The sequence below is a fragment of the Staphylococcus sp. MB377 genome (assembly GCF_001922505.1).
In the GTDB taxonomy this organism is placed as follows: domain Bacteria; phylum Bacillota; class Bacilli; order Staphylococcales; family Staphylococcaceae; genus Staphylococcus; species Staphylococcus haemolyticus.
Window position 1 is genome coordinate 115,344 of record NZ_MAON01000011.1, and the last position, 230,686, is coordinate 346,029.

At 33.7% G+C, this 230,686-nt stretch carries 207 protein-coding genes and 21 pseudogenes (2 of these 228 only partly in view); 89 read left to right on the forward strand and 139 right to left on the reverse strand.

Going from position 1 to position 230,686, the window contains the following annotated elements; genetic code table 11:
* From BB045_RS02570 to isaB (BB045_RS02615), 9 genes are all read right to left on the reverse strand, one after another.
* Nucleotides 1-822, reverse strand: the 5' portion of a protein-coding gene (locus tag BB045_RS02570; RefSeq protein ID WP_070581017.1) for a zinc-dependent alcohol dehydrogenase family protein. It extends 306 nt beyond the left edge of the window; the window shows 822 of its 1,128 coding nt (coding positions 1-822); its start codon is at nt 820-822; its stop codon lies beyond the left edge, outside the window.
* A gap of 24 nt (nt 823-846) precedes the next feature.
* Nucleotides 847-1,695 carry an AhlS family quorum-quenching N-acyl homoserine lactonase gene (gene ahlS / locus BB045_RS02575; protein WP_037551477.1) on the reverse strand — a complete coding sequence of 283 codons (849 nt, stop codon included), beginning with the start codon at nt 1,693-1,695 and terminating at the stop codon, nt 847-849.
* A gap of 160 nt (nt 1,696-1,855) precedes the next feature.
* Nucleotides 1,856-2,851, reverse strand: a complete 996-nt coding sequence (locus BB045_RS02580; protein ID WP_037551475.1) for a LacI family DNA-binding transcriptional regulator — start codon at nt 2,849-2,851, stop codon at nt 1,856-1,858.
* A 430-nt stretch (nt 2,852-3,281) separates the two neighbouring features.
* On the reverse strand, nt 3,282-4,043 hold the full coding sequence (locus BB045_RS02590; RefSeq protein WP_037552600.1) for an alpha/beta hydrolase: 762 nt from the start codon (nt 4,041-4,043) through the stop codon (nt 3,282-3,284).
* A 194-nt stretch (nt 4,044-4,237) separates the two neighbouring features.
* On the reverse strand, nt 4,238-4,921 hold the full coding sequence (locus BB045_RS02595; protein ID WP_037552602.1) for a Crp/Fnr family transcriptional regulator: 684 nt from the start codon (nt 4,919-4,921) through the stop codon (nt 4,238-4,240).
* A 34-nt stretch (nt 4,922-4,955) separates the two neighbouring features.
* On the reverse strand, nt 4,956-6,386 hold the full coding sequence (gene arcD / locus BB045_RS02600) for an arginine-ornithine antiporter (protein WP_011274694.1): 1,431 nt from the start codon (nt 6,384-6,386) through the stop codon (nt 4,956-4,958).
* Between the two features lie 168 nt (nt 6,387-6,554).
* Nucleotides 6,555-7,790, reverse strand: a complete 1,236-nt coding sequence (gene arcA, locus BB045_RS02605) for an arginine deiminase (RefSeq protein WP_075140451.1) — start codon at nt 7,788-7,790, stop codon at nt 6,555-6,557.
* Between the two features lie 356 nt (nt 7,791-8,146).
* Entirely contained in the window at nt 8,147-8,611 is a 465-nt protein-coding gene (locus BB045_RS02610; RefSeq protein WP_011274692.1) for an arginine repressor, read from the reverse strand.
* 186 nt (nt 8,612-8,797) lie between these two features.
* On the reverse strand, nt 8,798-9,373 hold the full coding sequence (isaB, locus tag BB045_RS02615) for an immunodominant staphylococcal antigen IsaB family protein (RefSeq protein WP_070440563.1): 576 nt from the start codon (nt 9,371-9,373) through the stop codon (nt 8,798-8,800).
* A gap of 385 nt (nt 9,374-9,758) precedes the next feature.
* On the opposite strand from isaB (BB045_RS02615), the gene BB045_RS02620 reads away from it, so the two are divergent.
* Nucleotides 9,759-10,172, forward strand: coding sequence for a YolD-like family protein (locus BB045_RS02620; protein ID WP_070581021.1), 414 nt, complete (start codon nt 9,759-9,761; stop codon nt 10,170-10,172).
* Between the two features lie 110 nt (nt 10,173-10,282).
* On the opposite strand, the gene isaB (BB045_RS02625) is transcribed toward BB045_RS02620, so the two are convergent.
* Nucleotides 10,283-10,813, reverse strand: coding sequence for an immunodominant staphylococcal antigen IsaB family protein (isaB, locus tag BB045_RS02625; RefSeq protein ID WP_011274688.1), 531 nt, complete (start codon nt 10,811-10,813; stop codon nt 10,283-10,285).
* A 201-nt stretch (nt 10,814-11,014) separates the two neighbouring features.
* Here isaB (BB045_RS02625) and BB045_RS02630 point away from each other — a divergent pair, with 201 nt between their 5' ends.
* Nucleotides 11,015-11,539 carry a hypothetical protein gene (locus tag BB045_RS02630; protein ID WP_075140452.1) on the forward strand — a complete coding sequence of 175 codons (525 nt, stop codon included), beginning with the start codon at nt 11,015-11,017 and terminating at the stop codon, nt 11,537-11,539.
* A 93-nt stretch (nt 11,540-11,632) separates the two neighbouring features.
* Here the strand turns inward: BB045_RS02630 and BB045_RS02635 are convergent, their stop codons facing one another.
* Nucleotides 11,633-14,449, reverse strand: coding sequence for a YhgE/Pip domain-containing protein (locus tag BB045_RS02635; protein ID WP_070632481.1), 2,817 nt, complete (start codon nt 14,447-14,449; stop codon nt 11,633-11,635).
* 209 nt (nt 14,450-14,658) lie between these two features.
* Here BB045_RS02635 and BB045_RS02640 point away from each other — a divergent pair, with 209 nt between their 5' ends.
* Complete coding sequence (locus tag BB045_RS02640) at nt 14,659-16,821, forward strand: amidase domain-containing protein (RefSeq protein ID WP_070581027.1); 2,163 nt, start codon at nt 14,659-14,661, stop codon at nt 16,819-16,821.
* 80 nt (nt 16,822-16,901) lie between these two features.
* On the opposite strand, the gene BB045_RS02645 is transcribed toward BB045_RS02640, so the two are convergent.
* From BB045_RS02645 to BB045_RS02655, 3 genes are all read right to left on the reverse strand, one after another.
* On the reverse strand, nt 16,902-18,476 hold the full coding sequence (locus BB045_RS02645; protein WP_016930623.1) for a YfcC family protein: 1,575 nt from the start codon (nt 18,474-18,476) through the stop codon (nt 16,902-16,904).
* Between the two features lie 363 nt (nt 18,477-18,839).
* Nucleotides 18,840-20,933 (reverse strand): hypothetical protein, encoded by a 2,094-nt coding sequence (locus BB045_RS02650; protein WP_080497793.1) that lies wholly within the window; start codon nt 20,931-20,933, stop codon nt 18,840-18,842.
* A 116-nt stretch (nt 20,934-21,049) separates the two neighbouring features.
* On the reverse strand, nt 21,050-21,661 hold the full coding sequence (locus BB045_RS02655) for a metallophosphoesterase (protein WP_016930621.1): 612 nt from the start codon (nt 21,659-21,661) through the stop codon (nt 21,050-21,052).
* A 151-nt stretch (nt 21,662-21,812) separates the two neighbouring features.
* Here BB045_RS02655 and BB045_RS02660 point away from each other — a divergent pair, with 151 nt between their 5' ends.
* The 5 genes from BB045_RS02660 (at nt 21,813) to BB045_RS02675 (ending at nt 28,055) form a co-directional block, all read left to right on the forward strand.
* Nucleotides 21,813-22,685: a LysR family transcriptional regulator gene (locus BB045_RS02660; RefSeq protein ID WP_070440538.1), complete on the forward strand. Its 873-nt coding sequence runs from the start codon at nt 21,813-21,815 to the stop codon at nt 22,683-22,685.
* A gap of 330 nt (nt 22,686-23,015) precedes the next feature.
* Nucleotides 23,016-23,183, forward strand: a complete 168-nt coding sequence (locus tag BB045_RS12110; RefSeq protein WP_174165701.1) for a hypothetical protein — start codon at nt 23,016-23,018, stop codon at nt 23,181-23,183.
* Between the two features lie 303 nt (nt 23,184-23,486).
* Nucleotides 23,487-26,168, forward strand: a complete 2,682-nt coding sequence (locus BB045_RS02665; protein WP_070632476.1) for an MMPL family transporter — start codon at nt 23,487-23,489, stop codon at nt 26,166-26,168.
* Nucleotides 26,169-26,191: 23 nt separating this feature from the next.
* Nucleotides 26,192-27,136: a glycine betaine ABC transporter substrate-binding protein gene (locus BB045_RS02670; protein WP_053036055.1), complete on the forward strand. Its 945-nt coding sequence runs from the start codon at nt 26,192-26,194 to the stop codon at nt 27,134-27,136.
* Between the two features lie 349 nt (nt 27,137-27,485).
* The gene (locus BB045_RS02675; protein ID WP_075140453.1) at nt 27,486-28,055 is read left to right on the forward strand and encodes a TetR/AcrR family transcriptional regulator; all 570 of its coding nucleotides are present in this window, start codon (nt 27,486-27,488) and stop codon (nt 28,053-28,055) included.
* A gap of 40 nt (nt 28,056-28,095) precedes the next feature.
* On the opposite strand, the gene BB045_RS12115 is transcribed toward BB045_RS02675, so the two are convergent.
* Together BB045_RS12115 and BB045_RS02680 are read right to left on the reverse strand one after the other, a co-directional pair.
* The gene (locus BB045_RS12115) at nt 28,096-28,269 is read right to left on the reverse strand and encodes a hypothetical protein (RefSeq protein ID WP_174165700.1); all 174 of its coding nucleotides are present in this window, start codon (nt 28,267-28,269) and stop codon (nt 28,096-28,098) included.
* 65 nt (nt 28,270-28,334) lie between these two features.
* Entirely contained in the window at nt 28,335-29,504 is a 1,170-nt protein-coding gene (locus BB045_RS02680; RefSeq protein WP_176743863.1) for an MFS transporter, read from the reverse strand.
* 234 nt (nt 29,505-29,738) lie between these two features.
* On the opposite strand from BB045_RS02680, the gene BB045_RS02685 reads away from it, so the two are divergent.
* Nucleotides 29,739-30,791: an LLM class flavin-dependent oxidoreductase gene (locus tag BB045_RS02685; protein WP_070581034.1), complete on the forward strand. Its 1,053-nt coding sequence runs from the start codon at nt 29,739-29,741 to the stop codon at nt 30,789-30,791.
* An 18-nt stretch (nt 30,792-30,809) separates the two neighbouring features.
* The gene (locus BB045_RS02690; protein WP_037538195.1) at nt 30,810-31,169 is read left to right on the forward strand and encodes a DoxX family protein; all 360 of its coding nucleotides are present in this window, start codon (nt 30,810-30,812) and stop codon (nt 31,167-31,169) included.
* Between the two features lie 69 nt (nt 31,170-31,238).
* On the opposite strand, the gene BB045_RS02695 is transcribed toward BB045_RS02690, so the two are convergent.
* The 4 genes and pseudogenes from BB045_RS02695 to BB045_RS02710 all read right to left on the reverse strand — a co-directional run bounded on the left by BB045_RS02695 (nt 31,239) and on the right by BB045_RS02710 (nt 34,135).
* Entirely contained in the window at nt 31,239-32,078 is an 840-nt protein-coding gene (locus BB045_RS02695) for an SDR family oxidoreductase (protein WP_070581036.1), read from the reverse strand.
* A gap of 141 nt (nt 32,079-32,219) precedes the next feature.
* Entirely contained in the window at nt 32,220-32,696 is a 477-nt protein-coding gene (locus tag BB045_RS02700) for a peptide-methionine (S)-S-oxide reductase (RefSeq protein WP_070581038.1), read from the reverse strand.
* Between the two features lie 74 nt (nt 32,697-32,770).
* Nucleotides 32,771-33,123, reverse strand: a pseudogene (locus BB045_RS02705) (hypothetical protein).
* 67 nt (nt 33,124-33,190) lie between these two features.
* Nucleotides 33,191-34,135: a DUF4352 domain-containing protein gene (locus tag BB045_RS02710; protein ID WP_240565814.1), complete on the reverse strand. Its 945-nt coding sequence runs from the start codon at nt 34,133-34,135 to the stop codon at nt 33,191-33,193.
* Between the two features lie 216 nt (nt 34,136-34,351).
* Between BB045_RS02710 and BB045_RS02715 the strand changes: the two genes are divergently transcribed.
* Genes BB045_RS02715 through BB045_RS02725 form a run of 3 tightly spaced genes read left to right on the forward strand, consistent with a single transcriptional unit; the run spans nt 34,352 to nt 36,223 of the window.
* Nucleotides 34,352-34,543, forward strand: a complete 192-nt coding sequence (locus BB045_RS02715; protein ID WP_037538190.1) for a hypothetical protein — start codon at nt 34,352-34,354, stop codon at nt 34,541-34,543.
* Nucleotides 34,544-34,564: 21 nt separating this feature from the next.
* The gene (locus tag BB045_RS02720) at nt 34,565-35,221 is read left to right on the forward strand and encodes a response regulator transcription factor (RefSeq protein ID WP_053036069.1); all 657 of its coding nucleotides are present in this window, start codon (nt 34,565-34,567) and stop codon (nt 35,219-35,221) included.
* 3 nt (nt 35,222-35,224) lie between these two features.
* The gene (locus BB045_RS02725) at nt 35,225-36,223 is read left to right on the forward strand and encodes a sensor histidine kinase (protein WP_037552131.1); all 999 of its coding nucleotides are present in this window, start codon (nt 35,225-35,227) and stop codon (nt 36,221-36,223) included.
* Between the two features lie 327 nt (nt 36,224-36,550).
* Here BB045_RS02725 and gtfB read toward each other — a convergent pair whose 3' ends face one another.
* Together gtfB and BB045_RS02735 are read right to left on the reverse strand one after the other, a co-directional pair.
* The gene (gene gtfB / locus BB045_RS02730) at nt 36,551-37,690 is read right to left on the reverse strand and encodes an accessory Sec system glycosylation chaperone GtfB (protein WP_240570485.1); all 1,140 of its coding nucleotides are present in this window, start codon (nt 37,688-37,690) and stop codon (nt 36,551-36,553) included.
* Nucleotides 37,691-38,517: 827 nt separating this feature from the next.
* Nucleotides 38,518-39,000, reverse strand: coding sequence for a GNAT family N-acetyltransferase (locus tag BB045_RS02735; protein ID WP_053036071.1), 483 nt, complete (start codon nt 38,998-39,000; stop codon nt 38,518-38,520).
* A 208-nt stretch (nt 39,001-39,208) separates the two neighbouring features.
* On the opposite strand from BB045_RS02735, the gene BB045_RS02740 reads away from it, so the two are divergent.
* Nucleotides 39,209-39,946: an LPXTG cell wall anchor domain-containing protein gene (locus tag BB045_RS02740; protein ID WP_256323921.1), complete on the forward strand. Its 738-nt coding sequence runs from the start codon at nt 39,209-39,211 to the stop codon at nt 39,944-39,946.
* Between the two features lie 129 nt (nt 39,947-40,075).
* Here the strand turns inward: BB045_RS02740 and BB045_RS02745 are convergent, their stop codons facing one another.
* The 5 genes from BB045_RS02745 to BB045_RS02765 form a co-directional block, all read right to left on the reverse strand.
* A complete protein-coding gene (locus BB045_RS02745) occupies nt 40,076-40,453 on the reverse strand; it encodes a magnetosome magnetite crystal formation protein family (RefSeq protein WP_070440521.1) in 378 nt (125 codons plus the stop codon).
* A 458-nt stretch (nt 40,454-40,911) separates the two neighbouring features.
* Nucleotides 40,912-41,739, reverse strand: coding sequence for a phosphonate ABC transporter, permease protein PhnE (gene phnE / locus BB045_RS02750; protein ID WP_048667839.1), 828 nt, complete (start codon nt 41,737-41,739; stop codon nt 40,912-40,914).
* Nucleotides 41,736-42,536 (reverse strand): phosphonate ABC transporter, permease protein PhnE, encoded by an 801-nt coding sequence (phnE, locus tag BB045_RS02755; RefSeq protein WP_011274649.1) that lies wholly within the window; start codon nt 42,534-42,536, stop codon nt 41,736-41,738. The genes phnE (BB045_RS02750) and phnE (BB045_RS02755) overlap by 4 nt, the downstream gene beginning before the upstream one ends.
* Nucleotide 42,537: 1 nt before the next feature.
* Complete coding sequence (gene phnC, locus BB045_RS02760; RefSeq protein ID WP_011274648.1) at nt 42,538-43,311, reverse strand: phosphonate ABC transporter ATP-binding protein; 774 nt, start codon at nt 43,309-43,311, stop codon at nt 42,538-42,540.
* Nucleotides 43,312-43,587: 276 nt separating this feature from the next.
* A complete protein-coding gene (locus BB045_RS02765) occupies nt 43,588-44,547 on the reverse strand; it encodes a phosphate/phosphite/phosphonate ABC transporter substrate-binding protein (protein ID WP_070581044.1) in 960 nt (319 codons plus the stop codon).
* Nucleotides 44,548-44,856: 309 nt separating this feature from the next.
* Between BB045_RS02765 and BB045_RS02770 the strand changes: the two genes are divergently transcribed.
* Together BB045_RS02770 and BB045_RS02775 are read left to right on the forward strand one after the other, a co-directional pair.
* Entirely contained in the window at nt 44,857-46,398 is a 1,542-nt protein-coding gene (locus BB045_RS02770; protein WP_048667838.1) for a bifunctional metallophosphatase/5'-nucleotidase, read from the forward strand.
* A 73-nt stretch (nt 46,399-46,471) separates the two neighbouring features.
* On the forward strand, nt 46,472-47,035 hold the full coding sequence (locus BB045_RS02775; RefSeq protein ID WP_016930610.1) for a hypothetical protein: 564 nt from the start codon (nt 46,472-46,474) through the stop codon (nt 47,033-47,035).
* Nucleotides 47,036-47,103: 68 nt separating this feature from the next.
* On the opposite strand, the gene BB045_RS02780 is transcribed toward BB045_RS02775, so the two are convergent.
* Nucleotides 47,104-48,273, reverse strand: a complete 1,170-nt coding sequence (locus tag BB045_RS02780) for an MFS transporter (RefSeq protein WP_016930609.1) — start codon at nt 48,271-48,273, stop codon at nt 47,104-47,106.
* A gap of 362 nt (nt 48,274-48,635) precedes the next feature.
* Nucleotides 48,636-49,556: a DMT family transporter gene (locus tag BB045_RS02785; protein ID WP_016930608.1), complete on the reverse strand. Its 921-nt coding sequence runs from the start codon at nt 49,554-49,556 to the stop codon at nt 48,636-48,638.
* A gap of 155 nt (nt 49,557-49,711) precedes the next feature.
* Here BB045_RS02785 and BB045_RS02790 point away from each other — a divergent pair, with 155 nt between their 5' ends.
* The 7 genes from BB045_RS02790 to BB045_RS02820 all read left to right on the forward strand — a co-directional run bounded on the left by BB045_RS02790 (nt 49,712) and on the right by BB045_RS02820 (nt 56,086).
* Nucleotides 49,712-50,194, forward strand: coding sequence for an RrF2 family transcriptional regulator (locus BB045_RS02790; RefSeq protein WP_070581048.1), 483 nt, complete (start codon nt 49,712-49,714; stop codon nt 50,192-50,194).
* A 144-nt stretch (nt 50,195-50,338) separates the two neighbouring features.
* Complete coding sequence (locus tag BB045_RS02795; protein WP_053030654.1) at nt 50,339-50,542, forward strand: helix-turn-helix transcriptional regulator; 204 nt, start codon at nt 50,339-50,341, stop codon at nt 50,540-50,542.
* Nucleotides 50,539-51,258, forward strand: a complete 720-nt coding sequence (locus BB045_RS02800; RefSeq protein WP_070440511.1) for a DUF3169 family protein — start codon at nt 50,539-50,541, stop codon at nt 51,256-51,258. The genes BB045_RS02795 and BB045_RS02800 overlap by 4 nt, the downstream gene beginning before the upstream one ends.
* Before the next feature lie 90 nt (nt 51,259-51,348).
* Nucleotides 51,349-52,194: an ABC transporter ATP-binding protein gene (locus tag BB045_RS02805; protein ID WP_037537568.1), complete on the forward strand. Its 846-nt coding sequence runs from the start codon at nt 51,349-51,351 to the stop codon at nt 52,192-52,194.
* The gene (locus BB045_RS02810; protein ID WP_075140454.1) at nt 52,194-52,829 is read left to right on the forward strand and encodes an ABC-2 transporter permease; all 636 of its coding nucleotides are present in this window, start codon (nt 52,194-52,196) and stop codon (nt 52,827-52,829) included. Before BB045_RS02805 ends, BB045_RS02810 begins: the two co-directional genes overlap by 1 nt.
* A 164-nt stretch (nt 52,830-52,993) precedes the next feature.
* Nucleotides 52,994-53,779, forward strand: a complete 786-nt coding sequence (locus tag BB045_RS02815) for an arylamine N-acetyltransferase family protein (protein ID WP_070440509.1) — start codon at nt 52,994-52,996, stop codon at nt 53,777-53,779.
* Between the two features lie 48 nt (nt 53,780-53,827).
* The gene (locus BB045_RS02820) at nt 53,828-56,086 is read left to right on the forward strand and encodes an ATP-binding cassette domain-containing protein (RefSeq protein WP_075140455.1); all 2,259 of its coding nucleotides are present in this window, start codon (nt 53,828-53,830) and stop codon (nt 56,084-56,086) included.
* Nucleotides 56,087-56,147: 61 nt separating this feature from the next.
* Here the strand turns inward: BB045_RS02820 and BB045_RS02825 are convergent, their stop codons facing one another.
* On the reverse strand, nt 56,148-57,923 hold the full coding sequence (locus tag BB045_RS02825; protein ID WP_070581052.1) for an oleate hydratase: 1,776 nt from the start codon (nt 57,921-57,923) through the stop codon (nt 56,148-56,150).
* Between the two features lie 196 nt (nt 57,924-58,119).
* Here BB045_RS02825 and BB045_RS02830 point away from each other — a divergent pair, with 196 nt between their 5' ends.
* Nucleotides 58,120-58,707, forward strand: coding sequence for a TetR/AcrR family transcriptional regulator (locus tag BB045_RS02830; RefSeq protein ID WP_011274633.1), 588 nt, complete (start codon nt 58,120-58,122; stop codon nt 58,705-58,707).
* Between the two features lie 86 nt (nt 58,708-58,793).
* On the opposite strand, the gene pbp4 is transcribed toward BB045_RS02830, so the two are convergent.
* From pbp4 to BB045_RS02850, 4 genes and pseudogenes are all read right to left on the reverse strand, one after another.
* Entirely contained in the window at nt 58,794-59,945 is a 1,152-nt protein-coding gene (gene pbp4, locus BB045_RS02835) for a penicillin-binding protein PBP4 (RefSeq protein ID WP_070581053.1), read from the reverse strand.
* 213 nt (nt 59,946-60,158) lie between these two features.
* Nucleotides 60,159-61,297 (reverse strand): annotated as a pseudogene (locus BB045_RS02840) (polysaccharide deacetylase family protein).
* Between the two features lie 404 nt (nt 61,298-61,701).
* Complete coding sequence (locus tag BB045_RS02845; protein WP_075140456.1) at nt 61,702-63,348, reverse strand: phospho-sugar mutase; 1,647 nt, start codon at nt 63,346-63,348, stop codon at nt 61,702-61,704.
* A 259-nt stretch (nt 63,349-63,607) separates the two neighbouring features.
* Complete coding sequence (locus BB045_RS02850; RefSeq protein ID WP_070581057.1) at nt 63,608-64,585, reverse strand: SMP-30/gluconolactonase/LRE family protein; 978 nt, start codon at nt 64,583-64,585, stop codon at nt 63,608-63,610.
* Nucleotides 64,586-64,861: 276 nt separating this feature from the next.
* Here BB045_RS02850 and trhO point away from each other — a divergent pair, with 276 nt between their 5' ends.
* Nucleotides 64,862-65,824 carry an oxygen-dependent tRNA uridine(34) hydroxylase TrhO gene (gene trhO / locus BB045_RS02855; RefSeq protein WP_011274628.1) on the forward strand — a complete coding sequence of 321 codons (963 nt, stop codon included), beginning with the start codon at nt 64,862-64,864 and terminating at the stop codon, nt 65,822-65,824.
* A 401-nt stretch (nt 65,825-66,225) separates the two neighbouring features.
* Entirely contained in the window at nt 66,226-67,200 is a 975-nt protein-coding gene (locus tag BB045_RS02865) for a choloylglycine hydrolase family protein (protein ID WP_070581059.1), read from the forward strand.
* 51 nt (nt 67,201-67,251) lie between these two features.
* Here the strand turns inward: BB045_RS02865 and BB045_RS02870 are convergent, their stop codons facing one another.
* Nucleotides 67,252-68,628, reverse strand: coding sequence for an MFS transporter (locus tag BB045_RS02870; protein WP_070581062.1), 1,377 nt, complete (start codon nt 68,626-68,628; stop codon nt 67,252-67,254).
* 569 nt (nt 68,629-69,197) lie between these two features.
* On the opposite strand from BB045_RS02870, the gene BB045_RS02875 reads away from it, so the two are divergent.
* The 4 genes from BB045_RS02875 (at nt 69,198) to BB045_RS02890 (ending at nt 72,060) form a co-directional block, all read left to right on the forward strand.
* Entirely contained in the window at nt 69,198-69,902 is a 705-nt protein-coding gene (locus BB045_RS02875) for a DUF969 domain-containing protein (RefSeq protein ID WP_016930593.1), read from the forward strand.
* Nucleotides 69,895-70,821 (forward strand): DUF979 domain-containing protein, encoded by a 927-nt coding sequence (locus BB045_RS02880; RefSeq protein WP_070581064.1) that lies wholly within the window; start codon nt 69,895-69,897, stop codon nt 70,819-70,821. The genes BB045_RS02875 and BB045_RS02880 overlap by 8 nt, the downstream gene beginning before the upstream one ends.
* A gap of 24 nt (nt 70,822-70,845) precedes the next feature.
* On the forward strand, nt 70,846-71,484 hold the full coding sequence (pcp, locus tag BB045_RS02885; RefSeq protein ID WP_075140457.1) for a pyroglutamyl-peptidase I: 639 nt from the start codon (nt 70,846-70,848) through the stop codon (nt 71,482-71,484).
* A gap of 192 nt (nt 71,485-71,676) precedes the next feature.
* Complete coding sequence (locus BB045_RS02890; RefSeq protein ID WP_053036103.1) at nt 71,677-72,060, forward strand: ABC transporter substrate-binding protein; 384 nt, start codon at nt 71,677-71,679, stop codon at nt 72,058-72,060.
* Nucleotides 72,061-72,147: 87 nt separating this feature from the next.
* Here BB045_RS02890 and BB045_RS02895 read toward each other — a convergent pair whose 3' ends face one another.
* Nucleotides 72,148-72,810, reverse strand: coding sequence for a CPBP family intramembrane glutamic endopeptidase (locus BB045_RS02895; protein ID WP_075140458.1), 663 nt, complete (start codon nt 72,808-72,810; stop codon nt 72,148-72,150).
* Nucleotides 72,811-72,967: 157 nt separating this feature from the next.
* Between BB045_RS02895 and BB045_RS02900 the strand changes: the two genes are divergently transcribed.
* On the forward strand, nt 72,968-73,786 hold the full coding sequence (locus tag BB045_RS02900) for a CPBP family intramembrane glutamic endopeptidase (RefSeq protein WP_070581070.1): 819 nt from the start codon (nt 72,968-72,970) through the stop codon (nt 73,784-73,786).
* A 134-nt stretch (nt 73,787-73,920) separates the two neighbouring features.
* Here BB045_RS02900 and BB045_RS02905 read toward each other — a convergent pair whose 3' ends face one another.
* The 4 genes from BB045_RS02905 to BB045_RS02920 all read right to left on the reverse strand — a co-directional run bounded on the left by BB045_RS02905 (nt 73,921) and on the right by BB045_RS02920 (nt 78,081).
* Nucleotides 73,921-74,529, reverse strand: a complete 609-nt coding sequence (locus BB045_RS02905; RefSeq protein WP_070581072.1) for an NDxxF motif lipoprotein — start codon at nt 74,527-74,529, stop codon at nt 73,921-73,923.
* Between the two features lie 164 nt (nt 74,530-74,693).
* Nucleotides 74,694-75,512 (reverse strand): CPBP family intramembrane glutamic endopeptidase, encoded by an 819-nt coding sequence (locus BB045_RS02910; RefSeq protein WP_070581074.1) that lies wholly within the window; start codon nt 75,510-75,512, stop codon nt 74,694-74,696.
* A gap of 103 nt (nt 75,513-75,615) precedes the next feature.
* The gene (locus tag BB045_RS02915) at nt 75,616-77,148 is read right to left on the reverse strand and encodes a sodium:solute symporter family protein (RefSeq protein ID WP_053036111.1); all 1,533 of its coding nucleotides are present in this window, start codon (nt 77,146-77,148) and stop codon (nt 75,616-75,618) included.
* 51 nt (nt 77,149-77,199) lie between these two features.
* A complete protein-coding gene (locus BB045_RS02920) occupies nt 77,200-78,081 on the reverse strand; it encodes an N-acetylneuraminate lyase (RefSeq protein WP_053036113.1) in 882 nt (293 codons plus the stop codon).
* 242 nt (nt 78,082-78,323) lie between these two features.
* Here BB045_RS02920 and BB045_RS02925 point away from each other — a divergent pair, with 242 nt between their 5' ends.
* Nucleotides 78,324-79,187 carry an ROK family protein gene (locus BB045_RS02925; protein WP_075140459.1) on the forward strand — a complete coding sequence of 288 codons (864 nt, stop codon included), beginning with the start codon at nt 78,324-78,326 and terminating at the stop codon, nt 79,185-79,187.
* Nucleotides 79,188-79,248: 61 nt separating this feature from the next.
* Here the strand turns inward: BB045_RS02925 and BB045_RS02930 are convergent, their stop codons facing one another.
* Complete coding sequence (locus BB045_RS02930) at nt 79,249-80,055, reverse strand: MurR/RpiR family transcriptional regulator (RefSeq protein WP_070581078.1); 807 nt, start codon at nt 80,053-80,055, stop codon at nt 79,249-79,251.
* Between the two features lie 173 nt (nt 80,056-80,228).
* Here BB045_RS02930 and BB045_RS02935 point away from each other — a divergent pair, with 173 nt between their 5' ends.
* A complete protein-coding gene (locus tag BB045_RS02935) occupies nt 80,229-80,900 on the forward strand; it encodes an N-acetylmannosamine-6-phosphate 2-epimerase (protein WP_070581080.1) in 672 nt (223 codons plus the stop codon).
* A 24-nt stretch (nt 80,901-80,924) separates the two neighbouring features.
* A complete protein-coding gene (gene nagB / locus BB045_RS02940; RefSeq protein ID WP_070581082.1) occupies nt 80,925-81,653 on the forward strand; it encodes a glucosamine-6-phosphate deaminase in 729 nt (242 codons plus the stop codon).
* 68 nt (nt 81,654-81,721) lie between these two features.
* Here the strand turns inward: nagB and BB045_RS02945 are convergent, their stop codons facing one another.
* Entirely contained in the window at nt 81,722-81,970 is a 249-nt protein-coding gene (locus BB045_RS02945; protein ID WP_070581083.1) for a hypothetical protein, read from the reverse strand.
* A gap of 130 nt (nt 81,971-82,100) precedes the next feature.
* Entirely contained in the window at nt 82,101-83,258 is a 1,158-nt protein-coding gene (nagA, locus tag BB045_RS02950; protein WP_070581085.1) for an N-acetylglucosamine-6-phosphate deacetylase, read from the reverse strand.
* Between the two features lie 218 nt (nt 83,259-83,476).
* Here nagA and BB045_RS02955 point away from each other — a divergent pair, with 218 nt between their 5' ends.
* Nucleotides 83,477-85,099: a BCCT family transporter gene (locus tag BB045_RS02955; protein WP_075140460.1), complete on the forward strand. Its 1,623-nt coding sequence runs from the start codon at nt 83,477-83,479 to the stop codon at nt 85,097-85,099.
* Nucleotides 85,100-85,372: 273 nt separating this feature from the next.
* Entirely contained in the window at nt 85,373-86,158 is a 786-nt protein-coding gene (locus tag BB045_RS02965; protein WP_070581089.1) for a putative hydro-lyase, read from the forward strand.
* Between the two features lie 65 nt (nt 86,159-86,223).
* On the opposite strand, the gene BB045_RS02970 is transcribed toward BB045_RS02965, so the two are convergent.
* Nucleotides 86,224-87,423 carry a DUF819 family protein gene (locus tag BB045_RS02970; protein WP_033079793.1) on the reverse strand — a complete coding sequence of 400 codons (1,200 nt, stop codon included), beginning with the start codon at nt 87,421-87,423 and terminating at the stop codon, nt 86,224-86,226.
* Nucleotides 87,424-87,614: 191 nt separating this feature from the next.
* Here BB045_RS02970 and BB045_RS02975 point away from each other — a divergent pair.
* Together BB045_RS02975 and BB045_RS02980 are read left to right on the forward strand one after the other, a co-directional pair.
* Nucleotides 87,615-89,033 (forward strand): annotated as a pseudogene (locus BB045_RS02975) (anion permease).
* A gap of 136 nt (nt 89,034-89,169) precedes the next feature.
* On the forward strand, nt 89,170-89,598 hold the full coding sequence (locus BB045_RS02980) for a hypothetical protein (protein WP_070581094.1): 429 nt from the start codon (nt 89,170-89,172) through the stop codon (nt 89,596-89,598).
* Nucleotides 89,599-90,160: 562 nt separating this feature from the next.
* Here BB045_RS02980 and BB045_RS02990 read toward each other — a convergent pair.
* The 4 genes from BB045_RS02990 to BB045_RS03005 form a co-directional block, all read right to left on the reverse strand.
* Nucleotides 90,161-90,364 carry a hypothetical protein gene (locus BB045_RS02990; RefSeq protein ID WP_053036127.1) on the reverse strand — a complete coding sequence of 68 codons (204 nt, stop codon included), beginning with the start codon at nt 90,362-90,364 and terminating at the stop codon, nt 90,161-90,163.
* A gap of 791 nt (nt 90,365-91,155) precedes the next feature.
* On the reverse strand, nt 91,156-91,362 hold the full coding sequence (locus tag BB045_RS02995) for a hypothetical protein (RefSeq protein WP_070581097.1): 207 nt from the start codon (nt 91,360-91,362) through the stop codon (nt 91,156-91,158).
* A 395-nt stretch (nt 91,363-91,757) separates the two neighbouring features.
* Nucleotides 91,758-92,723: a biotin synthase BioB gene (gene bioB, locus BB045_RS03000; protein WP_053036131.1), complete on the reverse strand. Its 966-nt coding sequence runs from the start codon at nt 92,721-92,723 to the stop codon at nt 91,758-91,760.
* A gap of 230 nt (nt 92,724-92,953) precedes the next feature.
* Nucleotides 92,954-94,147: an NADH-dependent flavin oxidoreductase gene (locus BB045_RS03005; RefSeq protein WP_053036132.1), complete on the reverse strand. Its 1,194-nt coding sequence runs from the start codon at nt 94,145-94,147 to the stop codon at nt 92,954-92,956.
* 239 nt (nt 94,148-94,386) lie between these two features.
* Here BB045_RS03005 and BB045_RS03010 point away from each other — a divergent pair, with 239 nt between their 5' ends.
* From BB045_RS03010 to lplA, 5 genes are read left to right on the forward strand one after another with little or no spacing between them, the layout of a single operon-like run.
* Nucleotides 94,387-95,388, forward strand: a complete 1,002-nt coding sequence (locus BB045_RS03010; RefSeq protein ID WP_075140461.1) for an LLM class flavin-dependent oxidoreductase — start codon at nt 94,387-94,389, stop codon at nt 95,386-95,388.
* Between the two features lie 21 nt (nt 95,389-95,409).
* Entirely contained in the window at nt 95,410-95,751 is a 342-nt protein-coding gene (locus tag BB045_RS03015) for a glycine cleavage system H family protein (RefSeq protein WP_011274595.1), read from the forward strand.
* The gene (locus BB045_RS03020) at nt 95,752-96,549 is read left to right on the forward strand and encodes a protein-ADP-ribose hydrolase (RefSeq protein WP_070581098.1); all 798 of its coding nucleotides are present in this window, start codon (nt 95,752-95,754) and stop codon (nt 96,547-96,549) included.
* Nucleotides 96,533-97,447, forward strand: a complete 915-nt coding sequence (locus BB045_RS03025; protein WP_070581099.1) for an SIR2 family NAD-dependent protein deacylase — start codon at nt 96,533-96,535, stop codon at nt 97,445-97,447. Before BB045_RS03020 ends, BB045_RS03025 begins: the two co-directional genes overlap by 17 nt.
* Nucleotides 97,448-97,458: 11 nt before the next feature.
* Nucleotides 97,459-98,481, forward strand: coding sequence for a lipoate--protein ligase (gene lplA, locus BB045_RS03030; protein ID WP_053036139.1), 1,023 nt, complete (start codon nt 97,459-97,461; stop codon nt 98,479-98,481).
* A 260-nt stretch (nt 98,482-98,741) separates the two neighbouring features.
* On the opposite strand, the gene arcC is transcribed toward lplA, so the two are convergent.
* From arcC to BB045_RS03045, 3 genes are all read right to left on the reverse strand, one after another.
* Complete coding sequence (gene arcC / locus BB045_RS03035; RefSeq protein ID WP_016930574.1) at nt 98,742-99,671, reverse strand: carbamate kinase; 930 nt, start codon at nt 99,669-99,671, stop codon at nt 98,742-98,744.
* Between the two features lie 18 nt (nt 99,672-99,689).
* On the reverse strand, nt 99,690-100,688 hold the full coding sequence (argF, locus tag BB045_RS03040; RefSeq protein WP_011274587.1) for an ornithine carbamoyltransferase: 999 nt from the start codon (nt 100,686-100,688) through the stop codon (nt 99,690-99,692).
* 305 nt (nt 100,689-100,993) lie between these two features.
* A complete protein-coding gene (locus BB045_RS03045; protein WP_371091978.1) occupies nt 100,994-101,995 on the reverse strand; it encodes a PTS sugar transporter subunit IIC in 1,002 nt (333 codons plus the stop codon).
* On the opposite strand from BB045_RS03045, the gene BB045_RS12520 reads away from it, so the two are divergent.
* Nucleotides 101,934-102,071, forward strand: coding sequence for a hypothetical protein (locus BB045_RS12520; RefSeq protein ID WP_370591667.1), 138 nt, complete (start codon nt 101,934-101,936; stop codon nt 102,069-102,071). The two genes, BB045_RS03045 and BB045_RS12520, sit on opposite strands and share 62 nt — an antisense overlap.
* A gap of 673 nt (nt 102,072-102,744) precedes the next feature.
* Here BB045_RS12520 and BB045_RS12280 read toward each other — a convergent pair.
* The 3 genes from BB045_RS12280 to BB045_RS12290 are packed head-to-tail and all read right to left on the reverse strand — an operon-like array spanning nt 102,745 to nt 104,040.
* The gene (locus BB045_RS12280; RefSeq protein WP_256722950.1) at nt 102,745-103,107 is read right to left on the reverse strand and encodes a CDP-glycerol glycerophosphotransferase family protein; all 363 of its coding nucleotides are present in this window, start codon (nt 103,105-103,107) and stop codon (nt 102,745-102,747) included.
* Entirely contained in the window at nt 103,079-103,858 is a 780-nt protein-coding gene (locus tag BB045_RS12285; protein ID WP_305954602.1) for a CDP-glycerol glycerophosphotransferase family protein, read from the reverse strand. Before BB045_RS12285 ends, BB045_RS12280 begins: the two co-directional genes overlap by 29 nt.
* A complete protein-coding gene (locus BB045_RS12290; RefSeq protein ID WP_053036148.1) occupies nt 103,840-104,040 on the reverse strand; it encodes a hypothetical protein in 201 nt (66 codons plus the stop codon). The genes BB045_RS12285 and BB045_RS12290 overlap by 19 nt, the downstream gene beginning before the upstream one ends.
* A 247-nt stretch (nt 104,041-104,287) precedes the next feature.
* On the opposite strand from BB045_RS12290, the gene BB045_RS03065 reads away from it, so the two are divergent.
* Complete coding sequence (locus BB045_RS03065; RefSeq protein WP_037550807.1) at nt 104,288-104,476, forward strand: hypothetical protein; 189 nt, start codon at nt 104,288-104,290, stop codon at nt 104,474-104,476.
* A 232-nt stretch (nt 104,477-104,708) separates the two neighbouring features.
* On the opposite strand, the gene rarD is transcribed toward BB045_RS03065, so the two are convergent.
* Together rarD and BB045_RS03075 are read right to left on the reverse strand one after the other, a co-directional pair.
* The gene (rarD, locus tag BB045_RS03070; protein WP_053036150.1) at nt 104,709-105,614 is read right to left on the reverse strand and encodes an EamA family transporter RarD; all 906 of its coding nucleotides are present in this window, start codon (nt 105,612-105,614) and stop codon (nt 104,709-104,711) included.
* Between the two features lie 248 nt (nt 105,615-105,862).
* Nucleotides 105,863-106,075: pseudogene (locus BB045_RS03075) on the reverse strand (zinc ribbon domain-containing protein).
* 325 nt (nt 106,076-106,400) lie between these two features.
* Here BB045_RS03075 and BB045_RS03080 point away from each other — a divergent pair.
* The 4 genes from BB045_RS03080 to BB045_RS03095 all read left to right on the forward strand — a co-directional run bounded on the left by BB045_RS03080 (nt 106,401) and on the right by BB045_RS03095 (nt 111,619).
* On the forward strand, nt 106,401-107,960 hold the full coding sequence (locus BB045_RS03080; protein ID WP_070581102.1) for a PTS mannitol transporter subunit IIBC: 1,560 nt from the start codon (nt 106,401-106,403) through the stop codon (nt 107,958-107,960).
* A 73-nt stretch (nt 107,961-108,033) separates the two neighbouring features.
* The gene (locus BB045_RS03085; protein ID WP_070581103.1) at nt 108,034-110,070 is read left to right on the forward strand and encodes a BglG family transcription antiterminator; all 2,037 of its coding nucleotides are present in this window, start codon (nt 108,034-108,036) and stop codon (nt 110,068-110,070) included.
* Nucleotides 110,071-110,081: 11 nt separating this feature from the next.
* Nucleotides 110,082-110,516, forward strand: coding sequence for a PTS mannitol transporter subunit IIA (locus BB045_RS03090; RefSeq protein WP_070581104.1), 435 nt, complete (start codon nt 110,082-110,084; stop codon nt 110,514-110,516).
* Nucleotides 110,516-111,619, forward strand: a complete 1,104-nt coding sequence (locus tag BB045_RS03095; protein ID WP_070581105.1) for a mannitol-1-phosphate 5-dehydrogenase — start codon at nt 110,516-110,518, stop codon at nt 111,617-111,619. Before BB045_RS03090 ends, BB045_RS03095 begins: the two co-directional genes overlap by 1 nt.
* A 347-nt stretch (nt 111,620-111,966) precedes the next feature.
* On the opposite strand, the gene BB045_RS12295 is transcribed toward BB045_RS03095, so the two are convergent.
* The 11 genes from BB045_RS12295 to BB045_RS03145 all read right to left on the reverse strand — a co-directional run bounded on the left by BB045_RS12295 (nt 111,967) and on the right by BB045_RS03145 (nt 122,570).
* Nucleotides 111,967-112,290: a hypothetical protein gene (locus BB045_RS12295; protein WP_256268154.1), complete on the reverse strand. Its 324-nt coding sequence runs from the start codon at nt 112,288-112,290 to the stop codon at nt 111,967-111,969.
* A 23-nt stretch (nt 112,291-112,313) separates the two neighbouring features.
* Nucleotides 112,314-112,739: a hypothetical protein gene (locus BB045_RS12300; protein WP_256268156.1), complete on the reverse strand. Its 426-nt coding sequence runs from the start codon at nt 112,737-112,739 to the stop codon at nt 112,314-112,316.
* Nucleotides 112,729-113,067, reverse strand: coding sequence for a PadR family transcriptional regulator (locus BB045_RS03105; protein WP_053036160.1), 339 nt, complete (start codon nt 113,065-113,067; stop codon nt 112,729-112,731). The genes BB045_RS12300 and BB045_RS03105 overlap by 11 nt, the downstream gene beginning before the upstream one ends.
* A 590-nt stretch (nt 113,068-113,657) precedes the next feature.
* Nucleotides 113,658-115,019, reverse strand: coding sequence for a dihydrolipoyl dehydrogenase (gene lpdA, locus BB045_RS03110; protein ID WP_070581106.1), 1,362 nt, complete (start codon nt 115,017-115,019; stop codon nt 113,658-113,660).
* A 280-nt stretch (nt 115,020-115,299) separates the two neighbouring features.
* Entirely contained in the window at nt 115,300-116,598 is a 1,299-nt protein-coding gene (locus BB045_RS03115; protein ID WP_070581107.1) for a dihydrolipoamide acetyltransferase family protein, read from the reverse strand.
* 18 nt (nt 116,599-116,616) lie between these two features.
* On the reverse strand, nt 116,617-117,657 hold the full coding sequence (locus BB045_RS03120) for an alpha-ketoacid dehydrogenase subunit beta (protein WP_070581108.1): 1,041 nt from the start codon (nt 117,655-117,657) through the stop codon (nt 116,617-116,619).
* A 15-nt stretch (nt 117,658-117,672) separates the two neighbouring features.
* Nucleotides 117,673-118,620: a thiamine pyrophosphate-dependent dehydrogenase E1 component subunit alpha gene (locus tag BB045_RS03125; protein WP_070581109.1), complete on the reverse strand. Its 948-nt coding sequence runs from the start codon at nt 118,618-118,620 to the stop codon at nt 117,673-117,675.
* 38 nt (nt 118,621-118,658) lie between these two features.
* On the reverse strand, nt 118,659-120,011 hold the full coding sequence (gene lpdA, locus BB045_RS03130; protein ID WP_070581110.1) for a dihydrolipoyl dehydrogenase: 1,353 nt from the start codon (nt 120,009-120,011) through the stop codon (nt 118,659-118,661).
* A gap of 274 nt (nt 120,012-120,285) precedes the next feature.
* The gene (locus tag BB045_RS03135) at nt 120,286-120,693 is read right to left on the reverse strand and encodes a carboxymuconolactone decarboxylase family protein (protein ID WP_053036170.1); all 408 of its coding nucleotides are present in this window, start codon (nt 120,691-120,693) and stop codon (nt 120,286-120,288) included.
* 14 nt (nt 120,694-120,707) lie between these two features.
* A complete protein-coding gene (locus tag BB045_RS03140) occupies nt 120,708-121,904 on the reverse strand; it encodes a 3M3SH-releasing C-S lyase (RefSeq protein ID WP_070837742.1) in 1,197 nt (398 codons plus the stop codon).
* Nucleotides 121,905-122,057: 153 nt separating this feature from the next.
* The gene (locus tag BB045_RS03145) at nt 122,058-122,570 is read right to left on the reverse strand and encodes a DUF308 domain-containing protein (RefSeq protein ID WP_070581112.1); all 513 of its coding nucleotides are present in this window, start codon (nt 122,568-122,570) and stop codon (nt 122,058-122,060) included.
* 186 nt (nt 122,571-122,756) lie between these two features.
* Between BB045_RS03145 and BB045_RS03150 the strand changes: the two genes are divergently transcribed.
* A complete protein-coding gene (locus BB045_RS03150; RefSeq protein WP_053036173.1) occupies nt 122,757-123,443 on the forward strand; it encodes a type 1 glutamine amidotransferase domain-containing protein in 687 nt (228 codons plus the stop codon).
* Between the two features lie 105 nt (nt 123,444-123,548).
* On the opposite strand, the pseudogene BB045_RS03155 reads toward BB045_RS03150, so the two are convergent.
* Nucleotides 123,549-123,859 (reverse strand): annotated as a pseudogene (locus BB045_RS03155) (NAD(P)/FAD-dependent oxidoreductase); the annotation flags it as partial.
* Nucleotides 123,860-123,861: 2 nt separating this feature from the next.
* Between BB045_RS03155 and BB045_RS03160 the strand changes: the two are divergent.
* A pseudogene (locus BB045_RS03160) lies at nt 123,862-124,284 on the forward strand (FAD-binding protein); the annotation flags it as partial.
* A 148-nt stretch (nt 124,285-124,432) separates the two neighbouring features.
* Entirely contained in the window at nt 124,433-124,831 is a 399-nt protein-coding gene (locus tag BB045_RS03165) for a hypothetical protein (RefSeq protein WP_053036177.1), read from the forward strand.
* 52 nt (nt 124,832-124,883) lie between these two features.
* Here the strand turns inward: BB045_RS03165 and BB045_RS03170 are convergent, their stop codons facing one another.
* From BB045_RS03170 to BB045_RS03215, 10 genes and pseudogenes are all read right to left on the reverse strand, one after another.
* On the reverse strand, nt 124,884-126,587 hold the full coding sequence (locus BB045_RS03170; RefSeq protein WP_070581114.1) for an ABC-ATPase domain-containing protein: 1,704 nt from the start codon (nt 126,585-126,587) through the stop codon (nt 124,884-124,886).
* 163 nt (nt 126,588-126,750) lie between these two features.
* The gene (locus BB045_RS03175) at nt 126,751-127,551 is read right to left on the reverse strand and encodes a glucose 1-dehydrogenase (RefSeq protein WP_075140463.1); all 801 of its coding nucleotides are present in this window, start codon (nt 127,549-127,551) and stop codon (nt 126,751-126,753) included.
* 14 nt (nt 127,552-127,565) lie between these two features.
* Nucleotides 127,566-128,843, reverse strand: a pseudogene (locus tag BB045_RS03180) (MFS transporter).
* 32 nt (nt 128,844-128,875) lie between these two features.
* Entirely contained in the window at nt 128,876-130,486 is a 1,611-nt protein-coding gene (locus tag BB045_RS03185) for a xylulokinase (protein ID WP_070581116.1), read from the reverse strand.
* A 179-nt stretch (nt 130,487-130,665) separates the two neighbouring features.
* Nucleotides 130,666-131,691: pseudogene (locus BB045_RS03190) on the reverse strand (NAD-dependent epimerase/dehydratase family protein); the annotation flags it as partial.
* 143 nt (nt 131,692-131,834) lie between these two features.
* Nucleotides 131,835-132,362 carry a YfiT family bacillithiol transferase gene (locus BB045_RS03195; RefSeq protein ID WP_053036184.1) on the reverse strand — a complete coding sequence of 176 codons (528 nt, stop codon included), beginning with the start codon at nt 132,360-132,362 and terminating at the stop codon, nt 131,835-131,837.
* Between the two features lie 151 nt (nt 132,363-132,513).
* On the reverse strand, nt 132,514-132,753 hold the full coding sequence (locus tag BB045_RS03200) for a hypothetical protein (RefSeq protein WP_070581117.1): 240 nt from the start codon (nt 132,751-132,753) through the stop codon (nt 132,514-132,516).
* A gap of 298 nt (nt 132,754-133,051) precedes the next feature.
* Nucleotides 133,052-134,446, reverse strand: a complete 1,395-nt coding sequence (locus tag BB045_RS03205) for a YfcC family protein (RefSeq protein ID WP_070581118.1) — start codon at nt 134,444-134,446, stop codon at nt 133,052-133,054.
* A 660-nt stretch (nt 134,447-135,106) separates the two neighbouring features.
* Nucleotides 135,107-136,396 carry an arsenite efflux transporter membrane subunit ArsB gene (arsB, locus tag BB045_RS03210; RefSeq protein WP_070581125.1) on the reverse strand — a complete coding sequence of 430 codons (1,290 nt, stop codon included), beginning with the start codon at nt 136,394-136,396 and terminating at the stop codon, nt 135,107-135,109.
* Nucleotides 136,397-136,615: 219 nt separating this feature from the next.
* Nucleotides 136,616-137,020: a YjdF family protein gene (locus tag BB045_RS03215; RefSeq protein ID WP_037550847.1), complete on the reverse strand. Its 405-nt coding sequence runs from the start codon at nt 137,018-137,020 to the stop codon at nt 136,616-136,618.
* A 296-nt stretch (nt 137,021-137,316) separates the two neighbouring features.
* Here BB045_RS03215 and BB045_RS03220 point away from each other — a divergent pair, with 296 nt between their 5' ends.
* Entirely contained in the window at nt 137,317-138,924 is a 1,608-nt protein-coding gene (locus BB045_RS03220) for a MutS-related protein (protein WP_070581119.1), read from the forward strand.
* A 165-nt stretch (nt 138,925-139,089) separates the two neighbouring features.
* Nucleotides 139,090-140,271 carry a DUF418 domain-containing protein gene (locus BB045_RS03225; protein WP_070581120.1) on the forward strand — a complete coding sequence of 394 codons (1,182 nt, stop codon included), beginning with the start codon at nt 139,090-139,092 and terminating at the stop codon, nt 140,269-140,271.
* Between the two features lie 89 nt (nt 140,272-140,360).
* Here BB045_RS03225 and BB045_RS03230 read toward each other — a convergent pair whose 3' ends face one another.
* The gene (locus tag BB045_RS03230; protein ID WP_075140464.1) at nt 140,361-140,912 is read right to left on the reverse strand and encodes a DUF805 domain-containing protein; all 552 of its coding nucleotides are present in this window, start codon (nt 140,910-140,912) and stop codon (nt 140,361-140,363) included.
* 137 nt (nt 140,913-141,049) lie between these two features.
* Nucleotides 141,050-141,916 (reverse strand): hypothetical protein, encoded by an 867-nt coding sequence (locus tag BB045_RS03235; protein WP_070581122.1) that lies wholly within the window; start codon nt 141,914-141,916, stop codon nt 141,050-141,052.
* A 441-nt stretch (nt 141,917-142,357) separates the two neighbouring features.
* Between BB045_RS03235 and BB045_RS03245 the strand changes: the two are divergent.
* Nucleotides 142,358-143,031 (forward strand): annotated as a pseudogene (locus BB045_RS03245) (IS6 family transposase).
* 41 nt (nt 143,032-143,072) lie between these two features.
* On the opposite strand, the gene BB045_RS12120 reads toward BB045_RS03245, so the two are convergent.
* The 4 genes from BB045_RS12120 to panB all read right to left on the reverse strand — a co-directional run bounded on the left by BB045_RS12120 (nt 143,073) and on the right by panB (nt 145,444).
* Nucleotides 143,073-143,219: a hypothetical protein gene (locus BB045_RS12120; RefSeq protein WP_154392795.1), complete on the reverse strand. Its 147-nt coding sequence runs from the start codon at nt 143,217-143,219 to the stop codon at nt 143,073-143,075.
* A 172-nt stretch (nt 143,220-143,391) separates the two neighbouring features.
* The gene (panD, locus tag BB045_RS03250) at nt 143,392-143,775 is read right to left on the reverse strand and encodes an aspartate 1-decarboxylase (protein WP_011274512.1); all 384 of its coding nucleotides are present in this window, start codon (nt 143,773-143,775) and stop codon (nt 143,392-143,394) included.
* A gap of 6 nt (nt 143,776-143,781) precedes the next feature.
* Nucleotides 143,782-144,633 (reverse strand): pantoate--beta-alanine ligase, encoded by an 852-nt coding sequence (gene panC / locus BB045_RS03255; protein ID WP_037550861.1) that lies wholly within the window; start codon nt 144,631-144,633, stop codon nt 143,782-143,784.
* Nucleotides 144,626-145,444 (reverse strand): 3-methyl-2-oxobutanoate hydroxymethyltransferase, encoded by an 819-nt coding sequence (panB, locus tag BB045_RS03260; protein WP_037550862.1) that lies wholly within the window; start codon nt 145,442-145,444, stop codon nt 144,626-144,628. The genes panC and panB overlap by 8 nt, the downstream gene beginning before the upstream one ends.
* A gap of 269 nt (nt 145,445-145,713) precedes the next feature.
* Here panB and BB045_RS03265 point away from each other — a divergent pair, with 269 nt between their 5' ends.
* A complete protein-coding gene (locus tag BB045_RS03265) occupies nt 145,714-146,562 on the forward strand; it encodes an oxidoreductase (RefSeq protein ID WP_053036199.1) in 849 nt (282 codons plus the stop codon).
* Nucleotides 146,563-146,615: 53 nt separating this feature from the next.
* On the opposite strand, the gene BB045_RS03270 is transcribed toward BB045_RS03265, so the two are convergent.
* The 6 genes from BB045_RS03270 to BB045_RS03295 are packed head-to-tail and all read right to left on the reverse strand — an operon-like array spanning nt 146,616 to nt 152,212.
* A complete protein-coding gene (locus BB045_RS03270; protein WP_053036252.1) occupies nt 146,616-147,533 on the reverse strand; it encodes a D-ribose ABC transporter substrate-binding protein in 918 nt (305 codons plus the stop codon).
* A 19-nt stretch (nt 147,534-147,552) separates the two neighbouring features.
* The gene (locus tag BB045_RS03275; protein WP_011274507.1) at nt 147,553-148,491 is read right to left on the reverse strand and encodes an ABC transporter permease subunit; all 939 of its coding nucleotides are present in this window, start codon (nt 148,489-148,491) and stop codon (nt 147,553-147,555) included.
* A complete protein-coding gene (locus BB045_RS03280; protein WP_070581178.1) occupies nt 148,472-149,968 on the reverse strand; it encodes a sugar ABC transporter ATP-binding protein in 1,497 nt (498 codons plus the stop codon). The genes BB045_RS03275 and BB045_RS03280 overlap by 20 nt, the downstream gene beginning before the upstream one ends.
* A gap of 12 nt (nt 149,969-149,980) precedes the next feature.
* Nucleotides 149,981-150,370: a D-ribose pyranase gene (gene rbsD / locus BB045_RS03285; RefSeq protein WP_053026248.1), complete on the reverse strand. Its 390-nt coding sequence runs from the start codon at nt 150,368-150,370 to the stop codon at nt 149,981-149,983.
* Nucleotides 150,363-151,244: a ribokinase gene (rbsK, locus tag BB045_RS03290; protein WP_033079878.1), complete on the reverse strand. Its 882-nt coding sequence runs from the start codon at nt 151,242-151,244 to the stop codon at nt 150,363-150,365. Before rbsK ends, rbsD begins: the two co-directional genes overlap by 8 nt.
* Nucleotides 151,241-152,212, reverse strand: coding sequence for a LacI family DNA-binding transcriptional regulator (locus tag BB045_RS03295; RefSeq protein ID WP_070581179.1), 972 nt, complete (start codon nt 152,210-152,212; stop codon nt 151,241-151,243). The genes rbsK and BB045_RS03295 overlap by 4 nt, the downstream gene beginning before the upstream one ends.
* A 376-nt stretch (nt 152,213-152,588) precedes the next feature.
* On the opposite strand from BB045_RS03295, the pseudogene lip reads away from it, so the two are divergent.
* Nucleotides 152,589-154,349 (forward strand): annotated as a pseudogene (gene lip / locus BB045_RS03300) (YSIRK-targeted triacylglycerol lipase); the annotation flags it as partial.
* A gap of 233 nt (nt 154,350-154,582) precedes the next feature.
* On the opposite strand, the gene BB045_RS03305 reads toward lip, so the two are convergent.
* The 5 genes from BB045_RS03305 to BB045_RS03320 form a co-directional block, all read right to left on the reverse strand.
* A complete protein-coding gene (locus BB045_RS03305) occupies nt 154,583-154,870 on the reverse strand; it encodes a hypothetical protein (protein ID WP_070581180.1) in 288 nt (95 codons plus the stop codon).
* Between the two features lie 250 nt (nt 154,871-155,120).
* Nucleotides 155,121-155,657 carry a VOC family protein gene (locus BB045_RS03310; protein ID WP_075140467.1) on the reverse strand — a complete coding sequence of 179 codons (537 nt, stop codon included), beginning with the start codon at nt 155,655-155,657 and terminating at the stop codon, nt 155,121-155,123.
* Nucleotides 155,658-155,695: 38 nt separating this feature from the next.
* Nucleotides 155,696-155,842: a hypothetical protein gene (locus tag BB045_RS12525; protein ID WP_371091980.1), complete on the reverse strand. Its 147-nt coding sequence runs from the start codon at nt 155,840-155,842 to the stop codon at nt 155,696-155,698.
* Nucleotides 155,843-155,896: 54 nt separating this feature from the next.
* Nucleotides 155,897-156,361, reverse strand: coding sequence for an MBL fold metallo-hydrolase (locus BB045_RS12125; RefSeq protein ID WP_371913840.1), 465 nt, complete (start codon nt 156,359-156,361; stop codon nt 155,897-155,899).
* 228 nt (nt 156,362-156,589) lie between these two features.
* Complete coding sequence (locus BB045_RS03320; protein ID WP_053036205.1) at nt 156,590-157,213, reverse strand: nitroreductase family protein; 624 nt, start codon at nt 157,211-157,213, stop codon at nt 156,590-156,592.
* Between the two features lie 365 nt (nt 157,214-157,578).
* On the opposite strand from BB045_RS03320, the gene BB045_RS03325 reads away from it, so the two are divergent.
* Nucleotides 157,579-158,988, forward strand: a complete 1,410-nt coding sequence (locus BB045_RS03325) for an amino acid permease (RefSeq protein WP_053036206.1) — start codon at nt 157,579-157,581, stop codon at nt 158,986-158,988.
* A 98-nt stretch (nt 158,989-159,086) separates the two neighbouring features.
* Here BB045_RS03325 and BB045_RS03330 read toward each other — a convergent pair whose 3' ends face one another.
* Together BB045_RS03330 and BB045_RS03335 are read right to left on the reverse strand one after the other, a co-directional pair.
* A complete protein-coding gene (locus BB045_RS03330; RefSeq protein WP_070581183.1) occupies nt 159,087-159,749 on the reverse strand; it encodes an ABC transporter ATP-binding protein in 663 nt (220 codons plus the stop codon).
* A 12-nt stretch (nt 159,750-159,761) separates the two neighbouring features.
* A complete protein-coding gene (locus tag BB045_RS03335) occupies nt 159,762-160,811 on the reverse strand; it encodes an ABC transporter permease (RefSeq protein ID WP_070581184.1) in 1,050 nt (349 codons plus the stop codon).
* Nucleotides 160,812-161,009: 198 nt separating this feature from the next.
* On the opposite strand from BB045_RS03335, the gene BB045_RS12305 reads away from it, so the two are divergent.
* Both BB045_RS12305 and BB045_RS12310 read left to right on the forward strand, forming a co-directional pair.
* Nucleotides 161,010-161,297 (forward strand): LysR family transcriptional regulator, encoded by a 288-nt coding sequence (locus BB045_RS12305; RefSeq protein ID WP_075140468.1) that lies wholly within the window; start codon nt 161,010-161,012, stop codon nt 161,295-161,297.
* 38 nt (nt 161,298-161,335) lie between these two features.
* On the forward strand, nt 161,336-161,533 hold the full coding sequence (locus BB045_RS12310; RefSeq protein WP_371091982.1) for a LysR family transcriptional regulator substrate-binding protein: 198 nt from the start codon (nt 161,336-161,338) through the stop codon (nt 161,531-161,533).
* A gap of 59 nt (nt 161,534-161,592) precedes the next feature.
* On the opposite strand, the pseudogene BB045_RS11920 reads toward BB045_RS12310, so the two are convergent.
* The 16 genes and pseudogenes from BB045_RS11920 to BB045_RS03415 form a co-directional block, all read right to left on the reverse strand.
* Nucleotides 161,593-161,682, reverse strand: a pseudogene (locus tag BB045_RS11920) (NAD(P)-dependent oxidoreductase); the annotation flags it as partial.
* Nucleotides 161,683-161,820: 138 nt separating this feature from the next.
* Nucleotides 161,821-162,249, reverse strand: a complete 429-nt coding sequence (locus BB045_RS03350; RefSeq protein WP_016930511.1) for an Rrf2 family transcriptional regulator — start codon at nt 162,247-162,249, stop codon at nt 161,821-161,823.
* A gap of 179 nt (nt 162,250-162,428) precedes the next feature.
* Nucleotides 162,429-163,445, reverse strand: coding sequence for a hemolysin family protein (locus BB045_RS03355; protein ID WP_070581185.1), 1,017 nt, complete (start codon nt 163,443-163,445; stop codon nt 162,429-162,431).
* A 157-nt stretch (nt 163,446-163,602) separates the two neighbouring features.
* A complete protein-coding gene (locus tag BB045_RS03360) occupies nt 163,603-164,034 on the reverse strand; it encodes a 6-pyruvoyl trahydropterin synthase family protein (RefSeq protein WP_070581186.1) in 432 nt (143 codons plus the stop codon).
* A 208-nt stretch (nt 164,035-164,242) separates the two neighbouring features.
* The gene (locus BB045_RS12315; protein WP_256268231.1) at nt 164,243-164,482 is read right to left on the reverse strand and encodes a hypothetical protein; all 240 of its coding nucleotides are present in this window, start codon (nt 164,480-164,482) and stop codon (nt 164,243-164,245) included.
* The gene (locus BB045_RS12320; RefSeq protein WP_371913841.1) at nt 164,464-165,036 is read right to left on the reverse strand and encodes a patatin-like phospholipase family protein; all 573 of its coding nucleotides are present in this window, start codon (nt 165,034-165,036) and stop codon (nt 164,464-164,466) included. The genes BB045_RS12315 and BB045_RS12320 overlap by 19 nt, the downstream gene beginning before the upstream one ends.
* Nucleotides 165,037-165,499: 463 nt before the next feature.
* Nucleotides 165,500-165,724: a hypothetical protein gene (locus tag BB045_RS03370; protein ID WP_011274482.1), complete on the reverse strand. Its 225-nt coding sequence runs from the start codon at nt 165,722-165,724 to the stop codon at nt 165,500-165,502.
* 154 nt (nt 165,725-165,878) lie between these two features.
* The gene (locus tag BB045_RS03375; RefSeq protein WP_070581187.1) at nt 165,879-167,051 is read right to left on the reverse strand and encodes a YbfB/YjiJ family MFS transporter; all 1,173 of its coding nucleotides are present in this window, start codon (nt 167,049-167,051) and stop codon (nt 165,879-165,881) included.
* Between the two features lie 58 nt (nt 167,052-167,109).
* Nucleotides 167,110-167,745 (reverse strand): ABC transporter ATP-binding protein, encoded by a 636-nt coding sequence (locus BB045_RS03380; protein ID WP_053036214.1) that lies wholly within the window; start codon nt 167,743-167,745, stop codon nt 167,110-167,112.
* A complete protein-coding gene (locus BB045_RS03385) occupies nt 167,738-168,505 on the reverse strand; it encodes an ATP-binding cassette domain-containing protein (protein WP_070581188.1) in 768 nt (255 codons plus the stop codon). Before BB045_RS03385 ends, BB045_RS03380 begins: the two co-directional genes overlap by 8 nt.
* On the reverse strand, nt 168,472-169,239 hold the full coding sequence (locus BB045_RS03390) for an ABC transporter permease (protein WP_070440383.1): 768 nt from the start codon (nt 169,237-169,239) through the stop codon (nt 168,472-168,474). The genes BB045_RS03385 and BB045_RS03390 overlap by 34 nt, the downstream gene beginning before the upstream one ends.
* Nucleotides 169,239-170,195, reverse strand: coding sequence for an ABC transporter permease (locus BB045_RS03395; RefSeq protein WP_070581189.1), 957 nt, complete (start codon nt 170,193-170,195; stop codon nt 169,239-169,241). The genes BB045_RS03390 and BB045_RS03395 overlap by 1 nt, the downstream gene beginning before the upstream one ends.
* A 2-nt stretch (nt 170,196-170,197) precedes the next feature.
* Nucleotides 170,198-171,751 (reverse strand): ABC transporter substrate-binding protein, encoded by a 1,554-nt coding sequence (locus tag BB045_RS03400; protein ID WP_070581190.1) that lies wholly within the window; start codon nt 171,749-171,751, stop codon nt 170,198-170,200.
* Nucleotides 171,748-172,440: a class I SAM-dependent methyltransferase gene (locus BB045_RS03405; protein WP_070581191.1), complete on the reverse strand. Its 693-nt coding sequence runs from the start codon at nt 172,438-172,440 to the stop codon at nt 171,748-171,750. The genes BB045_RS03400 and BB045_RS03405 overlap by 4 nt, the downstream gene beginning before the upstream one ends.
* Before the next feature lie 299 nt (nt 172,441-172,739).
* Nucleotides 172,740-174,101, reverse strand: a complete 1,362-nt coding sequence (gene brnQ, locus BB045_RS03410) for a branched-chain amino acid transport system II carrier protein (protein WP_070581192.1) — start codon at nt 174,099-174,101, stop codon at nt 172,740-172,742.
* Nucleotides 174,102-174,325: 224 nt separating this feature from the next.
* Nucleotides 174,326-175,525: a GTP-binding protein gene (locus BB045_RS03415; RefSeq protein ID WP_075140470.1), complete on the reverse strand. Its 1,200-nt coding sequence runs from the start codon at nt 175,523-175,525 to the stop codon at nt 174,326-174,328.
* A 258-nt stretch (nt 175,526-175,783) separates the two neighbouring features.
* Here BB045_RS03415 and BB045_RS03420 point away from each other — a divergent pair, with 258 nt between their 5' ends.
* The 3 genes from BB045_RS03420 to mntC are packed head-to-tail and all read left to right on the forward strand — an operon-like array spanning nt 175,784 to nt 178,282.
* Nucleotides 175,784-176,527: a metal ABC transporter ATP-binding protein gene (locus tag BB045_RS03420; RefSeq protein ID WP_070581194.1), complete on the forward strand. Its 744-nt coding sequence runs from the start codon at nt 175,784-175,786 to the stop codon at nt 176,525-176,527.
* Nucleotides 176,520-177,356, forward strand: coding sequence for a metal ABC transporter permease (locus tag BB045_RS03425; RefSeq protein ID WP_070581195.1), 837 nt, complete (start codon nt 176,520-176,522; stop codon nt 177,354-177,356). Before BB045_RS03420 ends, BB045_RS03425 begins: the two co-directional genes overlap by 8 nt.
* Nucleotides 177,353-178,282: a manganese ABC transporter substrate-binding lipoprotein MntC gene (gene mntC, locus BB045_RS03430; RefSeq protein WP_053036223.1), complete on the forward strand. Its 930-nt coding sequence runs from the start codon at nt 177,353-177,355 to the stop codon at nt 178,280-178,282. The genes BB045_RS03425 and mntC overlap by 4 nt, the downstream gene beginning before the upstream one ends.
* Nucleotides 178,283-178,640: 358 nt before the next feature.
* On the opposite strand, the gene BB045_RS03435 is transcribed toward mntC, so the two are convergent.
* From BB045_RS03435 to BB045_RS03480, 7 genes and pseudogenes are all read right to left on the reverse strand, one after another.
* Entirely contained in the window at nt 178,641-180,536 is a 1,896-nt protein-coding gene (locus BB045_RS03435) for a DUF5776 domain-containing protein (protein WP_070581196.1), read from the reverse strand.
* Nucleotides 180,537-180,550: 14 nt separating this feature from the next.
* Complete coding sequence (locus tag BB045_RS03440; protein ID WP_075140471.1) at nt 180,551-181,618, reverse strand: acyltransferase family protein; 1,068 nt, start codon at nt 181,616-181,618, stop codon at nt 180,551-180,553.
* A 562-nt stretch (nt 181,619-182,180) separates the two neighbouring features.
* Nucleotides 182,181-182,639, reverse strand: coding sequence for a MepB family protein (locus BB045_RS03450; protein WP_070581198.1), 459 nt, complete (start codon nt 182,637-182,639; stop codon nt 182,181-182,183).
* Nucleotides 182,640-182,690: 51 nt separating this feature from the next.
* Entirely contained in the window at nt 182,691-183,395 is a 705-nt protein-coding gene (locus BB045_RS03455; protein WP_070581199.1) for a hypothetical protein, read from the reverse strand.
* Nucleotides 183,382-184,203 carry an ATP-binding cassette domain-containing protein gene (locus tag BB045_RS03460; RefSeq protein WP_070581200.1) on the reverse strand — a complete coding sequence of 274 codons (822 nt, stop codon included), beginning with the start codon at nt 184,201-184,203 and terminating at the stop codon, nt 183,382-183,384. The genes BB045_RS03455 and BB045_RS03460 overlap by 14 nt, the downstream gene beginning before the upstream one ends.
* A gap of 190 nt (nt 184,204-184,393) precedes the next feature.
* A pseudogene (gene thrS / locus BB045_RS11835) lies at nt 184,394-185,578 on the reverse strand (threonine--tRNA ligase); the annotation flags it as partial.
* Between the two features lie 505 nt (nt 185,579-186,083).
* A complete protein-coding gene (locus BB045_RS03480; RefSeq protein ID WP_070581201.1) occupies nt 186,084-187,136 on the reverse strand; it encodes a PTS sugar transporter subunit IIC in 1,053 nt (350 codons plus the stop codon).
* A gap of 303 nt (nt 187,137-187,439) precedes the next feature.
* Between BB045_RS03480 and BB045_RS03485 the strand changes: the two genes are divergently transcribed.
* A complete protein-coding gene (locus BB045_RS03485; protein WP_070581202.1) occupies nt 187,440-188,663 on the forward strand; it encodes an ArgE/DapE family deacylase in 1,224 nt (407 codons plus the stop codon).
* Nucleotides 188,664-188,876: 213 nt separating this feature from the next.
* On the opposite strand, the gene BB045_RS12325 is transcribed toward BB045_RS03485, so the two are convergent.
* On the reverse strand, nt 188,877-189,158 hold the full coding sequence (locus BB045_RS12325) for a transcriptional regulator (RefSeq protein WP_053036226.1): 282 nt from the start codon (nt 189,156-189,158) through the stop codon (nt 188,877-188,879).
* A gap of 130 nt (nt 189,159-189,288) precedes the next feature.
* On the opposite strand from BB045_RS12325, the pseudogene BB045_RS03495 reads away from it, so the two are divergent.
* Nucleotides 189,289-189,932, forward strand: a pseudogene (locus BB045_RS03495) (FMN-dependent NADH-azoreductase).
* 150 nt (nt 189,933-190,082) lie between these two features.
* On the opposite strand, the gene BB045_RS03500 reads toward BB045_RS03495, so the two are convergent.
* Nucleotides 190,083-191,462: a trypsin-like peptidase domain-containing protein gene (locus BB045_RS03500; protein ID WP_256722952.1), complete on the reverse strand. Its 1,380-nt coding sequence runs from the start codon at nt 191,460-191,462 to the stop codon at nt 190,083-190,085.
* Nucleotides 191,463-192,010: 548 nt separating this feature from the next.
* Nucleotides 192,011-192,994 carry a metal ABC transporter solute-binding protein, Zn/Mn family gene (locus tag BB045_RS03505; RefSeq protein WP_070440378.1) on the reverse strand — a complete coding sequence of 328 codons (984 nt, stop codon included), beginning with the start codon at nt 192,992-192,994 and terminating at the stop codon, nt 192,011-192,013.
* A 265-nt stretch (nt 192,995-193,259) separates the two neighbouring features.
* On the opposite strand from BB045_RS03505, the gene BB045_RS03510 reads away from it, so the two are divergent.
* A complete protein-coding gene (locus tag BB045_RS03510; RefSeq protein WP_075140473.1) occupies nt 193,260-194,138 on the forward strand; it encodes a CobW family GTP-binding protein in 879 nt (292 codons plus the stop codon).
* A 73-nt stretch (nt 194,139-194,211) separates the two neighbouring features.
* Here BB045_RS03510 and BB045_RS03515 read toward each other — a convergent pair whose 3' ends face one another.
* From BB045_RS03515 to BB045_RS03545, 7 genes and pseudogenes are all read right to left on the reverse strand, one after another.
* Nucleotides 194,212-194,736, reverse strand: coding sequence for a DUF3267 domain-containing protein (locus tag BB045_RS03515; protein ID WP_053036229.1), 525 nt, complete (start codon nt 194,734-194,736; stop codon nt 194,212-194,214).
* Nucleotides 194,737-194,822: 86 nt separating this feature from the next.
* Nucleotides 194,823-195,011: a hypothetical protein gene (locus BB045_RS03520; protein WP_053036230.1), complete on the reverse strand. Its 189-nt coding sequence runs from the start codon at nt 195,009-195,011 to the stop codon at nt 194,823-194,825.
* A gap of 233 nt (nt 195,012-195,244) precedes the next feature.
* On the reverse strand, nt 195,245-196,132 hold the full coding sequence (locus BB045_RS03525) for a mechanosensitive ion channel family protein (RefSeq protein ID WP_053036231.1): 888 nt from the start codon (nt 196,130-196,132) through the stop codon (nt 195,245-195,247).
* 190 nt (nt 196,133-196,322) lie between these two features.
* A complete protein-coding gene (locus tag BB045_RS12130) occupies nt 196,323-196,490 on the reverse strand; it encodes a hypothetical protein (RefSeq protein WP_154392796.1) in 168 nt (55 codons plus the stop codon).
* Nucleotides 196,487-197,107, reverse strand: a pseudogene (locus BB045_RS03530) (tandem-type lipoprotein); the annotation flags it as partial. The gene BB045_RS12130 and the pseudogene BB045_RS03530, both read right to left, overlap by 4 nt.
* Nucleotides 197,108-197,410: 303 nt before the next feature.
* Nucleotides 197,411-197,896 (reverse strand): immunodominant staphylococcal antigen IsaB family protein, encoded by a 486-nt coding sequence (gene isaB, locus BB045_RS03535; protein ID WP_075140474.1) that lies wholly within the window; start codon nt 197,894-197,896, stop codon nt 197,411-197,413.
* Between the two features lie 551 nt (nt 197,897-198,447).
* The gene (locus BB045_RS03545) at nt 198,448-199,809 is read right to left on the reverse strand and encodes an SLC45 family MFS transporter (RefSeq protein WP_075140475.1); all 1,362 of its coding nucleotides are present in this window, start codon (nt 199,807-199,809) and stop codon (nt 198,448-198,450) included.
* A gap of 229 nt (nt 199,810-200,038) precedes the next feature.
* On the opposite strand from BB045_RS03545, the gene BB045_RS03550 reads away from it, so the two are divergent.
* From BB045_RS03550 to BB045_RS03560, 3 genes and pseudogenes are all read left to right on the forward strand, one after another.
* Nucleotides 200,039-200,260: a hypothetical protein gene (locus BB045_RS03550; RefSeq protein ID WP_075140476.1), complete on the forward strand. Its 222-nt coding sequence runs from the start codon at nt 200,039-200,041 to the stop codon at nt 200,258-200,260.
* A 198-nt stretch (nt 200,261-200,458) separates the two neighbouring features.
* On the forward strand, nt 200,459-201,541 hold the full coding sequence (locus tag BB045_RS03555) for a YkvI family membrane protein (RefSeq protein ID WP_142236923.1): 1,083 nt from the start codon (nt 200,459-200,461) through the stop codon (nt 201,539-201,541).
* 288 nt (nt 201,542-201,829) lie between these two features.
* Nucleotides 201,830-202,585: pseudogene (locus tag BB045_RS03560) on the forward strand (ABC transporter permease); the annotation flags it as partial.
* Between the two features lie 275 nt (nt 202,586-202,860).
* On the opposite strand, the gene BB045_RS03565 reads toward BB045_RS03560, so the two are convergent.
* The gene (locus tag BB045_RS03565; protein ID WP_070581204.1) at nt 202,861-203,115 is read right to left on the reverse strand and encodes a hypothetical protein; all 255 of its coding nucleotides are present in this window, start codon (nt 203,113-203,115) and stop codon (nt 202,861-202,863) included.
* A 189-nt stretch (nt 203,116-203,304) separates the two neighbouring features.
* Between BB045_RS03565 and BB045_RS11840 the strand changes: the two are divergent.
* From BB045_RS11840 to BB045_RS03585, 3 genes and pseudogenes are all read left to right on the forward strand, one after another.
* Nucleotides 203,305-204,577, forward strand: a pseudogene (locus BB045_RS11840) (IS3 family transposase).
* Nucleotides 204,578-204,677: 100 nt separating this feature from the next.
* Nucleotides 204,678-206,257, forward strand: a pseudogene (locus tag BB045_RS03580) (solute:sodium symporter family transporter).
* A 156-nt stretch (nt 206,258-206,413) separates the two neighbouring features.
* Nucleotides 206,414-208,501 (forward strand): YheC/YheD family protein, encoded by a 2,088-nt coding sequence (locus BB045_RS03585; RefSeq protein ID WP_070581205.1) that lies wholly within the window; start codon nt 206,414-206,416, stop codon nt 208,499-208,501.
* Nucleotides 208,502-208,635: 134 nt separating this feature from the next.
* Here the strand turns inward: BB045_RS03585 and BB045_RS03590 are convergent.
* Nucleotides 208,636-209,783 (reverse strand): annotated as a pseudogene (locus BB045_RS03590) (IS3 family transposase).
* A gap of 403 nt (nt 209,784-210,186) precedes the next feature.
* On the opposite strand from BB045_RS03590, the pseudogene BB045_RS11935 reads away from it, so the two are divergent.
* The 3 genes and pseudogenes from BB045_RS11935 to BB045_RS03610 form a co-directional block, all read left to right on the forward strand.
* Nucleotides 210,187-210,507 (forward strand): annotated as a pseudogene (locus BB045_RS11935) (transposase); the annotation flags it as partial.
* A complete protein-coding gene (locus BB045_RS12530) occupies nt 210,468-210,617 on the forward strand; it encodes an IS3 family transposase (RefSeq protein ID WP_141751061.1) in 150 nt (49 codons plus the stop codon). The pseudogene BB045_RS11935 and the gene BB045_RS12530, both read left to right, overlap by 40 nt.
* 618 nt (nt 210,618-211,235) lie before the next feature.
* The gene (locus BB045_RS03610; protein WP_070581207.1) at nt 211,236-212,537 is read left to right on the forward strand and encodes an NtaA/DmoA family FMN-dependent monooxygenase; all 1,302 of its coding nucleotides are present in this window, start codon (nt 211,236-211,238) and stop codon (nt 212,535-212,537) included.
* A 230-nt stretch (nt 212,538-212,767) separates the two neighbouring features.
* On the opposite strand, the gene BB045_RS03615 is transcribed toward BB045_RS03610, so the two are convergent.
* The 4 genes from BB045_RS03615 to BB045_RS03630 form a co-directional block, all read right to left on the reverse strand.
* Nucleotides 212,768-213,402 (reverse strand): IS6 family transposase gene (locus tag BB045_RS03615; protein WP_256722960.1). Its coding sequence is split into 2 segments (ribosomal slippage): nt 212,768-213,279 and nt 213,279-213,402, totalling 636 coding nucleotides; the frame shifts between segments, so codons are not numbered across the junction.
* A gap of 103 nt (nt 213,403-213,505) precedes the next feature.
* Entirely contained in the window at nt 213,506-213,916 is a 411-nt protein-coding gene (locus BB045_RS03620; RefSeq protein WP_053036234.1) for a cupin domain-containing protein, read from the reverse strand.
* Nucleotides 213,917-213,938: 22 nt separating this feature from the next.
* The gene (locus tag BB045_RS03625) at nt 213,939-214,259 is read right to left on the reverse strand and encodes a carboxymuconolactone decarboxylase family protein (RefSeq protein ID WP_070581208.1); all 321 of its coding nucleotides are present in this window, start codon (nt 214,257-214,259) and stop codon (nt 213,939-213,941) included.
* A 147-nt stretch (nt 214,260-214,406) separates the two neighbouring features.
* On the reverse strand, nt 214,407-215,258 hold the full coding sequence (locus BB045_RS03630) for an aldo/keto reductase (RefSeq protein ID WP_053036236.1): 852 nt from the start codon (nt 215,256-215,258) through the stop codon (nt 214,407-214,409).
* Nucleotides 215,259-215,389: 131 nt separating this feature from the next.
* Between BB045_RS03630 and BB045_RS03635 the strand changes: the two genes are divergently transcribed.
* Complete coding sequence (locus BB045_RS03635) at nt 215,390-216,283, forward strand: LysR family transcriptional regulator (RefSeq protein ID WP_070581209.1); 894 nt, start codon at nt 215,390-215,392, stop codon at nt 216,281-216,283.
* A gap of 332 nt (nt 216,284-216,615) precedes the next feature.
* On the opposite strand, the gene BB045_RS12330 is transcribed toward BB045_RS03635, so the two are convergent.
* The 3 genes from BB045_RS12330 to BB045_RS03645 all read right to left on the reverse strand — a co-directional run bounded on the left by BB045_RS12330 (nt 216,616) and on the right by BB045_RS03645 (nt 218,050).
* Complete coding sequence (locus BB045_RS12330; protein WP_141751062.1) at nt 216,616-216,744, reverse strand: hypothetical protein; 129 nt, start codon at nt 216,742-216,744, stop codon at nt 216,616-216,618.
* 13 nt (nt 216,745-216,757) lie between these two features.
* Nucleotides 216,758-217,642: a permease gene (locus BB045_RS03640; RefSeq protein WP_070581210.1), complete on the reverse strand. Its 885-nt coding sequence runs from the start codon at nt 217,640-217,642 to the stop codon at nt 216,758-216,760.
* A gap of 87 nt (nt 217,643-217,729) precedes the next feature.
* A complete protein-coding gene (locus BB045_RS03645; RefSeq protein WP_070581216.1) occupies nt 217,730-218,050 on the reverse strand; it encodes an ArsR/SmtB family transcription factor in 321 nt (106 codons plus the stop codon).
* A gap of 229 nt (nt 218,051-218,279) precedes the next feature.
* On the opposite strand from BB045_RS03645, the gene BB045_RS03650 reads away from it, so the two are divergent.
* From BB045_RS03650 to BB045_RS03710, 13 genes and pseudogenes are all read left to right on the forward strand, one after another.
* The gene (locus BB045_RS03650) at nt 218,280-218,597 is read left to right on the forward strand and encodes an ArsR/SmtB family transcription factor (protein WP_053036239.1); all 318 of its coding nucleotides are present in this window, start codon (nt 218,280-218,282) and stop codon (nt 218,595-218,597) included.
* Nucleotides 218,594-219,886 (forward strand): arsenite efflux transporter membrane subunit ArsB, encoded by a 1,293-nt coding sequence (gene arsB / locus BB045_RS03655; protein ID WP_176744740.1) that lies wholly within the window; start codon nt 218,594-218,596, stop codon nt 219,884-219,886. The genes BB045_RS03650 and arsB (BB045_RS03655) overlap by 4 nt, the downstream gene beginning before the upstream one ends.
* 17 nt (nt 219,887-219,903) lie before the next feature.
* Nucleotides 219,904-220,296: an arsenate reductase (thioredoxin) gene (gene arsC, locus BB045_RS03660; RefSeq protein WP_070581212.1), complete on the forward strand. Its 393-nt coding sequence runs from the start codon at nt 219,904-219,906 to the stop codon at nt 220,294-220,296.
* 36 nt (nt 220,297-220,332) lie between these two features.
* Nucleotides 220,333-221,496, forward strand: a complete 1,164-nt coding sequence (chrA, locus tag BB045_RS03665) for a chromate efflux transporter (RefSeq protein WP_070581213.1) — start codon at nt 220,333-220,335, stop codon at nt 221,494-221,496.
* A gap of 116 nt (nt 221,497-221,612) precedes the next feature.
* A pseudogene (locus tag BB045_RS03670) lies at nt 221,613-222,008 on the forward strand (transposase); the annotation flags it as partial.
* Nucleotides 222,009-222,767: 759 nt separating this feature from the next.
* Nucleotides 222,768-224,306, forward strand: a complete 1,539-nt coding sequence (gene putP / locus BB045_RS03675) for a sodium/proline symporter PutP (protein ID WP_070581815.1) — start codon at nt 222,768-222,770, stop codon at nt 224,304-224,306.
* A 533-nt stretch (nt 224,307-224,839) separates the two neighbouring features.
* The gene (locus tag BB045_RS03680; protein WP_049426587.1) at nt 224,840-225,190 is read left to right on the forward strand and encodes an SAUGI family uracil-DNA glycosylase inhibitor; all 351 of its coding nucleotides are present in this window, start codon (nt 224,840-224,842) and stop codon (nt 225,188-225,190) included.
* An 86-nt stretch (nt 225,191-225,276) separates the two neighbouring features.
* Nucleotides 225,277-225,583, forward strand: a pseudogene (locus tag BB045_RS03685) (DUF960 family protein).
* A 15-nt stretch (nt 225,584-225,598) separates the two neighbouring features.
* Entirely contained in the window at nt 225,599-226,108 is a 510-nt protein-coding gene (locus tag BB045_RS03690; protein WP_070837706.1) for a DUF1643 domain-containing protein, read from the forward strand.
* Between the two features lie 14 nt (nt 226,109-226,122).
* Nucleotides 226,123-226,344, forward strand: coding sequence for a hypothetical protein (locus BB045_RS03695; RefSeq protein WP_070581811.1), 222 nt, complete (start codon nt 226,123-226,125; stop codon nt 226,342-226,344).
* A 193-nt stretch (nt 226,345-226,537) separates the two neighbouring features.
* Nucleotides 226,538-228,325, forward strand: a complete 1,788-nt coding sequence (locus BB045_RS03700) for a type I restriction-modification system subunit M (RefSeq protein ID WP_070581810.1) — start codon at nt 226,538-226,540, stop codon at nt 228,323-228,325.
* The gene (locus BB045_RS03705; protein ID WP_070581808.1) at nt 228,318-229,622 is read left to right on the forward strand and encodes a restriction endonuclease subunit S; all 1,305 of its coding nucleotides are present in this window, start codon (nt 228,318-228,320) and stop codon (nt 229,620-229,622) included. Before BB045_RS03700 ends, BB045_RS03705 begins: the two co-directional genes overlap by 8 nt.
* Nucleotides 229,623-229,634: 12 nt before the next feature.
* Nucleotides 229,635-230,686: the beginning of a DEAD/DEAH box helicase family protein gene (locus BB045_RS03710; protein ID WP_070581806.1), read on the forward strand. Its footprint extends 1,978 nt past the window's final position; the window shows 1,052 of its 3,030 coding nt (coding positions 1-1,052); its start codon is at nt 229,635-229,637; its stop codon lies off the right edge, out of view.

Sequence of the window (230,686 nt, forward strand, 5' to 3'; positions counted from 1 at the left end):
TGCTGGAACAACCCCTGCTGTTTCAAATGCATATTCTACTCCGCCAGGCACATATTCTTTAATTTGTTCATCTATATCATCATCACTAGAGTTAAATGTCGCGGTAGCTCCAAACTGCTTAGCTAAATCAAATTTGTCTTCATTAATATCTAATGCAATAATTTCATTTGCACCTGCTAACTTAGCACCAATAATGGCATTTAATCCTATACCACCTAGTCCAACTACAGCAACATTACTACCTGGACGAATTTGAGCTGTATTCATCACAGCACCAATACCTGTAATGACAGCACAACCAAATACTGCTGCACGTTCAAATGGTATTTCATCACTGATTTTTACAATAGAATTTTCAGAGACAACTGCGTGTTCTGCAAATCCAGAGACACCTAAATGATGATATACTTGTCCATCTTCATTAGATAATCGAATACCTCCTTCTAACATTTCGCCTTTTTCATTTGCTTTAGCTCCATTTTCACACAAAGCTGGACGTCCTTCTTTACATGATATACATTTACCACAGCTTGGAATGAAGGTACAAACTACATGGTCACCTTCTTTCACCCTTGTGACACTACTTCCAACTTTTAATACTTCGCCAGTTGCCTCATGACCAAGTACCATTGGTAAAGATCGAGGTCTACTGCCGTTAATTACTGATAAGTCTGAATGGCATAGCCCTGCTGCATGTATTTTTAGCAATACTTCATGCTCATGAGGATCTTCTAACTCTAAGCTCTCAATTTTTAAAGGTTTCGATTCTTTATAAGGTTGAGATGCTTCCATTTCATATAATACTGCTGCTCTTGTTTTCATAATTAAACACTCCCTTGAAAGTCCCTATTCATAATATCCGTCTGTTGATTTTCGAAATTTTGCAAATTGTTCTCCATCGTGGCCAAACCAAATTTGTGCGTTTTTCTCTGCTGCTAATTTTTTTATCTTTTCTACAGAATTTGTCCAACCAACCGAATCATACAAGATACCTGGAGGTTTAAGTGTTGGTTCCATACTTTCTTTCGTATAAATAGCATCTGAGGCGAGAATAATTGTTCCAAGTTCTTCAGTTTCAATTTCTAAGCCAATCATGCCCCATGCATGACCACTGCCAAAATTCAAGACCTTAACGCCATCTACGAGTTTTAAATAATCTTCATCTCGTTTCATAGTCTTCCAAGTTAAATCGTTTTTAATCCATGCGTCTATATCCGCCCATATATACGCACCTTCTTTTTGGTTACGTGCATAAGATTGCATTGTTCCGTTGAGTTCATCGTTATGCACTATGACAGTCGCATTTGTAAAGTATTCAAGACATCCTGCATGATCTAAGTGCAAGTGAGAGGCCACAACAATATCAACATCTTTAGGGTCTATGCCAATTTGTTCAAGTCGATTAGGTAAATGACATGCTTCGTCAGCAAAGTATGGAAACGCTTTTTGTGTTACTGTAATCCAACGCCCATTATCTCCCATAGCATTTGGATTACATGCTGTATCGAATAAAATCTTTGCTTCAGGATGATCAATGAATACAGTATAAATAGGAAATTCATGCATTTCATTAGGCTGATTTGGATTATCCATCGTCGCTTGGTTTGAATTAGCAATCATCAAGTTTTTATCCATCTTCATGCGTCCATTGTCTAGTACGTAAATTTTCATTCTTTGTTTTTTTACATTTACCATGCTACTCATCCCCTTATTAACTTTTGCATGTATTATACATAGATGTTATTTACATTTTACACATAAAAATAATTACTTACAATATTTAAGTATCCTTGTTTGATTTATAAATCAAAACAAGCCTTCCACTTCGTTTGAAATTCGAAATGGAAAGCTCTATTTATGTGCTTTGTCGTTCTACGTTATTTAATTTTAATACATTATTGTTGATTTCAAATTCTGTCTCTTCAAGTAATGCCAATAAATAGTTAATCAATTGCATACCAATGTCATTGACTGGTTGATTGACTGTCGATAATGGAATCTTCAATAAACTAGAAATGGGTTGATTATCATATCCCAAAATGGCGATTTGGTTAGGAATATCTATTTGATGGGCAGTCATAAAGTGCATTAACCCTAATGCCACTTCATCGCTACCTGTAAATATAGCATCTGGTAACTGTTCTTGTCGCAACAATATTTTCCCTATCTGCTCACCATCTTCAATTGTATGAACATTATTAAAAATCCATTCATTTCTAATATCTAGACCATTATCTTTCATCGCTACTCTAAATCCGACATTTCTAGGTTTATTGAAGCAATGATCATAGTAATTATTGTCCGTGCAATAAGCTATGTTTCGATATCCTTTATTAATTAAGTATTGAATGGCATCATACGTCGTTTGACGTTGGGTGGTATGTATAATCTTCACTTTATCAGACTGCATTGACTGATCTGCCGATAAAATAATAGGTCCATATTTCGTATACGTCTCTAAAACCTCTATGTCATTTTCAAGTGCGCCCATTATCACACCAGCAATTTGTCTTTGCTTAAACATATTTAATAATCTTAATTCCTCTTCTTTATCATTATATGTTTGCATAATTAACATATGGTATGGTGTGCCTTTAATTTTTTTATCAATTGCATCAATCAAATACGCGAAATATGGATTCGTAATTCTAGGTACAATGATACCAATCGTATACGACTTGTTAGAACGCAATTGCATAGCGACTGAATTTGGCACATAATCAAGTTCATCCATCGCTTGTTGGATTTTAATTTTCTTATCCTCAGAAATATAAGGATGATGATTTAAATATCTTGAAACCGTCGATATAGATAACCCTGCTCTCTGAGCTACATCTTTTATTGTTGCCATAGTACCACCTTTAATGAAAACGTTTTCATTATTGATGATAGGTTGTTCCCTAGTTTTTGTCAATCACTCAAGTTAGATATTTATCAGTTTAAAAAATATTAAAAGCACGGGAGTGGGACAGAAATAATAATTTCTCAAAATTTATTTTGTCGTATCCCCAGCTTGCTTAGCTTGTAGAATTTCTTTAGGAAATTCTCTTTGCTGGGGCCCCGAACCCCAACTTGCTTAGCTTGTAGAATTTCTTTAAGAAATTCTCTTTGTTGGGGCCCCGCCTACCAGGCAAGGATGACTAGGTTTGAAAAAAGCTTGATTCAAGCGCATTTTCAAATCAGTCAGCTACTGACAAAATGATAAAGTAGGCTGAGACATTTTATTTTGTCCCAGACTCCTGCTATTATTCATCATTTGGATTCCAAATTCTTTTTCATTCCTATTCTTCTACTAACCATTCAATTGTGCGTTTGATGGCTTTATCCCAGAACGCATAATCATGTTCACCTGGACCTTCTTCATATTGATAGTCAATTCCTTTATCATCCAAATATGTCATAAATTGTTGATTATCTTCATATAAGAAATCTTCTGTACCACATTGAATCAACAACTTAGGTATGGTCAATCCTTTTTCGATTGCTTCATCAACTAAATGATATGTATCGAGTTCAGTACCCTTGATAGTTGTATCTTCCCCAGTAATTGCTTTTGGTGCGAAATCAGGATAATCAAGTTCCATTAACCCTTGCGCTTGAAAGACAGAAGACAATGGCGATGCTTTAGAGAAGAGTCTTCCTTGTGTTAATGCAAATTTCATCGTGCCGTAACCACCCATCGAATGACCTGCAATAAAATTATCTTCACGTTTTGGTGATAATGGAAGTAGCTTATGTGCGTAGTGATACACTTCCAATATATGGTCATAATAACTATGACCGTACGTCATATTTGCATAGCCACTATGATCTGCATTCGGCATAATAATGGCTAATTGATGTTCATTTGCATATCGCTCAACACTGGTAAAGCGTGTATACGACGTTGCATCACTTGATAATCCATGCAATAGCATAAGTGATTTATAAGATTTAGGTGATTGTGTTTCGTCGAAGAAACTGGCGTCTTCTGGAATAATTGCTACAAATGATTGTTGCATACCTAAAGATGGTGATAAGTAATTGATTGTCATGAGTGCCATGTTGATTGTCGCCCCTTCTAATAATAAATGATTATATCTATTTTACACTTTTTCTGAAAAAGGTGTTACCCAAACATACAAAAAGACGTTAGTAATGTCACCAACGTCTTAAGTAGCAATTATTGTGTTTATATCGGTTTGGTAGTTTAATATAAACGCTTTTTGTATATAAAGGGGGCTTTGTGTCTTATTTATTACTTTATAACCATCCAGTTTTTGCCATTTTTTATTAATTTTTTCTCTTCTTTTAATTCATGTACAATATGGCCAGTTGTTTCACGTGAAATACCTGCTAAATCACTCAGTAATTGAATGGTCATGATATGTTTAATTTCGTAGAATTCATCATGATCGTATCCTATTGCATGACATAAATAATATAGTACTTTCTCAATACGTTCTCTCGCCAACTTTGTGGTTAATGCCATATTGTATTCCCTTAGCAGTTCAAGTTCGTTATTTAACTTTTCGAACAGTGTAACAAATATGTCGTCATGATTTTTACAAAGATATTCCAACATATCTTTAGGTATTCCTATTACATTACATGGTGTTATAGCTGTGCACATCTCGTTTAATTCAATTTTACGAAAGAGATGATTTAACGGAAATAATAGTTGCTCTTTATTAAGCTTACGATAAGCGTCCCCATCTTCATTAATTGTTTCACGCAAAACAATACCGTCTAGTAATAAATACACATAGGTGGGCTGATCAGATGAATAATATATGATTTGTCCTTTATTGTAACGTCGCACGAAACATTCACTCTTGAATGCTTGAATGACACCCGTTGGAATATTTAAGTAAGACGCTAATTGTTTGAGCCCTTCACTTAAATCATTGTCTCTGTTGTTGATATATGTCTTTCCGGCCATTGAGATACACTCCTAAATCTTTTAAAACTTTTTATTAGAATACTGAAACGCTTCCCATCGCTAAGCGAATGATACCTATTATTGCAAGTATGATAATGACTGCAAACAAGATATAGTCACCTTTCGTTAATGGTTTATGGTTATTACGTTGTACGAAACGATAAACAAATAGACCAGGGATGTAGAGCAACATGGTTAATAACAAGTAATCAATACCTGCAGCGTACACAAGCCATATCGCATAGATTGATGCAATAATACCGATTGCCCATTGTTTCACTGTAGCGTGTCCTTTATGCTCAATTGTGTATTTCAATTGATAAAAGGCACTAAACATATACGGAATTAAAATCGCGCTTGATGCAAGTGAAAACGCAAATTGATATGCACTGTCTGTAAATAACATGCTAATTAAGAATATTTGTACTAGAATGTTTGTAATTAATAATGCATTGATTGGTGCTTTATTTTTATTTTCTTTAGCAAACCATTTCGGGAACAAGCCATCTTTAGCCACTATAAATGGTAGCTCACCAGCTAGTAATGTCCAACCAAGCCATGCACCTAAAACAGAAATAATTAATCCAATGTTAACGAGTACTGAACCCCAATGACCAACGATATGTTCTAACACTTGTGCCATTGATGGGCTTGCAAGATCAGCAATTTGATTTTGTTGAATGACGCCTTGTGCCAATACAGTCATTAAGAAGTAAATAACAAGTACTGAAACAAGTCCAATTACTGTAGCAGTGCCTACGTCTTTTTTCGATTTAGCACGACCTGAGAATACCACTGCACCTTCAATACCAGTGAATACCCATACGGTTACAAGCATTGTACTCTTAACTTGAGACATTGTATCGCCCCAACTAAATATACCTGTACCACCGCTTGTCATTCCGTAGAACCCTGCTTTAAATGTATCGAAATTAAATACTACAATCATACAAATGATGACTAAGAATATAGGAATTAACTTTGCAACAGTTACAATACTATTGATAAAAGCTGCGGTTTCAACACCTCTAAGTATTAAGAAGTGCACACCCCATAATAAGAAAGAAGCGACGATAATACTTGGTAGCGTATTACCACCTTTGAAGATTGGGAAGAAGTTACCTACTGCTGACATCAATAATGTTGCATAGGCTACGTTACCTAGAAACGCAGCAAACCAGTAGCCCCAAGCACTTGAGAAACCAATAAAGTCGCCAAATCCAGCCTGTGCATAACTGTAAATTCCACCTTCTAAGTCCGGTCTTACATTAGTGAGATTTTGGAAGACAAATGCGAGTGAAATCATTCCGATTGCGGTGATAATCCATCCAATCATAATTGCTAAACCACCGGCTTGACCACCCATATCAGAAATGATATTAAATGCACCGCCACCAATCATAGAACCAATGACTAAGCCAATAAGTGACGTTTTACCAAGTTTGTTTGTGTCTGATTCATTCATAATTCATTTCCCCTTCTAAGGAGGATTACTTTTAAATTAAGGGCTTGAAGCATCATTATTCAATTGTCTGGTAACCCTGCTTCAAACCCTTCTCCTTGTGTTATATTTCTACATCACTTTCCCTGCGATGTATTTTTCAAAAAAGTCCTTACGTTTGCTCGAAATACTTTAAATATCTTCTCTAAATAATGGTTGGCTCATACATCTTGGGCCCCCACGTCCACGAACAAGTTCACTACCAGTAATTTCAAGCACTTTAATGCCTTTATCACGAAGTAATTGGTTTGATACGTAGTTTCGGTCATAAGTAACGACCACACCTGGGCGTATACATAGCGTGTTTGAACCGTCATTCCATTGTTCACGTGCGCCGTCTATCACGTCACCATTACCAGTTGGGATAAACTCGATTTTTTCAACGCCAAGTACGTCTGCTAGCGTTTCACGTAGTTTATTAGAATGTGTAATTTTGATATCATCTTTTGCTTCATCGTATTCAATCGTAAATAAATTCATGTTATTTTCTTCTTTGAAAATAGCTGAATGCACTGTGAATTTATCGTAGTCAATCATTGTGAATACTGTATCTAAATGCATGAACGTACGACTATTTGGAATTTCAATCGCAATTACTTTCTTGAATGTCGTAGATTCATCTTTAAATATATTACGTGCTAAGCGTTCAATTGCTTGTGCTGATGTACGTTCAGATATACCAATGGCTAAAGCTTCTTTAGATAGAATTAATTCATCTCCACCTTCGATATTAAATGGTGAGTTTCGGTCTAACCATACTGGTACATCTGCATCTTTAAATCTTGGATGATATTTTAAAATGTATGTCATAAATAGTGATTCTCTGCGACGTGCTCTCCAATACATTCTGTTAATTGTCATACCTCTACCTACTGATGCTTGAGGATCACGTGTAAAGTAAAGGTTAGGCATTGGGTCTAAATAGAATGGATATCTATCATCCATGTATTCAACGAGATGTGTTGTTTTTAGTTCAATTTCTTCTTTTCTCACACCAGCCATAATTTTATCGATTAATTCTTGATCTGATAACTTCGCAAAAAACATTTTAATTTCAGCTTCATGTCCTAATACTGTTTTTTGAGATTCTGCAAGAATATCGTCAATGAACTGTTCTCGCACATCTTTATCTGCAATTGCTTCAGCTGCTAGTTTTTCTAAATAAACAACTTCCACACCTTCATCACGAAGTGTTTGTGCAAATTTGTCGTGCTCTTCTTGCGCCACTTTTAAATAAGGAATATCATCGAATAGCAAGCCACTTAAGTGATCTGGTACTAAATTTTCTAATTCTTTACCAGGTCGTTTGAGTAATACTGTTTTTAATCTACCGATTTCACTGTTTACTTGAATAGGTCCTTGTGTCATATTCATTTCCTCCTTTATTTATCTACAATTAGAGTATAAAGCGCTTTCAAAAAAGTTTATGTGATTGTTTTCACAATATGAACGTGTGCTAGTTCATGCTTTCTGGTTATTCAATGCATATTTGTGATTGAATATACAAAATCATTGGGCATTTGGTGCTTTTTATGTATATTCCATTTATTTTCGTATGATAATATTTTTAAGAAAAGTTTTTTATGCATTATTCTGTATTTATAAACACCCGTGATTTGTATCTACAATTATATAACTACTTAGGTTATGAACATTATAAATTAGGTGTGTTACACTCTATTATAGATAATATAAAAAAGTAAATCCACATTATATTTTATACATTAATTTGAATATTTATGATTAAATAATTTATAATGCACATATTTAGCCATTTCTTCAGAATTAGTTAGTACCATCAATGTGTCATTGCCACCTACTGTCCCTAATATTTCATTAATATTCATTCGATCAATGAAATAATTAATGCATTGCGCAAATCCTGGAGATGTTTTGATAAGTATGTAGCTATCTTTTATTATGATACTTTTAATTTCACTGTCATAATAATGTAGCAGTTTCGTTTTAGCATCCATTTGTTGCGTATTATCTAACTTCTTATAATAGGATTGATTACTTACAGCTGGAACTTTAAAAATCTTTAATTCTTTCAAATCTCTTGAAATCGTAGTTACGCTATAGCGCACCCCGAAATGCGTATCAATGTAATCTGCAATCTCTTCCTTTTTGTTAAATCGGTTATTCTTAACTACCGTTGCGATGAGATCTAGACGTTTATTCTTTTTCATATTATAAACTCCCTCTATCCCTATACAGCCTACTGCTATATTTATGTTTTACTTTTAACGTATCATTTTTTTGTCTTTCTTTGTGTGGGGTATTTCATAAAATCTGTTATAAATTTAATTATTTACATAAAAACGCCCCAAAAGTAAGATTTATCATCCAACTATTGAGGTGTCTTTCAAGTTATGCTATTTTGATTCTTTCATAGCTTGTTTTACAGTGCTATAGCCCATTACCACGCGATCAACTTTACCGTTATCTACATCAAACCATACCGTCATTCCTTTTGAATTTGGTTGGTAGAAATAGATACCTGTTGTATTATGCTTTTGGTTATTTACCTTTTGTAAATCTTTACCGTAAGTTTTATTTAATTGATCCAATGTCATTTTACCCGTTACGTTTAAATCAAGTAATGATGCTGTTTTACCATCTTTCGAAACGTTTCTAAAATATTGATCATATTTTTTCACATTTTTAGATGATGTTGTTGCTTTCAATTTAATACCGTTGAATGTGACATTTTCAGCTTTTACCGCATTTTTAAAATGTTTATCTAATACAAAAGATACGTCTTGACCTGCATATCCTTTATAATTGTAATATGCAGATGTCGCATTCGCTTTAGAATGAGTTGTGTTTGTTGTAGCTTTAGATTCAGCATGTGCAATAGATGTTTCCGTCAATGCACTCGTAACACCTACACCAAATAATGTGCTTAGTGCTAATGTCGTTGCGACTAATGTTTTTGTAGTTTTTCTCAAATTAGAAGCCTTCTTTCTTTATAACTAAACATATCATACGCCATTCTTGATTGTTATACAATTTTGGTTAACTAATTAGAAGTGTTTAATATTTGATGTAATGTTGTTTATAATTACACAAAATTAAATTTCACAAATAGTTAAATATTTTTTTATATAAATTATGTTATACTAAATATAGGAGTAACATCCCCATTAACTCCTTCACAAAAAGTTATATTATGTAATAACTATAGCCATAAGTTTACTTCCCCTTTGTTAAACTTATGGCTCTTTTATATAGTCTTTTTTACTTTTCCAAAATAAATATAAAATTACTTTATATTGTAGAAAACCACTTCCAAAACGCGAACATATGTTCTATAATGAATTTGAGGTGGTTAACATGATTCCAAATCCTAATGCGCCAGATGAGTATAAATATGAAACAGATTATCGTAAAATACCAAGACAATATCTAGACGCTAACATTCCTCAAGGACGTGGCATGGTGAAGTGGGCTCCCTTTGCGACAATGCCAGAACAATATCAACGATTGAATGATTTTATTGAGGAACAGAATAAAATTGCCATGCCTTCATTGTCAGATGATCAATTCGAAGATATCAATCGACAGCTCACTTGTAAATTCACACAGCACCAACTGGCAATGATTAGTTATTGGAGAAATGGCTATATCCAATCAATTGCAGCGTATATACGTCGTATCGACTCGCTAAATCGCTGTATCACAATTAGTAACGAGAACGGTTCACAAACGATGAAACTCGATTTTGAGGTTATTTGTAATGTAGAGTAAGTGTGCTGCGTAATTAGTGACTCATATCATTGAAACATGAGTTTTATTTTAACTAGAGATAAATTAAAGCGCATAGATGAGGAAGTCCCATTTATGCGCTCTTCTAAATATTATTTACTTGTTGTAAAGCCTACGTAACTAATATCTACTTCTACAACTTTATTGTTATTAAGAACAAATGATGTTGCTAAACCATCTTTATTTGGTTTATAAACGTAAATACCGCTACCTTTAACATTATTGTTGCCTTTTACTTTTTTCAAATCTTTACCATAAGCTTTTTTAAGTTGACTGTACGTTAAATCGCCTTTAACTATAAATTGTAATTTATTCGCTTTTTTGCCATTGCTTGTTACGCCAGTAAATTTCTGATTATACTTTTCTTTTACAGTTGTGCTATTTGTTTTAGCAAGTTTGATACCATTAAATTTAATGTTGTCGTGTTTGATTGCGTTAATAAAGTTCTTGTCTGTTAAGAATTTAGCGTCTTTATCAACGTAACCATTATAAGAGTAGTAATACCCTTTAGTTTGCGTTGCTGCATGGGCAGTATCTTGTACTGGTAATACAGCGCTACTCACTCCTAAAAGTGTTCCAAATGCTAATGTTGTTGAGGCAATAGTTTTAACTACTTTATTCATGTTAGTCCTTCTTTCTATATTAGAATTACACTTCATTTATATTATCGCACAATACATACAAACATTCACTGTACTTAAGACCTATTTATCAAAAATTTTAGTAAACAAAATTTAATATTATAAAATTGTGTAAATACTATCTATTTTATGAAGTTTTATTATAATAAGATAAAGAAATGAATTAAGGACGGAGGATACACCTTGAAAAAAGTATTGGCAGGTAGCGTCATTTTATTACTTGTTGTTGCTTTAGGTTTTTCAATATTCTTTGCAGCAACTGGTACTAAACAATCAAATTCAAGTGATGATCATAAAACTGAGAAGCATGATAAAAAAGAGAAGAAAGATAAAGCGAAAGAAGAACAAACTGATGAGCAATCTACTACATCTGATAATGGAGAAAATGCACAATCAGACCCAACGTCAAACAACACTGTAAACACGCAACAAAGTTATTCTACACAACAAAATAACTCGACGACAACTCGAACACAAGAATCTAAAACAAAAGAAAGCAGTTCAAGACAAAAGAGTTCAGAAAGTGCTACTTCAGAAAAAAATACTAAAGAAACTCAAACAACACAACAACCAAGTACACAACAACCTTCTACGCAACAGCCATCAACATCACAACCTAGCACACAGAATAAAACGACAACTAATAATAGTTCAACACAAAGTTCAAGTAGTTCTGGTAGTTCAAGTGATTCTAAAGATAAAAATTAAACATAGTAACAATAAATATATAGCACATAAAAAGCATTCTAGCCCATTTATAAGGTTAGAATGCTTTTTATAGTACAAATATCGTTTCCGTAACTACTCAGTTACTTTACTTTCAGCCACGCGCTTAGAAATTTTACGCATAATTGGATCTAAGACTGGTTTGACTAAGATACCTAAAATAAAGAATCCTAGTCCAAATAGTATTAAGATAATCATTTTCGTAATTAAAATTTCTGGTACAATGCCACCTACCGTTTCACGTAAAGAATCTATCACATACGTGAATGGTAAATATGGTGAAATCGTTTGGAAGAACTTAGGTGCAGTTACAACTGGGAATGTTCCTCCACCACCAGCAATTTGTAATACTAGTAAAATGATTGCAATAGCTTTACCTGGGTTTCCAAGTAATGACACGCATGTATACACAATCGTATTAAAGACAATAGCACCACACAGTGCGACTAAGATAAACAATGTCGGCGATTCAACCTGCGCTTTCAAAATAACCAAGTCACCAATCGTTACAATCAATGCTTGAATGATACCCATCATTATAAAGAAAGCACCTTTACCTAAATAAATTTGACGTTTCGTTAACTCATCTTCCAAGGCTTCATGTTTATTATCTACAGACAATAAACTTACTAGTAATAATGCCCCTACCCATATAGATAATGACGTATAGAATGGTGTCATACCTGAACCATAATCTTTAACTGGGAAGACATCTACTTGTTTCTTATGAATAGGATTCGCAACCACATCGGCTTGTTTCTTCAAGTCATTCTTCAACGCATCAATCACTTTATCTACCGCATCATCTTCATCTAATTTTTTAAATATTTTATTCGCTTTGTTTAAATCTTTTTCAATATCTGGCAAACGGTTTTCAGAGAAATTAGCTAAGTTTGCTAACGCTTCTTTCGCACGTGGTTGATTTTGATTTAATAAATCAACGGCATTGTCATACTTATTGAACAATGTCGGTAAGTTCGTATTTACTGTTGCTGTAGCATTCGCAAGTTGTTGCTCTAAATCTGGCAAATCATTACGAACAAAGTCAGCTGCATTCGCTACGTCTTTTTTCACTGTAGGGAAATATTTCTGAGCAGTTTGCATAGCATTAATATAGGTTTGTTCTAAAGCAGGTAATTCGCTTTGAATGTTAGCTATACGATTCTGTCCATCTGTAACTATATCCTGACCAGCAATGATAACACGATTAATCGTATTTAATTTAGATTGAACGTCTGATAACGTATTCTGACCTCTGCTTAATTCTTGTGTAATTTGATTAGATACAACTAACAAACGATTGTTTAAGTCGTTTTTAATGAAATCACGATAGTTACCTAACGCTTTATTTAAATCTGGTAACGAACGCAATACGTTAACTGCTTCTGCTTTACCTGAACTACCATTTTTTAGTGCATCAATGAGTTGATTCGTTGAACGTAATGAATCGCTGATACGATTATTGGCACTCTCAACTTGTTTAATTTGAGACGATAAATCGACATGTTCTCTTTTTTCTAATTCTTTTAACACGTCTATCAATTGTTGATTACTTTTCGAGCTATTTTCAAGACGTGTTTTTAAGTTACGTAACATATCATTAAATTCAGTCGGTCGATTAGAACCAATAACACCATAAGATATATCTTTCAAGGCTTTAATGTCTGACTGTGTTGCTTTCGCTTGATTATCAGAATTACTTGAAAGTGTTAATAATGCTTCTGCAAGCGCACTATTCATAGACTTCACGTCATTGTTTGAGACAATTTGATTATCATTCACAGTGTCCTGGCTACTATCTGTGCTCAACTTCTGAATTTGATATTGAGGAAGTCCCGACGTACTTTGTTGACGCAATGCACTATTGGCTTGGTTATTTACTTCTTGAGCACGCCCTGCCGCTTCTTGATAATCACCTACACGTTGCTGAGCAGATGTAAGATAACCTTGTGCATCATTTAAACGCGTATTCGCTAAATCAAGCCCCTCACTAGCAATATCCACGCCTCTATTAATCTTAGGAAATTGTGACGGTATATCATTAGAAGCTACATCTAATAGTTTCTCAATGTTCGGCATATATTCATTAAGTGCTAAGATGAGTTTTGCCTTTTCGTTAAGTGACGGAATGGCTGCATTCACATCATTAAGCTTTTGTTGGGCGTCTAAAATATCGCCTTTGTAATTACCTAATTCACGGAATTGATTTGCATATTTATCAAGATCATCCTGATGATCATTCAAATATTCAATACGATCCGCAATTTTATTGATTTGTGGTAATGAGTCATGTGCCGCATAAACTGCATTTTTTATTTTATTAATTGTAGGTACTTCATCTTCAAGTTGAATACCCACTTTATTCGCTTCTTGTAGTAACGCTTTCGTGACGGTTTCATTGAACTGTTTATTTGCTTCGTCAACGATGACCGTTGAACCTGTATCGGTCATTTTCGGTGCGACGGCATTGATTTTTTGATTAACTTTATATTCGATATCGGCTTTTTGTGGTTTATTTCTTAATGTGCCAGTAATTTGATGCGAGAATTCTTTAGGTATGTATATGCCAGCATAATATTTACCCATTTTAATTTCATGGTCTGCCTTTTCCCGGCTAACGAATTGCCAATCAAATTTATCGTTTTTCTTAAGATTGTCTTCTAATGTATTACCAACATTAATTTTCTTGCCACGAACTTTGTCACCCTTGTCCTCGTTCACAACGGCAACCTTGATATGACCTGTATGACTATAAGGATCCCACATAGCCCATAAGTTGAACCAAGCATAGAAAGACGGTAATATCGCAAGTCCTGCTAGTATAACCCAAACTGCTGGCGTCTTAGCAATTCGCTTCAAGTCCGTTATAAATAATTTTAGTGCGTTTTTCATTTTCACACTCCTAAAAATGAAATATTAAGATTTTATCTCAAAATGATGTTAAGTATTGTTTTTTTCTTTATAGAGTTAGTATAATACTTTTATTAAGCAAAGTAATAATTAGTTGATACTTATCAACTAAAAATCATAATAAATATTATATCAAATTCTGATATATTCGCATACCACCATAATTAATTTGATAGGAGGAAAAGAGCGTAATGTCGAAGCATAAATTCATGATTTACTTTTTAACAACAACGCTAGTATTACCAACATTTACGACTAGCATTGCACATGCTGAAGACACAAACGAAGATGCTAAGATGAAATCATCTAGCACACAAGAGGAACAGACTGATCATAATGAAGATGTAAATGACAATAATATTAATGAAGCATCTCAACCAGACGATACTCAGTCCGATAACACATCTTCTGAAGCACCTACTAAAGAAGATTCGAAGAACAAGATAAAACGAGAAAAGTCTAAGTCATCAAATACGTCATCAGAGGAGAAAGATGATGACAACACAAGCGTATCTCGCAGTCATCAAAAGCGTGATAAAAATACAAATAACACTTACCGTACACCCCTTTCTCCAATCTTTGACGCAACTCATTCTAGTGGTTTACCTGCTTCTAACTTTTTAAATCCTGATTTATATCAAAATGGATTTAGCCTAACTCATTTAATTGCATCATTATTTAATTTCGATAGTGATATTTCAGATTATGAGCAACCCGCAAGCACTAATGAAGCAGATGATGACACGCATTCTACAAATGAGCAAGATACTGATTCACAAGACCAAGATCAAACAGAACATAGCGCTTCATCTTCTGACACAACGGATCGCGAACATGATGACATACAGCAAAGTAGTGAGCAAGCTAACCAATCAGATAAGACTTCACGACAAGATGATATAGATACAAATCAACAATCAACTGCCAATCAAGATAAGGACGATGCAAGTGTTAGTAAAGCGTTAGATGCCATTGATGATTTCGTCTCAGATGAAACAGATGATGATAAAGATAATCAAGGAAGTAATAATACAGATACCACTAATCATCAATCAGATAATGACGATACAAGCACTGACTCAAAAAATGATTCTAGTAAAACATCATCTTCTGATAGTAATAGTCTATCTGAATCTGCCTTAGACACTGTGCTCGATAAGTATAGTGAAGATGCTAAAAAGACGCATCAAGATTTCGAATCATCTAAAAAGGATAACGAAACAAACACATCTAAGGGTGAAAAAACAAAAAACAACACGACTAAAGCAAGTAACCCTCAGTTGCCAACTAAGAAGGAGCTTGAACATAAAACTACACCTTCACAGTCATTTGAAGATGACTTTAAGCAAAGTAATACGCGTTCAACTAGTCTGTTCCAAACATTACCTCAACTTAATGGTAGTGATATAACGGATGGCGATATAACAGTTGTTGAAAATAAAGGTACGCGTGACTTTATTAAGTCTATCGCTAAAGATGCACATAAGATTGGTCAAGATAAAGATCTTTATGCCTCAGTTATGATTGCTCAAGCTATTCTTGAATCTAGTTCAGGAAACAGTACCTTAGCACAAGCACCTAATTATAATTTATTTGGTATTAAAGGTAGTTATAAAGGACAATCTGTAAACTTTAATACGCTAGAAGCTGGTAATGACAACAGTATGTTTAGTATTAATGCTGGGTTCCGTAAATATCCAAGTACTAAAGCATCATTGGAAGATTATGCTGATTTAATTAAAAATGGTATCGACGGTAATCCAACAATTTATAAACCTACTTGGAAGCATGAAGCTATAGATTATCGTGATGCGACACGACATTTAAGCCGTACGTATGCTACAGACCCTAACTATGCTACTAAATTAAATAGCTTAATCAAACACTATCACTTAACTGATTTTGATAAGAAAAAAATGCCAGATTTAGATCAATATACTAAACAAACATCTAGTGGAGAAGATACTTCAGGTAGTGAGTTTAAATCATTTGAAATCACAGATTCGTCATCACCTTATCCTCAAGGTCAATGTACATGGTATGTATACGAACGTGTTCAACAATTTGGTAAGAAAGTAGGTAGCGACTGGGGAGATGCCCATAACTGGGATAATCGTGCAGAACGTGACAACTATGATGTCAGTCAAACACCTTCTACACATAGCGCAGTCGTCTTTGAAGCAGGACAAGCTGGTGCGCATGATGTATATGGTCATGTTGCCTTTGTTGAAAAGGTAAATAAAGATGGCTCTATCGTCATCTCAGAATCTAATGTCAAAGGTTTAGGCATCGTGTCATATCGCACAATTGATGCTAGCACAGCTGAAGCCTTACACTATATTCAGCCTAAATAATGCTGATGTGAGTTAAATAAGATAACATATAAAAAAGGTGGTGCACCCGATTTGGGTGAACCACCTTTTTAATTCATCTATTATGAATAAATTAATACTTGAGTGATAAGCATGCCACCACCGAAGATGAATACGAAGGCAACGACTGGCCATACGAATTTCAACCAGTGAGAGTACTTCATGTCTAACATTTGTAATGTTGCCATTATCAATCCTGTTGGTGCTAAGAATAACATTGCATATTGACCAAATTGATATGCTGTTACGATAACAAATCTAGGAATACCTACTGTATCAGCAAGTGGTGCAAAGATTGGCATTGCAAGCACTGCTAAACCAGAAGATGATGGAATAATGAAACCTAGGAAGAAGAAGATAATCAACAATATTACAATGAAGATTGGTCCACTTACACCTTGTACAAGTGATGAACTGAAGTTCAAGATTGTATCTGAGATTAATCCATCATTCATAATCATATTGATACCACGTGCCAAACCAATGATTAGTGATACCCCTACCAAACTTGATGCACCTTCTACAAATGCATCGACGACCACTTTCTCGCCAAGTCCATCTTTACCTAATGCTACCATTAACATGATTACAATTGTAAATGCTAAGAACATTGAGGCCATGATTGGGAACCACCAACCTTGTGTCATAACGCCCCATACCATGATTGGGAATGGTAAGATGAATAAAATTAAAATGATTTTTTTGCGTAGTGTAAATGGTTTTTCTCCGCCATCATCGTTAATAACTGACCATTGATTTTCAAATTTAGTTTTATCTTCATATGTGTAAGATGCTTTAGGATCTTTTTTAATTTTTTTAGCGTACCAGTATAAATAACCTACTGTAAATATTGTTGCCACAATTAAGCCAACAATTCTCCAATATAAACCATCTACGAATGTTGTACCTGCTGCATTTGATGCGATAACAACTGAGAATGGGTTAACTGTTGAGAATGTACTACCTACAGAACTTGCTAGGAAGATTGCCCCAACACAGATAATTGAGTCATATCCCATGGCAATAAAGATGGGTACGAGTATTGGATAAAATGCTACCGCTTCTTCTTCAATACCACAAAGCGTACCACCTAGTACCATTAATACTGACACCATGAATACAAGTAAAAATTCATGACCTTTAGTTTTTTTAGTAAGTGCTAAAAGTCCTGATTCAAATGAACCACTCTTTTGTACAACACCAATGAGTCCACCTAATACTAAAATAAATACCATTACATCGACTGCTTCAATTGTACCGTTAACCATGCTTGATGTAATTTGATCTGGTCCAGCAGGTTTTTGTTCTAATCGTTCGTATGTTCCAGGAATTGAGATAGGTTTATTGATGGCACCTGATTTAAATTGGTCTACATCAATTTTTACACCTAATTTATCTAATTGTTCTTGTGTTCCAGGGACTGTTTTTGATTTATTATGAGCATCGACAATTTTAAATTCATGAGCACCGCCATCATAGGATAACTTAGAGTATGCACCAGCTGGTATCATCCACGTTGCCATAACAGCGATTACAGTTAAAATAAATAAAATTGTAAATGCGCCAGGCATCTTAAGCGAGAATCGTTTTTTCCGTCCTTTGCTAGTACTATTAGTAACTTCGTTAGTGTGTGTCATGCTTTTCAACCCCTTTAAGTATTTTTTATCTATGAAAATGCTATACACATTTAAAACGTATACTTTGTGAAAATTTGTTAATTAAGCAACTTTGTGAAAAATTTCTCAATTTCTTTTTCCACTATTAGTGTATGTCTAATGCACTTTACAATCAATATGAATATTAAATAAAATGTAAATATTTTAGATTATTCCATAATTATTTCACATAACTTTACCAATAATTTCTCAAAATTCACTTGCTATTTTCTAGGAATTGTGCAAGCGCTTTCCTAACCGATGTTGAGCCTCTTTTTCAAAAAATAGGCGTAGATAACATAAGTAAGTAATGATTACTCAGTTATCCACGCTTTAAGTTTGTATTTAATGTTTAGTGTTTTGTTGTTTACGACGACCTAACCCTATTAAAGTACCCCCAGCAATCACTAATAACACTGTTACTGGTAGCCAAGACTTTTTAACTACTTCTCCAGTATTTGGTAAAGATAGATTCCCTTCATCATCAAATAAGCCACTTAAAAATCCATCATCATCGCCTAATTGTCCCAATGATAATCCTTGTACAGGATTAGGAATATCTTCAATATTGTCTAACAGACTTCCTCCTGAATTAAGACCATCTAATAGACCACCACCAGTTAGTCCATCTAGTAAATGAGACCCTTGATTAAGAAGATTAGAACTTGATGTACTACCATTAATGCGATCAAATAGTGAAGGTCTATTGGTAATAGGATCTAAGATATAATTCAAATTATTTTTTGCAGTGTCGAGTTTATTTTGCAACTGTAATAAATCTCCACCTGTACCGTTTAATGCATTTTTCACTAAATCTAACGCATCAGCTTTATCCGTTTGAACTCTAGCGATAAGATCTGCCAACGCCTTCGCTTGTGTTTGATTTAACTTTGTAGCTAATAACGTTTCAATGGTTTGTTTAGGGGCTGACGATTTATCTAGTACGTCTTTAAGAATATCATCAGCTGTTACTGACTGATTTGCATTAATTTTTTGCTTCACTTGATTTACTAATTCTGAACTAGATAAATTCTCTTTAGCAAGCTGTTTAGCTATTTGTGATGCTTCATTATTTCCTAAACGTGTTGAAAGCAATGTTTTGATTAAAGCCTCTTTATCAGGTGTTTGATCAAACATGGATGCCAAAATATCATCACTTGTTGTCGTTTTGAGGTTGTCGATATGTTTCATCATTTGATCTGCTATTTGCTTATCTGACTGACCGTTAGTTTTAATCTGCTTGGCTATCTTTTGAGCTTCGTTTTTACTAAAGACACTTCTTAAGATTTGTTCGACTGTTGCTTGCTTATTTGAAGACTGTTCTAAGCGGCCACTTATTTGATCTCGGTTCGCTTTAACATTTTGTCGAACATTTCTAATATCTTTTTCAACATTTTGCTTTTGCTCATTAGTCAAATTGTTGTTTTGCTTTACTTGTTGTTCTAACTGTCTCAATTGCTCAAGTTTATGGTCACTGTAACGTTTCGATGTGTTATTTTGTTTATTTTCAACTTTTGTAATGGCTTGATCAATTTTTTGATTAGCAGATAATTCGTCAGTTAATGCATCAATATGACCCTCTTTTGAATCAATCTTGTTTGACTTATGGCTGATATCATCTTTATCTATCTGTTTGATACCACTTAGAATACTTTTATCTGATGCAGTATTAGTATTATCTTTTGAATGCGATTCTGTTGAATTGTCATCTTGAATGGATGAGTCAGTTTGATCTCGAATATCTTCTACAGATGAATGTGCACTTTCTTTAGTTGATTCTATGTCATTTTTAACATTATCCATTTCATCCAATATTGAGGTATCATCATTTTCTTCATTCATGTGATTCGTAATGTCTTGAGAAGATGCTGATTGTCCACTACTTATTTGGCTATTTTCACTATTATTTGTGGAACCTTGTTCCGACTTCATATCTTCACTTTGTTGATGGGTATCAACCTTTTCAGATAGAGAATCTAAATCGGCTATTATTTTATCTAATTCATCTAGCTTATCTCCTTCATTCGTTGATGATTGCTCAGCAGTTGAGAGTGAAGATTCATTAGAAGTGCTTGCTTTTTCACCAGTTTCTCTAGTACTTTCCTCATTTGATATACGGTCTTCTTCCTGTGCATCCCTTAAAATTTGATCAATTTCAGACTGATTACGTGCATCTTCAATATCTTCTTTATAACTTTTAATATCAGTGGCTTGTAGGTACTTCAAACGGTCAATTTTTGTTTTCGCTTTATCTATCGCTTTATCAAGTTTATTTTGAACAGATGTCATTTCACTTGAAACGTTGTCGATGCGGTCATTTGATTGTGCAACTCCATCTTTGGTAAATCCATAACCCACTAATGTTCCACTCATTAACAACACTGAACATGACACTTTTAAATACGAATTAAATTTAGAATGTTGTCTAAGCTTCTTCACGCATATCACCCTTTTTATTAATATTCCACTTCATTATATAACATTTAATTTAAAACTTATACTTCTGTTTTTTGAAAATTAATTAAAGGTTCCAAACATTGACCAGTCATAGATTTTTATAATTTTATACGTTTAGTGTTGATTTTTTTAGTATCTGTAACCTTAACAGAGTATTGGTACGCATTAGTTAAATCAATAAGAGATAAGAATTTATTATGACCAGCACCTGTATCAATATCTAGTATATTTTTCTTTTTATATAATTCATCGTTTTTTAACCCATAGCGATAATTAGGAATATGTCCATGTATCAAATATTTATTTTTAGGGATGTTTCTATTTAAATTATGGTTATAATGACCAGTAGTATATTCCTTAATCTGTTTATTTAAAGGTTTAGACGTATCTATACCAGCATGCGCAAATATGTAATTATCTATGACCTCGATTGTCGACAATTCTCTTAAAAATTTGTGCCAGCGTTTGATTTTTTTATCTTTACTTTCTAACCAACGCATCTCATGATTGCCAGCCAAGGCAAGTGCACCTCGACGTTTTAAGCGTTTCACTAACTTCAAAGTCCCAAATGAATCGGGTCCATTATTAACATAATCTCCCATTAAAACGAGTTGATCTTTTCTCACATTAAAATTAACTGCCTTTAAAAGAGTGACGAGTGCCTTCCGATGACCGTGTATATCAGAAACCACAAGTATCCTTTCTTTCATACTTCCTTCTCTCCTAACCTACGACTTATTGCATATTAATATAAAATCACTGTTTAACTAACTTTAAACAAATTATTAACGTGTCCTCAAAATTCTTTATTTATTATAGAAAATAGTATAAACAAAATATATATTTTGGGGAAATCAATTTATGAATACAAAGCAATTACTCATCTTTAAACATTTCGTTGAGGCACAAAACGAAAACGCCGTCGCTGAAAAACTTGGTATCACACAACCAACGGTAACTTTTCATTTGAAAAACTTAAGCAAAGAATGTGGGTTACCTCTATATTTCAAAAAAGGTAAACATTTCAACCTCACTGAAGCTGGTGAATTACTCTATCGGAATGCGAATAAAATGCTTAATTTAATAGAAGAAACAACAGATATGATGGAAGATTTCAAACAATCTAAACGAGGAACTTTAAGAATTGGTGCGAGTCACGCTCCAATCTATAGCATTTTACCGTCAACATTTAAAAACTATATGCATGAACATCCAAATATAGATATTAACTTAACAGTAGATACTGCGCCAATTATTATCGAGAAAGTTAAAGACCGTAAGATTGATATTGCTGTCATAGCTGAAAAAGGTTTTAACGAGGGTGAACTACAAGTCAAACGTCTTCATGAAAATCCATTAGTGCTTGCTATGGACAAACGTCACCCACTTGCTCAAAAAGATCATCTTACTTTAGAAGATATTAGTAGTTACCGTTTTATCATTCATAATAGCGGAGCAACTCGAGACAGTATAGACGAATGGCGTAACAAGAACTTTATCAACTTAGACGTTCACATGGAAACCAATAGTATTAGCAGTATCCTTACAACAATAAAAGATTCAAATTACTTAAGTTTAGTCAGTGAAAATGCTATAAGTCATCATCCAAGCATTATTAGTAAGACTTTGCCTAATGCCCCAACCACAAGTTACATCTCACTCATATACCGTAATGATAGACATCTCACTTCTATTATCCAAGATTTCATCACATTAATATATAACACTAAATAGTTCCTGCAAATTTGAGCAATCACGTTGATTAAATATTTATTAACATGATTGCTCTTTAATACTATCCGTCCTTCTACAGTTGCTTTCTGTTTCTTTTCTCAAAATAATTCAAATACGTATAGTTTGAAAAGTCAGTTTATTATTACCTTTATAAAATATTAAGAATGTATAAATTTTGTTAATAAACTTTCCAAAAAGTTATAACAATTTTACAATATATTAATAAATCGCTATAAAAAAATACGCTTACATAATATAATAGATTTGAAAGAAAGATATACATATTAATCAATTTGCTATTTGTACTTTTTTGATTAGGAGGTACGGTTAATGCTCGTTCTTTCCATCATTTTATTACTTTTAGGTCTAATTTTAATCGGTATTAGTAGATTTGTTGCATACCAACATGACATTGACCTCAGAGAAAAAATTTATATTCCTGGCGTAATTTTTGTCTTAATAGGTGCATTACTTCTCCTGTTTTATTTAATGAACTAACTACATCGCAAGTCTACATACCAAATTATTTTCAGGTATACCATCATCACGAGGTTACCTGTTTTCTTATATATATCCCCTTAATACACGCTATTTTCACCAACAATTTTTCCAAAGTGTTGCATTTTCCAACGACGTAAAACTTTTAATGGTACCGAACGTGGGTATAACTTGTTACATTATCAAATGTAACATTTTAAATATGCTTAATTTGAGGTATCGATTTAATGTAATTGCTCACAAATCATCAACACATTACCCATACTTTAAGCGATATAAATTAATGAAATAGGGGGAAATGTCTTGGCAAAGCTATTATACAAACTAGGAAAATTTATAGCTAAGAACAAATGGCTAAGTGTTATAGGATGGCTTGTTATACTAGGTGTCATTATCATGCCATTAATGATAAACTCACCGAAGTTTGACAGTGACATCACTATGAACGGCCTTAAGTCATTAGACACAAACGATAAAATTAGTAAAGAATTTCATCAGGACAGTGAGAAAGCCTCGATGAAAATAGTCTTCCATTCTAATAAGAATGATGGACTCAATAATAAAGATACGAAGAAAGATATTGAAGATGCTTTAGACAATATCAGACAAAATGATGATTATATCCAAAATATCTCTAATCCATATGACAGTGGACAAGTTAACGATGAAGGCGATACCGCTATCGCTAACGTAAGTTATGTAGTTCCACAAACTGGATTAAAAGATTCTTCTAAACATATCATCGACAAAGAATTAAAAGATGTAACTGACAACCACAATGTGCAAATTGAAAAAACTCAAGGTGGCGCTATGAATGCTGAACCTGGTGGTACATCAGAAATTGTCGGTATTGTCGTAGCATTCGTAATCTTACTTATTACCTTTGGTTCACTTATCGCAGCTGGTATGCCAATTATTAGTGCAATCATCGGTTTAGGTTCAAGTGTTGGTATCATCGCATTATTAACATATATCTTTGATATTCCAAACTTCACTCTTACACTAGCTGTAATGATAGGTTTAGCTGTTGGTATTGACTACTCACTCTTTATTCTATTTAGATTTAAAGAACTTAAGAAAAAAGGTGTCGATACTGTAGAAGCTATCGCAACAGCAGTGGGTACAGCAGGTAGTGCTGTAATATTCGCTGGTCTTACAGTTATGATTGCTGTTTGTGGTTTATCACTTGTAGGAATCGACTTCTTAGCGGTTATGGGATTCGCTTCAGCGATTAGTGTGTTATTTGCAGTATTAGTAGCATTAACACTATTACCTGCCCTAATCAGTATCTTCCATAAAAGTATTAAAATTAAAGATAAACCATCTAAAAGTAAAGACCCTAAAGATCATCCTTGGGCAAAATTTATTGTTGGTAAGCCAGTTATCGCTGTTATTGTAAGTTTAATTATTTTAATTTTAGCTGCTATACCAGTCAGTGACATGCGTTTAGGTATTCCAGATGATAGTTTAAAACCAACTGACTCATCAGAATACAAAGCCTATAAATTAATCTCAGATAATTTTGGCGAAGGTTATAACGGACAAATTGTCATGTTAGTAAATACAAAAGATGGTGGAAGTAAAAGCACTATCGAACGTGACTTAAATAATATGCGTAGTGATTTAGAAGACATTGATAATGTTGATACAGTTTCAAAAGCACAACTAACTGACAACAACAATTACGCATTATTCACAATCATTCCTGAAAAAGGACCGAACTCACAGTCAACAGAAAATCTAGTATATGATTTACGTGATTATCATAGCCAAGCGCAAGAAAAATATGACTATGACACTGAAATTTCAGGACAAAGTGTTATTAACATCGATATGTCAGAAAAACTAAACAACGCTATTCCAGTATTTGCAGGCGTTATCGTTGTATTAGCATTCTTCTTATTAATGATTGTGTTCCGTTCAATCTTAGTTCCATTAAAAGCAGTACTAGGCTTTATCCTTTCATTAATGGCTACATTAGGTTTCACAACATTAGTCATTCAACATGGCTTTATGGGTAGTTTATTTGGTATTGAAAACACAGGACCATTACTTGCATTCCTTCCAGTAATCACAATTGGATTGTTATTCGGACTTGCCATCGACTACGAGCTCTTCTTAATGACACGTGTACATGAAGAATACAGTAAGACTGGCGACAATGATCATTCAATCCGTGTAGGTATCAAAGAAAGTGGACCTGTTATCGTAGCTGCTGCACTTATTATGTTCAGTGTATTCATCGCATTCGTCTTCCAAGATGACAGTGCAATTAAGTCAATGGGTATCGCATTAGGTTTCGGTGTGTTATTCGACGCATTCGTCGTACGTATGACATTAATTCCAGCATTGACGAAACTCTTTGGTAAAGCTTCATGGTACCTTCCTAAATGGTTAGGTGCAGTATTGCCAAACGTTGACGTTGAAGGTAAAGCTTTAGAAGAAGATAATCATCACGACACATATTCTGAAAAAGGTCATGTCAACGATAAAAATAATGAATACGCTAGACAAGACAAAGATAACTATGTTTATCAAAATGACAAACGTAACCACAATCGCAATTATAATGACGAAGATTATAACCGTTCTGTGCATTTAGATAATCATCATGACCAGCATCATCGCCAACATCATTATGATAATCAACCTGATGATATCGACTATGAATCACTTTATACTCAAGATGGCGACCATACTCATCATGATGAACGTAATTATAATGATCGACACTATCAAGACATTTACGATAGAAACGATGATTATCGTCATAACAATCATGATCAACAAAATGATAACCATGATTATCATGATTCAAATTTCGATAAAACAACAAACTTATACAAAGAATTAACTGATAGCAATATTGATCAAGATGTATTATTCAAAGCATTAATGTTATACGCTCGTGAAAACAACAAAGGTGTTTACGATAGATATAACCGATCATCTCAACATCGTCATGATGACGAACTTAGAGACTAATATTAAAAAGGAGGAAACACGTTATGTTAAAACGACGTAGTTCGAAATTCTTAGGACTGCTAGCCACACTAGCCTTAGCCATAGTGTTAAGTGCTTGTGGTAATAGTGGTAGCGGTAGTGGTTCATCAGACGATAGTCAAACATCACTTGGTAATAAAGAAATCGAAATACCTTATATCGCGAGTGATAATTCAACACCACGTTCACTAGTTATAGCAGAGGTTTTGAAAAAAGCAGGTTATGATGTAACAACTACACCAGTAACAGCAAGTGGCCCGTTATATGCTACTGTATCAGAGAACTCTGATTCATTCCATGCATCAGGTATCTTCCCTACTACTGATAAAAGTTACTACGATAAGTTCAAAAGTAAATTAACAATTTATGATGATAAACATTTAATTGATAACGCAAAAGTAGGTTTAGCCGTACCTAAGTACGTGCAAGATGTCGACTCAATTAGTGACTTAAAAAACAGTGACTTCGGAAAATCTGTAGATTGGACAATTCAAGGCACAGACGCACGTAATGGCGTTATGCAAGAAACTAAAGATGAACTTGATAGTGACAACTTGGATAAATATAGCTTGAAAGAAAGTTCTGACCAAGACCAATTCAAGAAAATTCAATCTGCTTTTAAACAACAAGAACCTATCGTCTTCACATCAATGGAACCTAGCTGGTTCTCTAAAGAATTAGACGTTAAAATGTTGAAAGATCCAGACAACATTTATGGTAATAATAATCAACATATTGACTTAGTATTTAACAAAGACTTTAAAGAAGCACATCCAGCTGCATACACAATTGCAACACGTATGGCAGATGATTGGAGTAAATCTGAAGAAGACAAATTAGCTAAAAAAATCTTTGTTGATAACAAAAATCCAGAACAAGTAGCTAAAGACTATGTGGATGATAATGATAATAAAGTAGATGAATGGTTAGAAGGTATTGAGACTAACTAATTACAAAGTTAAGAAAGATAAATAAAGAATATGCTCGTTTGGTGTAGCATATTTAAAACTCATAATGCAAATTTACAGTAGCAAACCGAGTTGAGAAGGCACTTAAGACAAACTCTTCTCAATCGTAGCTATTATTGCGAGGGAGTGAAACTAAACTCAGTTTCGCTCCCACTTTTTTATATCGCTCTTATAGTATTAAACGTTTCAAATAACTTATTTACTCTTTTTTTATAAACAAATTTAAACGTAGTATCAGTTGTTATGTTTGGAAAAATCAACTTTATTGTGATAAATTACTCTTATTACGTCAAGCTATCTGACTAGATTAAATAAATAGGAGAATCAGATAATGCCGTCAGCAAATCAAAAGCGTATGATTAAACATATTCATGAAACTGTATTTATACTTTTACATGATTATCATTTTGATGAAATCACCGTACAAAAAATATGTGATATTGCAGAAATCAACCGCAGTACGTTCTACAGATACTTCCAAGATAAATATGAATTACTCTACACTTTAACTGACTTTATTACACAACAAATTATAGCTAAAGGTGACACATCAGCAGACATTACAACCCCTGAATCATTTGAAGACTTTATCTATTACATTGGTAATAATAAAAAGATTTTCAAACATCTATTAGTTTCGTCTCGACAGGCAGATGTATTTAGAAGTTTAACGAATGTGAGTCGCGAAATGATGTTAAATAACTCAACTCGTAAGCGTAACCCCTTAGCGCAAAAGATTAGAGAAAGTAAACATCCTGAAATTGTAGCTGATTTTTACAGTAGTGGCGTAATAGAAGTACTACGACGTTGGGTAGAAAATGACTATAACTATACAGTTGAAGAAGTGTTTGAAACATTAAATAAAGTGCTTGAAACATCATTATATTGTTATGATAAATAAAAGCAATCTCACATAAATTAAGAGTGAGATTGCTTTTTTGTCATTTGCGTTTTTTAACGTCTACTGTCTTGTAAACCATAAAAATACTATTAGCTATGATTAATAATGCTAGAATGACCATTGGCCAAATACCTATATTAATCATATTAAATATAATGAGTACTATCATCAAAATAAGATTTAATGCGTTTGAAATCATTAATGATTTATCCACTGAAACCACCTCTTATTACGTTATAACCTAATTCACTAAATTTAATTAGAAATTGGTTACCTCAATTAATATTTCCTACGTGGCATGCATAGTGCAATCATAATAGCGATAATACCAATCATAGCTATAATATTAAATTGTACTGTGAAACTTGAAATCGTATTTAAGACAATGCTTAGAATAGGTGCAATCGCAGTACCTAAGAATAAAATAAATGTGTTTACTGATAAGAAGAACCCTTGGTTACCTCGAACAGTTAAGCCTACTTTAGAAATTGTTGATGGAATTGCGAAGGCGATACCACTTACAAACAGCACACTCCAAATAATTAGTAACACGATGTTTGTTGTTACAGACATTAAGATAAGTGCTACTGTACTCACAACTAATGAACTTAAAATAAGATTTTTAACACCTATGCGATCACTGATTCGTCCTGCAATTAGGGACAACAACATACCAATAATACCAAACAGTTTAGCATTAATCGCAGTTGTTTCATCCCCACCAATTGTATCGGAAGTGACGTAATGATTAAACACTGTATACATACTAATAAACATCGTCAACAATGTTAACGACACCCCATAGCATAAGAGCACGGATTTATTCGTTTTAAAATCACTAAAATTATTAAAGAATTTAAGTAATTGGATGTTGGGGTTCTTCACAGGACTTTCAGGAATTTGTCTATGAATAACAAAAGCTAAGATGATATATAGCACCGTTAAAGTGAAATAAACCATATGCCAATTTGAAAAACCTACTATGATCTCACTTAAATTTTGACCAATAATCCCTGATAACATGAAACTCGTACTAATGAAACTAATCGCAGTCATACGTTTGACCGATGAATAAGTTTCTGTCACGTATGTGATAGATACTGGTGAAAAGGCAGCAGCAAATATACCTTGTATCGCTCTTAAAACGACCAGTATTGCGAAAGAATGTACAAAACCTATGACCATACAAATCATTACAAGCCCACAAATTCCAAATAATATGGTGCGAATTCTCCCATATTTTTCTGAAATAGTCCCATAAAACAAACAACTTACTGAATATGTAACGGAAAATGCAACACCATTTAAAGTTGCAACTGATTGTGGAATTTTAAAGTCTTTAGCAAACTCTGCAGTTAATGGAATAGCCGTATATAAACTGCTCATTACTATAATTCCCGCAATAAAGAATATGGTTGTTATTTTGTTGTAATTCATTGTTTTTTGGATAGACATTTGCTTCTCCCTTCTTTCTATTTTCTACAACATTCCTATTATGACACTTTCACTTATTTTTCAAAAGACTATTTGAAATTGACAAAATACTTTTAAAGTTCTTTCATTTAAAAATCACATATTCGCTTTTTAAAATAAAAAATCTCTAATTCGAAACATTTCTATTGACTAATCTTAAAATAAGGACTACAATTCTAGTATAAAATTTATACCAATGGAGGTGACGTGTTGAAAATAGAATTAGGATTGACTTCATTTGCAGATAATGGGGATATGGTTATGCCTGATGGTACACAAGCTGCTGTTTCAAATGCTCAGAGAATTCGCGATATTGTAGAAGAAATTGAACTAGCTGATCAATTAGGATTAGATATATATGGATTGGGTGAACATCATCGTCCTGATTATGCTGTATCAGATCCAGTGACCGTACTTGCTGCTGCAGCATCAAGTACTAAGCATATTAAATTGTCATCTGCAGTAACTGTGTTATCATCAGATGACCCAGTACGTGTGTATCAACGATATGCGACATTAGACGCCGTATCTAATGGACGTGCTGAAATTATGATTGGACGAGGGTCATTCATCGAATCTTTCCCATTATTCGGTTATAATTTAAATGACTACGAAGACCTATTTAATGAAAAGTTGCAATTATTACTAAAAATCAACGAACATGAAGTTGTAAGTTGGGATGGTAAATTACGTCCAAGTTTCGACCCAACAGGTATATATCCACGTGTCGAACATGGTAAGTTACCTATTTCCATTGCAACTGGTGGTACACCTGAATCATCATTAAGAGCTGGTGCCTTTGGGTTAACAATAACGTATGCGATTATTGGTGGTAATCCTAGACGATTTACACGCAATATTGAGATTTATAAATCTGTCCCAGAATCTTACGGTCATAATCCAGACGAATTATCCGTATCGGTACACTCATGGGGGTACATCGCTGAAACAGACGAGAACGCTAAGAAAGAATTCTTCCCTTCTTTAAAAGCACACCATGATATTTTAGGTCGTGAACGTGGATGGCCTAGCTTTGACGAGAATATGTTTGAAAGAGAAGTAGGAAGTCAAGGCGCAATCTATCTGGGTAGTCCTGAGACGGTTGCTCAAAAAATTATTGAAACTGTTGAAACGTTAGGTCTTAACCGTTTTATGATTCATACACCTGTAGGTTCAATGCCTCATGAGTATGTAATGAAATCAATCCGTCTATTTGGCGAACGCGTTAAACCTATTGTTGATAAATACTTTGAAAACAAATAAAAAGGAGTTTTTTAAATTATGATTTTACGTTATGCTGCAAACTTAAAACTTGCTAAAGAATTATACACTGCTTCAAAACCTAAATTAAAAGGTGACCAAGAAATGAAAGATACATTCCAAAATGTATTCGGCTTACCAGAAAGCTCAGTTAAATTAGCTGGTACTGTAGAAGCTGCTGCCGCTGCTTTTTATGCTGCTAGTTTCTTAAACAAAAACTTATCACGTTTAGGTTCAATTGCTACTTTCGGTGTATTAGGCGTTGCTGCTTACAAACACTTTGAAGCTGGACATGGTAAAGAAGGTGCTCAACACGCTTTAGACTTATTAGGTTTAGCTGCATTAAGCTTTGCTGATACTTTCGATTGCGATAACAAATAGTATCGTTAAACTTTATAATGTAAAAGTAGGACGTGCGATGACTATCATCACACGTCCTATTTTTAATGTTCACTTTTTTAAAAATTCTGGGAAAGTTTTTGGTTTATCATGCACTAGTTGTTCAAAATCATTTGAATGTTGATCAAGTAACCCTCTTGCACCTGCTTCGTACATTGATGCAAGCAATGCACCAAACCCTTTAGGTTCATCATACATTTCTGAGAACTTTTCCAAAGAAACAGGACTATATTCAATCTTAGAACCTGCTGCTTCAGACAAAATTGCTGCTAATTCTGTCATAGAATAACTATAGCCAGAAAGTAAATATCTGTGTCCAAATTTATCTGGTTGTTGTAATAATGCTACGATACCTCTAGCAATATCATCTCTAGAAATATAATTAATACGGCCATCACCCGCTGGATAAATGAGTTTCCGCATATCTGCAAGTTCTGGTAAATAAGGTTTCAATGGATCCATATACATCGCCATTCTGACATAAGTATATTTAAGACCACTAGATGCAAGTAAACGTTCAGCGTAGCCAAAGTATGGACTCATATGGAAAGGATTATTATGTTGATCTGCATAGTATCCAATAAACATAATATGTGAGACATGTGCTTTATGAGCTGCACTAACTAAATTCTCCACTTCTGGGAGTCGCTTAAATGACGGATGAATAATACTCGGAATAAATATAACCGTATCAATACCTTTGAATGCACGAACCATACTTTCCTCATTAAAATAATCTAATTCTCTAACGCCTACTTTATCTTTCCAGTGTGATGGCATTTTATCTGGATTACGTATCCCAATATTAAAATCAGACACCTGTTCTTTAACTGCATGTTCAGTGATATGTGACCCAAGATGCCCGGTTGCGCCTGTAAGTAAAATTGTCATTACTATCGCTTCTTTCTTTTATAATTTAATTACTTTCTATAGTACTGTATTGCCCAAATTTGTCTGGATATACGTATTCTTAATGACATTGTTTCGAACTAACCTACACAAAATAGTGATTATTGTAACAGCTCATATTTTTCAAAGATATTTTTTCAACATGTCAGGCGTAACATGACAGTATGAGATATCCTCTGGATGTTTATCGAGTCTGTCTTGATGTTCCTCAGCACTTGCAACGTAATTATTTAAAGGTAACACTTCTACGGCAATTCGCTCTTTATCAGGTCGTTTTGAGATGAAGTCGCGTGCTTCTTCAAGATGCTTCTGTTCATCACTATAAATACCTGTACGATATTTGGGGCCTTCATCAACACCTTGTTTGTTAATACTATATGGATCTATAATCTCAAAAAGATAATTCATTAAGTCAGTAATTGATGTCTGCATAGGGTCGAATGTCGTTTTGGCACATTCTGCATAGCCGTCATATTTGTCACTAAGTGTTTCAGATATCCCATTTGCACGTCCCGCTTCAGTCGATAAGACACCTGGCAATGTTTTTATAAACGCTTGAACTCCCCATAAACATCCACCTGCAATGTACACAATTTCCATCTTTAACACCTCATTTCGAATCATAATTAAAAAAATAAAAGGAACTTTGTCATAGTTCCTTCTATTCTATCAAATTATTTCCTAACTAATGCGATAATTCCAGCAACGAGGATTAGAATACCTGATAAATAACCAAAAAATCCTAATATATATGAATTATTGCAGCAACAATAAGTATAATACTAATTAAAACACGTCTTTTATTAATTAAACAGCTTAATGTTAAAGTTATTGCTGATAAAATAATAGAGCTGGTTGCCACAATAGTCATTAATCCAACTAGTTCTGAACCATAACTTTTATCATAGTTTGTTAGAATTAGTGCAATCAATCCACCAATAATTCCAAATATATTTCCTGTTATTCCAAGAATCATTTCAATAATTCTGTTAGTTGGCTTAGGTTCATTCATATAATTATGTTCCATTGTTGTCTCCTTTTCTATGCTGCGTCATCTTCAGAAGAAGTATCTTCTGTATCTTCTGTTCCACTGTCTAATGATGAATCATCAGAACCAGGACCATTTGAAATGTCATCAGATTCAGATGCTTCATTTTCAGCTTATTCTGCTTGTTGTTGTTCATATTCTTCTTGAGCCAATTGGTCTTCATAATCTTGCATTGCTTTTTCGTATTCTTTTTCGCTTTAGCATTTTCTTTCTCATACAATGCTTCTACACGATCTTCTAATTGATTATACTCAATTTCTAACACATCTTTAGATACATGGTTCATCTTTTCACCATCAGTGAGTGAATTATATTCATCTACTAAAGCATTATACATATAAGCAGGATATGTCACGCCCAAGCCCGCTTGATCAGAATCATCATTTTCTTTTTTACTAGAAGATGTTGTATCTGATTCGTCCTCAACATCTGTAGTTGAGCTAGCCGAAGTATCTTTAGTGACATTTAAATTCTTAATTTCTGATTTATTAATAATCCATTGTGCCCTAACTTTGTTGAAATTAGGTACGGTATCTAATTCTAAAGTATAATGATCACTATCCGGTACATCATAAGTAATGTAGCCTGATGCAGTGTTATGCTGATTTAATTGGTGGCTAAATCCTTCATGCATATCTTCACTACCATACCATTCTTCATAATTCTCGTTATTTACTTTCATACTGAAATCAGTATTATCCATTAAAACTTGATCATCGTTATTATTTCTAAACTTTATGTATACTCTCAAGGCTTTGCCATTTACAGGCGCACTATACTCATCATGGTTATCTACGAATTCTACTTTAACTACTTTAATATCTACACCGTCATCATCCACGACTTGACCTATTTTAAATTTTTTCATTTTGTCTGTAGCTTTAGCCTTGTTATTGGCTTTTTCACCTTCTGCTTTATCTTTGTTGTCACTGAAGGAACATCTTCCTAAAAATACTAAAAATATAATACTTATAAAAAATAATCTTTTCATATTAGCCTCCTCATCTTTTTGTAAATTGAAAAGATACTATTTACATATATTTTTTATACTTGATTTAAATTTTTTAGTGACATAAATAATTAATTGTTATCCCAACCTTTCATACTCTTTTATATGAATTTAAGAAGATAATACGAATTATTCATAACTTTTTCAGAATTAGTTTTTAAACTGGAATTACAAATTCAGATAAAGGAGTGCATATGAATGACTGGTATCATATCATCAGTATTATTACTCATTTCAATGGGGAGTTTAGCAGTAGCTTTTTTAACAGGAATATACGAAATACTTTCATGGTTAAGAGATAAAGATTATTCTCCTACATTTAAAATTCCCGTATTATTCTTTGGTTTATACGTGCTATTCTATATACCAACATTTATATTAATTAATTAATAAAACATGGAGGTGAAATATATGGAGGGGTTTCATATTTTATTAGTAGAAGACGATGAAACCATCGCTAAAAATTTAAAACAAATATTACAACAAAAAGGTGCACAGGTGACATTAGATAGAACTGGAGATAGCGTTTTTAACGTATTGAATGACGTTCATATCATTATTATGGATATTATGTTACCCAATAATGATGGTTTGTCTATCACTGATGGGATAAGAAGCATTTCTACTATACCTATTATTTATTTATCAGCAAGAGTTGATATCGATTCTAAAGTTAAAGGTTTGAATAATGGCGATGATTACCTTACCAAACCTTTCAATCCGAGAGAACTTATTTCTAGGATTAATAATCTTTTAACTATCCATTATGCTGATAAAGAGGCTCAATTTTATGAGTTTAAAGTTAATGCTAAAGACAAGATAATCAAATCTAATGATGGAAAGCAATTATCTTTAACTAAAACGGAACGTCGATTATTTTTCTATATGTATGAAAACAGAGATTTGATTTTAACTAAGGATCAAATTATTGATTACGTTTGGCAATTTGAATCCGCTTCTGAAAATACTTTGAACGCTTATGTAAAAAAATTAAGAACTAAGTTATTAGATTCTGGAACAATTATTGAGACAATTTATGGTATTGGTTATAGATTAAATGGGGGCTAATTTATGAGACTATTAAAAAAATACTATATGTTCATGGGATTGGGTTTATTATCGATACCTCTAGTTTTTTTAGCTATCAATAGTATGATACTACTATGTATTCTATTTATTGAAAAAGTCTTGGGTTATCCAATCGGTTTAAATTTTAAATCCAGTGGTCTTACAATAATTTTTTATATCTTTTTCTTCTTAATTCTAATTACTTTAGTTATTATTGCTTCACGCTATGTATATAAAATTGTGGATCGTTTACGTTTACTTAATGATAAATTATTAGACATTGCTAATAGTGACAAATTACCTAATAAATTAGACATACCTACTCATATAAATGACGAAATTGATGAAGTTGGCCAATCTATAAATATCTTAATAGACAGACTAAGATATAGAGAGTTAGAAATCATCGAAAACAAAAAGCAAGAACAAAATTACATTAATCAACTTGCCCATGATATTAATACGCCTCTAACTGCATTAAATTTAGAGTTATACCAACTCGGATTTCAATACCAAATTAATGATAATGATATAGAGTTATCTTATGAAAAGATAAACTATATTTCTAATTTAATTAAAGCATTACCTAACAAAGATGATATTTCTAGATTTTATACGTTTAACCACCAAGTTGATATACAAGCATGTATAAACACAACAATTGATAAATGGCACTATCTATTAGATTCAAAGAACATTCTAACCATTCTAAATGTTGAAGGTAACCCTATTTATTGGCTTGGTGACCAATTATGGTATGAGCGCTTATTTGATAACATTATTTCTAATATTTATAAACATTCTGATTCATCGCGTATTACCATTTTTCTAAACGAGGATTATATTACTATTCAGGATAATGGTATTGGCTTTAATGATATGTCTACTAAATCTAAAGGTTTAACTATTATTAAAGATATTTGCGAAAGATTCTCTTTAAAATTAAATATTAAATCTGATTCTAACGGTACTATAATCACTATTGAAAACAACAGAGAGTAATTATTTATATAAATCATTTATTTGTTAAAACTAGATATACTTTCTTAAAAATTGTTTTAAATTAAAACTACATAAGAAACATAAGCGTTCACATTCTTTCGTGTGTAGTTCTAAGATAGATTACGAAACATAGTTGCGAAGACTCCTAGGGGAGCATCCCAACTAAAGTGGAATGATGAACCTAAGTGCTATGACACACCAGGAACGCGTATCAACTTATTTGAGTAATCATCTATCTAAGAATACCTTTACAAAACAAAAAAGCTTTTGAGTAAAAGTAGACTTTTTGTAAGTCTTCATTTATCTCAAAAGCTTTATTATCCTCATTTAATGATTTAACGCATTCGTAATGACATTTTTAAACGTAGTTTCTTCAATACGATTATTCTGTTCTTGTTGTGCATTGACTCGCTCTTTAAATACACTTGGTTCCTTAACAATTTCATTTAATATATCAATTAATTGTTGAGGTTCGTCTTGCTTTGCAATATTCTTTTTAGCAATAAATGAACGACTATGCGCAGTTTCATCATAAGCCAAAATTAATTGATTATGGAGCATTGCACGTTCAATAGCATTAACGATTTCTCCACCTTTATTGATATCTAAATAAACATCACATGTTTGGAATAATTGATCAATCTTCGCTTGGGTGATTGTTGGATAAAGTTTAACGTTATCATATTTACCCAAGCCCATTAATTTAGCTGACATTTCGGTAATAGCACCAATATGAAATTCATAATCTTCACACTGTCGTATAATTTCTTCTAAATTGGGAAGATCATCAGAATTCGTTAAATTAAGTACTTGCTTGTTATAATTATTAGACTTCTGATAATCATACAAGTAGCCCAATTGACTGATGAAAGGACGATACTGCGCCTCAACATTTGATGTAATAGCCTCAAATTCTGCACTATCTGGGATAATTACTTTTGAATTCAGCGTCTCTTTATCTAACAATAACTTCATATTTCCCGGGACATTACTATGACTTTGTTCTTGCCAGAATAACACTGCATTCGACATATGATTCGATTGATATAACACGAAAAATGGTGTTGCCAATGAATTGATGAAGACAGTTGAAGTATCAACATCTATTTGGTCTAAATAGAAGCTAATGAAGTCTTGTTTTGACGCAAAGAAATGCGATTGACCTTGCCAATCTAATATAATATCTTTTGTGACAAAGTTTTCATATAATACTTCTTTCCCTTGACGATCGACGTAAGTCTTCAAGATGGGCTTTTTATTTAAATCATATACCGTTTCCGCAAATTTAAATCCATCTTTGTTATAAAAATCGACCGAACGCAAACGGTCCTTTGTATCAAACCACTCCACAAAACTCACAATTCGATTTTTAAAATGCTCGCGATAAAATATTCGCCCTCTTACATTACCATTATCTATAATTTCTGCATGATTATAATTACCTTTAATTTCCCATAATGGTGGCACTTGAACCTCATTAAAAAAGCTGGTTTATCGTCATCGTTTCGTTTATAATTTGCAAAAAATTGATACGGCGTCATGACGTTATCGGGTAAAAAACCGTCATCATCCATTACAATGGTCTCATGTTTAAATCCTGCAAATTGAAGTGATTGTTGAAGTTTTTGTGATGCTTCATCAAATATTTCAAATAAATTACACTTACTTCCCAATTGACTAATTGACCACAATTAATTTGAATGTACATCATTATAATTCACTTTACATGTAAATTGCAACAGAATTAGAACATCTATATATATAGTTTTTCTAGGTTTCATTGCACAAAACTCAATAACATTCAATCATCTATTCAAAATTGATTTTAGTGTTAATCTTGCAATACGTATATGAAGCTTGATTTAATAAGATATAATGGCAAAAATAACCTCAACCAATAAACATAACCACTTCAATGATTAGGGTTAAAATTCATTAAACTGCATGTAAATACATAGAATTAAACTATATAACAATTTTGTAACTATCCTAATTTTATTCATCGTATTTAAAATAAGAATGTATTGAAGAATTATTATTGAATACAGAATATTTAAGTTGAAATAGAACTAGTTTCCTCTTATTAAAATATAGTTTTCTTATACTTTTAAAATTGAAATTTAAAAATTAATCAAAAAGCTTTAAGAAGAAAGTATTATTTAATTACTGGAGTGAATGTCCAAAGAGGGAAATATCTATTTAAAATGTGAGAATAAAAAATGTTAGAACACTCAAGAAATAAATTAAACATAATATAGATTTAAGGTTGAAACGTATTCGTCTCAACCTTATCCTTACACTTCTTTAACCATGTTATACCACTTTATACCAGCATGTTGTGAGGTTGACTCTCCCTCATTGTTGTAGCCATAACGTTCATACAATGACACTAAAGCTTCTCGACATGTGAGTGTCACACCGCATCTTAATTGTTGCTTCGCCAGTTTCTCAAATTGCTCTAACAGTTTGCCCGCAATCCCTTGTCCTTGATAATCTTTGTTAACGACTAGACCTAATACACTAAGATAACCACCACTGTTAGGGTTGGATTGAATCTCTTCAAATAAGTCGTCGGTTATATATCGTTGATTAATTACAGGTCCATTAATATATCCGATTATGCGTCCTTCCTTTTCAGCGATAATGAATGTATCAGGTATTTTATTGATTCTCTGTTTCAAAGTTTTTGGCGTTGCCGCTTCATCTGGCGTAAAGCTCTCATTTTCAAGTTTAATAAGTGAGAACAAGTCTTCTTCTGTAACTTTGCGTAATTGCATTAAAACACCCTCTCTTAGTTTCAAAAAGTTGATTATATAATAGCTTACGCTTGTCTTAAATAAATGTATGACAAAACTGTCATTCAGTTGATAGAAGATATTAAGGTTTAAATTAAATTATTATGTTAAGTTATAAATATACATATTTATGATATTTTTAATTATTAAATAATCATCTTTATGTATGAAGAATGCTTTTTACTAAGGAGTGAATAAATTGATTAAAAGACGTTTTAAATATGCTTTTGGAACAACATTGGTAACATCATCACTATTACTTATGTCACACGGCCATGCTTTTGCAGCAACAAATAACATTGACCAAGCGTTCAACCATGATAACAATGGTCAACCAATTACATCCCAAGATAATAACAACAATGTAGATCCTGGATTTAACCACGATGTTGATGACAATAACGATACTGATCCTGGGTTCAATCATGATGTAATTAACAATAATGACGCTACTAAACACCAAGCTGAAGATAACGACATGGGATTCAATGGCTATGCTGAGCAAAATGGTCTAGTTAAACAAACATCTAAGTCTAATTCTCAACAAGACCCTGCTAAACACCAAGCTGAAGATAATGACATGGGATTCAATGGTTATGTCGAGCAAAACGGTCTAGTTAAACAAACATCTAAGTCTAACTCTCAACAAGATCCTACTAAACACCAAGCTGAAGATAATGACATGGGATTCAATGGCTATGCTGAAAAGCATCATTTAGTTAAACAACAAGATCAATCACCAAAATCACAAATGAATTCGACACTTAGTAAACAAGCAACTCGTTCTCAAGAAACGAGTCAAACTTCATTACATCACGAATTACCTATGACAGGTGAACGCGCCTCAACGACAACGTTTGTTTACAGTTTTATAGCTTTCATATTAGGCGTAGGTGTCATTAGCCTCAGACGTAAATTTTCGAAATAAGCAATAACTATATTTTTCTAATTATCTGTTACTTTTATTACTAGAGCATTTCTTTTATGCATATGAAAATGAAGAGGCTATCATTAAAGGTGTATTAACCTATAAGCGATAGCCTCTTTTTTATAACTTCTAAACTAATAATAATTTAATGCCTCTAATAATATTTTTAATGAACAAATAAACGCCTACTACCACCAATACAACTGCAATTGTCCATGAGCCAAATACAATCCAGCTTTCTGTATTAGTTGATGCATTGCCCATAACACTAGCAGATAGCATCAATGCTAATGGCGCTAATGTAAAGCAAACCCAAGTAAGTATATGGTTAAATAAAGCTTTACGTGCATGAGTTGATACAGATTTGTCAGCGATAATCCACATTACAATAGGTAATAGTATCGGTGCAAAAAACACACTTAAATAACTTATAGATGATGCAATATTTTCATTTCTACTACCATAGAATTCATCGTTTCTATATTTATTACTATTTACATTTTCCATATTTACTCACCTCACTTATATATAAACATATAAAATAGGAGACTTTTAGGAAAAGCGTCCAAAATTACAACTCTGTAAGTTTCGGATAGTTTATAATTTTGTAGAAATGTGAGACATAACTATGGCAAATAAATTAGTGAATGAATGCTTAAAATTTATATCTTAATGCAATAACATTTCAAAGCAGTTAGAACACAATGCTGTAATTCATCGACAAGGTTATAATGCTGACAAACGTGATGCTTATGCTGCGATGTCAAAAAGGTTCGTCATTCCTACAATGAAGTCAAAATCATTTTTGAAAACACTTTACATAGGGTTTTTAAAACATAAAAAATAAACCATGGTAATGGGACGCCACTCATATCAAATGCATTGTCCTATCCCCATGGTATATTTTAAACATTTAGAGTATCGAGCCGATTAAATATACTTTAATATTTACTCGACTCTCTCATCTATACAATTCGCTTACGTATTGCTCCTGAAATTAAGTCAACAATTGCTACCATAATAACTAATCCGATTAATATGATACCTACCCTGTCCCAAGAACGTGTTTGAAGTGCAAAAATTAATGGTGTACCGATACCTCCAGCACCGATAAGTCCTAGAATCGAGGCAGAACGTAAATTCAATTCAAAGCGATATAACACAAGCGATAAAAATGATGGTAATATCTGTGGTATAACTGCAAAGATCAAAGTTTTCGTCTTGTTAGCACCACTTGCTTTCAATGCTTCGACTGACGTGAAATCTAACCTTTCAATATCTTCAACGAATAATTTTCCTAGCATCCCTACTGAATGTATACCTAAAGCTAGTACACCTGAAAATGACCCCGGACCAACCGCTTTAATGAAAATTAGAGCCATAACAATCTCTGGAAATACACGTATCACACTTAATATAAATTTAGTGATACCGGTTACTGGACGAATTTTGATTAAATTCTGTGCACCTAGAAAGGCAAATGGAATACAGATAATAGCTGCAATAAACGTACCAATCACCGCAATCGCAAACGTTTCAAGTAATCCACGTAATAAATCTTCACCAGCAGGAATATATACATAACCCCAATCCGGATGAAAAAGTCCGTGAAAAATAGATTTTAAAATTTCAATGGATTTGGATTTTAATTCTAATGCGGGCATTCCTACAAAACCCCATGCAATAATAGCCAAAACAACAATTGCAATCATCCAATTTTTAATTATTTTTTGCTTATGCTTTTTTGATTTAATAGGAAACTTTTGTTCTAAATTATCTTTATTTTGTGTCATGCGAGTTGTTCCCTCACTTTCGAGCTTACATAGTCAATTATGACAACAATAACTAATGTAAATAGAATAATCATCGCAGTTTTAGGATATTGGAATAAGCCTAAAGTAGAATCATAGAACAATCCAATACCGCCAGCGCCTACAAGACCAAGTACCGCTGAAGCACGAATGTTAATTTCAAAAGCGAACAACACATATGAGAAGAAAGTTGATAATATTTGTGGCACAACGCCGAAGACAATCCATTTCGTTTTATTTGCCCCAACTGCCGTCATGGCTTCCATTGGTCCTGGATCTATGGTTTCAAGTGCTTCATATAATAACTTTGCAATAACACAAATAGTTAAGATAAATAGTGCTAATACACCTGGAATTTGACCAATACCAAAGACAGCTACAAATATAGCTGCTAGTAATAAATCTGGTATCGTACGCACAATATTTAAAATAAAACGAGCGGGAATTGAAATCCATTTCGTTTTAACAATATTACTTGCACAGATTAAAGCAATTGGGATAGATACAATCGCGCCTAGAAATGTCCCAACAATAGCCATGCGAATGGTATCTAACATAGGTTTCAATATTGTATGTATATATGCCCAGTCTGGCGGTACCATTTGTCCAAAGAATGAACCAATTTGAGGTAAACCTACCATTAAATCGGCAAAACTAAAGCCAGTATATAAGAAACTCCATATTATTAAAGCTAATACTAGAAAAATAGTAAAACTCGTTTTAAGCGAAAACTTTTTATTCAAATATTCATCATATTTACTCGTTGTAGGTGTCGTCATATTATTCAACCCCTAGCTTCTCATCATCTTTAAGTTTACGACCGTAAATATCATTAAACACTTCTTCAGTTGCTTCACTTGCAGGGCCATCGAATACAAGTTCACCAGCACGAAGCCCTATAATACGCGTACCGTATTCAAGTGCTAAATCTACAAAATGCAAGTTAATAAGAATCGTAATACCTAATTCTTCATTTATCTTCTTTAAATCATCCATCACTTGTTTTGTTGTTAGAGGATCCAAAGATGCTACAGGTTCATCAGCTAAAATAATTGCTGGTTCTTGTGCTAATGCACGAGCAATTGAAATACGTTGTTGTTGACCACCAGACAATTCATCAGAACGTTGGTCGTATTTATCCAGAATATTCACTCGCTCTAAAGCATCCATGGCTTTTACTTTATCTTCTTTTGGAAAAAGACCTAACACCATCTTCCAAGTTGGATGATAGCCTACTCGTCCACTTAACACATTGCGTAATACAGATGATCGTTTTACAAGATTAAAATGTTGGAAGATCATCCCAATATTACGGCGCATCATTAGTAGATCATTACCTTTAGCTTTCGTAATCGATTTACCTTCAATAAGAATATCACCAGATGTTATATCATGAAGTCGATTAACTGATCTTAATAGCGTTGATTTCCCTGCACCTGACAAGCCTACGATAACTGCGAAATCTCCCTTTTCAATATTCAAATTGATGTCTTTTAGTCCTACATGCCCATTTGGATAAACTTTATTGACATCTTTAAATTCAATTTGACTCATTTAAATAGCACCCTTTATTTTTGCAAAGAAAGACGTGAGACAGAATTGTTAACGAATTCGTTTTCTTACCCCCGCAAGGAACACAAGAACTGAGAAAGCTAGATTTAAGAGCTATCTCAGTTCAGTCAGCTACTGCGAATTTGTTGAGTAGCCTCAAAAATATTATTTTCGACCTTGCTCCTCTTTGCTTTTATTAATCTACAATGTTCATTAGTCTAAGTTTAGATATATTGTGATAATATTAAAACTTCAATTTCGTTTAATGATGTTCTAATATTATTTCATATCTTGAACTTGTTTTTCATATTTTCTTACAATATCAAAGTCTGAATCTTTGGCATCTGTGTATCCTTCATGAGAATATACTTCACTGATGATTTTGTGACCTTCTTTTGTTTTTGCGATATCTTTAAATGCTTTTTTAAGTTTATCTTGGAATTCTTTATCCATATCTGGACGAACTGAGATTGTGTCATTTGGAATAGGTTCTGTTAACTTAATAATCTTAGTGTCTTTAAATACGTTAGGTTGATCTTTTTTAACAATGTTACGTGCATCTTGGAATACTGCTGCCGCGTCAACATCACCATTGAGTAATGAAATAACCGCTTGGTCATGCCCTTTCACATTTACAATCTTCATATCTTTAGTAGCGTTAATGCCAGTCGCTTCTTTAAGTGTCGCAATTGGGAACGTGTAACCTGCTGTAGACGTTACATCTTGTAATGCGATTTTTTTACCTTTTAAGTCTTTTAAATCTTTAATTCCAGAATCTTTTTTGACCAAAATTTCTGATTTATAATCTTTAACTAATTTGTCTGAGTTAGACCCATCTTTGTTAACGCCATAACGTTGAGCTTGTAACAATAAATCTGCTGCTTTTTGATCATGTGCTAAAGTGTAAGCTGTTGGAGGTAAGAAACCTACATCTACTTTTTTAGACTTCATCGCTTCTACGATTGTATTGTAGTTAGTTGATACAGATACTTTTACTGGGATATCTAATTTTTTAGATAATAATTTTTCAAGTGGCTTTGCTTTCGCTTCAAGTGTGTCCGCGTTTTGAGATGGCACGAATTGCACTGTTAATTCTTTAGGTTTGTAACCATCTTTACCAGAATCAGAACCGCTGTCAGAACTTTTGTTGTTGCTATCTAATGAGCTATTATTTCCACATGCTGCCGCAAAAATAATAACTGTTAAAGCTAGCACTAAAAGATACTTCATTTGCTTCATAACTGTATTGCCCCCGTTCGATATGTATAAAATCGTGTAATTTGTCAATTTATATGACAATATAAGATTATCACAATATTAATTCAAATAATATTTAATTAATGTGAAATTTATATAAAATCTATTTATATCATTAAGATATTGTAAATAATTCCTAAAAATTCTTTTTAAATCTATTCTGTGTAGCTTTTATACTATAATTTTGCTATATAAAGATATAATTATTTTGAAAACGAATAATGATTGATTAACATGCATACCTTATAATTATAAATATTAATCACTGTCATTAATGAAAGGATGGTACTTATGACTCAACTTAGCTTTTATATCGTTAGTGATGTTCACGGCTACATATTCCCAACTGATTTTTCAAAGACGAATCAACAGTTACCTATGGGTTTATTATATGCTAATCAACTTATCGAACAATCAAGCAAAAACGACGATATTTACTTCAAAATAGATAACGGGGATTTCTTACAAGGGTCACCTTTATGCAATTATTTAGTATCTGAGTTACGCTCTAGCAAACCGTTAACAACGATATATAACCGCTTAAATTTTGATTTGGGAACGATTGGTAATCATGAATTTAACTATGGCTTACCATACCTTATAGACACACTACAAAACCTTAACCATCCAGTGCTTTGTGCTAATATTTTAGACTCAAAACAACAACCCTTTACAGGTGAAGGCGTGCATTATTTTGAAAAGGAAGGACTAACAGTAGGCGTCATCGGTTTAACTACGCAATACATTCCCAACTGGGAACAACCACATCATATCGAAGGCTTAACTTTCAAGAGTGCGATTGAAACACTTACCCAACTATTACCTAATGTCCGTGAAAAAGCTGACATCGTCGTCGTTTCATATCACGGCGGATTCGAACGTGATATAGATACAGAGGAACCAACTGAAGATTTAACTGGTGAGAATGAGGCTTCCGAAATTCTACATCGTTTCCATGAAAGCATCGATGTATTGATTACAGGTCACCAACATCGAGATATCGCGACAGTTAAATATGAAACTGCCGTTATTCAACCTGGTACACGTGCAACACAAATAGGTAAAGTAACGCTAACGATTGGCGACAATAATCAGATTATTGATACGCAAAGCGAATTGTTACCTGTAGTGGGAGACTCAGAATACAGTCTATTATCGGAAGATTCTAAGCTATTAACACATCTAGAAGACTGGCTAGATACTGAAATCACGACCTTACCTGAACCGATGTTAGTAGAAGATCAATTTGAGGCACGAATGAAACCTCATCCACTTATTAATTTAATAAATGTTATGTTATTGGAGAAAAGTGGTGCTGATATTACAAGTACGGCACTCTTCGACTCAGCAGCAGGATTTAATAAACGTATTACTATGCGTGATATTATTAATAATTATCCTTTTCCCAATACATTCCAAGTTTTAAAACTTACTGGTGCAGGCATTAAAGACGCTTTAGAAAAATCAGCAAGCTACTTCACGCTTAACGATAAAAATGAAATAACAATCAACGATGCATTTTTATATCCGAAACCACAGCATTTTAACTATGACATGTATGGCGGTATCACTTATACCATTCATGTAAGAGAACCTATTGGTCAACGCGTAACTGATATTAAGGTTGGCAATGAACCACTTATCAGTGATAAAACTTATACCATTTGTGTCAACAACTATCGTGCTGTAGGCGGTGGTAATTATGACATGTTCGCTGAAGCACCTGTAGTTAAAGATATACAAGAAGAAGGTGCACAACTTTTAATTGATTTCATTACCAATAACGATATATCTAACATACCTCAAGTTCTTAACTTCAAAGTCGAACTATAATTTTCCTCTTACATTATTTAAATAGTGTACAATATAAATGTAAATATTCTCACTAGAAAAGGAGTTCATTATTATGAGTGAATTTTTAGCTGCCATTGTCGGAGGTATCTTTGCGCTAATTGGGACATTTTGGGGGATTAAATATCAAATCACTAAAGAGAAAGAAGAAAAACGTGAAGATTATAAAAATGATATTTTGAGTATGATAGATTTAACTGCTTATAAAGCATCTAAAATAAGTAAAATTCATTTAAGTGAAACCAATGCTCTAATAAACAAGCCGCAAACGTTAGAAAAATGCGATGACGTGGAGGAACTTTTTGTAAAATTAGACGATCAAATTCAAGAATTATTGGGTACTATGAGTCACCATGAAGAAGAATCTAATAAGCCTATTCGTGATTTGCTAAATTGCTATGAATCACTGGAGAATTATATCTCTAAATTTTCTATAGCTGCAAGAATCTATAATGATAAATACGAAACAAACTCTGACGATAAGCGCGTTATCATCGTGAGAACCAAAGAGAAATTAGATCGTAACATAAATACGTTCATAAATGATTTACGTCAATTTTCTAAACATCACTTCAATCACGATATGTACGAACCAACATTAAAATTCGAATCTGAATAACTATAATAGAACACCTCCAACATCGGTATAAAGATATACTGACATTAGAGGTGTTTTCAATTTAACTATTATTCTTCAAATTGAATGTGTTTCTTTTCATAAAAATAATTAATTGCATTAATTAAAATACCTAAAATAATTATTCCCCCTGACACAAAGGTAATCATTAAATAAGGTAAACCGATTGATAATAAAATTGAACCGATAATGGCACCTAAAAAATTTGCCACATTAAAGATAGACGCCGCTAATGTACTCGCAAGTAATGGTGCTTCTTTGGCACTTAATATAATCTTACTATTTAATAACGGTGTCGTACCAAATGTTCCAAATCCAAATAAGAAACATATAATAATGGCTAAAATCGCATTATGCACGAAAGTGACAAATAATATGATAGTTAAAAATAGTAATAAAAACGTATAAAATAGATATTTTGTCAGTTTAGGTTCTGGCACATTCCCTGTGATTAAATTGCCTAACACACCGCCTAACCCAAACATAAATAGACAAATTGTTAAGCCTACTATTTTAAAAGGTGCGAAGTCATGTATCATTGGTTCCATAAAAGTATATGTTGTGAATACGCCAGAATAACCAAAGACGATAATAGACATCACGATTAAAATGTGTGGATTTTTAAATACTTTTAATTCATTTTTTAAATTAGATTCTGTACTTAGAGATACATCTGGTACAAACTTCAACATACCTAGCATTGTAATAATCGCTAAACCAATCATAACGCCAAATACAGCTCTCCAATTCGCAAAGCCACCTAAGAATGAGCCGAATGGCACACCAATCATAACCGCAATTGTTAATCCTGCTTGGACTAATGCGATGGCTTGCGGTTGTTTACCACGAGGTGCAACGGCTGCAGCCACACTCATACACACGCCAAAGAATGGTGCGTGCATTGAAGCTGACAACAATCTTGATAACAGCAATACTTGAAAATTGGGTGCCAACATCCCTACCACATTACTACCTATAAATATGGCAACTAAAATGGGTAATAAGCGTTTGGCACGAACATTCATTGTGAATATACGCATAAATGGTCCAATTAACGCAACACTCACAGCATATACACTGATTAATAAACCTGCACTTGAAATAGACACTTTCATATCACTTGCGATTTGAGTTAATAATCCCATTACAACATACTCTGCCATTCCTACTGTAAATGTACCTAACATGAATATGAAGAACATCATTCTGTTACCTTTCATCATTGCTACCTCCTTTTTTTATCGCTCTCAAAAATAATACGAGTGCTATATTACAAAAAATTAGATACCATGTGAAGAGGTTTGTTCAGACTCTTTTATTTTCTTACGTCAGTGTTCGCAAGTTTTCATATATTTTCATTGTATTAAAATTAAGACAATTTCAAGTATGTAGTATTTCGAAAACCTTCCATATATGTAACATTTTCAATCAAAATGTCGCTATGTTAATCTAACTAGCATAGGAGTGAAATGATGTCTGAATCTAAAAAAGATAAATCCAAACAGCCACTTTGGGAACTCATAATTAATATTATCCTAGAACTATTTAGTGCGATCATTCGATTTTCCAAACATTTAATACCTTAATTACTTAAGTGATGTGGTGAATAATTAATTGCAATCAATGCGACCACAACACATAATCCACCTATCATAATGTGCACTGTGAAAGGTTCACCTAACCCTATAATTGAAAAAATAGTCGAAAATAAGGGCACTAAAAATAGAAAACTGCTCGAAATCGTAGCACCTCGTAAATTTAAACTGGTAAACCATAATCCAAATGATCCAATAGACGCAGGAAATACAAGCCACCAAAACCATAACCATCCCCAACCATTCAATTGTCCAATGTGATAGCGCTCTCCTAACAATTGGCTAATCAAGAACATGATGATGCCACCAAATAATAGCTGCCATCCCGTTAATACCCAGGCACCTTTATCAAACTTAAATTGCTTAGTCACGACAGTATTACATGACCAACATAGTGAACCAAGTAATGCGACACACGCACCCCACCCTAGCAATGAACGGTCTAACCCTAGACATATCGTAACCCCAATCACACCAATCACGAGTGCAACCACTTTAATCATTGTTAAACGCTCTTTCAGTATAAAATGCGCAAGAACAGCTAACCATAATGGATTGGTAAACAGTAAAACGGCAGACATTGAAGAGGATACACCCAATGACATTGCTATATTTAACAATCCCATTGTTCCTGCCGTTTGTAATAATCCGATGGTAGCGACAAATATAAAGCCTTTATAACTATTATGATCAATTGATGGTAATACATATTTAACGCCCCTTTTCAAAAATAAAACCAATAAGATAATGAATCCCGCGATGGTAAAACGCCATCCGCCTAGTAACATAGGTGGCACGTGTTCAATTGAGATGAGGTACTTCCCAGTTGGAAAAGAAGAGCTCATACATATGGTCGTTAAAATAATACATATATAGAAGTATAAATGCGAACGTTGATGTAAATTCATAGATGTCATCTCCTAGTCATTTATTAAAGATAATTAAGATATTCGTTGTCTTTAAATAGTATTATAATGCACCCTTTCTATTTTTCAATCTTAATATATAAAATTTTTATATTATATTTTATAATAAAAGAAACGTCTATCATTGGAGGAGTATTATGAAATTATCTAAAGGATGGGAGCAAGCTGTCTATGTTCTATTAATGCTGAATCTACTACCAGAACATAGCGTGATGACCTCTACTGCTTTAAGTGATCGTTTAAATGTTTCTGATTCTTATTTAAAGAAGATTATTAAAGCACTTGTTAAAGAAGGACTTGTCAATTCTACTACGGGCAAGCATGGTGGTTTCTCGTTAAGCAAACCTTTAAATCAGATCACGTTTTATGATATTTTTCTAGCAATAGAAGGTCGCGATACGATTTTTGCAAGTCAGCAATTATTGAAACCCTTCTTAGGTGAAAATGAAGGCCAAAAAGCTGAAATGTGTGTAGTTAGTCATGCATTAAATACAATTCAACATACACTTATCTCCACTTTATCTTCGATTACATTGGATGAAGTAAATCAAACCATCGTCACAAAATATCATCTTAACGATCTTAATCAATGGGTCTTAACAAATAGCAAAACACTGTAATACAAGCCTTCAGGATGTCTTACTTCAGACAACCCGAAGGCTACTTTTTATATCTAATTTGACAAAAATACAAGTCTTTTTGACTAATATACTAGTCAAAATGACAAAGATAATGTAACATAAAAGCCAAGGAGTTGATGAATATTGCGAAATCGTCTTAAAGAATTACGTGCTCGCGATGGCTTCAATCAAACACAACTCGCTAAACAAGCCGGTATCTCACGGCAAACAGTTTCTTTGATTGAACGGAATGATTTTATGCCGTCCATTTTAACAGCCGTTAAAATTGCACGTATATTCAATGAACCAGTTGAAAATGTCTTTATATTTGAGGAGGAAGATTTATGAAAGTGGGCAGATATTTACTCTATTTATTGATAGGGGGTATTATTGGTGGAATGATAGGAGCCTCAATAGGAATGCTAAGTGATGGGAACATCTTTGATATCTTACATTTCGCTTCATACAATTTCACGATTATCGTTACCATTATCGCTTCATTAATTAATATTGGACTTATCTTAGCGATTTGGAAGACCTCTCAGACATCTTTAAAATACAAACATAAAACTGAAAATGCCAATGATGCCAACCTCGATCAACATGAACAAAAAGCTAATTTAACTTTCATGAGAACTGGCACATTATATTACATTACAGTATTAGTCGCTTTATTAAACATATTTATTATTGCCTTAGGTAATGGCCCATCGTCTATTTTATTTTTAGTCATTGTGCCTTTTATATTGACATTAATTCCGTCAACCATGCTTGGTTTCTTTTATAGAAAATTTGATACCCGTATGCCTAAACAAGGCGAAGCCAATTATACAGAACGTATTTTACAAAATATGGATGAAGGTGAGCGTCATATTGCACTTGAATCAATGTTTAAAGTATATCACGTCAATATTTCCTTAATAATGGTAGGCGCTATATTCTTAGGTATCTTTTCAATCATTACAGGTATTAACCAAGCAGTTGGCATTGGCATCTTAATCATTTTATTCGCTTACAACACATTTGGTTATATGTTAAAAGTACGTAAATTTTACAAATCTTAGTTATTTATTAATTAATCTATATTATGATAAAAGTAACTAATCTTTAATTGAATTAAATCTAATACTAATCAACAGAAAGAGAGGATTACTATGGAACATCTATTGCAAGTGCAACATCTCAACAAGTCTTATAAGAAATCGAATTTCCATTTGAAAGATATTTCTTTAACACTTCAACCTGGCGAAGTTATTGGTTTAATTGGTAAGAATGGTTCAGGTAAATCAACATTGATTAATACATTAGTTGGTAACCGTTTTAAAGATTCTGGAGATATTTCATTTTTTGATCAAGTTGTCTCAGATAAGGATTATGCATACAAAGAGCATATTGGCGTTGTATTTGATGACTTACGTGTGCCTGATAAACTCGAAATTAAAGATATGGATAAAGTTTTTGCGAATATTTTCAAAACATGGAACAGTGATCGTTTCTTTGAAGTCATTCAGCGTTTCGAATTACCAACTAACGCACAAATTAAGACGTTCTCAAGAGGAATGCGTATGAAAGCAGCCTTAGCCATGGCTCTAGCGCATGATACAAAATTACTCATACTGGACGAAGCAACTGCTGGTATGGACGTATCAGGACGTGAAGAAGTCATTGAAATGTTGGAAGACTATATTTCTGAGGGGAATGGCATACTCATTTCATCTCATATTTCCGAAGATATAGAACATTTAGCTACAAAATTAATCTTTATGCGTGATGGTGAAATTGTACTTCAAGAAAGCAAGGAAGAATTGTTAAATCAATATGGTATTGTCGAAGTTGATGAGCATGTTGATTTAGACATTCCACAAGACATCATCATTGCATCAAGAGTGAGACAAGGTCAACGCCAAATCTTAATCAAGGATTGGTCTAGTGTAACGAACGCTCACCCACTTAGCACTATTGATGACGCAACAAAATTAATTATGAGAGGTGATAAATAATGAAAGGTCTAATTTTAAGTAGTTTCTATGCATCTAAAAAGTCACTTATCACATATTTAATTGTAGCCATTGTAGCAAGTTTCTTATTCGCTTTTATAAATCCAGCAATGGCATGTTTCTTACCAATGATTTTCTTATTGTCACCAGTGACGGATAACTTAAAGCGTGAAAAAGATTCTAAGTGGATGTATTATATTTCAACATTGCCAACACATCGTAGTGCTTATATTAAAAGCTATTTCGCATTTTATGGCATACTCATCTTTATCGGATTAATTATTGGTTTAATTGCAGTATTAGCGATATATCAGAATTTAATGTTAACACTTATTTCAGGTTTAGTAGGTATTGGTGCTGCAGGCACATACGCTATCATGTTCCCGTTAACATTTAAATTTGGTCCTGAAAATTCAAATGTCATCATGATTTCAACATCGGTTATCGTTCTTATTTTATTCTTTATTACTTACTTTGGTGTTATTATGTCTGCCATTGTACGTTCAGGTTCATTCTCTGATTTAGGAACAAATCCTACAGATATCCTCTTCATCGGATTATATGCAATACTCGGTTTAATTTGTTTAGTGGCTTCTTATTTCATTTCAATAGCCATTTTCAACAAACAAGAACTGTAATTTTGAATCATAACATAGTTTAATATATTAATACTGGTTCTAAACACGAGGCATCAACTGCTATCAAGTGTTTAGAACCTTTTTCGTCTCTATTCTTACATGCGTCATTTCATCATTATAGGGTATGGATTACTAAAAGCTTTTAACAAAGGAGACCTCATCTTATGGATATTCAAGCTATCGAACACTATTTAAATATAGATGCATCAAAATATAATGAACCTTCACTTGAAGCGCTCAATTATTACATTAAACGCTATATGTTGACGGTTCCTTTTGAAAATATCAATGTCCAAAATGGCGTACCTATATCTGTAGAAATTAATGATTTGTATGATAAATTGATCAATCAGCAACGAGGTGGTTTCTGTTACGAAATGAATCATTTCTTTGGGACTTACCTTGAAGAAAAAGGCTTTACCGTATATCGTATGTCTGCGACTGTTGAACAGCCTAATGGCAATCGCAGTCCAGAAGGTTCACACATGTCACTTGTTGTTCCAATTAATGATGTAAATTATGTTGCAGATGTAGGCTTCGGTGACTTACCTTTACAGGCCTTACCTATTACAAATATAGATCCAACTCATCCAGTTACAGATATTACAGGTGAATTCCGAGTAATTTCAGAGCATGAAGGAACTTATAGCATTCAGAAACTCGAAGACGATAGTTGGAGCACACGTTACGAGGCTCGCTTCCAACCTAAGCAAATAGAAGATTTTGAAGATATGATTCAATATAATTCACAACATCCAGATTCTATTTTTGTACAACAACTTATCGTTACTCAACCACAATCATACGGACGTGCTACGATGTCCTTACAACATCTAACGCTAAGTAAACAGGATGGTAAAGATAAATATGATGTAACTTCAGATAACTACCGAAATATTTTAAAAGAATACTTTAATCTTGATGTTAAAATCAAACCACTCGAAGCATAATTTAATATGACCAACATGTGAGTTAATCTAGGTTTAAGAGGTGTAATTATGACTAATATAGAAATTATCGGTGCCAAACAAAATAACTTAAAAAATATAAATGTAACGATTCCAAAGCATCAATTAACAGTATTTACAGGTCGTTCAGGCTCGGGGAAGTCTTCCCTCGTCTTCAATACTGTAGCTGCAGAATCTGAAAGATTGTTAAATGAAACATATTCAAGTTATGTGCAACATCAACTGACACAATATGAAAAACCAGACGTCGATCAAATTAAACATCTTCCTGTCGCAATGATTATTAATCAGAAACGTCTTGGCGGTAACTCTCGTTCAACTGTAGGTACAATTTCTGACATTTACGCGTCTGTCCGACTGCTATGGTCACGTATTGGCGAACCATTTGTCGGTTATTCAGATATCTTTTCTTTCAATAATCCTAAAGGTATGTGTCAAACATGTTCAGGACTAGGCTATGTTGAAGATATTGATTTAAATGAATTGCTTGATTATGATAAATCACTTAATGAGGATGCAATTAAATTCCCTTCATTTAGACCTGATAGTTGGCGAGGTAAACGTTATTTATATACAGGTTTATTTGATAATGATAAGAAATTAAAAGATTATACGAATGAAGAAATGGATACGTTTTTATACACCGAACCAACTAAATTAAAGAATCCACCGTCAAATTGGCCTAGAACTGCCAAATTTGAAGGATTAATTCATCGATTCCGCCGTTCATTTTTACTTAATGATAATTTCGAAAAGAAACGTTTTAAAGAAGATATTGACCGAGTGGTATCGAAACATGATTGTCCTGATTGTCATGGTCAACGTCTTAATGACACTGTATTAAGCTGTAAAATCAATGGCTTAAATATTGCAGAATTCACAAACCTACAAATTGATGAGGCGTTAGCCTTTTTAAGAAAAATAAAATCAGGCAAAGCACGTGTGATTATAGAGCCACTTAAGAAACAACTAGAAGCATTAAGTTATATTGGGTTGAATTATTTAACACTAGCGCGAGAAACAACTTCGCTATCTGGTGGTGAGTCACAACGTATTAAGCTCATTCGTCACCTTAATAGTCCTTTAAGCGACTTAATCTATATTATTGATGAACCAAGTGTCGGACTACATCCAGAGGATATTCAGCGTATCAACGATATCATTCAATCCTTAAAAGATAAGGGCAACACAGTCCTCGTTGTAGAACATGATCCAGATGTTATAAAGACCGCTGATCATATTATTGATTTAGGACCTTTAGCAGGCAAAAATGGTGGTGAAATTACATTTACTGGCTCTTATAATGAATTACTCAGTTCGAACACAAGTACTGGTCAAGCGTTGAACCGACAGCATCAACTTAAAAAAACGCCACGTAAATCGAAAGACATGCTTCAAATTGCTAATATTAGTCGCAATAACTTACAAAATGTCTCAACTAAACTACCTAAGCATGCAATGACTGTTGTTACAGGTGTTGCAGGTTCAGGTAAAAGTTCACTCATCACTGCAGGATTTGAACGTGAACAAGAGGCTATCTTTATTGACCAGAAACCTGTCCATGCATCAAATCGTTCTAATCTACTTACTTATTTAGATATCTTTGATGATGTACGTAGTTTCTTTAGTCAACATACTGGTCTTAAGAAGAGTATGTTCAGCTATAATTCAGAAGGTGCCTGTCCGGAATGTCATGGTAAAGGTGTTTTAAAAACGGAACTTGCATTTATGCCAGACTTTTCACAAGTATGTGAATTATGTGGTGGTACAAGATATCGTCCAGAAGTGTTAGAAGCTAAAGTAGAAGGTTATTCTATTGCGGATATTTTAGCATTAACCGTGGATGAAGCCATTGAGAAATTTAGCGACAGTCCAGGTATTATACGACCGCTTCAAGCATTAGCGGATACAGGATTAAACTATATGACTCTCGGACAATCATTAGATACCCTTTCAGGTGGTGAAATTCAACGTGTGAAACTAAGCCGTTACCTGACACAAGATGTGACCGATAAGATCTTTATCTTTGATGAGCCAACAACTGGGCTACATGAAGATGATTTGCCAATTCTAATCGATTGCTTTAACCATCTTATTGAAGAAGGCAATACGGTTATCTTGATTGAACATAATTTAACGATGATGACTCAGGCGGATTGGTTAATTGATATTGGGCCTTATGCTGGAGATAAAGGTGGCCAATTACTTTACGCGGGTGAACCTGAAAGCATCTTTGACATCGACAATTCCATAACCGCTAAACATTTAAAACGATATATTGGCCAATAAATAAACTAAACAAATATCCCCACATGCTAATTCGTCATGTGGGGGTGAATTTTATCTACACTTATAGTAACTTGTGTTGGTGCAACAATTCTTCGATATAGGTACCTTTTATTTTCTTCAAGAAAGCGTTAAGAGCGAGTTTCTGTATTTTGTTATGTTCTGAGAGTTCTGATAGATTTTTACCATCATTAAGTTCATATAAGGCATCCATCAATATACGAAGGTCGAATTCTGTTGCAACCACTTCAGGGACACCTCTATCTATGTCCAATAATTGGTATACTGCTTCCATAGCAGTCCTTACCGAATATTCAGTGGTAAATACAGTATCTCTTTCTGTTTCTGCAAAATTACCAATAAAGGCTATGTTGCGAGCATTTTCAGGCACGACAAGTGGTCTGTCTCCAATGGATCTAGGCATAAAATAAGAACAGATATATGGCATATAGACTGGTATCGTATTACATTGCGTTTTAGCGAGGTCTTCAATTTGATTGATAGGAACGCCCATATGATATAACCATTCTTGGCAAATTTCATTTCCACTGCACTCAGTGATAGGTTTATGGATGTAATCCCCGTTTACGTTTGAGTATAATGCATAGATCCAAACGCTCACCTCGTCTTCGGGTTGGCTTTTAAATTGTTGTTGACGATTAACAGTAAAACTCATTTGCCATTTAGAATCATTAACAGTAACAATACCACCTGTCACTGTCTTGCCGGCTAGAGGGTCTCGTTTACAAATTTGCTCGATTGTATTAATAATTGTCATGTTATTTGTCGTCGCGGTTGCTGATACAAACCAACTTTTGTCTGGTAAACGATGATAGAACTTTTCGGGACAACCAAACTCAGGGCTCTGTTTGGCAAGATTACGCCATAACGTCCAACTACCACCGATTTCTTTTGTAGGGGGTGCGGGTGTGTTGTTATCTCCATAAGTTGAACTTTCAGTGATACTACCATTTGTAACAAATACTAAATCATCTGGCGTTAGAGGAATGATATCATCTTTACCTGAACGCTTAAGTTGTATTTCACGCGCAACCTTCTCTTTTGTTGTGATATCTACTTTTATATTCAACACTTGAACATCATATTGAAATTGCACACCGTGGGACTCTAAGTAAGCAATCATCGGAAGAACTAGTGATTCATATTGATTATATTTGGTGAACTTAAGGGCACTGAAATCTGCTAATCCTCCAATATGATGTACAAAGCGCATTAAATATCGACGCATCTCCATTGCAGAATGCCATGGCTCAAATGCGAACATCGTTTTCCAATAGATCCAGAAATTCGAATGCAAAAAGTCATTTGAGAAGACATCCGTAATCTTCACGTCGTTTAATGTCTCTTCTTTCATTAAACATAAATGAATGATTTCTTTAATGGCTTGTGGCGTCAAAGTAAAATCACCATCAGTAGATAACTGATGCCCCCTTTTCTCAATAACACGACAACGTGAGTAATTAGGATCTTCTTTATTTAACCAATAAAACTCATCTAGAACGGAAGCATTATCCATTTCAAGTGACGGGATGGAGCGAAATAAATCCCACAAACATTCGAAATGGTTCTCCATTTCTCTTCCACCTCTCACAACATAGCCTTTCAAAGAAAGTTCATCTCCATCTAAACTTCCACCAGGTTTAGATAATTCTTCTAAAACATGGATTTTTGACCCATCCATTTGTCCGTCTCTAATCAAGAAACATGCAGCAGCTAGAGATGCTAATCCGGAACCAATAAGATAAGCTGATTTAAGCTCTACATTTTCTGGTTTTTTAGGACGTGCAAATGCTTCATAATTTCCATTACTATAGTACATACGTATCACTTCCCAAGTTTTCATAGTTTTTAATTTTTAGATTGAAAAGTAGTAAACTATAAGTAATCTTAAAGAAATTAATCTACCCTTCGATAGTATTATAAAATGACGAGGGGCAAGAATTGTGTGTCACTTATGTGTGTTTGTAACATAAGCGACATTTTATTCAAACTGTCCGATATGAGGAGTGATTAAGTTGAACAAACAAGATTTACGCGTCCAAAAAACACATCAAGCCCTAATTACTTCATTTTCTGATTTACTACAAACTAAATCTTTTGAACAAATAACGGTTCAAGACTTATGTGCAAAAGCAAATGTACGACGATCAACCTTTTATCGTCATTTTAATGATAAGTATGACTTGTTAAATCATGTTGTCGGCACGTTGATTGATCATTTTAGAGAGCTATATTTACCCGACATTAATCCCGACAACCCACGACAATTTTTTGAGAAATTGATGAGAGATGTTTTGACATTTATTCACGATAATAAAGACATTGTCCGTAGCGTTATAACACTCAATTTTTACGGCGAAGTTTATACTATTTTTTATGAACAAATCTATAAAGCAGTTCAAAAGCAAATTGAATTTGATCGACAGAGTGGTCAATTTTATGTAGATGTAACAATATATGGAGAATTTTTAACTGGAGGTATTTTGAGCGTCATCACGAATTGGATTCAACATGGACAACAGCAATCGATTGATAAAGTGACGAAAGAAATTGTTAATATGATATGTGGCGCAAGAGAAGTACATTTGAAGAAACTGAGCTAAAACGCCTTTATTAAAGATATTCATTATTTGAAAAATGTCGCCAAGATGAAAACTTAGCGACATTTTTTCTAATTTAATTTATTGATTTAGAACCATTTCCATTTTTTATCAACAGCTACACGTGGATACTGACTGCCTGGTAAGAAGTCCCTATAATAATGAACATAAACTTTGCCTTTACTATTGATAGCCAGATGCCATTTGGATTTGTCTTTAGGGACAACATCATATAAATCTTTTTTTACATGATATTTCTTGCCATCTATCTCATGGTCTCCTTCAGTTAACACTTTCTTATATTCATATTTTTGACGATATTGTTTAATGATTTGATTACCTATTCTATTTCTATTGTACTTCGCATTTACATCACCAAAGGGTTTCACATTCATTATTGTTTCATTTAGATGTAATTGATCTTGCTTATTTGTTAGTGCAATGTTATAACCCTTATTACTTGTACCTGTCTTTAAGCCATCTGTACCAGGTAAATATAGTGGTTGTCCTTTTAAAGATAGATTCGTACTTTTAAAAGTATTTCCTCTTTGAGTATCCCGTGGCAACTTAGATATTTGTAATATCTGAGGATACTTCTTAATTAACGCTTGCATTAAAAGGTTCATATCTTTAGCGGTACTTTTAGGGAAATCTTGTTTTTTAAATTTTGAAGGTGCATATTGATCTAACAAACTATTTTGCGCACCTGCCGGATTGACAAAGTTTGTATTAGTCATATTAAACGATTTAGCTTGTTGATTCATTTTATTAGTAAATGTATTATTATCGCCACTTACTTTCTCACCTAATATCATTGCTGCGGCATTACTTGATGCTAAAGTGGTTTGTTTAATTAATTCTTCAATAGTATACGTTTGACCTTGTTTCAATGATACTGATGATAGGTTTGGTAGGTTGGACATGGTAGCATACTTATTTGTAATTTTCACTTTGTCATTGAGCTTTAACTTCCCATTCTCAATCGCTTCATAAGTTAAATATAAGGTCATCATTTTAGACATAGAAGCAGGGTCAACCTGATTATTTCCCCGGTAATTATATAGAATTTGCCCTTGATCAGTAGTAAGCATGACACCACTAGGCTGATATTTCGTACTAATACTACTATTCTTTTCTTTATTAGCAATAGTTACTGGCGATTCACTCGCATCACTTATCGAAGTATGTAATAACGAAATCGTAGTGATAATACCTATTCCTTTTACAAATTTACCAAACAAAATATCCCCTACTTTTTTTAATATTAATAATGTTGCACAATACCTTTTATAACAATATTATAGGAATAATACAACTATATTCAAAATCATAATCCCTTAACTATATTGTTGTTACTTACTATACATTTTGATATCCATTAAACTTTACTTGCTTTTTAATGAAAAATTGAAACTCTGAGAACTACCATAATGCAATTCTCAGAGTTCGACTAATTATTTATAACCTTTCTCACCTTTAAAATAACTACGATCTTCTTTGCTATAAACTTTGTCTGGATCTACAAATGGTTTCAACTTGTATTTAAAGTCATATAGATTCAAACCATCGATAGCAACACGGTCTTGATAAACGCTATCTTCACCAATATCAGTAAAATTATTCGGACCTACCCCAGCTAAGAATTTAAATCCTGCTTTATTCTCTAGGTACTGATAGCCTGCTGAACCTCTTCTTGCGCACCATGAGGGAAAATAAATAAATCCGTTTTGCCAATAATTGGCGTTACTTCTTTCTTCCAACGTTCTGTATCCTTCACAATACGATCATATGAACTATTTGCAAAATCAATGTGCCCCCAAGAATGACTTGCGAATGTCCAACCATCGCGTTTCATTGCATTTGCAACTTTTATCGCTTGTTCTTTACGCTTAGAGTAGTCTTTACTATCCAACTCATTCGTGCGATATCCGAGTACCCCATTGTATCCAGTTAAACCAACTACACCTTTTTGTCCATTCAATGAAAAATCTGGATGTTCTTTTACGAAACGATTTAGAATCGGAACAATATCATTCGATTCACTTTGAGTAAACTTACCATCTTTGCCTTTCGTTTGAGATACAACATGATTATATTTGTCTAATACTAAACGATCTGCATAACCATTTCCTCTCATATATTCATAATAATTCATATCATCTATTGATAAGATTAACGGTTTCTTTCCTTTAGGCAACTTAAGTGATTTCTTTTTAATAGGTTTAGAATTGAAATCATATGCATCATGTGGATCAATCAATATGTAATGATGCTTATATAATTCATCAAGTGAGCGTTTAAATTCTTCAACGGTAATCATCCAATCATTATTGCCTTTGGCTTGATTCGCTTCACCAGTAAACGCCACTTTAGGATCCGTAATTAAAGGATGGAAGAAGATATGTGCTACATCACCCTTATATTCAACCCAATCATTTTGACCAGAACTACGCTTTTTCGCATAAATATTCTCTTCTTTATTATGCGTTTCTTCTTTAGCTTTTTTCTCATGCGTTTGCGATGTCGATTGACAAGCACATAAAACAATGGCTATTAAAACAGTGAATACACTCAACAAATATTTTTTAATCATGTATTGGCTCCTTTATGTAAGAAAGTGATTTTATGCCGATCACTAAATATTATATAACATTTTTATACTATGCATAACATATCATTTCTAACTTAACGGAATTTTTACATGAAATTAATTTTATTCAGTATTAAATTATTTGTTTCTTCTTTTCGCGAGAAATTTCATACTTACATTAACTACAATCGCTAAAACGAATAAGCTTTTCAATATTAATTCATAATAAGTTATATAATCGACAAATAGACTTTTTAAGAAAATATTAATTAAGAAAACAGCTTATGGTGCACTTTGTGATATGTACCATAAGCTGTTTTATATTATTTTTTAATTTTGAAAATGAACGATTGAGGTGGAATGATATTTAATACTGCTTACTTGCATATAAATGGTTTTTTGTCACGCTATTCGCTATCACTAAATATATAATCGTATATGTCTTGTGAGACTTGTTCGAAGTTATCGACGTTAAGTGATAGGTAGAATTTGAGTTTAGGTTCTGTACCTGATGGTCTCAAAGCAATAAATCCTTCTTCTAAGAGAATTCTAATTACATTCGCTTTTGGTAATGATATTGCTTCTTCCGTGTTGTCTTCTTTATAAATGCGTTTCAATGTCTCATAATCTTCTACTGCAACAACTTTTAATCCTGCAATGACATCAGGAATATTACGTCTTAATTGATCCATTAAAGCGTTAATTTGTTGTTGCCCTTCTCTACCTTCAAAGACTTTAGACATCGGTTTATCACGATAATAGCCTACTTCTTTATGGATTTCTTTTAATTCATCGTGCAGTGTTTTGCCTTCATTTTTCAAAATAGAAGCATACTTAATAATCAATGGCACAATTTGAATGGCATCTTTGTCTCGCACGAAGTCGTCAGCTAAGTAACCATAGCTTTCTTCATAGGCAAATAAAAATGATTCTGTATCATCTAACTCACGAATGGCTTTAGCAATGTGTTTAAAGCCGATTAAGACTTCCTTCACAGTCACACCATATTGTTGTGCAAGTCGTTCACCTAACTCGCCACTTACAATAGATTGAATGACAACCGAATGATTCGGCACATTCGTGTATTCGAGCAGATATTTAATGAGTAATGCGCCGATTTCACTGCCACCAAAGTAGTATATTTGACCATTTTCATTTCGTTCTACAAATCCCATGCGATCGACGTCAGGATCTGTTGCAATAATTAAATTAGCGTCGATATCGTGAGCTTGTTGAATTGCTAAATCAAAGGCTTCTCGCTCTTCGGGGTTCGCACTTTTAACGGAACTGAAATTTGGATCTAGCTCACTTTGCGATTTGACTAAACTTACATTCTGAAAATTAAGATGCTTTAAAACGTCAGGAATAATCGGCACACCAGTACCATGCAAACTCGTATATACGACCTTCAAATCAGATTGTGGAATATCACCTATAAGATTTGTAAGTTCGTTTATGTAACTATCATAAACCGCTTCTGGTAAATCAAAGGTGTTCTTCTCAATAAGTTCTTGATTTAAGTCAATATTCAACTCAAGTGGATTACCTAAGTTATTGATATATTGAGCAACTTCTAATGAAGTATCCTCATCTAATTGCGCACCATCTGCACCATAAACTTTGATGCCGTTATAATCTTTAGGGTTATGACTTGCTGTAATCATGATACCGGCAGATGTTTGCAAGTATCGGACAGCAAAAGATAGTTGTGGCGTTGTTTTATATACATCTGCCAGATAAACTTTAATGCCTTTCGAAGTCAAAATTTGCGTAATAATATGTGCGAATTCTGAAGATAAATGACGAATATCATAGTGAATGACAATTGAAGGATTATCTTCTTTATCTTTTAAGTAATTAGCAATTCCTAATGCCAGACGTTGTATGGTATAGCGATTTAAACGGCCAGGACCAAGTCCAAACTGGCCACGAATACCTGCAGTTCCAAAAGCTAATTCAGTTTCAAATCCTTGTTCTTGAAACGTTGTGGTCTGACTATCATAGAATGATGCTACAAGACTGTCATCTTTATATTTCATCCAATTGTCTTTCATTATATACTCCTTTCATACTTATACGGATGTCTTATTATTCTATTTCAGTATACTGGATATTTAAAAAAGTTTCATTTGATTAGGAGATAAGCATTATTTAGTTATCGTTGATGCTCAACGAATCAAACTCGCAATAAGTAACCCATAATGATAAAATACATTTATAAATTAATTCCATTGGCAACACCAACCCCCTCACTATTGCGCTAGTGAGGGGGTTTTATGGTGTGTTAGACGATGTCGCTTATTTCTCTATTACTTACTGAAATTGATAGCTTTCATGACCTTTCGCAAAAGCTTCAACGGTATAAATCATTGAACCACCCTCTGAGTCGTTCTCAATGTCATTGGTACAAATAAGCAATTGGTTTGTTCCTGGAATAAATTGTGGATGTGTTGAACGTAACATTTTACCTTCATCACGCCCTGGCATTAAGATTTGACCAATAGGATATCCACGTCTGTTGAAGACTAGAACACGCCCTTGTCCATACATTGCTACGTATAAATTATCATCGCTATCAATACAAACTGAGTCTGGTCCTTCATGGCCAGTAAAGTAATATGGAATCGTTGCACCAAACGGTGCAATTGTCACGCCATCGTCCTCTAATTGAATACGATGTAGTCGGTTAGTCGTTGTTTCTGTAACCCATAATATTTTTTCATCCGTACTTAAAGCTACACCATTCGCTACTGAAATGTTCTGAATGACTGGTGTCACTGTCTTGAAGTCTGGTGAAACATAGTAAACGCCACCTTTAGGGTTGGTAGAATAACCTCTAAAATCAGTGAAATAGAAACCACCTTTACTATCAAAGACCATGTCATCAATACAATATTCAGTATTGAGTTCCGAAATGATTTCTTCAAATTGTTCACCATGTTCATCTGTGGCGAAGATACCACCTGTTGACTCGAAATCGCCTAAATAACAAGTGAATAAACGTCCATCTTTATGTATTTTGACTGCAGCTGGATTTTGTTTTGTTGATTGAAACGCTGTTGAAACCTCTTTTGTGTCTATGTCGACTTTAAAGATTTTACCGCCAAACACTTCACATAAAAATAAATTATGATCTCTATCAAAGACAAGACCTTCAAGTTGAAGTCCTTCATCTGAAATTTTTAACCAAGGTTCTGCCGTTACCGTTTGTAATTCACTTTCAGAAATAATAGGTACCGCACTTTTTGATACCCCAGTATATGTTAATTTTGGTAAAGATTGATTTGTCATAATTAACAATTCCTCCCTTTTCGAAAAGTATAATCTTAATTCATTATAATCCTTTACTTCACTTTCTACTTATCGTACTACATGTAATCGTTTTCAAAAAGTAATTGTACTTCTAACATAGGTCTGTTGCCCTATTTTCAAAACCGAAATATTGAAAGTTATTGTAAATTTGGTAAAATAATATAATGTTGATTTTTATAAAAAGATAAATTATTGAATAACTAAATGATATGGCTTGCCTTTACGATAAATAAATTTTTAGAGGAGAATTAGAAAATGGATTATAGAGTGTTATTATATTACAAATACACAACAATTGATGACCCTGAAACATTTGCAGCTGAGCACTTAGAATTCTGCAAATCAAATAATTTAAAAGGTAGAATTTTAGTTTCTACAGAAGGTATCAATGGTACATTATCAGGTACGAAAGAAGATACTGATAAATATATCGAACATATGCATTCAGATGAGCGTTTCGCAGATATGACGTTCAAAATTGATGAAGCTGAAGGACATGCCTTCAAAAAAATGCACGTGCGTCCAAGAAATGAAATCGTTGCTTTAGGTTTAGAAGACGATGTTGATCCACGTGTTACAACTGGTAAATATTATTCACCTAGCGAATTTAAAGAAGCACTTGAAGATGAAGATACTGTCATCTTAGATGCTCGTAATGACTATGAATTTGACTTAGGTCACTTCCGCGGTGCCATTCGCCCTGATATCACACGCTTCAGAGACTTACCAGACTGGATTCGTGAGAACAAAGATCAATTAGATGGTAAAAACATCGTAACTTATTGTACAGGTGGTATTCGTTGCGAAAAATTCTCTGGTTGGTTAGTTAAAGAAGGCTTCGAAAATGTAGGACAACTACACGGTGGTATCGCAACTTACGGTAAAGATCCTGAAACTAAAGGTCAATATTGGGACGGTAAAATGTACGTCTTCGATGAACGTATTAGTGTTGACGTTAACCAAGTTGAGAAGACAGTTATCGGTAAAGAACACTTTGACGGTACACCTTGCGAACGTTATATTAACTGTTCAAATCCTGAATGTAACAAGCAAATTCTTGTTTCAGAAGAAAATGAAGACAAATATCTCGGTGCTTGTTCATATGACTGTGCCAAACATGAACGTAACCGTTATGTAGCTAAAAACAACATTAGCGATGAAGAATGGAATCGTCGTTTAGAAAACTTCAAAGACGTTCCAGAACATGCACATGCTTAATATCTAAATCATATCCCTTATGAGATTTAATTAGCTCATAAGGGATATTTTTTGAAGTGGCTTAGAATTCTTCATGAAGTCATTGTCCACCGCAACTTACTTTGCTTATATGATTTCTTTTTTGAGATTTTCAATGTTGGAATATAACTAGAATTGAAATATCTTTATACAAGCGTCTAAGCAATTATTTAACAGCATTTTCTTCGCTATTGGCACTTTTATTATTTCTATGATAGTTGACTATTACGGTATAATTTGGGCCTATATTATTTGTTTTAGTATGTATATAGCAACTTTTATTTTAGGACTCTTTTTCCGAAAAACTTTAAAAATTGAAATGAGTAATGAGAAATCTTATAATTGATAATAATTCTCACTTTAAATACTGGAGGTTTCTACATATGTGTACAGGTTTTACGTTTCAAGCTAAAAACGGTGACGTTATTTTAGGACGCACGATGGACTATGACTATCCATTAAGTGGACATCCTGCTGTGCAACCACGTCACTACTATTGGGAATCTCGTGTAGATTATAAAGGTACAACGTCGTATGGTTTTACTGGTGCCGGTTCTGATATGGAAGGCTTTATTTTCGGTGACGGTGTAAATGAGCATGGCCTCGCAATATCTAATCAATATGACCGTGGTTATGCCTCATACGCTAATAAAATACGAGATGGATACATCAATATTTCACAAACTGAAGTATTAACATGGGTACTTGGTTACAACAAAACGATTGAGGAACTTGTTGAACAAGCAGACCAAGTTAATGTCGTTGCACATACATTGAATGATATTAATGAAGCGCCACCATTACATTATCATGTATCGGATGCGACAGGCCGAACTGTAGAGATTACGTTTGTAGAAGGTCGCATTGTCGTTCATGATAATCCAGTCGGTGTACTAACAAATAGCCCTGATTTAAATTGGCATTACGAGAACTTGAAGAATTATGCGAATGTGACACCTTACAAACCACAATATAAACGCTATAAAAATTTATATATCGGCAATGAAAGTGGTACCTCTGGACTACCAGGTGGTTATACGTCAGCAGAACGTTATGTAAGAGCAGCTTATCTTGTAAGTAATATGTTGCCTGACGATGGTGATGATGCAGTATTAGATGCGTTTAGAATTCTTGATAGTGTAAGCATTCCTAAAGGTGCAGTTCGCCCTTCTGAAGATGAATTCCACTATACGCTCTACCAAACTGTATTTAACTTAACATCGCGTACATTGTATGTGAAATACTATAATTCTAATCGTATTGCTGAATTACAATTAACTGAGGATTTATTAAATAGCGACGAATTAGTTATATTTGATCCGATTCCGCAAGGATTGTCTACCGATAAAGTAAATTAATTATCTATAAACAAACAAGCGTGGCTGATTAAAAAGCCACGCTTGTTTTTATTATGCTTTAACATTTTTAGGAATCAGAATAAATGCTGATATAAGTCCAAGTATCATAATAATTGCCCCGACTAAGAATGAAATCATTGCTGACATTTCTACTGAATAGAATTGTTGGCATACTGTAAATACGGTCGTATTTAACGCGATACCAAAAGCTCCTCCAAGTGTAGCGCCCATCTTATATAAACCTGTCGCAAAGCTCACTTTCTCTTCTGGCATATTTAATACTGCAATCGTTAAGCCTGGTGTAGCAACTAACCCATTACCAATCGCACATACAACAAATGCGAAAGTTACAATACCTACATACCAACTTGGCGATAAGAAAGTGAAACTAATTAGAATGATACCAATTGCTGGAAATAGCGGCCCTGCAATTAACATACTTTTACCACCATATTTTTGAATTGCTTTTTCACCTAAGCGTATCATCGCTATCGCCATGAAGACATACGGCACTGTAACCAAGCCAGTTTGTGCTTCGCTCATACCAAATTGTTTTTGAGCGTAACCATTGAAGACTACTGTGGTACCTACCCCAGTGTTAAGCACAAAATTATTGATTGTTGAGCCCAAAAATGCTCGATTTTTTACAATTGAAAAATCAATAAATGGTGTGGGTCTGCCTTTTTCAAAAATATAAAATACAACTAAAGCAATGAGACCAACGATTGCAACAATTAACGTGAATCGACTTGCCCAACCGTATGTAAAACCTTGAGTCATCAATAGCATTAAGCAAGCGATAATTACGCCAAAAATCACCATTCCTACATAATCGAAGGGCTGGTAATCACGTTCTTGACGTGGCACTTCTTTTCTACGACTTAAAATAAAAATCGCAATAATTGATAAAACGATAGAAAACACAAAGATAAATTGCCAACTTAAAAAGCTAGAAATAAGACCACCGACATAGGAAGAAAATCCTATTCCACCAACTGTCGCAATCATCATAAAACTATAAGCTTTACGGAGTGATTGACCTTTAAAGTTATCTGATACTAAGCCAATTGTAGAAGGTAGTAATATGGCAGCTGATAGGCCTTGAAAAATGCGCCCAATAACTAAGAATGGCGTAGCAGGAACAATAATAAGACTAAGGCAACCAATAATACTAAAGACGAGACCTATTATTGTCATCTTGAGGTTTCCCACTTTATCTGCAATATCTCCTGCACCCACCATGAAAATACCTGTAACGAATGATACAAGGCTGATAGATAGGTTAAGTGTAGAATCTGTAGCACCAAACGTCTTTTGTACACTAGAACCAATATTTATAAATGATTGTGCAAACAACCAATATGTTAACACTGCAAAACTAGCTGCAATGATTAATTTACCGTCGAACCTACTTTGATGTGAACTCACATCTGACACTTCCTTTACTGATATAATAAAATAGTTATTGAGAATCATTCTCATATAACCCAAGATATTATATCATGCCCTTGAAGAAAATATATAATTTAAAATTTTAATGAAGGCAACTAATAATCAGTTTATTTTAGAAACTTATCATAAATATCGTAGTTTTATATATTTATTTAGCCGAACTGTAATAAATAAACACAGACCTAACTTAATTGAAGAACATAAAGAAATAGTCTCGGAACTCGCAAAAGGTAATGTTCAAATGCTACTAATTTACTTGAAAATCATTTAAAAAAAGACTTAGAATTTAGTCTCTATTATCTTGAATTTTTAAACCTATTTATCATCTAACATTCCAAACAATATCTAAATATAAAATATTATTCAATTTATTTTAAATTCACTTTAATAGCAATTTTAGTTGTGCTAATATTAAGAAAATTACATCTATTATTCACTTATCTTTTACATATTAATTAGATAGGGTTACAGAGATTAATTGTAACTCTGAATCTCATCAATTAAATATTAAAAGTTAATTTGAATAACTGTTAAGGAGTGTTTCTATGGAATGGATTAAATTGATTGGTATTTTAATCATAATCATCGGCTTCATTCTTAAGTTTGACACTATAGCAATTATTTTAATTGCAGCAGTAGTCACTGGTTTAGTTGCTGGTATGGATATCGTTGAAGTACTTTCAACACTTGGAAAAGCCTTTGTAGATCAACGTCTTGTAACTTTATTTATGCTTACACTTCCTATGGTCGGTTTAATTGAACGTTTTGGTTTGAAGCAACAAGCTTCTAAACTAATTAGTAACGTTAAGAAAATAACAACCGGTCGCCTTCTTACTTTATATTTAATTATTCGTGAAATCGCCGGCGTAGCTTCAATACGTATCGGTGGCCATCCTCAATTTGTTCGACCTTTAATTAACCCTATGGTTCAAGGTGCACTTCGAACACGTTACAATCTTACTGATAAAGACATCGATGAGAAAGATATTGAAAAACTAAAAGCCGAAGCATCTGCCATGGAAAATTATGGTAATTTCTTTGGACAAAACTTATTTGTTGGTGCTGCTGGTGTGTTATTGATGGTTGGGACTTTCCAATCTTTAAACATTAAAGTGAATGCGATGAGTTTAGTGCTCGCTTCAATTCCTGTTGCTATCATCACACTTATTTTAGTTTGGATTAAAAATATTTTACTCGATCGTTACTTCAATAAAAAATATGGAAATAATGAGGTGAAAAGTCATGAGTGAAGCAACTTTAAACCATATTTTAGAAATATTTTACATACTGATTGGACTTCAATTTTTATATACAGCTTATCGCGCTTTACGTTCACAAGATAAATCTAAAAGTTTAGGTACAGCAGCATTTTGGACCATTTTAGCTATTTTATTTATAGGTGGTCCTTATATACCAAATGCAATTAATGGTCTGCTAGTTTTAGCAATGGGTGCTTTAACACTTTTCAGACAAGTGAAAATCAAAAACATTATCGATGTTAATGATGAGGAAGTTGAAAGAGGTTCTGCTAAATATGAAAATAAGCTTTTCATTCCTGCAATTGTCTTAGCTGTGGTGGCAGTAGTTGTTTCAAACTGGACTCCACTTGGCGGTGCCATCGGTTTAGGTATTTCATCTATTGTAGGATTAATCGCAGCACTACTCATTATCAAACCAAAATTATCTTACACATTGTATGACAGTGACCGATTAACGCAACAAGTTGGAACGACAGGTATATTACCACAATTCTTAGCTGCACTTGGCGTACTCTTTACTGCAAGTGGTGTGGGTCAAGTCATTTCAAAAGGTATCTCTTCATTTTTACCTGAGGGCAACCATTTAATTGGTGCAATTGCTTATATATTAGGTATGGTTCTTTTTACAATGCTTATGGGAAATGCTTTCGCAGCATTTACTGTTATAACAGCAAGTATTGGTATTCCATTCGTTATTGCCCAAGGTGGCGATCCAATCGTTGCAGGTGCGCTTGCCATGACTGGTGGTTTCTGCGGAACATTACTTACACCTATGGCGGCAAATTTCAACACATTACCAGTTGCACTACTTGAAATGAAACAAGAATTTGGCGTTATTAAAGCACAGGCGCCTATAGCATTAGCACTTATAGTAATTCACATTGCTCTAATGTATTTCTGGGCATTTTAAATAATTCTAAGGAGGAAATGAATAATGAAAATTTTAGTTACAGCATTTGATCCATTTGGCGGTGAAAAGATTAATCCTGCACTAGAGGCAGTAAAGCAATTGGAGAATACGATTGGCGAACATACCATTTCAAAGTTAGAAGTTCCAACCGTCTTTCATGAATCTAAAGACGTCATTGATAAAGAACTGTCTAAAGGCGATTACGAAGTGGTCTTGTCTATTGGTCAAGCTGGTGGCCGTTATGACCTTACTCCAGAGCGTGTAGGTATCAATATCGACGATGCACGTATTCCTGACAACAAAGGAAATCAGCCTATTGATGTGGCCATTCAAGAAGATGGCGCACCTGCCTACTTCTCAAACTTACCTATTAAAACAATGACTGAAGCGATTAAAGCAGCAGGCGTCCCTGCAAGCTTATCGAATACAGCGGGCACATTTGTTTGTAACCATGTCCTATACCAATTAGGTTATCTCGCTGACAAGTCTTATCCGGGGCTACTATTTGGATTTATTCATGTACCATTTATCCCTGAACAAGTGACAGATAAACCTGAGAAACCGTCGATGTCTATTGAAACAATTGCGAAAGGTTTAACAGCGGCTATTAAAGCCATTTCTAAAGAAGACGACTCCAAAGTTGCACTAGGAGAAACACATTAAAAAGAGGGTCCCCACCCTCTTTTTTTAATTTCAAAATTGGAAAACTTCTACGTACCTATTCACAAATTTATCATTTCAAATAATTTGTATAGGGTGTATCATATAATAATGTTTATTGATGGAAAAATATTTTCAATAACTAAACTCTATTATAAAAAATAATGATGAATACAATAGAAAGAAGGTAAAACATTGAAAAAGCGCATATTCTATTCACTTTCTATATGCGCGATGCTTATGTTAAGTGGTTGTGCTCAGTATCATAATGATGACAAAGAGGTTAAAGTCTCATTACCTCGTGAATTTAATACAAATCAACTAGATGCACAAGGCTTTGATGCGCCTATGCCTGTGTACAATGCTATCTATCAACCGCTTGTAACTTATGGTAAAAATGGCAAGATTGAACCAGGTCTTGCTACATCTTGGGAAGCTTCAGAAGACGGTAAACACTACCTATTTCATTTAAAGAAGAATGTAAAATTCAATGATGGTTCTGATTTTGATGCATCGGCAGTTAAATTCTCAATTGAACGTGCGAAGGCAACGGATACAACCGACCCTATAAACATTTAAGAATTGAGCATATTTAAGTTAAAAACAATGCCTATCAAAACTTAGGCATTGTTTTTATTGCGTATATACTATGTAATTAGAGCATTTCTACCAAAAATAATTTTGAAATGTAGCTAATATATTACCAAACATGTGTATGATGATAGGTATTTCGAGCCGTTTTGTTTTTAAATATGCAACAACGAAAATGAAACCTGAAAAGCCGTAAATAAACCATTCACCTATGTTGCTTGGGCCATGAGCGCCAGCGAATAAAATAACAGATACTATGCCACCAACTATAGGTGCACCTCTAAAGATACCTTTAATTAACAATCCTCTAAATATAATTTCTTCTAAGATAGGACCTAAAATACCTACCGCAATGAGTTGTAAATACAGTGGTACATTGCGGTAACTTTCCTCTAACTCCTTCTCATTCCCTGTCGTAGGCATGAATTCAAAATAAATATAATCTGTACCATTTGCAAGAATGAATCCAATGATAATGATTAGCCATTGCTTTTTAGTTATTCGACTAAATTGAAATAGCTTCAGCTTACTTAATTTTAAAATTAGAAATGCAATAATGACCCCTACAATAGCAATCCAAAAGTATCTTGGCTTCTCTACTAAGAGTATAACCATTGATTCGGCAACAAATAAAATACAAATTAAAAATAGAGATTGTAATATCAACTTCCAATAAGGTTTTTGAGAAATTTGAAAATCTCCTGTTATATGGTCATGTGATATTTCATCTTTAGACATAGTTAACCTCCTAAACATATAATTCGAAATTTTAATTTTTAGTTAAGATAACGCATTTTTATGAAGTGACCTACAATAAATGTCAAATATATGTTACATTCATATAGAAGTATTCATTTTTCAAAATCTTATATTTCTAGACAAAGGTGGGTTTATTATGATGAATCATCAGAATATGGATACAATTTCTAATACTACATCTTCTTCAAATGAAGATAATTCAACTAAAGACCACATACATACCGAAGAACGTCGTCCAACTGGTAATAAGTTTGTACGTGCCCTTATTTTCATTGGCTGGATGTTACTAATTCAAATTCCTATTGTGAGTAGTATGTTTATCTATAGTTTTTCTATTTATATGGATACATTAACTTGCACATTAGTGACCATCATTTATTTCATACTAGCTGCTGTAGTAATATGGCTAGTTAGAAGTTATTACAAACGTCATACCTATGAAAAGTCTAAAAAATTTACAGGTAAGGATATTGCAGTTAATGTTGGTTGGGCCGTACTTCTTAGATTAATCGTTATTGGTATGTCATATTTAATGCTATTTGCGACAGGTTCAATGCAAACACAAAACGACAAAATGTTATTAGGTGATATGAACACTGCCAAACCAACGCCTGATCAATTGGGCCAAGTCTTCCCGCTAATTGTCTTCGTACTGACGATTACATTTGTAGCACCTTATTTAGAAGAACTTGTTTATCGTGGCATTTTTAAAGAAACATTATTTAAACGTACACGATTCTGGTTACCGTTCATCCTATCATCACTTATCTTTGCTTCTCAGCATGGTATTTCAAATTGGGTAGCAATTCTAATGTATACCATGATGGGAATGATATTCTACCTTGCTTACCATCGTCGTAGAAATGTTCGTGACAGCATGATGGTTCATATGATTCATAATGGTGTGAGTGGCATCATGGTTCTAGTAAGTTACTTTATGGTATTTTTTAGTTAAACATTGAACTCTTAAAATAGTTCCAACATAACAAATATTGTCGCAATTTAATCTTAAATATTTCTTAATTTAGAATATAGCACTTATTAACACTATAAAAGCAGGACTTCATTACGTCGAAGTCCTGCTTATTTTTATTTATCAAATGCAATGGTCTTTATATTTTTCTCTTTCAAGAAATTCTCAATTTTGGCTTGTTCTCGACCATTCGCAATATTTTTATCTTTATTGATATCGAGAATATCTTTTAATGATGCATCTTCATCTAAATTTAACGCACGTTGATTTGTTTGATATGTTGCTATCATATAATTACTTATCTTTTTAGTGTATTGTTCATATTCTTTGTTAGGCATCTGATTATTTTTTATGTACTTGGCAAAGTTATTTAAATTTTGTTCTTGTAAGTCTACAATATGATTGAATTTTTGTTCTTTTTTCTTAGATAACTTTTCGTCAGAATCTAACTTTTCTTCATAAGGCTCTCTTGCATCCGTTAGTTTTCTATCGGTATCTAAATATGTTTTAATATCTTTTTTTATCGTACTCTCAGAGATCTTCTGACCTTTGATTGTTTTATCAAAAATATGTTTAGGAATCTTGTCATTATGTTTAGAACTATTTTGTGACTGCTTGTTATCATTTGATGTATCTTTAGAATCATTTTCTTCTGACGATGACGAACAGCCAACTAATGTAAAAGTAAGAATAATTACAGGAATAACTAATAAGTATTTCTTCATATTGATGCTCCTTTATAATGTAAGTAATTCTTTCCTTATTTTAGTATAAGCAAATACATAAATAATTTAAATAAACCATGTAAAATAACAACTACTTTTAAAGTAACTTGTTTACTATGCCTAATTTCATGAGAGAATATCACTCTTTAGAAATCTGAACCCTTCTATTGAATACCTCTATGTTTAATCATTAGTAAAATAAAAATAACGCCTATGTATCCTGCGATAGATATAATGGATGCTTCATAACCAAATTGATTGCCTGTGATGGCTATGTTGTTCGTATGTACGACATATTGCCAAATACTATACTGACTTTCCTTTTCCGTGATAAGTAAAAGTTGGGATAAATTCCAACAAAAATGTAGTGTAATGCTTGCCCAAATCGTATTGAATTTATAAGTTGCCAAACCGAACATGATGCCTACTAGTGAACCGCTAATTAATAATAAGAAGAAACTACTTACATTTAACCCACCATTTAATAAATGGATTGCTCCAAAAAATATTGCCGTGGAAATAATGGCAATCTTAATGTTCGTCTTCTTCTCAATGTACCCCATCAATAAACCTCTGCATACCATTTCTTCAACGACCGCGCCACCTAAGGCTGTTACAAAGATAGACCAGAAAAATGAATGCAACATATCATTTAAATTACCAAAGTGGTGCACAGTAAAATCACCTGGAACAAAAATGAAACAAATGCCATAAACTACTATTGGTAAGCTTAAGCCTAATATCACATAGAGTTTATTAAACTTAGGTGTTGTTATACGATATGCGCTCAAGCGATCTTTTAATACACGTTTAATGAATAATCGAACGACTAAAAAAGCAAAAATGATATATAAAATCCCTTGTAAAATAGCGCCTATACCTAGAAATGGAATTAAATCACTAAAGATGGATGCAATGCCTTGTGTAACGACCATGATAAGTAGTGCTAATAAGAATATACCTGCAATTTTCAATATTTTCATGATAATACCCCTATCTTTTTATAATTATTATTATATTAGCACAATGTTAAAGATATAAAATACGAGTCGAACAATCAATGATGTCCAACTCGTATACTAAATATTATTTTTTCTCTATTACTTTAGAAATATATGTTGATGGTTTATCTTTATCAAATATAGTTAGCCCAGTAATATCTTTTGCATTTTTAGATGGTACGACAAGACTTACTAAATATCCGAAGACGAAAGCAACGACGAATGAAATGATTGATACGTAGAATGGTGAGTTACCTCCACCAACGCCATTTAGTAGGTATGCAATGATTACACCTGCAATTAATCCTACTAAGACACCAAATGTATTCGCACGTTTCGTAAAGATACCTAATGCAAAGATACCAGCTAATGGTACACCAAATAATCCAGTGATCAATAAGAATAAATCCCATAAATTGTTTGAATCAGCAGCAATTAAGTAAATTGAAATACCATAGCTTAATAAGCCTGCCACAACAATGACTAATCGTGCAAAGTTAACTTCTGATTTATCTGCCCCTTTTCCAAAGAAGCGATGTTTAATATCTTCAGAAATACAAGCAGAGATAGAGTTCAAGCTTGATGAAATCGTCGACTGTGCAGCCGCAAATATAGCTGCAATCAGTAATCCGCCCACGAATGGTGGCATTTCAGTTAGAATGAAGTAAGGCACGATAGATGATGTATTGAATCCTTTAGGCAATACCTGTTCATGTTGATAGAAAGAATACATCATAGTTCCCATTCCATAGAAAATAGGTGCAGAGATTAACGCTAAAACACCATTTGTCCATAACGATTTCTTCGTTTCATCCATAGAGTCAGATGCTTGATAACGTTGAACAACATCTTGACTCGCAGTATATTGGTGTAAATTGTTAAAGATATTTCCAAGGAAGATAATCGGAATCGCTGCCGCTGCGCTATTTAATTTCCAGTTATCTACACTAATAATCTTCTTATTGGCAATTGCATCACTGACAATTGTGCCGAAACCACCTTTGATTTCAAAAGCACCGATGATAATTATCATTAATGCGCCACCAAGTAAAATAACACCCTGGATAAAATCGCTCCATACAACGCCTTCGAATCCACCTAAGAAAGTATAAAGAATACATAAAATACCCACTAAACTAGCTACGATGAATGGATTCATATCAGATACAGCTGTGATTGCTAATGTTGGTAAATAAATAACAATCGCTATGCGTCCTAAATGGAAAATGACAAATAATAATGAACCGATGACACGTATACTTGGTCCAAAACGCGCTTCTAAATATTCGTACGCTGATGTTACGCGTAACTTTTTAAAGAATGGTACATAAAATGCGATTAAAATTGGAATAATTGCGACAATCGCAATATTACCAGCGATGTATGCCCAATCTGTTAAAAATGCCTTTTCCGGTGTAGACATAAAGGTAATGGCACTTAAAGTCGTCGCATAAATCGAGAACCCAATGGCCCACGAAGGCAAACGACCACTTGCCGTGAAGAAACTATCCGTATCTTTACCAGCCCTTTTAGTAAAGTACGCTCCAATTAATAACATAATGACAAGATAACCAATAACAGCTACCCAATTCCATGCCCCAAAACCGACTTGATGCATAATCAACACCCCTTGTGTTACATATTCTGTTGTTAAATATTCTCAGTTTGTCTATAAATCGTATTTCTTAATTAATGTGTCCAATGCATCACGATGTCTTTCATCAAATGGTCGGAATGGACGTTTAGGCAATCCGCCATCGATACCACGCGCTTTTAATATTTCTTTTAATGTAGGGTAAATGCCCATACTTAATACCGTTTCGATGATGTCATTCGTATCATGTTGTATTTGATATGCTTCAGCAATTTTGCCTTCTCGTGCTAAATCAAATATTTGTCGTGCACGGCGACCATTCACATTGTATGTTGAACCAATTGCTCCATCGACACCTGAAATTATCGCTTGCACTAGCATTTCATCAAATCCAGATAATATGAGTTTATTAGGAAATGCCTTACGGATACGTTCTAATAAGAAGAAGTTCGGTGCAGTGTATTTCACGCCTACAACTTTTTCATGATTAAATAACTCGCCAAATTGTTCGATGCTAATATTGACACCTGTTAAGTCAGGAATCGCATAAATAATCATATTGTTTTGTGTTGCTTCGATAATGTCGAAATAATATTGCTTAATTTCTTCAAAAGAGAATGGATAATAGAATGGTGTCACTGCTGATAGCGCATCATAACCTAGTTCTGTTGCGTATTTCCCAAGTTCAATCGCTTCATTTAAATCTAATGATCCAATTTGCGCAATTAAGTTCACATCGTCTCCAACAGTTTCTTTCACTACTCTAAAAATTTGTTTCTTTTGTTCTTTACTAATTAAGAAGTTCTCCCCAGAACTACCATTCACATATAAGCCATCAAGTTTCTCAGTCTCAATCGCATTTTTAGCAATTTGCTTTAATCCTTCTTCTTTTATTTGTCCATGTTCATCAAACGGTACAAGTAATGCGGCGTATAATCCTTTTAATTTATCTTCCATGTCATGTTCCTCCAAATCAATTTTTATTCAAATTCATTTTTATAAACTTTGAGATAAATTCAATTACAATAAATTTCTATTTACACCTCGAATTGTAAACGTTATCATTTTCTTAAACAACTATTTTTGAAAATATTTAACAAAATATTGCGAATTTGATGAAAATATTTTTCAAAAAGAATGATGACGATTACTTTAATTTGAAGTGTCGTTATAATAAAAACGACTAAGGAGGTACCTCAATGTATAAAATAGCTATAGATATAGGTGGAACAAATATTAAAGTGGCAGTCATTAATGATGACCTAGAAATGATTGATTATAAAAAGATTAAAACGCCAGATAATATTAATGTGCAAATTGTAGATGAAACATATCAATTAGTAGCAGCATTTATGAAACAATATCAACTTAAAAATCCATTTATTGGTATTTCAAGTGCTGGTGTCGTCGATTCAGATTTAGGTCAAATTATTTATACGGGGCCAACCATTCCTAATTATGACGGTACACAATTCTTCGAAGTCTTCAAAGATTTATCGTCTGATATCGCTGTTTATAATGATGTGGATGCGGCATTGTTAGGGGAACTTAAACTCCATCATTATGAAGAAGATAATATATTCTGTTTAACTTTGGGGACAGGTATTGGTGGTGCATTTTACAGTGAAGCTTCTGGCATTTATCAAGGTTCGCGTCACCGTGCCAATGAAATTGGTTACTTACTTTATCGTGAAGAAGATGGTAAAACATTTGAACAACGTGCCTCAACATCAGCTCTTAAAGATTTAATGACTAAACATCAATTTGAACATGGTACGGATGTACCTAGATTATTTAATCTAGCAGAAGATGGTAATGAAGAAGCACTTAATATTCTCAATGAATGGAGTAATTATATTGCAGAAGGTATTGCTCAAATTCAAATTATTTATGATCCAAGCTTGATTCTTATTGGCGGCGGTATTTCATCTCAAGGTGAAACACTTCTCAAATATATAGAACCTAAAATTCATCATTATTTACCCTCAGACTATGGCATTGCTAAGATTCAAACAACTCAAACAGAGAATCATGCTGCTTTATTCGGCGCAATCACTAAATAACGGCTGGATCTAGATAGGCGTGGGACACTGAATTCATAACGAATTCTGTCCCACTCCTCACTCATTCCTTCTCATTTCCTAAAATGACGTCTCGTGTTTGTTGATATACTTGGTGCATATGTGTGTCATTCAATAATAAATAACTCACGATATCTAATAAAAATAGTGTTGCGATTTGTGAGTTGATGAATTTTGAATCATTGTTACTTGATTGAGCCGTCGTAATTAATACTAAATCTGCATTCTTAGTAAGCGCACTACCTTCGAAATTTGTTATGACTACGACATACGCCCTTTGATTGCGAGCAATCTTCGCAGCTTCAATTAATTCTAAGGTTTCCCCACTATTTGAAATAGCGACAAACATATCCCGTGATGAAAGTAGCGACGCCGATATCTTCATTTGGTGCGCATCTGTTGATACAGAACCTTTGATACCCATACGCATTGTGCGATAGTAAAATTCACTTGCCGTTAATCCTGAACTTCCTAATCCTGCGAAATTGACTTGTCTACACGTTTTTAAATTGTGTGCTAGACGTTTAATCTTTTCCTCGGAAATAAATTCACCCGTTTGTTGGATAATGTTTTGATGATAACGATGAATAAGCTGAACAAGCGGTGCATTTTCTACTACCTTTTCTGATTTTTCGTGTTGCAAATTAAACTTCATATCTTGAAAGTTGGCATAATTTAATTTCCCACTAAATCTTGTAATGGTAGCTGGTGATGTCCCGATAGCATAAGCTAAGGAATTAATTGTAGAGAAATTTTCATCAAGTTCATGTGTTTGTATATATTCAATAATTTTTTTATCCATTTTCGTTAATAAATGACGACTTCTTTGAATACGATTTTCAAATTTCATGACAACACCTCGTAATTAAGTTAGTTAAACTGTATTATATTTGAAAATATTTTTCAATTACCAATTATAAATTGATAAATATTTTCTTAATGTTATGATATGAATGAATAAACGAATCAATTATAAATACTATTTCTATTTACAATTTTGAAAAAGACGGAGCGTGTTTAAAAATGTTACCAAATGGATTAATCGTGTCATGTCAGGCGTTACCTGACGAACCATTACACTCATCATTTATTATGTCAAAGATGGCTCTAGCAGCTTTTCAAGGTGGAGCGGTTGGTATACGTGCGAATACTAAAGAAGATGTTTTAGCGATTCGAGAAGAAGTATCACTACCGGTTATCGGAATTGTAAAACGAGATTATGAAGGTTCTAATGTATTTATTACAGCAACTTCTAAAGAGGTGGATGAACTAATTGAAAGTGGATGTGAAGTAATTGCTTTAGACGCGACAACGCAAACACGTCCTAAGGAGTCCCTTGAAGAATTAGTTCATTACATTCGAGAGAAAGCACCCCACGTTGAAATTATGGCGGATATTTCAACTGTTGAAGAAGCCATCAATGCAGATCATTTAAACTTTGATTACATTGGCACAACATTACGTGGGTATACGTCTTATACAAAGGGACACATTCTCTTTGAAAATGATTTTGAATTTTTAAAAGAAGTATTAGAAAAGGTCAACGCGAAAGTTATTGCAGAAGGTAATGTCATTACACCTGAAATGTATAAAAAGGTAAGTGACTTAGGCGTACATTGTACAGTTGTCGGTGGCGCAATTACACGTCCTAAACAAATCACTGAACGTTTTATAGAAGCTGTCCAACAAAAATAATTGCTTAATTTGGAGGCGTAAATCATGAAGATAACGAACTTAGTAGATAAAAAATTAGGGAGTGATTATGTTGCAATTGAACTATTGAAGTTAATTAAAGATAAGCCTGATGCTATATTAGGGCTTGCTACTGGTGGCACGATGACAGATGTTTACCCACGCTTCTCAGAATTAGCATTGGCTAATCGAGTAAATTTAGCAAAAGTTCAAACATTTAATTTAGATGAATATGTAGGGTTAGCACCTGAACATGCTCAAAGTTATCATACGTATATGCATCAATTATTATTTGATCACAATGCTAGTTGGAATGCCGATAACATTCATATTCCTCAAGGCCATGTTGATGATTTAGAGCGTGAGGCACGTCGTTATGAGAATCAATTGAAACAAATTGATCAACCGGACATTCAGTTATTAGGTATTGGTGAAAATGGACATATCGGCTTCAATGAGCCTGGCACATCTTTTGAAAGTGAAACGCGTGTGGTTGATTTAACTGAATCAACGATTAATGCTAACAGTGTTCATTTTGATCATATTGATGATGTGCCTAAACAAGCCGTTTCTATGGGATTGAACTCTATTATGCGTGCGAAACGAATCATCTTATTAGCATTTGGAGAACGTAAACGTGATGCAATTCATCAACTCTTGAATGGTGAAACAACTGAGTCATTACCTGCATCTATCTTGCACCAACATCCTAATGTAGAAATCATTGTTGATGACACTATTTTCAAACATTTATAGTTGACTACCCAAATAAAATAGAAAACAGAAAGTGGATTGATAGCCAATCCACTTTCTGTTTTTTCATTTTATGAATGTTTAAATAGTTTTAAAATTAAATACATAATAATACTAATAACCGCAATTACTGAGAAAGTAATTAAGAATATTAATTCTGTTTGGTGAAATTCAAATGCTAAAGTAAAATTATTAAAACTTTTGAATGTGCTATAAACGATTAAATTAAGTAGGATTAATGCGGTTAAAGCAATAATAGATAACCATGCTAACCAACTAAAGAAATGCTTAGCGTTAGGGAATCTGAAATCATTATTCATGAATGGACACCTCTCTTCCGTCGCTCGAGTTTCGTATCAAACATTTACTACATATATACACTAGAATGTATATCTTTAAACGCGAATAGAGGTTAGAGAGAATTTATAATAACTACATCAACCACTTTTTTTAATATTGATGTACAACTCCTGATTTAATTGTTTTATCAATACGAATCGTATCATGTACCACAACGATATCAGCATCTTTACCGATTGCTAAACTACCTTTATGGTCATCAATTTTCAATGCAATGGCTTGATTCAAACTCGTTACTCGCCATAAATTCTCTAATGAATCATGTGTATATTCAATTAAATTATACAAACCGTCATTCATTTTCAAGATGCTACCTGCTAAAGCGCCACTTGCTAAGCGAGCCTCTTTTCCTTTAACGATGACATTCTGTCCGCCTAAATCATATTCACCGTCTTCCATCCCTTTCGCACGCATTGCATCTGTGATGAGATACATGTGTTCATTTCCCTTTTGCTTATAAGCAATATGTACAGAAGCAGGATGTGAATGAATACCATCAACTATAATTTCCGTATTTAATTGTTCATTCGTCCACGCCGCACCAAAGACACCTGGATCGCGATGTTCAAATGGTGTAGCAGCATTATATAGATGTGTTACGTGTTTAGCACCATGGTCGACCGCTTCATTCGCTTGATCAAATGTTGCCACAGTATGCCCCATTGAAAAAATAATATCTTCATGTAATTGATTTAGTGTATCATGTGCACCCTCAACTTCAGGCGCAAAGGTAATAATTTTGATTTGCTGATTCGCAATTTCTTGGAAATGTTGAATCTTAGACGCTGACGGACGTTGCACATATTTAGGATTTTGAGCGCCAACTTTATGCTCTGAAATAAATGGACCTTCTAAATGAACACCACCTACTTCAGCCGCTTCTCCTCGTTGTTGATCAGCTTGATATGCCACAATATTTTTCAATGCCTTTTCAATATTAACATCAGATTGTGTCATCGTCGTTGCTAAAAATGTTGTCGTTCCCTCTGATAATAACTGTTCAGCCAAATGTTTCAAACCTTCATAAGAAGCATCCATTGCATCCTCGCCATAACCACCATGAATATGAATATCTATGAAACCTGGTAATACATTTTGACCTTTCACGTCGACTTGTTCTAATTCTCCAGTATACGTTCCTTGTTGAATATCACTTATTTTGCCATCTTCTACTACAAGATATCCATTTTCAATAACTTGCTTTTCCGTATAAATTTTACCATTTGTAATGACATAGTTTGTTGACATGATATACCTTCTTTTCTATTTAATTCTTCAAATTTTCATCTCAATTATAGCATTTCATTAGGTCGTATTTAGCCAATTTTCTCTTTTGGAAAAAGTTTTCAAAACAGAACACTATTACTTAGAAATCAAGATATTTCAAAAAAATTGAATTTTGAAAATATTTTATATTATAGGTATACTCAAACTAAATAAAATATAAAGGATGACTTAATTGAACAATGAATGACAAGCGAAAGAAAAACAATTATTTAGTATATGTGATATCCGTAACCATCATTGTACTTATTACTGCTATGGCCGGATTCTTTCCTAAAGCATTTGGCGTCTATGCACAGCATATTTATAATTTTATTTCTAATTCATTTGGTTGGCTGTTCTTACTTATTATATTTATTTTAGATATCTTTTTAATCTCGTTAGCAATTTCTCGTTACGGTCGTTTCAAATTAGGCAGTGATGATGAAGAACCTGAATTTTCATTTTTATCATGGTTAGGTATGTTATTTTCTGCGGGACTTGGTGTCGGTATTGTATTCTGGGGTGTTGCTGAACCACTCACACATTACCTTCACTCACCGTTTCCAAAAGATGTTCCGAATCAATCAGCAGAGTCAGCGCGTGTAGCTATGGGCTATACCTTCTTCCATTGGGGTATTTCACAATGGTCTATCTTCGCCATGGCTGGACTTATCGTGGCATATTTTCAATTTAGAAAGAAGCGAGATGGTTTAATTTCTACAGCAATGGAACCTGTCTTTGGTCAAGCTTACAAACGTCCATTTCGAAATGTGATTGATATTTTAGCAATTATAGCTACAGTTATGGGGATTGCCACTTCTATAGGTCTTGGTATCATGCAAATTAGTGGTGGATTGAATCATGTCTTCCATGTACCAAATAATAACGTTACAAAAATTGCAATTACGGTACTCATGGTTTGTATTTTCTTAGGTTCTGCGATAACTGGATTAAATCGAGGCGTTAAATGGCTAAGTAACATCAATATTACTTTAGGCGCTGTTTTACTACTTTTCATGCTTATCTTTGGAGACTTAAAATTCATCTTTGAATCTTATACTCTAGCAATCGGAGACTATATCAGACACTTTGTTGAATATAGCTTACGTATCAATCCATATTCTGGCAATAATGCTTGGATACAACAATGGACTGTCTTTTACTGGGCATGGGTAATCTCATGGTCACCATTCATAGGAGGATTCGTCGCTCGTGTATCTCGTGGACGTACAATTCGTGAATTTATCATGTGTGTTTTAATCGTACCTCCACTCATTTCATTCGTATGGATTGCAGGATTTGGCGGTATGGCCGTTAAGGTTGCTATGGGTGGCGATAACATCGCTAAATTAGTAGATAAAGATTACACAGTTGCTTTATTTGAATTACTATCAAAGTTTCCATTAGCTGATATTATGAGCATACTAGCAGTCGTCTTAATATTCTTACTCATAGTGACAAGTGCAGACTCAACAACACATATTGTTGCTGGCATGGCAACAGGAGGTAGCGAGAATCCAAAGGTGAAACATAAAGTGATTTGGGGATTGCTCATCGGCGCTATTTCAGTTGCAATGACGATTGCAGGTGGTTTGACGAGTTTACAAACTGCATCCGTTGTAACAGGATTACCATTCTCTATCATTCTATTACTAATGACACTTTCTATTATGCGTGCGCTTCGCAGAGAACATACGAAGTACTTCCAAATGTCTTATATTGATGATGACAAAGATTATTCTATTCCATTAGAACAACGAGAAGATCATAATAAATCTAATGAAAAGGAACAAGGCAAGGAACAAAACAATGAAGAAAAATAACAATATGGATCTGTACTTTAATTTACTGCCTTTAATTGGACTAATCATAAGTACATTTTTATTCATACTATAATTTGTCATTTATCGCGTAGATGATAATTGGGTTATTGTAAGTTTATATTGTTTATTACCAATATTTGTGAATAGTTCGATCACTTTAGCATACAAACTTTTTAATAAATAGCGCATAGACTGCTCTTGTCATATATGTAATTTTAAAATATTGTAGTAATAAGCACTTTCTATCATTAAGAGGAAACAAGGGGGATTATAATGAATTACAAACAGGCATCACCTGAAGTCTTACGTCAATTAATTCGAGATGGAGAACTTGTCGGTCACACAAGCGGTATGGCAGAGGGTTATATACAAGCTAATGTGGTTATATTGCCATCGAAATATGCTTATGATTTTTTAAAGTTTTGTTTTAGAAATCCAAAGACTTGCCCACTCTTAGATGTGTCAGAAATTGGCGCACATTCCTTTCCATATTATGGGCCTAATGCAGATATACGCACTGAAGTTCCGAAATATCGTATTTATGAACATGGTCAATTGATTAAAGAAGTTGATGATATCACTGACCTTTATACAGAAGATATGGTTAGCTTTCTAATTGGTTGTAGTTTCACTTTTGAGCATGCCATGTTGGAAGCTGGCTTACCTGTACGTCATATTGAAGAGGGTCATAATGTACCGATGTATCGTACAAATATACCAGCACATTCAAGCGGATACTTTAAAGGTAATATCACAGTTAGTATGCGTCCTATGACTATGAATCAAGCGATTAAGGCAACAGAAATCACTTCACATTTTAAGAATGTTCATGGCACGCCAATCCATATTGGCACAGCAGAAGAACTAGGAATCACTGATATCGATAAGCCTGATTATGGAGAAGCTGTCACAATCAAACCTAACGAAGTTCCAGTCTTTTGGGGATGTGGCGTGACACCGCAATCTGTTGCACTTGATGCCAAACCTAAGTTAATGATTACACACTCACCCGGACACATGTTTATTACAGATATTAAAGATAGCGAATTAAATGATTAATTTTTTAAAAAAGGGAGATACGCAGCTAAAAATTATGCTGAGATATCTCCCTTTATGTATTTATATTATCCAATGTGTATTAAAAGTTGATAAATAAGTGTGCCCGCATAGTTCCCTATGACATAACCCAATGTACCTATAATTAGTATCGGTCCAACAAGACCTTGCCATCCTTTACTGATAGCTAAAGCTGCTGCCGTTGTAGGACCACCAGCAGTAGCATTACTTGCCAACAGTATTTCTTCAATCTTAAAGTTAAATAACTTTCCTAGTATTAAACTTAAACCTAGATTGAAAATTAATATAATCATCACAAAGACAAATAATAGTGGTGCTGTTTTTATAATCGTCATAAATGAAGCAGGTGTTCCTATCACTACAAAGAATATGTAAATAATAAATGTTCCAATTTCTGAAGAACCGGCTAATTTATCAAAGAAATCTCCCCAAATAGCCACTGCCAATAATGTAAGTGTTGTAAGTAACAGGTATTGATCGCCAAAGAAAGAAACCAGTATCGTAAGTAGGACATTAGACTGCGGTATCACATGTTGAATGACCTCAGATAATTTAAAACTGATTGCTACTAATGCCACTGCAATCGCTATCGAAAGTGCAATATCTAATAATTGAATTTGCTTCGGTTGCCAATAAGATTGTTGCGTTTCTGGTGTTGACTCAGTTTGATAATCTGTCTTAAACCATCTTTTTATAATAGGTAAAGACGGTATTGCAATCAACAACATAAAGTACAATGCCATGACACTATTATCTGCAACGACTGTTGATGAAATCATGTCACTCGGCGTTTTAAACTTCGTGCTTAAAGCTGCAAAGTTCACGCCACCTCCTATATAACTTCCTGTCATCATCGCGCCAATTTTTGCTAAATATGGAATCCATTGATGAAGTAAAATAAATCCTACCGTTGTCCCCATCAATGTTCCAACTGATGCAATTAAGAAGATATATAATAATCGACGACTTTCCTTCCAAATCTTTAAAATATTAGAACTGAACAATAATAAAGGAATTGATATTGGTACCGCGTAATCCCATACTGTATCATAAACCGGCGATTCAGTCGGGATAATCTTAAAATTGGATAATAACATAGCCCCTACTAAAGCAATGATGGCACCTGAAATGGTGCTTGCCCATTGATATTTCTGTTCTAAGAAGATACTGACTGTCGCCCAAACTATAATTATGGCCCATAATATCCACGTATCATCTTTTGCGATTAATGTCCCTATTGTAAACATCATCCCATCCCCCTTCTTTAGTAATATTTTATACTATTCATAATTTAATTTCGATATTCTATGCCATTTTTATAACGTTATAATCTACTGATAATAATTCTCAATTAAACGTAAAAATGCTCTGTACATTGCTAAAAAATAGGACTATTCTATGTATGAAAATGTTCGAAATTTGGAAAGGAGGTTTCTAGATGAATAACTCTGTTAAATATATAAAATTTATATTACCTCTAGTCATAGGCATACTTATAGCTGTGCTAGCCCCTTTCAGACCTGAATCATTAAGTCTGGATGCATAGCTAATGTTTGCTATATTCGTAGGTACCATTATCGGCTGTATCACACAACCTATGCCTATTGGTGCCGTATCGATCATAGGGTTCACACTAACCGTTTTAGTTGGTGTTATCGATACAAAGACTGCCGTTCAAGGTTTCGGTAATCCAAGTATTTGGTTGATTGCAATGGCATTCTTTATCTCTAGAGGATTCGTTAAAACTGGACTCGGCCGTCGTATCGCACTTCAGTTCGTAAGATTATTTGGAAAGAAGACACTCGGTCTAGCATACTCACTTGTCGGTGTGGATTTGATTTTAGCACCAGCAACACCTAGTAATACTGCTCGCGCAGGTGGGATTATGTTTCCAATCATTCAGTCGCTTTCTAAATCATTTGATTCTGATCCGAAACAAGGTACTGAGCGTAAGGTGGGGTCATTTTTAATATTCACTGAATTTCATGGCAACCTTATTACTGCCGCGATGTTCTTAACTGCAATGGCCGGTAACCCACTTGCTCAGAACTTAGCTGAGAAGACTGCACATGTTCACGTTACTTGGATGAACTGGTTCTTAGCAGCCATCGTTCCTGGCATTGTGTCACTTATCGTCATACCATTTATTATTTATAAAATGTATCCGCCAACAGTCAAAGAAACACCTGATGCGAAAGATTGGGCCGAAAATGAATTAGCTGATATGGGTTCAATTGCTAAAGCCGAAAAATTCATGATTGGTGTATTTATTATCGCATTACTACTTTGGTTAGTAGGTAGCTTTATTGGTGTAGACGCAACATTAACTGCGTTTATCGCATTATCTTTATTACTTATTACAGGCGTATTAGATTGGAAAGATATTTTAAATGAAACTGGCGCTTGGAATACATTAGTGTGGTTCTCAGTGTTAGTGATGATGGCAGATCAACTGAATCAATTAGGCTTTATTCCATGGTTAAGCCATACTATCGCAAACAGTATAGGCGGTCTAAGTTGGCCAGTCGTCCTTGTTATTCTAATAATCTTCTATTTCTATTCACATTATTTATTTGCCAGCTCAACCGCTCACGTCAGTGCAATGTACGCAGCATTACTTGGCGTAGCCGTTGCTGCAGGTGTACCACCGTTATTTAGTGCATTAATGCTTGGTTTCTTTGGTAACTTAATGGCCTCTACAACACACTACAGTAGTGGCCCTGCGCCTATTCTTTATGCAGCTGGTTACGTTAGTCAGAAACGTTGGTGGCTCATGAACCTAGCCTTAGGCATTGTGTACTTTGTAATCTGGCTCGGTTTAGGTTCATTATGGATGAAACTGATAGGATTGATGTAACTATATTAAGGGAGAGAAACTTGTACAAGTAAGAGTTTTTCTTTACGAAATTTTTCAGAATTTTCTATTTATTTTATAAACATTAACGATATAATGAATTTATCTAAATACTTATTACAGAATAAAAGTGATAACTATGAATGAACCTCAAGAAAGCACTCTAAAAGCCTTAGCGTTATGTATTAAGGCTAGTCAAATGGTAAATGAACATAATAATATAATTGATGAAGAAAATATCTATATTAGAGATAAAGTAATTAAAATTATACGTAGATATGCATTAATATATCGATTAGTTATTTTTATATTATTTTTCTTATTATTATCATCTATTTATTTAAAATTGAGATATGTACTACTTGGTTTAATAGTGTATATAATATATTTCATCAGAATTAAAAAATATTCTAAAAATAATCCTGCTTTTCTCAACTCTATGAAATACTCGTTTACACGTAATAGATTAATTCATAAAAATCATTTTACTTCTTCAATTAATAGAATTAATGAAGCCAATAAAGTTAAAAATGAAGTAGCAACTGTTTTAAATGAAATAGATATATAAACGTATTCCAGAGAAATATTGTAATACTTATACTACATCTAAAATGTATGATTATTTTCTTACATATCGTGCTGACAACATAAAAGAGGCAATTAACCTATTTGAGCTTGAAGAACATCAATCAAGATTAGAAGCCAAACAAGACTATATTATAAAGCCAAATGACCAAATACAAATTCAGATGTTTTAGCTTCTAGATACGCTGCTGAACTTGCTGCACGTGAATCTAGAAAAGCCAAAATCAGTGCTTCAAATGCAAGTTTAAACTCGTTCTTAAATTTATTAAAAAATAAGAAAATACAATTTTGTGGTGTGCAAATATGCACCTTACAATTATTAGCGCCGTCATTACCTTAATCGGTAATGGCGTTTTTTTGCGCACTCTTCATTTTCTTTCTTCCCAATCACATACCGTTCTTTTGAAAGACAGAGAGGTCTCTGAAGCAAATCGTAAAGTACGTTATGCAGCATCTGATGCTCACAAAGTACGTGAAAACATAGAACGTTTATAAAATAATAGAAGCCACTTATCTAGTTACATTGATAGATAAGTGGTTTTGTTTTATTCTTCATTATTTTCCAAAATAAGCGTGTCATGGTTACTTTTTAAATTTAAAAATTCTTCTTCTGTCAAATTTCTCTGACGTTTACTTACGCTATTATCGCTTTTTTTCAAATTACCTTTTGATATTTTTCCACTTGAAACCTTATTATTATGTCTACTTTTAAAGAAATAAAAATATTCATCTTCAATTTCTTTTAACATTTCTTTAGTATCCTCATCATTAACTCTACAATCATTTTTTAATACCGTCTCAATAAGATTTTTCCATACTAAATCATATCTTCTAAAGATGAATATAGGTTAGACTTTATTGCTTAAATCACCTTGAAGATATAATGCTATTCTTCTTAAAATAATACGAGCACCTAATAGTACCGTATTTACTTCTGTTTCAACTAGCTCTCTACCGAAGTTATTTTTTCCAAAACCTAATTTGGGTTCTTTCGAACGAAATGGAAAAATTTCAAGATTACACGTCTTTAATTTTTCAGCATTCTCTTTTACTGTATAATAATTCTCTTCTTTATCTAACTCTTTTTTTAGCTTTCGAAAAACTTTAGTATTCTCGTTATCACTTGTTAACAGAGGATAAAAATACTCGCCTAAATAATAAAACCTATTCGTTAATTTTTTTACACCCTCATTAATTCTTTGAAATTGGATTCATCTAATTTTATTAAGTTCAATAGCTTTTTACTTAACATTGAGCTTTCAGTATCCACAATATGCTCTTTAATTCTTTCGTCATTTGAATAGTTTGAGAATTTTGCACTTAAATCCCCAGTATCTGTGATTTCAAATTCATAAAAAAAATCTTCTAGATTTTCAGGTTCATTTTTATTATCCAAAATAGCAATATTAGGATTAAGTAAGCATTGAAAAATTGTTGATTTATCAATATCTCCATGTATTTGGTTTGGTAAATCATAATGTATATTTTTAGGAAATTGATTTCTATTATTTGTTTTTAAATATTTATTTTCTAACTCTTCTTATATAGCTAACCACGAAAAGTTTTCACTGTTGTAATTGAAATCACCAGTAAAATAACTAGATTCATTCTCTTTATCCATTATCTTTAAATAATTATTAATAAGATGTGTACCTCTCTCTTGTTCCCATGGATTGTATTTTTCCATAAATTCTTTTTTATTAAATATTGTATTATCTAATAAGATCTTTTCAAATTTCTTTTCCATTTGTCCTCGCCCCATTCCTAATAAGTGAGAATTCTACGATAACGTTTATGTTTAGTGATAGTCGTCTCATCACTTACATTTAATCATTTAACAAGGACAATATATGGGGTTATATTATTAATTCGTAATTCAGTGATTTCTGTCGTCTTTTTCTCTAAGTTTGCCTAAATTAACTATGCCTATAGTAAGTGGCGCATATAAAAACATTAATGCATATGACACATTAACACCCATTACAAAATAAAATATACAGAATGCCAATATACCCACTACTATTAATAAAATTTTATGCCAACGTTTATCTCCAAATTATGATTGTTTAGATGACATGTTATTTTTATCCTTTTCCAAATATTATTCTCTTTTATCTTATCAAATATCAAAGTCTTCCTAAATTACCCATCAATCTCAAATCCTAGATCTTCAATCATTTGATAATCGAGTTCATTCGGTTGTCCCCCTGTAATCAGATAATCACCTACAAAGATGGAATTGGCTGCTTTTAATGAGATGGCTTGTAAAGAACGTAAATGGACTTCACGCCCACCTGCAATACGTATTTCTTTAGATGGATTGATGAGTCGAAACATCGTGATAATTCTCAAACATTTCATCGGTGATAACAAATCGAGTCCGCCAAATTTTGTCCCTTTGATTGGATGTAAGAAATTAATCGGAATACTATCAGCGTCAATTTCCTTCAACGCAAATGCCATATCAATAATATCCTCATTCGTTTCCCCCATCCCACATATCACACCAGAACATGGTGAGATGTGATTCGCTTTCATGATTTCAACCGTACGTACACGATCTTCATATGTATGTGTCGTCACGACTTCGCTATGGTAACGTTCACTCGTATTTAAATTATGATTATAGCGATCTACACCCGCTTCTTTTAACTTCTCAGCTTGTGCTTCATTCGTTAACCCTAGACATGCACAAATTTTAAGTTGAGGATGCAACGCCTTAATATCATGAACCGTCTCACAGATATGATCAACCTCTCTATTTGTAGGCCCACGTCCACTCATAACAATACAATATGTGCCAATGTGATTCTCCGTCGCTACCTGTGCACCAGCTTTAATTTTGTCAGGTTCAACTAACGCATAGCGCTGTTTTTCTTTCATTTTCACCGATTGACCACAATAACCACAGTCTTCTGAACAAATTCCACTCTTCGCATTTAATATCATATTGAGTTTCACTTTTTTCCCGAAAAAGTGTTTCCGAATGATATATGCTTCATTTAATAATTCAAATGTATCAATCGTTTCATCTTCAAATAATGCTAAAGCTTCTTCTTTACTTAGTACGTCTTGATTTAAGATACGTTCTGCTAAATTTAATCTCATGTTGTTAAACTCCTTACTTTAAAAAATCCCGTAAAAACCTAAATGTAAACTTTATATATAAGTAAGTTTACATTAACAACGTGAAAAATTAAATATTTAGCTAGAAATTAACCAAAACAAAAGGCTGGAATGTATTAAAACATCCCAACCTGTATCAACATATTCTCCGTACTAGTCATCATTGCAAGGCAACCAAATCTTTTTAACACATTCGATTTATGCCTTGTGCCCTACTCTTCATCGTAATTTTTCTCTAATTTACGCAATTCATCGCGTGTTTTCTTCTGCAGACCTTCTCCGTAATCCATCATTTGAACGATGTCCTTAAACGCCGCATGTGGAATGGCAAGTTCATCTAATTCATCTGGATGTACATGTAAATCAATGTCATCTTCACGTCCTTCTGCCAATTTATGAACGAAGTCAGGTTCTGTGACAAATGGTGATGACATGCCAACCATATCAGCGTTATTTAAAGCATCTAGTGCTGTTTCAGGTGTATTAATACCACCACTCGCAATCAACGGCACACGTCCATTTAAATACTCATATACGACCTGATTGACGCGACGTCCATAATTATCGCCTGGTGTACGCGTCTTATTCTGATAAATATTGCGTCCCCAACTTGCGATAGCCAAATAATGAATATTTGCGACTTCCATGACCCAATCTAAATGTTGATTAAATTCATCAACTGTATAGCCTAAATCACTACCTCTTGTCTCTTCAGGTGTCGCTCTGTAACCGAATATGAAATCACTTGGTGCCTCTTCATCGATGACTTTTTGTACTGCCTGCATGACTTCTAAGCCAAAGCGTGCTCGATTCTCTAACGAATCTACACCATATTGATCATGTCGTTGATTGGAGAACTTAGAGAAGAAAGTTTGAATGAGTAAACGTTGTGCAACGGAGATTTCAACGCCATCAAATCCCGCTTGAATTGCTCGAGATGTTGCATCGGCATATTGTTGTATGACGTCATGAATTTTCTCCACCGACATTTCTAAAACGTCATGTTTAATTGGAGAGTGTAACGTCATTGGACTTGGGCCATAGACTTCCCCATAATTCTTAATCGCAGTATTTGAGAATCTTCCAGCATGTGCAAGTTGAATTATCGCTTTATGGCCATCTTGTTTCATAGCTTGAGCCACTTTTCTTAAACCGGGAATGCAGGCATCATCAGATATATTAAATCCATATTCAAACAACTGACCATATGGCTCAATATATGCTGCGCCAGTCACTTGCAATCCTGCTGAATCAGCACGACGTTTCGCATAACGTATATCTTCCTCTGTAATATGGCCTTCTTTAGTAGAAGAATTCGTCGTCATGGGCGAAAGGACAAATCGATTAGCTAATGTAATGCCATTAGGTAATGTTATAGGTTCTAGCAGTGGTGCGAATTTCGACATTTATGACATCCTCTTTCGTTCTTTATGTATTATTTTCAAAGTATCATGCTTTATGACATTACTCAATCGACTTGTTTGTGAACTGTTTGGACACCCCCTTTTCAGGAAAAGAAGAAAAGCATTAGAACATTTGTGTGACGTATAAACTAAATTCCTACAAAATTTCACTAAACACGTTAAAATGGTGGTGGGTATTATAATTAAGGGACTAAACAATTAACTTTGGAGATGAGCGTCAAGTGGATTTCAATATATTAGATTACGCCATGATTGATGAAGGCAAGAATGCGACACAAGCTTTACAAGATACCACAATACTTGCGAAACTCGCTGATGACTTAGGCTACAAGCGTTTCTGGTTAACAGAACATCATGATGTTCCAGCGTTTGCGAGTGGTAGTCCTGAACTCTTAATGATGCATTTGTTAGGGGAAACGAAGCGCATTAAGTTAGGCTCTGGTGGCGTCATGTTGCCTCACTATAGCCCGTTTAAAGTGGCCGAAAATTTCAAAATGCTAGAGGCACTCCATCCTGGTCGGGTTGACTTGGGTATCGGCAATAATCCAGGTACAGCGGTGGTCAAACGTGCAATGGATGAGGACAAACGTGACTATCTTGATTATTCACAAAGCATTGAAGATATTCGTCATTATTTGACGCGAGCACCAGAGGAACAACGTGTAGGACAAGTCATTAGTCAACCTCACCTATCACGTCATCCAGAAATGTGGCTCTTAAGTGCGAGTCAACGCTCAGCTAAATTAGCTGCTACACAAGGCATGGGCTACACCTTAGGAACATTCTTATTACCTAGCCAAGATAAGATTGATGCAGCTAAAGCGTCAGTAGAAACGTATCGTGAACACTTTCAACAAACTGCGTTAAACATGTCACCCACAGTCATGTTAACAACGTTTGCGATTGTAACGGACACTGAAGAAGAAGCGCAAGACCTACTACACGCTCTTGACGTATGGTTATTAGGGAAACGTCAATTTGCCGAGTTCGATCGCTTCCCATCTATCGAAACAGCAAGACAATACCACTTAAGTGACCGTGATAAACGTGTCATAACTCAGCACCGTGCACGTATCTTAGCTGGTACAATCGAGCAAGTGAAACCCCGCTTGGACGCAATGATCCAAGAATTTAAGGCCGATGAGGTCTTAGTCGTACCGCTATTACCAGACATCGATCAACGATGTCGAACGATTGAACACATAGCACAAGCGTATTTATAAATAGAGAAAGGATGAAATGAAATGGCTAAATTAGCTAATTATTTATATGTCGAAAAGGTAGGAAACCAATATATTTATCGCATGACACCTGAATTACAAGATGACGTAGGTACAGTAGGTTATGTAGAATTTATGGGACCAGACGACGTTAACGTCAATGATGAAATTGTAAGTATCGAAGCATCGAAAACTGTATTAGATGTGCAATCTCCACTTGCAGGTAAAATCGTCGAACGTAATACGAAAGCTGAAGATGAACCAGCGATTTTAAATTCTGAAAAACCAGAAGAAAATTGGTTAGTTAAATTAGAAAATGTAGATGAAGCAGCATACGACGCATTACCAGATCCAGATGAGGACTAAATGCCAGTGAACCAACAAGAACGCTTATCTTATCTTATTGAAACGATGTGGAAGGAACAATATGGCGACAAGCCTTTAGACTTCCCTCACACTGACACAGAACAATGGGAACTTTATCGAGGTTTAGCCAATGTGCGCCCTCCAAAGCCTGTCAGTTCTGAGTACTTAGGTATTCAAGATGCCTATTTATCTACATTAAACAACCAACAAGACATTACGCATATTGATGATTTAACGCCTGTTTCAGATGAGTCATTATATTTATGGCAAGGTGACATCACAACACTTGATATTGACGGTATCGTCAACGCAGCGAATAGCCGATTCTTAGGATGTATGCAAGCGAATCACGACTGCATAGATAACATTATTCATACCAAGGCTGGTGTACAGTTACGTTTAGATTGCGCTCATATAATTGAGCAACAAGGACGTAAAGAAGGTGTTGGTAAAGCAAAGATTACCTCTGCTTATAATTTACCAGCCAAGTATGTCATTCATACGGTTGGCCCGCAAATTCGTAAACAACCTGTATCTCAGATGAATAAAGATTTGCTTGCACGTTGTTATCGTAGCTGTCTAGCGCTTGCCGATGAAAAGGGGTTAAGACACTTAGCATTCTGTTGTATTTCAACAGGTGTCTTTGGATTCCCTCAAGATGAGGCAAGTCGTATAGCGATTGAAACGACACGTCAATATTTACATGAAACTGGCTCAGAGTTGAAAGTACTCTTTAATGTATTTACAGATAGAGATTTAGAACTATATGAGGAGGCTTTCAATGACAACAACAGATAACCCAACGCATAACGAGAATTGGATAGCGCTTGATAAGGCGCAACAACAAGACGCCACTCAAACGGATATCTTGGCACAAGCCATTGATGAAGCTGATGCCATTGTTGTTGGCATAGGCGCTGGTATGTCTGCTTCAGACGGTTTCACTTACATTGGTGAACGTTTTACGCAGAACTTTCCCGACTTTATTGAGAAATATAATTTCTTCGATATGTTGCAAGCGAGTTTGCACCCGTTTGATAGTTGGCAAGAATATTGGGCATTTGAAAGTCGTTTCGTGAAGTTGAACTACTTAGACCAACCTGTCGGCCCTTCTTACGTTGCACTTAAAAAGATACTTGAACACAAGGATTATCATATTATTACGACCAATGCAGATAATGCCTTTTTAGTGGCAGATTATGATTTAAATAAAGTATTCCATATTCAAGGAGAATACATTCTTTGGCAATGTAGCCAACACTGTCATGCACAAACATATCGTGATGATGATGCCATTCACGAAATGGTAGCCAAACAAGAAGACATGCAAATCCCATATGAGTTGATTCCACATTGCCCAAAATGTGATGCCCCTATGGAGATTAACAAACGTAAAGCACAAGTTGGCATGGTTGAAGATGCAGATTTCCATGCACAATTAGATCGCTACAATCATTTTCTAGATACTCATAAGAATGGCAAAGTGTTATATCTTGAAATTGGTATTGGTTATACAACACCACAATTTGTGAAACATCCTTTCCAACGTATGACGCGTCACAATCCCAATGCCGTGTTTATGACGTTAAACAAGAAAGCGTATCGTATCCCTAAATCAATTCAAGATAGAACCATTCATCTAACTGAAGATATAGCATCATTAATCATTAATGCACAAAGACAATTAACAACTTAGGAGACGAAAACATGTATTTAATAGAACCTATTCGTAATGGTAAATATATCGATGATGGCGCCGTAAACTTGGCGATGCAAGTATATATTAATAACAATATCTTTCTAGACGAAGATATATTACTTCCTTATTATTGCCAACCTAAAGTAGAAATCGGTCGTTTCCAGAATACAGCGGTTGAAATCAATCAAGACTACGTCGATGAGAACAACATTAAAGTCGTACGTCGTGATACAGGCGGTGGCGCAGTTTACGTCGACGATGGTGCCGTCAACGTATGTTGTATTTTAGAACAGGATACATCCATTTATGGTGATTTCCAACGCTTCTATCGCCCTGCTATTCAAGCGTTACATAATTTAGGCGCAACTGACGTCATTCAAAGTGGTCGTAATGATCTCGCTTTAAATGACAAGAAAATTTCAGGTGCTGCGATGACATTATTGAATAACCGTATTTATGGTGGTTATTCATTACTATTAGATGTCGATTACGACGCCATGGTCAACGTATTGAAACCAAACCGTAAGAAGATTGAATCTAAAGGCATCAAATCAGTACGTGCCCGCGTCGGTCAAATCCGCGATGCATTAGACTCTAAATATCAAGACATCACCATTCATGAATTCAAAGATCTCATGATTAAGCAAATTATGGGAATAGATGACATTAAAGATGCCAAACGCTATGAATTAACAGACGAAGATTGGGCTGGCATCGATCAATTAGTCGCTGAAAAGTATGATAATTGGGAATGGAACTATGGCCGTTCACCACGATATGAATACAATCGAAATGAGCGCTTTAGTTGTGGCACAATTGATATTTCCTTATCAATTGAACATAACCGTATTGCCGCTTGTCGTATTTATGGCGATTTCTTTGGTCAAGGTAACATTCACGATGTTGAAGAACATTTAATTGGTACGCGTATGGTCAAAGCTGACTTGATTGAACGTTTGAATGACATTGATTTAAAGTTCTACTTTGGCAATCTTAGCGTAGAAGAATTTGTGGCATTTATATTGAGTTAATTACAATAAAGTAATTTGAAGTCGCATTTTACACTTTCTGATATTGAAATATTTTAACAAGTTTCATAATACATTTAGTAAACATCAATCCCCTCACTATGCCAACTAGTGAGGGGATTTTTAATACCCAAACCCCAAACGACCACTAAAAAAACCTGAGCTTACGTATGTAAATCACATACATTAAGCCCAGGTTCAACTTATTTATTAAAATGTATTGAGTGTTATTGTATAACCATGTCAAAAGTCAATCACGTTTATTATTTTTTAATTAATGTACCAATTTTACCGTCTAGGGCATCTCCTAAATCTTCAAGAGATGTGATTAATACACTACCTTCCGGATTTTTCTCGATAAATTGTAATGCCGCTTCTACTTTAGGTAACATACTACCTTTTGCGAATTGACCGTCAGCAATATGTTGATTCATTTCATCCACTGTTACTTCACCTAAAGCTTCTTGATTATCTTTACCGTAATTAATATAAACATAATCTACTGCTGTTAAGATAATTAATTGATCTGATTTTAAGTGTGCTGCAAGTAAAGCACTTGTTTTATCTTTATCGATAACAGCATCGACGCCTTTATAGTTACCTTCTTCTTTAACAACTGGGATACCGCCACCACCAGCTGCAATAACTAATGTACCGTGTTTAATTAATGTTTCAATGCTATCTAGTTCTACAATGTTGATTGGCATTGGAGAAGGTACAACACGACGATAACCTCGTCCAGAGTCTTCTACGAATTTGTAACCTTTTTCTTCCATTGTTTGTTCCGCTTGTTCTTTTGTATAGAATAAGCCAATTGGTTTCGTAGGATTATTGAATGCTTGGTCATCACCAGCTACTTCAACTTGAGTCACTAATGTAACCACTTGTTTATCAATATTTAAAGCATGAAGTTCATTTAATAAACTTTCTTGCAGTTGATAACCAATATAAGCTTGACTCATTGCGCCACATTCTGGGAATGGAAACGCTGGTCCTTGACCATTTTCAGCTGCATAATTTAATCCTAAATTAATACTGCCGACTTGTGGTCCATTACCATGGCTGATTACAACTTCATAACCTTTTTGGATTAAGCTAACTAATGATTTAGCTGTTCCTTTAACTAATTCTAATTGCTCTTCAGGTGATTGTCCTAAAGCGTTACCACCTAAAGCCACTACGATTTTAGACATAGGTAGGTCTCCCTTCAATTATTCTCCTAAAGTTGCAACCATTACAGCTTTAATAGTGTGTGCTCTATTTTCAGCTTCTTGGAAGACAACAGATTGTTCACTTTCAAAGACTTCGTCAGCAACTTCCATTTCAGTTAAGCCATATTTTTCTTGGATTTCTTTACCAATTTTAGTTTCAGTATCGTGGAATGATGGTAAGCAGTGTTCAAAGATGGCACGTGGGTTACCAGTTTTTTCCATCATTTCTTTAGTTACACGATATGGTTCTAATAACTTGATACGTTTTTCCCAAACTTCGTCAGGTTCACCCATTGATACCCAAACGTCTGTGTAGATAACGTCTGATCCTTTAACACCTTCATCGATGTCATCAGTTACTAAGATTTCGCCACCATTTTTAGCTGCGATTTCTTTACAACGGTTTAATAACTCATCAGTTGGATTTAATTCTTTAGGGCAAACTAAGTGGAAAGTCATTCCCATGATAGCTGCACCTTGCATTAATGCATTTGCTACATTGTTACGTCCATCTCCAACATATGTGAAGTTGATTTCATGGTAAGGTTTTTTCAATACTTCTTTTGCTGTTAAAAAGTCAGCAAGTACTTGAGTTGGATGATCTTCATCTGTTAAGCCGTTCCACACAGGCACACCTGAATATTTCGCTAATTCTTCAACAGTACGTTGTGAGAAGCCGCGGTATTCGATTCCATCATACATACCACCTAATACACGAGCAGTATCTTTTGCAGATTCTTTTTTACCCATTTGGCTTCCAGTTGGTCCAAGATATGTCACGTGAGCACCTTGATCATATGCTGCAGTTTCAAACGCACAACGTGTACGAGTAGAATCTTTTTCAAAAATTAATGCGATGTTTTTACCTTTAAGTTTTTGCTGTTCTATACCGGCGTATTTCGCACGTTTTAAATCCTCTGATAGATTTAGTAAAAACTCAACCTCTTTTTGTGAAAAGTCTAATAGTGTTAAAAAACTTCTGTTTCTTAAATTTTGCATCTTGTACAACTCCTTTGTGATATCTTTCACATGTATTGTAAGCGATTGCAAAATATAATACAACACTTTTCAAATAACTTTATAAATTATTTATGTATAATTGACAAAATGTTTACAATAACATGTTTTTTGATATATTTACAATTTTTAGCGCTATAATGAAAGTGATTACTATGATTTTCATGATTTTATTATTACACATAAAATGGCATTATTAAACTTATTTAGTAAATAATTTCTTTTAGGGATTTATATACCAAAAACCTTCTTTGTAATGACAATACAAAGAAGGTTTATTTTTAATACTATGCGTCTTTAGCACCTCGATCAATCATATTTTGTTTAGTAACAATTGGATATTTCTTAAATACGAGTGAACCAATCCAACCTGCAAGTCCACCAACGATAGCCATGACAACGCCATAAATAACGACTGTCATTGGATTGTTAAAACCAAACATTACAAGAAATCCAGCAATTGGTGTTGCTGTACCTGTCGCATCATTGATCATGTCAGATAATGCGATTATTGAACCTGCAACTGCTCCACCAAAGAAATTCGTTATGTAAATTGGAATTGGGTTAGCTGACACTATATCTGCTTGTGACAAAGGTTCTATACTTACTGAAATCGTTGACTTGCGATCACCTAATTTTAAACGATGGAATAATGTACCGTTCATAAATGCTGAACTAAATGCTGCCATTGCCCCGATTGCCATAGGTATACCTGTTAGTCCTAACAAAGCTGTCAATGCCATTGAACTTAATGGCGCAGTACCAACAACTGTAATAATACCGCCAAGAACGATACCCATAAATATTGGATTCGTATCTGTACTACTTTGAATAATGTCACCAATTTTTAAAAGTGTATTATTAACGACTGGCGTTAAACCTGCTGCAATCAATCTTGCAAGTGGCGCAAGTAGAACTACTGAACCAATCAAATCAACACCATCTGGAACATATTTCTCTGTATACTTCATAACGTAACCGATAAGGTAACCTGCGAAGAAACCTGGTAAGAGATCCATACCACCACAGGCAGCACCAATAACTAGTGCATAGACTGGAGATACACCAATCGCAAGCGCAGTTAATCCGGCTGCAGCAACACCGCCAAGACCTCCCGCAGCATCCCCTAATTCTTCCAGAAATTTGATTCCGAATACTTCTCCACCAACATACTTGTTGAATGCTTCGACTAAGAATGTCGCAATAGCCGCGTTTGCCAGTGCTCCCATCGCACGCATTCCGTTAGGCGCTTTATACGTAAATAATGTAAAAATAATAAGAACTAAAATTAAGAATAAAGTACCAATAAGTAAATCCATAAAATTTTTCCATCCCCTTGTAGATAATAAAAAAATGAGAATATAAGTTAACTGTTTTAGACGTTTAAAGTTATCTTTTATCCTCGTTTGGTGACTATTTTACTAAAAAAACAAATTATATTCCACGGAATTTATTATTTTTTATGTAAAAAGCAAAATTAATACTATGCAGAAGAATATATACGAATTTCGCATTTAATATTATTATTTGGTAATTGGAATGACTTTTTATTTATTATTAGCGTAGCACAATTTTAAGTAGATTACTTTTGATTTTAATAAAGTTAATATTTTTATTATTTTTTAAAAAATAATTTTATTTTAATTTGACTAGGTATTTATTAAAAGTAAATACATAATTGATGTATTTGTTTTGGGGTAATCATTGCATTAGTAATTTCTTATGTGTTGAATTACATGTTCTTTTCTTTTCAATTTAGATTGAATTACTCACACTTCCTTAAATTATAGAGTACATTTATGAATCACTAATGATCCCATGCCGATAAAATGTATCCTTAATATACATTTTATTAAAAGCCAATAATTGTATTTTCCCAAAACGCCAATATGGCCGTTAAAGCACTTATAGTTCTCCCAATGCTATAAGTGCTTTTGCTATGTATAAAACAAGGGAATGAAACTGAATTCAAGTTAAATTCTGTCCCACTCCCCCTATAACTATTTCTAGCAAAGGAGTCAAAATATATTTAGCAGTCTTATTTAAAGAATTTGTCTACTATCGTTTTAGACGCTATGCCCTTTTCAAAGGTACAGAAACGATTGTAAAAGGCTTTATATTTCTCTCTATATTCTTCTTGTATGTCATCAATATTTTTTATTGCTTCGATTAAGCCATCATTTGTTTTAATTAGTGGACCTGGTGCTTCTTTTTCAAAATCAAAATAAAAGCCAAGTAATCTGTTCTTATAAAATTCTAAATCATAGGTGAAGAATAATAATGGTTTCTTTGTATTTTCAAAATCAAACATGACTGACGAATAGTCTGTGATGCATATATCTGTAATTAAGTATAGATCACTGATTTCAGGATTATTTGGTACCATCGACGACAAAATCATTTAGCGATTCACTTAAATTTAACGCGTTACTAATAATAATATGTGGGCGTAAAATGAGAATATATTCATCCCCAATACTTTCCTTCAATCTTTGTAAGTCAAGTTTTAGATTGATGATGTGTTTTTTGGCTTTATTAATTTCATCATCTCTAAATGTCGGTGCGTATAAAATGATTTTTTTATTACTTTCAATACCTAGTTGAGCTTTATATGATTTTTCACCAATTACCCACACTTTTTGATTTTCCTTTTTTAAGAAGTTGGGACGTTTTGATCTTTTTAACTCATCCACATATGTTAAGTAACTATCGATGTCATACGTATTAATTCTAAAAGATAAATTACGACCTTTCATCGTGAAATAAGGTGTAAGTGACACTATATTACCGTTAAACTCAGTAATAATTTCACCTTTTAATAGCTTTTCCGCCATTATTCTAGGATTTCCGATTTTTATTCTTAAATTCTCCGATGATTCTAGTACTTTAATACTTAAGTAAATATCTATAATATCCTCATTTTTGTATTCATACTTCATGAATTCTATCAAATCTTTATAAATATCTACCGAAAAATTATAAGTAGATGCATTTTTCGTCTTTCCAATTTCTTCATGATTGATATTTACGAATGTTTCTCTGTCAGTCAGCCTCGTTTTTATCAATAGTTGCACAGTTTCTAATGTGAAATTCAGTATCGGAAACTGACCTTTTATACACGCTGCAGTGTTGTTTATTTTAATATTATCAATATGTCTTCTTGAAAAATATGTTTTATTAAATCAACCTCATCCAATGATAAATGTAAATCCCCATTAGTGTCTTCCACATCTATTGAATTAAATTCGTTTTTTATGTAGAGCTTTTCAATCTTATTAATAGGATTCTCAAAATAGATATGTAGTATTGATCCATCTTGTTTAATAGTTTGCAATTAAACCCCTTCTTTCAGCTAAAATCAAATTCCCATAATATTACAGCTATTTTTTATTATTTTTTTAATTATTTATAAATACATCTACTTTCGAACAGTAATATACGTTACAATATAAATGTAATATTTAATAGTAACTAAAATATATATAAATCTTTATTTATTATATTGTAATACATGTGATTACTTTTAATGTTTTTATAAATATAATTTTTTATATTTACTACAATTTAAAGGGGTTAGTAAAGTGAAAAAGTTAATTTTAATTTTCAACAGTGTCTTATGTTTAATGTTTTTAATTAAATATAGACAACTTAAGAAAGATCACCATTTTTACTTAACAAACATTGAATCTGAAGATGATAAATTGAATGAAATGGGCATGTATAAAGATAAAGATGGAAATATTTATCCAATAGAAGAGGCAATTGAATGAATCAAACAGTTTAATTAATCTTACTTATACATAACTAAGTTTTGAAATTATTAACTTTTATTCCAATAAAAAAGAGAGTTGAACAGAATTCATATTGAATTCGTTGTTCAACCCCCGCAAGGATGACTAGAGCTGAGAAAAGTTTAATTTAAGTGACTTCTCAGTCCATTCAGCTACTGCGAATTTGTAAAATAGCACCAATATATTTTTTATTCCCAAGCCTTATTGTAATTTATTCAGGTCTAGGGTTACGTTTCATTTTTACGTATTGAGAAATACTGTACAATACGATACCGAACCAAATGAGCGCAAATGTAACCAATTGTTGCGCATCAAAATGTTCTTTAAAGGCGAAGATACCTAAGAAGAACATGATTGTTGGACCAACGTATTGAATGAATCCTGTTAGAGATAACGGAATACGTTTGGCACCCGCTGAGAATAAGATTAATGGAATGGCAGTTACTGCACCTGAGAACATTAACCAGAATGTGTCCATATTCAAACCTACTGATGATGTTCCAGTATTCCATAAATAAATCATATATATTAATCCGGCTGGCGCTGTAACGATACATTCAATTGCAATACTGCTAATGGCTTCAATTTTAACAATCTTCTTCAACAAGCCATAAATACCGAATGAGAATGCTAACATTAATGAGATGACTGGGAATTCTCCAACGCGAATCGTCATATACAGAACTCCGATTGTCGCAAAGATGATTGCTAGCGTTTCAAATTTATTGAATCTCTCTTTTAGGAAAATGAACGCCAATAATATACTTACTAATGGGTTAATATAATAACCTAAACTAGATTGTAGTACGTGTCCATTTGACACAGCCCAGATGAACGTTCCCCAGTTGATTGTGATCACATAACCAGCAATAATAATGACGATTAGTTCAATTGGATGTGAGAATAAATGTTTTAAATCACGTTTGAACGTTTGTGATTTCTTTAAAACTACGATCATTAGTATCATAAAGATCATAGATAATACAATGCGGTAAGCTAAAATTTCAAATGTACTAACCCCACCAATTAATTTCCAATAAATTGGCAAGATACCCCATAATACATAAGCACCTAACGCATATAGAATCCCTTTTTTAAATTCAGTATCGGAATTCATCCTAACCCTCCTTACGGTATAACCCTGGAAATATGTTTTAATTAATAAAACTATGGTACCAATAGTTAAGAAAGGTAGGTATATAAACTGCTCAAATTATTCAAATTCTTAGTAATTTAGGTTGAATTTATTTAAATTTAGACACCCGCACCTCTAACATCACACAACCCGAAGTCTACCTTTTCGCCAAACAAAAAAGAATCAGCCCCTAGAAAGTCGCTGATTCTGACATAAATATTGATATTCAATTATCCAACAAAGAATAAATCGACAATATCACTCGTTCTATTATTTGTTTTATAAAATTCTGTATAACCACAATTTTTACAAGTTATTGTTTTAAAGTTGTTATGCTGCACATCAAACATCTTAGATAGTCCAGATCCTGTTGCTGATAATGTTCCTTATTCCACTTCCGTATGTCCACATTTCACACATCCGTTTCCTGTGTTTCCAGTCATAAACAACATTCCTTATATTGTTTCTTACTTGTTCTATAACCTGTTTCCTATCATTTAATCTTTAAATAAGTAATAACTTATTGCGCATTTAAAATATAATTAATGACATTTTTTCATTGCCATATTCAAACATTTTCAATGGAATTTCTCACATAATTATCATAAGTAGAAGTTTCTTACATTGGGCTTAAATATAGTTGTGAGACTCTCACCATGACCTTGTCACAATTACTGTGACAAAGTCGCATTTTCTTTGTGTTGTATACGCTTTCCTGTGCCATTACAATTGAATTATCAAATCAGAATAAAAAAAAGAGGTGTAGTTATGGCTCAAACAGAGACACAAGAGAAAAAAGGTCTCGGCCGTAAAGTTCAAGCGTTTGGTTCATTCCTTAGTAGTATGATTATGCCAAACATCGGTGCGTTTATCGCATGGGGCTTTATTGCTGCGATTTTCATTGATAATGGTTGGTTCCCTAACAAAGAATTATCTCAATTAGCAGGACCAATGATCACATACTTAATTCCATTACTTATCGCATTTAGTGGTGGTCGTTTAATTCACGACTTACGTGGCGGTATCGTTGCAGCAACAGCAACTATGGGTGTTATTGTTGCATTACCAGAAACACCAATGTTACTTGGTGCAATGATTATGGGACCACTTGTTGGTTGGTTAATGAAGAAAGTTGACCAATTCTTACAACCTAGAACACCACAAGGCTTTGAAATGTTATTCAATAACTTCTCAGCAGGTATTCTAGCATTCATTATGACAATCCTTGGCTTCAAATTATTGGCGCCAATTATGCAATTCATCATGCACATCTTATCTGTAGCAGTTGAATTCTTAGTACACTTACACTTATTACCAATCGTAAGTATCATCGTAGAACCAGCTAAAATTTTATTCCTTAACAACGCGATTAACCACGGTGTATTCACACCTCTTGGTACTGATCAAGCTGCAAGTGCAGGTCAATCAATTTTATTCACAATCGAATCAAACCCTGGACCAGGTATCGGTATCTTATTAGCGTACATGATCTTCGGTAAAGGCACAGCGAAAGCAACTTCATATGGTGCAGGTATCATCCACTTCTTCGGTGGTATTCATGAAATTTACTTCCCATATGTATTAATGCGTCCATTATTATTCATCGCTGTTATTTTAGGTGGTATGACTGGCGTAGCAACTTACCAAGCAACTGGTTTCGGATTCAAGAGTCCAGCTTCACCAGGTTCATTCATCGTGTATTGTTTAAATGCACCTAAAGGTGAATTCTTACACATGGTATTAGGCGTATTCTTAGCAGCACTTGTTTCATTCGTAGTTGCAGCATTAATTATGAAATTTACTAAAGAACCTAAACAAGATTTAGAAGCAGCAACAGCTAAAATGGAATCTACTAAAGGTAAAAAATCTAGCGTGTCTTCTAAATTAACTGGTGCGACAACTGGTACTGGCGCAGCTGGCGTAGCTGCTAACAAAGCTGATGATGAAGATAAAAAAGAAGCTTCATCAGAGGATGAAGAAGAAGACTTACTTGATAACTACAACACTGAAGACGTAGACGCTCACGACTATAGCAACGTAGACCATATTATTTTCGCATGTGATGCGGGTATGGGTTCTAGTGCAATGGGTGCAAGTATGTTACGTAATAAATTCAAAAAAGCAGGCATTTCAGACGTTAATGTTACAAATACTGCTATTAACCAATTACCAAATAATGCACAACTTGTTATTACACAAAAAACATTAACAGACCGTGCAATCAAACAAGTTCCAAACGCAATTCATATCTCAGTGGATAACTTCTTAAATTCTCCACGTTATGAAGAGTTATTAAACAACTTGAAGAAAGATCAAGACAAAGCATAATTAAATAGTTTGGGAGTCGAACATATTATTTCTATCACTTATGTTAAGACTCCTTTCAAGGGGGGGACACACCATGTTAATGAGTATACGTGAAAAGGAAATCATTGAACTGCTAATTAAGTATTACTGTCAATACGTCACGATTTATGAAATTGCTCAACAACTTGGCGTGTCCTCTCGTACTATTCATCGTGAATTAAAAGGGATTGAAACCTACCTCCAAGGCTTCAATATGACACTTGAACGGGCAAATAAAAAAGGGATTAAGTTATCTTGTGATTATGACCAGATCCGACTGTTAAAACAAGAAATGGCACAACACGATACCATTGACTTGTCTGTTGAAGAACAAAAGGCAATTATTCTATATGCGCTCATTCAATCAAAACATGCTGTTAAGCAATACAGCTTGGCTCAAGAAATTGGCGTATCTGTTCAGTCATTAACCAAATTGCTTGATGACCTAGAGAATGATCTCGCTAGCTATCAACTTATCCTTTATCGCAAGCGTGGTGAAGGGGTATATCTTGATGGCCCCGAATCAAAGAAACGTGAGTTCTTAAGTCAATTGATGGTCAACAACTTGAATAGTACAAGTGTTTACTCGGTTATCGAGAACCACTTCGTCTATCAATCGATTAATCAATCACAACAAGCTTTAGTCAACCTTGATAGCATATTTAAGATTGAACGTATTTTAATGGATTACCTAGGCCAATTACCTTATACCTTAACAGAATCGAGTTATCTGACCTTAACCGTCCATATCGTGTTAAGTATTGCGCGTATTCAAAATGGTGAATATGTATCGATTAATGAAGATATTCATAATTCTGTAAAAGACACATTTGAACATCAAATTGCCACAGAAATTGCGAAACGTATAGAGACACTATACGACATCGACTTTAACCAAGCGGAAGTCACTTTTATAACAATTCATTTACGTGGTGCAAACCGTCGAACAACCTCCAAGATGTTTGAGAATAATGAATTTGACGACCGTAAAATACAAGCATTTGTAAATCGTGTAGAGCGCTTATCAGGCCAATCATTCGAAGACTATGCAACGCTTGTTCATGGATTATCATTGCACATTAATCCAGCGATTAATCGTTTGGAAGCAAACATTGAAACGTACAATCCACTCACCGAGATGATTAAGTACAAGTATCCTCGTCTCTTCGATATTGTACACAAGGCCATCGATCAGACATGGCCAGAGTTAGTCTTCCCGGATAGTGAGATTGCCTTCATCGTTTTGCATTTTGGTGGCTCCTTGAAAAGTCAGTCCACCCAACTACTACATGTTTTAGTTGTCTGCAGTAGTGGTATTGGAACAAGTCGATTGTTGGCAACACGATTACAACAATCTTTTAATGAAATAGAGAAGATTACACAAGCGTCCGTCAGTGATTTGAAAATGTTAAATCTAGAGGATTACGATGGCATTATTTCAACGGTTAAATTGGATATCACAACGCCATTTATTACCGTCAATCCATTGCTACCAGAATCCGATGTAGCGTATGTAGCATCATTCTTAAAGACAACCGAGCATATAGCGAAACAACATGAAGAGAACGAAATGAAACATTCGATTCAAGACCCTGATCAAGTGGTCATGAACATCGAACACGGCTTATCATTGTTGAACTCTATGCAATTTGAATACAAAGATGTAACTATTTGGAATCATTATTTAGCTGACTATCTTGAGGAACATGGCGTCATTGCGCCGAATAGTCAGACGTCATTCGCTGAGCTGTTGCAAGATAAATTAAATCAGAATCCTGGTTGGATATTGCAACCCTATCCCGTTGCGATTCCACATATGAAGGATGATTTAATATTACGCCCTCTCATTTTAATCACGATATTAAATGAAAGTTTGGGCATGCAAAGTACTCAAAATGACCTTTTCAAAATTAAATATATGGTTAGCCTATTCATCCCAAATAATGATGAAATGGCACAACTTGTTGGGGAATTATCTGCTGAATTAGGACATCATCTCGAGCAAATTGATGACTTCATGCAAGACCCTGACGCTATGAAACACATATTGAGAGATAGCTTTTTAAAACGAATTCACAATCAATTAACTTAGGAGTGTAAAAAATGACTGAATTATTTAGTAATGACAATATCTTTTTAAACGTATCTGTAGGAAGCCAAGACGAAGCAATTGAAAAAGCTGGTCGTGCTTTAGTAGATAACGGTTCTGTAAACGAAGCGTATATCCAAGCAATGAAAGAACGTGAACAACTTGTTTCAACATTCATGGGTAATGGTTTAGCAATTCCTCACGGTACTGACGAAGCTAAAGGTGATGTATTAGCATCAGGTTTAACATTACTACAAATTCCTGAAGGCGTAGATTGGAACGGCGAAACAGTTAAAGTTGTTGTTGGCATCGCTGGTAAAGATGGCAAACATTTAGACTTGTTATCTAAAATTGCAATTACATTCAGTGAAGAAGAAAATGTTGATCGTATCGTCAACGCTAAATCTGCTGAAGAAATTAAACAAGTCTTCGAGGAGGCTGACGCATAATGAAAGCTGTACACTTCGGAGCTGGAAATATTGGCCGTGGATTCATCGGCTATATTCTTTCAGATAACAACATTGATGTAACATTTGCAGACGTTAATGAGGAAATTATTAATGCATTAGATAATGAAGGCGCGTATAACGTTATTCTTGCTAATGAAGAAAAAACAACAACACGCGTTACTGGCGTTAGTGCGATTAACAGTGGTCAACCTTCAGATGAATTGAAACAAGCAATTCTTGAAGCTGACATTATTACAACTGCAGTTGGTGTGAACATCCTTCCTATCATTGCGAAATCATTTGCACCAGTCTTAAAAGAGAAGGAAAATCACGTTAATATCGTAGCGTGTGAAAATGCGATTATGGCGACTGATACGCTTAAAGAAGCTATCTTAGACATCACTGGTCCATTAGGTGATAACATTCACTTCGCGAACTCTGCAGTTGACCGTATTGTCCCACTTCAAAAGGATGACAATATCTTAGACGTTATGGTTGAACCTTTCTTTGAATGGGTTGTTGAAAAAGACGCTTGGTACGGTGAAGAGTTAGAACATATTAAATATGTTGATGGTTTAACACCTTACATCGAACGTAAATTATTAACAGTTAACACTGGTCATGCTTTATTAGCATATGCTGGTCGCTTCTATGGTAGAGATACTGTATTAGATGCTGTTAAAGATGAAGCTATCGTTGCAGATTTACGTCAAGTATTAGGTGAAACAAGCGAGTACATCGTTGATAATTTCAGTTTCACTAAAGAAGAACAAGCGGCTTATGTTGAGAAGATTATTGGTCGTTTCGAAAATCCATACCTTTCTGACGAAGTAACACGTGTAGGTCGTGGAACAATTCGTAAAATCGGTCCTAAAGATCGTATTATCAAACCTTTATCTTATTTATATGAAAATAATTTACGTCGCAAAGGCTTATTAAAAGCAGCAGCGTTATTATTAAAATATGATGATATGAACGATAAAGAAACAGTTGAAATGCGTGAATACATTGATGCACATGGTGTAAAAGCATTCTTACAAGAATATGCGAAAATCAATGACCGTTTAGCAAATGAAATTGTAGCTGTTTATGAAGAATTGTAATTCATTACTTTAACAATTTAATTACCTTAACAGTAAACTAAGTTACTTAAATGTTTGGTAGTAATTTAATGTGTGCAGTTTACACAATACTGCGTATTGTTGCTGCTCGCTTGCTCTAGGTATAACCTGAGCCAAGTTGTTTATAATTGAAAAGAGTTAAATCACTTTATAAGCCTTTTTCAAAGTCTTGTAGGTTGTGATTTAACTCTTTTTTATTTAGGTTTTGTCTCAGTGCTAATGCTATTCCTAGTAGCGTCTCGCAGCCAATACTTAGTATTTTTAGCAATGTTAATTTATATCTTTGATATATTTAAATATGTTAGTTCAATCAATTTTCTCAACTCTAATTACTTGTCTTTTTCTTTTCGGTTCGTGTAGTAAGCATGTCCGAAAAATGCGATGTTCATCCCGATTATTAGAACGATATAAAGTACAATTGATATCGTTAAAAATTGCTCGTTAGAATGGCTATGCGCTTTAAATATTTGACCTATTAAATTAGGTAAGCACACGATAAATATTACAAGTGCAAATAGTTTTTGTTTAACTACGAAACATAGCACCATGACGATGGCTAATAATATGAGCCCAGTAATGATGCTTTGGGTTTGATTTAGTGTCACAAGTGTATATATTGGGTATCTTTTAGCAATAAACGTACTTAAAACCATCAGTGAGAAAAGAACTATTCCTCCTATAAATGCATAGACATATACACGTTAACATCGCCATATTTCATAATAGCTTTCTTTATTAAAAATAATGGTACGACAACACTTATTACAAAGATAAAGATTGTATTTAAAATATATCCTAATGTTAGGGTAAACTCATTTTCAAAGAAATCTGGAATTGTGAATAACGCAAACATAAAAAGCACAAAGTACGTTAAATATCTAGGTAGTCCTTTGGTAAAGCTCATTTCTTTAGAAAAGTTATCCGCATAATCTTTTACAGGCGTGTTCAGAATGTTACTGACGTCATCACCGTTCGATTCTGCCATTTCAAAGTGATCTTGCAATTCGTCTCCAATAGCGTGTACTTCATCTTCATCCTTACCTCTAAACATTAATTCTGCTTTTAATTTAAATATATAGTCCTCTTGTTCTTTAGTCATCATATTCATCACTCCCGAATAAGTTATTCATTCCTGAGTTAAGATAACTCCATTTCTCTTTGAATCGTTTTAATTCTGCTTGTCCACTTTCAGAAATCGTATAATACTTTCGCTTAGGTCCACCGTTATCCGATTTGCGCGTGGTTGTGTGAACATAGCCCTTCTTGCTTAACCTAAGCAATACCGGATAAATACTACCATCGCTAATTTCAGGAAATTGGTTTTCTTTTAATTTCTCTAAAATTTCATACCCGTACGTCTCGCCCTTAGCTATAAGTCCAAGTATTGCGCCATCTAAAAGCCCCTTCATCATTTGATTAGATACTGACATGTCATCACCTTTTATTAACTATCTTATAATATAAGATAGTGCATTTTAAAAAATAAGTCAACTATCTTATGATAAAAGGTAGTGGTTGCTTAATGGTTGCTAAATCGCAGTTTATTAAGTTACTTTAATAATTTCAGTTTACACAATACTGCGTATTGTTGCTGTTCGCTTGCTCTAGGTATAACCTGAGCCAAGTTGTTTATAATTGAAAAGAGTTAAATCACTTTATAAGCCTTTTTCAAAGTCTTGTAGGTTGTGATTTAACTCTTTTTTATTTAGGTTTTGTCTCAGTGCTAATGCTATTCCAAGTAGCGTCTCGCAGCCAATACTTTGTGCTTTTAGCAAATGAGGTTTATACCTTTATTAATATATTTATTTTAATGGTTTAATCGCTACGCTAATTAATAAGTTACATAAATAACACATTAAAACCCCCAGCAACTTTGACGAGCCTGGGGGATTTTTCATGCTAATAATGCTAGTTACGTATATATAATTCGTTTTGTATAATTTATAATTAAATCGCTAATGTGTTAAAAGATATAGATTATCAATGTATTTTACTAAGAAAAGATAATAATCGATCTTACTTAATGATATATTGCTTTTCCAAAAGATGCATCTGCACTTTCACCAATCACTTCCGATAGTGAAGGATGTGGTTGTATAATTCGAGAAATATCGTTTAATGCACCGCCCGAAACCTTAATGCCTAAGATTTCACTAATTAAATCTGTCGCATGAGGTCCAACCACAAACCCACCTAAAATCTTACCATCCTGCTTATTCGCTACTATTTTAACCATTCCTTGTGTTTCACCTTTTAAGATTGCTTTAGGATTCTTCTGAAAAGGTGCAGTCGTCACTTCAACCTCATAACCCGCTTCTTGTGCTTGTAATTCTGATAAACCTACTGACGCAGATTCCAATCTTGTATAAATACATCTTGGTATATCCTCTTGATTTATCGGTTCTGGTTGTTTGCCTGCAATATACTCTGCCACATATTTACCATGTGCACTTGCAGTATGTGCTAACTGATAGCCTGGCACTAAATCACCAATCGCATAGACGTGCGCGTAACTAGTTTCATAATGTTCATTAACTTGTAAACATTTGCCATTTTGTTCTAAATTAAGCGCCTTAGCAACTTGAACATTAGGTTGTCTCCCTGTCGCAAAGAGTAATGTTTCATATGGTATTTCTTTAGGGCCATCTTTTCCATCAATTTCCAAAGTCTTGGCATTTACTTTCTTAGTTTCTGAATTGGTGATGATGTTAACACCTTGTTGTTTCAAATAGGTTGATAGATGGTCGCGTATTTCTTTAATTTCACTAGATAGGATGCTATCGCCCTTTTCCAAAATCGTAACATCTACGTCTAAATCAGCCATTGATGAGGCTATTTCCGAGGCAATAACGCCGCCGCCAATAATCACAAGTTGTTTCGGCAGCTGTTCCATATCGAAAAATGTATCAGCTGTTTCAAAGTGCACTTGATCTAGCCCTTCGATTGGTGGTACGAATGGCTTTGTTCCTGTCGCTAAGATAATATCTTTCGCGGTATAAATAGTTTGATCGACTTGAACTTTTAATCCTTCTAATACTTCTGCTTCCCCTTCAATAAAATCAACGTTGTGTTGTCTTAATGCGTCTCGAACATCATCAGTCACTGTCTTAACCACTTGATCTTTACGTTGTACGAGACTAGTTACATCAATGTCTATGTGATTCGTCTTAATTCCCCAATTGTTTGCAGAATGAATATCTCTCACTTTAGCACCATATTCTAAAAATATCTTCGACGGTATACAACCTACATTGAGACATACACCACCAACGTGCTGTTTCTCAACAATCACTACATCTTTGCCTAGTTGTGCTGCTCGAATTGCTGCGACATAACCTCCAGGTCCTGCTCCAATAACGATCAAATCATACGATTTAGACATCATTTGTACCCCTTTCACCTTTGCAGTTGTTTTCATCCCTTAATAACCTTTGTTATGAACATAACCACTTGTCTAATGTGTAAACGCTTTTATATCCTTTCAACTATATATTAGAGTTGTATTTTTATAATTTCAAATAAACGTAAGTGACAGAATTTTTACTTTTTCAATAAAGGGCTTTGTGTTGTGCGAAAGAATTGGAAGTGTGGTTCGAGACATGAAAAGACCCCCAGCATTGTTTGTGTACTGAGGATCTTAATCAAATTAAATATATTTGTTATTAAAGAATTAAGAGATATGGATTTTCAATATATTTAGCTAATACTTTTAAGAAATCGGCAGCGCTCGCACCATCAAGAATTTGATGATCAAACGTTAAACTTAATGGAATACGTGATACTTGTTTAACACTATCTCCTTCAAGTACAACTTCTTTAGAAAGTGCACCTACACCTAGGATTCCTGTTTCACCCAGGTTAAGAATTGGTGTGAAATATTCGATGCCACTAGTACCCATGTTAGTAATTGTAAAAGTAGCACCTGCCAGTTTAACATCATTTGTATTACCATCACGTACCGCTTCTGCTGAAGATTTAATCTCTTTAGCTAAAGCACCAATACTTTTAGTGTCTGCATTATTTATAACTGGTACCATTAACCCTTCGTCAAGTGACGTTGCTACACCTAAATGAACATCATCATATTCTGTAAGTTGGCCATTTTCATATCGAGCATTCATTGCACCATAATCTTTAAGTGCTAAGACGATGGCTTTAGCTAGCAATGCTGTGACAGTCAATTTAGTATCTTGATTTGCATTCTCAAGTTCAGCTGATAGTTTGTTTTTGAAATCTAACAATCGGTCAGCATCCACTTTACGATGTAACGTAAGTTGTGCTGTTTCGGCCAAGCTTTGACGCATATTCTGTGCTATACGCTTACGCATTGGATTTAGTCCTTCACCGACATTAGCACTGTTAAATTTAGTGTTCTTATCCTCTTTAGATTGCATATCCTCATTTTTTGCTTCAATATCATATCCTTGCTCTTCTACACGTTGAATATCTAATTTTGTTATACGATTATTACCGCCTGTACCTTGAATTCTAGTGATATCAAAGTTTTTATCATCTGCCATCTTGCGTGCAAGTGGTGATATAAAGATACGTTTACCATTTTGGGGTTCAACATTATTAGACTGATTTGTATCTTCATCATGATTACTATCATCTTCATTTACAGAAGTTGTATCGTTGGTTTGTTGCTCTTCATCGTCTGATTGTGAGTTATTGGACTCTTCATTATCAGATTCAGTCGTACTACTTGAATCAGTACTTTCTCCTTCATCACCTATAATACCAAGTACAGATTTAACTTCAGTTTCTTCTCCGGCTTGAACTTTAATTTCGAGTAATATACCACTAGCTGGCGCTTCAACGTCTTGAGTCAATTTCTCAGAACTAATCGTACATACACTTTCACCTTGTTCAACCACATCTCCCTCTGCTTTAAACCACTCTTCGACTGTTCCTTCTTTCATTGTCATACCGAGTTTTGGCATAATAATATTTTCGCTCATCGTTCAACACCTCCTTGCCTATGAATTAACTTTTTTCAAGTCTTCAATTAGTTCAGATGCGACATCTAATACTTTATCTACGTTTGGTATATAGGCTTGTTCAAGGTTTGCTGCGAATGGAACTGGTGTATCCGGTGCAGTGACTTTCTTGATTGGTCCGTCTAAATAATCAAAACCAATATCACCAATAACAGATGCAACATCTCCCGCTACATTACATTGTGGATTTGATTCATCAATCACAATTAAACGACCTGTCTTTTTCACTGATTCTAGAACTGTTTCTTTATCCCATGGTGACACAGAACGTAAATCAATAACTTCAACTGAAACGTTATCTTCTTCTAATTTGTCTGCTGTTTGTTCAGCTACTGCCACCATTTTACCGATTGCAACAATTGTTAAATCATCACCTTCACGCGTCACTTTCGCTTTTCCAATTTCTATTATGTAAGGTTCTTCAGGCACATCACCTTTTTGTCCTAATAATGTTTTATCTTCTGAAAAGACTACTAAGTTATCATCTTGTACTGCTGCCATTAATAAACCTTTAGCATCATAAGGATTAGAAGGAACGACTACTTTTACACCAGGTATTGTTGCAAACATGTTATACAATGATTGAGAATGTTGTGCCGCTGCGCCTGCACCAGCGCCATGAACTGTACGTACAACTAATGGAATTTTAGCTTTACCACCAAACATGTAACGCATTTTTGCACCTTGGTTCAAAATAGGATCTAAACCGAATCCAATAAAGTCATTGAACATTAATTCTGCAATAGGACGCATACCGGTAGCTGCTGCACCTACAGCAGAGCTGAGTGTAATATGCTCTGCGATTGGTGTGTCAATAACACGATTTCGACTATATTTTTTCGCAAGTCCTTTAGTTACACCAAAAACGCCACCAAATGTATCGTCATCTTTAATATGTTCTACACCTGCACCACCTGAAACGTCCGTACCAATGAGAATAACATTATCATCTTGTTCCATTGATTGATCGATTGCTTCGTTAATTGCACCCATAAATGTTAACTTGCGTTCTTCACTCATAGTTATGACCTCCTTTTACGCAAATACATCTTCGTGTAATGAATCTACATCTGGTAATTCACTTTCCTCTGCATATTTCACTGCATCTTCTACTGCTTGTTCAGCTGCTCGTTCAATTTCATTTAATTCTTCTTCTGTTAACCAACCTTCTTCAAGTGCTTGACGTTTAAAGTCTTCTGTTGCGTTTTTGTCCGCATTACGATCATTTGGTGATTTAACTTTTTGTTCGTCCCCTTCAAAATGACCATATTTACGATACGTGTCACACTCAATTAGCGTAGGGCCTTCACCATTTTTTGCTCGTTCTACAGCTTCTTGCGCTGCTTTATAAACTTCAACGACATCCATGCCATCCACTCTGACACCTGGCATGTTATAAGCTGAAGCACGCTCTGCAATTGTTTCTGAAGCACTGGCATAATCATGTGTTGTACCTTCACCGAATTGGTTGTTTTCACAAACAAAGATAACTGGAAGGTTTAAGATTGAGGCAAAGTTAAGGCCCTCATGGAAATTACCTTCATTGGCTGCACCATCACCAAAGAAACATACAGCAACATTCTTTTTACCTTGATTTCGAATAGAAATACCTGCACCAGTAGCAAGTCCGAAGCCACCACTTACGATACCATTGGCACCGAGCATTCCTTTATCTATTTCTGCAACATGCATGGAACCACCTTTACCATGACCAAGTCCATCACGTTTACCCATTATCTCCGCCATCATGCCATTAAGGTCACATCCTTTGGCAATTGCATGTCCGTGTCCTCGGTGTGTACTTGTAATATAGTCGTCGTCTTCAAGTTGTGACATTACACCAGTTGCTACAGCTTCTTCGCCTACGTATAAGTGAACAAAACCAGGAATCTTACCGTCACTAAAGATTTTATGCACCTTTTCTTCAAAATATCGAATTTCATTCATCGTTTTATAAACCCAACGTGCTTGTTCTTTTTCCATCGTTAGTTCCTCCTATCATTCATTGATTTGTTCTGTTATCACATATGAATGGCTTTTCCAAAGTATGCATCCGCGCTCTCGCCAATTGCTTCGGATAGAGAAGGATGTGGTTGAATGATGTTAGATAACTCATTCATTGTACCTTCTGAAGCTTTGACACCTAATACTTCACTGATTAAATCTGTAGCATGTGGACCAACAATAAAAGCACCTAAGACCTCTCCATATGCTTTATCAGTTACAATTTTGATAAAGCCTTGTACTTCTCCTTTTACGAGCGCCTTTGCATTTCCTTGAAAAGAAGATTGTGTAACAGATACGTCATAACCCGCTTCTTTAGCTTGAGACTCAGATAAACCAACTGATGCTGCTTCAAGACGAGTATAAATACAACGTGTAATATTGTTTGGAGATACTGGCGGTGGTTTTAATCCAGCCAAATTTTCAACAACATGTAATCCATGTGAACTCGCTGAATGTGCAAGTTGATAACCCTTAACAAGGTCTCCAATAGCATATACATGATTAATTGTTGTTTGATAGTGTTCATCGACTTGTACAAATTTACCATCCATATCGATATCTAGATCTTCAGCTACCTTGATGTTCGGTTGTCGACCAGTTGCCACTAATAAAGTATCAAATGACACATCTTCATGATTATCCAAAATCACTTTAGAGGTTGTTACTTTAGATATCTTTGCGCTTGTTAAAATTCTTATACTTTGATTCTTCAAATGGTCCTTTAACAGTTCACGTACTTCTTCAATCTCGGTGAGAAGAATATCTTCATTAACTTCAATCATTGTAACCTCGACTCCTAAATCAGCCATTGAAGATGCTAACTCAGTAGCTATAACACCGCCACCAATAATTGCGAGTTGTTTAGGCAACGTTTCTATATCAAAAAATGTGTCTGTCGTTTCATACTTTATGTCATTTAATCCTTCAATAGGTGGAATAAAAGGTTTACTACCAGTTGCTAGAATAATATCTTTCGCTTGATATGATTGATTACTAACTTTAACTTCTAAATCTTTCGTTACAGTAGCTTCACCCTTAATGAAAGTAACTTTGTTTTTCTTTAATAATTGCTTCACACCACCTGTGAGCGTGCTAACAATGTGTTGTTTCCGTTGTACTAATTTAGAGAAGTTTACTTTCATCCCTTGTGTCTCAATTCCCCAATCATTAGCCTTACGTATATCATGTGCTTTCGTTCCATGTTCGAGTAGTGTTTTAGAAGGTATGCAACCTACGTTTAAACAAGTCCCCCCTGCGTTTGTTTTCTCTACAATTGCAACCTTTTGACCTAATTGTGCAGCGCGAATAGCGGCAACATATCCACCAGGTCCTGCACCAACCACAATCAAATCATATGAGTCCGTCATCACTATCACCCACTTCCGTAAGATCGTATCGTTGTGCATCCCAAAATATTCTGTAAAAACATAGAAATGAGATATAGCATATTCTTAATGTAAACGTTTTCTCATTTCTGTAATTACATTCTATACTCATGATTCCGAATTTTCAAATAATTGTAAAATTAAATTTTTATATACTTATTTCTATCATTTCATATAAGTTTTATAAGATTTGGAAGATTATCTTGCTACTCACTCAAATAAAAAACCCTCTAACCGCGTTGGCTAGAGGGTTGTATTACGGTTGCAATTTCATTATTGCACCAAAGTTTTGTTGTGCGTTTGTGAATGTAATAAATGCAATGAGTTCAACAATTTCTTCTGTTGTTAAACTGTCTTTAAGTACTTTTATAATATTGTCCGGAATTTGATCACCCATCTTAATAAAAACTTCTGTGAATCCTATGCAAACGGACGATTTTTCATCTTTAAGACTGCCGGTAGGTTGACCTTTAGCTTTACAGTACTGACAACCGTTCTTTTGCGCTAACATTCTTCTTAACTCTTCTTTTAATTCTTTGCTAAGTGCGCTGTCACTTTCTAACACATCACTTAGTTGTGTCCATAATTGCATTAATTCTTCTTGATGACCTAATAATTTTTGAAAGGGTGTATTACCATTGTTCGAAGACTCTATAATCGACATTTGTTATCTCCTTTTTAAACTAATGCGTCTTTAATTTTTTGCAGTCCTTTTATCATGATTTCACGTGGAACAGCGATGTTTATTCTGATATGTCCTTCTGCGTTATGAACGAATTGTTCTTGTCCTTCAATGATAACGCCGGCGTGTTTGATGAAATATTTAGCGATTGGTTCATCTATGTGTTTTGCTTTAATGTAATAGCTTAGATCAACCCATGCGAGGTAGGTTGCTTCTGGAATTTTAAATTCTGCATGTGGCAGTTCTTGTTCTAAAAATTGTGCTAGGTATTTAAAATTATCGTCTAGATAATCATTCATAGAAGCTAACCAGTCTTCGCCCTTTTCATAAGCTGCCTGTGTCGCAACGATACTTAATGGATTCTCAGAACTAAAGTGATGTAACTTCCATGTCTTTAATAATCTTCTATTCGGAATAATGATGTTTGAGAACATTAAGCCTGCTATATTAAATGCCTTACTTTGCGACATTGCGGTAACAATCTTATCGTAATCTGGCACTGCTTTAGCAAAAGGTACATGTGTTTGACCGTCACGTTTAATGTCGCAGTGAATTTCATCTGAGATGATCCATACGTCATTATCGACCATAATTTGTCCCAGTTGCTTTAATTCATCTTCTGACCATACACGACCTGTTGGATTATGCGGATTAGCAAAAATACATAATTTAATATTTTCTGTTTCCACTTTTTGACGAACATCTTCAAAGTCGATTTCATAGTATCCATTATGATTTATCATCGGAGAATATACCGTCTTAATATTATTTTTATCACAAGCCATTTTAAAAGGACCGTAGCTCGGTGTTAAAATCAACGCTTTATCGTCGTTGTCACAAATATAGCTTACAAGTTCAATTAACCCTGCAACAATCCCATGAGAAAATACAAGGTGATCTTGTGGAAATGTATAACCAAATCGTCGTTCTGTCCATGACACAAAAGCCTCATAATAATCTGTGCCAAATATGTTGGTATAACCTAGAATCTTTTTATCGAGTCTGTCTCTTATCGCATCTAACACAACTTCAGGTGTCGCGAAATCCATATCAGCTACCCACATACGAATCAGTTCATCATGTTCTTCTAAATCTGAAGTATCTGCGTCTCCAAATAAATAGCCTTTATAACCTTCTACATTCATCGCATTTGTAGAACGACGGTCTATGATCTCATCAAAATTGTACGTCACATGAATACCTCCTAGAATCATTGTTTAATAAGTCTTATTGTAATACTTCCCATTTATGAATTCACTTTTTAAGATTTCCACTTCTAAATATAAAAAGTGGGAGAAAGACAAAGAATTCATATAAAATTCTGCCTCTCTCCCTATTCCAAAAATTTACGCAAGTCCATCAATAACGTAAGTTACACCTAGAATTGCAAATGTGATGGCTATCATCGTTGATACTAGAATCATCCCCATCATAGGGTTGAAAAGTAAAATAATTCCTAATAGTAAGCCTAAAACGTTAACAATGATAGATAGTCCCTTCAAACGGCTTTGTTTTGAAATGGTCATTAGTCCAATAACTGAACTTACAATAAACCATGCGGCAAACATAAATATGAAGAAGGTTGAACTTGCCCCAACGTTAAATATCACAAGTAGTCCAAATATAATATCAATAATTCCTATGACAATAATTAATCCTGAACCGCTACCGGCAAGCACTCTCGCAGCACGACGGAATAATAGTTGAATCACACCATTAATAAGAATTAATAAGCCAATAAGCCAAGTAAGTGTGTAGAAATTTTTAACAGGATAACTGAAAATAATAACTGCAACAATTAATAGTAACGTTCCCATAATTAAGCTTGACCATTTTAATTTTCCATTGTCTTGTGCCATTCAAATTCCTCCTCTCATTAAAAAATAGCCATTATATCAAGTATATTGAAGTTGCGTTGGACTAACAACGAATACATCTTACATCGTTTTACATGAAACATATTATATTTAATTCACGACCTCTTTAGTTTCTTGCTTTTCCGAAAAGGGTACACTAAACGTAGTATAAAATTAGGAGGCGTATCAATGAATACAAAAAGAGCATTAGTTGTAGTAACAAGTGTAACGAAATATCCTAATATGAATCGTCCAACTGGATTATGGTTTGGTGAGGTTGTTCATTTCGCGGATGTCTTATATAAAAATGGTTATAAAGTACATTATATTAGTCCAGAAGGTGGCTATACTGCCATTGACCCTCAAAGTTTACAAGAAGATATAATGACAGATTTAGACTGGGAATATTATCAGAATAAAGACTTTATGACACGTCTTGGTCATACAGTTACACCTGACGCAGTTAAAGCTGAAAATTATGATGTCATTTATTTCGCTGGTGGTCATGGTACAATTTGGGACTTTAAAGATAATGAAGATTTACAAAAGCTAACTCAAAAAATTTATGAAAATAACGATGTTGTTGCTTCAGTTTGCCATGGTGCAATTGGCTTATTAAATGTAAAAAATTCTGAAGGTAAACATATTATCGATGGCAAAACGGTTACTGGCTTCTCAAATAGTGAAGAACAAGCAGTGGGCTTAGCCGACGTTGTTCCTTACCTTACTGAAGATGAACTTAAAAATCGTGGTGCAAACTATGAACAAGGTGATAACTGGACTGAGTTTGCAGTCGCTGATGGTCGCATTATTACTGGTCAAAATCCACAATCTGGTAAAGCCGTAGCAGAAAGATTCTTAGAATCACAAAAGTAAAATCTTAGACTACCCGCATAGTAAAATTTACAAAGATGCCTACATGATTTGGAATAATAACGCTTTGATTCCAATATGTAGGCATCTTTATTTATCTATATTAAATTACAACATATTCACTTTTAACAAATCAATGACACCGCTAGAGGCACTAGGGAAAGCAAAGATTAATTGATTTAAATCTTGTACTGTTATGCGTTGATTAATAATAAATACGAGTAAGTTTACTAAATCAGAGCTGCATCGACGCCATATATATCTGAGCAAACAAGTCGTTTCTCTTCATCTAAAACGACATACATTTCTGCATCCGTTTCATTTTTATATTCAAATACCATTTGTTTACCAAAAGGAATGTGTTTAACTGTGTAACGTTCATTTTGCTCAGCTTCTTGAACACTAATACCAATTTGAGAAAAATGACTTACTTGACTATGAAACAATCAAACATGAAATTAAAGCTCGCGACTTACAAATTGATAATCCACTCACTAAAGATCCACAAGTCGCATTTATCAATAATGCACGTCAATTCTTAGGTGATAAACTCGTTCGTACTGCTAAACCTCATAAAATATTAAGTGGAAAAAACGGACGCTTAATTGCCGTAAAATTAAATATCATTAGTCGTAAAACGCTCGGCGGTATTCAAACGAATCTCGATGGCCAATCACTTAATCCAAGCATGCAACCGATTCAAGGACTATACGCTGCTGGGGAAGCATCTGGTTTGGGTGGTGGCGGTATTCACGGATATCGTGCATTAGAAGGTACTTTCCTAGGTGGTTGTATCTTTAGTGGTATTCGTGCAGCTGAAGGCATCCATCATCATATACATTAAATTTCATAAATATACACTTCTAAAATAAAGTATTTTCAAAATGTATATCCCACCACTTTTTATGCATTTTGTTGTAAAATTATATCAAATATTATTTTTTAAGTAATAGTTATCAATTTTACAATTTTTTGCAAAAGAAGGTGATAGTATGCCTCGTGATAGCTTGAAATCTTTGAAAAATAAAACTGTAACCGTAATAGGTCGAATTGAACATATTACTATAACACCTAAAGTAAAAATTCCAAACAAGCCTATTTTCTCAAAAATTTTATTATTAGATGTTAATATTGGCGGTCAGTATTTCGATCACGTTTGGGTTTATGCATCAAAGAGATACTTTCATAACCAAGAACCCTTTTTACAACAAGTTGTAAAGTTTAAGTCTAAAGTAACGCCTTATGTTAAACATGGCCAACGTGGCTACGTCGAAGATTATGGTATTGATTATGTCAAAAGCCTAAACATACTGCCTAATACGTCAATGGAAGAATATGACGAAAGATATTATGATGATGATCTTACTGTAGACTTTTTCTTAACGAATTAACAGCACATTGCAAAGCTTGATTAACTATCAAGTGCAATGTGCTTTTTTTATTTTATTTTACTTTTAAACCACGATAACGGTTCAATGTTCCGATAAATTCTTGCTTACGAGGAAGCGCTAAATTACCAGGATGTCCATCAAAGTTAGATATCGCTTCGATGCCTTCTTCGTCAATTAAGTCGTACATTTGATTCGTTGCATCAATAAGACTCTTATGATTATCTATAAGGTGATGTCTAAAGTAATTCATCATAACGGTCAACGCATTGGTTTGACTGTCATCCACTAATTGTTCTAAACCAGATATATCTATTGCATCTTTGCCGTACATCACTGTGTGTAGCCCTTTGGCTTTCATTCGATCATCTTTCCCTTTTTTAGAGAATGAAGCATCTAAAGGGACACGAGATGGAATCGCACCAAATTGCGTATTTGCCTGTAGGTCACGTTGGTATCCATCTGATTGAGCAATCTCTTTCGCCTCAGTAGTTACATCTTTCAAATGATACTCATCCATCATCAAGACTTGATCGGCCACGTCAAAATAATCACCAGACCCACCAACAATTAGAATAGTTGAAACTTGATGCGCTTCAAAAAGTGGTCTCACTTTATTAGAAAATGGTGTTATTGGTTCTTTATCAGGCGCAATTAACTCCTGCATACGTCCATCACGAATCATAAAGTTCGTCGCCGATGTATCTTCATCAATAAGTAGCGTTGACGTTTGTGTTTCTAATGCTTCCATGACATTAGCTGCTTGTGACGTGCTTCCACTCGCATTGTCAGTCGAAAAGTGCTTTGTATCTTTCTTGCCAGGTAAGTTATCTATAAATGGACTGATGTTAACATTTTGAATTCCACGTCCATCTTCAGCTCGTATCTTCATAGCGTCATGACGCGTAATAACAAACTCACGGCCATCATTTGGAATATGGTCATAGACACTACGTTCAAGCGCTTCTAATAGGGTCGATTTACCGTGATAACCACCGCCAACAATCAACGTTATGCCTTCAGGAATAGACATCCCTGTGACTGCCCGACCACTTGGTAAATTGAATGTTGTTTCGAAAGCTTGCGGGCTCGTAAATTGAATAGCACCTTTCATTGGCTCATCGGATACACCGCTTTTTCGTGGTAAAATGGCGTTATTTGCGACAAAAGCGACTAAGTGTTGTTGTTCAAGTTCATTCCTAATATACGTTTGGTCTAATTTTAATGTTACTTGATGTTGAAGTGCTTGTTGATCAATATTTTGATACATGATGGCTTGATTTACTATCTTTGGTAAGCCATTTATAAGTGTATGGGCCGCAACTTTTCCAAGAATCTTACGTCCTGTTGCTGGCATACCAACCTCAATGCGCACTTCAATTTCTTTATCATTAATTACGACTGATGTACGTTCTAACATTTCTTGACCACAATGATCGATGAAAATTTTACCGTTTTTACCTGAAGCTTTAACAGCACGATTAAATGCCGAAGTTTGATGGCCAAATGCTCTAGTTAAGAAATCTGATACTGCAATACGTTTGTCTTTCTCATCTAATAAATCACTTGGAATTTTGGCGACATCACGTTGAATGATAAGACGCATTTTTGAAGGTGGCGCAAAAGGATCCACCTGTACATGATCGATTGCTAAGTGAAATTGATCAAAGGCATATATACCTTTCATTCGTTTATACGCTCCATATTTTTGTCCATCTAACGATTTTAATGTCTTTTCGAGATCTATTGAGCGCTTCATCATTATTCCTCCGTTCAGTAAGTGTCTATTCACAGTTTACCCAACCTAACCGGCACGCATAACTTCATTCAAGAAATTCTTGATTTGAATATAAAAAATGCATCTCAAGCATTGGATTTTCATCCTTCAGCTGAGATGCATATCATCGAATTATTAAAACTTCTCAAAAAATTCTTTTCACTAATAACGAAGTATAACCACCATCAATTGTAAATACGCTACCTTGTGCGAATGATGAAGCGTCAGATGCAAGGTATACAACTATGCCACCTAATTCTTCTGGTTCACCCGGACGACCCATTGGTGTCGCACCCATCCAATAATCGATCATTTCGCCTCCAGTATTAAACATTGGTTCAGTTAATGCCGTTTTCATGTATCCTGGCGCAATTGTGTTTACTTTGATGCCATATTTTGACCATTCCATTGCTAAACTTTTCGTTAACATGATAACGCCTGCTTTAGATGCATTGTAAGATGCTTGTTCTTGTGGTTTATTGGCAATTAATCCTGACATTGATGATGTATTAATAATTGAACCATAGCCTTGTTTTATCATTTGACGTCCTACTGCTTGTGCTACTAAGAAGACACCATTTAAGTTTAAGTTAATTACTTTTAACCAGTTTTCGTAAGATACGTCTTCTGCTTTTTCATTAATTGTCATACCAGCATTATTTACTAAGATATCAACTTTACCGTACTCATTCACGACGTCGTCTACCATTTTGCTAACATCTTCTGGATTTGTAACATCTACTTTTAATGCTGTCGTTTTAACGCCTTCATTATCTGCAATTGCTTTTGCTGTTTCTTGAGCTAAATCTAATTTAATGTCTGCAATAACAATATCTGCACCTGCTTGTGCTAATGTTTCTGCCATAGCTTTACCTAGTCCCATGGCACCGCCTGTTACGATTGCTACTTTACTGTTTACTTTAAATTGATCAATAATGTTTGTCATTTTTATCATACTTTTTAATTTGATTGTGTATTAATTGTTGTTTTTACTTGTCTTCCAGGCTGTTGTACTTTCATAAAGAATGTAAGAACAAAGCCTAATACATATATTACTGCATATGCCCAAATCGTTACTTCAGCTGAAGCGAATATAAGCATGACACTTGCAAGTCCATAACCTAGGAAATTACTTAAACCAGCTGCTAAGTTATGTACGGAGACTGCCGCCTCTTTATGTTCAGGTACCAACGTTGGGAAGATGGCTGACATTGGAACGAATGCAGCAACAGCGAAGCCGAACATCAGTGCAATTAAAGTTGTCACGAATATATTAGGTCCACTCCAGGCAGGGAAATAATAGAACGCTAACGTAGAAACGGCCATACCAATACAGCCAAACCAGCGTACTTGGCGTACCCAACCAATTTTATCTCCCATAATACCCCAGAATAAATTAGTGAAGATTGTAATAATGTACATTAATCCCCAAACACGTAACCATTATGACGTAGTGAAGCCGAAATCTGCCGTATAAACGTGTGGTAAGAATACAACCAATCCGAATAATGACAGTTGGTTAATGATTCTTACGACAAAGGCAACTGCAACGTTCTTATTCTTAAGAATTGTGATACCTCGGCCAAATTCTCTTGACATTTCTTTCTTAGTCATGCGTCGTGCTTCGACATCTTCGCCTTTTTTATCTTTAACTAAGAACATCGCGATTAATCCACCAATTAAGATGAAGATTAATGATGACCATAAAGTACCCATGTCACCAATGATTGGAATTGAAAAGCTTGGTAAATATGAACCTAGTACTCCAATACCGATTGAATACATTGCCCAGAACCAACCCATTGCTGAAGCTAGTTTGTAACTTGGTGAAGAATATGTAATCCATACGACAAAGCTATAAATAAACATTGGATATGCTAAACCACGAATACCATACATAATCATCATGGCATAGTTTTGTTGTTCTAGACCAAAGACTAAAAATCCAACATGGAAGATCATCCAAATAATAAACGCGAATGTCATCACACGTCGTGGACTGAAAATCTCAGCCATCACACCTGATAACCATGAAGCGATAGCTACGACTAAACCGTAAACGGTTAAGACATTGCCGGCTTCAGAATTATCAAAGCCAAGACTCATAATATATTTAGATAAAAATGCTTGCTCCATACCGTCTCCGGTCATAAAGATCGCTACGGCAATGTATCCCTATATTAATACCATAAGCAATCCTAGAAATTGACGTTCTCGTTTGTCTATCTCGTTCGCCATTTTAATCCCACTTTCTACCTTTGTTTTATTCATTATTTTTGTTCTGAATTAAATTGTTCATGTGCAAGACGTTCAAGTGGAATGCCTTGTTTAAAGCGTTCTGTATATTGCTCAAAGCTTGCAACTTCATCTTTAGTTGGTTCGATTGTCATTGATTCTGTTCCTTTAAACGCAAAGTCATTCAAATATGTTGCTAAATTTGATGTCTCTGTTTCAATCATGTATCTCGCCAATACTGCGATACCCCAAGCGCCACCTTCACTTGCAGTTTGCATAACACGAACAGGACTGTCTAAGGCAGCTGCTAAGAATGATTGCGCAACTTTTTCAGTTTTAAAGATGCCACCATGACCAAACATTGAATCAATATGAATATTTTCTCTTTCTTTTAATAAATCAATACCAATCTTCAACGTACTGAAAGCACTGTAAATATGTGTTTTCATTAAGTTAGCTAAGTTAAAATTACTGTCTACTGATCGTACAAGCATTGGATAACCATGTTGTACATCTGTGATAAATTCACCAGAAATATAACCATATGACAATAACTTACCTAAATCTTCGTCACCTTTTAAGGCACGTTCAAATAATTTGGTGAACAATTCACCTTTATCGTATTTAACTCCCATTGTTTCAAATACTTCTCCAAACAAATCGACCCAAGCGTTTATATCTGATGTACAGTTATTCGCATGAATCATTGCTACTTCATAACCGTCTGGTGTTGTAACAATATCTACCTCTGGATAGACATCTTTGATTGGCTTTTCAAGGACAATCATCGAGAAGATACTTGTACCTGCTGAAATATTACCAGTTCTTGGTGCAACACTATTTGTAGCTACCATACCTGTAGCTGCATCCGCTTCAGGTGCACATAATGGACATCCGGCTTGTAGCTCACCGTTTGGATCAACTAATTTCGCACCCGTTTCAGTAAGACGTCCGGCATACTCCCCTGCTACAACTACTTTAGGTAAGATATCTCTAACATCTTGTGTGTAACCCTTTTCAGAAAACTTCTTATTAAAGCGTTCAATAATATCGTCACGATAGTCTTGTGTCTCACTATCAATTGGGAACATGCCAGACGCATCTCCAATACCTAATACTTTCTCATCGGTTAGATACCAATGTATGTATCCCGCAAGTGTCGTCATATAGCTTACTTTCTCAACGTGCGATTCTTGATCTAATGCAGATTGATAAAGTTGTGCAATACTCCAACGTTCAGGAATATTCACTTGAAAGTCCTCTCGTAAGATTTCAGCTGCTTTATTAGCATTGTTATTACGCCACGTTCTAAATGGAACGAGTAAATCGTCATTGTCATCAAACAGTAAATAGCCATGCATCATACCACTAATACCTAAAGAAGCAAGTTGTTTCACGGTTGCATCGTATTTCTCTTTTAACTCTTGAGTCATTGCGCCATATGCTTTTTGAATGCCTACCCATGCATCGTTCATCGAATACGTCCAATAACCATTACGGTAACTGTTCTCCCATTCGAATGAACCTGTTGCGAGGGTTTGACATTGGTCATCAATCGCAATTGCTTTAATACGCGTTGAACCGAACTCAATACCCACTGTTAAATGACCATCTTCAATAAATTGTTTGATTTGTGTATTATCCATCGTTTCACCTTACTTTTTATTATGAAAACGTTATCACAGACTTATCCTAGCATATGTATTTTTGATGAAACAAGAGAAAAGTAAGCGTTTTCCAATCTTGTAAGTAAAAAGACACCTTTATCTTCTATTTACAACAATGAAGATAAAGATGTTTGCTTAAATGTATTATTCAATTATGTTTATTTTAAAATGTGATAGTCTCTCATACAGTCAACAGATGATAGAATGGCTTCTTCTTGAGTGTAACTTGGCGTCCAACTTAAAACATTTCGTGCTTGCTGATTACTAACATTTCTATTCATTTCAAGTAATAACTTACCTTCTTGTGCTTCACTATTAAATCTAGCGCCTAGCTTAATTGCGAAATCTGGAATGGTCTTAGCTGAAACTTTACTTGCTAATTCAGGGCGTTCTTTTTTAATTAATTGTGCGATTTCAGGCATAGAGATTTGTCCATCTGCAGTGGCGATAAAACGTTTACCATTTGCTTCTAGCGTCTTCATTGCCAAAACATGTAATTGTGCAACGTCTCTGACATCTACGATATTCATTGGAATATTAGGGATACGTTTCATTTTGCCACTAGCAATATTTTCTACAAATTGAAAACTTAATGACATATGTTGATTTAATGATGGTCCAAGTATAGCAACAGGATTGATTGTCGCAAACTCAATGTGATTTTCAGTAGCACTCACAAAGTCCCACGCTGCTCGCTCAGCAATTAATTTAAACTTCTCATAAACAGAAAGTCCTTTTTCATTTGGATTAGTCCAATGTTCTTCTGTTGTCACACTAGATTTATCTTTATTACTAAATCCTACTGCGCCAAAGTTTGCAGTCATTATTACACGTTTCACATTCGTTTTTTCGGCAGCTCTCAAGATACGCTGAATACCTTCAACGGCTTGTTTATTGATTGATTGTTCATCAGTTACGCTGACACTACCCATCACTACAGGCGATGCTACACTCATCACATAGGTGCAATCTTCCATAGCATCTTCCCAGTTATCATCTTTAGATAAATCCGCTACAACAAATGCTAAATTTTGCGTATCAATATTTTGTGCCTTTAATGTTTCTAAAATAGTATCTTTCTTAGATAACGAACGAATTGTTGCACGCACACCATAATCTTGCTTTAATAATTCCGCGACAATACGTAAACCTAAAAAACCTGTCCCTCCAGTTACTAAAACTTGTTACTTCATGAAACTTCCTCCCCTATCTTTCTCTTGGTAGGTACAGATTATAACAGTTTTATCATATTAGTTTGATGAATTACACTTGCTTTTGACAAAGTTCATTCTTAAGTTGTAGACGCTCAACTTTATAACTGTATTTGCTACTCTTTTGATACGCCTTGGTCGGATAATGCAATCTTAATGTGCTCTAAATGATGACGCTCATGCCATGATAATTTCGCAAGTAATTCTGAAACCGGTACATTGCTACCATCTGATAGCTTAATAGAACGATTTAATTCACCTTCAGTAACATGATTTCCCATCTCTACAACGCGTTGGTTGAGTCCCTCTAAAATAGTAATTGAAACTTGCATAGGTAATTTAGAGTCTGGCAACTCTGCCCAACGTTCTTGATTAAACATGAACGCCGTTACGTCATCTTCAGTCAGTGCCATTTTCAATCTTTCATACAAATTAATCTGAGAATCTGCAATATGATGTACTAATTGTCTAACCGTCCAACTTCCTTCTCGATAACAACGTTCTAACTGCTCATCACTCAATTGATGAACCGTTTCCTTCAACTGCTCACTATATGCTTCAATTTCACTCATCCATTGTTTCACATCAACTAATGTTGAATTTGTTGGCGCTTCAAATTCTCCTATCGGAAATCTTACATCCATTATAAATCCCCCTTAGCTATCTTTATCTATACCTTCTATATACCCTTATTAAGGATAAATAAAAAAGAAGCGAGCACAGAAATTAATCATTACATTAATTTCTACCCCACTTCCTCTGGAAATTTAAGATATATATAATTTTCTCAAAATATTAAGCTAATAATAAAGGGCTTGAGAAAATAACTAAAAATACAATATTTAAAATTAACATTGTAATATTTATGACTTTATTGCCTTTCAAGATGCCTAAGACATTTGCAATAATAGCTAATAACATCACAAACAATCCTGGAAGAAACCAGAACATGCTCGTAAACATGATAGAAACTACTAATAAAAATGATAATAAGCATAAAATACTTGAAACTAAATTAATACTATTTAAGTTCATAAGTTGCTCCTTTCAAATGGTGTTACACAGTATTATATACTAAAACTATTTTGAATTGAGCAAAATCTTTATAACAAAATCGACACATCTTTGTTATGTGTTGTTTTATAGATTTTTATAATCTTTTAAATAATTGATAAATTCAAGCATTTAAAGGGCGGGTTCCTATTTATTTAGAAACCCGCCTTTACATTGTTATGACAGCGTTTGTTATACGTACTTCCTACTAACTTCAGACAAGCGTTAGTCTTACCTATCAAGCCTTTAAACAAATTTCCAAGTGCTTCTTGAGAAATTTTTAATAACCAATTATAAGCGCAATCGACATCGCCACAGCACAAATAATTACCCATAATAGTATCAACTTCCACACAAATTTAATCCATTGAGTATAAGTAATTCGTCCAACAGCTAATGCTCCCATTAAGATTGCTGAAGTTGGGAATAAAATGTTACTGATTGAATCACCATATTGGAAAGCGAGTACCGTTAACTGACGATTAATATGCAGTAAATCTGATATTGGTACCATTAATGGCATTGTTGTTAATGCTTGACCCGATCCAGATGGTATAAAGAAATTAAGTAAGAACTGTAATATAAACATAGCAATAATAACAAATGAAGCTGGTATATCTGATAGCAATGTTGTCATGCCATGAACAATCGTATCGATGATTTTACCATTTTCCAAAATAACAACGATTCCTTTAGCGAATCCAACAATCATTGCGCCAAATAAAATGTTCTGCATTCCTTCAATTAATGCGTCAAATGTACCATTTAATCCAAGTCCGCTTACTAAACCTGCAACAATACCAGCAAGTAAGAAATTGGCGCTCATCTCATTAAACGTCCAATCGAATACAAATATGCCAAATACGTTAAATAGAATTGTAGCAACTATAATAAGTAAGCTAACTGCTTGTCTCTTACTAAAGTGTTGATAAGTGATTTCTTGAGTAATATGACCTTCTTCTTTTTCTAGCTCATACACAATACTTTTTGACTTATCTTTCTTCACTTTACGTGCATATAACATAACTGTAGAAATGGCTGCAGTTAAGATAAATAAATAGATAATTGTACGTAAACCCCAGCCTGAGAACATTGGTAGTTCAGCAACGGTTTGTGCCACACCAACTGTAAAGGGATTTAACATACCTCCACTGAAACCACTGGCAGCACCTAAAATAACCATTGCAGCACCTGTTAAGGCGTCGTAACCTAATGTTCGAGCGATTATAATGCCAATTGGAACAAAGATAATTGTTTCTTCTGCTAATCCAATTGTAAATCCTAATATAGAGAATATCGTCATCGTCAATGGAATCATTAGGAAATTGGCCTTCCCTAACATTCTCATTGCTTTGTTTACACCATTTTCGAAAGCACCCGTCTTATGAATAATGCCAAAGGCACCACCTACTAGGAATATATAGAATACGATTTCTCCGCCACTGATTAATCCTTCAGGAATTGACCTGAATATTTCGAGGAAATTGACATTTGCCGATTCCACAGTATGGTATGTTCCTGAAACGACAAGTGTTTGATCACCTTTCTTTTCACGCGCATATTCACCAGCTGGAATAATGTAAGTTAATAACCAAGCTAGAAAAATAACAAACATTAATAAAGCATATGTATGAGGCATCTTAAACTTAAATTTATTATGCTTCTTTTCTTCCATAACTCATCAACACCTTAAATAGAATAGAATGTATATCATCAGATGATTATATACATCATACCCTATTTATCACATGATATACATTTACAATTTAAATTACATTTGTTATTCCCATCATTTCAGCGATGTGCTAGACCTATAAATACTTACAATTAATGCTTTCACATTCTCACCTCAATAGAATTAGAATATTTATACGTTCTAGATACTATGAATCTCTATTTTCACAAACATATATGCTCGTTTAAATGTAATTAGCATATTGTCCTTACAAATCAACTCTAAAACGTAAAAAAAGTGAGATAGACGGATCATAGACGAAACATCCGTTACCTCACTTAAGTTATTCTCACTAAACTAATCAATTATCTTTAAAAAGTATACTTCCAATTAATAGTGACGAAATATGTATATTCAACTATGTATATATCTAAGCCTTATATTACAAGGAGGTTAGACTGCACGGTGTATAAAAGTTAGCAATTAACTGTTTGAATGGTCGATTTATACACTAACATTTTGGGATGGTGAGCAATCTAACTTCTCTTGAATATACTTTACAATAGTATCAAAAAATTCAAACCCTATGTTTGTCTATTCTCAAAAGATACGTATGAATGCCTAAATGTTATTCCCATTGCGAATTATGATTTTCACCTTTTAAAAAATGAGTAATGTAAGAAATAGTCCTAGCAACGTGAAAAAGAGTACTGGAATCGTAATGACTATTCCTGTTTTAAAGTAAACGCCCCATGATATTTTGACATCTTTTTGAGCTAAAACGTGAAGCCATAATAAAGTGGCTAATGAACCTATAGGTGTAATCTTCGGACCTAAGTCAGACCCTATTACATTCGCATAAATCATACCTTCTCTAAGGATACCTGTCACTTGTGATTGATGTATTGCTATCGCATCAATTAAAACGGTCGGTAAGTTATTCATGATAGATGATAAAATTGCAGAGATAAAACCTACGCCCATAATGCTAGTAAATAAACCATGCGCAGATATAGATGCAAATATATGACCTAAGATGGTTGTAATGCCAACATTTTTAAGTCCAAATACGACTAAATACATACCTAATGAAAAAATCACGATATTCCATGGCGCACCTTTGATTACTTTTCCAGTAGAAACAACATCTGATTGGCGTGCCAAGAGTAGGAAGATAATAGCGACAATTCCGGCAATCAGAGACACTGGTACGTGTATAAACTCACTGACAAGATAACCTATTAATAGTATTGCTAAAACAAGCCAAGATATGCGAAATAGTTTCTGATCTTTAATCGCGGCACCAGGACTTTGAACCTTTCGAATATCAATGGTCTTTGGAATCGTTGTTCGAAAATAAATCCATAATACAATGATACTTGCTAGAAGTGAGAATATATTTGGTATTAGCATATGACTCAAATATTCTACAAATCCAATGTTGAAGTAATCCGCAGAAACAATATTCACTAAGTTACTCACCGTAAAAGGTAACGACGTTGCATCAGCGATAAAGCCACTTGCGATAATGAAAGGAAAGATCACTTTCTTACTAAATCCAAGATGACGTACCATCGCTAAAACGATTGGCGTTAAGATAAGTGCAGCACCATCATTCGCAAAAAATGCTGCTACTATCGCACCGAGGAGCATAATGTAAACAAACATTCTGAAACCGTCCCCTTTAGATGCTCGAACCATATGTAATGCAGCCCATTCAAAGAAACCAATTTCATCCAGAATAAGTGAAATCAAGATGACAGCGACAAATGTTAAAGTTGCGTTCCAAACAATATCTGTTACTTCCACGATGTCAGACCAACCAACAACTCCGGTAATAAGTGCTAAAGCTGCGCCTACAACAGCAGTAATTCCTATATCTAGTCCCTTAGGTTGCCAAATAACAAAAATCAAAGTAATAACAAAAATGAGAATGGCTAAAAAAGTCATCATAAACGTTCACCTACAAAATGTCGTTGATGACGATGTGAATAATGAGTTATAGATGATATATATTTGTCTTTCATATCAGTCAAATCCTCCTATGTCATCAATAAGCATATCATGAGCAATGACATGAAATCTATGTGGCAAAGTTATAAGGCGAATGATTAAATAAAAATAGAACCTCATACATATAAAATGTTTGAGACCCTATTTTCGCGAGATTCAATGTCCCTTTTTCTTTTGCTTATTTTTTTGAACTTTAAGCTGTCGTTTGCGTGCTTTTGTCTGTTCTTTCTTTAATTTCTTACTCTTTTTACTTTGCACTTTTTTCATTTCTTGCTCTTTTTTGATTGCTTTTTGAGCATAAGTAGAAGTTTTAGGTTGTTTCTGTTCTTTAGCAACTTGCCTTTGTAAACGTTTAGGATTTACTTTTTTGGGTTTCTTTTTTTCAATGGAAACTTTCGTTTGATTTATCAATTCATCTAAATGACCATAAATAAAATTAAAAATTTCAGCACTATTTGGCTCAGTTCCAAAGGTAAATTTCACCAACTTAACCCTATCTTCTTCCCTATATTCAACCAATCCTATGAAAAACTGACCATCATGAAATATTGATAATTCCAATGATTGTCCCTCCTCTATATATAACTTGAAATGAGGGACGACCTGAGGAGGAAGGTTACTGACAAATGATTACATTTGCATTGGGACTACCAACCCAATTGTGTTTTTACATTTCTCTATAAGCATAACTGATGTACACTAAGAAACCAATATGAAGCAATTAAAAATTTAATCATTTCGATGTGTATAAACCTCTAATGTATGAATTGAAATTTTTTATCTTATCTACTTTTGTTAATTGCATAAAATTATGAAATAATTGTGTAGATGATTTAACTTTTATAAGGAGTTTAGTTATGAATATTTATCAGACCTATGCATTATTGGTAATCGGTATTATCATATTAGGCTTGATTGTAAATGTTGTTGTGACAATAATAGACAAGAGGAAATTGATCAACCACATACATACACTTTGGCGTAATAAGAAGTCTATTGAGAACTTCATACGCCCAAATTCCCGCTTCGATTATCAATTCAAACTCAAACGTGACCAACATAACAACCTCATCGATGATAAAACATGGTCAGATTTAAATATGGAAGAAATCTTCCATCGTAGTAACTTTAACTTCACAGCTATTGGAGAAATGCGTTGGTTTGCCACATTACGCAATATGTTTAAGGTTAATAACAAACAACTATTAGACCAATTTAATAATGATGAAACATTTAGGGTCAATGTATCTTATCATCTCGCTTCTATTGGTAAAGTGGTGTACCCTATCTTCCCTGATCAACTTAAAGCAATAAAGCGAAATAATTTATTTATGATTTGTCCATTTCTACCATTTATTGGACTCATTATTTGTTTCATTTCTCCATCAACTGGAGTACTTATAACTTTATTTTCGATTCTACTAAATATTGTATTATCCGGTACCCTGAAACGTACTTATGATCAAGATTTAAAGTCATTATTCTATACAGCGAAAGTCCTTAAGGAAGGTTATCATCTCGACCAAATTAAAGGCACACCAGAAGTTAATACGAACTTTAGTCACTTTAAAGGGGCACGTTTATTTAGTGGTCTACTAGGTAAAGTGGGCGATCAAGATATCGGCGGCGCATTTATCATGTTACTCAAGATGGCATTCATGGTAGATTATTTCCTTTTTCATATCATCCAGCATACGTATTATCGATATCAAGACGAGGTAATGGCCTGCTATGACTATGTAAGCACCTTAGATAATCACTATTCATTAGCCATGTATCGATGCACATTAGACACTTATTGTGAGCCGACTGCCTTTTCAAATGAGCAAACATTAACATTCACTAATTTGATTCATCCTTTACTGGAAAATGCAGTCCCAAACGACCTCGACATTAACCACAATATTCTACTAACGGGGTCGAATGCATCAGGAAAATCAACATTTATGAAAGCTGTAGCAATTAACCTTATTCTTGCACAAACGATAGAAACTGCGACGGCGGATGCGTTTAGCTATCGTCCCGGCTTAGTTTATACGTCAATGGCTAATGCCGATGATGTTCTGTCGGGCGATAGTTACTTCATGGCTGAGTTGAAATCTATTCGTCGTCTTTTCGATATAGAGACACATATGCCAGTGTACTGTTTCATCGATGAAATCTTTAAAGGCACGAATACAACTGAACGTATTGCAGCATCAGAATCTGTATTATCATATTTGAATCATCAACCAGAGTACAGAATTGTAGCAGCGACACATGATATCGAACTTTCAGAATTATTAAAGGACAATTATCAAAACTATCACTTTAATGAAACGATTGAAAACGATGAAATCCACTTTGATTACAAGATTAAAAAAGGTAAAGCGAATACGAGAAATGCAATTGAATTGTTGCGAATTACTAACTTCCCTAACAAAATCTACAATAGAGCTAAGGATCAGGTTAAAGATTTGGATTAACATTGTTTTATGTAAAACATTATCAATATAAGTTAGATGATGAGATCAAATTGTGATTTTGTCACCCCTCTTCTTTATAGTTTAGTTGATGATTTAAGGTAGATTTAAGACGAAATTATGCTAGATTTTATCATTATTGTTTACTGTGAGTATTGAGGTGACATTATGAAACGAATTACAATTGCTGATAGTTTAAGAGGGTTCAGCTTATTAGGTATATTTCTTGCTAATCTACTTATATTTCAATTTAGTTTATCTGGCAAAGACTACATCGAACATTTCCATTTAAACCCTGTAAACCAAGGAATATTCAACCTTATCATCATACTTGTTGAAGAAAGTTTTTTACCTATTTTTGCAATACTGTTTGGCTTTTCGATGGATAAACTTTATCAGTCTATGAAATTAAAAGGACTGCCACGGCCTAGATTAAAATTATTACGTCGTGCCATTTTCTTACTTATATTAGGCTTTATCCATGCAAGTTACATATGGGAAGGCGATATATTATTGGCTTATAGTTTAGCTATGTTATGTGTAATACCTTTTATTTCACTAAGTACCAAAGCTTTCAAATGGTTTAATATTGTAATTATTTCTCTCATGCTCGTGATGAGTATTTGGTCTATGTTTGATGATTCAAAAGCGTCTACATCATCTGACAAATATGATTCAGCTTCATATATTCATAAAGTGCAAAAGATTTATACAGAAGGTAGTTATAACGATATCCATCACGTAGATGATATAGCGACACCTCCTAAATTTGCGGAGTTAGAAGATCAATTAGGTGATAATAAAGGTGCTATCTTCTTGATAGCTATACTTTTTGAAATACCATTATTCACTTTAGGAATCTTTCTTTCTAGATGTGGTTGGTTCGAGAAAGATGCAAGGCACTTTTGGTCGTCGAAACTATTTATATGCCTTATTCCAGTATCTATTATTGCCAAATCAACCCTACTTTGGTTAGGCAACGACAAAATTTCAGGAACGCTTGTAGCTATATTTGGACCTGTTTTATCTTTAGGTTACATGAGTTTGTTTAAATATTTATATCAACACTATGAGAAACATCCAATTTTTAAAGGTTTGGAAAATGCCGGCAAAATATCTCTTACCGTTTACATTACACAAAGTATCATTGGTACACTCATCTTCTATAGTTACGGTCTAGGATTATTTGGCAAAGATATACTCATTTACACAAGCATTTTATTCGTATTTATCTATATTGTTTTAGTGCTATTAGCAACATTGCATCAAAGACACTTCCGATATGGTCCATTAGAATATCTTCTACGCATGTTCACATATTGGAAATGGCATGTAGGCAAACGTAAATAGACATACTAAAAAGGTTCAACGTGGTTAATCATTAACTGCACGTTGAACCTTAATTTATGTTAATAAGCATATTGAATTAGAACATTGAATTATTCATAATGTCCTTTGAATTTAGGGCTTTCTCCATATTTATTTTTATTAAATTTACTATTTAAGCATGTGATTACTAACTGATAAATTGAAATAGCAAATTGTACTAGAGCAAATAGGAGAATAAATAGCAATGCCCAACCATTTTCACCATTAGGGTCACTAATATTCCAAATCAATTGGACAATAAAAGATATCACACCTAATACAACTGATAAAATAGGAATAAACATCGTACGATTCGTATCATGGAAACGTCTGACTGTCATTGCTAAATTAGGAATGAATGTAATAATTGCGTATAAAACTATATAAATGATTGTGATAACTAACATAACTACGCTTACAATGGATAAAGCTTCAGATTGAAACCCTGCTGAGAGCATAATCATGATTAATGACACAATATAAAGAATCAGAGCGGGTCCATAAAATATTAAATGCCATAATTGCATAAACCAGTATTCACTTCGTCTTGAGCGACCTTTGAAATTAAAATAATTTTTCCAAAACAACTTAAATGCTTCGCCAAAACCTACTTTTGGATTCATAAGCATAAACTCCTTTGTATGATTTTAATTTCCGTCTTCCCCTTATATTTATCGTATCATACTGGCATAATTATAAAACCCTATATAAAAAGTTCTCAAGCTAATTCAATTAACCTAAGAACTTTAGTGTAAGCTTATTAATTTTCTTGCTTTATAACTTTACCGTTAGCATCTAACTTAATAATTTTATTATTTTTAGTTTTATATGTACCTAAAATTTCGCCATCTTTATTTCGATAATTCACAATCCAATCCCCACTATGACCAACCATTTTAACATCGTCCCATAAATAGTTTGTCTTACCTACTGCAATACCTTCGAAATCTGAAATCATTTGATACACTTGGTTACGGAAATGTGTATTAACTGTTCCTGATTTCTCTAAGTATTCTGCAGATAATGGATTGTTATTTTCTTTATCTTTTTTAGATAAATTATCTACAATATTTATCTTATCAGTTAATTCTGGTAAAGCTTTGTTGTCTTTATTCGCTTTATAGACATCAATTAATTTTACTTCTTTACCTTTTCCTAATAAATCTTTGTAATCTAATGAACCAGATTGCATACGTCCGATAAAGATTTTATCATTACTAACTCCGATTAATGCTTCAAAGTTCCCTTTATTAGGTGATACATTATAGAAATTCATACCTTTTGGAGCATTTTTGATGCCATCATCGTACTTCACAAGTTTGAAATCAACTAGTTTAAAGTTTTTATTTCCAGTCGCAAGTTTGTATTCATAAATTCCAGTTAGAATTTCATTCTTAGTCAATGTATATCGGTCAACATCCTCCACACAGAAGGCAAGTGCTAATTTTTGTTTTTCAGAAAGCTTTGCTACTTCCTTTTCCAGCTTTTGGTCTTTTTTAGACTTCTTAGATTTTGTTTGTTCCGCGTTAGATTTCGTTTTAGCGCTATCTTCTTTGGAACCATCATTAGGACCACAAGCTGCAAGTAAAAGTAAAAACACCCCACACATAAATAATAGTTTCTTCATCTATGTCTCCTCATATCATTTGCATTTTTAAGATCAATTAATTATAATATATTTTATTTATAAAAGTGTACTTTGTAAATACTTATTTGAAAGTATTTCTTGCAAAAAAAGTGCTCCATTATAATTTTTGGAGCACTCTTTTTAATATAATTTATTAATGTCGTTCCAACTATTTTCAACAGCTTGTTGAATCGTTCGAGTAAATTTATTCTGATTATTTTCTATTAAAGACAATACATAAGCTCCAATTACGGGCGGAAATTTAGGTATTATAATTTCATTACTTGGATATGTCTTCTTCAACTTAATAATAACATTATCTTTAAACTCAAGATTAGAAAATAGACCCCCACATAATACGATAGGTGGTTTATATTGTTTTTTAGGTTCTGTTGCAAAGTTGAATTTATAGTATAATTTTAATAAAAAGTAGTCTTTTGTATGAACTATTTCAGATATAAACAATTTAACAAGGATGTTATCACTGTAGCCGTTGGCTACTATCTAAGATATGCATTGAGTTATCGTGATATATCTGAAATATTAAGGGAACGTGGTGTAAACGTTCATCATTCAACGGTCTACCGTTGGGTTCAAGAATATGCCCCGATTTTATATCAAATTTGGAAGAAAAAGCATAAAAAAGCTTATTACAAATGGCGTATTGATGAGACGTACATCAAAATAAAAGGAAAATGGACTATTTATATCGTGCCATTGATGCAGAGGGGCATACATTAGATATTTGATTGCGTAAGCAACGAGATAATCATTCAGCATATGTATTTATCAAACGTCTCATTAAAGAATTTGGTAAACCTCAAAAGGTAATTACAGATCAGGCACCTTCAACGAAGGTCGCAATGGCTAAAGTCATTAAAGCTTTTAAACTTAAACCTGACTGTCATTGTACATCGAAACATCTGAATAATCTCATTGAGCAAGATCACCGTCATATTAAAGTAAGAAAGACAAGATATCAAAGTATCAATACGGGAAAGAATACTTTAAAAGGTATTGAATGTATTTACGCTCTATATAAAAAGAACCGCAGGTCTCTTCAGATTTACGGATTTTCGCCATGCCACGAAATTAGGCATATGTTAGCCAGTTAAGGAAACAACGACATGATAAAATGGTAATTAGCTATATTTTTCTAACTTTGCAACAGAACCTCTTTTGTTGTCTTAGTATCCGTTTGTTTCGTGTGAGATTCCGCTTTATTTTCTTTAGATTGTTCATGTGTACTGCGGGATGTTAACACTAACATAAATGTGATGCTAAGTGATAGAAATTTTTTCATTAGCGATTCCTCTAATCTTATAACACTTTTATATAATATTATTATACTATACAAATGTTATAATTTTAGGTGATGTTTATAGCACTCTGATACACAGCCCACACAAAAATCCGATAGCTTTTAAGCTACCGGATCAAATCAATTTTGTTATTTAGACTGCTGTTACACTTATTTATTTGATTATTGTTCCTTCTTTTTCATGAATCATTTGAATAATTTCATTCTTTTCATTCATAACAGCCACTTTAGGCGCATGGTCAACTAATTCACGTTCATCTAATTGAACATAGGTCATAATAATCACCACATCGTCAACTTCAACTAATCGAGATGCTGCACCATTAAGACAAATCTTGCCACTACCTCGTTCACCAGCAATAACATATGTTTCAAAGCGGGCACCATTATTGTTATTTACGATGGCTACCTTTTCATTAGGTAAAATGTCGACTGCGTCTAAGATATCGGCATCAATTGTAATACTTCCGACATAATTTAAATTTGATTCAGTCACACGTGCTCTATGAATCTTACCGTTCATCATCGTTCTAATCATAACTTACTATTCACTTCCTAAAATTATATTATCTATCAATCGTGCTTTCGAAAACTTAACAGCTAAAGATATAAAAATTTGTCCTTGTATTTCTGTCGCAACTTCTAAATCAGGGTAACTATAAATTGCAACTTCATCAATGTGACCACTTGTATATTCCGATAAATATGTCTTAATCTCACCAACAATAATATGGCTGCGTCGTTCTCCTTGTTTATACAATGTTTGAGCTATTTCTAAACTTTTACTCAAGTGAACAGCTTCTTGTCTCTCGTCGTCAGTTAAGTATACATTTCGCGAACTACGTGCAAGTCCATCCGCTTCACGTACAATATCAATACCTACAATTTCAATTGGATGATTAAAATCTTCTACCATTTTTTCAACAATTGCGAGCTGTTGTGCATCTTTCTTACCAAAGTATGCTTTATTAGGACTCATAATATTAAATAACTTGTTTACGACCGTAACTACACCATCGAAATGACCTGGACGTTGTGCACCTTCTAAGACTTCCGCTAGACGTCCTACCTTTAACGTGACACTTAGCTTGTTTGGGTACATTTCTTCTACTGCTGGATGGAATACATAATCAACATTAATTGCTTCAACTAAGGCTACATCTTGATCAATTTGACGTGGATAGGCATCGAAATCCTCGTTTGGACCAAATTGTAGAGGGTTTACAAATACACTAATTACAGTAATATCATTCTCTTCAACTGAGCGACGCATCATACTCAAATGACCTTCATGTAAGGCTCCCATCGTTGGAACAAAGCCAATCGTTTTACCTGTACGCTTCAATTCCTGTGTAATTTGTTGCATCTCAGATACAGTTTGAATCACTTTAGTCATTGTTGTTTACCTCATTCAATATCTTTTTCTTATATGTGTGGGCTTCAGCTGGAAAAGTGCCTGCCTTAACTTCTTCATCATAATGTTTGATGGCATCAATTCCTACTGAAAAATCGCCAAATTGTTTTACAAATTTAGCATAGCGATCAACGCCATAATTTAACATATCGTGATAAACCAATACTTGACCGTCTGTGTCTTTTCCTGCTCCAATACCAATAACGGGTATATCTAATTGCTCACTAATTAAACCAGCCAAGTCACTTGGAATTGCTTCTAATACTAAAGCAACTGCGCCTGCTTCTTGAACTGCATGTGCCTCTTGAATTAACTGTTTAGCCGCATCTTTCGTGCTACCTTGTAATCGATATCCCATAACACCAACGCTTTGTGGCATTAATCCTAAATGCGCTACGATTGGTATTCCAATTTGTGTTGATTTCTTAATGAAATTAACTAAATGTGCACCTTCTGCTTTTAACGCATTGGCATTTGTTTCCTGATAAAGTGTTATCGCATTTTTTAAATCATGTTCATCACTTACACCAACTGCGCCAATTGGTAAGTCCACTACTACAAAAGTATCATCAGCACCTCTACGTACAGCTTTGCCGTGATGGATCATGTCTTCTAATGTCACTTGTGTTGTTGTTTCATAACCTAGTACCGTCATTCCAAGTGAATCACCAACTAAAATCATATCTATATTTGCATCCTGTGCTTGTTTGGCACTTGGAAAGTCATATGCTGTAATCATCGAAATTTTTGTTTTGTCTTGTTTCATTTCAACTAATTTTGCTAAATTTTTCATTTTAAATTAACTCCTATTATTTATGTCCACATTTTTAAACAAAACTTTATAAGTTGCTATCCCATTATTTCAACTCAATATTATATATCAACTTCTATATAAAATCATATCATTTTCTGTTCTAATATTTATCTTTGCTTATCCATCTTTTTAATTAAAAGATTAATTTACATAGAAAAGTAAAATGATTATACTATATGATTATATTTATAGTGCACAAATACTTCTATACATATATGTTTAATTCTAATCAGAAAGGAAGGTTTAAAATGAAAATTGCTGTTATTGGACCTGGTGCGGTTGGTACGACGATTGCTTATGAACTGCAGCAATCACTGCCAAACGTTACATTAATCGGTCGTGCTAATAAGATAATGACCCTCCAACCTGTAAATGAAACTATCAAAGTCCATAGTATTGATGACATAAATACGCAATTTGATGTTATTATCATTGCGGTTAAAACGCACCAACTTAATTCACTAATTCCAAAATTACATCACTTCGCACATAATGAAACGTGCTTTATTTTAGCTCAAAATGGTTATGGCTTATTGCCGCAACTTCCTTTCAAATACAAATATCAGGCAGTCGTATATATAAGTGGCCAAAAATCCGGAAACGAAGTCGTTCATTTTCGAGATTATCGTTTACATTTGCAGAAAGATGATACTACAACGCATTTAAAAGCATTATTCGATACAACCAAAATTGAAATGGTTTTAGAAGACAATATTGAAGAAAAAATTTGGTATAAATTATTAGTGAATTTAGGTATTAATTCTATAACTGCACTTGGTCACAATACTGCTCAAATCTTAAAAATTAACGAAGTCAAACATCTATGTCGTCAACTATTAAAAGAAGGACACCAAGTAGCCGAAGCATCAGGTATACAGTTTCCAAATACAATCGTCGATGACATTATACAAATTTATGCTGGCTATCCTGATCATATGGGAACAAGTATGTATTACGATATAATCAATCATCAGCCATTAGAAGTCGAAGCAATACAAGGTTTTATCTTTAAACAGGCAAAATCTCATAACGTGAACACACCACATCTAGATACAGTTTATGCATTGTTACGTTCTCATCAATCACTTATTAATTAAAAAAGATTCTGAGATGACTTACCGTCTCAGAATCTTTTTTATTTCAAACATATTTAGTTCTTACTTTGTTTCAATTTTAATGGCACTTTGATTTGTTTATCTACAGAGTCGCCTTTCATTAGTCCATTGACCACTTTAATTGCTTCTTTACCCATAAGTTCAGGTTGTTGAGCTATTGTCGCATCTAGTTTGCCATTTTTTATTGATTTCATTGCATCTTCGTTGCCATCAAATCCAATGACTTGAATATCCTTATCCCCAATTGCTTCGATTGCACCAAGTGCCATTTCATCATTTTGAGCAAAGATAGCTTTAATGTCAGGATGTGCTTCTAACATATTTTGCGTTACGTTTAAACCTTCTGCTCTATCAAACTTAGCACTTTGTTTAGCAATTACTTTTAACTGTTTATCTGCAATTTCATGGAACCCTTTACCTCTTTCTCTTGTTGCACTTGCACCTGGAACTCCTTCAAGTTCTCCAACTTTTGCATTTTTACCTACTTTATCAACTAAGTAGTTGCCAGCCATTTTACCGCCTTCAACGTTATCTGATGCAATAAATGACGCAACTTCGCCTTTATCTACAGATCTATCTAACGTGATTACTGGAATACCCTCATTGTTCGCTGACTCCACAGCACTTGAAATCGCACTTGAATCTGTTGGGTTAACAATTAAGTAATCAACTTGTTGTTGAATTAAATCTTCAATGTCATTCGTTTGTTTAGCTGAATCATCCCGAGCATCTACAACTTTAACTTTCATACCTTGTGCTTTAGCATCTTTTTCAATTCCATTTTTAATTTTAACGAAGAATGGATTATTTAAAGTTGAAATACTTACGCCTATTGTAATTTCTGATTTTTTCTTGTTTGTTTTACCATTTTTATCATTCTTCAATGGTGATTCTAAGGAACATGCTGCTAAAAATAGGACAAGTGCTAATGTAATGACTAATAATTTTTTCATATTGTTATCCTGCTTTCTCTTATTTTTTACGATCAATTAATACCGCAATTAAAATAACTACACCTTTAACGACTTGTTGGTAGAATGAAGAAACACCAAGTAAATTTAATCCATTATTTAAAACACCTATAATAAGTACACCTATTAATGTTCCAACAATTCGTCCTTTACCACCTGTTAATGACGTACCACCAAGTACTACGGCAGCAATGGCATCTAACTCATAAGAAGTACCTGCTGTTGGTTGTGCAGAATTTAAACGTGATGTTAATATGCCTCCAGCTAACGCTGACATTAGCCCTGAAATTCCATAAATTAAAATTTTAATTTTATTAACTTTGATACCTGAAATTTTAGCAGCTACTTCATTTCCACCAATCGCATATGTATGACGTCCAAATGTTGTTTTTTGAAGAATAATAAGCAAAATCACAAACACGATAATCATTGTTACTGCTGGTACTGGAATACCGATAAAGTAGCCTTTACCAAATAATTGGAATAAATAACTATCCCCTAAATTTGTTATTGGATTTCCGTCAGTAATAACTAATGTTAATCCACGGAAAATCGTCATCGTCGCAAGTGTTGCAATAAATGGCGCCATATTTCCTTTAGTAACTAATAAACCATTTACTGCACCTAAAACAAAACCAATCAGTACGCCAATAATTAATGCAATTATTGGGTCAACACCACTCGTAATCATTAATGCAATAAACGCCGATGACAATGCAAGAATTGAACCAACTGATAAGTCTATACCGCCAGTTAAGATAATGAATGTCATACCAAAGGCAATCAGACCATTGATAGAAATTTGTCTTAATAAATTGAGTAAATTAGATAAATCTAAAAATGATGGGTTTAAAATACTCACTACAATAATTAATAAAATCAAACCAATAAATGGAATAATCTTTTCCATGAACGATGTTTTAGCTGTTAACTGTTTCATTTAAAGTTCCCCCTGTAGCTAAAGTCATAATATTTTCTTCTGTAATTTCATTTCCTGTAAGATCCCCTTTGATATTACCTTCATGAACGACCATCACTCTATCACTCATACCAATGACTTCAGGCAATTCAGATGAGACCATAATAATAGACACACCACGATTCGTGAGTTCATTCATAAGTTGATAAATTTCTCTTTTTGCTCCGACATCAATACCTCGTGTAGGCTCATCTAAAATAATGATTTGCGCGCCGGTACCAATCCACTTTGCTAATACGACCTTTTGTTGATTACCACCTGATAATGAGCCGGCCGGCAGTCTACCTGGAGATTTAATATTGAGTCTTTTACGCATCGTATCAACAAATTGCTCAGAACTTTTATCGTCTACGATGCCATGTTTTGAAAAGCTAAATAATGAAGGTAACACCATATTGTCTTTAATGGAGAAGTCTAAGATTAACCCTTCTTCTTTACGATTCTCAGTTATAAAAGCAAGTCCATGTTTCATCGCTTCGATTGGAGACGTTATAGATACTGTTTGTCCTTTAATTTCAATTTCATTATCTGCTTTATCGACACCGAACAAACTTCTCATCATCTCAGTACGACCTGCCCCCATTAGACCACTCACACCCAATATTTCACCTTCTTTAAGATAAAATGATTGATTCTCAATATGATGTAGCGGATTATTGAGACGTTTTACGTTTAAAACAACATCTTGTGGTTCATACGTTCTATGTGGAAACTGTTCATCTAGTTCACGTCCAACCATTGCTTTAACAATTTGGTTGTATGTTAGATTTGCCGTTTCATCATACATAACAGAGACACCATCACGCATCACCGTTATTTCATCCGAAATCTCAAAAATTTCAGCCATTCTATGTGAAATGTATACAAAGGCCACACCTTTAGCTTTTAAATTATGAATCATGTCGAACAATCGACGTATTTCTTTATCTGTTAATGTTGCTGTTGGTTCATCCATAATAATGATTTGTGCTTTAGTCATCATCGCTTTAGCTATTTCTATCATTTGTTGCTCACCAATTGAGCAATCTTTGACCACTTTGTTTAATGGAATGTAGAAATCTAATTCTTTAAACACTTGCTCAGCTTGTTGCTTCATTTCTTTTTTATTTAGTATTCCTATTTTGTTTCTGATTTCTTTTCCAACGAATAAATTATCAAGCACTGTTAATTCTGGATATAAATTCAATTCTTGGTGAATAAATGTTAATCCTTTTTCTTCCGCTTCTTTAGGATTGTTATAGTCGATCTCAATATCAGAATTAGTGATAACACCTTGATCTTTTTTATGAATCCCAACTAGAATTTTCATGAGTGTTGATTTACCAGCCCCGTTTTCTCCCATTAGTGCATGCACTGTACCTAGCTTTAGAGTAAAATCAACACCCTTTAGAACCTCGTTGTCCCCGAAGGCTTTATGGATATTAGTCATTTGAATCATTAATTTCACCCCTTAAAATATGACACCACTTTGAAGTATGATGTTTGCATATGGCGTTGCTTCCCCTGTACGAATAATTGTTTTAGCGTTTTTAGTTAATTCTTTAAATGTTTCGTGATTAACTTGTTCTATTTCTGAAAAGTCCTTTGTCACTTGTTCAAAGATAGGTGCATTGTCTACTTCCATTTCTTCAGCTATCGTTACGTGTTCAATTTCCATATGTTGCTTAAGTACTTCATAAACTTCTAGAAAACTTGGCTGTCCCAATGTTAAAGCAAGGTCAATCTTCTTAACGTCTTTAGGAACGGGTAACCCACAATCAGCTATTACAATTTGATCTGTATGTCCTAAATCACTGAGTACTTTTGAAATGTCGCTGTTTAATATGCCTGTTTTATACATCTAATTCACCTGCAATTTCTGAAAAGGTTGGCATGCCACCTTGAGCGCCCATACCTGTTACTGAATGACTTGCTGCTAAATTCGCAAGTTTAAGTGCTTGTGCAATTGAATATCCTCTTTGTAATCCTACTGCGAAAGCCCCATTGAATGTATCCCCAGCACCTGTTGTATCTTTAACTTCTCGCTTAAATCCATCAATTTGAACCTTTTCAGTGCCGTTATGATACATAGCACCTTTATCTCCTAATGTAATTATTAACTTGTTAGGGTAACGCTCTAATGCTTTATCAATATCAGTCTGGAACATCGCATTGCTTTCTGTTTCATTAGGTGTAATGTACGTCGCTTTATCAATAACATCTGCCTCTACTTCTCGGAATGGTGCTGGGTTAAGAATTGATATCATATCGTGTTCATCGCAATACAATACGACATCTCTTACTGTTTCAGCGGGAATTTCTTGTTGAATTAAAACAATGTCACCTGCTTGAGCTTGACTTAAAGCTTCCAACGCGTAATCTGACGTAACATAGTTATTAGCTGAAGGTACAACGATGATACTATTATCATTGTCAGATAAAGTGATATGTGCCGTACCAGATGCAGAATGTGTAACGGGTTTCAGAAATGCCGTTAAAACATGATTGTCTTCTAAGTTTGTAAAAATTTGATTCCCGAAATCATCATCACCGATGCGTCCTACCATATAAACATCATCACCGAGTCTTGCAGCTGCTACTGCTTGGTTTGCCCCTTTTCCACCAGGTGTCGTAAAGAATGACTCACCTAGAACGGTTTCACCTTTACTTGGTACTTTATTTGTAGAAACTACTAAATCAATAGATAAGCTTCCAACTACATATATACTTGTCATTTTTTCTTCCTCCTTGTAGATTCTCTATGAATGACATCAACATCTAATACGACTTTCGTCGTTATGTCATTGTGTTCTAATTGATTAATCAAACCTAATGCTGCTTGTTTCCCTATTTCATACGCAGGTTGTTCTATCGTTGTCAGACTTGGATAAAATAACTTGGCTAATGGAATATCATCATATCCAATGACTTGTACATCATCTGGAATATGAAAGTGTAAATCATGTAACCATTTCATGATTTTAAGCGCAGTTACGTCGTTACTACATATCACACTATCGATATGGTTATGGTTAACATATGCTTTCAGTTTATCAATTGTGATGTCATGCTCATTCTCAATCCATAATTGAATGTCATGATTCTTTAGAGTAGTCCTTGCACCATTAAATCGTTCTTCAAAAGAGCGATAATTCAAGTCTTGATGCAACAATAGTACACGCTGTGCATTTCCTTTAATAATTGTCTCAGCTTGTAGTTTCCCACCTTTATAATGGTCCGCTTCTATACATTGCTGATTATCTGTTACACGGTCAATTAGTACATAGGGTAATTGATATGAATTAAACTGATCAAAGGCAAATTGAGTTGATAACTGTGAAGTAATGACGCCACTACAATTATTCACTTTAAAAGTGGTTAGATAGTTTAGTTCTTTATGTTCTTGCATTTCACCATTGCCAATCATGACGTGATACCCTTTTTGAATTGCTGTGTCCTCTACACCTTTAGCAACAATTGTAAAGAACGGGTTACTCATATCTGGTAAAAGCAGTCCAATTGTTTTTGATTTTTTGGTAAATAAAGTTCTTGCAGTCTCATTAGGATAATAATCTAATTCTTTGATGACTTGTTCAATTCTTTTACGTGTTGCTTCTTTCACATAACCACTTTTATTAATCACTCTTGAGACTGTGGCTACTGACACATTTGCTTGTTGAGCCACTTCTTTAATCGTTCTCACTTTGCCACTCCTTTTTATGTAACCGCTTACATAAGAATTTATCACTTTTTCCTTTTAAATGCAATATTAAATAAAACATTTATAAATTAACTCTTTTGTGAATGGACGTCGCCTTAATATTTATGTTTATTGATATATCGCTATTTTTTAATTTTGGAATTATACACATCGTAAAAAGAATATGATACTATATAATTAATTTTCCAAGTAAATATAGAATTGATGCAAAGGGGACCCAATTCTTGGATAAATCAACTCGTATACTAAATATTTTAACTTTGCTTCTTAAAGGTCACGTTATTACGCAACACGACTTAAATCAATTTACTGATGTGAGTAAGAAATCGATACAGCGTGATATTAATACTATTAATCTGAATCATCTGAACAGGAAGAACTGTCAACACAATCAACTGATACAGCTTCTAAAGAAGACGACACAATTAAGAAAACAACTGCACATACGCAATCACAAACTGATAAAACGTCTGATAATAAAAAAGAAGCATTAAATCAACTACATTCAAATGTTGTTAAATCTGAAGATGCAAATACTTCTTCAAATGAAACTAATACAAACACAATTAAATCAACTGAACAACAACAGTCAATAGAATCAAATACGTCAGATAAACCAAAAGTCGACAATCAACAAGCACAATCACAACCAAAGGATAATGACGACAATCAAGGTGACGCACTTAAAACCGCAACACAATCTCAGCAACAAACGTTAACTAAGAAAGAAGCGACAACTTCTGAAATAACGAATCGTCTTAATACACAAAATAGCGATAATAATAATATTTCAATTGATGGGCAAACTAACCCTACTTTAGATGGTGATAAGTCTTCTAAACAAAATAAAGATGCACAATCTGGGTTAAATACACTTAAAAATAACGTAGTCGCAACGACAAACACTCAGTCTAAATCACAAACTGCAACTGGAACGAAAGATCAAACCAATAAAGTTGCGAAACAAGCTCAGTATAAAAATCAAGACCCTATTATTTTAGTTCACGGATTTAATGGTTTTACTGATGACATAAACCCATCCGTACTAGCGCACTATTGGGGGGGAGATAAATTAAACATACGCCAGGATTTAGAAGAAAACGGCTATGAATCTTATGAAGCGAGCATTAGTGCGTTTGGTAGTAACTACGATCGTGCTGTCGAACTTTATTACTATATTAAAGGTGGAACAGTGGATTATGGTGCTGCACACGCTGCCAAATATGGTCATGAACGTTACGGTAAAACATATGAAGGCGTATATAAAGATTGGCAATCAGGCCAAAAAGTACATCTTGTAGGACATAGTATGGGCGGTCAAACGATTCGTCAATTAGAATCATTATTAAGAAATGGTAATCCAGAAGAACAAGAATATCAACATGTACATGGTGGCGATATTTCACCTTTATATCAAGGTCAAAACGATAATATGATTTCATCAATTACGACACTTGGAACGCCACATAATGGCACACATGCGTCAGATTTATTAGGTAACGAAGCGCTTATTCGTCAAGTTGTCTTTGACGTAGGAAAAGTACTTGGCAATAAAGATTCACGTGTAGACTTCGGTCTGTCTCAATGGGGTCTAAAACAACAGCCTAACGAGTCTTACGTTGACTATGTCAAACGTGTTAAAGATTCAAAATTATGGCAAACCAAAGACAATGGCTTTTATGATTTAACAAGTGAAGGTGCGACAAATCTTAATCGTCAAACATCATTAAACCCTAACATTGTGTATAAAACTTACACAGGAGAATCAACACATGCATCGTTGTTTGGACGTCAAAAATCTGATTTAAATTTATTCTTCCCATTTACCCTTACTGCTAATGTAATTGGTAAAGCAGCTGAAAAAGAATGGAGAGAAAATGATGGCTTAGTGTCTGTTATTTCATCACAACATCCATTTAATCAAGCTTATACACAAGCAACGGATACAAATCAAAAAGGTATTTGGCAAGTAACACCAACAAAACATGATTGGGATCATGTAGATTTTGTCGGCCAAGATAGTACTGACACAAAACGCACTAGAGCTGAATTACAACAATTTTGGCATGACTTAGCAGATGATTTAGTTCAAAGTGAGAATTTAACACGCAACGCTTAATACATTTCAAGTTTAATCAAGAGGAGGTCTCGTTATGTCTGGTACTTTTCTTCAATTAATAGGTTCTCTATTTAACATCTTAAAAGTATTATTCTCATAAATGCGTCATAACATGATAAGCACCACCTATTAAAAAGCATTCGCTTTTCATAATAGGTGGTGCTTATTTTCATTCGTATATTGCTGTTGAAATCAAAAGTTCTTACATTAACATTTTTTATAATCACTAACGTTTATTCCGCGCCTTTATTAATAAATTGCGAGCTACTGAAGGCACTGTCTGCAGCAGATAAGGTCACTTTAATTGCGTCGTTTGATTCATCGACTTCGTGCTGCAACTCACTATTGAGTCCTAACAAGTTATTCGCTTGTGTTTCATCACTATTAAGCTCTTCCAAACCATTTACAATCTCAGTCGCTAAAAATTCACATGCATCGTCACTTTCAACATACACTTTTTCTTTTACAATATTTTCAATTACATCGATTAATTCTGATTTTTGAATTTGAATATCAATCATGAAAATTACTCCCTTAAATTGTTGTTGACATAAACAAAATTTTATGTCTTTAATTTTATACCCTTTTTAAGCATAGATATTTAAAATTGCATACATCTAATACCCCTAAACCCCTTATAATATCTAGCTTAACAAGCTACTTGGAAGGCTTGTTAAAGGCATTATACATTAATTTAAAAGGAGAAAATACTTAATTTTTTTAATATGACAAATGTGTCATATTAATGAATAATGATATGTTTAAATTACTTTAATTGTCGACCTTTTTCGGCACAAAAACTTCTGCCTCACTATCATATGGATAGTAAAATCCATTAAGTACCGTTTGTAATTCAATTAAGCTTCCCCACGGACTTTTTACATAAACAGTTTGATTACCTTCAGTGTCTTCATATTTCGTATTCACATGCGGCTCTGAAATAGGTTGACCTCCAGCTTGCGTCAACTGTTTAACGGCCTCATCAAAGTGTTCTGCCTCGATATAAAAAGAGATATGCGTATAACCAATGTCTTGTAACGTTTGCGCTTGACCTTGATGTGCATCTTTAAATTCAAACATTTCAATATTCGGTCCATTACCAAAGACCATCATACGTTTATGAATAATGGATGCCCCTTCTTCTAAACCAAGAATGTGTTCAACTGTTTCCCCACCACGAGGTTCATCCGTCTTTCGTTGACTATCATAAGCAATCTTGCCGTTGAGCCCTTCTTTGAAAAAGGCTGTCGCCGCTTCAATATCCGGTACTGTGAGTCCGATATGATTGATTCCTCGATTTATATTCATACACCATCACCTCTAATAACAATGTTTTAATATGCGAGTTACGTATGTTCACCACGACGGATGCGATCTATAATTTTTTGTAGTCTATTACGTTTATCTTCCTCATTTTCAACAAAAAAGACAGCACCTTCCCCTTCAATCGCAACCCAAGGTACAATAGCATCGAAATCTAGGTCTTGAATCAATTCCAGGCTTTTAATGGATGTTTGTCGGTCACTTGAATTGAAAATAACAGTACGTCATTCCCCATCATCTACACATAAAAAGTCGCCTGTAAAAAGGAAACGATGTTCACCGTTATCCCATAGAAACATCGTCGTACCTGGCGTATGTCCTGGAGTAGGAATGACTTCTAAATCATCTGCAATCGTCTCACGTTGTTCAAACTGTCCATCAATCGGTACCGTTCGATTGATTGCTGCTACATCATCATGATGAATCCAAAATGGTATATCTATACTAGGTGTTCCGCCTAAGGATTCATGCTCATGATTCATTAAAACGCATGAAGCGCCGCCTAATAATTGGATATCTGTCACTGCTTCATTTAAAACTGGTGAATGATAAATGACTATATTGCCTTCTGATCGTTCTAGCACAAATGACTTAATACGGTGGCGTTTATCAAATGGCAAGACTGCCTTTGTTGTTTCATATAATCCTTTCTGAATACGTGTTAATGTCTCTAATTGTTTATTATCCATAAATGAATCACCCTTTTCGCAATTTGATATCTTAAGCTATACCCTTTTTCTTCATCATAAATATGATTAGCACTGACTCTAGACATCTCTTCATTAAAAAAGCGGAACAGTATTCATAATGAACACACTGTTCCGCCCCACCGCATGAGTGACTTTAACTAAAAAACTTGATATAAGCGTCTTATCTTTTCAGTCAGTTACGCGTTTTTTCATTATTAAATTGAAGTATTATTTATAATCGATTACACGATCAACTGGCATTCTAAATGATGTGTGTGCCTCTTTAGCTTTCTTGCCTATTGCGACAATCATCACTGGAACATAACGTTCTAAATCATAGCCAAACGCTTTACCGATTTCTTCATGTTCAAAGCCACCAATTGGATTTGTATCATAACCGTGTTGTTTAGCAACTAACATCAATTGCATAGCAGCTAAGCTACTGTCTACTTTAACAATGTCATTCATTGATTGGCGTGTGCGATTTTTATAATTTTCTAAGATAATCGGTAACATTTGTTCTTTAACTTCTTGTGGCATGTGACCATTGACAACCGCTTGTTCATAAATATATTCGCCTTCTTCATAGCATTGTAAATCCCCAAAAATAACAATCATTGCTGATGATGTATCATTTTGGTTTGTATTAAATTGAATTAATGGACGCAATTTAGCTTTCGCTTCATCACTTTCAACCACAACAAAACGCCAAGGTTGCATATTCACTGATGAAGGTGCTTTCGTTGCTTTTGCAATCATTTCATTCATTTCTTCATGAGGAATTTTATAAGCTGGGTCGAAACCTTTAACTGATTTACGACCTTCTAATATTTCATTAAAATCATTAAGCATGATTAGCCTACTTTCTATCTTTTTTCTATAGTTATAATTTAAATGCAATTCACAAATATGTACAATTATATGTTTTTAAAAACTTTATATTTTAGACAGTAGGCAGTCTTAATTATAGGTATTATAGTCAAAGAAATGCCTATTTCACGCATGATGATGACATCATACACCTCTCTTATTTACACTTACTATTAATACGAAAATTTGTATAATTCATTGATTAAAAATTAATAAATAGGGTATCATTAATTTTAACAAAAAAATTAATTACATAATTTAATACAATTAATTAACTAATCATACAGAGTATTCGTAGTCAGTCATAATTTTAAGTCACATATATACTCATGAAGGGGACGAACATTATGGCAGATAAACTGCAAAGGGAATTAAGCAATAGGCATATACAACTTATTGCAATTGGTGGTGCGATTGGTACCGGATTATTCCTAGGTGCAGGTGAATCCATTCACTTAGCAGGTCCATCGATTTTACTTACTTATATTATCGTTGGTTTCGTATTATTTATGTTTATGCGAGCAATGGGAGAAATCTTATTGTCTAATCTAGGATTTAAATCATTTGGTGATATTGCCCATCATCATATTGGTCCAATGGCAGGCTTTATGGTCGGTTGGACATACTGGCTAACTTGGATTATTTCAGGTATGGCTGAAGTAACAGCCGTTGCTAAATACGTTGAATTTTGGTATCCAGCAATACCTAACTGGTTAACAGTTGCATTTACGATTCTTGTACTTGTAGGTATGAACTTATTTAGCGCCAAATTATTTGGTGAACTTGAATTCTGGTTATCACTAATTAAAGTTATTACGATTATCGCATTAATTGTTGTAGGTATTGTTATGGTCATCTTTGCAATGAAGACTGATTATGGTACAGCAAGTGTAGCGAATATTTGGAGTCATGGTGGATTCTTCCCTAATGGCATATCTGGATTCTCAATGGCATTCCAAATGGCAATCTTCTCATTTATTGGTATTGAGTTAATCGGTATCACTGCAGGGGAAACTAAAAATCCATATAAAACGATTCCTCAAGCAATTAACAATGTACCTTTCCGTATATTAATATTCTACATTGGTTCATTAGCTGTTATTATGTCAGTTGTACCTTGGAATCAATTAGATCCTGCGGAAAGTCCATATGTAAAATTATTTGGTTTGGTTGGTATTCCATTCGCAGCGGGAATCATTAACTTTGTAGTTTTAACAGCGGCTGCATCTTCATGTAATAGTGGTATCTTCGCTAACAGTCGTACACTATTCGGTTTAGCTGGAAGAAAGCAAGGTCCACCATTCTTACATAAGACGAATAAACATGGTGTTCCATATTACGCTATCTTACTTACTTGTGGTTTATTAAGTATTGCGATTATTTTAAACGCAGTATTTAAAGATGCTACGAAGGTATTCGTTCAAATCACAACGTTCTCAACAGTACTCAATATTATGATTTGGACATGTATTATGATTGCGTATCTAGGTTTCGTGAAGAGAAACCCTGAATTACACAAAGATAGTAAATTTAAAATGCCTGGTGGCAAATACATGGCATATGCCATTCTTGCCTTCTTTGCATTTATCTTTATCGTTTTACTTATTAATAGTACGACACGTTTTGCAGTACTATTCGCACCAGTTTGGGCAATCGTACTTGTCATCATGTATCAAAAGTATCGAAAAGAATCTGAAAAAGCGACAATCGCTATGGAAGATGAAAAAGATTTAGAAAGAGAATTAAAAGATAAATAGATATTAATTAACTTTATCTAGTAATATCAAGTCATATAATTAACTCCCTCAAAGTAGCCATGATTTTCAAAGCTTACTTGGAGGGAGTTTTATTTTAATTATTTTTCTTTTAAACGTCCATCTTCCATATGGAAGACTTTATCACAGAACTTGGTTAATCGTTCATCATGTGTAACGATAATACATGTTTTATGACGTTGTTTAGATTGTTCTTTTAAGATTTCCATAACTGCCATCGCATTTTCAGTATCGAGCGATGCAGTTGGCTCATCAGCTAAAATAATAGAAGGCTGTGTATAAATTGCCTTAGCAATCGCGACACGTTGTTTTTGTCCTCCTGACACTTCAGAGGGTAATTTGTTCTCAATTTCTTTTAAGCCTAAATCGTTCAACAATTTATCATATTCTTCAGTACTTAACACATCTTTTTTATAACTCTTCAATAAATGGAATTGTTGTTTGACTGTTAAGAATGGGACTAAGTTCGTCGCTTGTAATATAAAGCCAATTTCTTTCATTCTCATTTTAGCTAATTGCTTCTGACTCATTTTTGAGATTTTATTATCATTAATATATATTTCACCGGATGTTGGTGTTTGTAACGCACCAGCCATTGTTAAGAACGTACTCTTACCGGAACCGGAAGGGCCAACAATAGCTATAAGTTCACCTTTTTCAAAAGATAAAGATGTCAGTTTAACTGCTTCAATTGTATGATTACCATCTTGGAATTCTTTAGTCACTTCATCAAATTTTAACATGGTGGCACCTCCTTACCCGATCGCCTTGAGTGGGTCTATTTTTCTAATGGATAATACTGAGAATAAGCTACCAACAAGAGATGTTAGTATTAAAACGATACCAAAGATAATGAGTGTACCGATATTAAATTGGACAGGTACCGCTTCAGGTAAGACTAAACTTGTCAGTAATGTCAGTATTAAGCCAATCAAAGTACCGATTAAGGCTAATATAAAGGTTTGTGCTAACACCATCTTCATTAAGAACCCATTCGTAAATCCTTGAGCTTTTAGTACTCCGAATAAATTCTTTTTCTGCAACGTGATGACATATAAGAATACGCCAATGACTGTGGCAGAAATAACAAATAAGAATGTAATCATAAAGTTCATTGTTAAGTTTTGTGGTTTGTAGCCTGGTAGGTTCTCTACAAAGTCATCTATTCCTATAACTTCTAAATCTTTATCAACATTTTTATCTTTCCAATTACTGTCTTTTACAACTACAGCATTGGTTTTATCTGATGATAATGCTGGATTAATTTTTTCAATTGTTTTGTCATTTGCGAAAATAACAGGAGAAGCATTATATCTAGCACTTTCTGATACGCCAACGATATGTAGTTTCTCATCAGATTGAGATAGCGTGATGGTGTCACCAACCTTAAATCCTTTGTCTTTCAATGATTGATCGATCACGACATCATTATCTTTATTAAATTTTTTGCCTTCCTCAATCATTGGAATCAAAAATGAGTTTGATGTTACGCCAAAGAGTAATGCATTCTCTTCACTATCTCCGTTCGATGCAATAACGCCAATTTGTTTTAACGGTGCTTCTTCTTTAAATTTGCCTTCAACGTCAGACGATTTAAAGACAGATTGTTGAACCGTTTGGTTGGCATCTTTATTTAAAACAATCGCATCTGCTTTCCATTTCTTGATGCCTTCAGTGTTCATATTAATTAAACCACTTGCTAACCCGGATAGTAAAAAGAGTAAGTAACTAATTAATACTAGAATGCCTATAATTGATCCGAATTTAAGCTTGTTGCGTTTAATTTCGTTCCATGCTAGAAACATTTAATTCCCTCCTTTATGTGTATTATTAACAAGTATAGCAATACTTATATTAAAAATTACAATTAATTGACCTAAACTATTTAAATATTAGTCATATTGAACATCATAAGAAAATTCTACAAATTGGTTATATTGTGTCACGACTGTTAAATTCAATTGAACTTGGTCAGCAATATCATTAAAAAGGGGGACATCGATATGACCTATAAAAATAAAATTCAATATTTAGAAGCCATTCAACGTTCCGGCAGTATTTCACATGCAGCCAAACACCTTTATATTTCTCAACCCTATTTAAGCCGTTATATTAAAGACGTTGAGAATGACTTAGGTGTGACATTAATTAACCGGGACAGCAACCCGCTAGAACTTACGTATTCAGCTGAGCGATTTCTAGATTATTTACATGAAATTGAGGATATTGATACTCAAATGCGTGATGAATTGCAGACAATTTCTAATTTGAAAAAGGGCGTATCCGTATAGGTGTTAATCCTATTTTAGCTACACATACGCTTTATAGTATCTTGCCAAAGTTTATAGAACATTACCCGGGCGTGGAGATTGAATTAGTAGAAGAAGTGGCACATCGAATTGAACAAATTGTTTCCGATCAAAAAGTGGATATAGGTGTGACGATATTACCGTTATATACCGAAGATTTATCTTATGATATTTTATACACAGAAAATGTATATTTAGCGTTACCTCCTGGACATTAGCTTATCGAACAAGCTAAAGCACACGCTGACGATGGTGAATTTCCATTTCATTTGTTAAATAATGCAGTGACTTCATGACCATGTGCTTGTGCTTCTGTTAATACTTTATTTCCAACTTTACCTGTTGCTCCGATAATACCAATTTTCATGATTTATTCCTCCACATTTTTATATTTATAGTGATATCAATGGTGATGTCAGTCAATTAGGTCGTTGTGAGGCAGCTTCATTATCGCACTTGTACTTGTAACCATAATAGTTACATGTAAGATATAACGGATGACGACTTATCCGTTTCGTTGCAAGATGTCTGTAACAATATCATCCATTGTGACATTAGCCAAGACACCTTCCATCGCATCTTGTGCACGTAAGAGAATGATTTCAAGCACACTCTGGATATTGGCACCTACAACACAATTTACATTCGTGTCTTCATGCATTTGGAATAATTCACCTTCGTCAACGACTTCCACCGCTTGATACACATCAAGTAATGTAATGTCTGTTAAAGGCTTTCGCAGTTGAATGCCACCACTCCCTTGCTGTGTTTCGATTAAATTCGCTTGCTTTAATTTACCTACTAATCTTCTAATTACTACAGCATTAGTGTTCACACTACTAGCAATCCAAGAGGACGTTAATGGTTGCGACTGTTCAACTTTGACTAATGCTAGAATATGCACAGCCACAGTGAAACGACTACTAATTTTCAATCTTCTCACCTCATGTAACCATTATTGTTACAAGTTAATTTATAAGTCAATGTTTTTGAATTTAATTAATTTTGGTTTTAAAAAAGACCCAATCATCAAGATTTTCAAAATCTCAATAATAGGGTCATAATAAGACATAATAATAATAATAATATTAATTATATAAGACTAAATTCACATTAATTATATTCATCTTCGATATCGCCAACGATTTCTTCAAGAATATTTTCTAAAGTAATGATTCCCTTGAAATCAGCGTCATTATAAACTGCTGCGATATGCACTTTTCTCTTTTTCATCATTTCTAATATGTGTTTCAATGGTGTATTCATTTTAACGTTAATAATTGGATTAACGAACGTCTCTAGTTTAGATGGTTGTTCCACGTTGAACAATGATTTGGAATGTATGAAACCAACAATTTGATCATCTTTAACAGTTGGATATCTTGTAAACGCATCTATTTTAATTTGTTGAATTGCATCATCAAAACTCGTATTTAAGTTTAGCGTTTTAACATGTTTTTCATCAATCATAATATCTTTTGCGACTAAATCATCAAACTTAAATGCTTGGTTAATATGATGTAACTCACTATCATTAATTTCGCCACCTTCATGGCTATCGTGGATTAATTGTTTCAGTTCTTCCTCAGAATGGAAGACTTCACTTTCTTTAGCAGGTTTCATATTGAACATTTTTAATATCAAACGTGCTGCACCATTTAATATCCAAATAAATGGATACATTATTTTATAGAAAAAGATAATCGGTTTCGCAAAAAGCAATGTAATATATTCTGCCTTTTGGATAGCAATCGTCTTAGGTGCCATTTCACCTACAACAACGTGTAAAAATGTCGCGATAACAAATGCGCCACCAATTGTGAATGGATGTATCCAAGCTTCAGGAATACCAATACTGCTGAATAAAGGATGTAATATAAATTCAAATGTAGATTCTCCTACCATACCGATACCTAGTGCGGTAATGGTAATACCTAATTGACAGGCAGCTAAGTATTCATCAAGATGATCGACAACCTTTTTTGCGGCAATCGCTTTCTTCTCACCTGCATTAGACAATTGTGCAATTCTTGTTTCTCTGACTTTAACAATAGCGAACTCTGTCGCCACGAAAAAAGCCGTTAGGACTAATAATAATATAAAAGTAATAAGACTAAGTGCGGTCCCCAAATATGTTCCTCCAAAATAAAAAATTGTAGACTTGCTACTATACTAATTATATCAATAATACATATATAATCAAAATATTTAAATTTTAATTACTTATATAAATAGTGCTTAATTCAAAAGGCAAAATTGAGGACTCTTCTTTTTTATAAGTAGTGACTTAAGGCTTCATAATGGAACGATTTAGACTTACCCCATGGTGGTCAGTCTCAAATAGCTGTAACGCATACATACAATGTTCACCCGGAAGATGTTGTTCAAATTCGTCCCAAATCCACATTGCAATATTTTCTGCAGTCGTATTCATATCAGGCAACGTTTCATTAATGAGTTGATGATTTAATTTAGGTTCAATCACTTTATTATAAATCGCATCTACTTCGTTAAAATCTAATCCAAGACCATAATCACCAATTGGTGAAAGTACGTCTACATACAAGCGATATGAATGATTATGCAAATCTCGAAATATATCTTCACCAAAATAAATTCGATTGTAACATTTAAAATCATATTGTTGTTTTAACACAGTTCGGCCCTCTCTATATTTAAATTGATTGGGTGGTTGAATATGATCGAAACGATTATGCATTGTTCATGCTCCTCTCTTTTACATTTAATACTATTGCCCAAATATCTTCTAAATATTGTTACTAATTAAGAACCTAATAAAAAACATTGGAAATCACAACGTCCACACAAGAAATTGTTTAATTTAAGCATACTAATCGTCGTTCATTCCAAATTCGAACATCGTTTATAATATCACTTTTATTCATTCCAAAAGTTTCTAATTATCTCTACATCTTCAAGTGCCTGAGTTTCTCCAGCTTTGAAAATGTCAGGTCGAATTGATGGATCCCGCCTAGTTCATTTAATTTATCAAATACTGCTTTACTAGGTGTAATTAATTTAACTTTAGCGCCTCTTTCTTCGAGTTCTTTAATGGCATCTTCTAATTTATATGGCGTTGAAATAGGAAGATTCGTCGCAAGAATAAGTACTTTCTTAGCACCTATAGCTAAATCTGCATTCTCCATGGAATGACATCCACCATCAAAATGTTTGTCACCATCAATCGTCGTAGCCGGCCAAACACCTGGTAACGCGAACCACTTGAAGCCATAGCTTTATGCAAGTTCACTTGACTATCAAACGTTAGTGCGACACGCTCTGCCTTACGCGCATTAATAGCAGTAATCATTAAATTAGATGGCCATTCAGTACCTTTAATTCTATGTTCTAAGCGAGTAATATGTACGCTCTCATTATATTTATGATCTTCTAGAGCGTAGACACTATAATTCTCAATCCATTCTTTAGGTGAATTCGAATGCTCTTGTATTTGAGCATATCTTTCGAAGATACCTGACATATCTTTAACTGGCGGCGTTTCATTAGATTTAGTCGCAATTTGCTCATAATAAATGACATCAAAACTCTTGTCAGATGTTAAACCTGTAGCAACTTGCGCGCCACCCGATGTACCTATCATTAAATCTGCATGACGAACATCTATACCTTGATTAGATAATGTTAACAGATAGCATAACTCCCAACCTATGGCTAGCGAACCACCACCGCCAAGTACAATTTCATATTCTTAATTGTCTTTTTTACTCATATTACAAAAAAAGAAGAGAGGCTAGGATATATTTCCCAGATAAATAGCCAGTAAATAAGTCTTTAAAAATTTATTTATCGGCTTCTTTATTAACAATTCTTCGTATTGTTGGCTAGCTTTCTTAGGAGACAGCTTCAGCCTGTAGTCTTCAGCTTGTCCTGTTCCCTCAAGAGTCTCGCCAAAATACTTTGTATTTTTACATGGAAATACTTTAAAAAAGACAATTTCTATATTATTTAAATAGAAATTGTCTTTTTATAATTATTCAAGAACTTATTGTTCCAGCCTCTACAAATATATATTAGCAGTAGTTGACTGGTGGGCGAGGCCCCCAGCAAAGAGAATTTCATTAAGAAATTCTACAAGCTAGGCAAGCTGGGGGTACAATGAAATAAATATTATTTCTGACCTACTCCCCGACCGATAATTCATATTAATCTAAATAATTTTCAGCATGCTCAAGACCGAAATGTTCATCTTTAGCTTTTTCTTTTTCATATTCTTCTTGAGAGATTTGTGTAATACTTTCAACTGCATAACTTACTTTTTTCGCAAATTGTTCAACTTCTTCTTCATTTTTAGCTAATACAAATACTGTTAAGATATTATCATCAACAATATCTTTATAATGTTGATAACGTAATTTATAAATATTCATGTGACAATCCCCCTATAAATTAAAAACCTCATGCCGTTTCATTTTTCATGAAAGGTTTAATTAGTAAAATATGCCCTATTTTTATTACTTCCAAACTTCTATATTGCTTACGATTTTAAAAATTCTTAATTAAACCATGTATTTCAACATGTTCTTATTTATATGCATTAAATCTATAGCCTATTACACTAAATATGAAACCTAGTATAAGTAATATCATTGCGAAGGTTAACGCCAACTGATAATTATTTGAATCTCCGATGAGTAATCCCGCAATCATTGGCGCTATCATTTGTCCGACACTATAAATGACTGTTAATAACGATACAAGATTTAACTTTTGATTTGTATGATACATAAGTTCTTGGCTTTTCGACATAAATAATGTTGTTAAACCTAAGAAGGTTGCACCAAATAGCATCGACGCAATGATTAATCCTAGCATATGATGTGAAAAGATAGGCAACCCTACACTAATAATTTGTAATATTAATGCACTATATATCGCCTTTTTGTACCCAAACTTTTCAGCAAATAATGACCAAATTAACGTGGCCGGCATTGCACCTAGACCTACAAACATCCAACTTAATGCAGCGTAATCTGCGTATGCAGGTATAGTCTTAATAAGTGCGACTAAAAATGTACCTGTAACTATATAGCCCGCTCCCTCAAAAAAATAGGCAATAGAGAATGGAATAATAAATGCACGATTTAATGCCTTCTCTGGATTCTGCTTTGATGACGTCGTATGTATAGAGATTGAAGGGTTGTTCTTCATACTGGTTAGTATAATGATACCTGCCATTAAAGCCACAACACCTAATATAATCCATGTTGCTTTCCAAGTCTGAGCTTGCGTATAAAGAAATATAAAAATACTACTAGAAAATATTCCTATTCCTACTGCACTATATAAAATTCCCGAAATACTTTGTTTATTAGCCATTCTTAATGCTTCTAACGCCACATTAGATGCTAAAACAAAGATCGTACCACTCGTTATCCCGGCAATTATTCGCAGTACTGACCAGATAAGAAAATGCTCTGAAAGTCCCATAAAAATAACAGAAATCACATTAATCATGACATATAACTTTAAATCAAAGACTTTAGATTTTATCGTAATAAACATAGGCATGATAGCACCAATTAGATAACCTAAATAATTGAATGTCGCTAACAGGCCTGCATTTTGGTTATTCATCGAGGTATCTTGTTGCATAAATGGCAAAATTGGCGTATATGCAAAACGGCTAATTGACATTGCAATCATTAATGCCAGCATGCTTAATACCAATTGTTTATAAGCTTGTTTAGGTATCATAAAAAACCTCCCATCCAGTATGTACCAGTAAGTATATACCTTATCAGGAGGTTTGACTCTAATTATTCAATTGTTTGAGTTGTAACTGAACGCCTTTAAAGCGACTCAAGACGTACGCATCATGTGTAATAATGATTAATTGCGTTTGCTTTAACGTAATTAACATTTGAAGTATTTCTTCCTCGTTAATCACATCTAAGTTTGTCGTTGCTTCATCTAATATCAATATCTCTGGCTCTAGAATTAGTGCCTTCGCTATCCATACACGTTGAAATTGCCCACCACTTAGCGTCGAAATGCTTTGATTAAGTATGCTTTGTGGTAACTTGCATTGTCTAAGTACCGCTTCTATTCTTGATGTGTAACTCTGCTTATCAAATTTGTAATTCTTAAGTGGTTCTAATAGCGTAGATAATACAGTTTTGCGCTGGTTTAATGTGTCACGTTGATACTGAGGCACATATTGGATGTGTTTCATCCATTCTTTTGCCGTATATGACTTACGCAATTGGCCATTAAAGTATAAGTCACCTTGATAATTCATATCTAATCCGGCGATAATCTTGGCTAACGTAGACTTACCGCAGCCACTTTCACCACTTATAAGTAAATGTTGGTCACTAATTGCACATGATATATCTTTGAAGATAAGTTTCCCATCAATGTATTTAGTTAATCTTTCAATTTTAAGCATAGGCCTGTCTCCGATGTGCGATAGTAATTAAATTTTTCGTATAGCTATGTGTGGGGTTAGCTAAAATGGATGATGCCCCACCACTTTCAATCAATTGACCTTGCTGCATAATACTAATATGAGTGGCATAATCCTTAACTAAGTTAATATCATGTGTAATAAAGACAATTGTCATTTGATAATGTTCCTGTGCCTTAATCAAATAGTGCATAAACTTTTTAACATTCTCTTGATCTAGCGCACTCGTCGGTTCATCTAAAAATAAGTGATCCGGACGTCTAATTAATGACATTATAAAGGCTACACGTTGTGCCATACCTCCACTAAGTTCGAAGGGATATCGTTTAAGTAATTGTTCACCTTGATTTAAACCGAGTAATTGCATTTTATCTAAGACGTCTTCCTTGATATCTTGTTTAGATAGTTGTGAATGGTTAGCTTCATAAATATATTGAAAATGTTTAGCCAAGGTCACGTTTTGAAACATATTACTTTGAACATCTTGAAAAACGGCATCCGCCTTATTTAAATCAATCTTGATATCTCCTTGATAGCTTAGTTGTGATGGTTTCATTCCAAGAATAGTTCTCGTCAATAATGACTTCCCACTACCACTCTCACCTATAATGCAATGAAATTCACCTTTATTTATTATCAAATTCACATCGTTTAACAATGACCGATTATGATCTAAGATGGATAATTGATTGACTTTAACTACAGTATTCATTGCGTTATTTTTTTGTTGATCATTTGACATAATAAGGCGAAACCTCCTAACAATACACCAGGGAAGAAGAAGAGCCAAGGTGCACCATTAAAATAACTTTTCCCGTCAAAGAGAATGGTTCCTAACTCGGGCGTCGGTGGTTTAATACCTAGACCTAAAAAGGCAAGTCCAGATATACTTAGCATCATTTTGCCAAAGTCAGCCGTGACCAAAGCAAATATATTACTTAGTAAATGCGGAATCACGTGTACCACTGTCGTTCTAAATGTTGAGTTACCACTTAGCCTTGCATAACTGACAAAGGGACGTTTTTGAATATCTCGTGTTAAATTTCTGAAATAACGTAAATAACGGCCTATCCATCCAATCGTAAGGGCAAGTATCAAACCTAGCATTGAATTACTTACTAAGCTTAAGATGACTAATGCAATAATAAACGAAGGAATTGCCAATAGCATATCAGCAATAAACATGATGATTTGGTCTAACCATTTTCTTTCTATACCTGCAATTAACCCAAAGACCAGTCCAATGCAAACACTTAACAGAATTACCACGCTAGTTAAGCTTAATGTGACTAGGCTACCTACAATCAGTCTAACAAAGAAATCTCTGCCTAATTGATCCGTGCCTAACCAATGTTGGCTATTAGGTGATTGAAGTGGGTCCAAGTTTTGTGTGTCTTGCATAAAGCAATATACAATTAGCACAAACATCACACTTAACACTGTACTTATGGCGATGTAAGTTTGATATTTTTTCATCACGACACACCTCTTTTCTCATGGGCTTGGCGTTTGGTATGTCGTCGTCGAAGTCTAGGTTCATTGTTTAAAATGATAATGTCGCCTAAATAATTAATGAACATAATTAAGACGATGATAAAGACCACAATACCTTGAATAAGTGGATAATCTCGTTGATTGATAGCATTAATTAATAATTTCCCTATACCAGACATGCTGAAGATTACTTCAAGTATGACTACTTTTCCTATTAAATGAATCACACTGTTAATTGAAATGGTCATGAGTGGTGCAAATATCTCTTTAATCTGGACAATGATACGCGCCTTTAATGAGTAATGTCTTAACTGAGCAAGTTGATACGCATCATTATCTAATGTTTGCGCAATAAGGTGCGATGTCATCAATAAGATATGACATCCTTCTATAACAACAATGGTGAAGATGGGTAGCACGAAATGTTGCCAAGAATCGCTACCTACAAAAGGTAGCAACTGCCAACGTACTCCTAAATAATATATAAACAAAATGGCTAACCAATATTCCGGCATAGAAGTCATCACTTGAGCGAATCCACGAATACCATTCGCGTATCGAGTATGTGGGCGCGTTTCAATAAAATAACCAACCATATAACCCAATGGCAACATAATACAACTTGAAACAACGATTAATATTAATGTTGGAATGACGGCCTCCATAATCATAGTTGTTACTGGCTCATTTGTACTAAAACTGTATCCCAAGTTACCAGTAAGTGCATGTCCAATCCAATCGATATATCTTAATAAAAAATGCTGGCCCAAACCAAGTTTATGTTGTGCTGCTTCAATATTTTCCTGGGTAATCGACGTATAACCATGACGTTGTAAGTATAGTATCGCTGGATTACCTGATGTCTTCTCGACTAAAACGAATATAATAAACGAACTTACGATTAAGTAAAGTATTAATTTTATTGTTCGTTTAAGCATTGTTACTCATTAACTTTCAACGCTTTATAATCAATAGGAGCATCAGTAAGTCCAGAGAATTTGAATTGCTTCACTTTATCACTAACGACAAAGGTTTCATTTGGATAAGCAATAGGCACACCATAATATTGTTGATTAAAGTGTTTGAATATTTCATCAAATGAACGCTGTTGTTCTTTTTTAGATACAGTTGTTGGGAAGTCATCTAGTTGCTGAGTCAATGTTTTATCATTAGCTAATACACCTGACTTGCCATCATTATTTTTAAATACTGAACTCATGAAATTATATGGCATTAAGGCATCTGAATACGTTCTATAGAAGATGAGGTCATAATCTTTTTTCGTCCATAACGTATCATAGTATGATTGTGAATCTAACGCTTTCACATTTAACTTAATGCCAGCTTTTTTAAGTTGACGTTGCACTTTTTCCGCTTTATCTTTCCAACTTGGGAACTCTGCCGTTTGAATAACCAAATTAAATGTTAATGATTTACCGTCTTTTTCAAAAATACCGTCACTGTTCTTGTGATAACCTGCTTCTTTAAGTAACTTTTCAGCATCTTTTACATCATAGTCATGTGCCTGTTGATTATCTTTATTTACAAATTCTACGTTCTTCTGGAATAAACCATTTACAGATTTACCCGCAATATCTTTTGTATCGATGCTCTTACTAATGGCTTCACGGATTGTACGCTGTTTTAATACATCATTATCCGGGTTAAATGCCATGAAATGACTTACTGTACTTGGTTTATCTTCAACAATTAAGTTTTTATTTTTCTTGTCTTGCTTAATTTGTTGATCTGACAGCATTCCTAAAGCACCACCAGAAATATCTACAGAACCACTTTGTACTGCTGAGTTTCTTGAATCTCCATCTTCAATCGTTTGGAACGCAAGATTGTAGTTTACGGGATGGCTATGGTTGAAATATTTATTTGGCTTCATTGTCGTTTTTTCTTTGCCAGTTTTATCAACGACAAAGGCACCTGTTCCGATCGCTTTTTCAAATTTGCCATTTACTTTACCATTTTCAACGGAATGTGGACTCATAATACGCAACGGTCTCACCTGTGTTAATTCATTCAAAACTTGATTTGATGGTGACTTCAATCTAATTTGGACAACATGATCATTTTTAACAACAACCTTATCCAATTTTTTTAACGTTTCTACAGTCGTATCTTTGTTCATCGCTTTCGCACGCTCAATCGAGAATTTCACTGCTTTAGCATCTAAAGCTGAGCCATCTGAGAATTTAACGTTCTTTTTCAAATGGAATTCATAGACTTTTCCTGAGTCGTCAACATGCCATTTTTCTGCTAAACCAGCTTTCACACCTTTATCTTTATCATATTTAACTAATGCATCATATACTGCACTATAGACTGGCATTGCGGCGTCATAACCTTGTGCGTCAAGTTTATCTGCTTTCGCTTCAGTAGGTAGCGATACTGTGATATTTTTATCTTCTTTTTGGTCATTCCCACAACCTGCTAATAAGAGCGTTGCGCTTGCTGCCATTGTAATTAATACACGCTTTTTCATTTACTGATACCTTCTTTCACGCTTGCTTTAATTAAAAATGATTCCTCATAAAATGTTTGTAGATAATCATTTGGTGATAGATAAAAATCACTATAATGTGTTAAATCAATCACGTCAGGCACAGGTTCTTTCATTACTGCAACTTCAAACCCTGCATCAACAAAGCTATCAACGATGTGTTTTAAAGAATGGTTCTGAGAAGGTGTTGCGCCGTATTGATTAATCGTGTCATCCATAAATTGACGACTAGGATTATTGGTTAAATCAGCGAATGAAGCATAGTAAACGCCTCCCGGTTTCAACACTTCTTTTAAATCTTGTGCATGTTGTGGAATGTCTTCGATTAAGTACAGGACAGATGTACTTACAGCAGTATCAAATGTTCTATTTGTCTCTTGTGGTTTATCGGTTAAATAATATGTAAGTGGACGTTCACCTTTTAAAGTTTCTGCCTTTTCTAAAGATAAACGTGCTAAATCTATGCCGACCCCTTCTTTAAATGGCGTTGTGTCATATAATTTTCTTAAAAATCCGCCTTGATTACATCCCACATCTAAGATTGTCTTCCCTTTGATATCCGATGTATCAAGCATTTCTATAGTTCTCTCCCAAGCTTCTTGATGGTCACGCGCCATATCATCATCTGATTCTTGGCCTTTTTGCCACCAAACATCATAACTCTTAGTCATCTAATTCTCCTCGCTCATTTTAAATCGTAATAATTACGTTTTAAATAGTACTACACTATGTACAATTACACAATAAGAATTTTAAAAGTTATGATTGAATGCAAAAAATAAGCTATGGGAGCGGGACAGAAATAATATTTTTTCAAAAATTTATTCCTTCGTCCTTCTACGGTAAGGTTGACTAGAATTAAAAAGATGCTTGTTACAAGATCGTTTTAATTCAGTCAACGACTGCCAATATATATTTTTAGCCTGAGACATTGATTTATGTCCCAGGCTTACATGTTATTATTTAATATTTATTTTGTTTGAGTTTGTCTACGAGAACGAATTAAATAAACGATAAGTCCTACTACAAATCCTATGATTGCCGGAACAATCCAACCCATTCCAATTGTAAAGAACGGTAAATAACGTTCAGCGAAACTTATTAACGCTTGTGCAAATGATGTCTTTGCAAAAAATTCCGGGCTTGCGTTTACACCATCAAAGAACGCTGCAAACATTGTAAAGAACGTTGTAAATTTATAAACAATTGTCGAATGATTAAATAATGGACTGACAAGCGTTAATAAAATCAGTGTAATCGCTAACGGATAGATAAACATCAATACCGGCGTTGAATACATAATAATTTTAGTTAACCCGACATTAGCGAAGATACAAGCGAGTAACGCTACACCTGTTGCTAACCAAAGGTAATTCATTCTCGGGAATAGTTCTGTAAATGTCTCTGAAAATGCAGTAATTAAACCAATTGCTGTCTTCAAACAAGCGACAATAATGATTAGAGATAAAATGATAATACCGTAATCTCCAAGATAGTGCTGCGCAATTTGAGCCAGTGCGATACCACCATTTTCACTCATTTTAAAATGACCTAAACTCATCGTACCCATTAAAGCGAGCAATGTATAAATAATGCCCATTCCTACGATACTTATAAAACCTGACTTGAAAGTTTCTTTAGCAACCCCATTTGGATTAGTAATACCTAATTTCTTAATTGTTGTCACAATGATAATACCGAAAGCGAGTGATGCGAGTGCATCTAGCGTATTATAACCGTCTATAAACCCTTTCAATAAGACACTATCACTATAATTTGCACTTACTGGCGCATGACTAATACCGCCCATTGGTTTAATAAATGCTAAGACAACTACGATACCTAGTAATACTAAAAATACTGGATTTAAGAATTTACCTATGTAATCTAAAATTTTAGATGGCTTTCTTGAGAAAAACCATGCTATAAGAAAGAATAAAATACTAAATATCGGTAATACAATTTTTCCAGTACCTGCTGAAATAAATGGTGAAAATGCAATTTCATACGATGTTGTTGCAAGCCTTGGTAAAGCAAAGAATGGTCCAATTACCAAATATAAAGCAATCGTAAATGCGTACGCATAGCCTTTACTCACACGAGATGAAATATCGAAGACGCCATTTGTTTTGGAGATACCAATCGCTACTATACCTAGAAAAGGTAGTCCAATGGCTGTAATTAGGAAACCTAAATTCGCAAGCCAAACATTTGAACCTGCTGTTTGTCCAAGATGAATAGGAAAGATTAAATTTCCTGCACCAAAGAATAAGCCAAACAACATCGAACCAATAAATATATTTTCTTTGATTGAAAGTTTTTGTTTCATCATGTGTCATATCTCTCCTATTATATGTTTACTAGCTATTATACATAAATTTAGTGTTGATTTGTTCAAAATATTCAATAAATTTAAATCATCAATCATTTGAGATGTTCTTTCATAAAAAAGACACCTCGCCACAGAGCGTTAACTTACTTTAACGCAATGTGCAAGGTGTTAAAGCCATCTTAAGTGTTACTTTTAAAATATTATTGCTTTACTATGTCGTGAGTTTAAGCTTTTCGAATCTGCCAATGATATGGATCTTCTAATTGATTCCAGTCGCTATCAATTTCATCACCATTGACTAAGCACTGGTCTAATTCTTTCACAATTTTTTCTTGATCTAATTCAGTACCTATAATCACAAATTGAGTGTTTCTGTCACCATATTCTATGTCCCAACTTTGCGCAATATCAGGTCGCTGATTTAAAATTTGTTCTCGTTGTTCTTTGGACATCGCAGCCACCCAATAAGTTACCGGACTAATATTACAAGATGAACCTGCTTGTGATAGTAGACATGCAACTTGATTATATTGTGCCAACCAGACGATACCTTTTGCACGAACAATATTATTAGGCATTTGTTCTAACCAATCGTTGAAACGTTTCGCGTGAAACGGTAATCGTCTTGAATAAACGAAAGAACCAATCCCATACTCTTCTGTTTCAGGTGTATGTTCCGCGTGACCACCTTCAGTTAATTCTTTTATCCATCCTGCAGAGTTACTTGCTTGTTCAAAGTCAAAGCAACCTGTATCTAATACTTCGTTAATATCAACTTCGGCATTTGTTGTTTTAATTAGATGTGCATCTGGTTGTAACTTTCTTAAAATATTTTCTAATTTAGTTAATTCTGCTTCGGTTACTAAATCTGTCTTATTTAGCACTAAAACATCACAGAATTCCACTTGATCAATAAGTAAATCCGCAATTGAGCGTTCATCTGTTTGATCTGCACCTTGATCACGATCCACAAGTAAATCCTCGGAATTAATGTCATTAATAAATCGATTAGCATCCACAACAGTTACCATCGTATCGAGTTTACAGATTGACGTTAAATCGATACCTAATGCTTCGTCAATATAAGAGAATGTTTGAGCCACAGGTACCGGTTCAGATATACCTGTAGATTCAATCACGATATAATCAATATTCCCCTTTTCTACTAAGCGCTCAACTTCTTGTAATAAATCGTCCCTTAACGTACAGCAAATACAACCATTTGACAGTTCTACTAGTTTTTCATCCGTTCTTGATAGTCCACCCCCATCTGCAACTAAGTCTTTATCAATATTGACATCGCTCATATCATTAACAATAACAGCAATTCGACGACCTTCCCGATTATTTAAAATGTGGTTAAGTAATGTTGTTTTACCTGATCCAAGGTAACCACTCAATACCGTTACAGGTATCTTGCCCATAAAATCATACCTTTCTTTTTATAAATCGTAATAATTACGTTTTATATTTTACATTTAATTATTTAATTGTCAATCGAGCCACGTTTCATTAAATACAGCAATATCAATAATTAACGCCCACTTTAGACCTTAGTTTCGGAAACAAATTTATACTATTACCACATTTTTATTGACTATCTTGACTTGACACACACTGTTTTCGATGTTTAATATAAAATAAATTAGGTTAACCTAAACTTTTATTTAGGAGGTAATTGATTGATAGACATTAGCAACATGAATTTGCATTTAAATCATAAACATGTGCTTAAAGATATTACTTTAAAGATTCCAATTTCTGGAGAAATTATTGGCATTATGGGACCCAACGGTGCTGGTAAATCCTCTTTATTAAAAAGTTTAATTGGATCGTTTAACGCGAGTGGCGAGATGAATTTATATGGCAAATCCATACATAAACAATTGCAATATATTACATATATTCCTCAAAAAGCACAATTAGATTTGGACTTTCCAATCAATGTTGAAAAAGTCATCTTGTCTGGTTGTTACCAAACCATCGGCTGGTTCAGACGCGTCGATCACGCGTCAAAAATGAAGTTTCATAAATTATTAAGAGACTTAGACTTGGAATCATTACAATATAAACAAATTTCTGAGCTTAGTGGTGGGCAACTGCAACGTGTACTTGTGGCAAGAGCTTTAATGTCTGATAGTACCATCTATCTATTGGACGAACCATTTGTTGGCATCGACTTTAATAGTGAACAACTCATTATGGAAAAGCTTCAACATTTAAAAAATCAGGGCAAACTTATTCTCATTGTGCATCATGATTTGTCGAAAGCTGAACAATATTTTGATCGAATTCTTTTACTTAATCGTACAGTTAGATTTTTCGGTCCTAGCCATCAAGCGATGCAGCCACAATATTTAAACCGGACATTTCTATTTAATGTGACTTCTACTCTTAAAGAAGGGAGTGACATATCTAATGACTGATTTCATTCAACATTTATTCGATTATCAATTCTTAAATCGCGCTTTAATTACATCTATTGTCGTAGGTATTGTGTGTGGAACTGTAGGAAGTTTGATTATCCTCCGTGGATTGTCGTTGATGGGAGATGCGATGAGTCATGCTGTTTTACCTGGTGTGGCGTTGTCATTCTTATTCAATATTCCAATGTTCATCGGCGCATTAGTCACTGGCATGATCGCAAGTTTATTAATTGGCTATATTTCAAATAATAGTAAAACAAAACCTGATGCAGCTATTGGTATTAGTTTCACTGCGTTTCTCGCAACGGGTGTCATCATTATTAGTCTTATTAATAGTACGACGGATTTGCATCATATTTTATTCGGAAATTTACTCGCTATTACCCGACAAACATTTTGGACAACCATCATTATTGGCGTCATTGTGATACTACTCATTGTCATACTTTATCGTCCATTAATGATTTCAACTTTTGATGCGACATTCAGTCGTGTGAGCGGATTGAATACAACAATGATTCATTATTTTGTAATGTTGTTACTCGCCTTAGTAACCGTCGCGAGTATTCAAACTGTCGGCATTATCTTAGTCGTTGCATTACTTGTTACACCGGCGTCGACTGCCTTTTTAATCACAAAGAATCTATATTCAATGATGATTGTAGCAAGTTTAATAGGCATAGTAAGTTCTATCATAGGATTATACTTTAGCTTTATTTACAATCTACCGAGTGGTGCAACGATTGTTATTGCAACATTTAGTATTTATATCTTGACTCTTCTCTTTTCAAAAATAAAAACAAAGTATAGAGGTGTACAAATAACATGAAAAAATTTATTCCATTACTAATTGCATTAATCTTAGTACTCGCAGCTTGTGGTTCAAATTCAAGTGAGCAACACTCTAAAGGTCATGACAAATTAAAGGTCGTAACAACTAATTCTATTATTTATGACATGGTCAAACAGGTTGGTGGAGACAAGGTTGATGTTCATAGCATTGTGCCTGTCGGACAAGACCCGCATGAATATGAAGTTAAACCGAAAGATATTAAACAACTTACTGACGCGGATGTTATCTTCTACAATGGTTTCAATTTAGAATCTGGTAACGGTTGGTTTGAGAAAGCTTTAGAACAAGCGGGTAAATCTACTAATGACAAGTCAGTCTTCGCGGTGTCTAAAGGAGTTAAACCAATTTATTTAAACGGAGAAACTGGTAATAAAGATAAGATTGATCCACATGCGTGGTTAAGTCTGGATAATGGTATTCAATACGTTAAGAATATTCAAGAACAACTCGTAAAAGCAAATTCATCACATAAAGCTGATTATCATAAACAAGGTGATGCTTATCTTGCTCAACTTGAAAAGTTAAATAAAGACAGTAAAGATAAATTCAATGATATTCCGAAACAAGAGCGTGCCATGATTACAAGTGAGGGTGCTTTCAAATACTTCTCAAAAGCCTTCGATATTAAACCAGGTTATATTTGGGAGATTAATACTGAAAAACAAGGTACACCATCACAAATGAAACAAGCAATCCAATTTGTTAAAGATAATCACATTAAACATTTATTAGTTGAAACAAGTGTTGATAAAAAATCTATGAATAGCTTATCTGAGGAAACAGGTAAAAGTATTTACGGAGAAGTATTTACAGATTCAATTGGAGAAAAAGGATCGAAAGGAGATTCATATTATAAAATGATGAAGCATAATATTAAAACAATCCATGGCAGCATGGAATAGAATGTAGTCATTCATGTAGTAAGTCCATGGAAATCATCCTCCTATTAAAATTGCCAGTAAATGAGTTTTAACAACTTCATTTACTGGCTTCTTTAGTTTCAATAGTTCTAAAGTAGTTCTCTAAAGGCGATCTTAGATAGATAATCCACTCACTTAAGTTGCTTCGCGTTCCTGGGGTGCCGTCTCTATAGCAATTCTAAAATGGATTTTCATTCCACTTTAGTTGAGATGCTTGCCTAGGGGGCTGGGTCGAGCCGAGGTCTCGACACTCATCCTGTTCCCTCAGGCGTCACTCAACTAAGTTTCATAATCCATTTTAGAATTACTTACCTAAGTGCTATTGCACTTAGGTTCATTATTATTTGATTACTTTAATAAAATCTTTGTTTGCTGTTAGGAATAAACCTTCTTGTGTTACTAAGCGTGGTGTTGAGTTAGTCGTATAAATGATGTCTCTGATAGGTAATACATCACCTTTTTTAAGTTTACGTACTGTATTGTCTTTAAAATCACGTGAATCATAGAGTTTACACGCTTTTATAACTTTAACTTTCTTAGGCACCTCAGTAATATACTTGTTTAATCCTGATGTGTTGATTAAGGTAATAAAATCTTTATTCGCTGTGATTATACTACCATCATCTAATACCAGACGAGGTGTGCCTTTTGTTGTATATTGAATATCTGACGCTTCAACTCTAGTACCCGCTTCTAGACTACCTACTTCTTCTTTAAATGATACATCTTTATATATTTTAATTTTTTTCAGTGTCATCATTGGATTCATTATTCTCGTGAAATATTCACTTTTACGGTTTGTTACTTGCTGTGTTTTATTTTCATTCTTTTTATGCACAAATTCAACTTTGAAATTTTGGCGTTTCATTTTAAATACATCATTAAAACTTGGATATGAAGCATACACCAATGAGCGTCCTGACTCACCATAATTCACATTAAAATTAATATTGATATCTTTATTTAACTTTTCAAATTCCTCATGTGGAACATAAATTTTATCGTCGCTATATTTATACGTCACTTCATATTCATTCGCCGCATTGTTGATTTCAATGAGACTCACTGATTGAATGCTTATATCGTCTGGTTTCATGACACGAATGACTTCGTATTTGTTTTCTCCCATCATTTGCGTACCTTCGTAAACTGGATAGCAATCAACAACAGTAGGTTTAATCATGTCATATTGATGAACGAAATCTCTAAAGACAATGCCATCTTGAATAATATAGCGCCATTGGTCATTAACGACATCCTTGGTAAAATTAACAAATACTGATTCATCTGCATGATGATATAACGTGTAGATTTGCTTGAATACTGGATTCGTAATCAATGTATTGATATCAATGCCTTGCTCTTTTATTTTTTGTTCAACTTTTTCAATTACTGCATAAAATTTCTCTTTATCTGCAGATTTAATAAATGTCTTCGTACGAAGGAATCTAGAAATAAAGTCTACTTCAATTATTCTAGCTAAAGCCATATGCTTTAATTCTGAAGACATATCCATATGACAGGTTCTATCCAGGACTTCTAAATTTAAGTTTGCTTTATCTAACATTGATGTTTGCTGTACTAACGATTTATTTTCATCGTAACGATTTACGTGATACATAGGTATTGTGGACATTGTGATATCGTCCACTTTTCCAAATAGTTGAAAGAAAAACAATTTATCCTCGCCATATTTCATATGTTCAAATTCAATATGATTATCCATGACTAGACTTCGTTTAAATACCTTTCCTGGTGGTCCTACTGCTCTAAAAATCTTACTAATGTCTTGTGGTTTTAAATGTGATGCTTCTTTATAAGAAGTAAACTTAGCATGATGCTTCACGTTTTTAGACTTATGTTTATAACTTTGTCCATAACCAAGGTCGGCATCATCTGCATTCACTTTCTCAATCACTTGAGGGAACCCTTCCTTATCTAACCAATCATCCGCATCAAGTAACGTAATATATTTACCTTGTGCCTCTCTCATTCCAATGTTTCTTGGTTCAGAAGGGCTACCTGTATTTTCAGGTAATTGAATTAATTTTATAAAGTCATAGTCCTTTTCATAATGCTTGATAATGTTAACCGACTCATCAGTTGAACAATCATCTACAAATATCGCTTCAATATTATTCTTGTCCATCTTTAAATCAATTAAAGACTCTATGCACTTTTCTAAAAACTGCCCCTTATTGTAAACAGATACAATAATTGAAACTAATTTAGCCATACTTCTCCCACCTTTTAATCCACTAAATTTTGTTTATAACTTTGATAATACGTTTCATACTTCATTTTCCCTATACCGCCAACAATATACTTACCAAATTTACTTAAATTCATTACATAAGCGATACATATTGAGAATGTCACTGTTAATGTAAACGTAAATAGGATGTTTAACAACGGATGATCGTGAAGCGCTCCTAATCTATGCACAAAGAAGTAATGAATTAAATAAATTGAAAATGAATAATTACTAATGAAAATAATAAATCTTGGAACGTATTTGAAATAAGATGCAATTAAAAAGAATAATAAAATAACCAGTGTCACATAAATAGGTGTATCAAAACGTTTAGAGTCGACTAAAGTTAAAATTCCAAATAAATAATTGCAAACCACAAAAATGGTAATAATTACCATTCCGCTCAAAATGTGGATTGTATATTTTTGAATATGATTCATTAGTTTCTCATAATGATACCCCATATAGAAACCTAATAGGAAGTAACTCAACCATCCAATAAATATCATCCAACCTTCTCTTTGCCACAACCAATTCAAATAAATTGATTCTGGTGCGGGTACGAAGTTTCTCATAGCCCAGAATAAAGTTGTAATAATTAATGAGTAGATAACTAATTTGATTGGATTAAGTTTGACCAAATGTTTAGCAAATAATATATGTAGTAAATAAAACTGAAAAATAATTACAATAAAATAAGTTAATGTTCCACCATGGAACATCATAAGTACAACAGAATCCATATAATCTTCAAAATTCTTAGGATGTCCATACACATACGCAAGTCCTAAATTAATAATGATATATGGAATCCCTAACGTTAGTAGCTTTTGCTTAAAGAATCCATCTTTAACTTTCGTTTTATATTGTTTAGCTAACAAGAATTCTGAAATGAAAACAAACATCGGTGTCGCGTATAGCAATAACAATTGAAAAATTCTTAACAAGTAGCCTTCATTAGGCATGTCAAATTTATAAAAAGTCGTTGTTATTGTATGTATCATTACAACACTTAAACACGCGATTGTCCTCATCCAGAAAATAATCGATGTATAAACTCTCATTTGTATCTCCCTTTTACATACTAAACTAAGATTGCTTTATGTTTGAATTTTTAAAAAAATCGCAACCAACTCTCATTGTACAATAGTCATTTATATAACTTCAAAAGAATACAAATGAATTATTTTGATATTTACAAATAAGTCGTTAAAAAACATGCTAACTCAATAGCATGCTCTAGATAAATTATTATTTATTTTTTTAGCTTTGTAACTATGATAATTATGCCTATAATCACTAAAATCATTTGGAAAAAATTACCAATTAACAAGACGACAATGTAAAACGGGATGATAAAAAGCAGTGCTCCAAAGAATATAGAGAAAAATAGTATAACAAAAGACATGTTCTCAGAAACATTAATATTCAAATTGTTCTCCAACAACAACCTGATTAAATCATTTACAAACCACACACATTTCCATATACAATACATAAACACTGCCAGCAAAAATATAGAATAAGGTACTACTACTAACATTTGAATAAATGAAATGATACCGTCCATCGATTATCTCCAATTACATATAATATTTTTATTACTGTATAGCGTAGATTGAGTATTTATTCATGCACTATCTCATTAAAATATGCACACTGCCATACTTGTATCTTAGCTGCAGTGTTATTTAACCCCGTCTCCCAAGGTGGATACACTCTCAATGCCATTTTCCCTTTAGAATCATCACTTTTTAAAATACCTTTCTTGATCAATATATCCTTTGGAAATATAAACTGGCCTCTCCGCTTATCATCAACAATATTCACGATTAATTGATTCTCTAAATCATCCTCAGTAAACGGCACATTCGTATTATTTTCATCTTTCTTCCACATAGCGAAAAAGTAACCCTTTTTATTAGGTGTCCTTTGAGCAAATCTACTTTTGAATAGGCCATTTCGAGTTTTTATTTCTACCGCTTCATATTGTTGATTCCATTCTTCTAATACATAAGAAACATCAGAATTTGAAAATAACAATTCCAACAAATGATAAGATTGCATCGTTTCAATGGATTTCATAAATATCCCCTTTTATGATATTAATTTCACTTATAGCCAATATTATTTGCATTAAATATACTCTGATTTATTAAAATTAATATATAGAACTGTAGTTAAAATTACTAAGTAGACAACCATCCATATATTAATTATAAGAAAATCCTTATTTAAGATAAGCATTATATCTTCATTTAACATCATCATAAAATCACTTATCGGTGGGAAGATCCAAAGAACATAGCTTGAAATAGAAAAAGCTTCAATTATAACAACTCTTAATATTGAAAACAGAAAAATCAACATCATTATTAACCAAACAAATTTATAAGATAGTTTTGGAATTGTTTTTAATAAGGTTGTAATAAGAACGCCCACGATTATTGTAATTATATGATTATAAATACCAATTACAATTTCTATTACATTAGGTATATGCTCAAATCTAAAAGTAATTATAGGATAAATAATTGCGACCATACCCAACGGTAAAATAAGTAATATTGAAAATATTAATTTATTAGTCAAATATGTACTTTTAGATTTTAGTTGAGTAAATAATAATTGTTTTTCTTGAAGAGATTCTGCGTCAATAATTGTTACAGTTATCCAACCAGTTACAAATAAAAGAACCATTGATGTGCTAGCAAAACTAGACATGATTGGTTGACCAGAATAAAAATACATAATAATTAGTAACGTAAAGAATGTCACAAAAGGTGCTATTAGCTTATAAGTTCTAATATAGTTTTTAAATTGATACTTAATTAACGCCATTTTTTGTATACCTTCTTACTTCTTCAATAAAATATCCGTTATGGATTAATAATGCTATCACTTGATTACTTTGAGATGAATTTACAATAATGCTTCCATCTTTGCTCATTTGAAAGTCATGTTCTTTTAAAATAATAGATAAATCTTTTTCTGACACTTGTCGAATTTTAATCAACATCTTCATATCCTCATTAGTTGAACTATTATCTATTAGATGATTTTGTTCAATATTATATCGATGGGTAACAAACGTATAATCTACTATTTGTTCATGTGAAGTTAGTACTATTGTTGCAAATTGTTTGAATTGAATTAATAACGACTTTAACTCTGCGATGGCATTTTTATCAAGACCAGAAAATGGTTCGTCCATAATATAAATATCTGCTTTTTTAATTAAACACTGGATTAGATTCACCTTTTGTTGAGTACCTTTAGAACATTCATGAATTCTTTTTTGCAAAAATGATTCTAAGTTAAACAGATGCGTCAATTGACTTATTTTAATGTCAGATTGCTTTTTAATACTTATACTATCAATAAAATCCAGATATTCTTTAACAGTCAAATTAATAGTCATTGGCAAATGATCTGGTGCGTAACTTATGTTACCTTTAACATTCAACAATCCACTAGAAGGTTTCATTATATTGGCTAGCATTTTTAAAGTAACACTTTTCCCTGAACCATTCTTACCTTCAATTAAAATAATAGAGTTATTTGGAAAGTTCATACTCATATTTTTAATAATTGCTTGATGATTAATTTCTTTTGAAATGTTCTTACCCTCTATCGAAAATGCTTGCATTTCAATACTCCTAAATATAAAAGACGTTATGTTTATTGTATCTTTCTTACTTATAAAAACAATATTTTACTATTCAAATACATTATATAATTATTCTACAATTTCATATTTATATTTAATATTTAGGACTTTAAAAAGCCTATCAAAGTGTTCATACTCTGATAGGCTAGGTTGATTCAAGGTTACATCATTAAACTAATAACGCTTTACTTTTAATTTCATGTTTTAACTTTTCAATAAATGCTTGAATATCCATTGCTTCATTTTCATCATGTGCATATTTTCTAACTGAAACAGTATGATGTTGTTGTTCATCGTCACCTAATACTAATATGTATGGAATTTTATTCAACTGGCTTTCTCTAATTTTTTGCCAAGCTTTTCTTCTCTATCATCTATAGCAACACGGATATTCTCATCTCTTAGTGCTTCTTCAACTGTACGAACGTATCCATTATTATTATCTGATACGCCAATTAAATTCACTTGTACAGGTGCCATCCATAGTGGGAATGCGCCTTTGAAGTGTTCGATTAAAATACCGAAGAAGCGGTCTAGTGAACCGAATACTGCTCTATGCAATACAACTGGTCGTTCTTTTCCATTCTGTTCGTTAATGTAAGTTAATTCGAATTTCTCTGGCATTTGGAAATCTAATTGCACTGTAGCACATTGATGACTTCGATTTAATGCATCTTTAATATGCACATCAATCTTAGGACCATAGAAGGCTCCCATTAATAGAATAGTCTAATCCAAGGTCATCCAATACATGTGTCAACGATTGTTCCGCTTCATTCCATAAGTCTAATTCTCCTAAGTAATCATCAGGACGTGTTGATAATTCAATACTATATTCAAAGCCAAATACTGAATAAATATAATCAATTAATTTCAGAATTTCTTGCACTTCTGATTTGATTTGAGACTTCATAATAAAGATATGCGCGTCATCTTGGCAGAACGTTCTCACGCGTAGTAAACCATTCAACGCACCACTAAATTCATGACGGTGCACTTGACCAAATTCAGCAATTCGAAGCGGTAAATCTTTATAAGATCTAAGTTCATTTTTGAAAATCAACATATGTCCCGGGCAATTCATTGGTTTTAACGCGTAATCATTCTCATCCACTTTAGTGAAATACATGTTCTCATGATAATGGTCCCAATGTCCTGATTCTTCCCAAAGTCGTTTGTTCATCATCAACGGTGTTCTCACTTCATCATAATCGTGTTTCAATTGAACCTCTCTCAAGAAACTTTCCATTTGATTTCGAATGAACTGACCATTGGATAGGTAGAATGGCATACCCGGTGCTTCTTCAGAGAACATGAATAATTTCAGCTGTTTACCTAAGCGTCTATGATTTCGCTACATCACTAGCGCGTACACCTGCTTGATAGGCTTTATTACTTCCATCTGGAAATTGGATATTGATTTGTTGATTAGACATGATACATCTCTCCTTAAACATTCATATAAATAAAAAACCCGTCCCTACAAGAGGGACGAGTTTGTAACACCCGTGGTTCCACCCAACATTCCATCTCAACTAAGAGATGACACTTTAGCCATGCATTAACGCGCATGAAACGTTACATGTTTCCATGTAATCTATGAAAAGGTAGTAAACTATATTCTTAGATTAGGAGTATCTCAGTGTTTATTCCCTCTCTGTGAATCGTCAACATAGCTCTTGTCCTTCAATCGTGTATTAATTTTTTATAATCATATATCTATCTTAATTGTTAGTCAAATGTGTATCAGAATATTAAATTAACTACATTAATTACCTTTTTGACAATTTATAACTTTAAAAAAACAAAAATATCTAGCCAAAGCTACATTCACACACTTCAACTAGACATTTATAATTTTAAACTTGATATTTAAAGATATTTGGATCATAGATTTTTAATACTTTTACAAATAAATAATGGAAAAATAGTGCAGAAATTAATGGAACAATGATGTACGCAATAGCGATAATCAATAAGCCACTCGTTGTACCCATATCTAATAAATTTAACGATTTAATCGGTCCAACAAGACCAATGAGCCCGAAACCTGCTGAATCTGGCGTACCTTTAATATTGAGCAAGCCGCCAACAAATCCTGATACACCTGCCGTACATACAATTGGAAGCATCATCATTGGATGACGTATCAACGTCGGCATCATTAATTTTACTGCTCCGAGTAATACAGTAATCGGAACGCCTGGTTTATTTACACGCCAGCTACCTACTGCAAGCATAATCGCACTCGCTGCTACACCAACTGCTGCCGAACCAGCTGCCAAGCCTGAAATGCCGATTGCCAAACCTATCCCCATTGATGATATAGGTGAAACAATTAATATAGAAAATATCATTGCAATCAATACAGTCATTATAATAGGTTGCGTAATGGTTAACCCATTGATAACATCGCCCAAACCTAACGTAATCAATTTAGTGTATGGCAAGATTAATAATCCAAGTATTCCCGCCACAGCACCACCAACGATTGGTAACACAATCATATTTAAACTACCTAATTTATCACTAATCAATAAGATGATACCGACTGCAATCGATGCAGTAATCATCGTATTAATTAAATCTCCTATACCAACAATGACCCACTTATTATCTGTGAAAGTAGATGCGCCAGATCCTACAAAGGCAGCTGCACCTGTAACGGCGGTTTGTAATTGCGTTAATTTAAATTGTCCTGCAATTAATACACCTGTCAAAATTGGAATTGAATATTGAATCCCTTGCGTTACAAAGGCTACTTTCGTAAATATATCGTTATACTGACTCAAATATTTACTTAACTCTCCTAATATTGCGTTTGGAATCATACCTACTACAATTGCTAAAGCTACACCGTTTAATACATTAAATATAAATGTTCTGGGTGTTATCATTTCTCTCTCGCCCATAATTCTTATACCTCAAAAAGCCTTCTCTTTTTTATAAATTTTAATCTTGATTTTAAAGTATTGTATCAATAATTCAATCACATTAATTTAAATCTTTAAAAAATAAATATGTAACATTCATTATCTGTTCACAACTTCGATATTATATTACATTAACAATTACTAATGTAACCTATTTTTGAATACTATATCATTTTGCATGCAATTTCATAAAATAAATTAGGATGAACATTCTTTATAATGTTTATAAATTACACTTTATGTATAGATAATACTAATATCATATTTAAGGTTGGGATACATATGCGTACTTTTCAAGAGGAAGATAAAATTAAGTTACTAGCAGATATTATTGAAATTCAGTCAGAAAATGAAAACGAAATCGAAGTCTGTCATTATATACAAAACTTATTAGCACAATACGATATACCTTCTAAAATATTAAAAGTGAGCGAGACAAGAGCGAACTTAGTAGCTGAAATCGGGAGCGGTTCGCCAATATTAGCGATGAGTGGTCATATGGACGTAGTTGATGCCGGGCGTCACGATAAATGGACTTATCCGCCATTTAAACTCACAGAACATGATGGCAAATTATATGGACGTGGAACGACGGATATGAAGGGTGCCTTGATGGGAATGGTTATCGCACTTATTGAATTAAAAATGTCTGGAGATTTACCTAAAGGAACAATACGCTTACTTGCGACAACTGGAGAAGAAAAAGAACAAGAAGGTGCCAAACGATTTGTTAAAGATGGTTATTTAGATGACATTGATGGCTTAATCATCGGAGAACCTACAGACAACGGGGTATTCTATGCACATAAAGGTTCAATGGCGTGTAAAGTGACTGCCACTGGGGTTGCTGCCCATAGTTCAATGCCATTTTTAGGGAAGAATGCAGTAGACACGTTAGTCCAGTTTATAAATCAATTAAATTCAAAATATGATAATATCAAACAGCATGACCTTCAACATGAGCTAGATGTTTCACCAATGGTAAATAAATTTATGAAGGGCACTTTAAGCGAAGAAGAAGAAAACTTCGCATCAGGATTTACATTGATGGGTTCTATTATTAAAGGTGGCAAACAATTCAACTCTGTACCTGAGGAAGCCTCTATTGAATATAATGTAAGACCTGTCCCTGAGTATAATAATGACTTTGTTAAGTCACTATTCCAACAGACAGTTGATGAGGTTAATCCTGAAGCATTGTCGTTTGAAGTCGTAAGTGATCATCGTCCTGTCACAAGTGATAAAGATAGCACTTTAATTCAAGTAATTACTGAAGTTGCACCCCATTACGTGAATGAAGAAGACGTCTTTGTCGCAGCATTCATTGGTACTACCGATGCTTCAAGTCTGTTAGGTGATAATCCTAATAATGTAGATCTTGCTATTGTTGGTCCTGGTATTACGATTATGGCCCATCAAGTGGATGAATATATAGAAAAGGACATGTATCTTAAATACATCGATATCTACAAAGACGTTGCAGTTAAGTACTTGGCTGAAAAGTAATTTATATAAAGAAAACGAGACGTAGCACGGACATTCATACCTTAGTTGGTTAAAGATGTCTAATGCTACGTCTATTTAGTTAGTGTCTTTATTTGTGGTTCAGGGGTAAGACTAACCTGTTAGTGACCGTAGTCTACCTTCCCTATAACGTTCACGTTGTTTAATACCGACTGCGACGACAACTATGATAGTTTTTCCCCTATTCGCAAATGATTATCGTAAATCATTCTTTATGTCTGAAAACAAAGTCTCGATGTCTTCAATATCATTGATATTAGGTATAAATATCATCTCTTTCGCATTCGGATACGGCGATACTAATTCATATCCTTCTAGCTTTTCGAGGGAAGAATTTGAGGCTTTAACTAACAATCTATTATCATACAAACCACCTTCATAATATACGAGATACTCCCCCATCATACTTCTCGTTTTAATTTTGCTTGAATTAATTTTATTTAAAAATATTTCGTGAAAACTTTTGTCTGTTGCTATTCGACATCTCCCCTTTATTCTATGGATACCCCGTTATCAAATATATTGAGCCATTTTAGATTGAAATTATAGTTATTTGGATACTAAAAATATATAATAACGCTACTACACTTAAAGGATTTGCCATATCATGAAGACGCTACTTATTAATGCCCACCCAGATTTTAATAATGAATCAACGTATACTGTCAAAGTAAAAAATTTATTTCTAGATAAATATAAAACTACATTTCCAAACGGGGAAATTGAATAATTGAATTTATATGATATTGATGTACCTCGTATCGAAGGTGATCAATTATTAAATGTCTGTAATAAGCAAAGTTTAGGCGAGTCCTTATCAGATGATGAAACAAAAATCGCTGATATGTCGGCATTCTTATTAAATCAATTTAAAGCTAACCATCGCATTGTCATTCTAACACCACTTCACAATTTCAATATCACATCGAGATTAAAAGACTACATCGACAACATTATGATTGCTAGAGAAACATTTAAATATACTGAGGATGGTTCTGTTGGCTTAATGACAGATGATTATAAAACACTATTATTACAAGCAAGTGTGGTGTCTATACAAATGACGACCGTTATACGCCACTTGAGTTCTCATATTATTATTTAAAAGAAATGTTTAAAGAAATCATGGGATTTGATGAGTTTTACATCTCTCGTGCCCAAGGTACGTCAGTCTTACCTGAAGACGAAATCTTAGATGCTACAAACAAGGATTTAAACAACGTATTCGATGCGTTTTACACACAAAAATAGTTTCAATTACACAAAAAGTGAGCAAGACAATGACATTACCCTAGTTATGTCATCCCGCTCACTTTTTTAAATTTATTAAATTAATGAATCACTAAACAATATTATCAATAATTTCTTTACGTAATTTACCTCTGATTTCAGCCATCGTATTTAAATTATATTTTTATAATCTCCTGAGTTTAATCGGAAAGCATGGACACCAATCACTTCATTTTTACTATTCAAGACTGCCCCACCAGAAGAACCTGGTTCTGCCATCATTTGATAATAACCAATCGGGTTCACATTACGTGCAGGCATCGTATATTTCCCTTTTGAATGATACATTGTGCCGGCAGGATCATTTTTATATTTACCAGTCGGCTTACCATAGTGGTACATGTGAATAGGTGTGTTTGCCTTCATAGCTTTAATCGAACTTTCTGATGCAATCTTTCTTATCTTCATATACTTTGAAATATCTTCATACGTATACACTAGAGAAACATCACCATATTGCAGCATTTGAACACCAAAGACTTCAAGGGTACGCACAATTTTAGATCCCTCTTGTAATATGTTGATACGCATATTTTGTGGTTGTGACGGTGTTAAAGGCTTATGCGCGTTTTGATCATTAACAACATGATTCGCAGTTAGAATCGTATGCTTTCCAATTGCTGTACCAGTGCCATATGTTAATTGTTTTGCTTTTGGATTCCAATTATAAACTGTTGCGATATTGGCATCTTTCGCCTTAGCATGTTCAATGGTTACACCTTTGTTTCCTGATTTCTTCATAATTTTTAAAGCGTCATCAATACCTGATTCTTTCGTCGTTTGACCGAAATCACGTACATTATCTCCACCAGGCACATTAGATGGCCAACGCTTAGGTGCTTTATTGTAATAGTTCTTTTTCGTCGTTGATGATGCTTTTGTAGACGCTTTAACTGTTGTTTGCGCACTTGGTTTCGCAGTTTTAGTCTTAGTTACAACTGCCATTTTCGTAGTTGGTTTACGTGTTGATGTTTTTGGCGGTGTTGATTTGCTTTTTACTTTAGTAGTTTGTGCTAATAACTGCGGCTTCGCAGATTGTGCGCGCGTTACTTTTGATACTTTTTGTGGTTTTTTATTTGTTGAGACAACTTTTTTGTTAACCTTAGTTGGTTGCTTCTGTATTTGCTTTTGTTTTGAAAAGTTTTGCGATGAAGGTTGTACTTTAGTACTTTTTGGTGTCACATGTGTTGAAGTAACATGTGCTCGTTTAGAAGGTGCCATTGTCTTTTGTAACGAAGCTTGATTGCGATTTGTTACCTTAGACGGCGTTTGTACCTTAGGCTGCGTTGCTACAACTTTATCTTTAGATACATTTATTGAGTTATTTTGTTGTCTAATGACCTGTTGTTGAGATGTTTGTTGTACACCTAAATGATCACTTTTAGTAGAAGCATGCGCTTCATTAAATTGAAAAAGATAAGATAAACACATCGTTATCAGAAAGACTACTAATATAAGTGAATATCTCTTTAATGCTACCCCTTTGTTCACTATACTCATCCTACTTTCATCATGTTTCAAATTAATAAATTTTAGCTTTAATTTATTATATACCTTAATTAATGTACCCCGCAATATTCATTTTTATAGTTTTTTGATTTTTAATAAATATTAAAATTATATAATATAGAATTGTCATCACTTTGATTTATAACAATTTATTCACACGTTCATAAATATACAAAAGACAGCTAGTAGAATTTAATCTGCTAGCTGCCTATTTTAATAAATATTTATGATTATTTAGACTTACTATTTTTTGTTTTCTCTTTTGCAGATAAACGCCAAATACAATTGCCATTCCGACTATTATAAAGAATAGCTTATAAAACATAACATGAACCAACGTACCTAAAGACATTTCTAATGAACTCCTCTAATGCTACATTTCATTATCACCGTAACATTAATCCCTGCCTAATTCTATCTTCCTTCTATAGGGAGGTAAGACTTACCTCTTCTTCTAATAAATAAAGACCTCATGACTATCATCACGAGGCCTTGATATGAAGCATTAATATTTTTTATCTTATATCGTATTATTCATTCTTAAGGGCTTTTTCAATCGCTTTAACGTTCTCTTTCATAAATGATTGGTACGTATTTTTGTCGTCATCTTGTTGTTTCGTATGTGAGCCCATATTGTAGAATTTAATTGTTTTTGCGTCAGTCTCTCTTCTAACTGTGTCGGCAACTTTGTTAGATACATTTTCTTCAGCTAAGATATATTTCACTTTATCTTCTTTAATTTGTTTAACAATATTCGTTAAATCTTTTTGGCTAGGTTCTTCAGCATTCATATTTTCAATACCTTCTTGTTTGAAGTTATATCTATCAGCTAAATAACCAATAGAGTCATGTGAAATATAAACTGTTTTACCTTCATTACCTTTAACTGCTTCTTTCATATCTTTATCGATGCCTTTTAAGTCTTTAACTAATTTATTATAGTTATCTTCATAGTAATCTTTATGTTTACTATCTTTCTTAACTAATTCATCTTTAATTTCTTTAGCAAATTTTTGACTAATCACAGGATCTAACCAGATATGAGGATCATACTTGCCATGATGATGATGCTCATGCTCTTCGCCGTGTTCATGTTCTTCACCATGTTCATGCTCATGTTCGTCTTCTTCACCTTTTAATAAGTCACTATTTTTATCTAATGTTGATTCTAAAGATAATGTTTTATCTTTATCATTAATTGCTTTTGCAATTTTCTTAGCTACGGGATCTAAATTATCACCTGTGTATACGAATAAATCTGATTTGCCAATATCAACCATTTGTTTCTGACTTGGGTCATATGTATGTGGGTCTACTCCGTTTGGATAAACTGATTCAACATCAACATATTTACCACCGATTTGTTGCGCAAATGATTTAAGTGGGTAAACTGTCGTCTTAACCTCTAACTTACCTTTATGACCAGATGATTTATCACTATCACCTTTGCCACATGCTGCAAGTGATAATGTTAAAACAGCTACAAATAATAAAATAATACTTCTCTTAAACATGTACACATCTCCTAAATCAAAATCATTACGTTTTATTATTTACATTAATCCGTCTAATTGTCAATGCTAATTTTTAAAATTATTAATGTTAGACATCAGAAATGCATTTAATCCCCCTTAATTATTCATTTTTTGAAAATATGTATCGATTTAGGTATACTTTTTAAATAGCAATAATTACGATTTGATTATTGATTTATTTCCCTACCTCAATAACACTGTAAAATCGTAACGTTGGTATCTCATTCAAAGTTAGGAGTTTATTATGGAAATCATTATTGTTGGAGGTTTCTTAGGCAGCGGTAAGACAACGACATTGAACCACCTAATTAAAGACGCATTGAATCATGATATAAAAACTGCATTAATTATTAATGAATTTAGAAAAATGAGTGTCGATAGTCAACTCATTCATCCAACTATTCCTATCAGTGAGATTGTAGAAGGCTGCATTTGCTGTGCTATGAAATCAAACGTTTCACAACAATTGCATGAAATATATTTAGAACATCAACCAGATCTTGTGTTTATAGAATGTAGTGGTATCGCTGAACCATTGGCCGTTGTTGACGCCTGTCTAACCCCTGTACTAGCTCCAATTACCACTATTAGAAGTATGCTCGGCATCATTGATGCAAAGTTGTACGAGAAGATAGAAACATACCCTAGAGATATTCAAGCGTTATTCTATGAACAATTAAGTCATTGCTCTACGCTATTTGTAAATAAAATTGATATTGCTGATTTTAATCAAGTCGCTTGCTTATTAAGACATCTAGAGGTCATTAATGAAGACGCAAACATACAAGTAGGACAATGGGGAGAATTATCTTTAAATACATTGTTAAACGTGAAACATTTAGATGTTAAACAAAGAGGTACACTCCATCACGCCATCAATCATCAGTTGATAGATACGCCTCGCTCACAAACAAAAGTAGATTTCATTGAAAGGTTAACCCGACTCCCACAACAAGTATATCGTGTGAAAGGATTTGTTCGTTTTACAGATAGTAAATTGATACATTTAGTTCAATACGCTGAAGGAGAAATCGAATTAACACCCGTTCAATTTAAATCAGACGTTCCTTTGTATTTGGTAGCTATTGGAAAACACTTAGATGATATCGAGTTAGTATTATAACACTAAAAAAATCCAACACGAGATCGTGTTGGATTGTCATATAAGCTTTTACTAAACAAAAGTAAAGTAAGCGCTAGTGAATGATAATGCCTTTATCCGTTGTTTCAATGGTTGCGTCTTTCGGAGCTTTAATCATTTTCCAAACCCAATAGAAATCACCAGCGCAACATCCTGCATGAAATGTGGCAAAGAAGAAAAAGAGCCCCCGTGGAAACCACCCTAAAAATAACGTCACTATAAATAGCATTGTGATAATGACAAATGGTGCAATACTACTAATTAAAAATGTGAGCGGTGTAAACGTCCCGCCTGGTATCGCACAATAAATCATACCGTTAGCTGCCCCAAAGTAGACTTTATTCTTAGGTGAAAATAGTTTGAAAAATACCCCGTGAATACACTCATGAACAACAAACATAAGTACAATAAGAATAATCACGAATAATGCGTTAACTAACAAAGAATCAAAAAATTTAGGTGTATCCGAAAACTTCATAATAATATAAAAAATGATACCGAAAACGACAAAGCTAATATATGAATATATAGCTAGTTTATTCGCTAATTTTTTATCTTCTAACAAGTTAATTTCTTCCAAACATAACGCCCCTTTTGAAAGTTTTGTTACTACAATCGTAATATGATTTCGTGAAGTTCACAATGCATCGTTGTTTCATTTTTGATTTATTTTACTTTTAACTTTAAAGAAGCACTCTTATTATTCGCTTTATCTTTGGCATACATAACGAGTGTTGTTCCTTTTTTCTGTGGTCTTATATTAATCGTAGGTTCTGTTGCAAAGTTAAAATTATATGCACATCTATACAAAACTATAAAAGCAAATATTGTTTTAACAGTAAAGAGTTTTGTCATCTTCATTCCTCTTGTTTAAATATAACTAAAGCCAGAATGAATAGTGTGTATACAATGTATCAATACAAGATACTGTCTATGAAATTTCATACATGATGACTTTATAACAACTTTACTCAACAATGTTTTTCAAATCACTATCACTCATGACTTATCATAATAAAAATAAAGCATCCTTCACTTTGCGATGAGGGATGCTTTATGAATTTTCACATTAAAAATGAAACTGCAGACTATTCTTTTTTATTCAATTCTTTATCAAGTTTTACAAGTGTTGGTTTAGGAATATGAATGCCTTCTTCACTAAAGTATTGTATGACCTCTTTACGAAGCAAACGTTGTCCTGGAAAATGCATTCCGGGCTTAACATGTGCTAAAAGTTTAATCACCATTTCATTGCCATCAACACTATCTAAACCAAGTAATTCTGGTGCGGATACAAATATGTCATATTTATTCTTTAATGTAGGTAAAAATCTTAATAATTTCTCTTCTATTACTTTATAATTCTCATTTGGAGAAATCGGTATCATCACAATAGGTGAAACATCTGTAGCAGAATAATTGACTATTTCACTAATCATACCATTAGGTAATGTATAAATTTCTCCAGTATCTGATTGTATACGTGTTGATCTTAAACCAATCGTTTTAACTGTACCTTCAGCAATTGTTACCCCAGATGCATTAATTTGAACATAATCACTCACATCAAACTGTCCTTCAAATATAATAAAGAAACCAGTAATAATGTCTTTTACAATTGTTTGTGCTCCGAAACCAACGGCAACACCAACAACTCCAGCTCCTGCTAAAATTGCTGATACACTAATACCGAAACGTGAAAGTATTGACGTAAGGACAATAAACCATACGACATAACTTATTAAATTTTGAATCAATGTGGATAGTGTTTCACTTCTCTTAATTTTATGACGGTTCTTTTTCTTTTCATTAACGTTGAAAAATTTAGTAACTAACTTTCTTGATATCGCAATTACAATTATACCCATCAAGATATAAGCAAGTATAATTAAAAGATTAACCAAAAGAGTTTGATAGAACTCTATTTTCATCATTGGCTCAAATAGTTTATATAATGTGTCCTTAAACTGACTCATAATAACAACATGACCTCCTATTGTTAAAACAATCAATATTTTCAATGTACAAATCTTTATAGATAATGAGCAGTAAGTCATTTCTAAATATAACACTTATAAATAAACAAAGCACCCTTCATTTTGTGATGAAGGATGCTTTATGAATTTCCATATAAAAAATTATCTTAGGACTACTGATTATTTTCAGTCACTTCCAGGTGTAATCATAAAACCATCCATCGAATAACCTTTGCCATTTTTTCAAACTTTTATTATTCGCATTTTCTATTTCATAACTGATTTTGGATATTGAGCTGGTTTCTTTAGAATTACCTTTTATATTATCAGGTGTTATTTGATAATCTGTTTGACTCATGATTCATCATCCTCGCTAGGAGTGAATTGTACTGCATCTGTAAAAAATATATCCTCTTCTTTATTTTCTGCAAAAGTAAATTCTAAATTTTTAGAACCTACGGATGATTCTTTTAAGTCGCCATCCCCTTTTAACAATAACTTAGGGGTTTGATTGGTTGGAATATCATATCTTTTTCTTAATTGTTTCACGTTATAGTCATTATTATTCAGTTGATATTTCGCAGAATAACTAGGAATATTAGGATTGTATGAAATATCCCCGTTTTTATAATCATTAATATCTTTAAAGTTGGCATATTGTACAAAAAATTTGAAGTTTTCTATTTCTTTTTTTAGTTTGTCATTAGGTATCGGCTTCGTTGGAATAATTTGATTGTGTTCCATTTTTACAGGATATCTCTTTTCATCATCTTTTAGTCTACCTTTACTGTCATCTGTTGTTTTCCTCACGTAATAATAACCTTTAGTTGTTCTAGTATTGCGATTAATATATAGAAACATACCTCTAGTTTCCTTGTACTTACCTTTTGGTTCAATTGTCATGATAGATTCAACTATCCATGTCCCTTTATCCTTTTTATCAAACTCTTCATCACGATAACCCTCTTTATCATAAATTGATAAACATTATATAAATCAACTTCTTAAACATCTACATATTACCCAACAATGAACATATAATACATTTAAGATGGAATTCAAATTTTATTTTACTTTCATAAATAAAACCCGCCTCACTTACGATACGCTTCTGCCTATCGGTTAATGATGCGGGTTCTTTTTAATATTGTTTGATCGTAAATCTTAAACATGTAAAATAACTTTTGAATTAAATACCGTATAAATTGATTTAGGGAGCGAGACTACGAATTCATAATGAATTTCGTCCCACTCCTTATACGTGCTCAGTATCCGGTTCTATTCACTAATGATTTGTCCTTTAATGACATAACCTTTTTGGTTAACATAAAATCTTACATCTTTATTTCCAATTTTATACGTATATTCTTTGCCCCATGCTGATGTAGATGTATACTTTGGTTCACCGTAATGATTCAATAATTCTTTTTCGCTCACTGACTTACCGTCTAATGAGAAGAAAACACCATTCGCTTTATGATTAGAAACCCCGTAATATGTTTGATCATATACATCTTTATCATTTTTAGCTGATTCGTTTTGAGTAATCTTGTAACCATTAATCTTGAAGTTATCAGCTTTTAAAGATGTTTTAAAATTCTTATCTAGAATAAAGTTACTTTGATGTGCTGTATAACCACTATAATTATAATAAGGATTCACAGATCCTTGCGCATGTGCTTGAGTGACATTAAATAATTCGGGCGTTACGGAAAAGCCAAAAATTAAACTACTAGCTAAAATAAATTTAGAAACTTTTTTCATAAAAACCCTCCTCATATTTGTCTTACAGTTCGCATTATTACATTTACATTACAATATTTCGATGATATTACATAAATAAATTTAATTTTACCAATTATCGCACTTTTACATTTACTTGTGCCATGTAAGGAGAAATAAAAAAAGTTTTTTATATTTATTAATTACAATACTATCAATAGCCCAGAAATGCATGAGGTCATGTATCCATTCAATGCTAAAGAGAGACAGAGGTGGATTTTCAAATAAATATTAGCTATAGACCTTAATTAATACAATCAGATTAGTGCACAGTTGTTTAAAATTACAACATTTTTTATCATTTATAAAAGGCTTAAAAAGGCTTAACATGTCATTTCACAGCCAATGAAAATGAAGAAATTGTTGATAAGATATTTCAGAATCTTATCAATGATGGTAGGATTTCAACTACTTTAATTACTAATACATCATTTCTTTGTTTATTGCATATTTCTAATATTTTTTTATAAAAAAAGAGCGAAAAACACTCTATTTCCGCTCTTATTAATATTATTAAGTTTTTCTTTACTAGTCTATTCAAATTTTGCATTAATAAATTTAACTGAAACTGCACCTAAAAGCATCATGATTCCTGCAAGCAGTAGCATCGCAGGCATTGAACTTCCCAATAATGGATACAGTCCAAAACTGGCTATAGACGCTACAATTTGTGGTAGACAAATACTTGTATTAAATAACCCTAAATATGCCCCCGAATTTTCTCCATCGATTGCCTCAGTTAATAATGTAAATGGTTGTGTATTCATCGTTAAATTATTAATACCAATCAATACAAATGAAAAAATGAGTAACCATTGATTATGGATAAAGAATATTGAAATAAGACCTATTCCACCGAAAACCAATCCAAAGCTATACCAAAATTTTCTTTGGGATGGTTTAGATCTTGCAATGACAAAACCAAAAATAACTGAACTCAAAAATTGTATACAGTATAATACGCCATACCAATTTCCCGCTGCTTGATATCCGGCTGAAGAAGGGTCTGTCACATTCCAAACATTTTTTGCTATTGCACCTGTTGAATATGTCCAAAGATACATCAATGCAAACCAGTTAAAAAATTGAACTACGCTGATTTGCCAAAATTGTTTAGGGGCATTTTTTAATAACTGTAATAAGTTTAATTTATTATTTCTATTGTTCTCATTGATTCCATGATAATAATTATAAGTTTTAGGCTCATATTCCCTAACAGAGATAACTGTCCATATAGAAGCAATTAATAATACTGCTGCAGAAATATAATAAGCTAATTTTACAGTCATTGGTACTTCACCTTTAGGTGCTACATTACTCATTCCCAACATTGTTAATAAAAATGGTAATAATGTAGCAATAATACCACCTAAATTTGAAAAAATTTGTTGCCAAGACCATGCCATGTCTCTTTGTTTTTCGTTTACCATATCCCCGATAATCATTTTGTATGGTTGCATACATGCATTTGCAGTCAAATCCATAAGTAAAGTCATTACCGCACCAAAGGATAAAGCCATGAGTGAAGCATATCCAAAATCAAATGATCCTGCATTAGGTAATAAGACTAATACGATTGCTCCAATCGGACCAGCTATCAACAGATACGGCATACGACGTCCAAATCTGGTCCAAGTTCTGTCAGAGTAGTATCCAATAAGGGGTTGAACAATCATTCCTACTAAAGGTGGCAAAATAAAAAACCATCCTAAATTATTAGGATTAGCTCCTAACGTTTGGAATATTCTCCCCATCATTGCTGATTGAAGTGCAAAAGCCATATTTACACCAAAGAAACCAAAAGTAATTGAAAAAATAACTGCTTTTTTTAAATAAGGTAGTGTAATATCTTGTTCTAACTTATTTTCCTTATGTGTTCTATTTGTATCATTCATTTCTATCTCTCCCATTTATTACTCGATATAGTTAATAAATTTAACGATTAACTACCTATAGCAAATAACAATTCATCGGAACCGTTTTCAATAAAAATTTTAACACTCCAAAATTTTTAAGCAAGCTTTGATACCTTTTTTGAATAAATTTTATTTTTTACTTGAATTTATCGACATCAACATTTTAAAGCAATCAAAAATGAACATTGAAATAAAAGGAGGATTATCTATGAACCATGAAACCACACAGTCAGACTGGCGAACGGTTGCTAACTTCTTAGTGAAGCATAATTATATATCAATAATAAAAGGCCTAGTATATCACTTCACAGCGATTGAAGATGAAGAAATATTGGATAAAATCTATGATGATTTTATGAATGATGATTCTATAACAACAGTACTTAACAATGATTTACAGACAATTATTAACCATTATCTATCAAAATGAAAACTATATTCTAATAAAACTAAAGCATCCTTCACTTAGCGGTCAGAGATGCTCAATTTTATTTTTTCTTATAATCTCAATACCTATTCAAATTATATATTTTTCTATATATTATATTCAAATTAATATATAACTATACATTTAAAAATGATAATTTAAAATTGTGTTATTCTATATGTATGTATTATTTAAGGAGGAATGTTGGTGAGTAAAGAAAACAAAACCGCAATTAAAATTACTCTTGCTTACTTAAGTTTCATTGTAGGCGCTGGTTTTACTACTGGCCAAGAGTTATTACAATTTTTTGTAAACCATGGAAATTATGCATATATAGCCGCAATTATTACAGGTATCATTGTAACCTTTGGTACACGTCAAACTTCAAAAGTAGGTTACCGTTTAGATGCAAATCAATACGATATTTCATTACATAGCTTATTTGGTAAAGTATTAGGAACCATTATTGATTATTTAATTGTTTTCTTTTTATTTGGATTAACTGTCGTTATGATTGCTGGTGGTGGATCCGCATTACAACAAGGATTTAATGTTCCTACATGGATAGGTTCATTCATAATTGTTTTATTATTATTTTTCATTCTACTTTTAAATTTCAATAAAATCATTAGCGTGTTAGGTATCGTCACACCCTTTTTAGTTATCGCTGTGTTTATTATTGCCGGATTTAATATTATTCAACCTACTGTCCCTTTTAATGAGGTAGCTCAGCATATTCAACCTTCAAAAACAAATACTCCTCATGCCTGGTGGTGGGACGCTATTTTATATGGTGGTATTATTATAGGAAATAGCTTCAGCTTTTTAACTATTATAGGCGGAGATGCAGAAAGTCATAAGATTGCCAGACGAGGTGCAGCTTATGGAGGCATCGTATTTAGTATACTATTACTGATTATGATTGCAGGTTTACTTGCGAATGTTGAAAATGCTAACAGTGTCGATATACCTACATTATTATTGGCTAAAGATATTCATCCTTGGCTTGGTGTTCTTATGTCAGCTGTCATGGTAGGTGTTATTTTTAATAGTTGTGTGGGAATGATTTATCCTTTCTTAATTCGCTTTTCTGATTTTCGTACACCACGTTATTTTATATTATTAATTTCTTCGTTAGTTTTAGCATTTATACTAAGCTTTGTGGGATTCGCCGATTTAATTAATATTGTCTTTCCAATTGTAGGCTACATCGGCTTATTCATTGCAATCGCTTTATTAATACGTTGGGTATATAATAAAACTACTAAGAAAAAGCTTATGTAAGTATAATAATAAAGTTAAAAAAGCATCCCTCACTTTGTGATGAGCTTCTGCATTCAATTAATGATGAATCTATTAGTACTATAACTTTGAAAATAATATCTATATCAAAATTATAACTTCATTATCACTTTGACATTCACAACGCTATCATATACGCATAACTTAATTAAATGAAAAGGGTGAACTGATTACATGATTAAATAATTCCATTTTGAATCTAAGACAATGAAGTTTTTTACTACACATGCGTACTTTATTTGTAATGCTTTTTAAGGTAGTAACGCACAAGTATCAAACATCGCTCAACAAGCATTAAGTAAAATCACTGATCAACTCAATAAACAAATTAGTAAGCAAAATGTTGAGTTATTAGCTAAAAACAAAATAGATTTACCAAGTAATCAATTTGATAACTTTGTTAATCCTGTGAAAGTTGAAACAACAACTTTAAATAAAGTTAAAGACCACCAAGGTAATGGTAATGCAGCTTCTGCAATGTTTACACCTGTATGGTTCTCAGCAATGATTACAGCAGTACTATCATTCTTAACATTTAAGAATAGAGATAAATTAGCATCACATAAAGATAAACTATGGTTTATCAGTAAAATCATTCTATCTGTTACAATAACTGCTTTTGCTGGTGCATTTGCGTATGTTTATTACACAGGTGGCGTGTTGAATTTTGACTTTAACCAACCATTTGATACAGCTATATTCATAGCAATTGCGATTTTAGGATTTGCATCGCTCATATTAGGTGCAATGGTTTGGATAGGATTTGGCGCAATTCCAATATTTATTTTATATCTATTCTTTACTATACAAGCAGTTATGCTGCCTAAAGTAATGGTATCAGAATTCTATCAAGATTATATTATCCCTTGGAGCCCATTCTATCATTATCTCAACACTTTAAAGGATCTGCTTTATAATGATTCAAGCTTAGCTATGGACAGAACAATATGGATGTTCATTGCATTTATCATATTTGGTTTAGCATCGCTAATTTCAGCCTCTTATGTAAAAAAGAAAACTAGTTAACAAGGTATTTTGTCTAATATAGTTTTCATCAAAAAAAGCCTTCAAATTATTAAATGAAGGCTTTTTTCTAGTTCTTACTTTTCCCTATCACTTATGATAACTTTCAAAAAATATAACAGCAATTCTCATAAATCTCATACGTTCCGATACGTTCAAAATCCCTTTATGAAGCGGCTGAAAAAACCGCATCACTTATGATACGCTTCTGCGTATCGTTTTACGATGCTTTTTTTACGGTACTTTTTTAATACTAGTCTAATCTTATGACGGCCGGTTCAATATTGAAATGTAGCATAGCCCTGCCCTTTATATTTAATTTCGTATGGCATTTTAGTAGAGAGATATTGAAATTTAGATTTTTCTTTATCAAAGTATTTCACTTTAATTGTTAAATCATTACTGTAAGAAAATGGCTCTCCATTTTTCATTCTATATGAAGCATGTATAAATTCTCTCAAAATGAACGAAGGTAGTTTTACTTTTAAAACTTCATCAGGTTTAATGTAATTGAACTTTAATTTGGAACCCAAATACCCTTGAAAATCCTTAATTATTGGTTACATAGGAAATCCCAACGTTAGAAAAGCAGGAGTGCAATCTGAGTGAACTATAACCCGAATAATGGACAGTTAATAAAAAACATCCATTATTCGGGTTTTTCTGTGCCCACTCAATGATCTTCTTTATAATGAAACAAAGTATTGGAACGGAGGCAGCTTATGGCACAGCATTTTTCAGCATTTGAAATGAAGCAGTTAGAAAAGAATCCAAATATTCTCAGAGTCTCAGAGCGCTCGATCACTTATCATCCGGAATTCAAGAAGGTGGCTGTCCAAACCTATCTTTCAGGGGGCACACCGGTGCGGATATTCATTGACCATGGATTTGACCTGGCGATTATCGGAAAAGAACAGCCGGACCGGTCCCTCAGCCGGTGGCGAAAAACATATGAAAAGCATGGTGAGGTCGGACTGAAAAATGATTCCCGGGGCAGAGGGGCCACAGGACGGCCATCCGACACGGCGCGCTCAGCAGCAGAAAAAATTAAAGCGGGCTGAAGCACGGATCAAATATTTAGAGGCAGAAAATGAATTTCTAAAAAGCTCGAAACACGCGAAAGGCAGGCGAAGCATCAGAGACGAGACTAAAACCGTCTGAAGTATATGAACTGATCGAACAATTCCATCGCAAGCATCCACTTAAAAATATGGTATCCCACCTATGTAAGCTCTCTGGTGTCAGCCGAAGTGGTTATTACGCGTATTTAAAAGGAGAGGCAGGCAAATGAGAATGAAAAATGACGACAAAGACGCGGCATTGATTGAAAAGATTTTTGATGCAGAAAAGGGAAAAGTCGGTGCACTACAAATCAAACTGTTTTTGGAGAACGATTACGGCATCATCATGAACCACAAAAAGATACGGCGATTGATGAAAAAATATCATTTAACCGCAACAATCAGACAAGCCAAACCGTACAGGCATATGTTGAAAGCGACGAAGGTGCACAGCACAAGCAAGAATTTGTTGGGCCGGACATTCGATCAAAATGAACCGGGCAAAGTGTATCTGACCGACATCACTTACATTTACTATGGAAACGGCCAAAAAGCATATATCTCCTGCGTCAAAGACAGTATAACGAAAGAAATCATTACCCATGTCGTCTCACGCTCTCTAAAGATGGATATCGTCTATCGCATCCTCAAACAGCTGAATGAAACCGTAGAATTGTTTCATCCGGAAGCAATGATATATTCCGATCAGGGCATCCATTATACCCACCCCGAGTTCCAGAACAGAGTCAAACAACTGGGTCTCCGCCAATCCATGTCCCGTCGGGGAAACTGCTGGGATAATGCCCCTATGGAATCCTTCTTTGGTCATTTTAAGGATATGGTGGACCATAAAGCGTGCCAGTTCTTTAAAGAACTGAAGCATACAGTTGGTAATTATATCAATAAGTATAATAATGAAAGATATCAGTGGTGATTAAAAAAGATGACCCCGGTACAATACCGAGGTCATCTACTCGCAGCATGACGCTTTTTTTAATTGTCTAAATTATGGGTTACAGTTCAATGTTTGGTCTATTATTTTATTTTTAATAGTAATTATCGGCGTCACATTATATGTATATTTCAGATCTAGAAGTGTAAATAAAAACAGTGCATCCGGATATTTTATGGGCGGACACAGCCTGGCCGGTTTAGCTGTAGCTTCTACAATAATCATGAAAACTTATCAACCGAACAGCTCGTCGGACAAAATGGCCAGAGCTTTGTTGCAGGTATGGAAGTTATGGAATGAGAAGTAACAGCAACAGTAGCAGTAGTGCTTTTGTGCTGGGTGTTTTTGCCTAAGTATTTAAAATACGGAATCATCACGATTTCAGAATTTATTGAAATGCGTTACGATGTTTTTACTAAAAGACTCGTATCACTTTTATTTATATTCACGTATATAGTATCGTTCCTGCCGGTTGTTTTATATTCGGAATCACTGGTGTTTAATCAGTTATTCAAGGTCAGCGAATCTCTGAATGTGAGCGATAATACTGCAGTTATTATTATCGCAGCGGTAATCGGCGCTGTCGGTATACTGTATTTATTTATCGGCGGACTGTCACTCAGTGCCTACAGTGATACGCTGTACGGCATCAGCCTAATATTCGGCGGCTTGCTTGTCACAGTGCTTGCGTTTAAATATTTAGGAGATGAAAGCTATCTGCATGGCTTCGACCACATTGTTAAAGAAACTCCTAAGAAATTAAACGGCTGGGGTGCAGTAGATTCAACGATTGTACCGTGGCCGACCCTGATGTTCGGGATGTTCTTTAATAACTTGTTTTTCTGGTGTACAAACCAGATGATTGTGCAAAAAGCACTGGCTGCGAAAATCTTAAAAGAAGCGCAGAAAGGCGCAATATACTTAAGCATATTTAAAATATTCAGTGCACTTTTCTTATTACTTCCGGGTATTATTGTATTTAACATATTCCATGGAGATGTATGGAGTACAGCTGATAATGCATATCCGATGCTGATTAATACACTCTTACCTGAATGGGCCTTAGGTATCTTCGGTGCGATTATTTTCAGAGTCATATTGAGTTCATTTGTCGGGGCACTCAACAGTACGGTGACCTTGTTCTCACTCGACTTTTACAAATCATTTATAAATAAAAAAGTCTCAGGCAGAAGATTAGCAGTAGTGGGAAGAATCACAACTATAATTGTAGGTGTAATAGTAGTGATACTTGCACCGGTTATTTCGCTTTTCTCGTCAGGACTGTATGCGGTGGTGCAACAGTTTAACGGTATATACAGTCTGCCTGTTCTGATCCTTGTTGTAGTCGGATTCTTTGCGAAGAAGACATCGAAACTTGGTGCGAAAGTGACCTTTATTACACATATAGTTTTGTATACATCGACAAACCTACTGTTAAGGGATGTACATTATTTATATATACTGAGCGTACTCTTCTTTATAGACCTTGCTGAATTGCTGATATTTAACAAACTGTATCCATCGAATGAATTTGATTTAAGCAAAGACTTCTCAAAAGTGGATATGACACCTTGGAAATACAGATATGTCGCAGGAATTGCAGTCCTTGCAGTTGTTGTCGTCAGTTATATAATATTCTCACCGCTCGGAGTAGCGACGTAGAAATGAAAGAACGGATGAAAATCCGTTCTTTTTTATTTTAGTGTAATTGTCAATTTTACGTAGAGTTTAAACTGTAATTGAAAATATCTGTAAATCCACATATAATAAGTGGTATGATATTAGTATGCATTTCAAGTTTAACAACGGAGGTTACAAATGAAAAACACTAGAAAGAAACCTTTAATAGGCATGCTTAGACATTTTGAAAATCCAAATACAATGGCTAAAGCAGCAGCTTTGTCTGCCGAAATGTTAGATTGTGATTTCTTCTTTTTTAATCCAAAAGATGTAGACATAAATCATAAAAATATAAATGGATTGTTTTTAAAGAATGGAGAATGGATCAGAATGGTAACTGAATTTCCGGATGTCATTGATAATTCGCCTTCAAAGAAAATATCGAAAAATATTTATCAAGAACTTGAAAAAACGATTCCGTTTACTATGCACAGAATAGGAAACAAAGATTTCGTGAACAAAAGGCTGATTAATGAAAGATATGCAGAGTTAGTAATCCCTTATAGAGATTTGAAAAATATCAATGATGTTAAGGAAATGCTGAGTGTACACTCGAGAATAATTATAAAACCTTCCGGCGGAAACCGCGGTAAAGGAATTATTTATATAGAAAAGAAAGATGATAAATATACAATAAGGGCCGCCGAAAATATAAATACATATAATGAAACAGAAGTTGAAAAATACATATATAAACTTACAAATAAAAATTATATTGTTCAGAAGTATATTTCTTCAGTGACTAAATCAAGTCTTCCTTTTGATATACGGATTCATGTAAGACGGGGAGAAGGGGGTAATTGGCAAAGTGTAAAAATTTATCCTCGAATTGGAAGCGGCAGAAGTGTTGAAAGTAATCTCAGTCAGGGAGGATCAATTGCAAAAATTGTCCCATTCCTTAAATACAACTTTGCTGAAAAATGGAAAGTGATACTCGACGAATTAAGAAAACTTGCTAAAGAATTTCCAGTATATTTTCAAAAGGGATATGATTATGAGTTAGATGCTTTAGGTTTAGATATTGGTATTGATGAAAATGGGAAGCTTTGGCTATTTGAAGTCAACTCATTTCCAGGATGTACAATGTTTGAGCTTGACGCTCAGGAAGTTGCCATGAAGTATGCGAAATATTTAGCATTGCAAGAAGAAAATAAGTTAACGGTAAATCAGATTGTAAAAAATGAAAATAAGAAACCGGTTATTGCTATGTTGTCACCGTCTAAAGGTATCAGCAAATTAAAAATGGCATGTGTCGCTGCAGCAAGTATGTATAATTGTGAGTTTTTCTATTTCACACCTGATGACATTGATTATGGAAATAAAATAATTCATGGAAAAACATACATAAATCATAAATGGGAAACTAAAGAATATTCATATATCCAAGATATTGATGTTGTATATGATCGTATTCGACTGGTGGGAAGAAAAAAATATAAGAAAATCTATGATACTTTGAGTCACATCCCTTTAACTCATAATGCATTTGGAGGTTCTTTAAATAAAATTGAGGTGTATGACAAATTTAAAGAAGAAGGTTCTTTAGCAGAATATATAATTCCTTATATTTATTATCAAAATACCAATGAAACAATTAAATTTATTAAAAAATATAAGAAGATTATCATAAAGCCCCAGATTGGTCTGATGGGTAATGATTTATATTATATTGAATTAAGTGACAAAAACTACAGAATTGTATATAAAAATAAAGAATTAAGTATGAATCAAGAAGAATTTGAACAATGGCTGAATAAAACTGTAGATAAGAATGCTTATGTTGTCCAGAAGTATATTATGAGTCGTACTAAGGATTATCAAGCATTTGATATCAGATCGCATCTAATGCGGAACTACAATAATAAGTGGGAAATCGTTGTGATTTTACCGAGAATTGGGATTGAATTTGAGAAAATGACGCCAATGAAACTGGGAGGTTATACAGGACTGTGGGAAGGTTTCATAAAGCGTAATTATGGCGATGAAAATTACGAAACTATTAATAAAAAAATGCGCTGGTTATCTAGAAGATTCACTGACTTATTTGAAGAATTATTTAAGACGAAAATAAGTGAGATAGGAATAGATTTTGCAATTGATGAGAATGGACATATCTATCTTTTAGAACTCAATTTAAGAAGACCAGGATTTCTCTATTATGAATTTGATGTTGCAAAAAGAGCAATCGGTTATGCAAAATATTTGTCTGAGATTAATAAAAAATAGTATGACAATTAATTTCTACTGAAAGAAAACTGAAATAATGGATTTACACTTAATAAATGAACTTAGCAATAAAGAAATTCATCAATCTTCTCATGGCACTGCCTGTCATTTTTGAGACAATAATAAAACACCCTCTAAACAGCCTTTTGACGGTATTGTACTGGCAACTGGCTGTTTAGTTTCTTTTGAATACGGATATGGTTATAATAGTCAATATACTCTTCGAAAATTTGTATTACACAAGCATTTGTTGTGCGATAGATTTCGTCGAGGTATAACATTTCAGACTTTAGCGAGGAGTGAAACGTTTCGATGAGGAAATTATCAGCGGGCGTGCCTTTACGGGACATACTCATGGTAATTCCTTTCTTTTTGACTGTTTTTTGATAAGCATAAGACGTATAAACAGAACTTTGATCACTATGAAGAATACAGCCCTCTGATAGCTCTGCTATTTGATTTAGGGTATCCAATACGAAGGCTGTATCTTGTGTGGATCCAATAGTGTAGGCCACGATTTCACCATTGCATAGATCCTTTATACTCGAAAGATACATCATAGATTGACCAAAAGGCAAGTACGTAATATCAGTCACTAATCTTTTGAGAGGCTGTATAGCCGTGAAATCACGTGATACGATATTGGGTGCTACATATACAGGTTGTCCTGTTCGCTTGCGTTTTTTCAATTTAACACGGCACTGCCAACCGTTCTTCTGCATGACACGTTGTACCCTTTTCTCACTTACACCAGGGTATAGACTGGCAATCATTCGATAGCCATAATGAAATTTATTCTTTTTACACAAGTCGCCAATCTGTTGGTCTCGTTCTTCTTTTTGTGTGTGCTGATTAGCTGTTTTACGCCAACGATAGTATGTAAATCGGGCTACTCCTAAGTGCAGGCACACTTTACTTACCGTCATTACTTCTTTTAACTCTTCTACTAGCTGATAACTGAACCACTACTTTTGGTACCACGTCCTCTCCAAGTCTCTGTACTTTTTTAAAATATCTACCTGTTGTCGCAAATACCGATTTTCTGCTTGAAGTTCAGCTGTTTCACTTTCATTTTCTGGTACTTTCCATACGTGTATTGCTTTCCAACAGGCTTTTGGAAGCGATGAAGTTCGCCATTACGATACCATTTCATCCATGTTTTGAGTTGCGTTACATTACGGATGCATAGTTCTTCCATTACTTGCTTCACAGGAACACCGGCCAATCTCATTTCAATAGCTTTCATTTTCACTTCTGCTGGATAACTTACTCTCGTCGCCATAGAAAAAACACCTCCAAATTGATTTCATAAGGTTCTATACCCTATTTTCAACGAAAGGTGTTTTTATTTGTCTCATTTTTTTAGGTCAGTTCCTATTGTGCTGCACCCCTAAAGTTGGACACTAAACCCAACTTTAGGGGTGTTTTTGTATGAAAAATAAAAAGCCTAGCTTTGAATTTAAGGTAAAGTAGTTAATGAATATTTAAACAAAGCAGGAGGATATAAATTTTTAGGTAAAAAGCATAATGTGAATAGATCGCTTATTCAAACATGGGTTGGACAATATAAAACATATGTCTAAGAAAGAAAATAGCCAAAAACAAGTATCGAAGAGTAAACTGCTGAATGAAACAAAACGCGAAGAGTTAGAACATCTAAGAGAAGAACTAAGGTCAAAGGCAAGAAATTATATCTATCAACAATTATGGACTGTTATAACTCTGAAATTATCACATATAAGGTCAGTCGTTCACCGAACTTAGATATCACGATTCAACCGTTAAAACAGGCGTTTGAACGACATCGAAATGATTTAAATCAATTAATGGTTCACTCGGATCAAGGATTTCATTATCAGTATAGTAGTTGGGGAAACACCATAACAGAATTTGGTGCGACAACGAGCATGTCACGTAAAGGGAACTGTTTAGATAATTCACCGACGGAGAACTTCTTTGGAATATTATGTTTTATGGAGAAGTCTTCAAGACATATGAAGCATTAGAAATCGCAGTACATGAATATATTAGATACTATAATAAAGATAGAATTGAGCTAAAATTAAAAGGCATGTCTCCTGAAGAATTCGGAAAACATACCTTACAATCTGCTTAATTCTAAAAGTGCAACTTTTGGGTAGCACATCATATAGTCGTCTGTTTTTAAATAAGGACCTTTATTAAACTTTACAACAAAAAAAACTTACTATCGATGATACGCTTCTACGTATCGGTTAATGTTGCGGTTTTTAATTAACGTCTTTTTGTTATAAGTCTTAAAGAATATTAAAAAACAACATTATTTTCCTTAACTGAAACGAAAGAACGACAAATTCCATACTATTACATTGGAATTTGTCGTTCGTTTATTTGTTATAAGCATACAAGAACGATTCATTCTGGAAATTTATATCAAATATTTGCTTATGTAAAAAATGAAGCATTTCAATTAAAATCGAAACAGATAAATGTTGCGGGGATATTACTGTATGCGAAAACGGATGAACAACTTGTACCTGATAATACGTTTCAGATGAGTGGTAATACGATTAGTGTCAAAAACATTGGATTTAAATCAAGATTTTATTCATATTGCTAAACAACTAGATGATATTGTATATAATTATTTTAAGATATAAAATAGTTAGCAGATATTGTAAAATTTCAACAATCCATATACGATATATGCAAATTAAAATGACAGTTTTGACTTATAACAAAGGAGTTAATGACAATGAAACACATGCATTTATCTGTTTTAGCTTATAGTACAGGTCTACATCCTGCCTCTTGGAGACTACCACATTCATATGTTGAAGAAGTTGGAGATATTGATTTTCAAATTAAGTTAGCGAAATTAGCCGAAAAAGGTAAACTAGATGCATTCTTCTTAGGTGATGGTCAATATATTTCTGGAGAAGAAACGGGACATATTTCTTATTATTTTGAACCACTAACGGCGCTTGCTGCCATTTCACGTGAAACACATTCAATTGGTTTGATAGGTACCATTTCTTCTTCTTTTTATGAACCTTATCTTGCAGCACGTATGCTTTCAAGTTTACATCAAATATCTCATGGGCGTATTGGGGCAAATATTGTAACATCTCAATTTGATTTAGAAGCACAAAACTACTCGATGCAAGCTTTACCACATCTTGAAAAACGTTATGAACGAGCAGATGAATTTATTAATGTAATGAAAAAATTATGGGAATCATTTACTGTAGAGGCTATCGTTAATCACAAAAACTCAGGAATTGGTTTAAATCATCAGTATATTCATCCACTTCATTATCAAGGAAAGTATTTTCAAGTTGCCGGAGCTATTAACATTCCAACACCAAAATATGGTCGACCACGTTTATTTCAAGCAGGAACTTCTATTCCAGGTCGTGATTTAGCAGTACGACACGTGGATGCTATTTTTTCAATTGCTTGGAATTTACAAGATGGCCAACAGTTCAGACAAGACATTCATCAACGTGCCATGGAAGAAAATCGTCAACCACCTCTTGTATTACCAGGTCTCACCGTTTATGTTGATGAGAATGAGAAGGACGCTTATAAACTTAAACAGCAATTAGATGATATGATCCCACTTGAAAAACGCAAGAAACAATTATCTAAAGCCATTGGTCTAGATATAAGTGAATGGACACTAGATGAAGTCGTACCATCATTACCACCTTATGATGCATTAGAGAAAAAAGTTGTAAAATCTGTGTATGAAGCCGTACAGCGTGCTATTATGACCGAGCAACTTACCTTACGCGATGTATTAGATCGATTTGGTACTTGGGTAGGACATAAAACGATAGTGGGAACACCGGAACAAGTAGCGGATGAAATGATTGAATGGTTTGAAAAAGAAGCGTGCGATGGTTTTATGTTAATGTCACCAACATATCCAAACGCATTTGAAAAATTTATTTATTTAGTCATTCCAGTTCTTCAAGCGCGTGGCGTGTTTAGAAAAGAATATGAAAGTCATATGTTAAAAGACCATTTAAATATAAATACAGAGAAAGTATAATTAAACTTCCTTTTATTCAATAGATATCATAAAAAAAGACTTCCTCCATTAGGGGGAAGTCTAAAATGTTCTTCATATTATTCCATTTTAACTTTTGCTTTATCAGATTCTTTTTTATATTTTTGATACATAATCCAAAGAATAATTCCCCATACTGGTATAAATAATACGATTCTGTTGCAAAGTTGAAAAATAAATGTCTAATCTCAATTTTAAAATAATACTTTGTGTTAACTTGTTAGCATGATGCTAATTTCATGGCATGGTAAAAATCCGTAGATCTGAAGAGACCTGCGGTTCTTTTTATATAGACCGTAAATACATTCAATACCTTTTAAAGTATTCTTTGCCGTATTGTTACTTTGATATCTTGTCTTTCTTACTTTAATATGACGGTGATCTTGCTCAATGAGGTTATTCAGATATTTCGATGTACAATGACAGTCGAGATTCAGTTTAAATGCTTTAATTACTTTAGCCATTGCTACCTTCGTTGAAGGTGCTTGATCTGTAATCACCTTTTGAGGTTTACCAAATTGTTTAATGAGACGTTTGATAAACGCATATGCTGCATGATTATCTCGTTGCTTAAGCAACCAAATATCTAATGTATGTCCCTCTGCATCAATGGCACGATATAAATAGCTCCATTTTCCTTTTATTTTGATGTATGTCTCATCAATACGCCACTTATAATAAGCTTTTTTATGCTTTTTCTTCCAAATCTGATACAAAATTGGACATATTCTTGAACCCAACGGTAGACCGTTGAATGATGAACGTTTACACCACGTTCCCTTAATATTTCAGATATATCACGATAACTCAATGCATATCTTAGATAGTAGCCAACGGCTACAATGATAACATCTTTACTGAATTGTTTATATCTGAATTAGTTCATACAAAAGACTCCTTTTTATTAAAATTATACTATAAATTCAACTTTGCAACAGAACCATCTACTTTTATGACACGCTATTATATTGTTCTTCAGTCACAGGCTCTAAGAATTCAGATGGGCCGGCTGTAATTGCTATATGTTCAAACCAACTATCTGCAGTAGCTCCATGCCAATGTTTGATGCCTTTGTGAGTCACTACTACAGAACCCGGATATAATTTTTGCGCTTCTTTGCCCTCTTCTTGGTACCAACCTTCGCCACCAGTTACAAGTAGAATTTGATATCCTTCGGTATGGATATGCCAATTATTTCGACACGCAGGTTCAAAAGTAACGTTTCCAACAACTACGTCAACATCCTCATCATTAACTAAAGTATTTAAGTAACTTTGACCAGTAAAAAATTCCGCGAAAGCATCATTTGGTTCACCACTAGAGAATATAACGCCATTTTGAACTTCTTCATGATTTGTCATTTTGAATCTCTCCTATTATCAATTATTTATCGTAAACTTGTTTAGCTATATTGAAGGCAGACCATGCCTTTGTCCAACCTACATAAAAAGCTAGATGTGTAATAATCTCAGATATTTCTTCTTTTGTAATACCATTTGCTTTACCTATATTTAAGTGTGCAGTTAATTGCTCAAAGTTCCCAGCTGTAATTAATGCAGTTATTGTTATCATACTTCTCTTATAAAGTTCTAACTTTTCTTCCCTCGACCAAACTTCGCCAAATAATACATCATTATTTAACTCTGCAAACTTAGGGGCAAAGTCACCTAAATTATCTCTTCCAGCAGTTTGTTTTTTAACCATAATAACTCACCTCAATTATTATTATTTAACATTTTTGAATACTGCAACTTAATAATAATGTTCCTAAACACATACCTCTAATGCTTAAATTAATAAAAGGTATACCCAAAAGGCATACCTCTAGTTGTTAAAAGTTCAGGCTATAGCTTAATCATGAACCTTTACAGATTTTAAAAATTCTATTGTTTCAACTGAATCAAAGTCTATAATTGAACTTTTTCCTTTATCTAATTCAGCTATTTGTTCCATATCTTCTTGAGATAATTCAAAGTCCCAAATATCATAATTTTCCTCGATTCGTTCTTTCGTTACTGATTTTGGAATCGTTACAATACCTAGTTGTATTGTCCATCTTAAGATAACTTGTGCAACAGTCTTTCCATATTTTTGTCCAATAGATTTTAAAGTATCATGATTAAAAATGTCATCAATACCTTCCGCAAACGGCGCCCAAGCTTCTAATTGCACATCATATTGACTTAAAATTGGTTTTATTTCTTTCTCTTGGAAGAAAGGATTATGCTCGATTTGGTTGATTGCTGGTTTAATTCGTGTATAAGTTATGAGATCCACTAATTGTCTTGTATTAAAATTACAAACCCCAATAGCTTTGATTTTCCCTTCTTCGTATAGTTCTTCAATAGCTTTCCAAGCACCATAATAATCATTGTATGCCTGATGAACAAGATATAAATCAATATAATCAACGTCTAGTTTATGCAATGATTCTTCAAATGCTTTTTTTGTTTTCTCGTAACCATAATCCTGAATCCATACTTTAGTAGTAATAAACAGTTCTTCTCTCGGTATTTCACTACGTTTAATAGCACGGCCTACCGCTTCCTCATTCATGTATGCCGCAGCTGTATCAATTGAACGATATCCTGTCATTAATGCATGATAAACACTTTCTTCACATGTTTTTAAATCCTCTACTTGATATACTCCAAAGCCTAACATTGGCATTTTCACACCATTATTTAAAATGACATTCTTCATAATATTTTGCCCCCTTAATTGAATTTAAAGTTTCTTATGTATCAAATTATAGACTCATAGGATTTGACAAGGAACGATAAAAAAGTTAACTTAGCTTAAACTAAAAGTTGATACAAGAGGAGAGATGACCAATGTATAGTCGTCAAATCGAAGTGTTTGTTCAAGTTGTGGAACAGAAAAGTTTTAGTAAAGCAGCAGAAGAGTTATTTATTTCTTCAACTGCTATTATGAAACAAATAAATTCATTAGAGGATCAAGTAGGTGTTACGCTTCTAAATCGCTCGAATAAAGGTATTTCACTAACTCCTGCGGGGAAATCTTTTTATGAAGATGCTAAAGAAATTATAAAACTTTCAAATCAAGCAATCCAACGAGCTAAAAATATAATGTCAGGTAACACATATGCAGTAAGGATTGGCACTTCTAATTTAAATTCTCTTAAACAATTAGATTCTATTTGGAAAAAGATAAATAATACATACCCTCAAATAAATCTCGAGGTTATACCTTTTGAAGATAATTCCTTATCTAATTTAGAAATCATAAAATCTTTAGGTACTTACCTAGATATCATTATTGGTCCTTGTGATTCACAAGAATGGACAGAATATTGTAACACTTATATACTCGGCTACTACCAGCTATGTTGCGCTGTACCTACTGACCACAAATTAGCTCATAAAAAAGAAATTAATTTAGAAGATTTACATGGTGAGCATTTAATGATGGTTGAAGAAGGCAATAGTCATAGTAACGATCAGTTACGGAAATACATTGAATTCAATCACCCACAAATTAAAATTAAAGATACTTCTTATTATTACGATTTAGAAGTCTTCAATCAATGTGAACAAATGGGCTACATCCTTTTAACATTAGACGAATGGGCAAACGTTCACCCATCCCTTGTTACCATTCCTCTAAATTGGCATGGTAATCAAGTGCCTTATGGTTTGATCTATACAAAAAAGACAAATGAATCCATTAATAAATTTATTGAGAGTATTATAAAAGTTACAAAGTAAGTTATCATCAGTAATAGTTATATTAAATCCACAAAAATAGCGAAGCACATTTACTCTCGTAAATTGCTTCGCCATTTCATTCATTCTTATATATTCAATTATTAAAGTTCTTTCGTAAGGTCTGTATTTCGTGCTTTTATAAATGGTATATATTGAATAACATTACCAAACAACTGACTCTTCATGAACTTCATTCTGACTTTAACATTTTTCTCTCTTTTTTGTATTTCTTTTTCGTTATCCGTAACGAAAGAACGACAAATTCCATACTATTACATTGGAATTTGTCGTTCGTTTATTTGTTATAAGCATATATTTTACAGACTTCTAAATTAATTGTTACAACAATTATTATTATCCTGCTGTTCTTTTTCATTCTTCTCTGTTTTTTCTTCTATTTCTACTGAACAACATGACTGCGCTTGAGGTTTTAATTTTTTCAATGCATCTTTGATACCCATTTAATTCACCTCCTTAAATAATTAAGTTAACAATTAGGCCAGTAGCAATAGCCACAACTAAAATTGCGATAACGAATGAGACTACAAATTTTTTCTTGAATAATTTCGATAATAATACAACTTCTGGAATACTTGCACCAGCACCACCAATGATCAACGCAACTACTGTTCCTAAAGACATCCCTTTTGATGCTAATGCTTCAGCGATAGGTAACATTGTTTCAGGTCTGATATACATTGGAATGCCTATAACAGATGCAATGAATACAGATATAACGCCATCACCACTTGCGTATTTTGTAATAAATGTTTCGGGTACAAATCCATATATGAACGCTCCAATAAACACACCAATAAATAGGTAAGGAAGCATTGGATATAAAAATGCCCACGCATCATTTAATGCTTGTTTAAAAAGAGATCTCGTTTTATTAGCAAAAAATCCATCGCCTTTAACATTTACTCCTTTATAAGTTTCAGCTAAATTCATTTTTGAAAATACAAAACCTGTTAAGATACTAAATATTGCTAGTACAACAAAATAAACTATTGCAACTTTCCAACCCAGTAAGGCCCATAACATAAATATCATTAAGGGATTCATTAAAGGTGACGCAATTAAAAAGCTGATTGCAGGACCAAAAGGTACTTTAGAATTTAATAAGCCTGCAAGTATAGGAATTGTAGAACAAGAACAAAATGGGGTCATCGCACCAAACACCATCCCCAACATATAACTAATTGCTTGATTAGGCTTGCTCAAAAGTCTTTTGATTTTTTCTTCCGAAACTACTTGTTGAATTAAACTTACAATAAAGCTCACGATGATGAACAGTATTAATAATTCAAAAAATAGCATTAGAAATGTTTTTATAAATTCCATAATTGAATCTATCATTAGTATAACGCCTCCAAATTTTATTAATCAACATTTATTGATATATTAATCAAAAAAAATTGATTAACACTACATTAAAAAAGATACTTAAAGTATCTTACAACAAGTATCTTCGTTTAAAACAACCTGTATTTGTTGTTCATTAATTTTGTAATAATTCCATGTCCCATGTTTTTCAGCACTCAGTATATTAGCATCTACTAATTTTTTTAAATGATACGAAAGTTTAGATTGCTTTAACTCTAAAAATTCTTCTAAATCACAAACACATAAAGCTTTTTTTTCACTTTGATTTATTGTTTGTAGAATCGATAATCTAATTTTATCTGCAAGTGCATTAAAAATTTGTTCATAAAATTCTAATTCGTTTTCTGTCATCATACTCGTATCAATGTTAACAGATTGCATCATTCATCAGCTTCTTTCTATCTATCATTTTCAATTCGAATGTAACGATAGTATGCTTGTGCGACATACTTTTAAATTTTTCAGAATAACTAAGAAATAATTAAAATAAATCAATTTTTTTTGATATAACTATTATAAATAATATAATGTATTATTGCAAAAAGTAACATCTATATAGATGTTTGTCTATATAGATGTTAATCTATAATAAAGGAGGGATGACATACATATGTCTTATAAGGAACTATCATTACAATTAAAAATTTTATCGGATCCAAGTCGATTAGAAATATTAGACTTATTATCTTGCGGTGAATTATGTGCTTGTGATTTATTAGCGTATTTTCAATTTTCACAACCTACATTAAGTCATCATATGAAAATTCTAGTAGATAATGAATTAGTATCTACACGAAAAGACGGTACTAAGCACATGTACCGACTTAATCATAAGTCCTTAGATTCAATCAATAATGAATTAACTTATATTAGTTCTCCTACTCAACAATGTATGTGTAAAAAGATAAAGACAGGTGAATGTAAATAATGACTATTCTAGCGATTATTATTTTTCTTTTAACTCTCATGTTTGTTATTTGGCAACCTAAGGGGTTAGATATTGGTATTACAGCATTGATTGGTGCTATCATCGCTATTATTACAGGCGTTGTGAGTCTCTCGGATGTTATTGAAGTTACAGGGATTGTTTGGAATGCGACGTTAACCTTTGTCGCTGTTATACTCATTTCATTAATTTTAGATGAAATTGGATTTTTCGAATGGGCAGCTATACATATGGTCAGAGCTTCAAATGGTCATGGGTTTAAAATGTTTGTTTATATTATGTTGTTAGGCGCTATTGTAGCAGCTTTCTTTGCGAACGATGGAGCTGCATTAATTCTCACTCCAATCGTGCTCGCTATGGTAAGAAATTTAGGATTTAATCAAAAAGTCATTTTTCCTTTTATCATTGCAAGTGGATTCATTGCAGACACTACGTCTCTTCCATTAATTGTAAGTAATTTGGTTAATATCGTTTCTGCTGACTACTTCCATATTGGATTTATTGAATATGTAAATCGCATGATGATTCCAAATCTATTTTCTTTACTTGCAAGTATCGTTGTATTATGGCTATATTTCAGAAAAGTTATTCCTAACCATTTTGAAATTAAAAATCTTAAAACGCCTGATCAAGCCATTAAAGATCCAAAATTATTTAAGTTTTCGTGGATTGTTTTATCAATCTTACTCATTGGTTATATAGTTAGTGAATTTATTCAAATTCCAGTATCGTTAATTGCTTGTTTGATTGCATTGATATTTACTGTATTGGCCCATCAATCGAGAGTAGTAAATACGAAACAAGTGATCAAAGGTGCACCTTGGAATATTGTGCTCTTTTCTATAGGAATGTATTTAGTTGTATTTGGTCTGAAAAACGTAGGAATCACAACAATTTTAGCTGATGTATTATCCAATATTTCAAGCCATGGACTATTCAGCAGTATTATGGGCATGGGCTTTATTTCAGCTTTTTTATCATCAATTATGAATAACATGCCTACTGTTTTAATAGACGCAATAGCGATTGGTCAATCTAGTGCTACAGGTATATTAAAAGAAGGTATGATTTATGCGAATGTCATAGGTTCTGATTTAGGACCTAAAATTACGCCAATTGGTTCTTTAGCAACATTATTGTGGCTACATGTCTTAACACAAAAAGGTATGAAGATTTCATGGGGAACATACTTTAAAACTGGAATTCTCATTACTATTCCAGTCCTATTTGTAACACTTTTAGGTTTATACCTTACACTAATTATATTTTAAGAAAAGAGGCTTTAATTATGGATAAGAAAACAATTTATTTTATATGTACAGGTAATTCATGCCGTAGCCAAATGGCTGAAGGCTGGGGCAAAAAAATCTTAGGTGATGAATGGCAAGTATATTCTGGCGGTATTGAGGCACACGGTGTCAATCCTAAAGCAATAGAAGCTATGAAAGAAGTAGATATTGATATATCAAACCATACGTCAGACTTGATTGATAATGATATTTTAAAACAATCAGATTTGGTCGTAACATTATGTAGTGATGCAGACGATAATTGTCCTATTTTACCACCAAACGTTAAAAAAGAGCATTGGGGTTTTGATGATCCAGCAGGTAAAGAGTGGTCAGAATTTCAACGCGTTAGAGATGAAATTGGCAAAAAAATTAAAGAATTTGATAGTTAAGTAAAAAATTAATCAACGAAATACAAGGAGCTTTGTATGTATAAATATATAAATATATTTTTAGTTGCATTAAAACTTGGATTACTATCATTTGGAGGACCAACTGCCCACTTAGGTTATTTTTATGATGAGTATGTTAAGAAAAGAAAATGGCTTGATGAAAAAGAATACTCAGATTTAGTAGCGCTATGCCAGTTTTTACCTGGACCTGCAAGTAGCCAAGTTGGTATTGGTATAGGTACTATTAGAGGAGGAATTCTGGGAGGAATTATTTCTTTTATTGGTTTTACACTTCCTTCTGTGATTATACTTATGGTTTTTTCAGCATTATTTATTAACAATGACTCTAGTTTAACTTGGATCCAAGGTTTAAAACTAGTAGCTGTTGCCATTGTTGCCCAAGCCATAATAGGTATGGGTAAAAAATTAACAAATACCAAAAGTACTATTACATTGGCATTATTTGTTCTTATATTATCTCTAACAATCAATAATCTTTACATTCAAGTAATCGCATTATCTATTACTGGTATATATGGTCTTATCTTTTTAAAAGAAACCTCTACAGATATAAATAATTTAAGAGTGAAGACATTTAAATTACCTAAAATGTTAGGGTTTATTTCAATTTCATTATTTTTTTTACTATTAATTGTATTACCTATAGTTAGTTCTATGACGAATAATTTATGGCTCAGAATGTTCGATAGTTTTTATAGATCTGGTTCTTTAGTGTTTGGAGGTGGTCATGTCGTATTACCTTTATTAGAAAATGAATTTGTACCACAAGGTTTGATATCACCTGATAGTTTCATAACGGGTTATGCTGCTGCTCAAGCTGTACCTGGACCATTATTTACGTTCTCTTCATATATTGGCATGTCTATAGAAGGTATTGGAGGAGGAGTTTTGGCTACTATCGCTATATTCCTACCAGCATTTCTATTATTATTTGGAGTGTTACCATTTTGGGATGATATTAAATCTAACACTTATGCTGAAGGTTTTTTAAAAGGTATAAGCGCGGGTGTAGTCGGTATTCTTATCGCTGCATTTTATAATCCGATTTGGGCTTCAACTATTAAATCAGAATTAGATTTTGTTCTAGCTAGCTCATTATTCGTATTCCTGGTTTATTATAAATTACCTTCCTGGTCTATTGTGCTAATAGGCATTATAATAGGTATAATGTTTTACTAATCTTTCTCGTTCATAATCAAAGAATAAATTTTATAAGTATAGTTATTAAAGTAACCATTATAAATTAAAATAATTGATCTCGTGTAATTATAGTACTTTATATCAATGTAAAAGATAGTAAAAAAGGCTCTATAATAAATTACTTATTAGGTGTAGATGTAGAATTATTTAATACATATCACTACGTTCATGAGCTAAGAAGATTATTAAAAGAAAATCAAATAGAGAAATTTAATCATAAACTCTTTTCTATTCATCTTTCAGATGTGTGTCCTAAATTACACCCAGTCATTAGAACTTTAAGACGATTAGCAGCTTTCATCGAAAATACTATGACATATTCTAACCTGACCAACGGTCCGTTAGAAGGAATTAATAATAAAATCAAACTCATTAAAAGGGTATCTTTTGGTTATAGAAATTATGATAATTTGCGTAATCGAATTATTATAACTTCGCGACTATTTGCCTCAACAACAAAAAAAGAGATTAAACAGCCTAAGGTTGCTTAATCTCAATATTTGGACTCATCAGTCCGATTTGACGTAGAGCCTAATAATCTAGACGAAGTGCTCCTCAGCACTTCGTCTTTGTTTTTGCCTCAAACACTCTACTTTCAAATCTAATATCTATGTACTGTCCTTTCGTCATTCAATAACACTCATCTAACGAACCTTTTCAACATACTAACAAGTCACAACTCAATGTGAACCTTATATTGTATGACGAAAGAACATCCCAAAATAAATATGAACGAGATAGCAATGGGATTGGATAACTTCAAGTGACAGAAGGATTACGCAAGCGTAATACCGAAATCCCATTATTATTTATAAATAATATAAAAAGAAAAAGTAAATCGTACTGACATTTACAAATCCAAATCATATATAAATATATAGCTATATTTCCTGAGAAATGAGCGGGATAACAGGATTTCCTTGTTACACCAACATTTATCACGGGTTTTTGATTGGAATTTTATCATATTGTCAACGGGATCCGTAATAAATGACAAATCAAATATATCGATTTATATGTTACTCAAATATAATAAGTTTATTTTTATTATTATGATATACAAAATTAATGAATATTATATACTAGCAATTAATATTAAAACTATTTTTATCGCTATAAATACACAGAAATTATAGTTAAAAAGGTTTAATAAACATACAAAAGATAAAATTACTCTTTAAATAATTTTTATTTTTTGTATAATTACTGTATGTAACTAAAATAATTACATAATAAAGGAGTTATTAATTATGTTTATTCTTGCTACATCATTGTCAAGTCAAGTAAATCCTGATTGGCAAACTTATGTTATGCTTGCAGCTTATTTCTTTATTTTACTTATTATTGGGTACTATGGTTATAAACAAGCAACTGGGGATTTGAGTGAATATATGCTTGGAGGGAGAAATATAGGGCCTTACGTCACAGCATTATCAGCCGGCGCTTCTGATATGAGTGGTTGGATGATTATGGGATTACCTGGAGAAGTTTATACTACAGGTTTATCAGCAGCATGGTTAGCTATTGGATTAACTATCGGAGCTTATGTTAACTACATACTTGTAGCACCAAGACTTCGTGTGTACACTGAAAAAGCGAATGATTCAATCACATTACCTAACTACTTTACACATCGTCTTAATGATAATTCTAATATTATTAAAATTATCTCTGGCGGTATTATTGTCGTATTCTTTACACTATATACTCACTCAGGTATGGTTTCAGGTGGTAAATTATTTAATAGTGCTTTTGGTCTAGATTATCATACTGGTCTTATTCTAGTTTCGGTGATTGTTATTGCTTATACATTCTTTGGAGGTTATTTAGCTGTATCATTAACTGACTTCTTTCAAGGTGTAGTTATGCTAATTGCTATGATTATGGTGCCAATTGTCGCAATGATGCAATTAGGTGGCGTTGATGCATTTTCTCAAGCAGCAGATTTAAAACCAACTAATTTAGATTTATTTAAAGGTACCACTATTGTAGGCATTATTTCTTTCTTTGCTTGGGGGTTAGGTTACTTTGGTCAACCGCATATTATAGTGCGATTCATGTCAATCAAATCGGTTAGTCAATTAAAAACTGCCAGAAGATTTGGTATTAGTTGGATGGCTATTAGTTTAATTGGTGCTGTATGCGTAGGATTGATAGGTATTGCTTTTGTTCAAGATAGAGGAGTTAAATTAAATGATCCAGAAACACTTTTTATTTTAATGGGCCAAATTTTATTCCATCCATTGGTTGGTGGTTTCCTTCTTGCAGCAATTTTAGCAGCTATTATGAGCACAATCTCCTCACAACTACTTGTTACTTCTAGTTCACTTACTGAGGATTTCTATAAATTAATTAGAGGCGAAGAAGCTGCAAAAAAACATAAAAAAGAGTTTTTATTAGTAGGTCGATTATCTGTTCTTATTATAGCAATTATATCTATTATAATCGCATGGACTCCGAATGATACTATACTTAATCTTGTTGGTAATGCATGGGCTGGATTTGGCGCTGCATTTGGTCCACTGGTATTATTATCTCTCTATTGGAAGGGATTGAGTCGTACAGGAGCTATTTCTGGTATGATATCAGGATCAGTTGTCGTCATTATTTGGATTGTTTTTGTGAAACCATTGGGAGAATATAATGACTTCTTTAATTTATATGAAATTATTCCTGGATTTTTAACAAGTTTAATTGTGACTTATATCGTAAGTCTTATAACTAAAAAACCAAACAGAGATGTTGAAAAAGAATTAGAAGAAGTTAAAAAACTTGTAAAAGAAAAATAACACTTTATCACTTAAAGAGGTAGAACAAGAAATCTTAGTTCTATCTCTTATTTTTTTATTTACAAATTTCATTTTATTGAAGTATATAGTCTTTATCAATTTCAATAACACTTATCTAATGAAACAGTCATTGTCGTAATTTTTTCATAACTACACGATGCTTATATTGAAATTGCTAAAGAACATCCCACAATGATTTTTTACCGGGAAATGAATGGGATTTGCTTACTCGATGAAGCAGAAGGATTGTGCAAGCACAATCCCAAAATCCCGTTATTATTTATAAATAAATAATATATATAAGGAAGCAGAGACACAACCCTATCATCAATACTTATAAATAATGAGTTGATTGTTCGTCAAAATGAGTGGGATTCCGGGATTTCCTTGTTACACCAACGTTTATCACGGGTTTTTGATTGGAATTTTATCATATTGTCAGCGGGATCCGTAATAAATGACAAATCAAATATATATTATTCCAATGATGTATATGAATTACATCATTATCACACTATCTAGGAGGCAATGATATGAAAACAACCACTCAAGAACTCAAACAATATATAACTCGTCTATTCCAACTATCTAACAATGAAACATGGGAATGTGAAGCACTTGAAGAAGCAGCAGAAAATATACTCCCTACTCGTTTTGTAGACCATACCCCACTTGCACATCTTACACTTGAAACTTATACCTACTATAACGATGAGCTACATGAACTAAGTATCTATCCATTTCTAATGTACGCCAACAACCAACTCATCAGTATTGGTTATCTGGATCATTTTGATATGGACTTTCTGTACCTCACAGATACTAAAAATACGATTATTGATGAACGTCATCTACTAAAAGAGGGAGGGAATGACCATGAATAATTGGATCAAAGTGGCACAAATATCTGTTACAGTCATTAACGAAGTGATTGACATCATGAAAGAAAAGCAAAATGGAGGAAAATAGTATGAAAATCAATCGATACATCACAAGAGGGATTAGTGAACACCTATCTCTAGACCTTCAAATCTTACTTTGAAACATGTTAAAAGAACAGAATAACCAACTTCAAACAGATACACATTTTTAAACTGCAAGAAGATGAGAATATACTCTCAATCACACATGAACAAGAGCAACCCGCATACAAATTGGAATATCACTATACAAACTATGTAAAAAATCAAAATGCATTACCTAAGAAAGTCTACGTCATTCGTGAAGATGGCGTAGACGCTTTTTATTATGTGATGCTTTTACCAGAAGAATACTAAAGGAAGTGACGATATATGAATACAATAAAAAGTACGATATACACAGAAGCCATATTTAGCAAGGATAAAAAGCACCGCTATTTACTCAAGAAAACATGGGATGAAAAGAAACCTGCTTGTACAGTGATAACGATGTACCCTCATTTAGATGGTGTATTATCACTCGATCTTACTACTGTTCTTATTCTTAACCAATTAGCTAATTCTGAGCAATATGGCGCTGTTTATCTCGTTAATCTTTTCTCTAATATTAAAACACCTATGAGTATAAAGCATCTCAAAGATAAAGAACCATACGATGAGCACACGAATATACACTTAATGAAAGCAATAAGTGAAAGTGACACAGTGATTCTAGCTTATGGAGCTTATGCGAAGCGACCAGTTGTTATCGAACGTGTTGAACAAGTGATGGAAATGTTAAAACCTCATAAAAAGAAAGTCAAAAAACTCATTAATCCAGCAACAAATGAAATTATACATCCACTCAATCCTAAAGCACGTCAAAAATGGACATTGAAATAAAAGGAGGATTATCTATGAACCATAACACTACACACTCAGACTGGCGAACAGTTGCTAATTGTTTAGAATCGCAAAATTATATATCGATCGTAAAAGGATTAGTACATCATTTCACAGCGATTGAAGATGAAGAAATTCTTGATAAAATCTATAATGATTTTATGAATGATGATTGTATTACAACGGTACTTAATAATGATTTACAGATAATTATTAACCATTATCTATCAAAATGAAAATTATACTACTTACAATAAAAATAGAGCATCCTTCACTTTTACGGTGAGGGATGCTCTTATTACTATTTTTTTCTATTTTCAATTAACATAATAGAGTTATTAAAAAACTATTTAAAAAAATTATTTCTATCTCTGATAATATAGAAGTAGAGAATTTTAACTTTTTTATCTACTAAAGGAGATATACATAATGAACGAATTTAAAAGACATCAACAAACATCGATTAATGTTCAAAAACAAGCAAACCTTATTTGGAACGTTGCAGACATTTTAAGGGGGTTATATAAACCCCATGAGTATGGGAAGGTCATACTACCAATGACGGTCATTAAGCGTCTTCATGATACATTACTAAAAACGCGAGACGAGGTTCTTAAGACCGCTGAAAATACTCCATCAATAAGTAACCTAATGCGAGAACGTCTTTTGAAGAACGCTTCAGGGTATTCATTTTATAATACAAGCTTATATACTTTTGAAACATTACTCGCAGACCCAGCAAATATTGAATCAAACTTTAGAGCTTATCTCAACGGTTTCTCTGAAAACATGCAAGATATTCTCGATAACTTTAAGTTTGACGTTGAAATTACGACAATGGCAGATAATGATGTGCTATTTTATGTGATTCAAGAATTTAACAAAGCAGATGCATATTTAGGTCCGGACAAGATGACAAGCACAGATATGGGATACGTGTTTGAAGAGCTTGTAAGAAAATTTTCGGAAAGCTATAACGAAGAAGCAGGAGCACACTTCACAAGCCGAGATATCATTTATCTCATGACAGATTTATTGCTTATCGAAGATAGAGATACTTTTTTTAAAGAACATGTATTCAAAACTGTTTACGACCAAACAATGGGAACTTCTCAAATGCTCTCAGCAATGACAGAACGTATTCAAGATATGAATGATACTGCAGAGGTAGCCACATTTGGTCAAGAGCTAAATCCCGAAACTTATGCGATTGCGAAAGCAGATACAATGATTCGTGGTGGAGATCCTGAAAACATGGCGCTTGGAAGTACATTAACGAACGATCAGTTTGAAGGATTTACGTTTGATTACTGTATTTCCAACCCACCATTTGGTGTCGATTGGAAAAAGGACCAAAAAGCAGTAAGAGCAGAGCACGAACTCGGTGAACTTGGTCGTTTTGGCGTTGGATTGCCTCGAGTTAGTGACGGACAGTTGCTGTTCCAACTCAATGGCTTATCAAAGTTAAAGGAAACAGGGCGTATGGCAATCATTCATAATGGATCTGCTTTATTTTCTGGAAATCCAGGTGCAGGTGAGAGTTTAATTCGTCAGTACGTAATTGAGAATGACTGGTTAGAAGGTATCATTCAACTCCCCAACGATTTATTCTACAATACAGGAATTGCGACATATATTTGGATTATTACTAAAGATAAATCACTAGAACGTCAAGGAAAAGTACAACTCGTTGACGCGTCTAATATGTATGAAAAGCGCCATAAGAATATTGGTGAAAAACGAGTAGATATTTCCGAAGCATGTCGAGAAATGATTGTGCAAGCTTATGGAGAATTCGATAATAAAGAATACCATCTTGACGATAGAATAGTGGAATCAAAAATATTTGAGAATGACACATTCGGATTTACTCGAGTAACGATTGAACGACCTGAACGAAACGAAAAGGGAGATATCGTTTATAAGAAGAATGGAAACATGGGTGCAGACACGAGCCTTAGAGATACAGAAGATATTCCGTTAACAGAAGATATTAATGAATATTTTCAACGTGAAATATTACCGTTCAGTCCAGACGCATGGATGGATCATAAAAAAGATAAAATTGGGTATGAAATTCCATTTACCAGATTGTTTTACAAATACACACCACCAGAACCTTCTGAAATAATTTCAGAACGCATTAAACAACTCGAAGAATCTATCGTTAAAAACTTCCAAGTATTATCTGGAAAGGAAGTAGATACAGATGAATAGAGAGATTAAAGACAGCGGGATTAAATGGGTTGGGAAAGTTCCCAGAAATTGGAAAATTCATAGATTTAAAAATATATTACAAAATAGAAATCTAAAAAACAAACCTAAAGTAACTGATACTATTTTATCTTTGACTAAAGATAGAGGAGTAATACCTTATAGCGAAAAAGGAGACGTTGGTAACCGTTCGAAGGAAGATATTACTAAATATAATTTAGCTTTTCCTGAAGATATTGTCATGAATAGTATGAACGTTATAATTGGATCCGTTAACATCTCAAAATATACCGGAGCAGTTAGTCCTGTTTATTATGTATTTTATCCTAAAAATAAAAATATTAATATTTATTTCTATAATATGTTATTTCAAACTAGAGAATTCCAGAACAGTTTAAAGGGGATCGGTAATGGTATCTTAGAACATCGTATGAGAATACCTCTTAATAAATTGAATAATATTAGGTTACCTCTTCCTGAATATAAAGAGCAGTTAAAAATAGTAGATTTTTTAGATAAAGCCATTATTAATATTAATAATATAATTACACAAACTTATCACTCTATCGAAGAACTTAAAAAATATAAACAATCACTAATCACCGAAGCAGTTACAAAAGGTCTCGACTCAACTGTCGAAATGAAAGATAGTGGTATTGAACCAATGGTAAATGTACCTAAGCATTGGAAAATAAATAAAATTAAATATCTTTTTGAATTATATGGAGGTTTAAACATTACTAAAAAAAATTTAATAGATACAGGTATTCCCGTAATCAATTATGGTGAAATTCATTCAAAATACGGTTTTCATTTTGATTTACGATATGATGTCGTACAAAAAGTAGACTCTCACTACCTTGAATATAAAAATTCACTTATTAATCAAGGCGATTTTATATTTGCTGATACTTCAGAAGATATTGAAGGTTCAGGTAATTTCACATGTTATCTTAATGAAGAAATGTGTTTTGCAGGATCTCATACTATAATCTTAAAATCAAAAAAATTTATAAATTATTTTTATTTCTCTTATTTATTTGAGTCTCTACTGTTCCGCTCTCAAATCCAGAAAAAAGTAGAGGGAATTAAAGTTTATAGCATTACACAAAGAATATTAAAATCTTTGATTCTATTTGAACCACCAGCAGAAGAACAACAACAAATCGTTGAATATTTAGACGATAAAGTTTCTACAATTGATAACCTCATCAAAGATAAAACAAAAGTCATTGAAGAGTTAGAGAATTATAAGAAATCATTAATTTACGAATATGTCACTGGCAAAAAAGAAGTGTGAGGAGGAATATCGGTGATTGCAAATAGAGAAATTAACTTTGAACAAGATATAGAAGCAAGTCTAGTTCAATACGGAGGATGGGAGTCTGTACGGTTTCAAGATACTCATTACGACGCAAATCTCGCACTTGACTCAGTAGTATTATTAGAATTTGTAAAAGAAACTCAACCTAAAAACTGGAAACGATATATTTCTGTCTACCGTACAGAAGCAGAACAGAAGTTTCTAAAACGCTTAAATGAAGAAATCACAACACACGGAATATTACATGTCCTCCGCAAAGGAATCAGAGATCGAGGAATCTCTTTTAAAGTTGTTTACTTCCAACCTGCATCATCTTTGAACACAGAAAATATTAAAAAATATAAATCCAATCGTTGCCAATGTGTGCGTCAATTTCAGTATAGTAACCAGCATAGAAACACTATTGATATGGTGTTAATGATTAATGGGATCCCTCTTGTTGCGTTAGAACTTAAGAACCAATACACAGGTCAAAATGTAGAACATGCGAGATTACAGTTTGAACAAGATAGAGACCCACGAGAATTGATTTTTCAATTTAACACTCGTTTTCTAGTATATTTCGCAGTAGATCATTTTAATGTGTTGATGACAACAAAACTAGCAAAAAATAAAACTTACTTTCTACCCTTTGATCAGGGATCTAACGGACCTGGTCATGTTGGAGGTGCAGGAAACCCACCAAATCCTGATGGATGTCCGACTTCTTACTTATGGGAAAGTGTACTCACAAGTCATCAGTTATTGGACATTATTGAGCGGTTTATGAATTTAGAAGAGAAGAAGAAACTACTGATTTTCCCGCGTTATCACCAACTGGATGTTGTGAAAAAATTAATATCAGATACTCAGCATCATGGTCCAGGAAAGAATTATCTCATCCAACATTCTGCTGGTTCGGGTAAGTCTAATAGTATTGCTTGGTTGGCATACCATCTCGCTTCCTTGCATAATGATGAGAATCAACCGATCTATTCATCGGTCATTATTGTTACAGACCGTACTGTTTTAGATCGCCAACTTCAAAATACATTAATGAG

Coding starts and splice junctions, on each gene's coding strand:
- ahlS (WP_037551477.1), bottom strand. CDS start 1,695: ATGGTAAATGTAAAAAAACAAAGAATGAAAATTTACGTACTAGACAAT.
- BB045_RS02580 (WP_037551475.1), bottom strand. CDS start 2,851: ATGGCAACAATAAAAGATGTAGCTCAGAGAGCAGGGTTATCTATATCG.
- BB045_RS02590 (WP_037552600.1), bottom strand. CDS start 4,043: ATGGCACTCATGACAATCAATTACTTATCACCATCTTTAGGTATGCAA.
- BB045_RS02595 (WP_037552602.1), bottom strand. CDS start 4,921: ATGGCCGGAAAGACATATATCAACAACAGAGACAATGATTTAAGTGAA.
- arcD (WP_011274694.1), bottom strand. CDS start 6,386: ATGAATGAATCAGACACAAACAAACTTGGTAAAACGTCACTTATTGGC.
- arcA (WP_075140451.1), bottom strand. CDS start 7,790: ATGACACAAGGACCTATTCAAGTAAACAGTGAAATCGGTAGATTAAAA.
- BB045_RS02610 (WP_011274692.1), bottom strand. CDS start 8,611: ATGAAAAAGAATAAACGTCTAGATCTCATCGCAACGGTAGTTAAGAAT.
- BB045_RS02620 (WP_070581021.1), top strand. CDS start 9,759: ATGATTCCAAATCCTAATGCGCCAGATGAGTATAAATATGAAACAGAT.
- isaB (WP_011274688.1), bottom strand. CDS start 10,813: ATGAATAAAGTAGTTAAAACTATTGCCTCAACAACATTAGCATTTGGA.
- BB045_RS02635 (WP_070632481.1), bottom strand. CDS start 14,449: ATGAAAAACGCACTAAAATTATTTATAACGGACTTGAAGCGAATTGCT.
- BB045_RS02640 (WP_070581027.1), top strand. CDS start 14,659: ATGTCGAAGCATAAATTCATGATTTACTTTTTAACAACAACGCTAGTA.
- BB045_RS02645 (WP_016930623.1), bottom strand. CDS start 18,476: ATGACACACACTAACGAAGTTACTAATAGTACTAGCAAAGGACGGAAA.
- BB045_RS02655 (WP_016930621.1), bottom strand. CDS start 21,661: ATGAAAGAAAGGATACTTGTGGTTTCTGATATACACGGTCATCGGAAG.
- BB045_RS02660 (WP_070440538.1), top strand. CDS start 21,813: ATGAATACAAAGCAATTACTCATCTTTAAACATTTCGTTGAGGCACAA.
- BB045_RS12110 (WP_174165701.1), top strand. CDS start 23,016: ATGCTCGTTCTTTCCATCATTTTATTACTTTTAGGTCTAATTTTAATC.
- BB045_RS02670 (WP_053036055.1), top strand. CDS start 26,192: ATGTTAAAACGACGTAGTTCGAAATTCTTAGGACTGCTAGCCACACTA.
- BB045_RS02675 (WP_075140453.1), top strand. CDS start 27,486: ATGCCGTCAGCAAATCAAAAGCGTATGATTAAACATATTCATGAAACT.
- BB045_RS02690 (WP_037538195.1), top strand. CDS start 30,810: ATGATTTTACGTTATGCTGCAAACTTAAAACTTGCTAAAGAATTATAC.
- BB045_RS02695 (WP_070581036.1), bottom strand. CDS start 32,078: ATGACAATTTTACTTACAGGCGCAACCGGGCATCTTGGGTCACATATC.
- BB045_RS02700 (WP_070581038.1), bottom strand. CDS start 32,696: ATGGAAATTGTGTACATTGCAGGTGGATGTTTATGGGGAGTTCAAGCG.
- BB045_RS02710 (WP_240565814.1), bottom strand. CDS start 34,135: ATGAAAAGATTATTTTTTATAAGTATTATATTTTTAGTATTTTTAGGA.
- BB045_RS02715 (WP_037538190.1), top strand. CDS start 34,352: ATGACTGGTATCATATCATCAGTATTATTACTCATTTCAATGGGGAGT.
- BB045_RS02720 (WP_053036069.1), top strand. CDS start 34,565: ATGGAGGGGTTTCATATTTTATTAGTAGAAGACGATGAAACCATCGCT.
- BB045_RS02725 (WP_037552131.1), top strand. CDS start 35,225: ATGAGACTATTAAAAAAATACTATATGTTCATGGGATTGGGTTTATTA.
- BB045_RS02735 (WP_053036071.1), bottom strand. CDS start 39,000: ATGCAATTACGCAAAGTTACAGAAGAAGACTTGTTCTCACTTATTAAA.
- BB045_RS02745 (WP_070440521.1), bottom strand. CDS start 40,453: ATGGAAAATGTAAATAGTAATAAATATAGAAACGATGAATTCTATGGT.
- phnE (WP_048667839.1), bottom strand. CDS start 41,739: ATGACACAAAATAAAGATAATTTAGAACAAAAGTTTCCTATTAAATCA.
- phnE (WP_011274649.1), bottom strand. CDS start 42,536: ATGACGACACCTACAACGAGTAAATATGATGAATATTTGAATAAAAAG.
- phnC (WP_011274648.1), bottom strand. CDS start 43,311: ATGAGTCAAATTGAATTTAAAGATGTCAATAAAGTTTATCCAAATGGG.
- BB045_RS02765 (WP_070581044.1), bottom strand. CDS start 44,547: ATGAAGCAAATGAAGTATCTTTTAGTGCTAGCTTTAACAGTTATTATT.
- BB045_RS02770 (WP_048667838.1), top strand. CDS start 44,857: ATGACTCAACTTAGCTTTTATATCGTTAGTGATGTTCACGGCTACATA.
- BB045_RS02775 (WP_016930610.1), top strand. CDS start 46,472: ATGAGTGAATTTTTAGCTGCCATTGTCGGAGGTATCTTTGCGCTAATT.
- BB045_RS02780 (WP_016930609.1), bottom strand. CDS start 48,273: ATGAAAGGTAACAGAATGATGTTCTTCATATTCATGTTAGGTACATTT.
- BB045_RS02785 (WP_016930608.1), bottom strand. CDS start 49,556: ATGAATTTACATCAACGTTCGCATTTATACTTCTATATATGTATTATT.
- BB045_RS02790 (WP_070581048.1), top strand. CDS start 49,712: ATGAAATTATCTAAAGGATGGGAGCAAGCTGTCTATGTTCTATTAATG.
- BB045_RS02800 (WP_070440511.1), top strand. CDS start 50,539: ATGAAAGTGGGCAGATATTTACTCTATTTATTGATAGGGGGTATTATT.
- BB045_RS02805 (WP_037537568.1), top strand. CDS start 51,349: ATGGAACATCTATTGCAAGTGCAACATCTCAACAAGTCTTATAAGAAA.
- BB045_RS02810 (WP_075140454.1), top strand. CDS start 52,194: ATGAAAGGTCTAATTTTAAGTAGTTTCTATGCATCTAAAAAGTCACTT.
- BB045_RS02815 (WP_070440509.1), top strand. CDS start 52,994: ATGGATATTCAAGCTATCGAACACTATTTAAATATAGATGCATCAAAA.
- BB045_RS02820 (WP_075140455.1), top strand. CDS start 53,828: ATGACTAATATAGAAATTATCGGTGCCAAACAAAATAACTTAAAAAAT.
- BB045_RS02825 (WP_070581052.1), bottom strand. CDS start 57,923: ATGTACTATAGTAATGGAAATTATGAAGCATTTGCACGTCCTAAAAAA.
- BB045_RS02845 (WP_075140456.1), bottom strand. CDS start 63,348: ATGAAAGACAATTGGATGAAATATAAAGATGACAGTCTTGTAGCATCA.
- BB045_RS02850 (WP_070581057.1), bottom strand. CDS start 64,585: ATGACAAATCAATCTTTACCAAAATTAACATATACTGGGGTATCAAAA.
- trhO (WP_011274628.1), top strand. CDS start 64,862: ATGGATTATAGAGTGTTATTATATTACAAATACACAACAATTGATGAC.
- BB045_RS02865 (WP_070581059.1), top strand. CDS start 66,226: ATGTGTACAGGTTTTACGTTTCAAGCTAAAAACGGTGACGTTATTTTA.
- BB045_RS02875 (WP_016930593.1), top strand. CDS start 69,198: ATGGAATGGATTAAATTGATTGGTATTTTAATCATAATCATCGGCTTC.
- BB045_RS02880 (WP_070581064.1), top strand. CDS start 69,895: ATGAGTGAAGCAACTTTAAACCATATTTTAGAAATATTTTACATACTG.
- pcp (WP_075140457.1), top strand. CDS start 70,846: ATGAAAATTTTAGTTACAGCATTTGATCCATTTGGCGGTGAAAAGATT.
- BB045_RS02895 (WP_075140458.1), bottom strand. CDS start 72,810: ATGTCTAAAGATGAAATATCACATGACCATATAACAGGAGATTTTCAA.
- BB045_RS02900 (WP_070581070.1), top strand. CDS start 72,968: ATGATGAATCATCAGAATATGGATACAATTTCTAATACTACATCTTCT.
- BB045_RS02905 (WP_070581072.1), bottom strand. CDS start 74,529: ATGAAGAAATACTTATTAGTTATTCCTGTAATTATTCTTACTTTTACA.
- BB045_RS02910 (WP_070581074.1), bottom strand. CDS start 75,512: ATGAAAATATTGAAAATTGCAGGTATATTCTTATTAGCACTACTTATC.
- BB045_RS02915 (WP_053036111.1), bottom strand. CDS start 77,148: ATGCATCAAGTCGGTTTTGGGGCATGGAATTGGGTAGCTGTTATTGGT.
- BB045_RS02920 (WP_053036113.1), bottom strand. CDS start 78,081: ATGGAAGATAAATTAAAAGGATTATACGCCGCATTACTTGTACCGTTT.
- BB045_RS02925 (WP_075140459.1), top strand. CDS start 78,324: ATGTATAAAATAGCTATAGATATAGGTGGAACAAATATTAAAGTGGCA.
- BB045_RS02930 (WP_070581078.1), bottom strand. CDS start 80,055: ATGAAATTTGAAAATCGTATTCAAAGAAGTCGTCATTTATTAACGAAA.
- BB045_RS02935 (WP_070581080.1), top strand. CDS start 80,229: ATGTTACCAAATGGATTAATCGTGTCATGTCAGGCGTTACCTGACGAA.
- nagB (WP_070581082.1), top strand. CDS start 80,925: ATGAAGATAACGAACTTAGTAGATAAAAAATTAGGGAGTGATTATGTT.
- BB045_RS02945 (WP_070581083.1), bottom strand. CDS start 81,970: ATGAATAATGATTTCAGATTCCCTAACGCTAAGCATTTCTTTAGTTGG.
- nagA (WP_070581085.1), bottom strand. CDS start 83,258: ATGTCAACAAACTATGTCATTACAAATGGTAAAATTTATACGGAAAAG.
- BB045_RS02955 (WP_075140460.1), top strand. CDS start 83,477: ATGAATGACAAGCGAAAGAAAAACAATTATTTAGTATATGTGATATCC.
- BB045_RS02965 (WP_070581089.1), top strand. CDS start 85,373: ATGAATTACAAACAGGCATCACCTGAAGTCTTACGTCAATTAATTCGA.
- BB045_RS02970 (WP_033079793.1), bottom strand. CDS start 87,423: ATGTTTACAATAGGGACATTAATCGCAAAAGATGATACGTGGATATTA.
- BB045_RS02980 (WP_070581094.1), top strand. CDS start 89,170: ATGAATGAACCTCAAGAAAGCACTCTAAAAGCCTTAGCGTTATGTATT.
- BB045_RS02990 (WP_053036127.1), bottom strand. CDS start 90,364: ATGTTAAAAGAAATTGAAGATGAATATTTTTATTTCTTTAAAAGTAGA.
- BB045_RS02995 (WP_070581097.1), bottom strand. CDS start 91,362: ATGGAAAAGAAATTTGAAAAGATCTTATTAGATAATACAATATTTAAT.
- bioB (WP_053036131.1), bottom strand. CDS start 92,723: ATGAGATTAAATTTAGCAGAACGTATCTTAAATCAAGACGTACTAAGT.
- BB045_RS03005 (WP_053036132.1), bottom strand. CDS start 94,147: ATGTCGAAATTCGCACCACTGCTAGAACCTATAACATTACCTAATGGC.
- BB045_RS03015 (WP_011274595.1), top strand. CDS start 95,410: ATGGCTAAATTAGCTAATTATTTATATGTCGAAAAGGTAGGAAACCAA.
- BB045_RS03020 (WP_070581098.1), top strand. CDS start 95,752: ATGCCAGTGAACCAACAAGAACGCTTATCTTATCTTATTGAAACGATG.
- BB045_RS03025 (WP_070581099.1), top strand. CDS start 96,533: ATGACAACAACAGATAACCCAACGCATAACGAGAATTGGATAGCGCTT.
- lplA (WP_053036139.1), top strand. CDS start 97,459: ATGTATTTAATAGAACCTATTCGTAATGGTAAATATATCGATGATGGC.
- arcC (WP_016930574.1), bottom strand. CDS start 99,671: ATGTCTAAAATCGTAGTGGCTTTAGGTGGTAACGCTTTAGGACAATCA.
- argF (WP_011274587.1), bottom strand. CDS start 100,688: ATGCAAAATTTAAGAAACAGAAGTTTTTTAACACTATTAGACTTTTCA.
- BB045_RS12280 (WP_256722950.1), bottom strand. CDS start 103,107: ATGATTTTGTCGTCGATGGTACCAAATAATCCTGAAATCAGTGATCTA.
- rarD (WP_053036150.1), bottom strand. CDS start 105,614: ATGAATTCCGATACTGAATTTAAAAAAGGGATTCTATATGCGTTAGGT.
- BB045_RS03080 (WP_070581102.1), top strand. CDS start 106,401: ATGGCTCAAACAGAGACACAAGAGAAAAAAGGTCTCGGCCGTAAAGTT.
- BB045_RS03085 (WP_070581103.1), top strand. CDS start 108,034: ATGTTAATGAGTATACGTGAAAAGGAAATCATTGAACTGCTAATTAAG.
- BB045_RS03090 (WP_070581104.1), top strand. CDS start 110,082: ATGACTGAATTATTTAGTAATGACAATATCTTTTTAAACGTATCTGTA.
- BB045_RS03095 (WP_070581105.1), top strand. CDS start 110,516: ATGAAAGCTGTACACTTCGGAGCTGGAAATATTGGCCGTGGATTCATC.
- BB045_RS12295 (WP_256268154.1), bottom strand. CDS start 112,290: ATGGTTTTAAGTACGTTTATTGCTAAAAGATACCCAATATATACACTT.
- BB045_RS12300 (WP_256268156.1), bottom strand. CDS start 112,739: ATGATGACTAAAGAACAAGAGGACTATATATTTAAATTAAAAGCAGAA.
- BB045_RS03105 (WP_053036160.1), bottom strand. CDS start 113,067: ATGTCAGTATCTAATCAAATGATGAAGGGGCTTTTAGATGGCGCAATA.
- lpdA (WP_070581106.1), bottom strand. CDS start 115,019: ATGTCTAAATCGTATGATTTGATCGTTATTGGAGCAGGACCTGGAGGT.
- BB045_RS03115 (WP_070581107.1), bottom strand. CDS start 116,598: ATGAGCGAAAATATTATTATGCCAAAACTCGGTATGACAATGAAAGAA.
- BB045_RS03120 (WP_070581108.1), bottom strand. CDS start 117,657: ATGAGTGAAGAACGCAAGTTAACATTTATGGGTGCAATTAACGAAGCA.
- BB045_RS03125 (WP_070581109.1), bottom strand. CDS start 118,620: ATGGAAAAAGAACAAGCACGTTGGGTTTATAAAACGATGAATGAAATT.
- lpdA (WP_070581110.1), bottom strand. CDS start 120,011: ATGACGGACTCATATGATTTGATTGTGGTTGGTGCAGGACCTGGTGGA.
- BB045_RS03135 (WP_053036170.1), bottom strand. CDS start 120,693: ATGTCGATTATAGAGTCTTCGAACAATGGTAATACACCCTTTCAAAAA.
- BB045_RS03145 (WP_070581112.1), bottom strand. CDS start 122,570: ATGGCACAAGACAATGGAAAATTAAAATGGTCAAGCTTAATTATGGGA.
- BB045_RS03150 (WP_053036173.1), top strand. CDS start 122,757: ATGAATACAAAAAGAGCATTAGTTGTAGTAACAAGTGTAACGAAATAT.
- BB045_RS03165 (WP_053036177.1), top strand. CDS start 124,433: ATGCCTCGTGATAGCTTGAAATCTTTGAAAAATAAAACTGTAACCGTA.
- BB045_RS03170 (WP_070581114.1), bottom strand. CDS start 126,587: ATGAAGCGCTCAATAGATCTCGAAAAGACATTAAAATCGTTAGATGGA.
- BB045_RS03175 (WP_075140463.1), bottom strand. CDS start 127,551: ATGACAAACATTATTGATCAATTTAAAGTAAACAGTAAAGTAGCAATC.
- BB045_RS03185 (WP_070581116.1), bottom strand. CDS start 130,486: ATGGATAATACACAAATCAAACAATTTATTGAAGATGGTCATTTAACA.
- BB045_RS03195 (WP_053036184.1), bottom strand. CDS start 132,362: ATGGATGTAAGATTTCCGATAGGAGAATTTGAAGCGCCAACAAATTCA.
- BB045_RS03200 (WP_070581117.1), bottom strand. CDS start 132,753: ATGAACTTAAATAGTATTAATTTAGTTTCAAGTATTTTATGCTTATTA.
- BB045_RS03205 (WP_070581118.1), bottom strand. CDS start 134,446: ATGGAAGAAAAGAAGCATAATAAATTTAAGTTTAAGATGCCTCATACA.
- arsB (WP_070581125.1), bottom strand. CDS start 136,396: ATGACTTTTTTAGCCATTCTCATTTTTGTTATTACTTTGATTTTTGTT.
- BB045_RS03220 (WP_070581119.1), top strand. CDS start 137,317: ATGAATATTTATCAGACCTATGCATTATTGGTAATCGGTATTATCATA.
- BB045_RS03225 (WP_070581120.1), top strand. CDS start 139,090: ATGAAACGAATTACAATTGCTGATAGTTTAAGAGGGTTCAGCTTATTA.
- BB045_RS03230 (WP_075140464.1), bottom strand. CDS start 140,912: ATGAATCCAAAAGTAGGTTTTGGCGAAGCATTTAAGTTGTTTTGGAAA.
- BB045_RS03235 (WP_070581122.1), bottom strand. CDS start 141,916: ATGAAGAAACTATTATTTATGTGTGGGGTGTTTTTACTTTTACTTGCA.
- BB045_RS12120 (WP_154392795.1), bottom strand. CDS start 143,219: ATGAAAAAATTTCTATCACTTAGCATCACATTTATGTTAGTGTTAACA.
- panD (WP_011274512.1), bottom strand. CDS start 143,775: ATGATTAGAACGATGATGAACGGTAAGATTCATAGAGCACGTGTGACT.
- panC (WP_037550861.1), bottom strand. CDS start 144,633: ATGACTAAAGTGATTCAAACTGTATCTGAGATGCAACAAATTACACAG.
- panB (WP_037550862.1), bottom strand. CDS start 145,444: ATGAAAAATTTAGCAAAATTAGTTGAAATGAAACAAGACAAAACAAAA.
- BB045_RS03265 (WP_053036199.1), top strand. CDS start 145,714: ATGAAAATTGCTGTTATTGGACCTGGTGCGGTTGGTACGACGATTGCT.
- BB045_RS03270 (WP_053036252.1), bottom strand. CDS start 147,533: ATGAAAAAATTATTAGTCATTACATTAGCACTTGTCCTATTTTTAGCA.
- BB045_RS03275 (WP_011274507.1), bottom strand. CDS start 148,491: ATGAAACAGTTAACAGCTAAAACATCGTTCATGGAAAAGATTATTCCA.
- BB045_RS03280 (WP_070581178.1), bottom strand. CDS start 149,968: ATGATTCAAATGACTAATATCCATAAAGCCTTCGGGGACAACGAGGTT.
- rbsD (WP_053026248.1), bottom strand. CDS start 150,370: ATGTATAAAACAGGCATATTAAACAGCGACATTTCAAAAGTACTCAGT.
- rbsK (WP_033079878.1), bottom strand. CDS start 151,244: ATGACAAGTATATATGTAGTTGGAAGCTTATCTATTGATTTAGTAGTT.
- BB045_RS03305 (WP_070581180.1), bottom strand. CDS start 154,870: ATGATTGATATTCAAATTCAAAAATCAGAATTAATCGATGTAATTGAA.
- BB045_RS03310 (WP_075140467.1), bottom strand. CDS start 155,657: ATGAATATAAATCGAGGAATCAATCATATCGGACTCACAGTACCGGAT.
- BB045_RS12125 (WP_371913840.1), bottom strand. CDS start 156,361: ATGGATAATAAACAATTAGAGACATTAACACGTATTCAGAAAGGATTA.
- BB045_RS03320 (WP_053036205.1), bottom strand. CDS start 157,213: ATGCTTAATGATTTTAATGAAATATTAGAAGGTCGTAAATCAGTTAAA.
- BB045_RS03325 (WP_053036206.1), top strand. CDS start 157,579: ATGGCAGATAAACTGCAAAGGGAATTAAGCAATAGGCATATACAACTT.
- BB045_RS03330 (WP_070581183.1), bottom strand. CDS start 159,749: ATGTTAAAATTTGATGAAGTGACTAAAGAATTCCAAGATGGTAATCAT.
- BB045_RS03335 (WP_070581184.1), bottom strand. CDS start 160,811: ATGTTTCTAGCATGGAACGAAATTAAACGCAACAAGCTTAAATTCGGA.
- BB045_RS12305 (WP_075140468.1), top strand. CDS start 161,010: ATGACCTATAAAAATAAAATTCAATATTTAGAAGCCATTCAACGTTCC.
- BB045_RS03360 (WP_070581186.1), bottom strand. CDS start 164,034: ATGCATAATCGTTTCGATCATATTCAACCACCCAATCAATTTAAATAT.
- BB045_RS12315 (WP_256268231.1), bottom strand. CDS start 164,482: ATGGAGAATGCAGATTTAGCTATAGGTGCTAAGAAAGTACTTATTCTT.
- BB045_RS03370 (WP_011274482.1), bottom strand. CDS start 165,724: ATGAATATTTATAAATTACGTTATCAACATTATAAAGATATTGTTGAT.
- BB045_RS03375 (WP_070581187.1), bottom strand. CDS start 167,051: ATGATACCTAAACAAGCTTATAAACAATTGGTATTAAGCATGCTGGCA.
- BB045_RS03380 (WP_053036214.1), bottom strand. CDS start 167,745: ATGCTTAAAATTGAAAGATTAACTAAATACATTGATGGGAAACTTATC.
- BB045_RS03385 (WP_070581188.1), bottom strand. CDS start 168,505: ATGTCAAATGATCAACAAAAAAATAACGCAATGAATACTGTAGTTAAA.
- BB045_RS03390 (WP_070440383.1), bottom strand. CDS start 169,239: ATGAAAAAATATCAAACTTACATCGCCATAAGTACAGTGTTAAGTGTG.
- BB045_RS03395 (WP_070581189.1), bottom strand. CDS start 170,195: ATGCTTAAACGAACAATAAAATTAATACTTTACTTAATCGTAAGTTCG.
- BB045_RS03400 (WP_070581190.1), bottom strand. CDS start 171,751: ATGAAAAAGCGTGTATTAATTACAATGGCAGCAAGCGCAACGCTCTTA.
- BB045_RS03405 (WP_070581191.1), bottom strand. CDS start 172,440: ATGACTAAGAGTTATGATGTTTGGTGGCAAAAAGGCCAAGAATCAGAT.
- brnQ (WP_070581192.1), bottom strand. CDS start 174,101: ATGATGAAACAAAAACTTTCAATCAAAGAAAATATATTTATTGGTTCG.
- BB045_RS03415 (WP_075140470.1), bottom strand. CDS start 175,525: ATGGGCAAGATACCTGTAACGGTATTGAGTGGTTACCTTGGATCAGGT.
- BB045_RS03425 (WP_070581195.1), top strand. CDS start 176,520: ATGACTGATTTCATTCAACATTTATTCGATTATCAATTCTTAAATCGC.
- mntC (WP_053036223.1), top strand. CDS start 177,353: ATGAAAAAATTTATTCCATTACTAATTGCATTAATCTTAGTACTCGCA.
- BB045_RS03435 (WP_070581196.1), bottom strand. CDS start 180,536: ATGGCTAAATTAGTTTCAATTATTGTATCTGTTTACAATAAGGGGCAG.
- BB045_RS03440 (WP_075140471.1), bottom strand. CDS start 181,618: ATGAGAGTTTATACATCGATTATTTTCTGGATGAGGACAATCGCGTGT.
- BB045_RS03450 (WP_070581198.1), bottom strand. CDS start 182,639: ATGAAATCCATTGAAACGATGCAATCTTATCATTTGTTGGAATTGTTA.
- BB045_RS03455 (WP_070581199.1), bottom strand. CDS start 183,395: ATGGCGTTAATTAAGTATCAATTTAAAAACTATATTAGAACTTATAAG.
- BB045_RS03460 (WP_070581200.1), bottom strand. CDS start 184,203: ATGCAAGCATTTTCGATAGAGGGTAAGAACATTTCAAAAGAAATTAAT.
- BB045_RS03480 (WP_070581201.1), bottom strand. CDS start 187,136: ATGGGCGAGAGAGAAATGATAACACCCAGAACATTTATATTTAATGTA.
- BB045_RS03485 (WP_070581202.1), top strand. CDS start 187,440: ATGCGTACTTTTCAAGAGGAAGATAAAATTAAGTTACTAGCAGATATT.
- BB045_RS03505 (WP_070440378.1), bottom strand. CDS start 192,994: ATGTTTAAGAGAAGTATTATTTTATTATTTGTAGCTGTTTTAACATTA.
- BB045_RS03510 (WP_075140473.1), top strand. CDS start 193,260: ATGGAAATCATTATTGTTGGAGGTTTCTTAGGCAGCGGTAAGACAACG.
- BB045_RS03520 (WP_053036230.1), bottom strand. CDS start 195,011: ATGACAAAACTCTTTACTGTTAAAACAATATTTGCTTTTATAGTTTTG.
- BB045_RS03525 (WP_053036231.1), bottom strand. CDS start 196,132: ATGAGTCAGTTTAAGGACACATTATATAAACTATTTGAGCCAATGATG.
- BB045_RS12130 (WP_154392796.1), bottom strand. CDS start 196,490: ATGAGTCAAACAGATTATCAAATAACACCTGATAATATAAAAGGTAAT.
- isaB (WP_075140474.1), bottom strand. CDS start 197,896: ATGAAAAAAGTTTCTAAATTTATTTTAGCTAGTAGTTTAATTTTTGGC.
- BB045_RS03545 (WP_075140475.1), bottom strand. CDS start 199,809: ATGAATGATACAAATAGAACACATAAGGAAAATAAGTTAGAACAAGAT.
- BB045_RS03550 (WP_075140476.1), top strand. CDS start 200,039: ATGAACCATGAAACCACACAGTCAGACTGGCGAACGGTTGCTAACTTC.
- BB045_RS03555 (WP_142236923.1), top strand. CDS start 200,459: ATGTTGGTGAGTAAAGAAAACAAAACCGCAATTAAAATTACTCTTGCT.
- BB045_RS03585 (WP_070581205.1), top strand. CDS start 206,414: ATGAAAAACACTAGAAAGAAACCTTTAATAGGCATGCTTAGACATTTT.
- BB045_RS12530 (WP_141751061.1), top strand. CDS start 210,468: ATGTTTTATGGAGAAGTCTTCAAGACATATGAAGCATTAGAAATCGCA.
- BB045_RS03610 (WP_070581207.1), top strand. CDS start 211,236: ATGAAACACATGCATTTATCTGTTTTAGCTTATAGTACAGGTCTACAT.
- BB045_RS03620 (WP_053036234.1), bottom strand. CDS start 213,916: ATGACAAATCATGAAGAAGTTCAAAATGGCGTTATATTCTCTAGTGGT.
- BB045_RS03625 (WP_070581208.1), bottom strand. CDS start 214,259: ATGGTTAAAAAACAAACTGCTGGAAGAGATAATTTAGGTGACTTTGCC.
- BB045_RS03630 (WP_053036236.1), bottom strand. CDS start 215,258: ATGAAGAATGTCATTTTAAATAATGGTGTGAAAATGCCAATGTTAGGC.
- BB045_RS03635 (WP_070581209.1), top strand. CDS start 215,390: ATGTATAGTCGTCAAATCGAAGTGTTTGTTCAAGTTGTGGAACAGAAA.
- BB045_RS12330 (WP_141751062.1), bottom strand. CDS start 216,744: ATGGGTATCAAAGATGCATTGAAAAAATTAAAACCTCAAGCGCAGTCA.
- BB045_RS03640 (WP_070581210.1), bottom strand. CDS start 217,642: ATGATAGATTCAATTATGGAATTTATAAAAACATTTCTAATGCTATTT.
- BB045_RS03645 (WP_070581216.1), bottom strand. CDS start 218,050: ATGCAATCTGTTAACATTGATACGAGTATGATGACAGAAAACGAATTA.
- BB045_RS03650 (WP_053036239.1), top strand. CDS start 218,280: ATGTCTTATAAGGAACTATCATTACAATTAAAAATTTTATCGGATCCA.
- arsC (WP_070581212.1), top strand. CDS start 219,904: ATGGATAAGAAAACAATTTATTTTATATGTACAGGTAATTCATGCCGT.
- chrA (WP_070581213.1), top strand. CDS start 220,333: ATGTATAAATATATAAATATATTTTTAGTTGCATTAAAACTTGGATTA.
- putP (WP_070581815.1), top strand. CDS start 222,768: ATGTTTATTCTTGCTACATCATTGTCAAGTCAAGTAAATCCTGATTGG.
- BB045_RS03680 (WP_049426587.1), top strand. CDS start 224,840: ATGAAAACAACCACTCAAGAACTCAAACAATATATAACTCGTCTATTC.
- BB045_RS03690 (WP_070837706.1), top strand. CDS start 225,599: ATGAATACAATAAAAAGTACGATATACACAGAAGCCATATTTAGCAAG.
- BB045_RS03695 (WP_070581811.1), top strand. CDS start 226,123: ATGAACCATAACACTACACACTCAGACTGGCGAACAGTTGCTAATTGT.
- BB045_RS03700 (WP_070581810.1), top strand. CDS start 226,538: ATGAACGAATTTAAAAGACATCAACAAACATCGATTAATGTTCAAAAA.
- BB045_RS03705 (WP_070581808.1), top strand. CDS start 228,318: ATGAATAGAGAGATTAAAGACAGCGGGATTAAATGGGTTGGGAAAGTT.